Genomic DNA, 230,686 nt, shown 5'->3' on the forward strand with positions numbered 1-230,686 from the left:
ATTCACCTGTCATCACTCTTTTCTATTATACCGGCTAATCCAGATAGATCGGCGGCTCATAATCCTTGCCAAGCAAGGCCTTCTTACGCTCCTGATACCCCAGGAACGCCCACTCCGTCATATCCGTCCATTTGTGGTCGCTCCTGTCATATACCTGGACGTATCCGATACGGTTCGGGTGCATGCGCACGCTGTTGGATTCATATTCCCGTCCGGTATACGGATTGACATCTCCCCGGATGCGGTCTTCTTCCTCTTCCGGTGCCCTGGCCTCTTCTATCTCCTCCGGCGCTGTGGCATATTCGTCCTCGTATTCCTGCGCATACTCTTCCTGGTATTCGTAAGCACCCTCTTTTACATTTTCTTCGCTATTTTCCAGTATTCCTTCGGTTGAGTCTTTGGCATCCTCCTCTTTTGCCAGATTCTCATCCTCTTCCGGATAGATTTCCCTCAGGCCGTTTCCTTGCTTCTCTTCCTCGTCGTTCTTCTTCTTTCTTCTCAAGAGGTAGGATTTCCAGCCATGGCTCTTCTTCTCCCGCTCTTCCCTTTCTTCCTGAGTCTCTCTTTTGCCTGCCTTATTCTCTTCTTCAATCGCTGCCATCTCTTCCAGAAGTTCTTCCACCGGAGCCTCCAGAGGCGGCAGTTCTCCGGTCTCCTGCTCTATCATGGCATCCAGTTCTTCATGGATATCCACCAGTTCGCCAATGGTAATATCCCTTTCCGTAGCCGCGCTTTCCGAAGCAGCCGCCTCCTGTACAGGAATTTCCCGTTTCTCTTCTTTTTGCACGACTTTAGAAGCATCTGCCTTGTCAGATACTTCCAGGATCCTGTCTGGCTCTATATGATTTGATCTTTCTGCTGAAGCGCCGTCATCAAGAATATTCAAATGGAACGGGCAGCCAAGGATCTCGGCAATCATGCGCATATCCTGTTCCTGAAAATTATCCCGGCCCAGCCTCTGCGTCAGATTCTGGCGGGACATCTTCTTCCCGGTATGTGCTTCTATAGTTTCTGCCAGTTCCTTAATCGTCATGCCCTTGCGGCTTAAGATAATTTTGACCTGCTCCCCAAATGTTAAATCCAGCATAACTTGTCCTCCTTATTCAATTAATCTAATATACTCACCCAATAGGTCTCATCTTTCGTAAAGTAAACTCTTTTATTTCTTGATAAACCTAAGTTTTTCCCTTTTATTATTCTAACAAATACTTAAAAACACGTCAACCTATCGTTTAATTCCCGCACCACGTCTCCTTGCAGTTTCAGCACTTCCCGGTCATAGGTCAGTATTCCGTTGATCTCTTCTTCCACGTCCGACAGCTGGGTATATATCGTGGCAGACAGCCCCCTTGGAATGTTGGGAATCACTTCCCTCTCAATCAGTTCCCGGTAGCCCTGCGTTAATTCCTTCTTCTTGACATACAGGCGGTAGCCGTATACCTTCTGATACATCCGGTGGCCCGGCACTCCCAGGGAATAACCCCCGAACTCAGTCAACGCGGTTGCCCTTTTCTCCGGCTTTACTTTCAGAGGGAAGAAATAATCGTGGATGCTGCGGATATCTCCCCCGCCCTGGTCGAACCAGCCGCTGGCCTGATCCAGAAGCCTGGTATTGTCCATCTCTCTCGCAATCCGGGTTACCGTCTTCGCATGGAACTGCCCCCATCCTTCATTAAAGATCACCCATGTCACAATGGAAGGATGGCTCTTTAGATGCCTGATCGTTCCACGCATTTCTTCTACAAACTGCCGCCTGCCACGTTCATCCTTCCGGCCAAGGAGCCCCAGCAGCGAGTCATTCATCCTGATATGGAAGAACTCCATTGCCGTAGCCATATAGGTCACATACCAGCCCTTATAAGGCCGTCCGCCGTTGACCATATCCTGCCATACCAGCATTCCCAGCCGGTCGCAATGATAATACCATCTCTGAGGCTCTATTTTCACATGCTTTCGGATCATATTGAACCCCAGTTCCTTCATTGTACGGATATCGTATATCATCGCATCGTCGCAGGGAGGCGTATACAGGCCTTCCGGCCAGTATCCCTGGTCCAGCACCCCTTTTTGGAAATAAGGGCGGTTATTCAGACAGATTCTTGGAATGCCATGGCCGTCTTTTTTGACCTCTATCTTTCGCATGGCTGCATAACTTTCTATCTGGTCTTCCCCCATCGTTACTTCTATATCATACAGGAAAGGATCCTCCGGGCTCCAGCTGTGCATTTCTTTTAGCGGAATATCCACCGGATGGCCGGATCTTCCTCCTACCTGCACCGGCTGCATTTCTCCCGACGAAACCGTGACCTCTACCGGCTCGCTCCTTCGCGCCTCTATGGTAATGCGCAGGCAGCCGCTGTCATAAACAGGCGTGCTGGAAATGCCTGTAATATAGTTATCCGGCACCTGTTCCGCCCATACCGTCTGCCATATCCCGCTCTGGGCCGTGTAGAACATGCCGCCTCTTTTTAACTTCTGCTTGCCCCGGCTGTAATAGGAGGCATCGCTATAGTCCCTTGCCAGCACCACCAGTTCGTTGCCATCCTCGCATAGCGCCTTTGTTATATCCGCAGTAAATGGCAGATAGCCTCCAAGGTGCTTCTTTACCAGCGTCCCATTTACATAGACTTCCGCGTATTGGTCTACAGCCCCGAAATTAAGAAGCCATCTCCTGCCCTCTTCCGGACGCATATGCTGGGGAAGCCTTCTGCGGTACCACAAATATTCCCTGGGCTTTAACTGCCTTTTTACCCCGGATAACTGGGACTCCGGGGAAAATGGGACACAGATGGCCCCGTCGTACTTCTCCGGCATTCTATTTTCTCCAGTAATGGCATAGTCCCACATTCCATTCAGGTTTATGTAACTGTTCCGCCTCATAAGCGGCCTTGGATATTCCTCCAGCACATGCTCCCTGTCTATCTTATCACTCCACCTTGTCTTTAACTGCCTCATACATTCACCTCGCGCTTGCTTACAATTCTATTGCCTGAAGTTCCCCTATGTCCGGATCTGTGGTACAGACTGCCATTGCGGCATGGACCCCCTGCATCCGATATTCCCTGCAGTAATATGCATCCGCATACTCCTCAGGCTTCCTGGCGATCACAGGCTTTCCACCCTGATCCCATCCAATCTCATAGGAACGCATATCCATAGCCATGCCCTTCCTCGTGGCTTTCATGAAACTTTCTTTTAATACCCAGTAGCGGTAAAACAGCCAGGTCTTACATTCCGGATCTTTCGTCTCTGCTATATGGCGATATTCCCTTTCGCCAAAGAACCGTCTTGCCACTGACAGACGCAACTCTTTTACCTCTTCCAGATCGCAGCCTACTTGGGCCTTCGCCACATCACTATAGGCGCACAGCACATAATCCCCGGAATGGGAAAGGTTGAATACGGCCTCTTGCGGCACTTGGCCTGCCTTCTTAATCTTCTCCCACAGAATCCACGCCCCCACGCTCCTAGCCTTGTCTTCCTTAAACCGCAGCTTATCCGCCTTTTCCTGCCTCCAGGCAGGAATCTTGCGGTAGTATGCACGATAGTTTTCTTCTATTAACAATGGCGTTATCTTTGCTATATATACTCTCACCATATTTCTGACCATTCCCCGCTGTTTGAATTTCTTCTATTATAAGAGTGTATGGAATAATTTACAAGGTATGGCTCCAACCTATTTTTCGGATAAAAATAATTTTTTATAAAAAGAGGTTGACAACTAAATGCACATGCGTTAGTATATCCTTAGTTTCACACTTTAAACAACTAAAATTTTACAGTGCGAATATTTTACAGTATGAATATTCATCAGGCACTGGTATGCATATGGAGGATGTTAACGATGATTATTGTATTGAAACCACGCACAACAAAAGAAGATATTACCCGGGTCGAGCAGATGATTAAAAGGAGAGGCCTGGACACTCACATCGTAGAAGGCCAGGAAATGACCATCATTGGATGTATCGGGGATACGACCAAGATTGACTCTAAACTATTTGAAGTAGATTCTTCCGTAGATAAGGTCATGCATGTGCAGGAGCCGTATAAACTTGCAAACCGGGCATTCCACCCCGAGGACTCCACCATTGACGTCTCCGGCGTAAAGGTGGGCGGAGGAAATCTGGCATTGATTGCCGGACCATGTTCGGTAGAGTCCTATGACCAGGTGCTTGAGATTGCCAAGGCAGCCAAGGCTTCCGGAGCCAACCTTTTAAGAGGCGGCGCGTTCAAGCCAAGAACCAGTCCCTATTCTTTCCAGGGACTTGGGCTGGAGGGCTTAAATATCCTCTGCGAGGTAAAGAAAGCAGTAGGCCTTCCCATCGTAACGGAACTGATGTCTCCGGATCACCTGGACGTATTCAACGAAAAAGTGGATCTGATCCAGATCGGCGCACGCAACATGCAGAACTTTGATCTTCTCAAGCAGCTGGGGCAGGTAGATCGGCCTATTCTCTTAAAGAGAGGCCTCAACGCCACTTACGAAGAGTGGATGATGTCCGCGGAATATATCATGGCTTCCGGAAATGAGAATGTAATCCTCTGCGAGCGGGGAATCCGCACCTTTGAAACCTACACCCGCAATACGCTGGATCTGCAGAGCATTCCGGTATTGCGCAAGCTGACCCATCTTCCGGTGATTGTAGACCCAAGCCATGCCGGAGGCAAATGGTGGCTGGTAGAATCTATGGCAAAAGCCTCCATCGCTGCCGGAGCAGACGGACTTATGGTCGAGGTACACAATGACCCGGAAAATGCGCTGTGCGACGGCGCCCAGTCATTAAAGCCCCGGAAATACGACGAACTAATCAAGGAAGTCTCCCAGATTGCCAAGGTAATCGGGAAAAGCATATAATAGGAGAAATCTATGAAACTTACGGTAAACCTGGGAAAAGACAGCTATCCCATCTACATTGAAAATAACATATTGTCTCAGGCCGCCTCTTATATCAGCGAGGTGTTTACCGGCAGGCGGATTATCATTATATCTGATGATCATGTATATCCGCTTTACGGCAGTCCGCTCCTGAAAACTCTTTCCGAACAGTACGAGTGCCATCAGCTGGTACTCCCTCACGGCGAGGCAACCAAGAGTTTCAAGTCCCTGCCTGCCATATACACTGCCATGCTGAACGCGAGGATTACCAGAAGCGACCTGGTAATCGCATTAGGCGGAGGCGTCATCGGAGACCTGGCCGGATTTGCCGCCTCCAGTTTTCTACGCGGAGTACGGCTGGTTCAGATTCCCACCTCCCTTCTTGCACAGGTAGACTCTTCCGTAGGCGGAAAAGTCGCCGTAGACCTGCCACAGGGCAAGAACCTGGTAGGCGCGTTCTATCAGCCTTCAATGGTCCTGATCGATCCAATGGTGTTAGATACGCTGAATGAACGATTTATCAACGATGGCATGGGAGAGGTAATCAAGTACGGATGCATTAAAGATGCCGATCTGTTCCATACCTTGGAATCACACGGTTCTTTCGAAAAATTGAAGGAAGAGCTGCCTGCCATCATCTTGCGCTGTGTAGACATCAAACGGATGGTTGTAGAGAATGACCAATATGACACCGGAGAGCGTATGCTTCTGAATTTTGGGCATACCCTTGGACACACAATTGAACAGCATTTCAACTACCAGAGGGAAAGTCACGGAGAGGCAGTAGCCATCGGCATGTTTCAGATTACCAAGCTTGCTCAGGAACAATGTCTGACTGCTCCCGGTACTGCCAAGCGTATCCTGGATGTATTGCAGAGTTACGGGCTGCCTTATGAATGCGGCCTTCCGCTCCAGGAATTGACAGACGCCATAGCCCTGGATAAAAAGAATCTCAATAATCTGCTAAATGTTGTCCTGCTGCGTGAAATAGGCTCCAGTTATATTCACCCTACGACTCTGGACTTTTTCAAAAAAAATATAAGAAACGTATAGTATGGAGGAATATATCATGAAATTAGAAGGAAAAATCGCAATCGTAACAGGCGCAGGAAAAGGAATTGGGCGCGAGGCAGCGCTGGCAATCGCCGAAGAGGGCGCAACCGTTGTCGCTGTAGCAAGAACACAGGCTGACCTGGATGAGACGGTAAAAATGATCGAAGAAAAAGGCGGCAAGGCAGTCTCACTCTCCCGGGACTTAACGGACGGACAGCAGGTGCAGTCCATGGTGGACACGGTAGTCGAAAAATACGGCCGCATCGATATTCTGGTCAACAACGCCGGCGGCTATCCATCCGAGATCTATGACAAGGTAAAAAAGCAGGCCATTAAGATCTGGGAATGGACCGAGGCCCAGTGGGATCAGATCATCAAGACCAACTTACGGATTCCGTTCCTTTGCATCAACAAGGTGGTTCCGGTAATGATCAAGCAAGGAGGCGGGGATATCGTCAGCGTATCTTCCAGAATGGGAAGAATCGCTTCACAGATGGGAGCATATGCAGTGGCGAAAGGCGGCATTATCACATTGACCAAGACGACCGCCATCCAGACGCAGGAGTATGGCATCAAAGTCAATGCTGTCTCACCCGGAATTGTAGATACGCCAGGACAGCGCGTATATAACCACAACGTAGGACAGGATGATATCAAGATGGGAAGCGCCCAGGATGTGGCTAAGGCCATCCGATATCTGCTGTGTGATTCTCCGGCGGTAATGACCGGACAGTCCATCGACCTGTTCACCACAGTATAGTCTTAGATTCGAAGGCATGAACTGCCAGTTTAATAGAAGAACGCCCCATGCTCCCATCCATAAAAGGCGGAGCATGGGGCGTCTTTCTATTGAAAACCTACCATATATTCAGCACATGCTGCATGCCAAGGCTTACCAAGGTAATTCCGATCCAGCAGGCCATCCCCATGAGAATCGGCTTTCCCCCTGTCTTAACCAGCTTGATAATATTCGTATGCAGCCCTATGGCTGCCATTGCCATGATAATAAAGAACTTGGACAATTCCTTGAGCGGAGCGAACACTTCCATAGGCACGCCTACAGCCGCTGCAATCGTCGTGATGATGGATGCGCCGATAAAGAACAGGATGAAGAAAGGGAATACCTGCTTGATGGATACCTGTCCGCCACCCTCTTCTTCCGCTTTGTAAGTCCGGAATACCGCAAGCGCTAAAGTGATGGGGATAATTGCCAGCGTCCTGGTAAGCTTTACGGTAACCGCCTTGTCTAGCGTGGCATTTCCCAGCGCATACATGCTGTCCCAGGTGGACGCCGCCGCTGTAACGGACGAAGTGTCATTAATCGCGGTTCCCGCGAAGATTCCAAAGGCCTCGCCGGAATTCTGGGAGAATCCCAGAAACGCGCCCAGTGTAGGAAATAAGATTGCCGCAAGTACGTTGAAGAAGAAGATAACCGAAATCGCCTGGGCCACTTCCTCATCGTCCGCGTCAATGACAGGCGCCGTAGCCGCAATCGCGGAACCGCCGCATATAGAAGACCCAACTCCCACCAAGGTAGATATTTTACCCGGAATATGCATCACTCTGTGAAGCACATAGGCAATTACCAGGGAAGTGGTAATTGTAGATATAATAATCGGCAGGGACTGCCTGCCCGTCTTAAAGATTACCTCCAGATTCAGCCCGAATCCCAGCAGGACTACGGCGTACTGGAGTATCTTCTTAGAAGTATACTTGATGCCGCTCTCCAATGCGGACTTGTCCTTAATCATCAACGTAATTACCATGCCCGCGATAATCGCGATCACCGGGCCGCCGATAATCGGGAACTTCTTGCCCAGCAGCCAGGAGGGCACAGCAATGCACAGGCATGCCAGCATGCCCTTCCAGTTTTTCTTAATAAAATCCATGTTAATCCTCCACTATATCTATATTCTCGTTTAAATTCCTAGAAAATAATACCATGCGAATATAATCATGTAAAATTATTATTATTTATTTATTCATAAGAATATGTTATGGTATATAACATAAAGGATTCTACCATTCTATTGAAAGGAGACGTCATGCTAGACAACCGTACCATTACATTTTTAACTGTATGCAAGGAAATGAACTATACCCGTGCTGCCGAGAAGCTTAATATCTCCCAGCCTGCCGTATCCCAGCACATCCAGTATATGGAGGACTATTATGGAGTCAGGCTTTTTCGCTTCATCGGCAAAAAGCTGATCCTAACAGACGCAGGAAGGCTGCTGCAGCGTTCCCTTACAGCCCTCCATAATAACGAGATCTACCTGAAGGAGCAGCTGTCCTTCATCAACGATAAGAAACAGACGCTGCGGTTCGGCGCTACGCTGACGGTAGGCGATTTTATGATTGCAAGGCCTCTGTCAGACTTTCTCGCCAAACATAAGGGCGCTGATATCTCCGTCACTGCGGCAAACACAAAAGAACTGCTGCAGAAGTTAGATTCCGGGGAAATCGACTTTGCCATCTTGGAGGGGGATTACCCCAAGACCCTTTATAACCATCAGCCTTATATTATTGATAACTTTATTCCCATCTGTGGGAAAAAATATCCGTTTGCCGCACCGCCTGCCCGGCTGTCCGATCTGATTGGCGAGCGCCTGATCCTGCGCGAATCCGGCTCCGGCACCAGGATGATCCTGGAACACATGCTGATAGAAAATGGCATTAGCCTGGAGGATTTCTCCAATGTAATCACCATCGGGAATATGAGCGCTATCAAGGATATGGTCATTGCCGGCTGCGGCATTACCTTCCTTTATGAAACCGCTGTGCAAAAGGAACTGCGTTCAGGAATAATAAAGAAGCTGGACTTGTCTGACTGCCGCATCCAGCACGAGATTTCAATCGTCTGGAAAAAGGATAATCTGTTCGAAGACTCGTTCAAAGAACTTTTTGAAGATTTATTCCAAATTTGTTAACAAATAGTTCTCATTTTCATCACGGTTTTATCACATTTTCCTCCTATACTAATAATTGTTCAGAAGAACAACACTTAAAAATCTTTTTCATAACTTTTTCCTCAGGACTGCACTCCTCCCAAATTGCAGTCCTTTTTAATTGCCAAAAACACTGCTTAAAAAGGCAGCAATCCCGCTTTCATTCAAGAACGGGATTGCTGCCTGTGTTTTTTTATACTAGCCCCATGGATTCTCCGTAGGGTATCTTACGCCTTTTGGCTGGTTGTATCCGATCTCTTCTAATGGAACTCCGATATACTTGTACACTTCGTACAATGCCTTCCCATAGTTTCCGAAAGCCACTGCGCCGTGGTGGGGATAGTTGCCTTCGATCAGCACGTGGCGATAGAATCTTCCCATCTCAGGAATGGCAAATACACCGATAGATCCAAAAGATCTTGTTGCCACCGGAAGAATCTCTCCCTGGGCGATATAGCCGCGCAGCACGTTGTCTGCCGTGCTCTGCAGACGGAAGAATGTGATATCTCCAGGAGCGATGTCTCCCTCCAGCGTCCCCTGCGTTACTTCTTCCGGAAGGGTCCTTGCCATAATCTTCTGGTACTTCATCTCGCAGGATGCCAGTTTGCCGGATGCGGTGTTGCCGCAGTGGAAGGCCATGAAGGTATCCTTGTGGGTATAGTCGAACGTTCCGCCAATTTCGGCAGCATACATATCAGCAGGTACAGAGTTGTTGATGTCCAGAAGCGTCACCGCGTCCTGGCTTACAACGGTACCAATGAACTCGCTCAGCGCGCCGTAGATATCAACCTCGCAGGATACCGGGATTCCCTGTGCTGCCAGGCGGCTGTTCACATAGCAGGGAACGAAGCCAAACTGGGTCTGGAATGCTGGCCAGCATTTTCCGGCGATAGTCACATATTTCCGGTATCCTCTGTGCTCCTCGATCCAGTCTTTTAATGTAAGCTCATACTGTGCAAGTTTGGATAGAATCTCAGGCTTCTTATTTCCTGCCCCCAGTTCCTCTTCCATTTCCTTTACGACAGCAGGAATTCTTTCATCTCCCTCATGCTGATTGAATGCCTCGAAAAGATCCAGTTCTGAATTTTCTTCAATCTCTACGCCCAGGTTATAAAGCTGCTTGATCGGCGCGTTGCATGCCAGGAAGTTTAGCGGCCTTGGGCCGAAGCTGATGATCTTTAAGTTATTAAGGCCTTCTACCGCGCGGGCGATCGGAAGGAAGTCGTGGATCATATCCGCGCATTCCTCGGCCGTCCCAACCGGATACTCCGGAATATAGGCCTTAATATTGCGCAGTTTCAGGTTGTAGCTGGCATTGAGCATCCCGCAGTATGCGTCGCCACGGCCGTCCAGCAGATTGTCGCCGCTTTCCTCAGCGGCAGCCATGAACATCTTTGGCCCGTCAAAATGTTTTGCGAGCAGAGTCTCGGATATCTCCGGTCCAAAATTGCCAAGGTATACGCACAGCGCATTGCATCCGGCCTTCTTGATGTCTTGAAGCGCCTGCACCATATGGATCTCGCTCTCTACGATGCAGACCGGGCATTCATAGATATCCGCCTCGCCATATTTTGCCTTGTATGCGTCTGCCAACGCCTTCCTTCTATTGACAGAGAGGCTCTCTGGGAAGCAGTCTCTGCTGACAGCAACGATTCCTACTTTGATTTCAGGTATGTTCATCATCATATTCTTCTCCTTTATATTTTCATTTTTACTTTCCTGGCTGCCCATAATATGCATTTGCGCCATGTTTCCTGTAATAGTGCTTATCCTGCAGTTCCTGCGGCGCGGGGACATTCTTTGGATTGATCATCTCGCAGCGGGCTGCCATCTTGGCCACCTCTTCCAGAACCACCGCGTTATGTACCGCTTCATGGGCATCTTTCCCCCAGGTAAACGGTCCATGGTTCTTGCACAGCACTGCCGGCGTGGCAATAGAGTCCAGCCCCTGCCGTTCGAATTCATCGGCGATCAGCACGCCTGTATTCCTCTCATACGCCTCATCGATCTCTTCCTTGGTGAGATTCCTTACGCAAGGAACCTCTCCGTACAGATAGTCCGCATGGGTCGTGCCATAGCACGGAATCCCCCTTCCTGCCTGCGCCCAGCTGGTTGCCCAGGAAGAGTGGGTATGTACGATTCCTCCCACATTCGGGAAACGGTTATAGAGCACTACGTGAGTAGCGGTATCCGAGGAAGGGTTATAATCTCCTTCCACTTTATTTCCGTCAAGGCCTACTACTACCATATCCTCAGGCCTTAGCTTATCATAGTCTACGCCGCTTGGCTTGATGACGAACAGGCCTTTCTCTCTGTCAATGCCGCTGACGTTGCCCCAGGTAAATGTGACCAGACCATACTTAGGAAGAAGCATATTGGCTTCGTATACTTCTTTTTTTAATTCTTCTAACATCTTACTTCCGACTCCTTTTTCTTAGATCAGGTGATCTACTGCTGACTGCTCGATTGCAATTCCTTTTTTGTATCTCTCGATAAAGACCTCGAATCCTTCTACATCCTTCGCGTCCGGATCCATGCTGGTGCCCGTGCTGCCTGCGAATACCTTTCCTGACAGGTAATCTTGAAGGCTCTCTTTCTCTTCCTTATGAATCATATAAGACGCAAGGAGTGCCATTCCCCATGGGCCGCCTTCCCCGGCTGTCTCCATAACGGATACTGGTGCGTTGATCGCTGCTGCCAATATCTTCTGTCCTACCCCTTTGGTCTTGAACAGTCCGCCGTGCCCCAGCATCGTGTCAATCTCCACGTGCTCTTCCTTTAGCAGAATATCCATGCCAACCTTCAGCGCCCCGAGGGCAGTAAACAGGTTCGCCCTCATGAAGTTGGCCAGGTTGAAGCTGCTCTTTGGAGATCTGACAAACAATGGTCTTCCTTCCATGACCCCAGTCATATTTTCTCCGGAGAGATAGCCGTAAGACAATAATCCGCCGCAGTCGGCATCGCCTTCCAGCGCTTTGTTATACAGAGTTCCAAACAGCTGGTTCATGTCTACTTTCATGCCGAAGCTTTCTGCGAATTCCCGGAAGATTCCCACCCAGGCGTTCAGATCTGACGTACAGTTGTTGGCATGCGCCATAGCAACCTGGCTTCCGTCAGGGGTAGTTACAAGATCAATCTCTGGATGTACTTTCTTCAATTCTTTCTCCAGGACTACCATTGCAAACACAGATGTTCCTGCTGACACATTGCCGGTACGCTTGGCCACGCTGTTGGTTGCGGCCATACCCGTACCTGCGTCTCCTTCCGGCGGCGCCACAGGAATTCCGGCCTTGAGGCTTTTGCTGTCATCAAGAAGGCGCGCGCCTTCTTCCGTCAGATTACCGGCAGCCTCTCCCGCAGCCAGGACCTTCGGGAGGATATCTTTTAATTTCCATGGATAGTTCTTATCTGAAACCAGCGTATCGAAATTGTCCATCATTGACGCATCATAATCTTTGGCTTTCACGTCAATCGGGAACATTCCGGAGGCATCTCCAATGCCGATGACCTTTTCTCCAGTCAGCCTCCAATGAATATATCCGGCGAGCGTGGTGATATACGCCACATCCTTGACATGCTCCTCGTCATTTAAAATTGCCTGATACAGATGGGCGATGCTCCATCTCTGAGGGATATTGTACTGGAACAGTTCCGTCAGTGCTTCGGCCGCAGGGCCTGTGGTGCTGTTTCTCCAGGTACGGAACGGTACCAGCAGGTTTCCTTCTTTGTCAAATGCCATATAGCCATGCATCATCGCGCTAAATCCCATGGCTCCTACTTTCTTAAGTGTCACGCCGTATTTTTCCTTTACATTTGCCGCCAGATTCTGGTAACTGTCCTTTAATCCTTCCCAGATATCATCCAGCGTGTATGTCCAGATTCCGTCGTCCAGGCGGTTCTCCCATTCATGGTCTCCCACCGCGATCGGGTTATGGTCTTCATCGATCAGGACTGCCTTAATGCGGGTAGAGCCAAGTTCGATTCCCAGAACTGCCCTGCCATTTTCAATCATCTCTTTTACATTACTCATACAGATTCTCCTTCCGGCTTGCTTCTGCCTGTTATCTATTTCCGATATGCAACGCTGTTCCACAGCAGTTCATTCTTAAACTGGCGGATGGTGGTATCCTTATCGATGTATACCGCCTCGATTCCCATGCTTGCCGCCCAGTCTCCCATCTGCTGCGCGCTTAGGTCATAAGAAAATGCGGTGTGGTGCGCTCCGCCTGCCAGAATCCAGGCCTCAGCCCCTGTCTGAAGGTTCGGCTTAGGCGTCCAAAATGCCGTTGCCACCGGAAGTTTCGGCATCGGCTTCTCCGTCTTCTTGCAGTCTACTTCATTGATGATCAAGCGGAACCTGTCCCCCAGGTCAATCAAAGAGGTAGCGATTGCCGGGCCTTCCTTCGCCGTAAATACAAGTCTTGCCGGGTCTTCCCGGTCACCCATGGACAGCGGCTGCTCTTTGATGCTGATCTTGCCGTCCGCAATGGATGGGCAGACTTCCAGCATATGGGCCTGAAGAATCCCTTCCTTGCCCGGCACCAGGTTGTATGTATAATCTTCCATGAAGGATGTTCCTTTGGCGTCCTTCATTCCAGCTGTCATAATCTTCATAAGGCGTACCATGGCTGCGGTCTTCCAGTCGCCTTCCCCTCCGAATCCGTATCCCTTCTCCATGAGTCTCTGGATTGCCAGGCCCGGAAGCTGCTTTAAAGTGCCCAGATCCCCGAAATGGGTTACGATTGCCTGATAATTCTTTTCAGCAAGGAACCGTTCGAATCCAATCTCGATCCCGGCCTGCACCGCTACATGCTCCCGGAATTCCTTCTCATCACGGCCTTCCAGCAGAATCTCATACTTGTCATAATATTCTTCCACCAATACGTCGATATCGCCTTTGGATACTTCTTCCACTGCCGCGGCGATCTCATTTACCGGATAAGCGTCTACTTCCCAGCCGAACTTGATCTGGGCCTCTACCTTATCGCCTTCTGTTACCGCGACGTTTCTCATGTTATCTGCGATCCGCATTACACGGATATGGCTGCTTTCTATGACGCCTACCGCCGTTCTCATCCAGGAGCCAATCTTCTCCTGCACATCAGCGTCTGCCCAATATCCCATTACCACCTTTCTTTCCATCCCAAGGCGGCTGAAAATATGACCGTACTCCCGGTCTCCGTGAGCGGCCTGATTCTCATTCATAAAGTCCATATCGATCGTGTCATACGGAATCTCCCGGTTAAACTGGGTATGCAGATGCAAAAGAGGCTTTCTGTACTCCTGTAATCCCAGAATCCATGACTTTGCGGGGGAAAATGTGTGCATCCATGTAATCACGCCTGCGCAGTTTTCATCCATGTTGGCTTCATTAAAGGTCTTTCTGATTAATTCGTTAGTAATCAAGGTCGGCTTCCATACCACCTCATACGGAAGATTGCCGGACGCGTTCAACTCCTCGACAATCTTCTGTGAATGTTCTGCAACATGAGCCAGGCACTCATCTCCATACAAATCCTGTGATCCGGTACAGAACCAAAACTGATAATTCTTTGTCTCTAACATCTTATCTTCTCCTTCTTTCATAAACTGTTTCAAACGGGCAACTTTAACTTTGCTTCTATTATAAGAAATCACGCTTTTTCTATTCAATTTCATAACTCTGCCATTTCCGGCCATAAGTTACCTAATCCGACCGAAATCCAATTGCATTTCTTCCTTGATGCGATTACAATTGAAGTACCAGAAACGCTATGCCAGAAAGGAGGAATCTATATTGAATCTCGCCGAATTGTGCCACCTTATCACATCGCCGCAGATTAAATCGCTGCCGCCAGACCACAGGCTGGGCGCCCGCCTGGTCTGCCCGGAATATTCCAAGTCGGTTCAGGAAGTAAAATCCTATCCGCTGCTTCGCGAAGAGCGTCTCTTCGCCTTGTGCTGGGACATTACTCCAGAGCCGTTGATACACGCTACGATGTATCCGTCGCCTGAGCCTTTCTGTTACCACTGTTCCTTCTTATCCGGCGAGATGACCCAGCTTCATACCCACGACTACATCGAGCTTGCCTATGTGGTAGAAGGAGAATTCCGCCAGAGAATCCTGGGCAATGACATCGTTTTTCGCAAAGGAGAACTCTGTCTTATCGACAAGAACTGCCTGCACCAGGACTATCTGCTTAAGGAGCCTGCCACCATACTTTTTCTCGGGATTGCAAACGATATGTTTTCTGAGATCATGGATGAGAACATTACGACCCAGAAGATCATCTCCTTTTTGCAGTCTGCTTTATTAAAGCAGAAAGACTTGCAGCAGTATCTTCACTTCAAGCCAGGGACTGGCGCTTCTAAGGAGATGGAAGACTGCCTGTGTCTGCTGCTTGACGAACTAAGAAACGGCGCCACTGGCTCCCGCTATATCTGCAAGGGCCTGCTGCTTCGCATCTTCCGGATTATGAGTTCCAAATATGAGTTCTCCCTTTCCAGAGAGCAGAGGAAGACCATGAACTGGATTATCTTCGAAGAAGTCTCCGAATATATCCAGCAGAATTATAAAGACGTGATCATCCAGGATCTGGTAGATGTCTTTCATTTCCAGGAGGATTACTTTAACCGTCTGATCAAGAGCAAGACCGGCCTGACCTACTCCGCCTATGTCCAGCAGATACGGCTTGAACGTGCGGAACGGCTCCTTCTTACTACGCCAAAAAGCATAGAAGAGATCGCAGAGAATGTCGGCTATCATAATAAGGGATATTTTTATAAGATCTTCCAGGAAAAATATGGGATGACGCCCTCCAGGTATCGGAAGCAGGCGTAGAACCAAAAAGAGAGCAGCCGCACTATCGTGCTACTGCCCTCTTTTCATCTGATTATCTTATTTCCCCGGGTTCCTGGCCACCGGCAGGATCTGGCTTCTCGTCCAGCAATTGCCGAATCAATTCCGGACTTTCCTCCGTCCAGTCCGCGATCTCCTCCACAGACATTCCCTTGTGATATTTTTTTATTGCCAGTTCCCTTAATTTATTACGCGCTCCTTCTTCTCGTCCTTCTTTTCTTCCTTCTTCCTTTCCTTCTTCCCTTTCATAATATTTCTCTTCCCAAGCCTGCATATACTTCACCCCGACTTCCTCGCTGAGCCTCACCTTACGCACCCGCCTATGGATCCGTTTGATCCGCTGGCTGTCCGTGCTTGCCGCCCTCTCATCCGTGGTTTCCTCCAGATAATGCAGGAACTCTGCCAGTTCCCGGGGCACCTCGTCGAACAGGAAGCGGCTGGTAAGGTTCAGTTCTTCCAATGGTATTAAGTTTTGTTTTTTGTCCATAGGTTTCTCCTTTCATCTTATCACAAGCAAAAGTCTCTTAACAGATAAAAAGTCAAAAAATCACACGCAAGCGCATCCCTCCTGACGTCATTGGATTGAAATCATAACATTGGATTAATCGGCGATCTGCCATAGAATAAAAAAGAATGTCTGATTTGATGTTATGCTAGCATATTTCCGCAAATATTACAAGACCCGGCAAGTCGGATAGCCTTCCGGCCGCATTAAAAATTGCGTAACAGATATAGCAATCCGTTACGCAATAAACCTTGCCTTCTACAGGCATTTATCCAGTTCCTGCTCGCACAGAGGATACTTCTTCACCGCAGGCTTCTCGATTCGCTTTCCTCTCATCACGACCATATATGGATTTCTGAGAGCGCCAAGATCCTCAATTGGACTTTCCTCCGTAATAAGAAAGTCTGCGCTTTTTCCGGCCTCAATGCTGCCTGTCTCCTTCTCAATCCCAGCAATAGCGGCGTTGCGCTTGGTGGCTGTATACAGGGCGAATGTCTTGCTGACTCCTACATATTTGTGGAAATAATGCAGTTCTCTCCACATATCATAATGGGTTACAAATGGACAGGCGGTATCCGTGCCAAGCCCTACCGGAATCCCTTCTGCAAGCGCTGCCTTGGCGCATCCGATGATCCCTTCCATGACTACATTGCCGTTATACCGCATCATTTCCGTGCTGTGTGTCAGTTCAGGGCTGAATTTCGCAAGGGGAAGCGCCGGGGATATCGTACAGATATGGCAGGCATTCTTCTCCCTGAATAACGCCAGGATCTCTTCATCCACTGCCGCTCCATGTTCAATGGTATCCACTCCGTTCTCCAGGGCTACCCTTACCCCTTCCGGGCTTTCTGCGTGGGCTGCCACACGCAAGCCCGCCTGATGAGCCTCCTCGCAGCATGCCTTGACATAAGCCGGAGGCATCTTAAGCGCGCCTGGCTCCCCTTTCTTCGTTGCATCCAGAACCCCGCCTGTTATCATAATCTTGATCCAGTCCGGCTTCTCTGCAATTATAGAGCGAACCAGCGTGCGGCATTCTTCCTCGCTTCCAGCCTCATAGGCAACGGAGCCGGCCATATGTCCTCCAGGAACAGACACTGCCATGTTGGATACCAGCATCCGGGGACCCATGATCTTCCCTGCATTCACACGGTCGCGGATGATCGCGTCAAAATTGCCTAGCCCCCCAACCGTACGGATCGTAGTAACGCCGGACAAGAGTTCCGTCTTCGCATAGTTCTCGCACATGCGCAGTCCTACCTTCTTTGTCAGGGCGTTCTTCATCACCAGTTTTGCCGCGGCCTTGCTGTCCTGCTCCTTTTTCTTTGGCGCTCCGCTGCCCGGAAGGTGCACGTGAAGATTGATAAGCCCGGGCATCAAGTATCTCCCTCCGAGATCGATGACCTTATCGCCGGGCTCCGGGACGATATCTCCTCCAATCTCCAGAATCTTCCCTTCCTCCTCCACCACCGTCATATTCTCCTGGGGGATCATATCTTCGCTTCCGTCCAATAATGTACAATGAATATATGCCGTCTTCATAACTATCGCTCTCCTTTCCATTCCCCCTATCATACTCCTATTTATTCTTATAATCAATAAACTCTTGTACATTATCAGCCGTAACTGGGGCGTGAGGCACGCGCACATATTGCCCCTTAAGTTCTGGCACTTCTTGCTTAGGGTCTTCTCCTTCGGCACAGGCGCATGCAATTCCCAGGATGCTTTCCGCCTGCCCTCTGGCATCATTCATGACCGTCCCCGCCATCTCTCCTTTGATAATCTTTTCCAGGCCATCCTCCGTCCCGTCTATGCCTACTACGATAGGGCCGTTTCCGCCGGACATCCCATTCTCTTCCAGCGCTTCTATGGCTCCCATCGCCATCTCGTCGTTATTGCTTAAGACCACTTCTATCTCACTTCCATACTGGCCTATCCATTCCTGCATCAATTCATACGCGGGAGACCGCATCCAGTTGCCAGTTCCGCTGGCAAGCTTCTCCGTCACGATCCCTTCGTTCAAGATCGTTTTCACAGAATACTCTGTGCGGATCAGGGAATCCTGATGGACCTGCTCGCCTTCCAGCATCACATACTGAAGCTTGCCATCTCCGTTCTTATCTATCCGGGACTCCTGGCTCTTCCAGGCATCTGCCACGATCTGCCCCTCCAGCTTTCCCGCTTCCCTGGCATCCGTCCCCACATAATAAGTCTGATCCCAGATCGCCATATCCTCTTCCACCGGCTCGCGGTTAAAAAAGATTATGGGAATGCCCGCTTCCTTCGCCTTATCTACGATCACTGCCGCTACCGTACGATCTACCATATTCACGCAGATCGCGTCATAGCCTTTGCTGATAAAGTCATCCACCTGGTCATTCTGGCTGCTTTGGCTGTTCTTAGCATCCGCGATATTTACAACCACCTTTTTCCCCAGCTTCTCTTCTTTATCCTTGACCTCATTCTCCAGTGAAGCGCAGAGGGATGAGATGAATGCGTCGTCCCCTCGGTATATGGCCACTCCAATCTTTATCCCTGTCTTTTCTTCCTTCTTTTCAACTCCTGCGCATCCGGCCATCAAAGCCGCCAGGCACAGCGCCAGACAGATGCTGGCTATCCTGGATTTCATCTTCTTCATAACATTCCCTCTTTACTGAACAAATGGAAATAACAGCCTCTGGTTCTCTGTGGTATAGATGCTTTCTCCGTCAATAACGGAAAAGTCTATCTCCCTTTCTCTTCCTGTATCCCGCAGATCTATGCCAAGCGCCTTTGTCGTGCTTAAATAGCCGGCGCTATACTCGCTGGAGACTCCGATCGCGCTGATCTTTCCCTCTTCAAGATAGGAGATAATCTGGTTGGACTTTCCGATCCCATAGACCCTCGCATCACCTAAGGCGAGGCCTTCCTTCTTGATCTTTCCACACAGTTCCAGCTGAATGGTGCCAAACGTGATGATGGCCGATACGTCCGTCCTCTTCATTATATCCGGTACGGTTCCCGCCCATTTCTGCTCAGCCGCTGTCATCGAATATTCTTCTACTATGGCATTTTGCTCCTTAAGATAGTCCTTCACTCCCAGACAGGCTTCCTCCATATCCGCATAATTCATATCCGACTTAAGCAGCAGTATCCTCCCGCCGCTTCCCACATCTTTGTGTACCTTGCGGGCAAGCTCCTCTCCCATCTTATAGTAGTCTACATGGACTCTTTCGATATCCTTTGCAGCCTCATCCCGTATCCAGGAATTGATCTGGACTATCGGAACCTGTTTTCCGACCTTCTTAAGCTCCTGCGCTACTTTTTTATCATCCAGCGGCTCGATCAGTATCGCCTCCGCTCCATTTTCCACTTCCTTCTCAATCAGCTTCTTCTGCTCTTTTGCTGTTATAGCAGGATCAAATGCGGTTGCCGTGATCTCGCACTTATAATCTTTGGCCGCCTGTTCAATCCCCTGCTTGGCCGCCTGCTGGGTTTCTTCCACCGAATTGCTCCGATAGAGATAGGAAATCTGGCGGATATGCTCTTCCTCCTGCCTGGGCAGCCCGTCCCACCCAAAGATAAACCAGGCGAAGAGTATCGCCCCTGCTGCTATCAGAAGCGCGTATTTGCGGTTCTTACTCACGCCGGCCACCTCCATCCTGTTCCATCTCCCCGACGGTCCGCGCCGGAATATGGATTCTAATCCTCGTTCCCTCATCCGGCTCGCTCTCCACTTCCATGCCATAGTTCTGGCCAAAGTAAAGCCGTATCCTCTCCTGCACGTTATGGAAGCCTATGCCTGAGCCTTTCCCTCTGCCGGATTTCAAAGTCCCTCTCGCAAGCTCGTCCACCTGCTCCTGTGTCATTCCCGGTCCATTATCTTCTATCTCGATATACAGGGCAGCCTCTTTTACATAAGCGTGGATAAATATTCTGCCGTCCCCATCCATATATTCCATTCCGTGATAGATGGAATTTTCCACAAGGGGCTGCACGATCAGTTTGATCGTGGCGCACAGGGCAGCCTCCGGCTCCATCCGAATCTCGTAATCGAATTTGTTTTTGTATCGCACCTTCTGAATGATCAGATAATTTTCAGCATGCTGCAGTTCCTGGGCCACGGTTATGATATTCTTGCCTTTGCTCAGGCTGATCCTGAAAAGTCTGGCAAGCGCGGTTACCATGTCGATCGCGTCCTCGTACCGCTCGTTTTCGATCATCCATATGATAGAATCCAGCGTATTATAAAGGAAATGCGGATTTATCTGGGATTGGAGGGCAGACATCTCGCTTTTCCGCTTGTCCTCCTGTTCCTTCACGATATCGTCCATCAGCTTCTTCATATTGTCAGCCATAGACTGAAGCGTCTGTCCCAAATGCCGGATCTCATAGGTACCTCCTATTTTCACCGTCGCGTTCAGGTTGCTTTTTTCCAGTTTTCTCACCGAGCGTTCCAACTGCTTGATGGGGTCAGCCACCCGGGAAGAGATAAACATATTTACAAAGATCAATATGATAATTCCTATGATCGCCACAATCCAGATAAACTGGCTGTTCTGCATATAAGTAGTCGTAATATCCGAAGTCGGGGATACGCCGATGATCTTCCATCCCGTATATCCCACCGTCTTGACCGTGATCTGCCGTTCTTTTCCTTCAAACCTTTCCATGTGGCTGCCTTCCGAATACCTGGCTGCCTTCTTGTTATTCTCCTTAATGATTCCACCGTATATCAGCTGCTGGCGCGGGTGATAGATCAGTTCCCCGTTGCGGTCGATAATATATACGTAGCCGGATTCTCCTAAGTCCACGTTCTTGCATATCTGCTCAATCCCGGTAAAATTCATGTTAACCAGCATCACGCCGTGCACGATCTCTCCATCTTTGGTCATCTCTACAGAACGGCTTAAGGATACGACCCAGTGATAGATATTGTCAGAGTTAACGAAGAGATTCTCTACATGAGGCGCTGAAAAATGTACATTCTCAATCTGCTCGTTGGCCTTAGTGAACCAATCTTCAGATACCGGGTCGGCATTCGGCTTTGTCCGGCTTAACGGCTGGGCAGCGATCAAGTCCCCTTCATCGCTGAAAATTGCCACGCTCACCAGAGACGACGCGTTGGCATCATACAGCAGCTTCATCTGGTCGCTGACATGCTCCATGCTGTCCTTTCCAAAGTCTGTATTCTTGATGATACTGTAATACATAGTATTGGAAATGCTCATCATGTTATGAAGATAAGTGTCCAGATTAAGGTTCATCTGATCCAGGACATTCTTGTTATTGATGATTGCCAAGCGTTCCGTTGATTTTACGAACCTCTGGGAAAAGCCTGCTGCCACACCGATCATGACCGCAACCGCGACCAGCGTAAAAGATAGGGACAGTATGAACTGCAGGCTCCTTTTACGGTATATATTTTTTACTTTTTCCAGTAAGCCGATTACTTTATCCGCCATAGTATTCCTCTGCTATTGTTGATCCTTAAGTCCCTTGCGGTATCTTGAGGGGGATACTCCTACCTGCTTCTTGAATGCATAACTGAAATAATTCGGCTCCGAATATCCCACCTTTGCTGCAATCATGTATGTTTTCTCATCCGTCTCGTCCAGGAGGCGCATCGCTTCCTTCATCCGTACGTCCGTAAGATAAGAAATAAAATTGATTCCGGCCTCTTTCTTGAAAATCGTCGAGAAATAAGCCGGACTGATGTGCAGGCTGTCGCACAGCGCCTCCACCGAGAATTCCGCATCCGCGTAATTCTCATCCACGTACTGCCTGGCTTTTTCGACCAGCATTTTTCCAGAAGCCATTCTTTCCTTCTGGATAAGGGCTCCAATCTGCCGACACGCCTGGATGAACCAGTCCTTGATCTCCTCCAGGGAATGGAGGCCCAGTACCGCCTCGATATAGTCCGACGCGCCTTTAAATACAACATTCGTATCCAGCTGATAGACGTTGACCAGCTTCATCAGCACCGTAAAAATCTCCAAAATATACATCTGGTACTGGCAGAACGGCAGGCGCGCCTGTTCCAGACGCTCAAAAAACCGGCTGATCTGCTTCTCTGCCTTTTCCATGTTATTGCTCTTTACGGCATTCATCAAAAGCCTCTCATCCTGCTCTTCCAATTGCAGCCTGGCAGTAGTGTCTTCTGGCTCCATATCCTTAATGTATGCCGCAAGCCTTCCTTCTTTTCTGAGCAGGGTGCTGTATTCCAGCGCATTCTGCGCTTCTTCAAAAGAATATTTTAATTCTTCAAATCGGCCGTAGATTCCTCCGATTCCGGCAGTGACGTCTGCGTCCGTAATCCGGCACGCTGCCTTGCAGGCCTCGTTTAACTCCTGGCACAGCAGGGATATCTGGGATTCCCATTCCAAAGCCACGATCAGGACTACATAGTTAAGATACAGAAAACTATACATTTCATGGTACTTTCCTATGATATCTTCTGCCGTTCTTTTTATCACGATCGGGATCAGTTCCTCTTCGCCCGCAAAGACGTTTTTCCTGACAAAGGAAAGCGAATTCTCATTGGCAGACAGGACTGCTACCGTCTTATGCCTGGCGGAGAGGGACAGTCCATACTGGTTCATCTTAACTTCAATCTGCCTTGGGGTCATGCGCCCTTCGATCATGCTTATGAAAAACTGCTCCCGCAGAATGGGGAAACTCTCTTCATAACTCTTTCTTAAGATTGCGATGTCCCTTTTTCTTGCCAGTTCTTCATCCATCTTCTTTTTCAGCTTGATCAGCGACTCTTCCAGCTGCTTGGCGGAGATCGGCTTTAGTATGTATTCTTCCACCCCCAGATTGATTGCTTTCTGTGCATATTCAAAATCATCAAAACCGGAAAACACGATAATCTTTACTGCCGGAAGTCTCTCAATCACCTTTTCGATGAATTCCAGGCCATCCATAAAGGGCATGCGGATGTCCGTCATGATGACATCCGGCTGGACCTGGTCCGCCTTTTCAAGAGCCTCCACGCCATTTTCCGCTGCCGCCGCGACATCATAGCCTAACTGGTGCCAGTCCAGCTTCTGGATCATTCCGTCCCGAATTTCCAGTTCATCGTCAACCAATAGTATTTTATAATATTCCATCCAATCCTCCTGACAGTCTTTAAATTCAGATACTCCAAAAACTGCCATAATAAACATAGGCTTATTATAGCAGTTTTTATAAAGCGACTCAACAACGCTTATTTTTTTCTGTATTTCGACATATCGATCGCAACCGCGATAGCGATGATGATACCTTTGATCACCTGCTGCCACATCGGGCTGACCGCGATGAACTGAAGGCCGTACTGGATTACGGTAAAGATCAGCACGCCGCTTACGATGCCGCTTACTTTTCCAACGCCTCCATTCAGAGATACGCCGCCTACAACGCAGGCCGCGATGGCATCCAGCTCATAGCCGTTGCCATAGTTATTGGTGGCCCCGGCAGTCCTTGCCGCTTCCAGGACGCCGGCAACGCCGTACAGCACGGAAGCCAGAATGAAGATTCCCATGATCGTCTTGAACACGTTGACGCCGGATACGACTGCCGCCTCCCGGTTTCCGCCGATGGCATACACGTTCTTTCCAAATACTGTCTTATTCAGGATGAACCATACCAGAAGGACAAAGCAGATGGCGATTGGAACCAGCACGGATATTCCGGGGAAATCTCCGATCGCCAGCAGTTTCTTCTGTCCCAGCAGCACGAAGTCCGGACGTACGCCGCCGATTGGCTGGGACTTGTTCGGCTCCATATCAAAGTACAGGGAGTTAGCGCCATAGACCATTACCTGTACAGCCAGAGTGGCAATGAATGGATGCATATCGTACTTTGCTACTAGAAAGCCGTTCAGAATTCCGAACAGGCCGCAGGCAATCACCGCGATTATGATAGGAACAATCAATACCATATGCGGCAGGTTTGGGAAGAACCGGTTGGCATAGTCCGCCGTCTGCAGCATGGATGTAGATACAACCGCCGCCAGGCCGACCATACGTCCTGCTGACAAGTCCGTACCTGCGATCAAAAGCGTAAAACTGATGCCCAGAGCCACGATCATCTTGGTGGATGACTGGGTAAGGATGTCCAAAAGAACCGCCAGCTGCATGAATCTGGGCTGGATGATCATGATGACGATGATCATTACCAGCAATGCGATCATGATCGCGTTATTCGTCAGGAACTTCTTCCCGGTTCCTACGGAAAGTTCCACATCCATGCCTTTATACTGTCTGGCAAAACGCTGCCTCAGGCCGTAGAGCAAGGCCGCCGCCCCTGCCATTATGACATAGAGGCCAAGATCATAGAATACGCCGGGATCCAGAAAATAATACAGGATAAATCCCAGGACCACCGCTGCCGCGCCAATGATTATAAACGTTGCGCCATATTTATTACGGGCAACTACTTTTCCTTTCTTTTGCATATATGTAATACCTCTCTTTCCTCTAAGTCCTACTGCATGAATTTTGTCGCGTAATTCATGACTTGTACGGAATCCGCCTCGCCGGAATCAAGGAAGCCTGTTACCCGCCCCTCGCACATTACCATGATCCGGTCTGACATTCCTAATAGTTCCGGCATTTCAGAAGAGATCATGATGATGGATTTTCCTTGCTCCACCAATTTATGCATAATCGTATAGATCTCATATTTCGCGCCAACATCGATTCCTCTCGTCGGCTCATCCAGGATCAGGATGTCCGGATTCGTCAAAAGCCACCTGGCAAGCAGAACCTTCTGCTGGTTTCCGCCGGACAGGTTCTCCATATTCTCATCCATATTCGGCGTCTTCGTGCGCAGTTCTGCATTGGATGTCTCCGCTGCCTTCAGCCGCTCGCTATCCCGCAGGACGCCCCCATGGGCATATGCCTTCTGGTTTACGATTACCGTATTGTCAAGCACGGAGAGAATCCCGAAGATTCCCGTTGCCCTCCGCTCTTCTGTAAGAAGCGCGATGTTCTCCCGGATAGCGTCCCTGGGAGATTTGATCTTCATCGGCTTTCCATCCTTTTCTATGGTGCCTTCCACGATCTCCCTCAGTCCGAATATGGCCTCCACCAGTTCCGTTCTCTGGGCGCCTACCAATCCGCCGATTCCAAGGATCTCTCCTTTTTTGAGCTCGAAGCTGACATCCTGGAAGGACTTAGGAAGAGGCGAGCATAAGCCTTCTACTTTCAAGACCACCTCATCGGATGGCTGGTATTCTTTTGGTGGGAAACGGTTCGTCATATCCCGTCCCACCATCCGGTTGATGATCAGATCCGTCGTAAGTTCCGAGGCATCCCATGTTCCTACATACTGCCCATCCCTCATGATCGTCACTTCATCTGCAATCTTTAATATTTCTTCCATCTTATGGGAAATGTAAATAATCGCGCATCCCTTATCCTGAAGCTTGCGGATGATCTTGAACAGATGCTGCGTTTCATTCTCTGTCAGGGACGAGGTCGGCTCATCCATGATAATAATTTTTGAATTATAGCTAACCGCCTTTGCTATTTCTACAAGCTGTAGATTAGAGGCAGATAATGTTCCTGCTAATACCTCCGGATTAATATCCAGATCTACTTCTTCAAACAATTCTCTGGTCTTTTCAATCATTGCCTTCTTATTGACCGCGATCCCCTTCATCGGGAATCTGCCAAGCCATATATTTTCCATTACCGGCCTAAACCGGATCGGGTGAAGTTCCTGATGAATCATAGAGACGCCCAGATCCAGCGCCTGCTTTGACGTCATGATCTTTTCCGGCTTTCCGTCCAGGACAATCTCGCCGCCATCCTCATGATAGATTCCGAACAGGCACTTCATCAGCGTTGATTTGCCGGCACCATTTTCGCCCATCAGCGCGTGGACGCTTCCCGGCCTCACTTTCAGGCTGACGTTGTCGAGAGCCTTAACGCCTGGAAAAACTTTTGTGATATTGTTCATTTCCAGTATATATTCTCCCATGCCCTCACTCCTCCTTTAAAGCCAAGGGATGGAATCCTCCACCCCCTGGTTATGAATCTGCTGCATTTTCTCTATTTCATATAATCCTGGTAATTGTCTTCTGTAACCTTTACATAGTCGATCCAGATATATTTTCCGTCCGTGATTGGATAGCCAACATTTTCTTCATTGATTTCTTTTCCATTTACTGCCGCAACAGCTACATTAACGGTTGCCTTGCCCTGGTTGTCCGCATCATTCAGGACGGTTCCGAGCAGAGAGCCTTCTTTCATTGCTTCCAGCGCCGGAGCGGTCGCGTCTACGCCTACTACCGGGATATATTTGGACAGGTCGCTGCTGTCTTTGTTGTATCCTTCTGCTTTCAACGCCTCGATCGCGCCAAGAGCCATATCGTCATTGTTGCAAAGAACTGCTTCGATCTTGTCAAGGCTCTGGCCTGTAATAAACGCCTTCATTAAGTCTGTAGCCTTTGCCTTGTCCCACATTGCCGTATCAGCTGCCAGTTTTTCTGTCTTGAATCCAGCCTCTTCAATTGCTTTTACAGAATATTCCGTACGCAGGGTTGCATCCTGATGTCCCGGCTCTCCCTGAAGCATTACATACTGGATGGTTCCATCCCCATTCTTGTCTGCTTCCGGATGAGCTTTAAAGAAGTCGGCGATAATCTCACCGGAAAGAGTTCCTGACTGCTCTGCCTTCGCGCCTACATACCAAACCTTGTCATAACTCTGCATATCTGCTTCTTCCGGCTCACGGTTCAAAAATACGATTGGAAGATCCTTGGCCTTTGCCTTCTCGATGATCGGGCCTGCTGCCGTACGGTCAACCGGGTTGATCGCCAGAGCGTTCACGCCCTTGGTGATGAAGGTATCCACCTGCTCATTCTGTGTTGCCTGCTTGTTCTGGGAATCCACCAGTTCCAGATCTACCTTGGCTTCTTTGGCCTGATCCGTCATGGCTGTACGCACGCCTGTCATGAAAGTATCGTCAAACTTGTAGATTGCAGACCCGATAAGCACATCGGATTTTGCGTCCTTCTTATCTCCTCCGTCTGATGATCCGCTGTCACTCTTCCTGCATCCTGTGGCCATTCCTGCGACCATCATTACCGCAAGCCCTGCTGCCAGTAGCCTAGTTACTTTTTCTTTTTTCATTACGTATCCTCCTCCAAATGATATTGTTTGTGCGAATCTCTTCACATTTGCTATGGTCCCAGTATAAGAAAATGAAAGCGGAAAATATATACAATATTTTTTTGTGTTATATCGAATTTCTTATATGATATGTATATAATTTACAATTTTCATTGCATACTTTTAGCAATATTGCACATCTATTCAAGTTTCTTATCTACTTGGCATCTGGACTGATACGAAAAAAAGCCCCTTGGGGGCTTTCCTAATATAAAAACGGCAGGATGTTCTCCCGCCGTTTTATCTCTGTGGCTGTTCTTATTTTTTCTTTTTGATTCCTGCAAATACAGACTGCAATACAATGAAGAAGCATAGCAGCGCTGAAAGCACGATACGTACCCACCAGCTTGACAGCGTTCCCTGGGTCGTGATCAGACTGGATATGGTTCCCTTGATCAGTACGCCGAATACGGTTCCGAATGGCGTGCCCACGCCCCCGCTTAGCAGCGTTCCGCCGATGACTGATGCCGAGATCGCGTCCATCTCAAGACCTTTGGCCTGCTCAACGAATCCGGAGCAGCTGTTCAGGCAGAACAGGAAGCCGCCGCATCCTGCAAGGAAGCCGTCCAGCATATAAGCCTTGAACTTCGTCTTGCGGACATTTAATCCCATCATCAACGCGCTTTGCGCATTTCCGCCGATAGCGTATACGGAGCGTCCGAATTTGCTGTACTTCATAATGATGGCAATGATGATAAAGATCAGGATTGCTATCACTACCGTCGGGTAGATATACGCTGGCAGGAACTTGCCCCGCTTGCTGTAGGAGCCGATAGGCAGGTAGATCTTATAGTTCGCCCACGCCAGGAACGTCTCATTCTTGATGGAGATCATTTCCGTGCTGATCATGGACGTAAGCCCGCGGCCGAAGAATAGGCCGGCAAGCGTGACGATAAATGGCTGGATATCCAGGTAGGAAATCAGGAATCCCTGTACCACGCCATACGCAAGGCCGATCAGAAGAGCAATTGCTACGGCTGCATATGCGCTTGTACCATGGTTCTCCATCTGGCTGGCGACTACCATGCATACCAATGCTGTCACAGAGCCTACGGAAATATCGATTCCTCCAGTGATCATGACGATCGTCTGCCCCATGGCAATCACCAGAAGTCCCGCATTGGATATAAATAGGTTAAGGAACATCTGTGGTTTTGCGAATCCCTTGTCCGCGAACACGATCATGCCCGCCACATACATTGCTACGAATAAAAGTACTGTTATCAGCAGAAGGAAACTATTTCCATTCAGTTTTCTTTTTTGTCTGTTCATCGTCTTTACTGCCATGACTAGTTTCCTCCTTCCGTTATTGCTTTCGATGCCTGGCGCTTTGCCTTCTGCGCTGCAACAAATTTCTTAAATACCGGACTTTGCAGCGTAACGATGATGACGACTACGATTGCCTTGTATACCGGCAATTGATCGGCAGAAACGCTCATTGCGTATAAGGTTGTCGTCAATGCCTGAATCGTATATGCGCCGATCACGGAGCCCATCAGGCTGAACTTTCCGCCGCCAAGCACGTTGCCGCCAAGCGCGACTGCAAGGATGGCATCCATTTCAAGGTTCAGGCCGATGTTGTTGGCATCTGCGGAGTAGATGCGGCTGGAAGCCACAACGCCCGCTATGCCTGCCATCAGGCCGCAGATTACATAGGCAAGGAACTTGATCATGGTAGAGTTAAGTCCCACAAGCCTGGATGCGGTGCCATTGATACCGACGCTTTCAATATATAAGCCTAATGCCGTCTTCTTAAGAAGCAGGTATGTGACCACGATTACAATGATCGCAATGAAGATTGGCGTGGGTATCGGACATTTTCCAATATATCCGCCCAGTACCTTGTAGGAGCCTACACGTACATAAGTAATCTGGCCTGCCGTGATCAACTGGGCGATTCCTCGTCCTGCCGTGAACAGGATCAGCGTCGCCACCATAGGCTGGATGTTCAGCTTGGCTACCAGGAATCCATTAAAGGCGCCGCATAAAGCGGATGCCAGAAGAGCCGCAAGGATAGCGAGCGCTATCGGGGCTGCCAGTTTGGTAACCGATACCTCGCCGCCGGAAAGAATCTGACAGCATACGGCTGCTGCTACGGCCATGACTGCTCCCACGCTGATGTCCTGTCCGCCGGAAGCCGCGGTTACAAGCGTCATACCCACAGCAAGGATTACTAACTCTGATGCACGGTTTATAACATCTACGATATATCCATATAACACTCCGTTATTGATTGATACCTTGAAAAATCCCGGAGTCGTGATAACATTGATCAGCAATACTGCCAGCAGGCATACGATCGGCATAAACAGACGCATAGATGTAATCTTCTTCCAAGTCGATTTCGTATTACTCATCTCCATCACCTCCTGCTATTGCTTTCATAATTCCTTCTTGTGACAACTCATCGCCGGAGAGTTCCCCGACCTTCTTTCCATCCCTTAGCACCGCCATGCGCGAGCAGGTACGGAGCATCTCTTCTACCTCGGAGGAGATGAAAGCCACTGCCATTCCTTCATCCGCCAGGTTCAGCACCAGTTTCTGGATCTCCGTCTTGGTACCGATATCAATTCCTCTGGTAGGCTCATCCAAGATCAGGAAATCCGGCTCGGTAAGAAGCCAGCGTCCGATAATCACCTTCTGCTGGTTGCCGCCGGAAAGGCTCTTGATCGGCGTCTCCCTGCTTGCCGTCTTAATCTGGAGCATATCAATGTATTTATCAGCCGCTTCCTCCATCTCCTTGCGGCTCATCGGATGGAACATGCCGCGCTTAGCCTGAAGGGCAATGATGATATTCTCTCTTACGGACAGATCCGCAAGGATGCCGTCTTTCTTCCTGTCTTCCGGCAGGTATGCCATGCCAAGCTTCATGGCATCGATTGGAGAACTGATCTTAACTTCTTTGCCTCCGACCTTCAGCTTGCCGCTGTCCGGCTTGTCGGCGCCATAGATGGCACGTACCAGTTCTGAACGTCCGGATCCCAGAAGTCCTGTGAATCCGACCACCTCTCCCTTATGTATGGTAAAGTCAAAGGGGCGGATGCTTCCTTTGCGTCCAAGTCCTTCCGCCTCAATAACCGGGATGTATTCCTTGAGGCCGCTGTGCTCTCCTTTGATGTCCGCAAGATCATCGAAATCCTTGCCCATCATCTTGGCTACCAGCATGACTCTTGGCAGATCCTTGGTCTCATATTCGCCTACCAGCTCGCCGTTACGAAGAACCGTAATCCGGTCGCAGACCTCATATACCTGCTCCAGGAAGTGGGTAACGAAGATAATTCCCACCCCTTCTGCCTTCAGTTTTCTCATCAGGGTAAATAATTTGGCAACCTCGTCATCATCCAATGATGAGGTAGGCTCATCCAGGATCAGTACCTGGCACTGCATATCGACCGCCCTCGCAATGGCGATCATCTGCTGTTTTGCCAGAGAGCACTCCTCTAGCTTATCTGTCGCTCCCGCGTCTATGTCAAGGCTTTCAAGTAGTTCCGTAGATTTCTTATTCATAGTCTTCCAGTCGATAAAGCCGGCTTTCCTTGGCTCCCGCCCGATAAACAGGTTCTCGGCAACCGTCAGGTTCGGACATAAGTTTACCTCCTGGTATACGGTGCTGATACCTTTATCCTGTGCATCCTGAGGAGACTTGTTGACAATCGCGGAATCATTTCCGCTCATCCTGATCTCTCCCGACTCAAACTCATGCACGCCTGTCAGGACCTTGATCAGAGTGGACTTGCCCGCTCCGTTTTCTCCCATCAGCGCGTGTATCTCTCCCTTTCGGAGAGTAAAATCAACATGTTGTAAGGCTTTGACACCTGGAAACGTCTTAGAGATATCTCTCATTGTTAATACAACATTTTCTTCCATTTTATCAGCTCACCTGCTTTCTATATATTGCATCAATCGCTCTTTTCCCCTAATTTTGGCGTAAAGATAGCGCGGCAGCATATCCAGGCCTCTATGCCCCTCCTATTCTACCGCGCCATTCCTACATCCTGTACGGATTACTGTATGTAATTTTAGTAAGCACGTCCGTCAATGATTTCCTGAGAGATTGCCGTTACATCAAAGTCTTTGTCGCCTACTTTTACAGACTTAACTGTGTCGTCGAATGCGAACATTTCTTCGTCAACATATGCGATCTTATCCGGCTCTTCGCCTGCTTCAAGCTTCTCGATGATTTCCTGTACGCGTGGTCCGTGTAATGGATTACATTCTGTGTTGCAGATAATCTTTCCAGATAATGTATCGGTAAGTCCGGCGTTCGTTGTATCGAATGACATAACGAGGATGTCTCCATCAGGGCCAACCTTCTTGCCTGCTGCTTCGATTGCGTCGATCGCGCCGAATGCTTCGTTATCGTTCTCGCAGTATACTACGTTGATGTTGTCATGCTTTTTCAGCATAGACTCCATAACTTCCTGTCCTTTTGCCTGTGTAAATTCTCCGGTCTGCTGGTCAACGATATTCCATCCATTTTCTTTTGCAGCCTCTTCCAGACCTTCTGTACGTCCGATCTGAGCAGATGCTCCGATGGTTCCCTGGATGTGGGCGATATTGACTTCTGACATTCCTTTTGCTTCAGCATATGCCTTCAGCCAAGCGCTTGCTTTCTGTCCCTCAAGCTTGAAGTCTGAGCCAACCCATGCTGTGTAAAGGCTGTCATCAGATACGTCTACCATACGGTCAACGATGATTACCGGGATGTCTGCATCCTGTGCCTCTTTCAGAACTGTATCCCATCCTGTCTCTGTTACAGGAGCAAGTACGATGTAGTCAACATCCTGCTGGATGAAGTTACGGATTGCCGTGATCTGGTTCTCCTGTTTCTGCTGAGCGTCATCAAAGATCAGCTTATATCCATTGTCTTTGCTGAATGTCTCTTTCATAGACTCTGAGTTTGCTGTACGCCAGTCAGACTCTGCGCCTACCTGTGAGAAACCTACTGTAATAAGATCACTTCCGCTATCAGAAGATCCTTTGTCAGAAGAATCATCGCTTCCGCCGCCTTTGTTTCCGCAGCCAACTGCTAATGTTGTTACCATCATTGCCGCGAGTAACACTGATATTGCTTTTCTTTTCATCTTTCATTTCCTCCTTTTTTGTGATTGGCTTCGTATCAATCATCTTGGTTATATGTTAACTGAATGTGAACATATCTTAAACGGAGTATCATTTTGACTTTTTAATATTTCTTTCGAAACACAAAAAGGAGGTTGGATTTTTTACACAAAAGGTTGAATATTTTTTGCTTCCAGAATAATGGTTGCTGTCGTCCCTTCATTTTCCCGGCTTTCAAAGGAAAGGCCATAACTTTCTCCATAATAGTGCCGGATACGCTGGTTGACATTAGACAGCCCGAAGCCGTCTTCCTGGCGGTCACTTTTGTCTTTCTTCAGGCTATTCTGCAATTTCCCAAGTTCTTCTTCGGTCATTCCTTTCCCGTCATCTATGACCTTGAATACCATATCGCTGCCTTCCAGTCTTCCGGTAATCCGTATCATTCCCTTTCCTCTTTTATTCTTGACTCCGTGATACAAGGCATTCTCCACCAGGGGCTGAAGCGTAAGCTTAGGTATTACGAATCCATACATGCTTTCATCAATATCGATCTCATAATCCATGATATCCTGATACCGGAACTGCTGAATCTTGAGATAGCTCTCTATGTGAGATTCCTCCTCCTTGACGGTAATAAAGTCCCTGCCTTTGCTCAGCGTCGTCCGGAAGAATTCAGATAGCGCCGTAACCATGGATACGACTTCTTCCTTTTTATTTTCTTCCGCAAGCCAGACGATCGTATCCAGAGTATTATAGAGGAAATGCGGGTTAATCTGCGCCTGAAGCAGCCTGGTCTCCGCAATATGAAGGTTCGCCTGCTTCTTCTTGATATCTTCTACCAGGACGCCGATCTCCTCCGTCATATCGTTGAAACTCTGGGTCAGAACGGATATCTCGTCTGTATTCTCTACTTTAGTCTTAACGGTAAAGTCGCCTTCCGCAACCTTCTGGGTGACGCTGCACAGTTTCTGGATGGGCCTGGTCACGCTTCGGGAGGCATTCACGGTAAGCAGTATGGAAACAATGATAGCCGCCATGGATATCAGGCTGCAGACGGTAAATGTCCTGGCGTTCTGGGCATCCAGCCCGGCCCTTACATTATCGAAGTTGGTTGTTTCCACATAGATATATTCCTGTATTCCTGATTGGATCAAGGAGGTCAGCATATAAATGTTCTCATCCAGATAATCTACATTTTCCTGATACGTCGCTTTCCCTTTGATCCCCTCTTCCAATTCTGAGACGCACCGTTCCAGGGATTTCAGGCTGTTCTTCAGACGCGTGATCTGATTGCGGTTGATGTCTACGGTTGCCATATCCGACAGTTTGTCGCAGGCTGCTGACAGTTCAGCAATATACTCATAGGGATTAACGGTAACGATTCCATTGACCGTGGTTTCTCCATCCCCCAGCTCCTCCATGCTTTTCTTCCCGATTACTGCCAGGTACATGCTGTTATCCATACGCTCTTTAAAATCCATGGCATATTGGTTCGCATAGGTAACGCTCTGGGTTATATCCGCATAAGCCTTGGTGGCGCCAGATAACGATACCAGAAGATATAGCATGACAAGGAACATCGGAATAAATGCAGCCATGGATATTGCGTTCAGCCTTTTATTCAAAGATATCTTCATATATTTTTTCATGCTCCCTATTCCTTTCTGCGGGCGCGGTAATCCTTCGGCGAGCACCCCTGGGTCTTCTTAAATATGTAGCTGAAATAATGGGGATCCTTATACCCCACCTCGTATCCGATCTCTGACGTCTTTAGCGGGGAGCACATCAGCAGTTCTTTGGCCTTCTCCATCCTGGTCTCAGTCAGATACTCCACAAATGTCTTTCCTACTTCCCTGCTGAATACAGAACTGAAGTAGCTGGGACTCATGCCTACACTTGCGGCCACCGTATTTAAGGAAATGTTTTCTGCCATGTAGGTATTCTCAATCTGGATCTTGGCCGCCTCGATGATGTCCGAATACCGCCGCCCGCTGGCCGTATCTCTTGCCTCGATCGCCCGTGTCAGAAGCCGTATCATCCATTTGCGTATTTCTTCCAGCGAATGGATCTTCTGCATTGCCTCCTTTAACTCTTCCACATCTTCTTTAAGCCTGGCATCAGATATCTCCAGTTTCTCGCAAAATGACATAATTACAATATATACATCCATGATAATATATTGGCGCATCAGGGAAGACCGGAAATTCTCCACAGAAATCTCATCAATATAAGCCCGTGAGAAACTTTCAATCTCTTCTTCCGTGCCATTATTCAAAAACTTCTCAATCTGCCCCCTGGTATGCTCGATCTCCCCAAATCCTCTCACCTGGAAATCATCCATATCATGTACCCCTTGAAGTTCCCTGGTTGTTATGATCTGATTCGGGTCATGGGTAAATCTTCCCGCAAATGCCTTATCTGCCTCGCGAAAAGACCTTCTAAGTTCCCGAAGCCTTAATACCGCGCAGCCGATCCCCCCAAAATACTCCAAGTTCTTCCACTGTTCCATGATCGTCTTAAGCTTCCCCGCAAACCGCTCGGCCCGTTCCTTCATCTGGGCCTCGTCCTCAGCCGTCATAAGGAATGCCCAGCCATCCACGCCTCTTTGAAATCCGTATACATAAGGGAGCCTGGCCGCCAGTTCTTCTACCGCGTCGCATGCTTCTGCCAGATGTTCCCCGCTTCCGTCATTCTTAAGCGAGGTCAGGATCTTGAAGAGAATGACTTCATAGGCCTGGGCGCTTAAGTCCATCTCGAATTTCTTGCCTGTCTCAAGAATTTCCCCCATCGTAAGGTCTTCAGAGATCAGCTGGCCAAAAAAACGCATTTTTTCATGCTCCGTACTTTCCTTCATCTCTTCCGAATACCGTTTAAGAAGGTCTCGCTCCTCCCTCTCCTGCTCGATGATCACGCTGACGCCTTTGAGTGTTTCCAGCAATTTGGCAGAAGAGACCGGCTTCAGAAGATATTCCGTAACTCCAAGGCTGATGGCTTCCTTGGCATAGTCAAATTCATCATATCCGCTCAAAATCAATATTTTCAATTCCGGAAGTTCCTTGCGTACAAGCCTGCTTAGTTCCAGCCCGTCCATAAACGGCATTTTTATATCTGTTATCAGAATATCCGGCCGCTCTTTGACGATCATTGGATAAGCCAGTTCCCCATCGCTGGCCTCCCCTACGAATTCATAGCCCTCCTTTTCCCATTCAATGCTATTTTTGATACCATTTCGTATCACAATCTCATCTTCAACCAAAAAAATCTTGACTTTTTCCATAAACCATCACCAAATTTTTCCTTTCTACTTCTATGATACTGAATTTTCCGATTTCAAAAATATGATTTCTTACCATAAAGGTTCGATTTTTTATGATATATAAAAACCTTCAAATGCATGTCTTCACCTGCATTTGAAGGAATCATTCCTCTTCCATCTAATAAGGCCTGCTATTGATAAGATCTTCGGTTACTTTCTTGACCTTATATTCGTTTTCTCCCACTTTCACAGACTCGATGCTATCATCCATAGAAAAAAGCCCTTCCTTGACATACGTATATTTGGCTGGCTTTTTCCCTTCCTCCATTCGCATGATTATCTGCTCCACTTTTGGGCCATGCATAGGATTGCATTCGACATCCAAGGCAATCTTTCCATTTATCACATCCCAAAGGCCATCCCTGACTGCATCAAAGGATATGACGATCATGTCTCCGTCAGGCCCTGCCGTCTTTCCTGCTGCTTCAATGGCCTCAAGCGCCCCAAATGCCTCGTTGTCATTTTCGCAATAGACAACGTCAATATCGCCGTATTTTCCCAGCATCCCTTCCATCACTTCCCGGGCTCTTGCCTGCGTATATTCTCCAGGCTGCTGCTCCAGGATATTCCATCCATATCTGTCTGCAGCCGCTTCAAGCGCCGACGTGCGTTCGATTTGTGCCGTCGCCCCCAGAGTACCCTGAATATTCACGATATTAAGCCCGGTCATTCCTTGCTTATCCGCATATGCCTTTAGCCATTCGCAAGCCTTCTCCCCCTGCAGCCTGAAATCGGTTCCTACCCAGGCCGCATACAGGCTTTCATCAGTCACGTCCACCATCCTGTCAACGATAATAACTGGTATCCCTACGCTTTTCGCCTCCTTAAGCACCGTATCCCAGCCCGTCTCGATTACCGGGGCAAGCACGATATAGTCTACGTCCTGCTGGATAAAGCTGCGGATTGCCCGTACCTGATTCTCCTGCTTCTGCTGCGCATCCAGAAAGATCAGGTCATATCCTTTCTTTTCCGTAAATGTCTCTTTGATTGAGATAGAGTTGGCCGTTCTCCAGTCCGACTCCGCCCCTACTTGGGAAAAGCCGATCGTAATTGCCTTATTTTCCTGTGAATCTCCCGATGATGACAGCAGGCTGCAGCCAGAAGATACGGCAGCCGCAAACAGAAGCACGATGCCTGCCCCAAGCCACCTTCTCCTGTGGTTTTTAAACATAAAAAAGCCCTCCCATAACTTACGACATAATTTAAATACTTATCATAATATTATAGAAGAATTTTTCAATTGTAAATGTTATTATGTTATTTTGCTTCTTAGCAGCCTAAAAAATGGGTGGCAATAATGCCACCCATTCTCAATCTTTTAGGTTTTTACCCTATTATATATTCCAATGCTTCTCCTTCGATGTCTTAAGCCGCGTCATAGCCCTGGCCAATGATGCCTGGGAAAGATGGTACTCCTGGATGCTCTGCTTCTGGCGCAATCGTTCCTGGGCCCTTTCCTTGGCTTCCTCTGCCCGCTTGATGTCGATTTCTTCCGGGCGCTCCGCGGAATTGACCAGGACAGACACGCGGTTATTCATAATCTCGGCAAATCCCTTTGATACGGCAGCCGTGATCCACTCGCCCTTGTCTGTTCTAAGGTGCAGTTCTCCAATCTCCACCGCTACTACCATATTCTCATGGTGCGCCAGCACCCCTTTCTGGCCTTCCGGCGTCGGGATGATCAGATATTCGCATCTGCCTTCATAGAATACTTTGTCGCTTGATATTACCTTCAGATAAAATGTGTTCATCGCTTCCACTCCTTACAGGCCGGTTACTCGGCCTTGGCCTTTTCAATCACATCCTCGATGGTTCCCACATTGAAGAAGGCATTTTCAGGATACTCATCCATCTCGCCGTCTATGATAGCCTTGAATCCGCGGATGGTCTCCTTAAGCGGCACGTATTTTCCAGGGATTCCCGTAAATGTCTCCGCAACTGAGAATGGCTGTGACAGAAACTTCTGAATCTTTCTGGCCCGGTTTACCGTCATCTTGTCTTCCTCTGACAGTTCTTCCATGCCAAGAATCGCAATGATATCCTGCAGTTCTTTATACTTCTGCAGTATTTCCTGTACCTTACGGGCAACCTTGTAGTGCTCTTCGCCTACCACGTCAGCCTCCAGGATACGGGAAGTAGATTCCAGCGGATCGACCGCAGGGTAGATGCCCTGTTCTACAATCTTCCTTGACAATACCGTAGTCGCATCCAGGTGGGAGAATGTCGTGGCCGGCGCCGGGTCGGTCAGGTCATCTGCCGGTACGTAGACTGCCTGGACAGAAGTAACCGAGCCATTCTTGGTAGAGGCGATCCTTTCCTGAAGGGCCCCCATCTCATTTGCCAGCGTAGGCTGATAGCCTACGGCGGAAGGCATCCGTCCAAGTAGCGCGGACACTTCGGAGCCTGCCTGGACAAAACGGAAAATATTGTCAATAAACAGCAAAACATTCTGATGCTCCTCATCCCGAAAATACTCTGCCATGGTAAGCCCCGTCTCAGCCACGCGCATACGTGCCCCGGGAGGCTCGTTCATCTGCCCAAATACCAGGGCGGTCTTATCCAGTACCCCGGATTCCCTCATCTCTGTCCACAGATCGTTTCCCTCCCGGGAACGTTCCCCCACGCCGGTAAAGATGGAGTATCCGCCATGCTCCGTCGCGATGTTATGGATCAGTTCCTGGATCAGCACCGTCTTTCCCACGCCAGCGCCGCCAAACAGCCCGATCTTGCCTCCTTTCGCATAAGGCGTCAGAAGGTCAATGACCTTGATCCCTGTCTCCAATACCTCGACCGCAGGACTCTGATCCTCGAAACTTGGGGCCTTCCTGTGGATCACCCAATGATCGCTCTCCTCTTTTATACGTTCTCCGTCATCAATCGGCTCCCCTAATACGTTAAACAGGCGTCCCAAAGTCTGTTCCCCAACCGGAACCTTGATTCCCGCGCCGGTGGCCGTTACTTCCATATCCTTATAGAGTCCGTCGCTGGAGGCCAGCATGATGCATCTGGCAATATTGTTCCCAACATGCTGCGCCACCTCCATTACACAGCGTCTGCCGCCATTATCCACTTCCAGCGCATCTTTGATAAACGGAAGTTCTTCCTTGCTATTAAATTCTACATCCACGACAGGTCCCATGACCTGCACGATTCTTCCTTTTGTCATAACGCTACTACTCACTTCCTTTTCTGTGCATTCGCTCCGCCGATTACTTCCGTCAGTTCCTGCGTAATATCAGCCTGACGCACGCGGTTATACGTTATATTAAGTTCGCCAAGCATCTTTGCAGCGCTGTCCGTCGCGTTCTGCATCGCCTGCATCCTGGCATTCTGCTCGCTGCAGAAGGATTCTACCAGGCACCCATAGAGAATTCCATATACATAGTTGGGAACGATGCTGTCCATGACGCTGTGCGCCGAGGGATACAATGTCACGCCCTCCTGATAAACACCTTCCAGGGATGGAAGATTCTTTGGGACGAAGTTCATCCGCTGCAGAGGAAGGATATTGATCTTCTCTGCCTCTACCTGCATGGCATTGACCATGCGGGTATATATGATATGGATTTCATCCAGCTCGCCTTGCTCGAACAATTCTAACATCCTCGTAGAGATTACACGGGCGCGGTACATCGTAGGATTCTGGACGGTATAGCGGAATCCCGTATCCAGTTCCAGTTTATCCTTTTTCGAAAAGTACTGTCTTCCCAATTCCCCCAGCACGAACAGTTTGTACTTGCCTGGCCCCTTTAGCATTTCCTCCGTCATCTTAATCACATTATGATTGTATGCCCCTGCCAGGCCCTTATCGGCCGTAACAACAATACAGCCGATCTTACGGTCCTCCTGGGCAATCTTTTCACGCATATCAAAAAAATGGCTGTGCATATCCGGGACATGGCGCAATATCCTGCCAATCTCGGCCTGCATCGCATAGAAGAATGGTTCCGTATCCGCAAGTTTTTTCTTAGCCTGCTTCATCTTGGAAGAAGAGATCAGATACATTGCGTTAGTAATCTTCTTCGTCTCCTGAATACTGGCCATCCTCTCTTTGATCTCTTTCGCGTTTGCCATATTTACACCTGCTATCTTTTTTCTTTAAATTCCTTTGCCGCATTCAATATCTTTTCAGTCAGGTCATCATCCAGCACCCTTCTTACCTCAATCTCCTGCACGATTTCCGGATGCTCTCTGTCAAAGAATGCCAGCATATCCGTCTGGAATTCCTTGACTTTATCCGTCGGTATATCCAGCATGATCTTATGGGTTGCCACGCACAAGGTTATTACCTGCTCATGCATGCTTAAAGGATGGCCCAGAGGCTGCTTCAAAAGTTCGGTCAGGCAGCTGCCGTACTTAAGTTGCGTCTTAGTCGCATCATCCAGATCCGAACTAAACTGTGTGAATGATTCCATCTCCCGGGCCTGCGCAAGATCAATCCTCACGCTTCCGGATGCCTTTTTCATAGCCTTAGTCTGCGCTGCCCCTCCCACACGGGATACAGACAGGCCCACGTTCACAGCCGGGCGCATGCCTGCGTTGAACAGATCGCTTTCCAGAAATATCTGGCCATCGGTAATCGAAATCACATTGGTAGGGATATACGCGGACACATCCCCCGCCTGGGTCTCAATAATCGGAAGGGCCGTAATAGATCCGCCGCCTGCTTCGTCGCTTAAGCGACTGCTTCGTTCCAGAAGTCTTGAGTGCAGATAGAATACGTCTCCCGGATAAGCCTCCCTGCCGGGAGAACGTCCAAGCAGCAGGGAGATTGCCCGGTAAGCAACCGCGTGCTTGGAAAGATCGTCATAGACAATGAGGACATCTTTTCCCTGGTACATAAAATATTCTGCCAGAGCAGTCGCCGAATACGGGACGATATATTGGAGAGGCGCGCATTCGCTTGCCGTAGAGCAGAATACCGTAGTATAGTCCAAGGCATCGCTGCTTCTTAGCGTATTCACCAGCTGGGCTACGGTGGATGCCTTCTGCCCGATCGCCACATAGATGCAGATAACATCCTTCCCCTTCTGGTTCAGGATCGCGTCCATGGCAATGGAAGTCTTCCCTGTCTGGCGATCGCCGATAATCAGCTCTCTTTGCCCACGTCCGATCGGAAACATAGAATCAATGGACAGGATTCCCGTCTCCAAAGGCACGCTGACGGATTTGCGCTCTACGATTCCTGGCGCTTCCTGCTCAATGGGGCGGTAGCCGTCTGCCTTGATCTCTCCCCTTCCATCAATGGGCGCGCCAAGAGGATCCACAATCCTGCCTATATAGGCCTCGCCTACCGGGATCCCCGCCCTCTTGCCTGTCCGGGCCACTTTGGTGCCCTGCTTAATGCCTGAGTCATCGCCGAACAAGATACAGCTGATCTCATTTAACTTGATGTCCTGCACCATGCCCTTAAGCCCATTCTCCAAAGTTACGATCTCCCCATACATCGCGTGGTCGATTCCATAGATCGTGGCAATGCCGTCACCTACGGAGACGACGGTTCCCACTTCCTGATCCCTGCTCATTACTTCATAGTTCTCTATTTCCTCTTTCAGTATAGAGATAATCTCATCTGAACTAATTGCACTCACTTAACTTCACCTCCGGATTAATTGTTGTTCCATCCTCGCAAGCTGCCCTTGCATGCTGTAATCATACTCTTTTCCTTCCACCGACAGTACGAAGCCGCCAATCAGGCTTGCGTCCTCTTCCATTTCCCACTGTACCCGGGTCCCGTGAAATTCTTTGCATATATACGCTTCCATCCTCTCCTGCTGCTCTTTGGATGGTATTGTGACGAACCTAAGCCTGGCGGTCACGGTTCCTTCTTCCCTTAGCCTTTGCTCCTCATATGCCTGGAAGATTTCTTCCATAATGCCTGCCTGCCCGTGATCCACGGCTACCTTGAGGAAGCTGCGGATTTCCTTTGGAAATATCCTGTCGATCGCCGCATGCTTCTGGCTGTCGTCCACCACAGGACTGGCCAATACTTCCGCAAGTTCGGGCACTGCCTCGAACGCCTCGAACGCCTCTTCCACCGTCTCTCTGGCAATTCCCAGTTCTGACAGCACCCTGGCGTACCGGATAGCGGATAGCGTTAGGCGTTCTTTCTTAACTTTCTTCACTGCCGTCACCTTGATCACCTGCTTCTTTCAGAAATTGGTCATAGATAGCCCGGCCGTCATCTGCCTGGCACTGCTGCGTTACAAGCCTCTTTGCAGCTTCCATGGCCAGCCCGGCGACTTGCGACTTCATATCCCTTAGTGTCTGCTCTCTTTCAAGATCAATGGTTTCCCTGGCTGTCACAAGCAATTTCCCCGCCTGCGCATCTGCCTCTTTTAAGATGCGGTCATACTCTGTCCTCGCATCCAGCTTCGCCTGTTCTATCATCCGGAGGGATTCGTCCTTCGCCCCGCTTAAGGCATCCTCATACTGCTTCTTAAGCTCCCGGGCCGCTTCCTGCTGCTCATCAGCATTCTTAAGCCCCTCGGCGATCATCGCCTTGCGCTTTTCCATAATGTTCATAACCGGGCGAAACAGAAACTTGCGGAGGATCAGAAACAGCACTACCAGGTTTATCATTTCCAGAACAAGATTAAAATCTAATCTCAGCACTGTCTTATACCTGCCTTTCTCTTCTTAACTGCTGCCGTTTAAAAACTGCCCCTATTTTAAGAAGAAGATTATCAGCAGCGCGATGATGAATCCATAGATGGCGGTTGCCTCGGCCAGCGCGCATCCAAGAATCAATGTCTTGCTGATCTTGCTCTCCGCTTCCGGCTGTCTTGCGATGGCATCCGCTGCCTTGCCTGTAGCGATTCCGATTCCAATACCTGCTCCAATACCTGTAAACACTGCTACGCCTGCTCCAATTGCAATAATTGTACCTATCATAACTTATCAATCTCCTTTTCTTATTCCATTTCTTCATTCATAAATAATGCTGTTAAAAACACGAATACGTATGCCTGCAGCAATCCGTCAAATATGTCAAAATAAAAACTTAAGGGAATTGGCACAAGCAGAGGAACCACTTGCTTGACCAGTTCCATTACCACAAAGCCGCCCAGCATATTGCCAAATAGCCGCATGCAAAGCGAAAGCGGACGTATGAATACTTCCATCACCATGATGGGAGCCACAAAAGGCACCGGCTTGGCAAAATGCCCCGCCCAATGCTTCACGCCATTCCTGTGGATGCCGGAGTATTCGATCAGGACCATGCTCATAAGCGCGAGCGCCGCCGTTACATTAAGATCCTTCGTCGGCGGCTTAAACCCTAGTAAGCCGATTACATTGGATACCGCCAGATAAAGCGCCACCGTCATCAGATAAGGAATGTACCTTCTGTTTTCTCTTCCGATAATGCCTTCGAAGAAATCCTGCGCCCAGCTGATAACAGACTCCAGGGCCAGCTGCACCTTGCCCGGATTCTCGACCTTCAGGTTCCTGACAAAGACGATTGACAGAACTGCAAGCACTGCCATAATAATCCACGTCACGACGATAGACTCATCAACCGCAATTCCACCGAATACGGGAATCGTAAAGACGGTCTGGCAGTTTAACTCTTCCAGCAAGTTCTTTGTTAGTTCTTCCGTATTATCCCCTTCCTTCAAAAAGTTTTTATCACATTACTGCTAATTGCGAGATTTGTCAATGAATCCAGGCTGTAGGGCTGATATGGAAAAAAAGAGGAATTTTTTATTCAAAATTCCTCTTTTGCCATCCTTATTCTCAACAGACTTTATTCATTTTTTTTCGTTTTGCCTCTCCTTTGTCTTCTGGCAAAAATTTCAAGATTAATTATGCACAATCTTTTGCGATTTTTTTCTGTTATTTTTTTCATATTATATAACTGATTATTCCTAATTTTCTTTGTCTAACGTGAATTCCAACAAACGCAGCGTGGATTTCCTCGGCATCGTTTCGTCACTATTACTATAATACTTGATTTTACTCTTATAGCCATCAAAGGAATTCTTCTTGCTTCTTTTGCCGCTATGCTCATTGCAAGGCTTGTCGAAGCCTCATGTATCCGATTATCCAGAAGAGACTGGCTTCAGTACCATGAAGGATCTAAGCAGCATGGAATGTAACGGCCGTGACGCTCTCTTTCAGGAAAGTTTCGCATACCGCGTCGATTGCTTCCTGTTCCACTTCCTTCTGCACCGGCGCCCTTCTCTGATATTCAAACATACATCCGCACAGGAACATGATTGCCATAAGGCAGGCAGCACAGACGGCGTATAATATCTTCTTCCGTGTTCTGCTGTTTTTTCCCTTCCGGAAGTTTGAATTCTTGCAAGCATCCCGCAAGTCACTCAGAAATCTTGACTTATACCCGGGCATTCCCTTATAATAAGCGGACCTTATCCATTCCGGGACTGATTCGCCCCTCCCGGCGATATGCCTGCATACGCTTCTTAAAATCCGCCTCTTCCCCTCCTCTCCATACTGTTCGCTATTGTTGGATACGATCTCATATAAAACCGCCGGAGGATTGACCTCATCCCGAAGGTTCAGGGAATAGAAGACTTGAAGAAGTTCCTCAGCCATATCATATTTTTCCTCTCCATCTCCCGACAGTTCCAGACTCTTTGCCATCAGATACTCCATCCGTTCAACGATCTTCCGGGATTTCCCTGTAAGGATCCGTTCATTCTCCACAAATTCATCCATAAACTGCGCGATGCTCTGGGCCATCCACTTTTTAAATTCTGCCGTCATCTTTCGCTCCCTCCTTGCTTAAGCCTTCCTTTAGCGCCTGCTCGAATTCTCCCAGATCCACGTCTGATCCTTCTTTAAAAAGAATTGGCGTAAAGCCCCGCTTGCCAGCCACATACTGCCTTACGATGCTGCTCTTCATGAGAAGGCTTGCCTCTGCCCTGCTCAAGGACGCATTCGCGATTATCACCAGATATCTGCCATCCGCCTCTTTCCTGAATGCCGCCATGCTCAAAAGAAGCGCCTGTCTGAAAGAATAATCTCTTCCGGCTCCATTCACATAAAGGATATCCGTTCGCTTTACATCCTCCAATACAAATACTTTTCCATCACCACAGACGATGCTTTTTCTGATACGGCATTTTCCATCTGCTTCTTCCGCCATCTTCTTTTGAACCTCATAAAGCCTCTCCTCAAGTTCCCTACTGTCATAACTATCATTTTTCAGAACACAGATGATCACGTCGTAATCCTTCACCTTAGACTCCCCCTTTAGTTCGAGAACTGGCAGATGATGGAACGTGCCATCAGCGATGCGATTCGTTCTCGTTCTTCCTGATCTGCCAGCATTTCTGCCGGATATGCCACTTGGGCTTCCGATGGACTCCCGGTTACAGGATCTTTCTCTACGATCTTGAACCTCGGATAATATCCCGGATAAGCAAAACTATATACATACCGGAATCCCGGGCAATCTTCTGTCCTAAGTTCTGAGCCATTTCCACCTGTAAAGTCCGGCCCGCCCTGCTCATCCATGGAATCGGTAAGAATCAGCATCCCCACGTTTGCCTCTTTGGGAATCTCATCCTTTACCATGCACAGCACGTCATACAGGCATTCATTCAGCGGCTCGCAGCCGTTCAGGCTTCCACCCTCAAAGCTAATGCCGCGAAGCGCTGCCTTTACTTCCTCAAAGTCCTTGGTAAAGCAGCCTCCATTATCAAATGTGCTGAATCTTGTCCCGTTCTCCTGCATGATAGCAAGCGCGATGCAATATTCCCACCCTCTTCTGTATGTGCCATCGTAGATCTCCTTAATCAGTTTCAGAATCAGCTTGTACATCCCCAGGAATATGGACGCTGCCGAAAGCGTGCCGTCAAGCGCGATGATCAGATAGTTTTCCGGTCTTCCTCCGACCGCTCTCTGCCTCGTCTCGAATCTGCGAGGCTGGCTTTTCTTGGGGCCGTATATCTTAGGCATCTTGGTCTCTTCTTCTCTTAGCACCGCATCATTTACTTCCTCTGGCATCCATCTGCGCATCTTTTGCTCAGGCCGGATGGACTGCGTATTATTTCGAAGCCTCATAATCTCCCTCCTTTTAAAACTAGTCTAACTGCATCAGCGCGATAAATTTTTTCTCCTTTTTTATGAACAGCCTGATCAGTTCTTTTTCCTTTAAGCAGCCTGCCGCCTCCTGCGCAATATCAGGATAGGTGATAAAGTCAATCTTTCCCCCCGACATATACAGGGACAATATCACCTGCCGTCCCCATCTGATATCAATCAGCTGGCCTTCGCAGAGGTTCTGAATGGCATAGCCCCCATACGGGCTTTCATATGCCACGGATGCCAGACTTAGTTCCCGGAGTTTGAGCAGGCTAAGGGGGTCCCCAGCCTCCTTGTTTCCCGTTTGGAAGTAGCGCTTTATGAACGCGTCATAATCCTGAATGATCTGTCCCATACTTTCGTACCGCTCTCCTCTTCTTGCGATCAGTCTTCTGATAATCGCAAGCAGGGGCTTATACTTTTCCGTACGGTATTGCTGGGGGATCCTTCTGATATCCAGGTCATGCGCCAGCGTTTCCTTATGCAGGTAGTCGATCTTCTCGTCATGGCTGTAATAGTCTTGGCCAATCAGCCAGTACAGCATGACCTGCCCCAGCGAATAGATATCCAGCTGGATATCCGTCTCCCTGGAATAGGCAGCCGCCGGATCCATATATCCGGCCGTCCCTGATATATACTCCGGCCTCTGTCCTGTTCCATTATCCGCGCAGTGGCTCCAGTCGAAATCGCACAGCACAAGAGACTCATCTTCCCGCCTTACTAACAGGTTCATCGGCTTTAGGTCCCGATGCACGAACGGCTCCCTCCCGCCCGTCCCCATATAGGCTTCCATCGCGGACATCAGCTGCCTGATCTGCCCCAGCATTTTCTCATTGAATTCCTCAGGCGCCTCTTTTCTCAGCCGTTTGATCTGCGGCCGTTCCAGATATTCCGGCAGACTGTAGCCATCAATCCACTCCGAGAGGACGAAGGATATCTCCTCTCCTCGCATCCCCATCCTTAGTGTCCCCTGATAGCCGCCATACACTTTCATAATTGATCTGTGGCTGATGCGAAACTTGGCCTCCCTCCTCAGTAAAAAGAGGGCATTCTCGTCGCCTTGGCGGGCATACTTGATAAAATACAGCCTGCCGTCTGATGCATTCCGGGCCTTTCCAGACCAGGTTCTTTTTCCTCTTTTCTCTACCGGATATTCTAAGAACTGGTACACCTGATCCCCGCAGATTATGCTTGGCATCTCCTTCATCCTCAACACCCTCTTTTCCCTCAGAATTCAAGCAGGATTGCTGTCTGATCATCATCGTCCGTATCTCTGGCAGTTTCAAACAGTCTCATAATCAGCCCTTGGCCATTCTCCTCTCTGGCCATCTGGCAGATCTGCTCCTTCTTCGTCTCGCCAAATGCCCCGTCCGTTCCCAGGATCAGCTTGTCTCCGGGGGCAATTCGGTAGATATAGCGCAGACTGATCTCTCTTTCCGACAAGTCCGCTCTTTTGCCAAGATAAGAAAGAAGAATATGCGTGTTCTGATAGTAATCTTCTGTCTCCTTTTCATACTTGCCACGGCTTGCGTCAGCCTCAGCCTTATTCATAATATGGCTCTCAAGATATAAGGCTCCCTCCCCGGCACGGTAATGGTACACTGGAGAATCTCCGGTATTGATAACGATCGCCATATCTTCCATCAGCGTGATCGCGCTCAAGGTCGTTCCGCCTGCCTCAAGGCCTTCTCCTATCTTGCATACCGCCCAGTTCGCTTCCTGCAGCGCTTCCTGCATGGCCTTTTCCACGGTGTCCGCATGGCAGTACAGGCTAAAGCATTCTTTCTTCTCCTTATAGATTCCTTGTAACCGTTCTTGTATTGTGCGCAGATATGCGTCCACTGCCGTCCAGGCAGCCTTTTCTCCCTGGGCAAGATGCGTCACCCCGTCGGCAACCGCAATCAGATCCATAGCCTTATCATTCATATATGCCATCTTCACCCTGAGGTAGGCATCCTCATTTGTCTCATGAAACATGCTCTCAGCCTTCCTCGACTTCATATGTATCTTATATTCCATGCCCCTTCCTCCTACATTTCTTCAAACAAATACTGGTAAACTTCCGCTATACTGTCCAAAAGTTCTGCTCCGTGCTTCTGGCATTTGATCTGATTCGCCACCACGACATACCTGGGGGCATCCAGTGGGGCGAATGAGATCATCCATGCATTATTGGTACCTTCTTCATCTCCGTTTTCGCTTGTCCCCGTCTTGCAGCATATCTGATACCGGTCCGTCAGCGCCTGCGTCTTTTCGTCCGCCTGGCTTTTGTACTCCTGTGCGGCATCATGCATGGCATCTTTGACTGTATGTGCCGTCTCCGGCGCGCATACTTCGCTTAATACCTCGACGCTTCCTTCTTTCACGACTTTGCCGTCTTTGCTTAATACCCGCTTGATCAGATACGGCTTCTTCATAACGCCGTCAGCAGCGATCGCCTGGGTGATCATCGCCATATTCATCGTGCTTGTAAGTAACTTTCCCTGCCCGAATCCGGTCTGGCACAGCACCTCCTGATCAGAATCATCAACCTCCCAGTTGGATGTGATCGTTCCAAAATCCAGCTCCACGTCCTTGCCGATCATGCATTTCCCAGCCATTTCTGTAAGCCTCTTCGCCCCCAGTTCCTGGGCCGCCTGGGCCATGACACAGTTGGAAGATCGCACAAGCGCTGTCTTTAGGTCAATCCAATCTCCGATATTTCCATATGCATTCTTCACGGTATAATCTCCAGCCATATAGGAAGAATCCAGATACTCGCTTTCTCCCATGCCGTTTTCCAGGGCGGCCATCAAGGTTACCACCTTGAACACGGAGCCTGGCGCCTTACCATTCTTATATGCCATGGGATACCGCATTTCCAGATTCGGATCAGCGGCGTCCATAGCCGTGATGCTGCTTGTAAGTTCATTGGCATTAAAGGAAGGATAGCTAAGCATCGTCAGGACCTGTCCCGTCTCTGCGTCCAATACCACCAGAGATCCGACCTGATCAATTCCGCCAATCTCATTCGAAAGAATCTCTGCCGCTCTTTCCTGCAGTCCATGGTCGATATTAACCTGGATGCTGTTTCCCTTCGTATCCTCGATTCCTCTCGTCTCATACAGCATATCTTCCGCCAGTTTCTGGAATCGGTACCCGCCGTTCTGCAAATATCCAAGCACCTGGGAGTAGGCGTAATCATCCGCATAGACGCCAGGCTCCCCAATCTTTTTATTTTCTACCAGCAGCGCGCCATTGCAGTCCAGAATATCGCCCGGAACGATCGTTCTCCGGTTGCACGCCGCAATCGCCTCCGTTTTGTAAGCATCCGTTTTCTGGTCTACCCCTTCCACTATCGCCGTATGCCTGTAGAGCATGTAGATTTCTACTATGGCGAAAGCCGCAATCAGGAAAAATGTTACCGCGCTTCGTCTAAACATCTGGTTCCTCATACCCGATCTCTCCTTCCATAAATCCTGTAGACAGCATCAGCAGTACCGCGATCTGCATCAGGCTGCTGGCAATGTTCGTATATCCCGCCGAGAAGAACAGCAGCGGCACTCCTGTGATCGGCATACTGCCACTGCTGCCGCTATCAGAACGGCAATCCACATAAACAGGACCTGCTTTCGGTTCTTGGCAAAGGTCGTATACACAATAAGAAATATCCCCCCAATGATCAGAGAACTTCCCAAATCCCTGAAAAACACCGGAACTGCCATCGTAATCACTGTATATAGAATCGCTGCCGTTTCCCGTGGAATGAACAGAAACGTATCCTTGGATTGCTTGCACAGAAGAAGGACGAGCACGCATACATAGATCATCCTTGTCAGTTCCAGAATTTGAATGTCATTCCCCGCAATCTCCAATGTAATCCTGGCTGCCTGGCTGCCTCCGGCCTGGCCAACGGTTGTTCCTTTCACAGCCAGAAACAGATAGATGCAGGCTTGAAGGAGCATCAATAAGATTCCGGCCCATTCCCGGCCAAGCATCTTTCCCCAAAAACGAAAAGCCAGTGCTGCTGCAGATGCCGCCGCAATAGCGACTGCCAGTTTCAGCAGCATCCCTGCTACATCCGCCTTGCTTCCGCTTGTAATCAGCTGCGTAATGAATCCCGTCGTTATCAGCATCAGCACCCAGATCGCAAGATACCAGTCTGCATTCCTCGCGAGAACCAGCACGGTTACCGTGCAGGGAATCAGCCCGGCGCATATCATAAGGTATTCCGGCCCCACGCCCTTGGCAAAAGCGAAGGCTCCCATCGCCGCCTGAACCAGAAGGAGCAGCAGAAGCGGCTTTCGGACGGCGGACATTCCTCCCATCATTTCAGCCCGCTCCTTTGCGGTTAATTGTCCTTTCTTTACGTACATAAGCCTTGTCCTCCTCTCATTCGCCGTATCGTATCCGAGTCTCCTCATGCGCCCTGTCTTCCCGCCTCAAATCCGGTGGAATCTCGATCTCGACTTTGACGCTCCCGAACCAGAATCTGTGGATCGTGCCCGGCTTCATGATAACCTTATCGCCAGCCCTCATCACTTCGAACCTTCCGTCTTCCAGCGCATACTCCGTCTGATTGCTCTTATTCTTATTGGCGTAGACGGTTACGCCTTCTCCCTTCCATTTCCCATTCAGGATTACCCCCTGGCATTGGGATACGGTCTTATTTTCCAAGATCAGATCGCAATAGTCCCCCCGGCCGATCCGATACCGCCTCCTTGTATCCACGATCTCGGTCTTCCAGGTACCCTTATGCCAGCTTGTCAGATCGCCAAACTCGCAGTATCTGATGACCGGCGCGCAGATCGGGCTGGTATCCATAGGCTTTCTTACTACGCGCCGGATTCCGGCAAAGCCGGCTGCCGCCTTTTTCCATCTGCTAAAGAATGCTTTCCCGGCCATCGGACGGATTCCGGCATCCCATGCCAGTATGCCCGCAAAACTAATCAGCACGATAATCACGATCAGAGTCGTCACCTGATATAAACGCATGCTCTCTCCTCCTTTGCTCTGCGGACATCTGAAAATACCTAGACAAAATCCTCAACATCCGCTGTTTCTATCCAGTTAAACTGTACCGCAATCTCCGTGTCATATTTTTTTCTTTTTTTATCTCCTGCATCTGGCTGTACGCCTTATACGCAGGCGCATCCTTTAGATCAAGCGCCTCCCTGAGTTTTGGATGCCTGGCAAAGGCAAGCTCGATCTGGACAAGTTCTTCCTGTGAGAACTCACCGATATGCCTCCAGAAGCCTTCCCTGTCGCCAATGGTTTTAAATCCGGCCATAAGAAGCAGGATATCCCTTGACGCCAGTGCTTCAAGAAGCCTGGCTCCTTCTTCCTCGCCTTCCTTGCGGCTTCTCCTTAGCAGGATTTCATACCTTGCCATCCGCTTCTTTTCCGGCATCCCCAAAGACTTTGCCTCAAATATGCGGATCTCCCGAAGTAGAGAGTTCCTGCCTTTTTCCATGCCGATCCTGCGTGCAATGCTCTTATTGCTCTGCCATATTTCTTCTTCCGCCTTAGCGTAAAACCCCGGACTGTTTTCCTTTATTTCTGAGAGCATCTTTGCAATCACGTCCGCAAACAGGGCCGAATTGCATCCTTGCCTTAGTTCCGGGAGCATATGGCTCGTCCACAGGAACACCCACTGCTCCGTCGTGATTCCCCTCGCCATCCTAAGATAGGAGTAAAGCAGTTCCCGGTAGAACCCCTCGCCTCTTGCCCGGTCTGCCAGAACCAAAAGATCCAGGCCCAATTCCTGCTCTGTCACCGTGTTTCCTTCCCTCAGCCTTTGCAATGCATAGGCGAATGGAAGGTGGCGGACATCCCGTTCTTCCTGCGGCAGCATCCCAAGCAGATCTTCCAGATACTCTCTGTAGCCGCCATCGATCATTTTATGGGCCAGGGCCTCATACATCCCGGAACTGCTTTCTGCTTCCGCCTTTTTCCCCAAAAACGGAATGTCCTTTGCCGCGCCATGCCCATCCTCTGTAAAATGGATCCGCACTTTAGATCCATTCCTTTCCGAATGAATCCCATAAGACAGGCGTCCCTGATCGGCGCATGCCGGGTACATCTGGTAGAACAGGTACATCCATTCGGCAGCGATGCGCCAGATCGCCTTATCCCCTTTTTTTGCATGTATCCTTTCGGAAAGGTCACTGCCAGCATTCCTTCCGTATCCGCCAGATACTCATAAAACTTGCGAATGCAGCATGCCAGGCTTCTCTGGCCCAGACCATACTTTTTCAGGATTCCCGGCAAGTCATATTGTGGCTTTTCTATCGTCTCATCCGGCTCCCACGCTTCCAGCGTATCCGTCTTTGGCATTCTCGTATCAAAGGGATAGTCCAGCAGATAATCCTCATACTTCTTAGTCCTTTCCGCGGGAATCAACACCTGGCACAGGCGATTATTCCTCCCATCGCCTCCATCCTCGCAAGCTGCACAGGATATGGCTGCATATCTGCCGCTGGCAAAATCATAGTACAGAAGCCGCGCAGTTTCCCCATCCGGCCCGGTTTTGATATCCATTGCAAGGCGCTCGCAGCAATCCAGGAATTCCGGCGCCTTCATAGATGACGCCACGATCCCGAGTCCTTGCTGGTGGGCGGACAGAAGTTTTTTGCTCCACGTATAATAGGCCTGCTCGAATTTCACTTTACATTCCCCCTGTCTTCATTGAGACTTTCAAGAATCGCCATCACAAATGGCTCTGCAATCCGGATCGGGTTATAGGGCTTATTGAGGACATAGCATTTCTTGCCTTCAATCTCCTGCATCGTCGTCGCGCATCCGGTAGCGGATACGGCATGAAAACTCACCTTGCCAAAAGTCGACTTGCATTCCTCAAGCCTTGCCTCATCGGTCACATACCGGAGAAATACCTTCTTTACGATTGGCTCCAGAATCCGGTTCTGTACTGCCTGGAAATGGTTCATCTTGCGCATCAGAAGATACCTCTGCTCGATCTCCGTCAGTTCTTCTTCTTTTTCCAATACATCGCTTTTTGCGATGGTAAGCATCAGATGCTTATCCTTAAGCGCATCCAGCTGGTGATTCAACGACATGTAATTCTTCAGTTTCTGATAGAGATCCAGGCTATCCCGGTGCATATGCATTCCAGAGGATCCTTCCAATAGTTCTTCAGCGGTAATCACGCGCCCTGACATCTGATACTCTCCCTGCTGTTCCAGATCCAGCAATCTTATCTCTTCCTCCCGCCCTTGGCTGTGGCCGCAATTCTTTTCCATATCCACCAGATAAATATAGGATCCCATCCGCGAGATATACTTTGTGCGATAATCCAGATGGCTGAACTGCTCGATCACCTCGCCTGCAATATCGTAAATGCCCAGAATCATCTTCTTGCCCCGATACTTAATAAAGAGAAACAGCGGCGCAAGCATCTTCGTCTTTGACGCGTCCGGACAATATCCCTTTTCTTCCAGCAGCCTTGACTGTTCTTCCAATCCTTTATAGAAAGGATCCTTCTGCGGATCATGGGCTGGCAGTACCTGCAGTTCTTCGTCCAGAAACCTTAATGCGCTGCACTGGTTCGCCAGAAGCGAGACGATCATCGTGGTCTTTGATGCCGCCTTCTGGGCGATTATGGCGACTGCCTCAAAACAATCCGCCTCATACCAGTAGAGCGGAAGCGATTTGTGGCAGTTCGGGCAGCAGGGAAGAAGGCGGGCGATTTCATCCCGGAAGCCGTTATTATGCCGGATATACATCGTAATGGATCTGTCCTCCTTTGCATCGCCAAGTTCCAGCACCGCTAATCCGCTCTGGGTCAATTTCTGCTTTGCATCTTCCCCGGATGCGCCTGCCAGATATTCCGTGGCCCGCTTCCTTGCCTCCAGGTAATCCTCCCTGATGTGGCAGATCATTTCACGAAAGGCCTCTATCGTATATCCGTCGTCCCGTCCGATGTGATAGTGTATGGTCTCATCCAAATACCGCTCATAGAGAATATCATCCCGTTCTTTCGCAATGACTTTTACGATGTCGCTTCCCCCGGCTACCTTATCCATAATGGTGCTCAGGCCATACCCTTCATAGAAATAGAGTTCATACAGCAGCCTTGATTCTTCTAATTCTTCAAAACAGTTTGGACATATATTCATCCTTTTCTCCTCCTAATCAATCTCGGCTATAATGCTGCCAATCGCTGTCAGCAGTTCATATTCTCCTTTTTGTATAATGGCCTCTTTCACTTCCTCATCGCCATTTACGGAGAAGGCCATGTCGGATACCAGGCGTATCCCTTCGATCTCTTTTGCCGGATACAGATGGATTCCGGTGCTTCCTCCTGATAACTCGCTTAGGGAGAGGTAATTTCCATCCAGCGTCAGGACCTTGATATCATCCAGCAGATAATAGCCTTTTGCCTGTTTTGCCGCAATGCTGCCAATATAGGACTTCCAGCTGACGCTGACGGTATAGGGGAATTCCTCCTTTAGCATCCGTTCTGCCTCGCCAGATGTTCTTTCCATTTTCCTTGCTTCCCTGGCCATCATCTTTGCTTCATCAAGATAGCGGCGAATGGAATTTTCCGTCCTTGCCATTGCCGTCTTTAGGCTTCGAATCCTGCCGCCTTTCTTACCCAGAGCGCGGTAAGTCTTGATATCCTCTTTCATTGCCTTCTCATATTGATCGGCGCTGGTCTTGCGATCCTCCTTTAAAAGCCCCGGGATTCCATATTTTTTCTTCTGCATTGCGCTAAGCCTTGGACATAGCGTAAGCAGCCGTTTTCTCGCAGCCTGATATCTGTCAGGAACAGCTTCCATTTTCCCGGCTTCCTCGATCAATTCATTAAGTAATTCTCTTTCTTCCCCCCATCTCCTTTTTCTTGCCCTGGAGACCACGATGGAAAGACAGGTCAATAATACAATTCCAATCGCCAGGCCTATATAATATTCATTCATTAAAATCCCCCCCCCCGTTTTTTCTGATTTTCTTCCATAAGTTTTTCCATAAATGCCATTCTTTTTTCTTTAGCTATTGGCCGGATATCGAATAATGGATGAGAATATCTCTGCCTTGCCTTCTGCTTGATCGGCTCTTCTCCAATCGGAATGAATCTCCCATAGTCGAAAATGATAGGCAGTCTTGTAAGATATGGTGCATTTCTTCCCAGAAAGACAAGGCACTCTCCCTTTTCCTTCGACAGCCGCTGTAGCTGGGTCACGCTGATCAGCGGACATTCTTCATTGACATATGAGCGTCTGTAGGTTCCCGCAAGCTGGGAAATATACGTAAGAAGTTCCATGTCTTTCGAGTTCAGATATGCGATGCAGTCGCAATTTCCAATAATAATATGGGCGGATCCCCGATACTTCTTCTCAATCTGCTGCAACGACTGAAATACCAGAAAGAATCTGATATTCCGGCTTCTTGAAGCTGTCATCATACTCTCGAAGTCTGGAATTGTCGGGATATTTCCTGCTTCTTCCAGTATCCAGTTGACGCGGATCGGAAGTTTTCCCCCGCATTCTTCTGCTTTTGCGATCAAAAGTTCATAACTCTGCTTCAGGAACATCGTGACCAGGGAATTATAGGTTGTCTTCTCATCCGGCATAATCAAAAATGTGATCTCCTGACGCTCCCCCATGGATGTGACATCAAAATCGCTTTTCGACATCATATCATTTAAGTTCTCCTGGGAGGTTAGGTTGCCCATAGGCTGAGAAAATACGGACTCGATGGATCCTCTGGTGCCTTCCGGCGCTCCCAGGATCCCTTGAAGGCACCGGTACATAAATGGACTCTTCTCCTTCATGCATCTGACATACTCCTTTAAAAATGTCGAGGCTCCCAGCGGCTCCTTCCCAACTGCTTCCAGATGCATAACCTCTTCCAACGTCGCGTTCTCGGGCTCGCCCTCTTCAAAAAGAACCAGCGCCAGGCCTACGAAATAATTCTCGCTCATCGAGGTCCAGAATGGATCGTCACAATCTGCGGATAGTTCGCTAAAGATACTTTTCGCCACATCTTTCAATAACTCGACTGCTTTATCCCTTTTTCCGGAGTGAAATAATGAAACTGGAATAGACAGCGGATTCCAGCAGTTGCCGCACTGTGGATTCCGAAAATTCAGCACATTGACTCTCACCCCTTTCTGCTGGAGATAAGGCAGCATATATCGATATAGTTCCTGCTTCGCATCCGTCAGCACCATGGATTCCCCTCCCCCGATCATGGACATAGCCGTAGGAAGCACGCCAGCCAGAGTCTTTTTACTGCCCGTGGTTCCAATCAGCATGGTATGAATGTCATCATCCGCCACATGGGTAATTCCCTTTTCAAGGTCCGCCCATATCGGGAACCCAGTGCCTGCAAACTCCTGCCGTTTCCAATCAATCCTGGCAGTCGCTTTCTTGATCTCATCCGCCTCGCTGAATCTTCCTGTTTCATATTCAATGTACTTTTTCATACGCATCCTCCCAGTTAGAAACCAATTTTTTTAACTTCCGCCTCCGCCGCATTCTTTTTTGCCAGATGCTCTTCCAGATTCCGATTAATGATGGCTTTGGTAATATACCTTTTTGTCGGGCGCATTCTGGTCTCATATAAAATATCCCGGACCAGGGATTCTACCTCTCTGTAACTGCAACGCCCTTCGTCTTTTTCAATATAAGCCTCCAGCGTCTCTCTCAGATGTCCGTTCATTTTGTAGCCTTCCCCTTGAAGAAGATGTCTCGCATATTCAAGCAGCTCGTCTTTCGTTGGATATTCGATCATATACCTTAGAAAGCGCGCATCAGGGCATGCGTCGCACATTTCCCCTATTACCCGTTTATCTACGGATTCCATGATCAGAATAAAGCGGATAGATGGCTGTCTTTCCAGGATATACTCCAGCAGCTGGTCCTGCCTTTTATGGCTGGCAAACAGGCGCCTTCCAAGCTTGATGGCCATGACTCCTTTAAACTTCCGGTTTCTCGCCACAATGTCCGGGGAAGAAAAAAACTTGCTGCTTAAGTTTCCATTCTCCTCACCGGGATATTCCAGTTCCAGATAGGCCTCTTCCAAATCCCGATCGGGCCTCATCCTGTTCCAATAAGCTTTTCCGAGCCTTCTTGCAAGCGCCAGGGCCGCCGGCTCATTAGCCTCATCTACTTCAATGATCAAATGATCTTCCAGATGCCCCAGAAGTTCCCACCGCCTGATCAGTTCTTCTATATCGCTGATTTCCCTCATATTCATTCCCTCCTTTGCTTGATAGGCCCATTGTAAACTGCATTGTATTCCACTTTTTTTCCTTTTTTTGCGCAAAAAAACAAGGACCAAGAAATTATCTTCTCGTCCTTGTCTGTAACTAATTGTCTGCAAAATATTTTCGGCGCTCTTCCTCCGTAAGTTTCCGGCCGTCCAGTATCTCCTCTGCCTTTTTCATCAATTCCGGATAGGAATAGAACGAATAATATCCGACCTGCTTTCCCGCTGACATGCATAGAATCTCTTCCGCCTGGATGCAGGCCGCTCCCTCATCCACGTCGGCATACCTGTAAAACTTTGCATGATCGTCTACAAAATATAAGTGAAGGGTCGTTTTAAATCCATTATCTTGGACCATATCTTCCTGAACACCAAAATATTTGCTGCTTTGATCCGTATATATCCCGTTGATGCTCCTGATCTGCTCCGTATCCTGCATCTCCATCTTCTCTTTCTCGATGTTCCACATTGCCAGGCATCTGGAGTCATCATATAATATCAGATGTTCGTCATTGCCCCAGAACTCGAATTGGGGAGAATCGCTTCCACGGAAAGGGATTTTTTTCTGTATCCTGCCGGACGCAAGGTCAATGATCTTTATCTCCTTCTCTTCCGTGCTGTACACTGCAATTAGGGCATTCTTCTTTCCTATCGCTACGTGCCTGGCTTTCAGGGATCTTCCATATCGGTAGGATTCTTTTCCCTCGATCTCCTTCCAGTCCTTCTCTTTGACATCCCATAATTTAATGTATGCTTCATCGCCGTCGGCCACTTTGAATATCAGGCAGGAGCCATCCGGCGCTGCTACTACTTCTTCGATTCTCCCATTTTTAATCTTGTCCTTATACTTTAGGACTTGTTTGCCATCTTTCAGGCGGATGATTCCAAACTTATCATCATAACAGACTGCAAGCCTTGGATCCTCTGCGTCCCCGTAAGCCGCAACACTATCAAAAATTCCGCAAGGAACCGGCTTTTGATACAGTTCCTTTTGCCGATTGATATCTACTGCGTGAAGAACAGCATCGCCGCTTTTCACTTTTTTATCTTCTATATAATAAAGAATAGGACTTTCATCAGTGCCGGCAATCGCAAACCAGTGCATGAATGTATCAAGCTTTGTTTTAACCGAAACCGAGATCAGCAGATTGGATGTCCCAGCCTCCCAGACATCCAGTCTGGATAATGCTTCCTCCTCATAAGAATTATAGAATAGGCCCCGGTACGCTTTATCATTTAAGTTGCAGTATCCGACAAACGAAAGGTTCCCTTCCGCATCCAGATACTGAATCTCCTCATCTCTTTGTATTCTGCTCAGCACAATTTTAGTATCATTCTGGCGGACCTGGATCGCGGCCCTGCTTCCGGCAGAATATGCGAATGCATGCACTTTGGCATTCAGTTTCCCGGAGTCATATTGAATATTGGGATCCTGAAGGCTTTGAAGAATTATGGCTCCGTTATGCAGTCCCACCATCATTCTTGTAGCGTCATAAAGCCCCCATCCGGCAATCTCATCCGGATACTGTACTTTTAATATTTCTTCAAACGTATCTGTATCCAGCAGAAGAATCATAGAGTTCAACGTGACAGCCAGCACATCCCGGCCGGCCCCATCCAGCTTTATGCGCTTCGGACACATGCCTGACGTGCTCTCCCTGCTAAAATCCATCATTCCTTCCACGTTTCGGATGGACTTCCCAATATCACAGTCATATACCGCTACCTTGTAACGGTTCTCTGCTTCAAAATATTCGCTATCTCCAAGCATCTCATATTGCAGCGCCGCAAGATGCCTGTCATCCAGAAAACACAGTTCTTTGGCATCTTTCGCCTCCATCATTTGCACATCCCCATCTTCCAGAGACAGGAGGTAAAGGCCGCAGAATTTATCTGCGTTATCATCTGTCTCAAATTTATTTCTGGTTTCCCCCAAAGCCAGAAGCGTGCCTGCTTCATTTATAACGGCAGCATTGAGCCGCCCCAGCCCGCGTTCCTTCGCTTCTTCCAACTCCTGCTCCAAAAGGATAGTGCCATCCACTGCATCATACACAGAGACCCATGTAGCTTCACATACTGCCAGCTGCTTCCCGTTGGATACGCATTGACCGTCTTCATACCCACTGAATTCCTTACTTAGCCGCTTCTCCCAAAGAGTCTCCCCCAACTTGATATCCGCCACATACACCTTGCTTTCGGTAGCCATTGCAATTCTATTCTCCGTCACAAAGCATCCATTCTTAACAACATCTTTTTCCTGAGGCTCCGTCTTCCAGAGGCATTTGCCGCTTTCCACATCAAACACATATGCCTCGCCTCCCTCGTCTATAGCGAGATAGTAGTTTTCGTCAGGACTTAGTCCCCCTTGTTTACCGGTGCCATATTCGGTCTCCATAATCTGATCCGGACTTAAGTCAGCCGTATTCGTATACTGGTATGAATACAGCGCATTGTTAAGGGCATACATTGCTTCCGGCGCCAAGGGCCCGTTCTCATTCTCTTTTGACAATGCTTCCACAGCCGTCTTAAGCGCTCCAACCCGGTCTCCCGACGCAAGCAGTTCGCCGGATGTCTTAGACAGGTACCTGGCCTGATTGACCATTGCTTTTTCATACTGTTCTTTCACCTTTGATTCCTGATGCAGCGCATAGAGCGCAAATGCCAGGAGCAGGCAGAAGATTATCCCTGCGATTGCCCCGGCCCTCTTCAGCATGTATTCCCGGTGCCTCTGCCGCAGGTCATCATAACTGCAAGAGACTATCGGCGCAATAATGCGAAGCAATTCCTTTTTAAGATTCCGGATGATCTCCGTTTCGGATCTGCCACGGATGTCTGCCGCAAGCGGTTCCACCGGAACCTTTACCAGGTGCTCTATCCCATCTTCGTCCTTTGCCGTCTTCTCAACATAACGCAGCTGCTCCGGGAACACCTCTCCAGGCTCTCCTTCCAAAAGTATCAGGATGATCCGGTTCTTATCATGAGTCTTTAGGAATTCCTCCACTTCTTTCTGCACCCACTCTGACCGGCAGGATTCCTTTGAGCATATCAGCAATAGATACTCCGCATTTTGCAGTGCCTGCCGGATGTTTTCCGTCAAGTCATTGGTGGGCGTTAGTTCGTCCATATCGCGGAAGATTCTATGAATCCGCTTTTTTCCGCTGGTCGCCTGAATCTTTCCGGGAATCCGGTAATGTTCCAGCATACGGTGCAGCCGCATTGCCACCAGAGAGTCTAATTCCTGATGTTTATAACTGATAAATGCGTCATATTGTCTCTCTTTGTCCATCTTGTCCTACCCATTCCTCTAATATGTCCCCTAAGTTTCTTTTTCTTAGTTCCTCCCGGTTGATATAGCGCACGCCCATGGTTTTTGCCCTTGCCGCGATCCGTCCATCCCGCTCGCAGACCGCCTTTTCGTTGGAGCACACCAGTGCCGCTTTCGCCTCTATTCCAAACCGGGAAGCCAGATACTGTATCATGTAGAGGCTCTCTTCAGAAGGTTCCTCTGTCCGCGCCATTATAAATAATGGATGGATTCCGCTCACCGCGACGATATCCACTTGCTCTGCAATCCATTCATTCTCCTCCATATCTGTATTCCACTCAAGCCTGGTACTGCTCTTGACGTCCTGAAAGCGCCCAGCGCGCCGGATACTGTCATAAATATACGCGCGCAGCACGCCGTCTTCTTCTATCAAGCTGCGGCAAACCCCAAAAGAAGTATAGAAGAACCCTACGCCCGTTTCCAATTCGAGTTTCTTGACCAGTCCATATGACGCAAGTCTTTCAAGGCCTCTTTTTGCCGCTTCCCCCATTGGGCCGGCTGGAAGATTCCCTCGCACATCCAGCCGTGTTAAGATGATTCGATAGTTTCCATCCTTTGCTTCCTTCATCTCTATCCGGATTCTTCCCGCGCATGCCTCCGTCTGTGCGTATAATGTCTTGACCTCTTCAAGTATGGCAGGATAGAAGGATGCGATTTGAATATGAACATCTTCCCCCAGGTCAGTCTCGTCTCTTTTATATTCCGCAATAAGCCCTGATTCATTTAGCCTGGAGATCATCTGATGCAGCCCAGTCTTCATCAGGAATCCTTCCAGCAGATATTCATCCCAGTATGCGGCCGCTTCTGCCTTCCTTCCACAGAGCAGCATCTTCTCTTCGAAACTCATATCTTTTAAGAATCCAGCAAATTGCCTCCACTCTTCCTGCGTATCAAATTCCTGATAGCATTTCCAGAGATGTTCCACCTCTTTCTGAGGCATCGTTGTCCTGCTTGCGCCGATTGCCGTCTCGCGGATGCCGTACAGGCAGTATGCCTCATTTACCGATAGCGTCCGTTCTCCTGCATAATACTCCGCCTGCGGGCACAGATAGATGTTCTGAAACCGTCCGTCCCGATACATATGAAGGGGCATATCCTCCTCATACGCATGCCTGCTGATGATCGAGGCGAGATATGCCGATGTCCCGGTAATGTCTGCGGAGGCCCCATCCCCCAGGCTGTGGGCCAGAAGCCGATATTCCGCCGCATTTCGGATGACTGCGCAGGAAACCTTTGTATGGATCTTCCGCATCTTCATAAACGCCCTGATATTCTCGATTTCCTTATGGATATCGTATTCGCTTACATAGACGACCTGTTCCGGTTCCATGTACATCGCATAGATAATATTATCCCCCGGCTGCTGGCTCCATCCTTTTATAATCGTTCTGGAAACGCTTCCATGAATCAAAAGATAGGGAAGATAGTCTATGATCAGGCGATCCATCTCCTTATAGTCCCGGTTGCTGTAATATTCCTGATAGGCTGCCGCTGCCTCCTTGATCTCTTCCATAAGCCGCAAGGCATGGCCATTATGACCTTCTTCTACCTCCTCCTTTGTTCTTTGGAATTGGTCCTTCCATATTAACATCACATTGTCCGTATTCTGATCCAGCTTGATCATCGTATCCTTGAATCTTTCCCATGTTTCCGGCAGTTTCTGGTCCCAGTCTTCATAGGAACTCTCAATTTCCCCAAAACGCTCCCGGATGATTTTCCTGCTAAGGCCGCATAATTCTTTCGCCCTTGAATGCAGCTTAAGGGAAATCTGATCCAGACATTCTGTCATGCAAGGGTGGAGTTTCCGAGCTGCGTCTTTAAAACTGCCGTCATTGTGGAGCGTCACCTTATCCATTTCATCTGCATCATACATATCCCAGCCGCGCATGACGCTGCAAGCCATCCACCTGCGATGTTCCAGATGTGCCAGACGGCTGTACAGTGTCAAATCCTCCTTAGGCTTAAGCACCTTCTCATAAAATGCAGCCGCTGCTTTTTCGCTGTCTTCTTCAAAGATGCCGCAAGACGCCAGCTTGCATTCTATATGCATCGCGCTTTCAAGGGATGACTGATAATTATAGAGATTGCGGCAAAACCTCTCATAATCAGACGGACAGCGTTCATCCAGCATCTTATCGTATATCCGGTTGATCTGAAACGCTGTCTTTGTCAAATTCTTATAGATCTCCTCATCTTCTGCGGCAAATTCATCATCCAGGCAGCCTATGAAAACCTCCCCCGCTCCTTCTTCCTTCAGACGCCTGCTAATCCGGTCCGCGTACATGCGATTCCGATCTGAATTGTCATCTGCAAGCAGGCAGTACTTTGCCCCCTTTGCTTCTTCTGGGGTTCGGATAAAAAAGACTTCTGCAAACGGCTGTTCCACCAGACCATATTTGCCCGTCTCATTCGATCCATCCAGCACCGTCATCTTCGGAAGGGCGGGACAGCGCGATATCATCGCTTTCTTTCTTTTCTCCGGGCTTATGCAGGCCCAATAGATGCGAAGCCCATAATCCAGCACCTGTCCGCAGCATCCATAGATCAGGCGGAATAGCTGGGATGCCCGCTCTCCTTCTCCGACGATCAAAACCGATATTTTTTTATCCGCTGATGCATACTGGTAGGGAGGATATTTTTTCATCAGGCACAGCGCTCTCTTTAGAATTTTTGCCGTCTCGATCTTCTCTTCCACAGGCCTGGCAATCTTTATAATCTTCTCCAGCTGCGCTTTTAGTTCCTCCATAGATGCATATCGCCCTTTCATGAAGTCGCAGATCGTATGCTTGAAAAAGGAGGAAAGCTCATTCTCCAACTCCTTCTTCTTATCCCCATACTCTTCCAGAAGGCCTCCAAAATCGTATCTAGCCGCGTATTTTGACTCATTAAAATGGATTCCCCGCTTAAATATGCGGCCAAAAACCATCGCTCCAATAGAATAGTAGTCTGATGCCTCCGATATGCGGCTTCTTTTGTCCGCCCGGACCTCCAGCGCGGAAGTTTCTTTGGAGCATCCGATCAGAATACTTTCATCGCCCAGTTCTTCCTTGCGTACCACATTGTCAAAATCAATCAGCTTGATGTAGTCTTTCGTCTGCGACAATACGAATATATTCTCCGGTTTAATATCCAGATGCAGATAGCCGATCTTGTGGTATTTTTCTACTGCCCTGGCTGTCGCAAGTGCAACGGCACAGATTTGGGACAGGGTCTCCTCCTTTATCTCGTCATAGCACTTTCCCTCATCATAAGACATAAACCAATAGAGGGAGTCGCCTCCCCCGTATAATTCTCCGTAATTTGGCATTTCGTTACGGGCCTCCTGCATCCTGACATGCAGATCCTTCATGACTTCATACCCGTTCAGGAACCGCCTTCTAAGCACAGGCACCATTTCCTTGCATCCATATTCCGGATTATAGAAAAGCATCTTTCCCTCCCGCGAGAACATATACCCCTTTCCTGTTGCCTGCGCCGGATAGAACTCCTTCAGCCTTCCAATCATGCCATTGGGACATTCCACCTCATAGGCGATGCAGATTCCGCCTTTTCCAATTACCTTTCTGATTGTGAATGCCTCAAATCCTTCCTGCCCCTGCCTCTGTAATTCTATGACCATGCCTGGTTTCAATGCTTTCCGCGCCATATCCTGCCTACTGCCTTTCCTATTATTTCTTTAGTAGTTCCATATCCTGCCTGTCTGCCGATAAGACCTTTTCATAGTCTTCCGGCAGAAGCAAATCCAGTTCTTCCTTATGCCTTAGATAAAATTCTCCCGCCTGTTCAAGACTATTATCTGCCGCTTCCTGTTTCCCCATTTTTGCCAGGATCACGCCTCTGTCATGGCGAATCCACAGCTGCTGCCACGGCATCCGGAATTCCTCTTCCCGCAGCGCCGACTCGCTTAACTCAAGATATCTCAGGCATTCCTCATAATTTCCCTGCTTATAGCTTAACAGTTCATAATGCCTGTTTTCTTCCAATACCGCTTCCAGTATGATTTCCTTCCAGAAATCGCCCGGCCTGTCATCATTCAGGGAGCACAGGAGAAAGTTCTCAAACTTGTTCGTGATATTGATGGGCGGCATATTGGCATCTTCCAATATTTCATTCATCTCATCAAAAAATACTTTGACACGCTCGGCGCCCTCTAGTTCCAGGTTTTCATCAATGGTAATGAAATTAAAATAATATAGAAGAACCAGCTGGTGCTTGGTTACTGCCTTCTTCCGGCTATTAAGCTCGCTTAGCTTGGTGCTGCTGAGGATTTTCGTCTTAATGCTCCTAACGCGATGCTCCCAGATGGCTCCCGCCGCATTTCCGGCCAGCTTATCCAGGGAATCCGCTTTTTTTCTTTCATCTTTTTGGTCAAGCACGATGTCCGGGAAGAACTCCACAAGCATTTTTCTTAGGAATTCGCTTTTATTGTTCGTCCGCCGTGCATTGTTGCCCCCTTCGTCGGCATATTCATCCACGTTGCCAAAGAGTTCGACCAGTTCTTTCTGAATCTCATCAAAGACCCGATAAGCAGATCTGCTGGAGCCAATCAGATATCCGGCATTGTCATCCAGAAACTCAAACAGGCTCTTTTCATCATTCAGATTATGTATCTTTGCCAGGGCAAGCCTTGTATAGTCGTTTTCCCTGCCTCTGTGCCTGTCATAACTATCCATCACTTGATCCAATTCCATAAAGGTATTCTTTTTATTCCGGAGGCAGTATACGTACACAATTTCTTCCATCCTGCGCGGGTCCGGCCTTTGGATCCCGTCTGATGACACGCTCGCCAGAATCCGGGAAAATATAGGATAGTCCATCCCCAGTGCAAATGCGATTCTATAAAGAATCTCTCTTTTGCATTCTTCCTGCTTCAGATAATTCCGGATATCCTGTCTTTGCACCCATTCCAGCGTCCGGTAGTTTTTCCGTTCTCCATTATTATGCCTTTCTATGATCATAAAAAGGTCTACATATTTCTCAACATCCAGATACAGGATATCATCATAGGCAATATTCTCTTCCAATTCATATTTGTCCAGTTTATAATTCTTTGCCTTGTATTCCTTCACTTGCTCTATCGCCCGGCTTCTGGCCAGTTCCAATGCATCATTGCCCTCATCATAGTTAAAAATATTGTAATCAAAGACTTCTATCGTGGACATTCCATTCTTATCTTCTATCTCGAATCGGTACTTTCTGTCTTGCTCCAGATAAGTACATTTCACCTGGGGAATTTTCCTTGCCGCGTCTTTGCACAGATATCTGCGCAGGACAAACCCCAGCGTGATATTATTCTTGGAGTTATTTAAAAAATTCAAGATTTCTCTGGGATCATCTCCAAGATCATCCCACTGCTGCTCCAAACTTGCCAGATTACTTTCTCCATAACTATCCAGACAATAAGGCATCTCAACTTCCTCCTTGGTAACCGTGCTTTTCTTCTATTATACAAAACTTTCCATATAAATTCCACAATTAGCCAGATTCGCCCGTTCCATCACGATAATGCTAAAATCGTCCCTTCTATTTCCTTCTTCTTTTTCTTCGCAGCCCAGTCTTTTCATCTGAAAATTTCCATCCTCTGTCATCCTGTTCATCATTCTAAGGAACTTTCTCTCCGTTCGAAATTTGTCTTTCATGCCATCCGACAGGATGACGAAGCCATCCCATTTTGAAGCGTCTCCTCTTCCTATCTTGATGTATCCCTCTATATTTTCATCCACCGTAAGATACGCAGTATATCCGCCAAAACTATTTAGCGGCCTGGATATAATCTTGGCTTTGTCCTGATTCCATGCTCCTATACAGCCATCGCCCAGGTTCAGGCTGACATATCGCTCCTGGTCCACCGCTATCATGCAGAGCGTGGATGCATAATCCAGCGCGTCTGCTTCCATAATCCCGGACAGGCCGCTAAGCCATATCCGTATCTTGTCAGCTACATTTTTTGCTGCCTTCTCATACTTTGCCATATATAATTCTTCAAAATATTCCGTAAGATAGTTGGCAATCCCTTCAATCAATAACTTTCCCCCAATATCCGAAGCCTTGGATTCGCTGCATCCATCTGCCACGCCAATCACTGCGATTCCATTTTTTGATGTATAACAGATACGGTCCTGGCCCATAGGGAGGTTTTCCTCATGGCATTTCCCTGTCATTTGAATTCCCTTTACTCTCCAGCTCATTTATCTACGCTCCCGTCTTTTTATTTTTCAGATTCATACTATCAAAACAAACGGCTCACTTTTTTTCTGGATTTTTGTCAGAATGACTGTACTCGCAAAAAAGAGAGACTTCTTAATTCGAAATCTCTCCTTTTCACGCAATCATTTTATTTATGCCATCTACCTGCCATATCTCTATCCGCAATGATGTCCGCACTCGCCATGCCCATGTCCGCCGCAGTCTCCATGGCTGTGGTCATGATGCGTGCACATCGTGTCAGGATCATAGTTCAAGGTTCCAGCCAGATAGGACTCTACCTGCGCATCTGCGTCTCCCTGCGCGCCTGGGAACAGTTTGATGCCTGCCTCTGCCAGCGCATTCCTTGCGCCGCCGCCGATACCGCCGCAGATCAGCACGTCAATATTGCCATTTGCCAGGAATCCGGCTAATGCGCCATGGCCCTGCCCATTGGTATCTACAACTTGGCTTCCCGTAATCTTTCCGTCCTCGACATCATATACCTTGAACTGTTCCGTATGTCCGAAATGCTGGAATACCTGTCCATTTTCATAAGTTACCGCTATCTTCATATGTCTTCTCTCCTTTTCCATACCTGGGGTTTCTGAATGACATTCTGCCAATCCATTTAAAGAACAGTCAGAAGTCTTTTCTTTCACTGCTGCCCTATGACTTAATTCATAGTCTCCGCCTTCGATCTGAAGACTGATTCCTTCCACAAGGAATCTTGCCAGCTTCTTGCGTGCTTCTGCATACAGCATCTGCACCGTCGCTCTGCTTACTTCCATCTGCCGTGCGCATTCCTCCTGAGTATAGGCCATATAGTCAATCAGGCGGATGCATTCGTACTCTTCCACCTTCATATTGATTCCATATTCCGTCTCAGTCCCTCTGGAAATAAAATGGCTGTTCTGTGGCATCTTTAAGACTCGCTTTTTTTTCCCTGTTCTTGGCATTCGCCCTCTCCTTTATTAGCATATGTCAATATAATCATTATATGCACTTTATTAGCATATGTCAATAATAAATCCAATAAATTACGCCATCCATCTAGCCTGCATTGCGTATCAGCCTCTCTGCCATAGCCTGGACATCCAGAACCGTGACTAATCCTTCCTCCACCGCATATATTTCCCTCTCGATGGCGATGTCTTCGCTCTCTTTTGCAGCCTGGCTTTTAATCCTCTGCCCTTCTTCCGGCGTTATGATGGAGAGGCCATCGGTAACGCACAGCCCCATATAGTACTTTCCGGTTTTTAAGATTATCACGAGCGGAAGAAACTCCTGCTCTTCATCCTCCTCTTTTTTAGACAAGATCGGGACTATCATTCCTTTATAATTGCACAGGCCGATAAAATGCTCCGGAAGGCATGGAATCTTTGACATCTGTATATCCCGGCAAATCTCTGCCACATATTGAAAATCAATGGCATATTTCTTGTCGTCTCCATTCAGGCACAGCAGTTCCCTGCCGCTATCATTTTCCATCCTGTCACTCCCTTTCGTACCTGCTTATCACCAATTCCGTATCCAGGGCCGCGCATATCTTTCCATTTCCCATGACGCTCAGCCCGCCGATGCCGGTATTTCTGAAATTCCCGCCAAACAATGGTGGCAGAGGCTTGATTACCACCCTCTTCTGCTCATACATGGAATCCACAAGAATGCACCCCTCCGCATCACTACTGTTTAGATAGATTACGATTGCCGTATCCGGAGTATCTCCTGGAAGATTAAAAAACTGCCGAAGATTTATGAATGGAACCATCCGGTCTTCAAAACGTATATAATCTTTTCCATGAATCTTCTGCACATCCTGCCTGCATTCTTTATACTCCATAAACCGGAATACATGACGGGCCGGCATAGAGAACCGGCAGTCCTCTACTTTAAACCGTATACATTCTACCGTTGCCAGCGTTAGCGGAAGGACCATGATAAACGTTGTGCCTTTGCCTTCCTCACTCTGTATCCTGATATGCCCTCCGGCATTTTCTATAATATTCTGGACCACGTCCAGGCCTACGCCTCTTCCGGAATACTCCGTTACCTCCGAATTTGTTGTAAACCCTGGTAACAGTATGAATTCGCATAGTTCTCGAAAGTCATAGTCTTCCTCCGGTCTTTTAAATAATCCCTTTTCCCGCGCTCTCTGCCTTATGGCCTCCTCGCTGATGCCTCTCCCGTCATCTCCCACGGATATCCGAAGCTCGCCGATCGTGCTTTCCACCTCGAATCGAACCTTTCCTTTTCTTGGCTTTCCGGCAGCCTCACGCTCCTGCGGCGGCTCGATGCCATGGTCTACGGCATTTCTCATAATATGCATCAGTGACTCCGAGATATATTCTACAACGCTCTTATCAGCCTCCACATCACTGCAGTTTACTACTAATTCTGCTTCCTTATTCTGGTCTCTTAAGATATCCCGAAAGACCCTGCGAAGCTTGGGTATGATCCTGCTTACCGGCACCATCCTGGTCTCCATGACGGTACGCTCCACTTCTCCTATCAGGCGGCTGATATGGCGGGCGCTGCCCTCCAATAATTCCGTATTTCCGCTTTTTTCCAATTCCGATTCCAGCGTCAGCATATGGATCATCAGTTCGCCCGCCAGATTCTGCAATTTATCAAGCCTGTCCGCGCGCACATTTAAAAAATCATTTTCCTTGCTCTCGCCGTCCTCCTGCTTATTATCCGCGGCAGGCTTGGCTGCCTGCTCCTCTTTATCATAAACGACCTCGCAGCCCGCCACAAACAGGCCGTGCTTCAAAGTCTCAATCACTTCATCCTTTTTACCGCTCTTAAATAATATCCAGATTCCATTTTCCGCTATATATTCCGAACAATTCTGGTCTCTTTCCGGATTCTTCGGATAACTTTCCATACTCTCGCACATGCTGCTAATTTGACGAATCAGCATATATGCCCTTACATTCTCCATGCGGCAGCCTTTTTCAAGGCTTACCCTGGCCAGGGTTCCCGCTCTGCCTTCCAGTGCATCCGGTATCCTGACGCTGTCTGGATTCCCGCTTTCCCCTTCCTTTTCAATTGGTTCTGCTGCTTCCGGCTCCGGCGCTTCAGCCTTCTCCTTTTCTGACTCGAGGTACTGTATTGTATCCTTCTCTATCTCGTCTGCGCTATTGGGGCTATAGTCGTCTGCTGCCATGCAGTCCATCTCATTCTCTATGAAGTCCAGCGCCCGAAAGAGAAGATCAAAAAGTTCCGGCTCTGCCTGCACGCTTCCCCCCTGCTGCTCTCTATAGTATGCAAAAAGATCCTCAAGCTTATGTGCCATAGATGCCAGATCCTTAAGCCCCATCATAGCCGACGACCCTTTTATCGTGTGCATGACCCGGAAGATATTGCGAATATCTTCCTCCGTAAAAGTATTATTTTTTTCTGCCTCTAATAAGACCGCGCTTAGCTGCTCGGTCAGCTGCTTTGTCTCCAGCAGGTATACTTCCAGCATTTCTTCCATTTCTGAATCAAAATACCCCATCTACATCTCCGCCACTTCTTTTATGCTATCGTACCAGACACTGCGGTTTTTCCCATTCCGCTTGCCATAATAGAGCGCCTTATCGGCACAGTTTATGTTTTCCTCAATCCCTTCTTCTTCCTGATATACTTGGAGGCCAAGCGTAACCGTACAAAAGAATTCCTGATCCTCGTGAACAATCTTGAAATGTTCGACATCCGTCCGAATCTGCTCGCTCAGCCGATATGCCTCATCGGCCGTAACATCAAAAAGGACGATCAGAAATTCTTCGCCGCCCCAGCGGATTACCTTGTATTTTCTGCATATCGCCTCAAATATATTGGCAATGCATACCAGCGTCATATCCCCTGCTTCATGGCCATATGTATCATTCACCTTTTTAAAATCATCGATATCTGCCAGTATCAGCACATTTTTCTTTTCTTCCGCCGAATGATCCTTGATATCATCCGACAGATCGCCGATTACGTATCTGCGGTTATAAAGGCCTGTAAGGCCATCACGGAAGGCCATATAGTTTAATTTTTCCATGCTGGTGCGAAGTTCCTGATTCTGCGCGTTTAACTCATCCTTCTGCTGTTTCAGCTGCAGATGAATATTAACCCTTGACTGCAGTTCGGCATGGACAAACGGCTTTTTGATATAATCATAGGCGCCTACGCCGAACCCCTTGATCACATCTTCATCTTTATCCTTTGATGTCAGAAAGATAATCGTGGCGTTATTCTGGTCAACCTCTTTTAGCCTGCCAAACAACTCGTATCCATCCGTATCCGGCAGCACCACATCCAGCAGGATCAGATCTGGCTGATACTGTGCGATCCTCTCCATGGCTTCCTCTCCATTATGTGCTTCGCAGATGAATACTTCGTCCCCAAGCGCTTTCTTAATTTCCTTGCATATCAGCAGGCTGTCATCTATTACCATTACAACCTGTTTATTTTTCGTGCTCATAATTGCCCCTCCGTAGTTACTCATATTACAATGGTTGTCTTTTTTATTGTACTTACCTGAATTCTTCCATCCTCAGCATGAAAGAATACGGTACGTCCATAGTTTTTTCCTGTATCTTCTGCCAGTATCGACACCCCCTCTTTATGAAGGGCCTCCTTTGCCGCCATAACGTTCCTGGCTCCAATCTCCATATCTCTTTCCCGTGTCTTAAACATCCTGGCTCCGCCAACAAGTTTGGCCGTAATCTGCTTTTTCTCTGCCCCGCTATTTACCATCGCCCGAATCAGTTCTGATGCCCCTTCTCTTGCAAACTTATATGGATTCCCTTGATCCACCGCATCTTCTTTCCTGGGCAGAATAGCATGGGCCATGCCTGCTATCTTATTCTTGGGATCGTACAGGCAGATCGCCACGCAGGATCCAAGCGCATAAGATGCCAGAACCTGCGTTTTTCTGGCTATCTTTCCTTCCGCAATGCCTACCATGATTTTATCCATATGCTACTCCCTGGACTTAAGGACGACCGTTTCCAGCGCCTCTAGTTCTGGAAAAAATAGTATCCTGCCGATAAACGACTCGCCATCTATATAGAATGTATTCTCGATCAAGAGTATGTCATCACTGGCCTGAGCGATTCTACTGAGCGGGGCGCTAAGTATCGCTCCTCCCATATCTATGCACAGGCTCGGGACTGATACGTCTATCTCAATTTCCAGCAGCTGCGATAGCGCGCGGATATACGATCCGCATACGATATTGCCGAGTTCGCAGATGAGCGACTCCTCCATCTCGCTTAGTCCGCCAAGCCCCTTTATGTCAGAGTCCAGAATAGCATTGAGCACGTATTCGGTAAATGTCTCATCCAGCAGAAAGAGAAATATTCCGCTGATATCTCCGGATATCTCCACCAGGATCCCTGTCTGCACCTCTTCCGTATGCCCAATGGCATCAAAGAGCTTCTGATACTTTACGATGCTCACGCCCGGGCTTCTGATATCAACCTGGCATCCCATCATCTGCGCCAGCGATGTGACAGCATTGCCCGTTCCTATATTCCCCATCTCTCTTAGCAGATCTCTTGCAGATTCGTCAAGATCCGAATAATTTTTCATATCGCTTCTCCTCTTAGATTTCGAATCTTTCCACCAGTTCCTTTAATATCTGAGCCTGAGCGGAAAGTTCTTCGCTTGCTGCGGCACTTTCCTGGGACATCGCTGAATTCCCTTGCACGATCTCTGATATCAGCTCGACGCTCTTTCGAATCTGAATGATCGCATCGGACTGCTGCGTGGAAGCCTCTGATATCACTTCTACTTTCCGCTTCACTTCCTGCGCGCCTTCCACAGATTCCTGCATCTTGCTTACTGCCGCATCAACCACCTTCTGGCCAGCCTCCACGGCGTCCGCATTGCGCACGATCAGTTCTGATGTCAGTTTGGAGGCCTCTGCGGTCTTAGCTGCAAGCCGCCTGACCTCTCCTGCCACGACAGAGAATCCCCTGCCCGCCTCGCCAGCCCTTGCTGCTTCTACTGACGCATTCAGAGCCAGTATATTCGTCTGGAAGGCAATATCCTCGATTTCACTTACGATCTTGGTTATTTCTCTTGAATTCTGCTTAATCTGATTGATGGAACCCAGCAGTTCCTGCATCTGCCTATTATTCTCCACCAGGCTCTCGCCCACTTTATTGGCAAGCATGCTTGACTTTACGGCCACATCGGCATTATTCTTCACGCCGTCCGATATCTCATTTATGCTGGCCGCCAATTCTTCAATAGATCCAGCCTGCTCAGAGGCCCCTCTGGCAAGCGCCTGGGCATTGTTGGATACCTGCTCGGCTCCGCCTGCAACCTGTTCCGCGCTTCCTCCGATCTGCTGCATAGAATCTGAAAGCAGCGCTGCGATCTCTTCCATGCCCTCTCTGACCTTCTCAAAATCCCCGGCAAACTCGACTTCTGTGTGGTATTTCAGTTCGCCTTTTCCAAGCGCCTCCAGTCCCCTTCTGATCTCCGCAACATAGGAATTTAAAGTCTGCGCGGTATTTCTGATATTTTCGGAGAGTTCTCCAAGTTCATCCCGCGCCGTATATCCAATATTGATATTCAGCTGGCCGCTGGTAATCTCGTTGGCGGCTTTTTGCACCTCCTTGACAGGTTCCGTAATGCTTTTGCAAATCGCTATGCAGAGGATGATTGTCATTATAATGCATGCCACTGCGAGAATCAGGAATATGATAATGGTATTGACGCTGGAATTCTGGCTGCCCACCAGTTTATCCTGCGCATCTGCCAGCGAGAGTTCTACCACCTCTGACAGCGTTTCTTTTACCGTCTCGACTTTGGGATTGTAGACGCTAAGATAATTCTGGTACGCCTCCTCGTCCTTCCCTTCTTCCAGCAGCTCCATGACCGCGGCCCTAACAGGAGTCAATTCGTTCATCTGCTGCACCAATGCATCTACCTTGTCCTGTCCGCTCACATATCCGCTGGCCAGATTCTCCAGTTCCTTCTGATTCTGTTCTATGAGTTCCCGTGTCTTCTCCAAATTGGCATTGTTACTGTCCACTCCGTCCGTAGTAGCCATGATGAGGATATTCCTGTTTATGACCTGCATATCCGCAATAATCTTAAGAGACGACTCTACGTTTGCAAACGGCCCGTAATACAGGCTCTCTATTTTCTCGGACATATTCCGGATATTCAGTACCGCCGTTGCTACCGTAACGATATATAGAATAATAATGCTTATGAAAGCGACAGCTAATTTTCTGCCAACTTTCAAATTCCTGAATCTTTTTCTCATATGCCACCCCTTAATTTTCCGGCTGTCCGATTACGCTGCGTATCGTCGCTTCAAACTCATTTTTTTCAAAAGGTTTTACGATAAATCCCATTGCGCCCATTTCTAATGACTTGATGATCATGCTCTGCTGCCCGATTGCCGAACACATGATGACTTTGGCCTCGGGATCTGTCTTAAGTATCTCCTCCAAAGCCTCCAGCCCCGTCATTTCCGGCATCGTGATATCCATGAGTACCAGCCCCGGGCGATTTTTGATAAATAACTCTACCGCCTCGGCGCCATTTGCCGCCTCGACGATATCGGTCATCCCGCATTCAGCCAGATGCTTGCGGATTACTTTCCTCATAAACATTGCATCATCTGCAATCAATACTTGTGTCTGCATAATTACTCCCTTCCCCTATGCATTTGATAGATTTTTATATATAGCAGGATGTACTGTCTTAAGACTTGACTCTTCTGCCGAGAGCAGTTCTGAATGTCCGATAAGCAGATAGCCTCCAGGCTTGAGATGCCGCTCCAAGGATGATATCAGCTTCCGTCTGGAAGCCTTATCGAAATAAATCATCACGTTACGGCATAAGATTAGATCAAACTTCTTCTCCTGAGGAAATTCCTCCATCAGGTTATGCTTCATGAATGTAATGTTATATTTCAGCCTCTCGTCAATCCCAAAATGCTTTTCATCAACAATGTAGCAGTATTCCTGCTGCCACTCTTTCGGCAAACTGTCCCACTCCCGCATCGGATAGACAGCCTCCTGTGCCTGTCTCAGGACTTCGCCTGACAGATCTGTTGCCAGAATCCTTGTCGATGGCACACCCGGAAAACGCTTCCTATAGTCTGCAAGCGTCATCGCAAGCGTATAGCACTCTTCTCCTGTAGAGCATCCGGCGCACCAGATATTATAAGTTCCATAGTGCCTTCCATCATATGTCTCCGGCAGGATCTCATCCCTTAAAATGGAAAAATGGCTGGGTTCCCTCATGAAATATGTATAATTCGTCGTCAGGCGGTTGATCATCTCTCCCGCCATATCCCCGTCTTTGTCCATTTTAATCAATTCCAGGTACTTTCCATATGAATCAATTCCCCGCTTTTCGAGTTCCCTCGACAGTCTGCACTCGATCAGTACCTGCTTCTTGTCAAGATTAATTCCATAATTCTCGCGGATATATCTCACAATATCCTCGAATTCACTTTCTCTTAGCCTAATCACGTTTCTTTCCCCATACTCCTGGCTGTATCTCTTCCAGAAGTTCTTCACTTATCTCTTCAATGCCTGCATTGCTGGCGGCAATTCCATATAGCATGCCATCCTCTCTTCGCTTCCTTAATATAATGCCGCATTGCGAATCTTCTCGCTTCCCCAGCCTATAATAGATTACCAGGCTTCCCTTATATGGAGAGATGCCCAGGATTTCCCGGTCTCCCTCCGGGATCTCCCAGATGTCAGGCTCCCTGATGATCGCTCCCACATCCTCCGGCAATATGTAGACAGCTTCTTCATCTGTTTTTATGACTATATGCTCCATGCTCTCCCTTTTCCCCTGCTGTTCTTAGTTTCCCAATATCTATAATATAGGCCAGCACATTCTCTTCCATTTCGTTTTTTGTCAATGCCGCGGCCTTCAGATATCCGTTTCTACTGTTTATAATAGGCCTGTCAAGCCTGACAGCCCCGGAAGCCTCTATCTCCCTGAAGCCAAGAACCTGATCCGTCACAAGCCCCAGCTGCCTCCCATCGGCTTCCACAATGACGGTATACCGTTCCTTTTTCTCCTCATCCCTCGCCAGAAAGCATAAGGGCATATCTTCTCCCGCCTTTTTTTCTTCTGTCACTTTTATAACGCAAAAAAGTGGAACCAGAAAATAGAATTTACCTGACACAACCAGCAAATATATTTGTTTTGTCTCTTCCATTTCCTGTTCCACCCCTTTATCTACACCAATTACCATTATCATACTGTAAATTTCAGAAAAATTCAATATACGCATTGAATATATACCTATAAAAATGGTATAATCCCTTCAATCTATAAGACAACTTTAGAAATAAGGAGGGCGCTATTATGAAACAGGCTTATATTATCCGTTCTGTTATCTACATACTGCTTCAAAGCATCGTCTATGGCTTTGGCAACCCGCTGACTAAGACTGCCTACGAAAGCATTACTCCATTCTGGTGCCTGTTCTTCCGTTTTTTCCTTGCCTTCCTTATCTTCATGCTTTTCTTCGGAAAATCAATTATTAAACAGTTAAAGTCCGCAAAAATCCTGGATATCCTGCCCGCCAGCCTTTGCATGGCATTTGCCTATATCTGCTGCAACATAGCCCTGTCGCTTACCTCCGCGACAAACGTAGGCTTTCTCATGTCTCTCCCCGTCATCTTTGCGCCTATTCTTTCTACCATTATACTCAAGGAAAGATATGCCTTAAGCCACCTGCCGCTTCAGATCCTGGTGATTGCAGGATTGATTCTTTTATGCATGCAGGGCGGAAGCCTCTCATTCAACAAAGGCGATCTTTTCGCTTTGATGACTGCTTTCTTTATCGCAGGCTCGCTGGTATTTGGCAAGAAATCCCTGGGCACCCATCTGGATCCTATCACGATCTCAGCGACTCAGGCCGGCTGCACCGCCTTATTCAGCCTTATCTTTGCGCTGGTATTTGATGATGTCAGCGTAATCGCGCATATTAAGTTGCCTGCCTGGGGCGTAGTCGTCTATCTTGCTATATTCTGCACATTTATTGCATACTTGCTTCAGAATTTTGCTTTGTCATGGTCTCCTCCATCCCTGGTTTCCATGGTACAATGCAGCCAGCCGGTGCTTACTGCCATCATTTCCTTTCTTCTTCTTGGCGAAAGGCTTGGTACGCTTGGCTTGATCGGCGCATTCATCATCCTCGCGTGCACGCTGGCTGAAAGCATTAAGAGCCGGAATGAGAGCAGGGATTAGCGCTTCCTGCTTTCAAAATATATAAACTGTTCGATGGAGTCCAGAATATCCTTGAAATCTTCTTTTGGCGCCAGATCAATATACTTTTTCAGGATCTCTTCTTCATTTCCTTTATATCTTCCATAGAAAATATCATAGAGGTTATGCCCGCGCATATAGATCTTGATTTCTTCCATATGGCTTTTCATATCCTGTATCGTCAGCAGATCCTTTCCAAGAATCTCCAAAAGTCTTTTTCCGCTTTTTATTTTATGCAAATATTCGTTCCATTTTTCAAAGAGAATCTCATAAAAGGCTTCTTCCGACTTTATGATCCCGAGTTTCTCCATTACCAGAGGGTTCAGGAAATAGTTCTCAAAGGAATAATATTTTAGCACCAGCACATTTCTCTTCGTTACCCGGGGCAGACGGTCGATATCTTCCGAATTTCTCTCCTCATAATATCTGCATAGCTGATTCTTCAGCATATCGCTGTCCTTGCCATCCCCGTCCCGTATCATCAGAAAATTATCCTTCAGGTAGATCTGGTTCATATACTTTAAGTTGGCGTACGTCTTAATATTCGTGCAGCTATTCGTGGTAATGATGGCAATCCTCGACAGGTTCCCCTCGTCATCATACGTCTCGGAATAATATTTCTTAATCAGCAGAGGAAGGCGGCTCTTATCCTGCTTTCCTTCCACGATAAACACAAAGTTTACATTCATCAGATCATTGGCGGAATATCCCAGATCATCCAGGACCGCGCTGATATCCGTCTTTTCACAGACCTGGGAATATCCATCCTCGCCAATTACGACCTGGCGGATCTGACGGCTATTAAAATTAGCCAGAAGATTAGGGGAATGTGTGGAAAATATTACCTGGCTGCTCCTGGAGAGACGGTATAGTATCTCGCCTGAGACTTTCTGAAGTTTGGGATGCAGGAATATCTCCGGATCTTCTGCCATGATCACATCCCCTGCCTGCTCTTCCTGTTCCTCATAGGTCTCCAGAAGAGACAGCATATAGATGCTTCGCATTCCCTTGCCCATACAGTTTACCGGCCTTCGCCTGTTCTGCTTCTCATTGTATATCTCCGCCGTAACGGAAAGCATCTTTTCTATATCCCGGTTCATAGAATATAGAATCCTGTCTCTTCCCCCATTTTTGCGGAAGTTCTCATTGACACTCTGGGAAAATGCATCCAGGTTCAGCTGGTACAGCTTATAATCCAGCAGTTTGGCGGCTTCAAATGCATTCAGTTCCTCTGTCGTCTTCTGATGAATCAATCCTATGCAGGAAAAGCAATGGTTGCATTCTTTGGCCCGGTCAAACATGCAGCAGCCGGAACGCATCTGCTTGAGGAGTTCATCTTCCTGCATCATAAGCAGGTCATCCTGGAACTGGTCAAGGTTCCTCTGGGTATCCATATAATAAACTTTGGGAAATATCTGAGGGATGTAAGGATTATTCTTCTGGCAGCCATCGCCATATCTTGTCTTCCCATCTCTGTTTACGACGAATTCAAAGGCCAGAATTCCATCCTGATAGGAAGGAATCTTCTCGCAGAAGTCTCTGTGCCAGGCCTCATATCTGCGGTAAGGGCTCACAATTCCTCTTCTGTGAAGCCTCTTAAGATCCTCTTCTTCGATCTTCAGGGATATGCAGATTTCTATATTGGGAAAATCCTCCTGAAAATCTTCCTCTCTCACCACATAGTCGCCGCTCGCCGCTCGGATTGCATCCAGAACGGCCGTCTTGCCGGTGTTATTCTTCCCCACCAGTATCAGAGCATTCTCAATCCCTCCTATATGCATATCTCTTATAGATTTAAAATTCTTTATCCGTAGATCTATAATTCGCATGCTTTGGCCTCCCATTCCAGACTATTTGTAGGAAACCACCTGGATTCCCATATCGCGCGCTATTTGTGCCCAATGCTCTATCTCCTCATCCTTTGGTCTTGCAAATTCCTTCGGAGGAAGCTTCATTCCCAATTCCTTATACTTTCCCTCTCCTAAAGTATGATAAGGCAAAAATTCCAGTTTTGCGCCATTTAATTCATGCCTTATAAACTTTAAAGTTTCCATAATATTCTTATCATCCGTGTTTACTCCATGAATAGCAGGGATTCTAATTACCATTGGTATATGAAGCCCCGCCACCTTGGATGCATTTGATAGTATCTTCTCATTGGATACACCCGTAAAATGCCGATGTCTTTCCTCATCCATATGCTTCAGATCGTAAAATATCAGATCCATCTTCTTAAAGATATCTTCCACTTCTTCATAATTGAAATATCCACACGTCTCCAGCGCAATGGATATTCCCATATCGTAAAAGGCCCCGGCCAGTTCTCTTAGGAATTCTGCCTGTACGGTAGCCTCCCCGCCAGAGAATGTAACGCCTCCTCCGGAGTTTCGATAGAATATCATCTGCTTCTTTACCTGCTCAATAATCTCCTCTGTCTCCATATATCTGGTCATAGGGTTCCTGATCGTCTGTCCCTCCGGATTCGAACACCATAGACAGCGAAGAGGGCATCCGGCCAAGAATACGTTGGTCCGGATTCCCTCTCCGTCGTTGACAGAGTAATTCTGGAGCTGCATGATATAGCCGCCCATGTAATATCCTCCTGTCTGTTATATATTTTTCAGCCCGGCCATACAGGCTTTTCTTTAGAATTCAGCATGCTCCGTTCTGGCAATGATCGCATCCTGCATCGACTTTGACAGATTCACAAACTGTGTGCTGTATCCTGCCACACGGACCAGCAGATCCTTATAGTCTTCCGGTCTCTCCTGAGCCTCCCTCAAGATCTTGGAAGACAGGGTGTTAAACTGCACATGGAACGCGCCCAGCGCGAAGAATGCCTGAATCATGGCTCCCAGGTTTGCCTGCCCTCTCTTAGTCGCCACCAGTTCGTGATTGAGCCGCAGATTCAAAAGCGTGCCTCCCGAATGGATCTCTTGGTTCACCTTTGCAGCAGAGCGCATCGCGGCAAGCGGCGTGGAGGTATCCGTTCCTACATACGGAGATACGCCCTCGCTGGAAGGCTCCCCATTCTTTCGCCCGCAAGGCGTGGCTGCCAGAACCCGCCCCATCGGTATATAGTTGGAGATCCCCATAAATGCCGTGTTAAAAGGAGAACCGAACACATCCTTATACTGATGGATCTCCCGGTAATACCAGTTGGCAATCTCAATAGCAATCTGGTCTACATAATCATCATCATTGCCGTACTTTGGAACGGCCTGGGCTTTGGCCCGAAGTTCTTCAAAGCCCTCCCAGTTGGCAGTAAGCGCTGCGTCCAGTTCCGCCATGGTGGCTGCTTTATCTTCAAATACCAGTTTCTTGATCACCGCAAGGGAATTGGCCACTACGGCTAGGCCGATACCTGTGATCACCGGTCCCACATTATACTTGGCTCCCCCATTGCTTAGATCCTTTCCATCCTCCAGGCACGCCTCGATGCAGGAGGATAAGAACGGACGAGGCACCATTTCCTGATGAAGCTTCTGAGCCTCCAATGTGGCAATGATCGAATGTTTGCACAGATTCTTAAACTGCTTATAAAAAGCCTCCTTGACCTCTTCGTAAGATTCGAATTCCCGGCAAGGCCTCTCCGAAAGCCCCATCTTCTCTCCTGTCATCCGGCTCTTTCCTTCATTCAGCGCATATTCCAAAGCGCAGCCGAAGTTGACGTTGACCGCCGCGGTCCACTCTCCGGTCTTTCTATAATGAGGAACTACGCACCCGCAGTTGTTCCAGTCCCTGGCATCCTCCGGCTCATATCCGGCATTGATCAGCATCTGATAGCCCACGCTGTCATTGTGGATCGCAGGGAATCCGGTTCCCTTGCTGACCAGGTTGGTCACTGCCGCCAGGAACTCTTGCGGACAGTCCGCATGAACGCGGACGCTAAGCCCCGGCTGGTGCGTCTTTACTTCCTCGGTAGCCTTAAGCGCCATATAAGTAATATCATTGGTGGCATCCAGGCCTTCCCGCGTCCTTCCCCCAACCGTCAGATTCTGGAATTGGTTATAGCCTGCGAAATAATCCGCTGTATTGGCCGAAATCGTCCATACCCATTCCGAATATTTCAGCCATAGGGCGTCGATCAGTTCCTGCGCTTCCTCCGGCGTAATCGTCCCTTGCGTCCGATCCTTCTGATAATAAGGATTCATATACTGGTCGAACCTTCCCGGATTCAAAGACAGCGGGTTCTCCGACAGGATCCCCCCGATCTGGGTGAACCAGACGAACTGGATTGCCTCATAGAAAGTCTCCGGCGGGTTTTCCGGAACCTTTCTGCAGTTTGCCGCAATATTGAGCAGTTCTTCCCTGCGCTTCTCATCCCTCTCCTCCTTTGCCATCAGTTCCGCCGCTTCAGCGTATCGGTTCGCAAACCGGATGATGCCCTCGGAAGTAAGGATTACGGAACGGTAGAAGATAATCTTATCCATATCCTCCGGGGAAGCCTCGTTCAGCATGGAGATCTTCTCCTTCGCTTCCTTGATGATTCCCCCAAAGCCCTTCACGAACAGCACATCCTGATAGTCCGGCGTCACTTCGCCTACCGCCTGCCGCCATTTGGAATCGTTGTCAATGACCCCGGTATCCACGCCAATCTTCCTGGTATCCTCCGGAACCCGGGCAAGAAACGCCTCCTCTAAGGATTTGTCCTTCCAATAAGGAAAGATATTCTCCCGCACAAACTTCCTCTGCTCATCCGTCATCACATAAGGATCCTGGGGACGCTTGTCAAAGTCATCCATCTCCTTGTCTACCCACAGCCAGGAAAACTCCGGCGTCAGGATTCCACATTTGCGGAACTCGCCAATCGCCCCAACGATCAGCTCCCCGTCGAAAATATGTACCGTCAGATTCTCGCAAGTGTCATAGAAGGCCTGCGCCCTCCTGATCGCCACATGCTGTCCCTCCGTCTTCTTGTGCGATTCAGTCCAAAGCTGCGCCCTCTCGCACGAAATGGCTGGCTTTGCGTTAATATAATTCTGCCGTATTTTTTCAATTCTATCTGTTAACATATGTTTTGCCTCCTTTGAAGGAATGGTTGGGTTACAATTAGTATATTCCTATAGCTCGTATTCTTCCATATGCCTCTTATCTTTGATTATAGTATCTTCCTATAGTTATTGCAACAAATAAGCCGTCCACTATCACCGCCTTTTTCTTTAGAATCTTTGTGAATTGAGGGCTGAATCAGCCTTGGATAGATAAATTAAACCTTTAGAAAAAATCTCCTGAGATGAGATTGAATATACAAAAAACTCCCGGACGCATGTGTCCGGGAGTGTCTCCTACTCTATTATACTGTATTGAAGGTATTCATACAGAAGGGTGGTCCCTTCGGCAATCTCGGGAGGCAGCAAGGCTCTTGCCACCATCTTCGGCTCCGCCTGCGGATCCTCTTCATCAAGTCTTCGGAGCATCGCATAATCTCCATCGATTCTTTCAACCGTGTATTTGCAGGTCAGCATTATGCCTCCTCCTTCCCAAGTTCTATGATCCTCTGGTTCCGGCTTCCCCGGAAGACCAGCGTCACATCTTTCTCCTCTTCGATAAATTCGCCATCCACCAGCACATCGATATAGGAAAGCATCTCTTCCGTCACTTCCGTGTGCACCCTGCCCCCTTCGGGCAGATCCACATCATACAGATAGCCCGTGTAGCACCATATATCCTTGTCAGGATAAGTTTCCCGCACTCTTTTAAGCAGCCCTGCCAGTTCCTTCTGGTTCTCCGGCTCAAACGGCTCCCCGCCAAGAAGCGTCAGGCCCTGAATATAGGAAGGCGCAAGAAGACGGATGATCTCATCTTCCGTCTCCTTCGTATAAGGCATCCCATAGTCAAAGTCCCACGTCTCTTTATTAAAGCATCCCTTGCAATGGTGTCGGCATCCTGACACGAACAGGCTGACCCGGACACCCGGGCCGTCTGCGATATCGCATTCTTTTATATTTCCATAATTCATATTGACAAACCTATTCCCACATAATGATTGCAGCCTATATCTTTATTCCTATACTTTTTAGGCTTCTTTCTACAGATGAAGTACTCTGTCTTTAATCTCCTGGGTGCGTCCCTGATTCCAGAACTGGGTTCCGATATAGCCGCAGGTCCTGCGGGCTACGAACATCTTATTCTGATCGCGGTTTCCGCAGTTCGGGCACTCCCATACGAGTTTTCCGGACTCTTCCTCCGTAATCTTGATCTCTCCATCATAACCGCAGCATTCGCAGTAATCACTCTTCGTATTTAATTCCGCATACATGATATTATTATAAATGAACTGCATCACCGACAGCACGGCAGGAATATTATTCTGCATATTAGGCACTTCGATATAACTGATAGCGCCTCCTGGAGACAGTTTTTGGAAATCCGCCTCGAATTTTAGCTTCTTGAACGCGTCAATCTCTTCCGATACATGTACATGATAACTATTTGTAATATAATTTTTATCGGTAACTCCCTCTATCATCCCGAATCTCTTCTGTAGGCACTTGGAGAACTTGTAGGTGGTAGACTCCATCGGCGTTCCATACACGGAATAGCTGATATTCTCCGCTTCCTTCCACTCCTTGCACTTATCGTTCAGTCTCTGCATAACCTTCAAGGCAAATGGCCTGGCCTGCGGATCCGTATGGGACTTGCCCACCATGCGCATGCACATCTCGTATAGGCCGGCATAGCCCAGGGAAATCGTAGAGTATCCGTTAAACAGCAGCCGGTCGATCTTCTCGCCCTTCTTAAGCCGTGCCAGCGCGCCATTCTGCCACAGGATAGGCGCAACGTCCGATATCGTTCCAAGAAGACGTTCATGCCTGCACCGTAACGCGCGGTGGCAAAGTTCCAGACGCTCGTCCAGAATCTTCCAGAACTTGTCCATATCTCCCTCTGCAGAGCATGCCACATCCACCAGATTGATGGTTACCACGCCCTGATTGAAACGGCCGTAGAACTTATGGCTTCCATCCTCATTCCGCTGGGAATCCTCCACCGTCAGGAAGGAGCGGCATCCCATGCATGGATATACATCGCCCTGCTTCAGCTCTTTCATGATTTTTGCGGAAATATAATCCGGGACCATGCGTTTTGCCGTACATTTTGCGGCAAGCTCCGTCAGGTACCAATATTTAGAATCCTCTGTAATATTATCTTCATCTAATACATAGATCAACTTGGGGAATGCCGGGGTAATCCACACGCCCTTTTCGTTCTTCACGCCCTGCATTCTCTGAACCATGACTTCTTCTATAATCATAGCCAGGTCTTCCCGGATCTGGCCATCCTCTACCTCATCCAGATACATGAATACGGTCACGAATGGAGCCTGTCCGTTACAGGTCATCAAGGTGATCAATTGATACTGGATAGTCTGGATTCCGCTTCTTACTTCATCCCGAAGCCTTCGCTCCGTCACCTTGGCAATGATCTCCTCATCCAGCGCCTCGCCGCATTCTTTGCGCTCCTCGATTACATTCTTGCGGATCTTCTGACGGCTGATGTCTACAAAGGGTGCCAGATGCGCCAGAGTAAATGACTGGCCGCCGTACTGGTTGCTTGCAACCTGGGCAACGATCTGCGTCGTTACGTTGCACGCCGTAAAGAAGCTGTGGGGCTTCTCGATCAGCGTCTCGCTGATGACCGTTCCATTCTGCAGCATGTCCTCCAAGTTGATCAGGTCGCAGTTATGCTCCTTCTGTGCAAAATAATCGGAGTCGTGAAAATGAATGATTCCCTCTTCATGGGCACGCACGATTTCTTCCGGAAGCAGCACGCGTTTGGACAAGTCCTTGCTTACCTCGCCGGCCATATAGTCACGCTGGGTTGAATTGATGACTGGATTCTTATTGGAGTTTTCCTGGTTCACTTCTTCGTTAATATGCTCAAGGAGAGATAATATTCCATTATCCGTGGTATTGGACTTTCTGGTCAATTCCCTTTTATAACGGTAGCGCACGTATTTCTGTGCAACCTCATATCCCCGCATCTCCATGATGCCGGTTTCTACCATATCCTGGATATCCTCTACATTCACCGCATGAGGGATCTCTTCCACCCGGTGTGCAATATTGTCTGCAATCGCGTTTATCTGGTATTCATTCATCTGGTGGAGGCGGTCTACCTCTTTGTTCGCCTTGCGGATAGCATTAATAATTTTTTCAAGATCAAAGGAAACTTCCTCTCCGCTTCTCTTGATTACGTTCGTCTTCACTTCAATACTCATGATGATTCCTCTCCTATATCCACTAAATGTTGGTCCGCTCTAACTATTCTCATACAATATCTAGCGCCACATAATATAATACTGCAAAATCATCATAAAAGAAAGAGGAAATTTTTAATATACAATATTTACTTTATCTTTACCATTTTGTGCACTATTTCTTATCATCTATCAGGCCCAGGTGGACAAAAGTTTTCCAAAGGCCATCCTCGTCTATGGAATCTGCGATATAATCCGCAGCCTCTCTGGCTTTTGCAGTACCATTTCCCATAGCCACTCCGATGCCTGCATACCGGATCATCTCCAGGTCATTGTCATTGTCGCCTATGGCAACAGAATCTTCTCTTGCATAGTCCCCGGCCAGAAGAATCTGCCGGATGCCCTCCGACTTATTAATGTAGTCGGGCGTAATCTCGCCAGCCCACTTTTCTTCATATGGCACGCTCAGGTTTACAATATGGAAAGAATATCCCCATTTTGCAAGAATATCCTCTCCAGACATCTGATTGCTGAATACCACCAGTTTCTCCACCTCTGGCACATCCAGCACAGAATCTATCGGCACCGGCGGCTTAACGCTTTCTTTCGCCACTTCCAGGTTCTCATACATCCTCTCCCTGATTGCCAGATATGCTTCCATATCCTGACTCAGGACATAGCTTTCTCTTCCGGTCTCAATCTCAACCACGCACTGGTGCAGCAGCAAGTCATTCATCAGCTCGATATAGGCCAGCTGGGTAAAATACCTGTGGCTGATGCATTCCCCTTCATACTCTACATATCCTCCTGAACTGGATATAATCCCGTCAAATCCAATATCCAGGATCTCTTTGTCAATACGCGTATACGTGCGTCCTGTACTGATGCATACCTTGTGTCCATTTTCTCGGGCCATATGAATCGCTTTTATTGCGGAATCGGGAATTATACCGTCAAAGTCCCGGATCGTCCCGTCAATATTCAGAAATACTATTTTCCCCATAAATACTTTCCTTTCTCAGTTTTGCAACGATTCTTCCTAGTTTTATGCTATTTCTATGTTACCACATATTTTGATTCTGCAATACCAGTAAGTGAATTTTTACCAAAACTGTTTTTAAATAAGTACAATGGGAAACGGCAGATCACGGGCGCTGGCTGAATTTCCTGTTATATCTCCATTACTTCTTTTAATCGTTTCAAATCTCCGTCCAAATGCTGATACATGTCCACATAGAATGGATACAGCCTATCATACGCCTCCACCCATTCATCCACCGGCTGGATGATCTCATTCACCTTTACAATCTGCTCTACTGCCTTGGTCAGATCCGGGAACACTCCAACTTTATGGCCTACGATCAAAGCATCTCCAACCGGAGCATCGCCGGATTTTTCATCCAGAAGATATACCGGCATATGGAGCATGGAAGCTTTTATCTGGGACCAGGTACGGCTTTTGGCACCGCCGCCGCAGATCCTAAGAACCTTTGCTTTCGCGCCGGAGGCCTTTACCGTCTCCATCACGTGCCGCAGGGCATACGCCGTGCCCTCGAACACAGAGCGGATTAGATCGCTTCGCTTCATATCCATGCCCATGCCGATAAACATTCCCCTGGCATATTCATTCCACAGAGGCGCCCTCTCTCCTAATAAATACGGGAAAAAGAAGAGGCCGTTGGATCCTGGGGCCGATTCAAGCGCCAGTTCATTCAAGTAAGTGTAAATATTCTTCTCGTGGGCAGCCGCATACTCCCGCTCCTCTGCTCCCAGCGTCTCTATAAACCATTTAAGCGCTGCCCCGCTGGTCTGGATCGGCGCGTCAAAGACCCAAGGCATGCCATCTATCGCGCAAGGCTTCGTCACAACCGGAATGTCCGGCGCGCTCTTTACATCGCTGCCTACGAATACCAGAGAAGTCGTTCCGGAGGACTCCCCTGCCTCTCCCAGACGGCTAAGGCCTGTGGCGTACATAGACGCCATCGCATCGCTGCATCCGGCAACTACCGGAATTCCGGCAGCAAGGCCTGTAGCCTTGGCCGCCTCTTCGGTTACAAATCCAATAATCTCATCTACCAGCTGTGGCTTTGGAAGCACTTCATTCAGGTTCACGCCGATCACGTCGCCGATCTCATCAGACCACTCCATGGTATTGATATCCAGACACTGCGTCCGTGATGCCTGGTCGATATCCATCGTCATCTTTCCGGTCAATTTGTAATTAATAAAGGAACTTGCCTGCAGGAAGCATGCGGTTTTGGCAAATAGCTCCGGCTCATTTTTCTTAAACCACAGAATCTTATTTGGAAGGAACGCAACCGCCGGCTGTCCTCCCACGATTGACACAAAGCGGTCGAATCCCACTTGATCCACGATGTAATGCAGTTCCGCGGCCGAGCGGTTATCCTGATACGTCAGGGCATTGCGCAGCGGATTGCCGTTCGCATCCACCGGAAGCATGGTTACAGTATGGGAACTGACGGAGATTCCCCGTATTCGCTTGACCACTTCCTTGCCGGCCTTCTCTGTAAGCGCCCGGAAGATGTCCACGGTATTGTCCCACCACTGCGTCGCGTCCTGTTCCTGCATATTCGGGCCTGGCACCAGAAACCGGCTGGGCTTGCTGGCCTCAGCCACCACGGTTCCATCCTCGCTGAGTATAATTGCCTTGATATTCGTTGTCCCGCAATCCATTCCTAATAAATAATTCTCTACTCTTCCCATCTTTATTTCCTCCATATTATCAAAATGTACCTAGCTGAACGTTCATATTCTTTATACTTAAGATAACAAAATAGCATACAATACACAAAATCATATTTTCCTTTTTATTCAGGAAATTTCTGACTTCTTATTCAAATATTATTGCCGTTATAATACGGCAATATCGTGTTTGAAAGCATTTGTCCCGCTCTCTATACTTAAAGTGAAATAAATAGAAAGGAGCTGTTCTTAATTATGAAAATGAAAGCAGCATTAATGTACGGGCCAAACGACATCCGTATCGAAGAAACCGAAAAACCAAAGTGCCCCCAAGATGGCCTTATTATTAAGATTATGTCCGTGGGCCTGTGCGGCTCTGACATCCGCAATCTGACAACCGATTCCAGAAAAGGAAATTATCCGTTTATCTACGGTCACGAGATTGTCGGATATGTAGACGAAACCGGGCCTGACCAGACGAAATATAAAGTCGGCGACAGGCTTTTCCTGTTCCCGGGAACCTATTGCATGGAGTGTGACGAATGTATCAGCGGCCACAGCGAGAACTGCTCCAATAAAGAAGTAAGTTCTCTTGCTGGAACCGGCGGTTTCGCCCAGTATGTAGCAGTAAAGGGAGAAAAAATCCGCCGGGGAGGCATCTATGAGATTCCTGAAGACGTCTCCTTTGACGCCGCCAGCTTAGGCGAGCCCCTTACCAGCGTATTCGCCTGTCTGGAAAATGTAAAAGTGGGCTACCCTGACACGCTTGTTATCATCGGGGCCGGTCCTATCGGATGCTTTATGGCGCAGCTTGCCAAATTCCGCGGAGCACAGAAGGTGATCATGCTTGACCTAAATGACAGTCGGCTGGAAATGGCCAAAAAATTTGGCGTAGACATTACCGTCAACAGTTCCAAAGAAGATCCTATCGAAGCGGTCAAAAAACTGACAGACGGGAAAGGCGCGGACAAAGTCATCTCCGCCACTCCGGTCAATGCCACCCAGACGCAGAGCATTCATATGGTAAAAAAGGGAGGCCTGGTCGTATTCTTTGGAGGCGTTCCCAAGGGCTCTATGACCGAACTGGACTGTAACCTGATCCACTATAACAACATTTGGATCAAAGGCCACTTTGGCGCATCCTACAGCCAGTCTAAGAGGGCATTCCAGTTGGCCATATCCCCTACATTCCCTACAGAGAAGTTCATTACCCATATTCTTCCTCTGGATAAGATTAACGAAGGCATCAAGCTGACGCGGACCGGAGAGGCTATCAAGGTCGTGCTCCATCCATGGGATGAATAACAATCATAGTTCCCTCAAAAGGAGGCTGTAAAAAACAGTCCCCAACGAAGAATCGCCAGTTCCGGCAAATGCCGGTTCTGGCGATTCTTCGTTGGGGACTTATTTACGGCCCCTTTTCTATCTCTATTTCTATTATTCTTGTGAATCCAACGCCTGCGCATCCGTCGTCGGTGCCTTGATGCATGCCACAAGCCCAATGATCACTAATGCTGCCGCAGATACGATAAATCGCTTGGAAATGTCTCCGCCAGCCATATTTGCCAGAGGGTTTACCACATAGGCTGAGATAAAGTTGCCTACATTATAGGTTGCGGAAACGATCGCGATTGCAAGGGAAGCCTGCGCCGCAGGAACCATATTCGCTGCAAACGTGACTGCTCCCGGATTGCGGATGGCAAATCCGAATCCCACTACCGCCGCTCCGATACAGATCACCGGAAGGCTTGTGGAGAAACCTACCATGGCTGTTCCCGCTGCCATCATGAGGATTGCGGCTCCGATGGTAAACCGCTTGAATATCTTAACCGTATTGCCCAGCACCAGTCCTCCCAGGATGCCGATGACCTGCATGATAGACGCTACTGTTCCGGCAGTGCTGGCATCGCCGATTCCTTTCCGGTCAATATACATGGCAATGTTGGTGTTGAATGTTGCAACAAAAATACCGGTGATCAGGCACAGTGCGCCAAAGTATACCATGCTCCCTGAGATGCCGGATTTGGCCTTCTCTGTCTTCGGAAGCACTTCTCCTTTCGGCACCGTCAGCATGACGATCAGGATGATCGGAATGCAGATCAGGAATACGAGATATCCCCGCTTCCATCCTGCCATAGCGGTAAACAATCCGGAGCCTTTTGCGATCAGAGTGCCGCCAATACTTACGAAGATAGACTGGAAGCCCATAACCCTTGATTTTTCAATGCCTGTAAAATAATCGGATATCAGTGATGAACTTACAACCACCACCAGGGAAAGACCTGCGCCAATCACGATGCTGGCCGCATACAGCATCCACAGCTGAGTGTTCAATACCTGCGGCATCAATCCTCCGATCAGCATCAGCACTGTACCGATAACCGCTATATCACGCTTGGTGATCTTAGGCTCCATAAATGGTTCCAAAAACATCATAGGCAGCGTAGTCAGGTTGATCAATGTAAGTACGATCTGGATTGCCGAATCACTTGCATCCGGGAAGAATTTTCCTACTTCCGCGAGAATCGGGGCCAGAGCGCTGTTGCACGCCATCGTAAGCGACATTACCAGCAGGCCCGCTGCTATCACTTTTTTGTTTTTTCCTTTTTCCATTTTCTCTTCTTCTCCTTTAGATTTTTATCTCTTCCATATGTACTTTCTTTCTTCTCCCCTGAGATATGCCAGAACCTCCTGGGCCATCATCTCTCCTGACCAGTTGTCTACGTCTGTCGTAAGTCCGGCCATATGCGGAGTGCATACTACATTTCGCATAGATAGCAAAGGATGGTTGGCCGGCACCGGCTCCTTCCAATACACGTCTATTGCAGCGCCGGCGATTTCTCCATTTTGCAGCGCCTCAACAAAGTCTTTCTGGTCAATGACTGCTGCCCTTGCCGTATTGATCAGGATGGCAGTAGGCTTCATCTTTGAAAACCAGTCTTTATTTACTATTCCTTTGGTAGCGTCGATAACCGGAAGATGGATGCTGACCATATCGCTTTCTGCGAGCATCGTATCCAGATCCACTGCTCTTGCGCCATCCGCCTCGATTCTTTCCGCCGGCATATAAGGATCGTACGCGAGAATCTCCATTCCAAAGGCTTTTGCACGCACGGCGACTTCCCGTCCGATCGCGCCGTACCCTGCAATTCCAAGCTTCTTTCCATACAGTTCAAAGCCGATGCCATAGTCTGTAAAAGGATGATTCTCATCCAGCGGTCCCCAGATTACATTCTTTACGTCTGGCACATCGTATATATTTTCCATAGGCTCGCCCAAATGCTCGCCTTTCTGCAGCCCGGTCGCGCTAAGCGTAAGTTTTCTGGCCACAGCCAGCATCAGTCCGATGTTGAACTCCGCTACGGCAACCCGGTTTCTTCCCGGCGTATAGGATAATGGAATTCCCGCTGCCTTTAACGCTTCATTATCTACCGTAACCGGCGTTCCTTTTGCCACGCCGATAAATTTCATTCCGGATCCTATCCACTCGCCAAGCGTGTCGGCGCCGGCATTCTCATCTCCCAGCACCACGATCTCATACCCTTTGCATTCCTCGCGGATGGATTCTTCTGTTACATTTCCTTTGCCGTGCTTCAATTCGCCGGCAATGGTAATATCGCAGAATTCTTCAATTTCCTGTCTTCTCTTCTCCGGCAATTGGGTGCACAATACCAATTTCTTCTTCATGACGTCCTCCTTCTATCTTCATTCCTATACTAGCAGCGCGCTGTAATACGCTGTATTTATTGCATCGTAGATTTTTCCTATCTTCTTGCAGTCTCCGATAATATAGTACTCATCCACCAGATCTGCCAATTCATCCACTTTGTCATACGGCGAGGTAAAGCCAAGGGCGCACACTACCGTATCCGCCTCCACCAGCATCTCTTCTCCATTTCTCTCGCAGAGAACGCCTGATGGAACCACTTCTTTTACCTTCGTATCTACATAGCATATGGCAGCCTTTTCTACTTCCGGCATCAGCCCTCCCCGGTAGAAGGAATTGACTTCTTCCGCAATGGCAGCCTTCATCTCGATGATCGTGCATTCCTTTCCTTCGTGGTGGAATCCGATTGCCGCTTCTGCTCCTACCAGGCCGCCTCCCATGATGGCTACTTTTTTGCCCAGCTTTTCCGGGCAGAGTTCTGCCTCAATGGCCATAACCACCTTGTCAGAATCCAGGCCCTTGATTGGCGGGCGCATTTCATTGGATCCGATTGCTACAAAAAGCACATCCGGCTCCGTCTCTTTCACGTAAGCAGGCGTAACTTCCGTATTAAGCCTGACATCGACGCCTGCCCGGCTGACTCTCTTTTCCATCACTTCAATCAACTTGCGGATGTCTTCTTTAAAATATGCCGCTCCTGCGGGGTGAAGGTTTCCGCCTAATTTGTCAGACTTCTCTGCAAGAATGACCTCATGGCCTCTATTGGCTGCAGTGATTGCTGCCTGCATTCCCGCAGGGCCTCCCCCTGCCACCAGGACTTTCTTCTTCTGCCCAGGCGCTTTCTTTGGCAGTTTTGCTGCCAGCTGCTCTCCCATGGTAGGGTTTACCGCGCACTTAACCATCTCCAGCTGGCCTGTAGCGCCAAAGCACTCGTAACACCTCAGGCACGGGGTAATATCATCTGCGCAGCCATCGTATGCCTTCTTCGGCAGATATGGATCTGCAAGGCTTGCCCGCCCCAGCTCCACTACATCCGCCTGTCCGGACTTAATGATTTCTTCCATCTGGGCCGGATCATTCAAAGAGCCTACACAGGCCACGGGCGTCTTCACATGCTTCTTAATCTCTGCAGCCAGATATACATTTACCCCTCTTTTATAGAAGGCGGATGGATGCGTGCGGCAGAACATATCCGGATCTTCGTGGTTTCCGCAGGATACATTGATCAGATCCACTTTGTCGTCGATCATCCTGGCTACTTCGATGCACTCCTCAAGCCCGAGTCCTTTATCGGTCATGTCATCACCGGATATCCTGGCTTCGATCGGGAATCCGGGACCTACTGCATCCCTTACAGCGTCCAGGGCCAGCAGGAAGAATCTTGCCCGGTTTTCAAGGGATCCGCCGAACTCATCTGTGCGTCGGTTCCACACCGGAGACAGGAACTGTGAAAACAGCCATCCATGCGCCGCATGAACCTGTACCATATCGAATCCGGTCTCCTTGCACAGCCTTGCGGCCTTTCCATAGGATTCGATAATCTCATAGATCAAATCTCTTGGCATCTCCTTTACCTCGCCCGCCGGCATGGACATCTCGCTTGGTCCATAGGCGACACTGCAGGTATCTACATCCCCTCCTACGCTGGCGAGTCCTCCGTACATGCCTCCATGGGAGAGCTGTATATTCGCAAAAGCCCCGGCATTATGGATCGCCCTCGCTGCTTCCGTCATTCCCTGGCGTACGCCGAATGCATCCAGCTGGAGCTGCTTATTATGGGACTTTCCCGTAGCAGAGTGCACGATCGCTTCTCCATAAGTAACGACTCCTGCGCCGCCCATCGCCTTCTCTTCCAAGTATGCGATCATCTCCGGCGTAAAGTGCCCATTCAGATCAATCATGCTGGGACTGGTAGGCGCGCAGATAATTCTGTTCTTCATTCTGATATTTCCCACCCTTAATGGAGCAAACAGATGGGGATACTGCTTTCCTTTTCCACACACGCATTTTGTTTCCATATCTTATCTCCTTCCCCGCAATCCCGGCATCTCTATAATGCCTTGCGCAGGATTGCGAGAACATCTTCTTTGGTTACATTCTGTCTGGGGTTGAATCCCAGCACTGGCTCTTTCAGTACGTCGTCCGCAAGCATATTCAGGTCTTTTTCCTCAATTCCCTGCTGGGACAAGGTCTTGATGCCCAGTTCCTTGGTCAGTTTCAGCAGTTCTGCGGACAGCAGATACTTATCCTCTTCTACATTTCCCGTCACCGGCAGATGAATTGCCCGGGCAAGTTCCACCATCTTCTCCGGGCAGCTGTCTGCATTGTACTCCATAACGTATGGAAGCACCGTGGCATTTGCCATGCCATGAGCAAGGTGAAAATGCGCGCTCAGCGTATGCGCGATGCCGTGTACCAGTCCCAGGTTGGCATTAGAGAACCCGAATCCGGCAATGATGCATCCCAGCATCATCTGCTCTCTTGCCTCCATATCCGCGCCGTTCTTTACCGCCCGCGGCAGATATTCATAGAAAATCTGCAGTCCTTTTAGAGAATGGTACTCTGTCAGAGGCGTTGCCATATTGGAAATATAACTTTCTACCGCATGGGTAATGGCATCCATTCCGGTGGCCGCCGTCACAGAAGGAGGCATGGTCTTGGTAAATTCCGGATCGGCGATTACCTTGTCAACTACGATCTTATTGTCTATGATCACATATTTGCAGACTGCCTTGGTATCTGTAAGCGCTACTACATTCGTAATCTCGCTGGAAGTTCCTGCCGTTGTCGGTATCGCGATCAGAGGCAGCACCTGATTCTTTACCAGTCCGATTCCGCCATACTGTCCGATCGGCCCCGGGTTGGTCATCAGTATATTTACCGCCTTTGTCAAGTCAATGCTGCTTCCTCCGCCCACTGCCACAAAGACATCGATCTCTTCTTTCTGCGCCAGCAGCGCTGCCTCTTCCACAACTTCATTGGTGGGATTGGGGATTACGCCGTCAAACACGGTAACCTTCGCGTCGGCTTTTTCTACCTCCGCAAGTACTTTTTCTGCAATGCCTGCCATCTTAACGCCTGCATCGTAGACCACCATCACGCTCTTAGCGCCATATTCCTTTAACATATCGGGTAATTTCTTTACGGCATCTTTGCCAAATACAACATTGCTGCTTACAAAAAATTCTCTGGCCATCTTCTCGTATTCCTCCTGTTTAGACTGCCTGGTCGGCAGCAATCAATTCCTTCATCTTCTTTACCCCTGCCTCCGGCATTGGCTCAAAATTGCCAAGCACCTTCGCGTAGTAAGCCGTTGTTGCCATCTCTTCGGTATAAACGGTGGCTGCCATTGCCGCCTTCATGTCCTTGCCGCAGCAGAACATGCCATGATTCTTGATCAATACGGATCTTCCGTCGCTTCCCAGTGCCTCCACTACTTTGTCTGCCACTTCATCGCTTCCTGGCATGGTAAATGGCACGATTCCTACCGGTACAAATTCGCACTGGGGAGGAGTGATCGGTACAAGCTGCGCGTCATCACCCATTGCCATAATGGTTGCAAACATTCCGTGGGTATGTACCGTTGCCTTGACATCCGGCCTCGCTCTCATAACCGCCGTATGCATCGGCACTTCTGAGGACGGCTTGTATGGCCCGTCCAGCCATTTCCCATTCAGGTCTACGATTGCGATATCCTCTGCCGTCATTCCTTTATATGATATTCCGCTTGGCGTGATCGCCACCACATCATCCTCATCGTCTCTCATAGCAATGTTTCCGGATGTCCCATGGATCAGCCCCTGATCTACCGCGTCTAATATAGCATCCAATACCTGTTTTCTGATTTTTTCATATTTCATAGTGATTACCTCCTTCAATTTCTAATGCAATTTTAATATAGCCATCTTTTCATATCAAACAGCATTTTTCCGTTTTAAAGCGGAAATAATCATCAGAAATATTCCTCTTTTGTCTTGACTTTTCCGGATCTGCTCTCTATTATTGAAAATAATTCATATATCATTTCCTAAATAAGGAGGAAAAATATGACACCTCTTACATTATCGCTCCGGCAGAGGAAGCTGGTTCATTATCTCCAGCTTCAGAGCGCCTATACTACTGGCCAGGAGCTTGCCAGCCAGCTTCAGGTATCTGCCCGGACCATCCGCAATGACATTGCAGAAATCAACCAGATCCTTAATGGCACCGGAATCCGTATCGCTTCCAAGCGAAGCGAAGGCTACCTTCTGGTGTCCAGCAACCAGGACCAGTTAAAAGAATTAAGCCGGACCAGCAGTTCTTTTCTGTCAAGAGATGAGCGTGTAAGGCATATTGCCTTTAGGCTATGCCTTTCCGATGAGCCGGTGAATCTTTACGACCTGGAGGATGAGATGTTTATTAGCCGAACAACGCTGGAGCATGACCTTCATGCACTCCGTGCCGACTATATCCTTCCGGCGCCGCACATTAAGTTCCACCGCCACAAGAACACCATCTCTTTCGAGCCGGACGAGCGGAAGCGAAGGGCGCTTCTGAACAGGCTTTTTACCGAGAACTGGAATTATAACGCCAAAGGCAACGCCTATTATCAGTACCAGTATCTGGATGAGCGGGTGGTCAACCTTATTATGCAGGAGGTCAATTACTATATGACCCAGTACAATATCATGATGGAAGACATCAACATGGTCATACTGGATCTTGCAATCGCCATCATGTATTACCGCGTAACCAGCGGGCACGAGCTGACAGCTCCACGGGAGATACAATACCAGGATTCTACCGCCGTCCACGCTGTAGAAGATCTCCTGGATTCTCTGGAGGCGAAGCTGTCCTGCCATTTTCCTTCCATCGAGCGCGAGGATATCTATCTTCATGTGTCCTGCAGCCGGATGCTGGATGCAGGTAAATTGAATTTCGCCACGGTTGAAGCCTTTTTCGAAAAGGAGATTATCGCCCTGGCGGATACTTATATCCAAAGGATTGCGGACACTTACTGCCTGGACTTTTCAGACAATGAAGACTTCTATATAACCTTGCTGCAGTACCTGCGTTACCTGTCCCTGCCGGTCCATTATTTTAATTCGATACAGACCCAGTCAGATATCGCTCGTTCCCGGCTGCTGATTGAATTCGAGATAGCATTTTCCATCCAGTCTCTTGCCTTGGATTTTTATGGCAATTATCTGGATGATACGAAACTGCTTTATCTTGCCTTCTGTATCTCGGGCGCGCTGGCTTATAAAAACCGGACGTCTCCCAGGCTTAAGACCGTCATCATGTGCCAATTGAATCTGTCCTCCTCCTGGGATTTAAAACATAGGATTCTGAGCAAGTTCAAGGATTACATTGATCTGAGCGCCCTTCTGCCTGTATATGTAAAAGATAACTACGACTTCACAAAGGTGGATCTTATCATTACCACGGCCAACAAGGAGATCACCCGCGAGCCCAACTGCAAGACTCTGCTGATTACGCCTTTCCTGACTCAGGCAGATCAGGAAAAACTGGAAAACCACATTGTAAAGACGCAGATCAACCGTCTCTACAATACCTCTCTGCCTTCTATCCAGGAGTTGTTCCAGGAGGCATTCTGGCATGAAAAGGTAGTCGCTGATGACCGTTTCTCCGTGATAGAAATGCTGGCGAAGGACTTCATCAGCCGGGGCTATGTTTCCGGAAACTATCTGGCCGACATCCTCCGGAGGGAATCCATCCTGACTTTTGCCTTCCAGCCCAGTATCGTGCTGATGTATTCGCTAGAGCCAAGTACAAAGACTTGCCTGTCCATCGCTACGCTTGATCATCGTATCAAATGGAATTCCTACAAGATCCGTACCGTGATCATGGCCGCTATCCGTCCGGAAGACATCACCATAGTCTTTCGGCTGATCAACGAACTGTACTACGAAGGGTTCAGCCCGGATGAGACGCGGTTCTTAAAAACCAGGGAAGAACTTATTGATTTCTTCCGGAGATTTGCATAAAAAAGCAGAGCATGGCCAGATCGGTCATGCTCTTATTCATACAGATTATCTTGTCATTAATTCCGGATGCTTCAGTTTATCCCACTTGCCTTCTTCCGTCTTTGCGACGATCAGGATATTGATCAGGAACAAGCAGAGATATACAATATACGCGCCCGTCAGGCTTCCCGTCACCTTCATCACTACCGCGTTTACGACGAAATTCAGGCACCCGATGCAGTAGTTGATAGGAAAGATGACTCCATTGACCTTTGGATAATCCAGTACTCCAAAGATCGATGCCGGGAAGGACAGAGACATATTCGTACTTCCTCCCAGGGAAAATCCCACGATAAATATGGAGATGTATACAAAAGGCAGCCAGTAAGATGCCAGGAGATTAAAGAGTATCCCCAGTGCAAAGATACCGCAGTATATCATGCAGGCTTTTTTTGTCCCAAGCTTCGTGTCGATGTAGCCGATCGCGTAACTTCCTACGATTCCTACCAGTCCCGCCACCGTCATCGCAGATATGGCGACTCCGTTGGATAGCCCAAGGGCGGTATTACGCGGCACGAATTGGGTAATGATCCCCAGAAGGCCCAGGGTAATGAATCCCGGCACTACTGCCGCCAGCCATACTTCCTTGCATCTGAGCATCTTCGGTATCGTCCAGTCGCTGACATAGTCTTCATGATCCGTCAGATTCTTATATTCCGCTTCGTAGACTTCTTTGGTCACGTTATCCGGATACATGCCTGCTTCAATCGGATCATCTCTCAACGTCGCATAGGCAAATATTCCCAGCGCGATGGCCGCTGCGGCAAACACGGAAAGGCTTGTCTTATATTCTGCCATCGTCAGCAACACTGTCATGATCGGCGCCAGTACCGCAGTGCCGATATTCGCGCCAATGGTACTGATTCCATTGACGACTCCCCGTTTCTTGGGGAACCAGTCGGACTGCATCGGTCCGGTGCAAAGATAAAAGCACCCCTGTCCGCAGCTTACCATGATGCATTGTGATAACCCATACATTACAATATTCGTCGCCCTCAAAAACAGGAAGTAAAATGTGAGCCCAAATATAATGAACAATGCGGCGCTTACCTTTCTGCCGCCAAAACGGTCCCGGAACTTGGCAATTACGAGCATCATCGCAACGCCTACGAAGCCCGCCACGGTTCCCATGCTCAGGCATAGTTCGTAATCAAGTCCCGCCCCTTCGGCAATGGCCGGCAATGCAATGTTCAGACCATCGTTGACTCCTGCGTTCGTTACCAGCATCGCGAGAATTGCAAAAATCATTAGATTCCAGCCTTTGCCCAGGCGGAAGCTTTCTCTAATCGTTAACTTCTTATCCATACCTCTCTTCTCCCAGCTTCTACTTATTATTAAGCATAATCAAATCGTTGGTTATATCGATGCACCATTTTTCAACTGCCAACTTTTATAATAACAATGTACAACTGAGACGTATTTTCCTTCAACTATACTTTTTCCGTTTTGTTAAGGAAAAAAGAAGTTAACACTCATTGCCTGCCTATATCTCCCGGGTGTATTTCCCCAGCCACTCCTTTTCCTTGCTATTCAGATAAGGAGACACCTTTTTATATACAGCCTTATGATACTTATTCAGCATCTTTCTCTCTTCTCTGGACATCAATTCCGGATTGATCGCGTCCAGATCTATGGGTACATAGGTAAGAGGTTCAAAACACATGAACTGTCCATATTCATTCTCCTCCCACTCGCGTACCAGAAGTTCATTTTCAAGCCGGATGCCATGCGACCCTTCAATATAGATACCCGGCTCATCCGTTATGATCATGCCTTCCTCAAAAGGCTGCGTCTCGCCGGCCCGGTACTGCCAGCGGAAACTTGCCGGCCCTTCATGAATATTCAGGAGGTATCCAACGCCATGTCCAGTTCCGTGATTGTAATCAAGCCCCCTGTCCCAGAATGGCTTGCGTGCGATCACGTCCAAGTTCATGCCGCTGCATCCCTTCCGGAATCTTGCATTTGCCAGCTGCAGATTGCTGATCGCGACTATGGTAAAATGATCCTTCATAATCTGCGGGATCTTGCCAAGGGCATAAGTCCTGGTAATGTCCGTAGAGCCTTCATAGAACCCCGCTCCCGTATCTGTCAGGAACAGATATCCTTTCTTAAGTTCTACATCCGTATCCGGCGATGAGGAATAATGTACGATTGCCGCATGCTCTCCAAAGGAACAGATGGGCTCGAAGCTTGGCCGGATAAAATTCCCCATCTCTTTGCGGAACTCATCTAATTTTTCCGAGGCGCTCATTTCGGTAATTCTGCTCTTACCCACATTCTCTTTCAGCCATTTCATGAACCGGACATGTGCCACGCTGTCCTTGATCTGTGCTTGGCGAATATTTTCGATCTCCACCGGATTCTTGATCGCCTTAAACAAGATCTCCGGGTTTCTCTCCTCAATCCTCACCACATCCTTAGGGATGCTCCGATACAGCGCATAGTTTAGTCTGTCCGGATCAATCATCAGCCGGTCTTCCGATGACAGGCCGCAGACATCCATGTATATGGCATTGTAGGAATGAAGGATGACGCCATCCTTGGCAAGCTTGTCCTTAATTTCCTCATCTAATTTCTTCTCATCAATATACAGATGCATATAATTCATGCTGATAATGGCATAGGACAGAACCAAGGGAAAGAATTCGATATCATTTCCCCTTATATTAAGCGTCCAGCAGATATCGTCCAGGGTTGTCAGCAGATGCATCGTGGCTCCTTGCTCCTCCATCACCGATCGGATACGCTTAAGCTTGCTGGCCGTAGATTCCCCCGCATATTTTTCTTCCAGTATGAATACCGGCTCTTCTGAAATCCCTGGCCTATCCGTCCATATCTTGTCAATCAAATCATATCGGAAGACCACTCTGCCCTTCTTCCTTCTGGCGATTGCTTCATATCGGCATCCTTCCCCCATAGATACCGTCCGTCCGTCAAATCCAATCGCTCCTCCCTCCGGAAGCGCTTCCTCCAGGTATTCTTCTATCGTCGGCGTATCCGGATGGCCCATCTTCATCAATTCCACATGGCTGTCTGCAAGTTCCCCGGCTGCCTGGATAAAGTACCGCCCATCCGTCCAAAGCCTCGCTTCACGCCTGGTGATAACCGCAGTACCGGCAGAACCAGTAAAGCCCGTAATAAATTTTCTCGCTTTAAAGTATTCTCCTACATACTCGCTTTGATGGAAGTCAGAAGTCGGAACTACATATATGTCAATATCTTTTTCTTCCATGTGGCGCCGCAATTCCAAAATTCTCTCGTCTACATTCATATTCGTCCATCCCCCGTTTAATAAGTCACTACTATTATACGGTATCTAGTATAAACTTTCTACTATCTTATTATACTGTTGTACTTATTTCTCCTCCTCACGGCTCTGTATTCTATATAAGCCATAAAATACTCTTTTATGCATATTGCAATCTCCCTTTCTGCTTACTATAATGGAAATAAACAATCCTACGCTTCTGTACATCTAAAAATATACTAAGGAGGACTTTTTATGGAGACAAATAAAAAAATCCCCGACTGCCCGGTGGAAATGACGCTGCAGTTAATCGGAGACAAATGGAAGGTCCTGATCATCCGGGACCTGATGTCCGGAACCAAGAGATTCAATGAGTTAATGCGCTCTGTCAGCGGCATCACGCAAAAAGTGCTGACCAGCCACTTAAGAGCCATGGAGCGGGATGGACTGGTTAACCGAAAGGTATATCCGGAAGTTCCGCCCAAGGTTGAGTATTCCCTCACCGATACCGGGCGAAGCCTGAAGCCGATTCTGGATTCCATGTGTGCCTGGGGAACTGATTATAAGAATACGCTGGAATAAAATAGTTTCAAACCAAGTAGCAAGCACAAAAAAACCGCCGTCCCCGGAGTACCAAAATGCTCCAAAAACAGCGATCTTTAAATGCGCGATCAGGGGCTCGAACCCTGGACACCCTGATTAAGAGTCAGGTGCTCTGCCAACTGAGCTAATCGCGCAGGCTTGTTTTGCGTTGCTGCGTTTTCTGTAACGCAAGATGTATTATATAATATACTTTTCTAAAATGCAAGTGTTTTTTTATATTTTTTTCATATTTTCTTTACTTCCTTCATATATTAGTGGGGGAGGTATTTATATGAATCGCTTGTGGAAGTTTATTGAAAAGAAGGACATGCCTTATATCATTGCGGTAGCCGTGCTGGGCACGCTGAATCATTTCCTATATGAATTATCCGGCGGTGCGGCCATCTTTGCCTTGTTCTGCCCGGTTAACGAATCTACTTGGGAGCACCTGAAACTGCTTTTCTTTCCCTATCTCTTTGCGAGCATCTGGCAATATATAAATTCTAAGCCCAGATCTGGGATTATCAGTTTCTTTTATCACAGGCTCCTTGCCGTATTGTGCGGCATGGCTTCTGTTATTACGCTTTTCTATACTTATACCGGAGTCGTTGGGCGCCATTTTCTGATTATTGATATCCTGATCTTCTTATTTGGCGTACTGTTCTCCTTTTATGTGGCGTCGGCATGTTCCAGGAAAAGACCTCGCAGGCCATCCCAGACTATCGTATTCTCATCCTGGGTCATCCTTTCCCTGTGCTTTTTCGCCTTCACCTGCTTCCCACCGAACATTCCTCTTTTCTTTCCCCCGCAATAAAATAATGGATCTATGTCAAAAGGCCGTCATACATCTTAATGCATTTTCCCGTTAATTATAGTATAATCATGTTATCACATTACAGGAAAGGAGCATTAAAATTATGGCAAATGAACCCGTTAACTGCAAGATTGAACATCATGCCATTCTATTTGCATATCTGGCCAAGCGCGCCATAGAAATCTGTGGAGAAGAAGGAAAAGAAGCCATACTTGCTGGCATGACTACATATGGAAATGAAAGAGGCCAGCGAATGGCAGCCAATGCGCTGGCACATGGCGACGAGCTTAACACGATGACAAACCAGGCATATGGCGAATGGAAGCCGGATTACGATGGACAGATGGAATTCGGACAGCTGCGTACAGAGCCTACCTTGCAGACCTACATTTCCAAATGCGCCTGGTGCGACGCATGGAAAAAACACGGTCTAACAGAATTCGGTAAATTATATTGTGTCAATGTTGACAATGCAGTTTACCAAGGATTTCGATCAGATTTTGTATGCACCCCAACCACCACTTCCATGAGCTGGGGAGGGGAACGTTGCGAATTCGACTGGGGCTATCCGCTTTCTCCCGAGGAAGTATCTGCCCTGGCAGAAAAGAAAAAAGAACTGGGAACTTCCTGTATGAAAGATTTCAACTTCCATACAGCGCATCTTAAATCCACCATCTGCCAGGCTTTGATTCAGAGGCTGGGCGACGATGGGGAAAAAGCGGTGGAACTTGCTCTAAAGGACTATACAGATACCTTCGGCCAGGAATATCTGGATGTTCTGGAAGGCATCTTCCCGGAAACCGAATGATCAACCAAGGAGGCATACCATGAACACCTTAGAGAATCAGGAAAATATAATTGCAGCCTGGCTAAAGTCCCACGAAGCGGAACTTATCCAGACTGCCGATTATATCTTCCACCACCCGGAACTGGCATACCAGGAAACGCTGTCTTCCAAATGCCTCGCTGATCTGCTGGAACGGAATGGATTTACGATTTCCCGCAAAACAGCTGGAATCGACACGGCATTTACCGCTGAATGGGGAAGCGGAAAGCCCGTCATCGGCTTCCTGGCGGAATATGACGCTCTGGCAGAATTAGGCCATGCCTGCGGGCATAACCTTCTTGGAACCGGAGCGGCGGCCGCTGCCTGCGCATTAAAGGAAGATATGCAGGCCAGTCACACGGCCGGGACTATCCGCGTATATGGATGTCCTGCGGAAGAAATTATGTCCGGGAAGATTATCATGAACAGGCAGGGCATATTCGATGACCTGGACGTTGCTGTCACCTGGCATCCTTTTGACAGCAACCGGGTGAGCAACGACATCTGGCAGTCCCAGGACATCAAGAACTATATCTTCCATGGGGTCAGCGCTCACGCTTCCAAATCCCCTGAAAATGGCAGAAGCGCCTTGGATGCGGCTGAACTTATGAATATTGGCGTCAACTATCTGCGGGAGCACGTTGCAGATGATGTTCGCATGCACTATGCCTATATCGACAACGGCCTGCCCGCCAACGTGGTGCCGGATTTTGCAAAGACCAACTACTTTATACGCTCCAGCAAGCGGGCACGCACGGAAGATGCCAGCAGACGCGTGGACGACTGTGCTCGGGGCGCTGCTATGATGACCGGCACCAGTGTGGAGATCGAACTGGTTGGCAGCTGTAAGGAAATGAAAGTAAACCGGGTTCTTGCCGAACTTTACTATGATGCCATGACAAGAATACCCGTCCCTGAATATACTCAGGAAGAATTGGATTTTGCGGCAGACATTACCCGGGAAGCCGGCCTCGCCAGCCGTGGTACTTACTTCGCAGGGCTGGAGCCATTAGAAGATGCGCCCGTACCAATCTCTATTGGAACCGACGCTTCAGAAGTCAGCCACACGGTACCGCTGATCACCATCAGTGCCGCCACCATGTGCAAGGGCACGCCCCTTCACCACTGGGCTGCCGCCAAACAGGCAGGCATGAGCATCGGCCAAAAAGGAATGTTTTATGCTGCCAGGTGCATGGCAGAAGGCACAAAATTATTGCTTGAGAAACCAGAATATTTACACAAGGTGTGGGAATGTCATAAAATTGACACGTAACAATATTCACTTTTACACGTAACATTTTTCAATTTTGCTACGTGCACTTTTCACTTTTACACGTAACATTTTTCAATTTTGTTACGTGTCCCGTTAATCATTTAACATAAGGAGGAAGAATATGATTACTAAAAAAATCGGAATTATCGGATGCGGCAATATGGGAGGCGCCATTCTCTATGGAGCGCTGGAAAGCGGGGTCCTTCCAAAGGAGAGCGTCTATGTCTATGACATTAACCCTGTCATGATGGAAAAGGCCAAGGGATGGGGCGTAAACCTGGCAAAGGATGATGAGGAAGTATGCAGCAGCGCTGACATCGTGCTTCTGGCAGTAAAGCCGCAAAATGCCGCAGAAGCGCTGGCACAGTGCAAGAAGGCATTGGAGGGCAAGGCCATGATGTCTATCGTCGCTGGAGTTACTGTTGAACGTCTGCAGGACATGATCGACGGTGCTACCAGAATCCTGCGTATCATGCCAAATACTCCTGCAATGGTATTCGAAGGAGCCTTTGCACTCTGCTCTGACAATGATTTCAACGCAGACGAGCTGGAGGCTGCAAAGGCAATCTATGAGTCCATTGGCATCGTAGAACTTGTGCCGGAACACTTAATCGATGCCGTATGCGGACTTAGCGGCGGAGGGCCTGCCTATGCAGCCATGTTCATCGAGGCTATGGCTGACGGTGGCGTAAAGCAGGGGCTCCCCAGGGCTACAGCTTACCGCCTGGCTGCCCAGACCTGCCTTGGAACTGCCAAGATGATTCTGGAAAAAGGCATCCATCCAGGCGAACTGAAAGATATGGTGACATCTCCTGGCGGCACGACGATTGAAGGCTGCGAAGCCTTGGAAAAGGGCGGTATGAGGGCAGCTGTTATCGAATGCATCAACGCCGGAGCCGAGAAGTCAAGGAAATTGTAGACTAAGAAACTTTTTAGTGTACATATATGATTTAGGTCACATTCTGCAATTACATATCATAGGAAAAATATCAGAAGAGAAACATCATAAAAGGAAGCGTTCCCCGGGCGGCACCGAACTGCCTGCCCACAAACGCTTCCTTTCTATTTACCCTTTAACTAATACTCATCATCCACCCGCAGACGTCCTGCAATGATGTGAAATATCACCGCCACGCCAATCAGGCATGCAGCCGCTGCCTTTCCCGACGTGGTTGCCACAGTTGCCAGGATCCTTCCCAGAAATGGAATGGATAACGCTACCTTGCCCAGTAATTCGTCATAATCGACAGGCATAGGATCCTTCTTTTCATTGGCATCGCCTTTTGTGATAAATTTACCGGATACAGTCTGGTTCTTCACCACCCGGTGGGTGACGATCGCGCCGCTATCCGTACCCCTGTAAAATGCGATGACATCTTCCTTCTTTACCTCTTTTGGAGGAATCTCTTTCGTATAGATCAGGCTTCCTGTGGGAATCGCCGGCTCCATGCTTCCACTGATGACCGTATATATATCATAGCCGAACAGCCTGGGGACTGTAATCGGAATGCATAGTACGATAACCAGGATCAAAAGTACCGTTCCACCGATACTGAATATCTTCGCCAGAGTGTTCCTATGTTTTCCTGACGCTGTGCGTCTCTTTTTTCGTTTTCCCATTTTCCTTATGAGTCTGTCTTATGCTTTTTCTTGAAATATACGTAGGTCCCTATCAAGGCTCCCAGAGCGATCACCGCAACCACGATTCCCAGAACGATCGGTACCGGGCTGGTATTCCTTACGGTATCAGAATCTGAGGCATCAATATTGGCCTTCGGCGTATCTTCGTCATCCAGATCAACCGTTGCCTGCGGCACTCCTCCATCCGGATTCTCTACCGTCGGCGTCTCAACAGTTCCCGCTGCTGTCGCTGTACCGGCCCCTGCTGTCCCTGCGCCACCACCTGCCGTTGTACCTGGCGTAGCCGTTGTACCTGGCGTGCCCGTATCCGTACCGCCTTCCGTTCCTTCACCGCCTGCAGCAGGCTGCTGGACGCTTGACTGCGTATATGTAAATGCAAATACATTGTCCGCCTCATTTTTACCAAGCGTCTTTGTCAGGTTATAGGCATCAGGACGATATCCTTCAATATATTGATAGGCTATCACCGGCTTGTCGCCCACGGCCCCGTAATAGGTACGGCTAGGGGCAAGTTCATTCCCGCCGCCGTCCTGATAATTGACCGTATAAGATACCATATCGCCTTGGATGCCATAAGCAACCACATATTCTGCATCCTTCGTCACCGTAAATGCAGAGTCCGCAACCGTATTGTTGTCGCGGCCGCTTTCACGGACGCCCTTTATATAGTACTTATCGCCGTTTTTCAGATCAACCATTCCGGCAGTTGCATCCAGCACCACCACATCTCCGGCTCTCAGTCCGGTAATCCTGATGGCATCCCCGCCTGATATCTGGGCTGAGCCGCCGATTACGTGTACGCCGCCGGTTCCATTAAAGGTTCCCTGGTTCCCTGCAAATAGCGTTACCGTATAGGTATATTCCTTCTCATTTCCTCCTTCAGCCGCAAATGCAGTCTGAACGGTCATACACAGCAGAAGTGCCATGATCAGAAGGCCTTTTCGTAATCTCCCGCATGATCTCATACTTACTCTCATACTTATTCGGCCCCCTTTCCATTCCCATATCCGCCATGTGCTTCTGATGCCTGCTCATCCTTCTGGTCTCTCATTCGCTTGAGTACAAGAAGCAGAATCATCAGTCCCAGCGCAAGCGCTGCCAGAGATATGTAAAGCATTATGCTGGAATCATCGCCAGTCTTCACGGTCTTCGCCTTCTTGCCCGGAGTACCCGTCGCAGGTGGCGCGCCTGCCGCTTTCTCAGCGGCGAATTTCATCTGCAGTTTTGCCAATGTATTCTGGTAATCATTTCCGTGCGTCTCTCCCTCCAGAGATACTTTCAGGACAATCTTTGCTGATTTCCCTCCTGATATCCGATCCAGATAGAAGAATTCCTCCAATGAACTCGTTGCCTGATGAAGACCTTTCCCGCCTTTGCTGTCGCCCTCGCCTCCGATGGACTCACTACTATAAAGTAATGTAGATTCACCTCTCGGATTTACATAGTTAAGGATGTAGGAGTAAGCTCCGCCATTCGCGCTATTATCGCTGTCTTCCAGGCTTTGCAGTACCTCGTTGGCCATGTACCAGTCTGTATCTGCATGATAAGTATTCTCCAAAGTCAGCGTAATCTCTATGGAATCGCCTGGCTGTAGTTTATATACCGCCTCATCAATATCAGAACTTTTGAACGTGCTGTCCATCTTGTCTCCGTCAAAACTTACTTTCCATCCATCCTTGCCTTTAAAATCCTCTGCGGATACGCTCATAGGGATGGCAGCAAGCATGACCAGCATCAGAACAAAACGAATGATTTTCTTTCTCATGTCTCTCTCCTCCCTACTGCAGGCTTATAGTCCCGTCAGAAGCCACATTTACGTCAATACCCCACGCGCTTTTGATAGCATCCTTCGCATTATGCGTCTGAACCGCATCCACTTCTGCTTCCAGATTAAAATTCACGCCGTCATAGTTAAATGTAGTGGTAATCACCGTGTGACCATCTTCAATCCGGGTTTCCTCGGTTACCTTATTTGCCACCGCATCGTCAATCCGAATGCTGTCTGCAAATGCAGGTGCCATCTCTCCGCTCTTTAACACCCTTGGATAATATAGCATGATGCGTTCTTCTGTGGAATTATTCTTATCATTTATCCATCCGTTTCCCGTCATCCCAAGATCAATTAATTTTGGCGACAGAGATGTTACCTTGTTTCCATCTTTATCTGTCCAACTCTTCACTATGCTTACCCGAACATACTCATCGATTGCACCACTGTTTCTTACGGTTAGTTTTTCATCATACTTCTTCCCAAGGGCAACCTTTTCTTCTTTCCCAAGCATATCCTTAAGAAGTTCTCCTTGACTTTCCTTCCACGCATCCCCGCTTCCAGCATAATCCCTGGAACTAATGTCCTTACCGTTCTCCACCAGCGTTACGCCGATGTGGGATACTTCCAGCTGGGCCGTATAATTATCGCTGAAATAGGTAAGCGCTGCCCTTGTACTCCCTAGCGCGCTGGCTGCCAGCAGAATGACTGCCAGCGCCAATAACGCCATCGTCGTCTTATGGTTACTGCGGGAGGTCCTCTTCTTATTGTTCATTCATTATTCCCCCTCTCCGCCAATATCTGTTGTTGTATCGATAATCTTGCTCCAGTCTGCATAAGGAGTGCCATCATCTTTATAAAGCACTTGCGTGCACTCCTGGATTACCACGACGTTAAAACTATCCTTCAGGTCTTCCGGTATTGTAATCTCTGCCAGAAGTTCCTTTGTCATCCCTCCTGCCGGAAGAATGTCGTTATAGTACCAATAGCCGTCGCTGTCTCTTTCTTCCCATGCTCCGGCCTCTCCGGAGAACTGAACCGTAAACTGGCTTCCGCAGAATACCTTTACACGCACAAAGCATTCATTTTCTCCCGTATTCTGAATCTGAATATGCTTGGTCCAATTGTCAAATTCCTCTACAATATCCGTCTTCGATCCGATAGATATAGTATGGGATCCGCTAGCCGTCGCATAAGTTGTAAAATATGCGATGGCGCTGTGTATCGTCATGCTTCCGGCCAGAGCAACTGCAACGGCTGTCAGCCAGACTGTTTTCTTTTTTAAGAATTTTCTCATTGCTTCCAGCCTCCCTTACTTCTGCGTCCAATTCCAGTCATCGCCTTCTTCCTGCGGCGGATCAAAATGATTCACCACTCCTGTGCCTGGAATCAGCCTGTCGTCATACTTATTATTAAATGATACGGTTGCTGCCACTGCCTGGCCGGCATCCACCAACTGCTGTGCTACGATAGTCGTTTCCTGGACTACCTCCCCTTCCGGCTTATAGCTCGCCCCGCTGTATACCTCTGTAACGGTAACTTGCGCGCCTACCGGAATCTTCTCGACAACTACGGATTGTGTTCCCGCCCCATTGTACCGGATACGTTCCACCGTGCTGCGCACCGTCTCTCCATTCTTGACTGCCTCCACCTGGAACACAAAATCAACGCTTCCCAAAGACTCATTATAATTGCTTAAAGTCTTTTCAATGATCAGGCTTCCATACTGCTCTTCACGCTCTGCTTTCAGCCCGATAACCGGGTCATAGAGCCATTCGTCAGTGCCTCCCTGGGCATACAGGTTGCCGGGCAGCGCCGTCAGATACGGCGTAAATGTATACTTATAAGAATAGTCCTGGTTAAACGTTTCCTCGGGCACCACCAGATACATGCCTGTTGCAAGATTTCCGACGCTTCCTGTCCCGCCAGCAACGAATATCTCTTCTGTCTTTTGCGTTTCATCGGTAATCTTTCCATATGCCGCCTCTGCCATGTCAAGCCACTCCTGCGCAGTCGTGGAAGCGCTGATGCCACCAAGCCCCAGGCCCTGGAATCCTTCCAGTTCCGTATATCTACCGGATGCATCCACGTCAGCCACCTTATAGAGCGCTACCGGAATCGTCATCTGCCCAAGGTCTTCTTTGAAATCCCCTGCGGTAGACTCTGTATCCACCTTTACTGTCAGGCTGCACAGTCTGCCCGTCTCAATCCGGTCCGCTGCCTGTGTATTCACCAAGGTCAATACCGGAAGGGCCAATGCACAGATGAGCGCGACTGCGCTTCCCTTTTTCATAATCTTTCCTAGTTTCACTTCTTACCCTCCTCCGAATCTTTTCTAGCCTGCTTTCTATGAGGCTTGAACAGATGTTTCATCAGTATGATCACGATCGCGGTCACTGCCAAGCCAAGTAACAAGAATAACATATAGTAGTTCTGAATCGCCTGTACCATGGAGTCTGTCAGGCTACTTTCTAGTTCTTCCCCATCGTAAGGAATCCTGTGGCCTCTCACTAGAAGCCGGTGCGTGTTTACGCCATACGGCGTACAGGTAAATAAAGTTACATAATCCTGGCCCTCTTCAATCTGAAGGGCTTGCTCCAGCGTCTCGTGGTCATCCTTATCAACCATTGAAAGAATCTGGTCTACTTCATATGCAAAATTCTTATCCAGAATATGAAGATAAAATCTGTCTCCCTTCTTCATCTGGTCGATATCTGTAAATAGTTTTGCCGATGGAAGCCCTCTGTGAGCAGAGAGAACGCTATGCGTACTCTTGCCGCCCATTGGAAGTTTTGTGCCGTTCAGGTGTCCGACGCCTGTCTGCAATACCTCGTCGGAGGTTCCATGGTAAATAGAGAGCTCTACGTTAATCTTGGGAATCGAAAGATATCCCATAATTCCATTGCCACCTACATTCAGGACTTTCCAATATTCTGTGTCTTTGATGTCATTCAGATCGGACTGCGTGCTGAAGACATCGCCAAAGATATTATTAAGGTCAAAAGAATTGTTAAAATTTTCGGCGGCCTTCCACGCCTTATCAAAATCTTCCGGCGTCATATTGCTGACCGCTTTATCATAGTTTGTGATCAGCTGCTGCTGCCTGTAAGTATTCCATTGATTGGAGACAGTCGGATATATGAGAACTGCGAATCCGATCAGGAACAATAATCCAAATATAAATGTCGTTATCTTACGCTTCATGCTTCTTTTTACGCTCCCTCACATACATTCCTCCTATCAATGCTGCCGTAAGCAGCAATCCTATAACTACCCAGAGAATGTAATTCGTTTCCAGGCTGATAGAAGAATCTTTCTCACTACTATAAGCCTCTTTATACGGAACCCTGTGACCTCTTACCAGAAGCCTCTCTGTGTTGACTCCATACGGCGTGCAGGTCAAAAGCGTCATCAGATCCCTGCCTTTTTCCACATTCAAATCCGACGTATCCTCAGGCTTCACGATACTAATCCTATCAACTTCATAGCAGAGGATGTCATCCAGAACATAAATCATAAAGTGATTGCCCTTCTTCATCTTATCCAGATCTGTAAATAGTATTGCGCTGGGAAGGCCTCTATGTGCGGAGATCACGCTGTGGGTGCTCTTCCCTCCTATCGGAAGAGAACTTCCTTCCAGATGCCCCGCCGCATTCTTAAGCACCTCCTCTGTCGTATAATGGTAAATTGGCAATTCCACATCAATCTTTGGAATCTCCACCATCCCCATTATGCCATCGCCTGTAATATTCAGACACGACTCATAGGATCTATCCTTTTCTTCCTTTGCGTCAGCAATGGCAAAAGAATCGGGCAGAATCATTGGAACCAGCGCGCTGTTATAATCCCGCGCGTTCTTCCACTCTTTTTCATAATCAATCTTTCCGTCTTTCTTAAGTTCCGCCACCTTGGCATCATAATTGCTGATAAGCTTTGACTGCCTGTATGTATTCCATTTGTTCGCTATGGTTGGATACAGCAGCAAGGACAGCCCTATGATAAAAACAGCCACGATTATAATGTTCGAATATTTCTTCTTCATATGAGTTCTCCTTGATGCTGTATATATAAAATGCAGGGCGGACGCTTCTCCGCCCTGCAGCCAAATAAACTATTTGTTTTCTTTGCGGCGTGATGCAAAGAACAGTGCTGCTGCGATAATCATGATCAGGCAGCCACCAATTGTGAAGATCGTTGTACCGATACCACCAGTTCCTGGCAGAGCGTTAAGCTTCGTATCCGCCATGGAAGCTGTCGCCTCTACAGTTGCTGTAGCCGGTTTTCCATCTTTTAACTCTAATTTAGCATCAGAATCCGTCGTATTTACGCTGTATCCATTCGGAGCCTTTGTCTCTTTGAAGTAGTAGGTTCCTAAATCCAGGCCCTGAACTTTAACGGTTCCATCCTTGCCTGTAACAATGACCGTTGCTGCATCTTCCGTTCCCCAGCCAGACAGTTTGTTATCCTTGTCAAACTGCGCGAATAGAACTTCTTCTTTCCCAGCATCATTCTTTACTTTCTTATATACTTTGAACTGTGCATCTTCAAGCGTCTTCCCGCCGTCTCCGGTCTTGGTTAATATAATCTGGCCTGTATAAACATCCTCATGATCAGATCCATACTTATCGTTCGGATTATTTTTGTCATTGCCTACTTGAATATCATTTCCAATTTTCGTATCTATCACCGTAACATCATAAGAGATTACAATGCTCTGATTTGCATAGTCATTATTCTGAACTAAGCTTGATAAATCTAATACAAATGAAGACGTGCCATTAGCATTTTTTGTTACATCGGCAGAGTAAGATACCGGCTCTCCTGTTCCAACCTTTACACTCACTGGTAATTTTCCATTAACTACATTATAAGTCGCGCCGCTCAATGTATCCTCGAATACATAGGTCTTGTTCGTATCTGTCTCAGCAATATAAGGTATCGTTGATTTTGCAGTATATGTAACCGTCTTACTGATCTCTGTCACTTTCTCTTTATCTTCTGCAGTCTTATCCACCTTATTTGGCGCTTTTTTTGCATTTATTTCTGTTGTGTCTTCCTTGCCAAATCCTACATAAACTGCCATTGGGCTATATACATAGCCTTCTTCTGTTGCCCTGATCGCATAAACTCCGGCGGAGGTAACTGCACTGCCATTTACAAAAGGCATAAACATATTATTGCTAAGTCCTTTTAACGCTGCAGCAATCTTATCTGCGTCCGCGGCTATTATCTTATCTTTAATGGAATCATCAATTACTGCGTCTGCATCAACATACTTGATCAGGCCGGCAATAATTCTCTGATCATCGTCCCCATTTGCCGCGCCTCCAAATGCGGTTCTGTATGACGCTGCTGCGCCATCTGTAAATTTCCATCCTGTTACCGCTGTATTGTCTGTCTCGATAACCTGCGCAATCGTTAACGTAGCTTTGTCTGCATTCTTAACGGTAACCTTGCTGTTAGCGTCGCCCGGAGCCGCGAAGGTAGTGATCCCCATTCCCAGCACCAGAGCTAATGTCAGAAGCATTGCTAAAACTTTTTTAATCTTGCTCATACTCTTTTCTCCTTTTCTCCATTGGATTTTTAATTTCGAGGCACTGCCTCGCTTTTCTTGTTTTTATATAGAGCCAGCATACCTGCCAAGATCATCAGCAGCGTGCCACCAGCAGTATACCAGAATATTCCCGGGCCTCCGGCCTCCGGAAGGGCGTATACCGGATCATTCTCAAACTGGAAGAATATGGTTGTCGTTCCTTCTTCCCTGTTGCCTTCTATTACTTTGCCATCAGACGTAATGGTCTTTAATGCGCCATTCTTTGTAACTTCTACCATCCAGATGTCCGTGCTTACGGCATAGCCGTCAGGCGCTTTCATCTCCGATAATTGATACATATCTGCAGCAATCTTGCCCGTCAATGCCTGCGTGCAGTCCTCATTGACATACCACTTCACAATGCCAGTTTTATCTGACTTGCCATAGTAAGCCGTGCTGCCAGTAGTCGATTGCAACTTAAACTGTGCATTGGCCAAAACCAGTTTTGGATCGCTGGAACTTACCTTCTTAATATTCCAGTCTTTTATTACCTTCTCGTTCGTATAGATTGCCTGCCCTAAGATGCCACTCTCATAGTCGGCTTCAGCGATCACATCTTTCCCTGCTTTGTTCAGGCCCATCGTAAACGTTGCAGTTTCCTCTGACTCATTCTTGCTACTCTTGCAGTTTGTTCCCTCGCCTATTGAAAATTCCTTTATGGCATATCCATCAGTAAGAGCCTCGGCAACCAGATATTCGCCACGCGCAAGGTTTTTTAGATCCTCTCCTGCATAAGTTGCTTGCGTGGCATTCGCAGGCACGGTCAAAGTAACTGTCTTATAAACCAATCCATCCTTTTTTATCGTAAATATAAATGTCTGGTCTTTATCGGATGTTTCCGTCAGTTTCTTTGTGATCTGCACTTCTCCGGCAATTACATTTACCACATATTCGCCCTGTGCAATCAGCCGATCCGTATCCGGATTGAGTTCTGTTCCACCGGTCTGCGTTGGTGGAAGGACTCCTCCAAGTTCTGGCATTGCTCCTCGATCAGCCGTAGCATATGGTATAAACTGAATGTTCAGTTCATAGACTTCTACTCTCTCTCCTGCTGTATCAGTTACATGTTCCGCCATATTGCCGCCAGGATTCTCGGACAGTTTATAGGTATATACAAAGTATCCAACCGCTTCATCCGTATTTGGATAAACATATTTGACAGACGGATCCTCGCCTAAAGTAATGGTTCCTTTTTCTTGCAGTTCTGCTTTCTGAGACTCTGTCAGTTCCGGATAACTTGGCTTTCCCGTATCTGTAGCGGTCTTTTGATCAAGTTCTAGAATCTTGAGCGTATCTGCCAGTTCATCAGCAAATCCTTCTGGTTTAATGGAGTCTCCTTTATATACTGTAATCTCCTTATCTTCCATATCCAAGGAAAGAAGTCGTACATTGACGGATGGCTGCGGGAATAATTTTGTCGAATCCTCGCTTATATAGATTCCGGATGCTGCGCCATTCGTAGGTACCATATTGCCGCCAATAAAGTCATCCTTTGCCTTCACCTGAAAACTAGCGCTCCATGGCTGATTGTCAGGATCTGTTGACTCCGCATTTCCGATCACGGCTGCATCCTTTGTCCAGGTGATGGTAGTCGTGCCATCTTGATTCACTTTTACCGTCACGCCGTCCATTGCCTCCAGTTTCTTATTGGACTCCTCCGTCAATTCGAAGCGCGCATCGATCACGTCAACGATCTTTTCTGGACTGATCTTATAAAAATCTCCAATCTGGCCGGCAATATCTTCAAATATCTTTGTCAGGCCATCGGTGTTATCCGTCGTATAAGCGTAGGTTCTGTCACCCTCTGGGCTCGATGCCAGGTAATTCTTAAGAAAGTCCGCAGCCTTCGTCTCGGTCCTGTGGCTTCCGTGATTATTAGTACTATCCTGGCTATGGCCTTCTTCCCACTTAAAACTGCCGCTTAATTTGTATCCAATTGTATATAATTTGGCATATTCCTTAATTTCCTTAGCCTCATTGTTTGCATGATTCGCCACCATGCAGTTGAAACTATTGTTGCCGGAATTATATCCTGGCATTCCATCCGTAAAAAGGAGTGCATACTTGCTGGAATTCGAACGTCCGCTTAATATAGAATTGGCTTCTTCTAACGCGTCGCCCATAGGTGTTCCGCCAGACGCATACTTGTTGCTGATGAAGCGATTGATGGCGTTCACGTTATTACTTGTATCCAGCGTATAAAATCCACTGTCCGTGATCGTCGGATTTGATCCCTCTGATCCCTGATACCATATCACGGCAATCTCGCTGATGGGCGATTTCTCTTTCGTCGTGTTCACAAAGGCTTTTGCCGCATCCTGTATGTCACTCAGTTTCTTGCCATTCTCCTGCATAGAGGAACTTGCGTCCAGCACGAGCACGATACTCGCCGCCTGCGCTGCGATTCCCTCTTCCCTGCCTTTGGTAGATGCTGACAGATCAATCTGGAATATCCGATCCGCTTCATTGACCACGCTGGCGGTTTTATCGCTCTCCAAATTCTTGACTGCTTCTTCCTTCTCCGTGTAGTTGACAATTTTTTGTCCTTCTGTCAGAGTTGTTCCATCAGACTGGTATAGGGCTGCCGTAATACTGCCGTCTTTGCCCCTTTCGACTTTCACCTTCCATTCTGCCGTTTCTCTTACATATCCATCCGCGGGTGCCGTTTCCGTCAACGTATACTCGCCAACCCGCAGGTTCTTAAAGGTAACTTTTCCGTCGCTATACGAAACCGCTTCATAATATATGGAAGAATCCTTATCATTCTTCAGCAGGAATTTTGCGCCAGCTACCGGATTGCCTTTTGAATTTACTTTATCAAAACTAAAATCGCAGAATGCTTTTTCCACCTGTACGACCGGCATTGCATATGTTGCCGTCTGCTGCAAGGATTCCTTATTTTCCTTATATTTAACCGTTGCGGTACTGTTTGAATAGAATCCCTCTTTGCCAGAACTGGTGGAATTTCCTTCCGCATCCGTACCTTCATCTCCAATATGTGGATATTCTCCATGTTCTATAAAGTAATCCGTTGCGGCGTCGGTCGGCTCCACATCAAAACTGATGCTATATGTCGCCCCCTCTTCCAATGCTTCTCCATTTAGGAGGCCGACGGATATCTTCTTTGTCAAGGAATTATAGTTCAGAGTGTAATCACTCTTCCCAAGCGTTGTCGTCCTTCCATCAGCCGTGGTCTTCTTTACCGTTGTTACCGGATTCCCTTCCTGGTCAAAATCATGAAACTGAACGTATTCGCTCAGAGTATCCTCAATAACCACGTTCTGATACGCTGGCGCGACAATTTGATTGATAATCTCCTGAAGCGCGCTTGCCATATTCGTTCCATCTTTGGCGTGGGCATTAATATTCTTGGCTGCAAGTTTATTTGCAAACTCTGTCATTCTTGTGCTGGTCTGGCTCGTCAGATATACCGAATAAATCTCGGCATCCTTTAAATAGCCAGAACCTGCAACTTCATTCACCGCGTTCGTAAGATTAGCACTGCTATAACTCTGTCCGCCGCCCGCTTCATATTCCTCGTATGGATAACGGTAACTTTTTTCATATCGATACGTAGGCTCGCCATCGGACAAGAACACTACGACTTTCTTATTCTCGCTTTCGGCTCTTGGCTCCAACTTCTTATCCGCATTGCGCATTGCCAGCTGCCAGTTGGTTCCTCCCTTTGTTCCCAGGCCTTCTATCTTCTGATTGAATCCACTTTTCCCATTATAGTCGACCCAGTCAGTACTAATATCTTTCCCTGTATAATCATCACTGCTAAAACTGATTGCTGCCACCCGGTTTACAGAATCCGAATCCGGCAATATCGTATCGACAAGAGTCGGAACCGTATTCTTAAGTGTCGGCATCAAGTTGAAATGATTAGCATCCGTCCGGCCGTTATCATTTAAGCCCATGCTTCCAGACTTATCAATTACAAGCAGTACATCTACGCCAGTCTTTTTTCCTCTCTTCCCGGTAACGTCAAGTGTCAGCGTATAATCCTTATTTTTCTCGTTATATTTGATACGCTTATTGTGTTCCGGCGCTCCCAAGCTGTTAACGCTAGTTCTCACAGAGCCGTTTGCATAATCTGTAAGTGATGGCTCATATTCCTGCCATGCAAGTGTAAACGTGGAAAAACTATCTGTAACAAACTCTGCCTTTTTCACCTTGCCGTTGTCTGTTGTTTCCACAGATGCTTTCGATCCGACATCCGCACCCATGTCGACAACCTTCTTTACCTGGCCCTTCCCATTTTCCTCCAGATGCATCACCGTTACGCCCAGGTCTTTCTCTGTTCCTTTCACCTCTTCTGGCATTACATCTTTCTTGTATTCCATCGTGACTTTCACATTGCCGTCTGGCTCGACTTCTTTCCCATCTTCATCAACAAAACTAATATCATAAGCCAGGAATCCTGCAATGCTGTAATTTTCATTCTTCGCCTTGTCCTTCAGTTTTTCTTCTACTTCTTTATACTGATCTTTGGTTTTCTTATCATCCGGAAGGACAGGAATGACCTTAAGTTTTGAATCCGCAGGTATGATGCCTTCTCTATTCGCGCTAACCATTACCGATACATTTTCATCTTCATATTGTAAGGTTGTTGCATCCTCAATGGGACCCGCCGTACCTGATATATCCGTTTTGCCTTCCGTCTCTTCTTCCTTTATCTCTCCTTCGGAAGAATTATTGCCATCCGCCGTCTCTTCTTCTGGTTTTGGCTCTTCCAGGTAGCATCCATAGATCGTGGAGCGTCTGCCCTCCATCTGAATCTTATCTGCCGAGCCATCATCTCTCAAAGCGATCTCAGCAAGATCATAATCGTCAATGTTGTCTATGCTCTGTCCGGCATTCTGCAATTCTGCGATCTTATCTGCCTTCTGCGTGATCTCTATGATTTCAGCCTGCTGATTTCCTGCGATAGAATTGGCTTCATTATAATAGAAGGTTCTTGCTTTCTTTACATCTGCAATCTGGTAATCCTTGGGCTCAAATGTGATCTTGACTTCACGCCCTGGTTCTGTTGGCACGCCATTTATTTTGAAGATAATATGATAGAAGAAGTATTCTCCCAGCATCTGCCCTTCGCCTATGGTCGTTTCCATCAACGCCTTTACTTCTTCAGAAATATTGGTTTCCACCGCTGCAACTTCCATTGAAACTTCGGAGGTGTCTGCCTCGAATGTCCCCTCCTGAAGATTCGCCGTTACGGTGCAGATAACTTCACCGTTCTCATCTTTCACTTCCTGCTTCAGTTCCATTGCATCCTGATGTACTGCCGTTCCATTCTCTATGTTTTCTATCGATGCCGCTGGCTGGCTTTCGCTTGCCTGTGTATCCGGCGCTATCTCCTGCACGGTCGCCCCATTCGTATCGCCGTTGCTCCCTGCATTGCTGTTGTCCGCGGCTTCTGATGCTTCGCTTCCTTGCTGCTCCATTGCGGGTTCTGCTGCCGCCCCTTCTGTCGTATTCACTTTGTCTATCTGACTCGCAGCAATTGGGCTACGTCCGTTAAACGCTACTCCTATAAGCAATACCACTACCACGAAAAACGCGAGCCATCTTTTTAACATTTTCATAACGCGTATTCCTCCAATTCCATCATAATTGCACGTTTTCTCATCTCTTTACCAATGTCTCGTTACCCGACTCGTCGTCTTTATCATTCAACGCTTCGTCTATCAGTTTAATCAGTTCCAGTGCTGACCGGAACGCAACCGTCTTATCCTCATCTACCCAGGTAATCAGTCCCTGCCAGCTGCTATGCTGCCTATGCTGTACGCGGATAATAAAAGTGCCGGCATCTCCATGATTCTCTAATATGTCTTCTTCTCGCATAACCTTTATCATCCTTTCTTCTCGTTCTGTCTTTTTTTCCGATATACGGAATGTCTTGTCATCCGTCCCTGGAAACGGGAATCTCAATCTATCAAAGAAACCTTCCAAATAGATGATCATCTCTTCCATGCATGAGATGTATATTGCCTCTTTGCTGTATGCGTGATAAATCCGGCCAATCGTCTCTCCATTCAGCCGCCTATCCACGCAGAGAATAACTCCGTTCGGAGAACCGATGTAGTATGTTCTTTTCTCCACCATTGTTTCTTCCTTCTATTATTTATTAAGGCGTTCCTAACCAGGCATTTCGTAAACATTTTCCGGCCGCTATGCGCTTTTACCTTTCGTCTATTTTAGCAGTCGCACAGACAAAAGAACCGACAAAAGTACGTGTGAAAAAAGGATTTTTACATAATTATCATTGACTTTAGCATTGTGAACTGATAAATGGATTTGGAATGCTCGTTCTGTTCCCGCTCATTGGAGGGGAAGTTCTTCCGGTGATGGCTGATCCCGGAAGAACTTCAGACGAGTTGCTAAAACCCCAGGTACAGGCTGGGATCGATTGCCACCCCATCTTCTTCCACCTGGAAGTGTAGATGGTTTCCTGTAGAATTGCCTGTCGTGCCCGACAGCCCTATCTGCTGCCCTTTCTCTACTTTCTGTCCTTCTTCAACATATATTTTGTCATGGTGCATGTACTTGGTGACCAGCCCATCCCCATGGTCAATTTCAACCATAAGGCCGGCTGTCCCCATCTCTCCGGCTAATGTTACGGTTCCTGCCGCGGCCGCATAGGTTGGGATATGGTAAGCGCCCGTTCCCATATCAATGCCCTTATGATATGTGCTTGCGCCTGCCTTTGGCGCGCTTCTGGGGCCGAAGCTGCTAGTCAGAGTCGAGCCGGGACAGGGATTTACAAATGTCCCCAAAAGCCCGTCAAACTCATCCAGCGTCATGCGGTCGAGCCTATATAGATCATATTTCTCCATCTGTCCAATCAGGCTCTGACTATACTGAATATCGGTTGCCCAACGGCTGCCCACCTTTATGGCAAATGTATTGGCATCTTCGACACCAAAAGTCAGATCCTTATATACCTCTTTTAATAGTTCCGTTCTATCTTCTATACATTCCGTATAAGTGTTATACACACGGAAGCCGGAAGTAATCATATAAGCGGATCCGTCACTGGCCTGCTCGCCAGTACGCATGTCTACGGTGCCCGCAGGGCCTGTTCCTTTGATTCCAAACAAATTATTATACTGGTATGCCAGATAGGATAAGCCTTTCCCTTCTTCTCCTCCCGGTCCGTACTTGCCAAATCCAGATTCCTGGATAATCTGGGCAATCGTAACAGATGCGGGATAGCCTGTCTCATCCTGGCACTTTAATGCCCCGATTATCATCTCCTGGGTGATGAAGGATGGCATATTGTCTAACGGAATCTCCATGTTATACTTTATCTTCTCCCGGTCATCCAGGAACTTCGCGGAAGGCCTGTAGCTTGCTGTGCTCTTTTCTCCCCCGTTTATCCTTGGCTGTACTTTTATGTTTCCACTTCCTGAAGGGGGTTGCCCGGGCACTTCTGTTCTTGTCCCACCCCCTGGTTCTGCTCCTGTATCCGGCTTTACTGGTTTCGTATCCTGGCCAGGTATCTCCCCTGTACCGGAGCCGCTTCCTTCATTTCCTTCCGTACCGGAGCCGCTTCCCTCATTTCCTTCCGTACCGGAGCCGCTTCCTTCATTTCCTTCCGTACCGGAGCCGCTTCCTTCATCTCCTTCCGTACCGGAGCCGCTTCCTTCATCTCCTTCCGTACCGGAGCCGCTTCCTTCATCTCCTTCCGTACCGGAGCCACTTCCTTCATTTCCTTCCGTACCGGAGCCGCTTCCCTCATTTCCTTCCGTACCGGAGCCGCTTCCTTCATCTCCTTCCGTACCGGAGCCGCTTCCTTCATCAGACTGCGCCGGTATATTTTGAGATTCTCCTTGGCTTATACTTCCTGGCTCTTCTTGTGCTGCCTGCGCCACATTCCCTGCATAATTGCCGGGAATCTGGGTTCCGATCAGGCAGACAGTAAGGCCTAGGATGGCTGACACCTTCTGTAATTTCATATATTCTTCATCTCCTCGCCGCTTTATCTTTCAGCATTATCCCATATAAATCTTGATTCTAATGTCATCATAGCAAAGCACTAATCAAAGGAAGAATCAAAAATCAACCAATTAAAAGGAGATTTTGACTTTTTTTATTGATTTCACTTTTCAGGCAGAAAAAAAGCCCCAGCTTCTCGCAATAACGAGGAGCGGAGCATTAAAAATATGCCTTGCACATCTATTATTCAATTTCACAAGTCACGCTGCTTACATAGTATTGAACCCCAGTACGCTGCCTCCCAATCAGAAAATTATTATTGATCCGCTTCTGGATCATGGCACAGTTCTCAATCGTCGTATTAACCAGCAGTACCAGGTACTGGCCTTTTCCATATCGATTGACCGCGTCTCCGTGGCGGATAGATGCACAGATCGCATCGCCCAGGCGGCGGGATAACTGTTCCAGCGGTTCTCCGTCCTTCATGGGGTTTCCTTTGCTGTCAATAATCGTGCATAACATCAGGTAGACGGACTGGCCTCCTCGATCCATCATCCGGGTCACCATGCGGTAGATTCCTTGGAATATAGGATAGGAGCACAGATACCCGCCGTATATATCCGTTCTGGATTCGGCAAGTTCTGTCTGTGTCTTGTCAAGCATTCCATAGGGATGCAGCATCTGTTCGCCTAATTGATCCAGCGAATCCATTAACTTCTGCGATGGCCGGATGCCTCTTTCTTTAAAGTAACGGTCAACGGTCTCTGCATATAAACTGCCAGCCTCCTCATATCTGCCCATTCCGATCAGCGCCTCCATAGTAAGACTCTCCCAATCGGAAAACGGCGCAATGCTGGACGCATATGTACCTAACTGCTCTAGTTGCAGGTAGTCCTGCCTGTCCCGGAGTATCTCTGCTGCTTTCTCCACGCATTGGCAGAACTGCTCTCGGTATCTCCTTGCTTCTGCGGCAGCCCACATGACACCGGCGTACATAGATAGGAATTCCCCTGTGTAACAATGGCATGCCTCAAGTAGAATTTGAAGTTTGGCATTTATGTCCTTTTCTTCCTGCGCTTCCTTGTACAGACGGTCGAACTCTGCAGCGTCCTCAACAACCAGTATATCATCGGTCCAATAGAACACGCCCTTTTCCATACGGATATAATTTGCTATTGGAAGACCGGCTTTTCTCAGTTTATTCTTAGCATTATAGATAACACTCTGCATTGTGTGATGGATATTCTTGATATCCCGGTCTCCGAACAGCATCTCTTCCAAACTTTCCCGGCTGACTCCATTTTTCCGGTTATGCAAAAGAATTTGCATCATATACGTAAATTGCGTCTCGCTTACCTTATTTCCCAATACAGATTCCCCGGCATAAATCATGGAAAAACTGCCAAACATCTTTACGTATAATACATTGTCTTTACTTTTATTCTGTTCCATTGGCACATCCCTTTTCAACTATTTTCCAATTGAGGCATCATCTTTGTATACTTTCCTAATGAACAGTATCATTATAACTAATTTACGGGAACGTTGCAATAAGTTGCGTACACCTATCTCCATATAATCAATGATTTTCTGTCAAATGACGCAATTATTGCTTTTTTTGTTTTCTATTCATGTCATTCGGTGCATATTCCTGATGCAGAGTCAAAAAAAGAGACAGTCTTCTGCCTATAGACCGTCTCTTTCATCAATATGCTTCTTATTTGCCCTGCATTTTCTTTATAACCTTCAGCCGCGTGAATTCTTCCCTTTCCTTTTCTTCCAGTGCGTTATTGATCGTATATACCAGATTGCTGTACATAGGGATAGTAATATTTTTAAGCGCATTGGCACGCTTCTGGGTCTTCTTGATGTTCGTCGCCAGCCGGTATGCCGCGTTCTCGACCATCGACAGTTTGATGGTCAGATCCTTTACCTCACGGAATGCCTCACGGACAATATCAATAGACTCATGCGTCGTACTGAATGAGTAGGTCAGGTCATTCTGCTTCGCGTCATACTTCACATATGGTATCTCCGTCCCCATGATACTGCGAGTCTGGATCCGGATGGAATCCTCGATCGGGACGGTAAATGCCAGTTCCTGAACCTTGCTGATTCCATGCTCTATATTGGCTCTCTGCAGGCATGCATAGGCTTTAGTAAAGGTGGTATCGATCTGTTCCTGTATATCTTTGGCCTCATCTATCAGGCTCATTAACTCTTTCAGCAGAATGTTGCGCTTCTTATCCATCAGGTCATATCCCTGGTGGGCAAGGGCAAGCGAATTCTTCGCAAGCATTAAGTTTCCTTTGGTTGGAAATTCCCGGGGATCCATATACCGACTTCCTTTCTGTCAAAATATCGCTTTATCCTTAAGCCTCCTGCGCCTCTTTCGGATAGTACTTATCGATCATCTTCGTATCGATACGGTCCAGTTCCTCTTTTGGTAGTAGTCCTAAAAGTTCCCACCCAAGATCTAGGGTATCCTGAATTGTACGGTTCTCGGTAGGTCCTTGGCCGATATAGCGGTGTTCGAACTCCTCTCCAAACTTCAGATACTGCTTATCGATAGGAGACAATTCATCCTCTCCGATAACAGAAGCCAGATTCCTGGCCTCGCCTACTTTTGCGTAGGCAGAGAAGAGCTGGTTTGCCAGATCCTGGTGGTCCTCCCTCGTGTATCCTTCTCCGATCCCATCCTTCATAAGGCGGGACAGCGACGGAAGAATGCTGATGGGCGGATAGATTGCCTGGCCATGCAGGCTACGATCCAGAACCACCTGGCCTTCCGTAATGTACCCGGTAAGATCAGGAATCGGATGGGTAATGTCGTCATTTGGCATGGTCAGAATCGGAAGCTGGGTCACCGAGCCGTTCGCCCCTTCCACAATTCCCGCACACTCATATATGGTGGCCAGTTCGCTGTACAGATAGCCCGGATATCCCTTTCTTGACGGAATCTCTCCTTTCGAGGATGACACCTCCCTCATCGCCTCCGCAAATGAAGTCATATCCGTCAGGATGACCAGGATGTGCATATTACACTCGAATGCCAGATACTCGGCAACCGTCAGCGCTACCTTCGGCGTGATCAGACGCTCTACTACCGGGTCATTGGCCAGGTTCAGGAACATGCAGACGTGATCAGACACGCCGCTTTCCTCGAAAGTCTTCTGGAAGAACTCGGCGACATCATGTTTTACGCCCATCGCTCCGAATACCACCGCGAACTCTCCTTCCGCATTGTCTCCCAGCGATGCCTGCTTTACTATCTGCGCGGCAAGCTGGTCATGAGGAAGGCCATTTCCAGAGAATATTGGCAGTTTCTGACCACGGATCAATGTCGTCAGCCCATCAATCGCGGATATGCCCGTACGGATATAGTTCCTCGGATATTCCCGACGAACCGGATTCAGAGGGAGCCCGTTTACATCCCGCCTGTCCGTCGAGGTAATCGGTCCCAGCCCGTCAATCGGCTCCCCGATTCCGTTAAACGTACGCCCCAGCATATCCGGCGATACCGCAACTTCCATCGGATGCCCGGTCAGTTTCGTATGAGTATTGGTAAGAGACATATTCTCCGTCCCTTCAAATACCTGTATAATAGCCTTGTCTTCGTCCAATTCTACGATACGGCCCATCTTTCTCGTGCTGCCTTCTACCACGAACTCTACAATCTCGTCGAAAAAGGCATCCTGTATGCCTTCCAGGACAACGAGAGGGCCGTTAATATTGCTTAGTCCAAGATATTCTATTGCCATGTCCGCTCCCTCCCTTATGCATTCTTCTCAATCACGCGATGGTAGAAATCATCAATATCCTTTTTATATAGATCCAGCAGCTGCAGATTGTCATTCGGCACATCGTACTTGATAGCAATCACTTTTTCATATATGCCTTCCGCCTTCAATACCGACATTGGCATTCCCATAGCCACCAGCTGTCTGGACTTCTTATACAGATACAGGATCACATCCATCATCTTGAACTGCTTCTCCATGGACACGCAGGTATCGTCCTTATGGAACGCATTCTGCTGCAGGAATCCCAACCGTATGACTTTTGCAATCTCAAGTACCAGTTTCTGGTCATCCGGAAGAACGTCCCCTCCGATCAGCTTTACAATCTCCATCAGGCTGCTCTCCTGATTTAGAAGAGCCATCAGGCGGTTCCTGTAATCTACGAACTTCGGCGATACATAATCGGAGTACCAGCCGCTTAAGTCATTCAGATATTCGCTGTAACTGGACAGCCAGTGGATTGCCGGAAAATGCCTGGAGTAAGCCAAAGATTTATCCAGCCCCCAGAAGCATCGGACAAATCGCTTCGTATTCTGCGTAACTGGCTCGGAGAAGTCTCCGCCTTGCGGGGATACTGCGCCGATAATAGATACGGATCCGGTCGATCCATTCAGCGTCTGCATCATGCCCGCCCGCTCATAGAACGCAGAAAGGCGGGATGCCAGGTATGCCGGGAATCCTTCTTCCGCCGGCATCTCTTCCAGACGTCCGGACAGTTCTCGCAGAGCCTCCGCCCACCTGGAGGTAGAGTCTGCCATAATCGCCACGTCATATCCCATATCCCGGTAGTATTCCGCCAGCGTAAGCCCTGTATAAATAGAAGCCTCGCGGGCCGCCACCGGCATGTTGGACGTATTGGCGATCAGCGTCGTCCGGTCCATCAACTGGTTGCCTGTTCTCGGGTCCACCAGCTGGGAGAATTCTTCCAGAACCTGCGTCATCTCGTTGCCACGCTCGCCACAGCCGATGTACACGATAATATCCGCGTCAGACCACTTTGCGATCTGATGCTGGGTCATCGTCTTTCCCGTTCCGAATCCCCCAGGGATTGCCGCTGTGCCTCCTTTGGCGATCGGGAACATGGTGTCCAGTATTCGCTGGCCGGTAATCAATGGCACGCTGGCCGGATATCTGTGGTGTACCGGCCTGGGCACGCGGATTGGCCACTTCTGCGTCATGGTCAATTCCTTCCTGCTGCCATCCAATAGTTCCATCGTCACGATCACGTCTTTAATTGTATACTGGCCATCCGGAACAGCCGAGATTACCGTACCTTCCAGGTCCGGCGGCACCATACATTTATGCAGGATCGCATGCGTCTCCTGAACCTCCGCGATTACCGTACCTCCATGTAGAACTTCGCCTGGCTTCACGGTAATGTGAGTATCCCACAATTTCTGCGTATCCAGGGAATCTACGCTGACGCCTCGGGTAATGAACGCTCCGCCAGAATCGGCAATCTTCTCCAAAGGCCGCTCAATACCGTCAAATATGTTGTTCAAGATACCGGGAGCAAGCGTAACTGATACTGCGGCACCCGTTGCCTCCACTTCTTCCCCTGGCGTAAGGCCGGAAGTTTCCTCATATACCTGGATTGTTGTCAGATCCTTATCCAGGGAAATGACTTCGCCTACCAGCTTTTCCTTCCCCACATGCACCATCTCTGACATCTTGAATCCAGTCTTGCCTTTCAGATAGATAACGGGGCCATTGATGCCGTAGATCTTTCCAGTCTTTACACTATTCAACTCCCGCACCTCCCTTAAATACGAATTTGTGGTACTCATTGTCTATCGCGCCCTTGAATGCGCGGTCGATCAGAATATTACGCTCATGGATGACTGCGCGCACCCCTCCGATAAAATCCTCTTTGCTTATGGTCAGCGTCATGCCCGTATGTTCCTCCAGATACTCCTTTTTATCGGCATCCGTAGGATTGATATATATAGTCATGGCTTCCCCGCCTGCGAATCTTGCAGCCTTCTCAATGTACGCAACCAGAAGATGCTTATAATCTTCCGTCTTCATATACTCCTGCACCTTTTCGTCAACTTCCTGGAACAGTTCTTTTTTCAGTTCTTTCTGAGTCTTGCTCAATTCCCTCTTAAGTTCCAGCTGGGCCTTGGACATCGCCATATTCAGCTGCTGCCTGGCATTAATGCCTTCTGCTTTTATGCGGGTCTCCGACTGGCGGAGCGCTTCCGCCTTATGCTGCTCGAACACGCCTTCTAAGGCATCTTCATGCTGCTTCATAATGGCATTGCCTTCGGCTCTTGCCTCTTGCATGGCGGCATCCTTAAGATGTTCGATCTTCTGTTCTAACGTCAAGTGTGTCACCTTCTTTTTATTGGAATAGGTTTCCCTTTATAATCATTACAGTTTCAGGCCAATCGCCTCATTTACATATGAAGTGATAAAATCTTTCTTACGTCCGGTTCCGTGCCTGTCAGGAATCTCGATCAGAAGCGGCATGGTACGTTCCAGCTTAATCTCGTCAATCAGATCGGGAAACTCTCTTCCGAACTTCTCGGTAAGCAGAATAATTCCCACCGTCTTATCGTTCATGGCATTTTCAATGGCTTCCCGCAGTTCGTTGCGCTCATGCACCACGACGCCGTCCACTCCAGCCAGCCGCATTCCTGTCAGGGTATCGATATTATCACTGATCAGATACATCTTCATATTACAGTTTACCTAAGATCATGAAGGAGATGATCAGTCCGTACAGACATACACCTTCTGCAAGACCTACAAAGATCAGCGACTTGCCGAGCGCGCTTGAATCTTCGCTGATAGCGCCAAGAGCCGCGCTTGCAGCGCTTGCAACGGCTATACCGCCGCCTACGCAGGACAAACCGGTGGACAGCGCAGCAGCAAGGTAGCCGAATCCTGTAGCATTAGAAGCAGCAGCCTGGGCCGTATCCGCGGCTTTTACCGGGTCGCCGGCGAACATCATGATGGCCGCTATAGCAAAGGCCCCGAAGTAAAAGAAAGCGTTCGCCCCAATGGCACGCTTATACCGCTTCTTCGTCTTCTCCCCAATGAGAAAATAGCCAAATGGAATGATGATGCCAAGCACCAGTGTTGCGATAAGTAAGAGTTTTACCGTTAATGTCATGATTGATATCCTCCTTGTAATTGGATTATAATTTTTCTTTTTTATGATTATTGAATGGCTTGAATTCCCGTCCGCTTCCTTTATAGAACCGGCTGAACATCTCATAGTATTCCAGACGCAGCACCTGTATGCCCACGATCAGGCCTTCCAGTCCGCATACGACAATATTGCCTATGATGACTCCGATCCAGTTCGGGCTTCCATCCTGCGCCCCGGACAGCATCAGCACGACTTCCATGATCGCGGCATGACTGACCGCGAATGCCCCGATACGCACATAGGAAAGGGTATTGGAAAAGTAGCTGAGCATCGTCTCAAACAATTCGAAGAATCCCTGTACCAGGAACATCCCCTTGCCCTCTTCCAGCTTCTTATGGTTACGCGTCACCAGATTGGTGAGCGGCTCTTTAAATAGAAACAGCAGGATGGGGATTCCAAGGAATACCGCCATCATGATATTGCCCGGCACCTTATGCCCCGTCATATAAAGGACTACCGTCAGTACCAGGAATCCATAGAATACAAGTCCGGCGATCCCGTTATTCGAAAACCATATATTTTTCCGTATCATGCGCCCGTATAGCATTGATGGTATGGAACAGCATCACCAGTATATTCAGCGCCATTCCAAAGGCGATCGCCACGATGAATACGGTATTCAGCTGGCCGATGAACGGCAGATTCGTCATTGCATCCACTGGTCTTAGCCATATGGCTGGCAGAACATCTTCAAATCCAAATACGCTTCCAAACATAAACCCAAAAAACGCAGAAAAGATTCCGGCTATGGAAATGATTCCTGCAAGATTCGCTTTTTTGATCAGGTAGACGAGCCCTCCTATGACAAACAGGCACAAGCCCTGGCCAACGTCTCCAAACATAGCCCCGAAGATAAAGGTATACGTCAGGGCTACAAAGACCGTAGGATCCATCTCGTCATGGGCCGGAAGTCCATACATCCGTATAAACATCTCAAAGGGCTTGAAGAACTTAGGGTTCTTAAGCTTTGTGGGCGGATCTCCAAAGAACTTCTCCCGATCCTCTTCCACTACCACGAACACTTTGTCATCATTTTCAGATTCCTTCAGGAACGCGGCCACATCCGCTTCTCCCATCCAGCCGCAGAGGATATAATAGTCCTCCTTATTGTCTCCTTCTTCCAGCCTCGCTGCCATCTTCCTGACATCAAAGTTATTGGAGAGTTCCTCCAGCCGCTTCTGTGCTCCCAGCAGCTTGGAGGCATGGCTTCTCATCAGTTCCTCGATCTCCTTATCTACTGCATCGATCTTCTCATTCGTGCTGTCGATATCCTGCTGCAGGCTTTCGCAAGCCAGCGAGGGTGTCCCGATATATTCGCCGGAAATGGATATCCGCTCAAAGTGAAGGGAATTGAACACGGAATCCACTCTGCTCGCCTCCGCATTCGACACAAAATAGCATCCATAGACAAAATTCTCGTTTCGGATTCCCTCCAGAAATACGGCATTGAGATCCTCAAACAAATATTTCTCCAGCTTCCTATAATAATCAACGCCGATCCGTCCGAACCGTATCTTCATATACCGGTATCTGAGTGCCTTATGAAGATCCAGTTCCAGCGGTCTGAACGGCTCCAATACGTTTAACTTATCCTTTAGTTCATCCCTGCTCTTCTTAAGCAGTTCTTTCTTCTCCTGCAGTTGCAGATATTCATGGTTAATCTCCCGGATCATGGCAATCATCTCGTCCTGGGTCATCATGGAATCCGCCACTGCATCGCTTGGAGGCAGAAGGGCTGCAAACTGTTCTGCCTTGGCCAAGGGCTCCTTGTAAGGATTGACTTCCACAAAAGGCAGCAGATTATCTGTCGTCTTAAGTTCTGTGACCGCGTTTTCGAGCTGCATCTCGTATTTGGACAGATATACGTCGCAGACGCGGTCAATATCCGTCCTGGGTCCGCTGATGCTCAAAAACTTCATCTTTACAATCATTGAATTACACCTCCTAAGTATCCTAACGTTTCTCTTGAAGATAAGCCGTAACGGATACATTCAAGGGCTGTTGTTAGTTTATATATCTCTTCTTCTTTTAAAAATAAGTAGGTATTTATCGTGGCAATAGAATACGGATCGCGCCTGCGGTCAGTAATATACAGATGCATAAGGCATTCCTTATACATCTGCTCCAGAGTCTTTCCTTCCATATGCTGATACTTTTTTGCATAATACGTCTCTTCCAGCTGATGCTCGAATTCCTCCAGCGTCGGAGCCTCTACAAGTCCCTTAAACTCCGCAATGCTTAAGCGGTACTGGATCGGAATGGTCAGGGAATAGATATCCGGAGGCAGCATATGATAATACTTTTTCGCCCGGTAGATCCACTGGACATTCAGAAGGTCGATCTTCGTGCCGTAATCCCTTGTTAAAAGTTCCTTTTCCTTATTCTTCAGAATCTTTTTCTGCTTTCTCCACATGGTGGAAAAATAGTATAAATCCAGAGCCAGATTATAGTCAAATAAAGTGGCCGCATTCGAATCTCTCAGTTTCTTAAGCGGCGCATAGTATTCCGTATCCTTCAGGCTATCCACCAGTTCGTCTATGTTCTTGGACGTGATCATCTTGTCGATGGAAAGTTTTGAATACTTGTCAAAGAATTCCTTTTTATAATCCAGGTCAAAAGGCTTATCATAATGGTTAAATACGATCCGCAGGCAATAGTTGATCAAGTCAATCTCGTACCGTTTCCAGTACACCTTTAAGAACTTCTTCTGCTCCATCCCCGCAAAGCGGAATATCCTTGTGTAGTCATCATACAAGGACTGGTACAGAACCTTCTCCACATGCCTTCTATGATACAGGGAGATGTCCATCTGATTCATATACTCCGCATAGGCAGGCTTTTCTTTCAGATAGTCGATTGCCTCCGGCACGCTTCTTAAATTGGCAATATTCTCAAAATCCTTATCGGTAAGGAGCTTCGCCTGCATAGCCCGGATCTTTGTAACGATCCCGCTGTATGACATTACGTTCCCCATGTTCTACACCTCTATAATATGCTTTAAAATCTCCTGGGCATATGCGCTATGATTCTCTTCATATTCTTTCCTCAGATTGTCAATTGTCGAGCGGTTCTTCTCCCGCTGCTCCTCCAGGATCTGATCCATCTTCGCTTCCGCCTCTGCCCGTATCTCATCCAGCCTCTTCTGCGTCCGGGCCTCCAGATCCTTGTCAAACTGGTCTCTCTTTGCCTGAACCTTCTTCTCGATCTCATACTTCTGGGCTTCCGCATGTTCTACGATTGCTTCCGCCGTATTCTCGATATCAGACAGTTTCTCAATAATAGAGTCCATATGCCCCTCCATTCCTGCTTATTTGCATATATTTATACTTATTCTATAATAATACTCCTATTTATTTAAATTACCATAGTCAATTTTAACAAAAAATCGCCTTTATTACAAACCCTAAACCAGCTCTTTCCCACATTGACTTTTCCCCCTCAAGACGATACACTAGGAGATATGCATAAATGCTTGAAAACAGGAGGTATACACATGCGCCTTAGAAATATTCCCCGCGCGCAGAGCGTTCTTAGCCAATGCGCGGAAGTCATAAAGAACGAGACCGAGCGCAAAGGATCCTGGCAGGAAATATTTGGAAACAGCCATCCGATCCACATTGAGATTGGCATGGGAAAGGGAAAGTTCCTCTTAAGCCTTGCTTCGCTCCACCCGGAGATCAACTACATTGGAATCGAGCGATATTCAAGCGTTCTTCTGCGGGCAGTAGAAAAGTTCCAGGATATCCCTTTCGGCACCGAGACTCCTCGCAATATCCGCTTTCTTTGTATGGATGCCCAGGATATCGCGGATGTATTCGCCCCCGGCGAAGTTTCCCGCATCTATCTGAATTTTTCCGATCCATGGCCTAAGGCAAGGCACGCAAGGCGGCGCCTCACTTCCAAAGAATTCTTTGAAAGATATGACCAGGTACTGGCCGAAGATGGCTCCGTCGAGTTTAAGACGGACAACCGCCTGCTATTCGATTTCTCCGTTGAGCAGCTGGGCGAATCATCCACCTTCGAGATTGCCAACTATACCTATGATCTTCACCATGACAAATTCATGAGCCAAGGCAATATTATGACGGAGTATGAGGAAAAATTCTCTTCTCTGGGCAATCCCATCTGCAAGTTGATCGCAAAAAGGAAATCCCAGGCATAAGGCTGCATATATTAATAAGGAAGAATTTGTGTCTGGAAGTAAGCATATGGGACGTAGAAACAAAAAGGGCATGAAGCACAAAATATGTGAATTCACTTACCGCAGAAGAGGGCTGAATCAAAAATTGTCCTGTCTGAAAAAGTCTATGGATGAGGTGTATCACACATTGAATCCCAAGTGCTGATTACAGATCCTATAAGAAAGGCTGATACTATGCTACATTTAACAGCAGGAAATTTTGATGCAGAAACTACGCACAGCCCGCTTCCGGTAGTCGTCATGTTCTATGCCGTCTGGTGCGGCAAATGCGCTATGATGAAGCCAATCGTTGAGGAACTCGAACCCAGGTACCGTAATAAAGTACGGTTCTGCGAGGTGGAAATCGATGAATCCCCACTTCTTGCCGCCAAATACGATGCGGATATTGTTCCCACATTCGTGTTTTTCCAGAATGGCAGGCTGCTTGGCATCATGCAGGGGATTATTGACGAAGTCCAGTTCGAGCAGAGACTACAGAAAATCTTTAGAAATAGTTAAGGCATATTTTCTTTGCAAATATAGCCGGATATGTTATATTAGGGGAGATAAATGAAAGAACCGCAGGCTGCGCGCCTTATATCAGGGCCGCAGCCCTTGCGAGAATAATGAAAAGGGGGCATGGTGAATTACACCAGGCATTATGAGAAAGATGAAAAGAATCATACCCGTCATGATGGCAGCAGTCCTTACCTGTGCCAGCGTGCCGATGGTAGCAAAAGCAGACAACTCCAAAGTCGTAACCCTTGGGGCCAATCTCTCGGACGAACAGAAGAAGTCCATGTATGAATATTTCGGGACCTCCTCGGACAAGGTAGAAACCATAGAAGTTACCAATGCTGATGAAAGAAAATATATGGAAGGGATCGCATCCGAAGAGCAGATCGGAACCCGTACATACAGCTGTTCTTATGTAGAGCCGACTGGCAGCGGCGGTGTCCAGGTAAAAGTGGCTAACCTTACCTTTGTGACAAGTTCCATGATTGCCAGTACATTGCTGACATCCGGCGTGGAAAACTGTAATGTAGTTGCCGCATCTCCCATCGAAGTATCCGGCACAGGAGCATTGACCGGAATTATGATGGCTTACGAAAGCGCCAGCGGAGAGAAGTTAAGTGAAGATCAGAAGGCGGCCGCAACCGAAGAACTGGTTACTACCGGCGAACTTGCAAACGAGGTCGGGCAGCAGGAAGCCACAGATCTTATGAACGAAGTGAAACAAGACGTCATAGAAGACGGCTTGACAGATCCCGACGACATTAAGGACGCAGTAGAAGATGCCGCGAAGGACATCAATATCACCCTTACCGACGATCAGATGGCAAAAATTGTATCTCTGATGGAGAATATTTCCCAGTATGATTATGATGTAAAGGCTTTAAAGAAGACCCTGGAGAATCTGGAAGGCAAGGACGAAGGCTTCTTCGCAGGACTCTGGAGTTCCATCAAAGGCTTCTTCACCGGTGATTCTGGCGATGGCGGCATCATTAACGATACCAAGGATGACATTCTCGGCGCAGATGCTGTAATAGACAGCACGCTGGATGCCATCAATTCGCAGACAGAAGAAAAGGAAAGCTTCTGGGACAAAATCGTAGGATTCTTCAAAGACCTGTTCGGAGGCAGCGATGATGAGGCCGACGATGCAAAAGACGAAAGCACAAACGATGACGCAGATGTAAGCGATACAAAAGACAGCGTAGATGACGCCACAGATTCTACCGATGGAACATCCATTGACGAGCAGACAGATGATTCGAAGGACGGAACCGGCCTGGACGACACGGATAATTCCGGCGATGTCTCTGATGGAAGTTCGGATACAGGCGCCGCCGATGCTTCCGGAACCCCAGATGACGGCAGCACCGCACAATAGCATAGTATGAATGAAGGGATAGCGTTTTTAAGCCGCTATCCCTTTTCTTATTCAAACATTCTTTCTTGCCAATTCGCTCACGATACGTCTATCTAGAATTCAAAGATCGCCACTCCATATGCCGGCAGCTTGTATGCAAAGGAATATGGCCTGCCGTCACAGTCTTTCTTTACCGCTCTATAGACCTCCGGCCTCTCTTCCCCTGTACCGCCATACTTTGCGTCGTCACTGTTCATAATCAACTTATACTGCTTTCTCCTGGGCACTCCCACTCTGTAATCGTCTCTTGCCACTGGAGTGAAATTGCAAACGAACAGCAGATTCTTCTTATTATCCTTGGAATGCCGGATAAAGCTGAAGATGCTTCTATAAGCGTCATCCGCATTGACCCATTCAAATCCTTCCCAACTCTGATCCTGCTCATACATGGCCTTATTCCGCTTATAGAGGTGAAGCAGATCCCTGACCCAGTTCTGCATCTCTAGATGCTCCTCCTCAGCCAGAAGATACCAGTCAAGTTCCCTTTCCTCGCTCCATTCCCTAAGCTGTGCGAACTCCTGCCCCATAAAGAGCAGTTTCTTGCCCGCATGCCCCATCATAAAAGCATAGCCTGCCTTCAGGTTGGAATACTTATCCGCTCCAATCCCAGGCATCTTATTGAGCATCGAGCATTTCAGATGCACCACTTCGTCATGGGACAATACCAGAATATAGTTCTCGCTGTATGCATAACTCATGGCAAAAGTCATCTGGTTATGATGGTCCTTCCGAAAATAAGGATCCAGTTTCATATATTCAGTAAAATCATGCATCCAGCCCATATTCCATTTCAGGCTGAATCCTAGTCCATCCTCTTCTACGTCCCCCGTTACTTTCGGCCATGCCGTAGATTCCTCAGCGATCATCAGCGCACCCGGATTTCTTCCAAGCACCACAGAATTCAGATGCTTGAAGAAGTCAATCGCCTCCAGATTCTTATTGCCGCCATACTTGTTGGCAACCCATTGCCCGTCCTGCTTGCCATAATCAAGATAGAGCATGGACGCTACCGCATCTACTCGCAGGCCGTCCACATGGAACTGCTCGATCCAGAACAGCGCATTAGAAATCAGAAAGTTTCTGACTTCATTCTTCCCATAATCAAATATCTTGGTTCCCCAGTCCGGATGCTCCCCCTTCTTCGGGTCGGCATATTCATAAGTAGGGGTACCGTCAAAGTTGGACAGTCCATGGATATCTCTGGGAAAATGAGCCGGAACCCAGTCCAGGATCACGCCAATCTTATTCTTATGAAGGTAATTGATCATCCATGCAAAATCTTCCGGCGTTCCATAACGGGAAGTCGGTGCGAAATAGCCCGTCACCTGATATCCCCAGGAGCCATCAAATGGGTGTTCCGCAATCCCCATCAGTTCAACATGCGTGTATCCCATGTCCTTTACATACTTGGCGATCTCTTTCGCAAATTCCCTGTAATTATAGAATCCCTCATCCTCCCTGCCCAGATGCCTTTTCCATGAGCCGATGTGTACTTCGTATATGGATACCGGCTCCTCTGTGTGATTCCACTGAGTCCTTCTATCCATCCAGGCCTTGTCGGTCCATTTCATATCCGTGATGTCCACAACCTTTGATGCGGTGCCCGGTCTTAATTCCGCATAATTAGCATAGGGATCTGCCTTAAAAACATACTCTCCGGTGTACGTCTCAATACAATACTTATACATGGCATATTCTTCTACCCCGGGAACAAAACAGGTATATATGCCAAGAGGCTCCTGCCTCTCCATAGGGTTTGCCTCCATGTCCCACTCATTGAACTCTCCAACCACGGAAACCGAACGTGCATGCGGAGCCCAGACTGCAAAATATACGCCCGTCTTTTTCCCATTCTTTACCTTGTGGGCACCCAGCTTCTTGTATATCTCATAATGATTCCCCTGCCCAAATAAATAATGGTCCAGTTCGCCTATTTCATATGGTTTCAACTTTTTTTCTGCCATATCTTCACCCCTCACATTCCTGCTGCAATTTACTAATATTATACTTTACGGAAGGGTAAAAAGAAAGGGTTTTGACAAATCTTGCTTGCCAAAACCCTGCTTTTCATTTATTTAGATTTTAAAGTCCTCTTCCTTCAGTATTATCCTGTCAGAATCATCCGTACTCTTGCCAAATACCCTTCTTGCCAGGTGCTTAACATTGGCTTTCTGGGAGTGCGCGATGGCCTCGTCCATAATCTCTTTCACTTCCGCAACCGTCACCGCATGGTCTTCTCTCTGCATTACATCAATACGGCTATACAATGCGAGAATTCCCATTTCATCCAGTTTATAGCCATTTTCTTTCGCGTATGTCTGGCCAAAAGTTACCAGTTCATCATTGATGAATACCGGAAGTTCCAGTTTGGATGTAAACTTCTTCTTGAAATCCGGATTTGCAGTCAGGATACGCTCTAACGGCTTTCTCTGATCCTCCAGCACAAAGAGCAGCTCGCCGGTCTTCTTCTCCATCAGGTAGTTCAATTCCTTAATGGTTCTGGAGTTCAGTTTCCCGGCCTTCTCGATGATAATCGCGCCGCCTCGCAGTTTCTGGATAATATTGGTGAGTTCCTTCTTATTTAAAGATTCGCCTGTAACGATGGCTACTTTTCCTTGCTTTAGATTCCTCTGCTTCTGGATTGCCTTGACAATATCAACCGCAAGCACCGTCTTTCCGGACCCTTTACGGCCGATAACCATTAGGTTGCCTGTCTTTGAAGTACCTTCCCTCTGGGCTCTGCGGTCATTATCCAGAACCTCTACAATCTGCTCGCTCATACCCCTGACCGGAACGAAATAGGAGAACAATTTTTTCTGCTCTTCCGTAAGCCCCGCTTTCAGTCCAATCTCGCTCGTAGCGCTAAGGTCATAGCGGCCCGTTACCACGAACCCTGTATCAAATGGAACTCCGCCTCCCTTTGACTTCTTAATTCTATCCTGAATCTCCTCCTCAGAAGGCTCCTCTATCTCTAAATCTTCTTGCGCCGGCTTTTCGTCATCCTCTTCGTCGTCATCGTCATCGAAGAAATCTTCATCATCGAAATCAGCCTCCTCAAAACTATCGTCTTCGAAGTCCTCTTCCTCAAAATCCTCTTCCTCGAAGTCTTCTTCCTCGAAGTCCTCTTCCTCGAAGTCTTCTTCCTCGAAGTCCTCTTCCTCGAAGTCTTCTTCCTCAAAGTCCTCTTCAAAGTCGCCGTCAAAGTCTTCGTCCTCTAATTCCTCTGCAAACTCCTCCTCGTCATCATCAAAATCCAAGTCAAAGTCTTCGTCGAAGTCTTCTCCAATATTGCCGATGATATCCTGGTCATCAAGCGCTTCTCCATTGTCAAAGTCTTCGTCACTTAAATCTCCGATCTCTTCATCAAAATCTGACTCTACATAGGCTTCTGGCTCTTCAAATTCAGCCGTCTCGAACTCTTCTTCGTACTCGCTTTCAGGAGCCTCTTCTTCAACCGGAATTTCTTCTGCCTCAGCAATTTCCTCAGCCTCAAGAGCCTCTTCCTCGAAGGTCTCTTCCTCGAAATCCTCCTCAGCCGGCACTTCTTCGACGATCTCTTCCTCAGCTGTATCTTCCGCCTCTTCCCCGACTGCTGCCAGTTCGTCAAAGAGTTCTACATTAATTGCCAGACCCTTGTCAGGATGCTCCGGTTCCTGGTAATCGGCTTCCTCTTCTTCCAGAAGCCCGTTCTCCATCTCTTCTACCAGCCTTACAATATCATCAGGAATTTTCTGCGTCTTTGCCTCTACGACTGAATTAAGCAGCGCTTCTTCCTTTGCTGCCTCCTCCGCTGCCTGGCGCGCGGCCTCTTCCTCAGCCGCCTTTCTGGCTGCTTCTTCTTCCGCCGCCTTGCGTGCTGCTTCCTCCGCCGCTTTTCTGGCCGCCTCTTCTTCCGCCGCCTTACGTGCCGCTTCTGCTTCCGCCGCCTTTCTTTCCACTTCTCGGCGCTCTGCTTCCTTACGCTTTCTGGCTGCCTCGCGCTCCTTTCGGATTCTCTCATCGTCTTTCTGCTTCTGCTTCTCTATTGCTTCTGCATTCGCTTTCTGCTTTGCTTCCCACTCCTGAAGAATCTCTTCGATTCGCATCTGCCCGGTGATTCGAAGTTCTTCTTCCTTTTCTTTCATGGCTTTTTCTTCTATATTAATGCCGCTTGCTACAGCTACCCCATTCGCCAGGGCCTCTTCAAGCGTAGCCCCTTTCACGATCTTGGTAATAGCGGAGTGTTTCTTTGGCTGCTCTTCTACAAAGCCTTCTTCAGCAATCTCCTCTACATCAGCTTCGCCAGTTTCCTCAGACTCCTCTGCATCTTCTTCCGCTTCATCCGGCAGCGCCTGGCTAACCGCTTCTGATACAGCCTCCAGTTCCGCTTCATCCAGCGGCATCTCGCCGCCGGCCTCTTTTGTCTCTTCTTCTGCTTCCTCTTCATCGGCTTTGGCTTTTTCTGCCACAGCCCTGGCTGTTGCAGCTGCTGAGGCTGCCGCAACCGTTTTTGCAGCGCGTCCTGCTGCCTGGCTCTTAACGGCAGCCGCCCTCTTTGGCGCTCCCGGACGATTATCATACTTCTCCTGCTGAAGCGGTGTCAGCGGCTTATACTTCATCTTAAGCTCCATTGCCTGATAGACATACTTGCCTTCACTGAACCAAAGGATCAGGTCGTCGCATTCTTCCAGACACTCTGCAGTCATGCCCGCCTCATGATACAGTCTCGCCAGTTCATACGCCCACTTTTCGACATACTCGGCTTTCTTAAAGTCTTCCAGCGCTGTGATCTGCTCTGTAAGCGGCGCGCCCTGCGTCTTCAATATCTTATACTTTAATATAAACTGGTTCGGATCTTTCGGTGCCAGTTTTACAAACTCCTCATAACAGTCTGACGCTTCCTCTATATCATCAATCTTCAATGCCAGCGTTCCCAGCCGGTATACGATCTTTCTGCTCCCGGGGGAACGGTCAAATGCAACGAATAAAATATCCCTGCTCTTCTGAAATTCTCCATTGTACTCATATATCTCGCTGACCGTATTCAGCATGGATGCATTTTTTACCCTGCGCCAATCTATGGTATCTGCTATCTCCATAGCCTTTTTATACTGCTTTTGCTCCATGTGCTCGAGCATCTGCTCTGTCTTTACCCTATATTCATATTTATCCAAATCGCTCACCTCAAATTATTTATTCAAAAACTGATGTTATCTTACATTTTTACTTATATAAGTTTAGCATAAGGCCTGACTATTGTCAAAATATACGAACAAAATTGTTAAAACTATATTACAAAAGTTACAATTTTATAACCGCCTTTTTATATAGCGTTTTCCGTAGTCTTCTGCCTTCATTGCCTTGCCCGCAAGGAATCCCTGGCCTATATCACAGTTCAGCATGCAAAGGAGCTTGCGCTGCTCCTGCGTCTCAACGCCCTCGCACACGACCTTCATATCCATACTATGGGCCATCTCTATCACTTTTTCAAAAATAACCCTCGTCCGCCGGTTATCCGATTCCAGAAGACTTTTATCTATCTTTAGGATATCCCCCGACACGACGCTCAACATATTCAAAGATGCATACCCTGTTCCAAAATCATCAATCGCAAGCTTGAACCCTTTCCTGTGCAGTTCCCGCGCCAGTTTCATGATCCGGTTTCCTTCCTCGATAAATGCCGATTCCGTCAGTTCAAAGGTGAGATACTCATGGGGTATCTCATATCGGTCCACAATACTGCAGAAGTCTTCAAAGAAACTGTCCTGCTCTATATCTGCCCTGGACTGGTTTACGCTGACCGGCTTTAACTGTTTTCCTTCTTTCATCCATTTATTCATATAACTGCACACAAGTTCCAGCATATACAGGTCAAATCTATATATCAGGTTATAATCCTCAAAAAGGGGTACGAATTCATTAGGCATAATCACCAAGCCATTAGATAGCTGCCAGCGGCACAAAGCCTCTCCCCCCACAATATTTTCCGTCTTCATATCAAACTGCGGCTGAATATAAAGTTTAAATTCCTTCTTCTCTATGGCTGATGAAGCCCATTCCAGGATCTGGCTGTTGTTATAATGCTGCTGCAGCATCCAATCGCTATAATATGCATAACGGTCCTCCTTCACATATTTTCGAATGCTCTGCATTGCCATCAGCGCCTTATCAAGCATCCCCTTGACCGTTTCCGCCCTGGTATCTGCCGGTATGTAGATACCCGCATTCAGCCACACCTCTAATCCAATCTCCTTAATCCATCCGTCTTTCGTCAGTTCCCTGCGGATCTCCTCCATCCTGCGGCGCATGCTGTTCTCTCCCTCGTAAACCAGCAGAATTGAAAAGGTGTCTTTCTCTATACGTCCACATGCTTCCCTTCTGCCGCACGCCTCTTCCAGATTTCTTGCTATCGTTTTTAATAGCCGGTCCCCGGTAGAAAAGCCGTAGGTCCGGTTGATAAACCGAAAATCCCTGATGCCGAATTTTATCACGGCAAATTTCTGGTCTGGATAACTTTTAAATATATGTTGCGCCTGCTCCACAAAGCCTTCCATATTATTAATTCTTGTCATGGAATCAGTCCGGGCTTCCTTCTTAATTACGTCACTAATCTTATTATATGTATTTCTAGCCACCTCAGCGTTAAATGCAGCAAGCCCTGCCAGCCTGTCATCCGGAGTTGATTGATGAATATGTACGGCCTTCCAGTCCCCATCCTGCCTTCTCCATACAATGGATATCCGTGTATCTATTTCGGTCATGTACAATTCTTTCTTTGGGGTCCTGACCTTCAAGATCGCAAGCGTTACCCCTACTCGTTCTGAAACTCCCATTCCATAGTGCCATTCCTGCAATATCTCATATATCCCGTCAGTCACTTTCATCTCCATTTCCATGACTTTAAGAACCTCATCTTTTGTCAGGCATATTCTCTCCTTGCTGATGCCAATCCAGGTAACATCATCTGCCAGGTATTCCGCCATCTGATGGTAATCGTGCTTTCTAAAATACAGATCAGCCAGTCTTGCTGCCCTATTTTCTAACTCTTCCCCTTCGTGATTCATGCGTATACCTCCTGACGCCGCACCCCCATGGCTATCCTTAAGTCATGCTGGCTGCTTATCTCCATTATGTCCGAAATCCATTGCATTTTCAATGGAAACATCATATATTATAAAAAAATAGCCATCACAATCTTTCATGATTATAATGGCTATTTCTTATTTAATTTTATCATATTCTTTTATTCTAATCGGAGGGTCTGCTGTGATTCTATCGTTCCCTTATGCCTTTCTCCTTTTAATCGATTTATAACTCAAAGTCTTAGATCATTATATCTCAGTATCTACTATAAATATTTATAATAATAACTGCTATATTAACCTTTGATATCATTATTTATATCCCTCTGGTTGCTATATAATCCAGCCTGTAATGGTTATTAATATCTATAACCGTTTCAATTATAGCCAGTGCCCTTATCATTTGTCTATAATCGTATTAAGTTATTCCTTCTATAACCCTGGCTTATATAGTTATATAAATCTGATATATTAGGTAATGTTTCTTCACACATCTTCTAATATCTTTGAACTATTATGTGGTATTATCTTCAATATGTCTGCAAATATGAATCTTATATTCTTTCCGGTTTATCTTCTCCGACTTCACTTTCATTCAATTATCTACCGGTTAATATCCTCTATGGTTAAGGCTTATTCTACGGGAACTTTTATTTGCCATACCACTAACATATTGAAATATTGATTCTGTTAAATTGTCCAATGGATTAAGCCTCCTTTAATCTATTATTTCCAAATGCTATTATATCTCACCAACATATGAAATATAATTCCTGAAATCCTTTTAAAAACATCTCCATATATTATTGATAACATATGCGACATCTTTCCAATTCCCTTTCTCGTCAGGAACTTTTTGGATCTCCTTTGGATTGACTTTATAATATCACCGCGCCCCGTATTTGTCAACACTATTTTTAAGTTTTTATTATTTTAATTTATAACTCGAAATTATTTTATAAATTATCTGTTTTTTCAAAAATATTTATTAAATTTATACAGTAATCTTGCCTTCAATTGTTAACCACATGCATTTAACAGTTGACATATCAGCATCTTTCTTTTATACTTCATCTATAGCACTGCAGGATAATTGCGCGCATATCCTGCCTCATCTTTTAGAAAGGAGCCCGTACTATCTTCTGTACGGCATGATATTATGAACAGCATTAATACTACAAACACTACAAACGCAGCTGGCAAATCTTCTCCACGCAGGCTGGTACTGATCGCAATGATGACCGCCATTACCTGCATCCTTGCCCCATTATCCATACCAATCCCCGTAAGCCCTGTACCAATCAGCCTTACCAATCTGGTATTGCTGATAAGCGTATACATCCTGGGCTGGAAGGATGCCAGCATCAGCTTCATCATCTATCTCCTTCTTGGCCTGGCCGGGCTTCCTGTATTTTCCGGCTTTTCCGGCGGATTAGGAAAGATCGCCGGTCCCACCGGCGGATACCTGGCGGGCTTTATCTTCATGACTGTGATCGCTGGCCTGGCCGTGGATATCTTTTCCGGGAAGCGCCTTCCCGCAGTCATCGGCATGGCACTGGGGACTGCCGTGGCCTATGCGTTTGGGACTGCCTGGCTTGCCATCCAGATGGATCTCACATTCATCTCTGCACTCTCTATCGGCGTACTTCCCTATCTGGCCGGAGATACGCTGAAGATTATATTGGCCGTAATCGCCGGCCCCATGCTAAAGAAAAGGCTGCGCCCCTTAAATTTTTAAGGGGGCAGCCTTTCTTCTTAGAGAATAATATCTCCGATCTTCTTATAATCCTCCAGGCTATATGCCTCTATGATATTGCCCTGCACCACATACAGTACCTCCTTAATGTACACGCCTCTGGCGCCCTGCGCTCCATTTCCGTTAATCTCCTCATCCATATTACAGGCAAAGCCGCTGCTGTCGTCGTAAGAAAACAGATAATAGTGCTGGCCTCCCTGCGTGTATCCGGCAAATCCGATCAGATTGCGTTCCTGGTCAACCAGCGCCGCCTTATAATCGTACGACACATCCGTGCTATATACATTTTTCAGCACGTAGGTGTCTGCCTCTTTTACATCCGCTTTATCGGAAATGTCGAACATCGTCAATTTGACTCCATCCGTTGACTGGGCCTTTTCATCCACGTTCATTCCAATCCCAAGCAGCCTGTCTTCGCCGTAGAAATGGAGATACTCTGAAAAGCCCGGAATCTTCAGCGCCCCCAGAATCTTAGGCTTCTTCGGATCAGACAAGTCCACGCTAAAGAGCGGATCCATCTGTCTGAATGTCACGAAATATCCCGTATCGCCCATGAATCTGGCGGAATATACCTGCTCATCTTCTGCCAGGCCTTCAATGGAGCCTATGACTTCCAGGTTCTTATCCAGCACATAGACGCTGTTATCATCGCCTTTTGTCGTGACCACGCGCAGATTTCCTTCGTATTCATCGATACAGAAGGAATCCTTCAGGTAGCCGTCAAACTTGCCCTGGGCGATCGCCTTTAGTTCTCCGTTTTTGTAGGCTACTTTACGGACCGTCGTAGTATCTCCCTTCGGATATCCCCACTGTGTCTCGTAGAAATAGATATTCTCGTTGCTGACATATGCCTGGCCTCCCTTGGAGAAGATCGCCTTGCTATCCTTTGTCTCCCCCGGATGGTTAAGATCAACGGATGTAATCACTTCATACATGTTTGCCTGCGGCACCGGAGGCAGATAGATGTCGTCATTCGCTATAACCTTTCCATTCACCTGGGGGACGAATGTCCCGGGCTCGCTCTTTCTCAGTTCCTGGCCCGTATAGAATTCGCTGAACAAGTACAAGCATCCATCCGCCATTCTTGAAGAACTATAGTTCCCGCTCTGGGTCACCCTCCCCTCCTCCCGGGTCTCTGAAGCGTCCCGGACATCATAGGTGATGGCTTCCACAGATTGCGTATTATAAAAGCCTCTGCCGGAAGGATAGTCCTCATCTTCTAAAGCATCGAATCTGCTGCAGACCAATACCAGTTTTCCGGAATCTGGCTGCAGATAAATCTCCTGGATCTGGGATGCGTCGTCAGCCTTAATAGAGCCGATCTCTTCCATATCCTTGCCATCTGCTTTTACGATCGACACTTCCTGCCTGCTGTCTTTCAGCACATACAGATATTTTCCATCCGTCTTAACCACATCGCCTTCGTCAACGCCTTTCTGTCTCACATTGGTCTGAGAGTATCCGGCGCTTTCTCCATGGGCTGCGCCCGCATCTGATGCCCTGGCTCCGGCATTCGGCGATGCGGACGCATTTCCTGCCGCGCTGTCTTGTGCCGCGCTTTCCATCGTCTTGGCCTCTGAGTCCGATGTGACGAATTCCTTCGTCCCCACCTCCTTCTGGTATCTCTCAATATACTCGTAGATCTCATCATAACTATCCGCGCTGGCAATCTGCCTGCTGTCGCTGATTTGATTGCTTCCGGAGCCTGGTGGCTTGCTTTTATCAGAAGCCCCATCCCGACTTCCCCATACGGCTCCCGCAATCACGACAGCCAGACAAGCTGCCGCCAGCGCTGTCACCTGGTATGGACGCAGCCGCTTTTTCTGCTTCTTGCCTTCCAGCATCTCCTTAACATGATCCGGGCTCAAACTGTCCGGAGCCTTAATCTCTTCTGCCCGGTCCTTGATTCTATCCATGATCTCCTGCTCTTTTCTATCCATACGACCGCCTCCTTCGACTCATTTCAAGATACACCCCATCTTCTGCAATGCACGGCTTCGCTTGGAACGCACCGTGTTCGGGTTCATGCGAAGCATCTGTGCGATCTCCTGGCTGTTATAGCCCGCGAATACCGACAGGCCCACAATCTCCTGCTCTTCGTCCGACAAGACAAAGAATGCCTTTCTGACATCGATCATCTCGCTGTAGTCCGGCTCTTCGGAAGCAAACAGTGTAAATGCCTCCCCGGACTGTTCCATCTTCCTGGACGCTTTTTTTAATTTTTTCCTGCAGATATTAGCCAGGATTGTGAATATCCAGTTCTTAAAGGCGTCCCTGCTCCGAAGCTTCCCGATATTCTCGTAAGCGGCTACCACAGCTTCGCTGACAGCATCCTCCGCCTCCTGCCGGTCTCTCATCATGCACACCGCAAACCGATACAAATCCAGATAGACCGCCTCATACATCTGCGCAAATGTCTCTGCATTACATCTCATATCTTATCCTCCCTGTCAGATATGACTTATAGTTCTGGTCAGGTTCCTGTTATATATTAGAGTCGATAAACAGCCTAACTGTTGCAATTGGGGACGCAGTAATTTTATTCTACCGCGTCCCCAATTATCTTTTTTATCCTGTCTCTATGAAATAGATTAGTCTCTGTAGTAATTGATCAGGCAGCCCTTCAGGATAATCTCCCTTTCCGCATCCGTCATATCGCCCAGCTGCAGATGGATTTCCTTCAGGTCTTCCCCTACCACGTAAGCCTTAATATCCGCCGCCTTCTCTTCCACTGCCTTTCTGATATCCGGCACGAACAGATAGTCTCCATTCTTGAAGCTGAGGCTCTCATGTTCCTCTTTGGTAACAAATGGAAGCATGCCCCAGTTGATCAGATTCGAGCGGTATCTCTTGGTAGCGTACTCATTGGCAATATTCGCCCATCCTCCCAGCACTTTCTGGCAGGACGCCGCCTGCTCCCTGGCGGAGCCGTCTCCAGGCTTCACTGCGAATATAGTGCTTCCTACTCCCAGGTTGCCTTCGCCCGCCTCCGGATAGGCCTTGCGTATCTTGTCCATAACTGGCTTTAATTCGTCCAGCACTTCCAGCGGGCACTGTCCTGCCTCAATCGCTTTCTGCGCTTTCTGCACTTCTTTGGCTCGTCCCACATACGCCGGGTCTTTCCTGGATAGTGCAAATTCGGCCAGTCCCAGCGGATTGGAACGATAGGAAGACGTCTCGCCTGACGGGATCAGTTCATCCGTCGTGGTTACCGGGTCATGAATCTCTGAGACAACCTTCAGCACCAAATTCTCCGGCAGCGCAGGCATCTGCGGCCAGTCCTTGATATTCGGCCCGAACTTGATCTCCACGGTCGGGTCTGCCTCACCCTTGCTGTCAAAGACACGGTTCGCATAGATGTTCTTATCAAAATGATATTTCCGCCCCACGTACTCCACATCCATTGCTGTAGCAGGGGTAAGGAATCCCTTGTTTGCAGCCGTCGCCGCAATAGAGCGGGCATCCATAAGAGCCACGGAAGCAATCTGTCCGCTCTGGAGCTTAGAGCCTTCTCTGTTCGGGAAGTTTCTTGTCGAGTGGCGGATGGAGAACGCATTATTGGCAGGCGTATCCCCGGCGCCAAAACACGGTCCGCAGAATGCCGTCTTAACAATGGTTCCTGCCTCCATCAAGGTTGCAACTGCTCCGTTCTTCACCAGTTCCATATAAATCGGGGTGCTTGCCGGATATACGCTGAATGTGAACTCATCCGCGCCGATGTAGCGTCCCTTGATGATATCCGCCGCCGCACAGATATTCTCAAATCCACCGCCTGCGCAGCCTGCGATGATTCCCTGCTCTACATACAATTTGCCATCCACGATCTTATCCTGAAGCGTATAGTCTACCGCTTTATCCAGGCTTACCAGCGCTTTTTGCTCCACGTCATGAAGCATATCCTTAAGGTTGGCGTTTACCTCATCGATGGTGTAGACGTTGGACGGGTGGAATGGCATCGCGATCATTGGCTTGATCTCGCTTAAGTTCACGTATACCATGTCATCATAATATGTAATGGCTCCCGGATTCAGTTCCCGATACTCTTCCACTCTTCCGTGGATGTCATAGAATTCCTTAATCTTCTCGTCCGTCCGCCAGATCGAAGACAGACAGGTGGTCTCCGTTGTCATAACATCTATGCCGATACGGAAGTCGGCGCTTAATTTGGAGACTCCCGGTCCTACGAACTCCATAACCTTATTGTTCACATAGCCATTTCCAAAAGTCGCCCCGATGATCGCAAGCGCCACGTCCTGCGGGCCTACGCCTACTGACGGCTCGCCATCAAGGTAGATTCCCACCACGCCCGGCATCTTGATATCATAGGTCTTATTCAGGAGCTGCTTTACCAGTTCCGGCCCTCCCTCTCCCATAGCCATGGTGCCCAATGCGCCATAGCGGGTATGGCTGTCGGAGCCAAGTATCATCTTTCCGCCGCCTGAAAGCATCTCGCGGGCATATTGGTGAATGACTGCCTGATGAGGCGGCACATATACGCCGCCATACTTCTTGGCACAGGTAAGGCCAAACATATGGTCATCTTCATTGATCGTGCCGCCGACCGCGCACAGAGAATTGTGGCAGTTTGTCAAGACATAAGGAATGGGGAACTTCTCAAGGCCAGACGCCCTTGCTGTCTGGATGATTCCTACAAACGTAATGTCATGGGAAGTCAGCTTATCAAATTTAATCTGAAGCCTCTCCATGTTCCCTGACGTATTGTGGGCTTCAAGGATCCTGTATGCCATCGTATTTCTGGCTGCCTCTTCCTGGGATACTTCCTGCCCGGTCTTTGCCTTTGCCTCTTCGGCGCTTTTAGCGATCTCTGTTCCATTTAACAGATAGACTCCTTTGTCAAACAGTTTCACCATATCTTGTCTCCTCCTAATCATTCATATACTTCATGTGATCTGCTACCATCATGGCAATCTTGAATGTCAGCGCATCCTCAAACACGCGGACATCCAGTCCTGTCTTCTTCTGGATCTTCTCCAGCCTGTACACCAGCGTATTGCGGTGCACGTACAACTGCCTCGCAGTCTCGGATATATTCAGGTTATTGTCAAAGAATGTATATACCGTCGTCAGTTCTTCCTCCTCGAACTGGCCGGCCACATCCCCGTCAAACACCTCTTTTAAAAACATCTCGCACAGGGACGCCGGGAGCTGATGGATCAGCCGCCCGATTCCCAGTTCATTGTATGCCAGAATGTTTTTATCCACATAGAACACTCTTCCCACCTCAAGCGCCATATCTGCCTCTTTGTAGGATCTGGATACCTCTTTTAACTCATCCACGATGGTTCCGTAAGATACCCGGACGCTTACCATGGCTTCCATATTCAGCGTATCCACAAGCACTTTCGCTATCTGGTTCAACTGTCCATAGCCATCCGTATTCTCAAGGGCCTTTACCAGGATTACATGCCTCTCGTCAACGGCTGTCACAAAATCCTTAGTGCCAGTGGCATATAGCCCCTTAAGCGTCTCCAGAATCAGGCTCTCGCCCTCATTCTTGGCCTCGATCAGAAATACCGTCCGTTTAAGTTCTGTCGGAATCTTCATCTTCTTCGCCTGGTTATATACATCTACCAGCAGCATATTATCCAGAATAAGGTTCTGGATAAAACGGTTCTTATCCATTCTCTCCTTATATGCATACAGAAGGTTGGCAAGCTGGCTGGCTCCCATCTTTCCCGCTATGGACATCTGGGGATCCTGCCCCATCAGCGCCAGTATATAGGCCGGCTCGTCTTCGTCGCATACAAGGAACAGCCCGGCGGCGGCGTCCTCCGCCTGTTCTGGCTCTTTAAGCGCCTTCCGGCAGAAAGAGGCCACCTCTTTTTCCAGCCCCAGCATCCTTTCGCTGGTCATTACAAGACATTTGGCATCCATATCCCAGACGCCGCACTCAAGCCCTGTAATACGCTTTATATCCTGTACAGTTTTATGCAATATCTGATTCGATAACAATCGTTACCCTCCTGTTCTGCTAAATGCATGTTCTATTCTACCATATGTTAGAAATCATGTCTAATATTTTGCCCTTAAGTCCCCCAATCATCAGCATGTCCGTACTTTTCCTACATTATAGCACAAAATTTTCTCCGGCTTAACACAATTGTCTCCTTATCATTATTATGATATACTTTAAGAAAAAATAGGAGATGGAAAAATATGTCAATCAGCAATACGAAGACATCTAAAAAAGAATTAGCTTACATACAGATCAAGAATTCCATTATGAACAATGAATTTACTTCGGATACCTCGCTGACTGAAGCCTTTTTATGCGAGCGCTTCGGCTTTAGCAGAACTCCGGTCCGGGAAGCTTTGCAGCGTCTTGCCAGCGAAGGATTCGTTTCCTTTTATCCTGACAAGGGCTTTTTCGTTGCCCAGTTAAGCCTGGAAGATTTCCTGCAGATATATGAGATGAGGGAGGCCTTGGAGGGAATGGGCGCCCGTCTTTGCACTATGAGAATTACAGCAGCCGAACTAAAGAATCTGTCCAGCCTGCTCGACCAGTGCATCGATAGTTATAATAAAAATGATCTCGTAAAAGCCATGGAATATGACATGGAATTTCACCGCCTAATCATACACGCTTCCAAGAACAGTCGCATGGAGGCGACCATCAAGAACCTGATCGAGTTAAGCAATTGCATCGTAGTAAAAGCGGATCGCGAGATCACCAGCCAGTCCATAGAGGAACACAGAGTCCTGCTGGAAGCTATTCAGAATAGTAATGAAGCGCTGGCAGAAGAATTGATGCGAAAGCATGTTGTTACTTCTAAGAAATATCATTTTAACCGTTATTATATGGGAGAATATAATTAACTCGCCGCAAGGAAAGCCAGGATATGCACGCACTGCATACCCTGACTTTTGTATTTTATATGGCATCTATTCGTAGTATTTCAAAAGCGCCTGCATGCCAGCCTCGTTAAGGCCCGCATCCGCCAGCCTCTCATATTCATGTAGAATATCTTTAAGAACCGGCAGGTCGAGCGAGATCGCATCTGCTTCTTTAGCAGCAATGCGCATATCCTTTACAAAATGCTTTATAAAGAACCCGGCGCTAAAGTCTCCCTCCAGCATCTTCGGACCATTAATATCCAATTGCCTGCTGGCAGCCGCGCCTGTAGATACGGCCCTGTAATAGGCATCCGTATTCAGGTCATGGGCTTTGGCGTACGCCACCGACTCGGCCATGCCGGCCAGTATGCCCGCAAGCAGAATCTGGTTTGCCATCTTTGTATGCTGGCCACTTCCAATCGGACCCTGATAGTTTATATTGGAGCCCATGCAGGAAAGCACCTTGCGACACGCTTCGCAGTCCTCTTCTTCGCCGCCTGCCAGAATCGACAGAATTCCATCTCTGGCTCCCGTATCTCCGCCGGTTACTGGCGCGTCCATAAAATGAAGGCCCCGTTCCTTCGCCTTTTGGAAGATGATTTTTTCAAGGCTTGGCTCCGTAGTGGTCATATCAACCAGATACGTTCCTTCATCCGCATTCTCTATGATTCCGCCTTTCCCCAGATATAGCGCCTCCACAACAGCCGGAGTCGTCACCATCGTGATAACTGCATCCTGCTTCTTCACGGTATCTGCCAGGCTGCCCCTGTAAAAGGCTCCTTCCTCCACCAGATCTTCTACCGCCTCGCTTCTTACATCATATACCGTCATCTCATATCCATTTCGCATCAGATTGCGAATCATCCATTTACCCATGATTCCCGCACCAATAAATGCTATTTTCTCCATATTGCCTTCCTCCTCAAACTTGAAGCCTTCTCTGCTATCCTATCTAGATAACTACTTCCTCTTTTGTATCAATGGCTTCTATCATCGCCGGGATTACTTCATTAAGATCTCCCACAATTCCAAAATCACACACTTTAAAGATAGGAGCGGCCGCATCCTTATTAATTGCAACAATGTACTTTGATTCCTCCATGCCAGCCAGATGCTGGATCGCGCCAGAGATGCCGCAGGCAATGTAGAGCCCGGGCCTAACTGTAGTGCCTGTCTGCCCGACCTGATGGCTGGCATCAATCCAGCCTGCGTCCACGGCTGCCCTGGAGGATCCTACTTCTCCACCCAGTTTCTCCGCCAAGGCCCGAATCAGCCCAAATCCTTCCGGACTTTTTACGCCCCGGCCGCCGGATACGATAATTTCTGCCTCTGTCAAGTTCACCGCCTTCTTCTTTTCTTTCATGATTTCCAGCAGTTCTACCCGGATATCACTGGCTTCCAATTCGGGGGTAAGTTCCAGGATCTTTCCGTATGCTTCCGGGCTGCTCTTTGCTTTTTCCATTACGCCGGGCCGCACGGTAGACATCTGCGGACGATTCCTTGGACATATGATGGTTGCCATTAAGTTGCCTCCAAAAGCCGGTCTTGTCATTAATAACTTTCCATCCTCTTTGTCAATTTCTAATCTGGTGCAGTCAGCAGTCAGTCCCGTCCCGATTCGCGCCGCTATTCTGGGTCCCACATCCCTTCCAATACTAGTGGCCCCAACAAGCACGATCTCCGGCTTTTGCTGAAGAATCGCATCCGAGATAGCCTTCGCATATCCCTCCGTGGAGAAATGCTTTAACAGCGGATGCTTCAGATAAAAGATGCCATCTACGTGATAATGGAGTAGTTTTGCTATTTCTTCATCAATGTCATATCCTGGTACCGCCACATACAATTTTTTCCCGGCCTCATCCGCCAGTTTTCTTCCTTCTCCTATCAGTTCAAGCGTAACCGGATGAAGTTTTCCTTCTCTTTGCTCGCCAATCACCCAGATATCCTGATATTCGTCCAGATTAATGTCTTGATTCACTTTTGCTCTTGCCATATCCGTTCCTCCTATATCAGTTTCAGGCTTGAAAGTTTATCTACAAGCATAACCGCCTTCTCTTTCCCGTTTAGCCCTTCCATCATCTCTGTATGCTTCTCCTTTATGGGTACAAATGACCGGAATACATTGGTCGGAGAGCCTTTCAGCCCGATCTGGGTGTGATCTATATCCAAATCATCAAGCGCCAGCGTGCCAATCACATCCTCTCCATCATAATATTTGAATATACTGCTAATCTTAGGATACCTAGGCTGGTTCAATTCCTTGATCGCCGTAAAAAGAACCGGCCCTTTGACTGCCATCCGATAACTGCCAGTCTCTGTATGCCTGATAACTTCAAATCCCCCGGGGCCCATCTTTATTTCTTTTACATATGTAATCTGCGGAATTCCCAGAAATTCAGCGATTTCCGGCCCTACTTGGGCTGTATCCCCGTCGATCGCCTGCCGTCCGCAGAATATTGCATCGTATGGCCCCGTCTTTTCTATGGCTGCTGCCATGATCGTCGCCGTCGCCCATGTGTCGGATCCTCCAAAGGCCCGATCCGATACCAGCCATGCCTCATCCGCTCCCATCGCCAGCGCCTCTTTTAGCGCGGCTTTCGCTTGCGGCGGCCCCATGCTAAGGACGGTTACACGGGCTTCCTCTTCTTCCTTTAGTGCCAGGGCTGCTTCAAGGGCATTCTTATCATCCGGGTTGATAATGCTCGGAACTCCTTCCCGGATCAGCGTGCCAGTTTCCTGGTTAATCTTAACTTCGTTGGTATCCGGTACCTGCTTAACGCATACTGCTATCTTCATAATGTCCCTCCTATTTGCCCAGCATTGCTCTGGATATAACCACCTTATGGATCTCGGAAGTACCCTCGTATATTTCTGTAATCTTGGCATCCCGGTACATCCGCTCCAGCGGATAATCCTGCATATAGCCATAGCCGCCATGAATCTGCAGTGCAAGATTTGTTACAAAGCGGGCATTCTCAGAGGCGTTCAGCTTTGCCATCGCCGCTTCCTTCGTATAGGGCTTACCCGTATCCTTAAGGGATGCCGCATAATAGACCAGCCATTTGGCTGCTTCCGTCTTTGTCGCCATATCCGCAATGTACCACTGGATTCCTTGCAGTTTTGCAATCGGCTTGCCAAACTGGACTCTTTCCTTTGCATACTTGACTGCCAGTTCCAGGGCTTCCTCCGCCAATCCTAGGGCCTGGGCGCCCACGCCGATTCTTGCGCCATCCAGCGCCGACATGGCAATCCCAAATCCTTTTCCTTCTTTTCCTACCAGATTCTCTTTCGGTACCCTACAGTTGTCAAAGATAAGTTCTGCCGTCTCTGAGGCATGGATACCCATTTTCTCTTCGACTTTTCCTACGCCAAAGCCGGGAGTCCCTTTCTCTACTAGGATACAGCTCATTCCTTTCAGCCCCTTCTTCGGATCCGTCAGGGCAAATACCAGAACCACATCCGCCTGGCTGCCTCCCGATATAAAGCACTTGGTTCCATTTAGCACATATTCTCCTGTCTCTTCGTCAAGCATGGCCGTCGTCTTTGCCGCTCCCGCATCAGACCCGGCATCCGGCTCTGTGAGTGCAAAGGCTCCTAGGCAGCCACCCCTCACAGCCGGGGGAATGAACTTCCTTTTTTGTTCTTCGGATCCAAAATGCAGCAACACTTGGGGAAAAATAGAATGAATAGACAAGATTGCCGCCGAGGCTGCGCATTTCCTGGCAATCTCAGAAACCACGATAACCTTATCCACGTCCGTACCGCCGCATCCGCCATATTCTTCCGGTATTGATATGCCCGTAAGCCCCAGATCTGTCATCTTCTGAAACGTCTCTGATGGAAATACGCCCGTCTTATCAATCTCTGCAGCAATCGGCTCAATCTCCCGCTCTACGAATTCCCTTACTACCTTCTGCAGCATTCGCTGCCCTTCTGTCAAATTAAAATCCATACATTCCTCCTGTCCGATATATGGCAGTTCTACGCCTTAACTACCGTTACAATGCCATCATCCATCCATCTCAGGATATCTTCCCGCGGATATCCCAATTCTGCCAGAATCTCCTCGGAATCTTGTCCCACAAGCGGCGCATCGTAGTCATTTCCTGCCTTGACGCTTCCAAACTTGACCGGCGTTGCCGCATACATCGTCTTGGTGCCGTCCCGATTGCTGCGCTCCATAATATACTGATTTTCAATCGCCTGTGGATCACTCAGCACATCTTTCACATGCTGTATCCTTTCATGTGCAATATCCGCCTTTGTCAGTCTCTCCACCATCTCATCCTGCGTATGCTTCCTAAATTCCTGATCCAGAATTCGAATCAGAACTGCGGCATTCTTCTTCGCTTCGAGCGTGGTAGATAATCTGTCATCTTCCGCCAGGTCCGCCCTGTCAAGAACCTGATCGCAAAGAATCCTGAAATACCGCTCATGCTCCAGTATGCTTAAAAATATCCATCTTCCGTCTTTGCACTGATAAGAATTGATTACTGGGGATATGGCTTCTTTCCTGGATTTGGGATATTCATCCTCATATTGGGTGGATGCTACCAGGGCGCCTACATTCCAGATGGCCTGCCCGAAAAGAGATACCATTACTTTATCTCCTTTTCCGGTTCTAAGCTTCCGATATAAAGCCGCACAGATTCCTCCCGCAAGACTGCAGCTGGTCACGCTGTCGCCGAATGCGATTGGCGGATTGATGGGATTTGTATCCCTCTCTGCAATATCCATCATCGCACCACTGCGCGCCCAATAGGCTACCGTATCAAATCCCGGGTTATCTTTGGCCGGGCCATAATCTCCAAATCCATTTACCTGTGCCCATATCAAATGGGGATGTCTGTCACACAGCGACTCATAGTCCAGACCCAGCCGTTTTAATGCTCCGGTTCGATAACTGGTAACCAAGACATCCGATTTTCCCAGCAGACGGTCCATAATCTCTTTACCTTCTGCTGACTTTAAATTGACGGACAGGCCTCTTTTATTAGAATTATATGTGGTATAAAATGGGTTGCAATCATTGTCGGCGGGGCAGGTCATGCCTGCCCCCGTCCCCCTTCCCGGATCTCCAAATGCCGGCTCTACCTTGATTACATCGGCACCCCAATCAGCCAGAATCTTTGCCGTTCCGGGACCTGCGACAAAATATGTCAAGTCTACAACTTTTACGCCCTCTAATGGTTTATTCAGCATAATGCTCCTCCGTCCTGCCACTATCTGTTGCGAAACTTTGCCTTTCTTTTCTCCAGAAATGCTTCCATTCCTTCTTGTTTATCATCTGTTCCAAACGTTATGCCGGCGATATCCTTCTCCAGCTCCAGCCCCTTTCCCAGATCCATGTCCGCGCCCTTCGTGATCGCGACCTTTGCATACCGGACTGCCATTGGCGCTTTCTCCGCGATCAGCCTCATGATATCCATCGTTTCTTCTTCCAGCCGTTCTCCTGGCACAACCTTATTTACAAGGCCTATTTCATATGCTTCCTGGGCTTTTACTTTTCGTCCGGTATAGATAAGTTCCTTGGCACGCCCTATTCCTACCAGTCTTGTCAGCCTCTGGGTTCCGCCAAAACACGGAATCACCCCCAGGTCTACCTCTGGCTGTCCAAATACGGCTTTTTCGGAAGCTATACGGAAATCACAGGAAAGGGATAATTCGCATCCGCCGCCCAGAGCATACCCGTTCACCGCAGCAATTACTGGCTTTTCCAGCGCCTCGATCCGATTGAAGACCTTCTGTGCATAACCTGCATAGTTCCTGGCATCCTCACATTTATAGTCCTTCATCTGTACGATGTCCGCCCCCGCCGCAAAGGCTCTGCCTTCGCCTGTGATGATGACGCCCAGAATATCCTCCGTATTCTCCAGACTCTCAAATATCAGATCCAGTTCTTCCAGCGTCTTACTGTTCAGCGCATTCAGCGCCTCGGGCCTATTCAATGTAAGCAGCGCGATCTGCTCTCTCATCTCGCACCGTATGTTGCTTAATTGATTCATGATCTCATAAACTGTTGCCATAGCATTCCCTCCCAAGCCCTGTCTATCCTACAGATGCTCATAGAATCCTGTGCGTTTTAACGTATCAATCGGCTGCCACCCTTCGCTTCCCGGCTCCTTCAGGCAAGGCTCTATCTCCTCTTCCTTGCGCATGGTCACCTTTTCCGTCGGAGGAACCGTACCTGCAGGATAGGCCTCTAGTATCTCTTCGCAAAGAATCGTAAGATACCTGAGGATCGCCGCAATCGGACGCTTTCCTTTCTGGGCCGTGGCAATGGATGGCGTGCCAATCACGCCGCCGGGCGTGGCTTTCCATTCAATCGTATTATGTCCTTGGCTCTGCGCCCAGGTGGCTCCGCGGCGGAGGGTATCGCAGGACTTATCAATCCATCCGTCCGGAAGAAGTGGCTCGCCCCATGCATCTTTTACCGCGCTCATATCGATCATGTCCTTGAACATCAATAAGCCGCAGGCTGTCTCAGCCTCATCCGCATGGACGAAATGGGTTTCCATACTGTCTTTTTTATGTACCGGAATAAAGAATTCCCTTACTGCCCGATGCCATTCTACCAGCTGGTAGATGCCCGGCAGCTGATATCGCTTGCAGAATTCCTGAATCGCTCCTTCCAGATTCCAGGTCTGCCCATGGTTATTTACGAGAATAATCTTGCGGTAGCCGTCATTCCATAGCCCTGCCATCATGGCAATCACGCTCTCTTTGACAACATCATCCGGCATAATGACCGTGCCGGGCATTCCAATATGATGATACGGATGTCCGCCATAATTCAGAGGGCTGAACGCAAGATTGACTTCGCATCCTTTTTTGGCAGTATACCTTCTGACGCCTTCGATAATCTGGCTGGCATTAAAGGTATCAAGGCCCGTATTCAGATGCATCCCATGATTCTCCGTTGATCCGATCGGTACCAGCACGATATCGTTCTTACGGCGTTTTTCAATCTGCTGGCATCGGGGCGTATTCTGGATATAGCATCCTGGCGTTCCTAATTCGGAAGGGGAGGGAATCTCATATTCAGACAGAATTGCATCTATCTCCTCTTCGCTGGCATCCCAGATTTCCTTTTTCATTCTCCCTACCTTTGTATCCTCGAATACGATTGACGGGGTCTCTTCCACTGTGTACCACTTTGTTTCCTGCATAATTTTATCCTCCTTAATAATAATTAATTTACCAGCATATAACCTCTGATCAGGGCAGCCAGTTCCGCATATCCATCCAGAAATGATTTCAGGGTCTTCCTTGTTGCGCCATAGTCATCAAATTCCTCAGCCGCCATGCCATCCTCATCGTATGCTTTGCGGAAATCTTCGAATCGCTCATACAGCGTGTCAACATATTCTTGTCTTACAGGGTTGTCTATTCTGTTCTCTACGGCGATCCTGCTGCTATTAATCTTCTTCTGCCATCCATATGCGATCGTAAGCACCAGGTCGCCGCCAATAAATTCGCTCCAATGATAATGATTTCTCAGCGCTCCGAATAGAAGACGGGTATGATACTTTCTCTCCTGATAGATTCTATATGCCTTTTTCGCCACCGCTACGCCTGCCCATTCATAGCATTCCGGATCAATCAGTTCTCCGGACGCCTTGCCTACATCCTTAATCCAGTCATCCGTACGCCCTACCATGATCGTACACACCGGCGTCATTCCTTCTGTACCACGTCCCTCGGCCTTACGGCGGTCAAGCCCGCGTTCCACCGCCTCTGCCACCGCGATTGCCTGCGGCACCGTAAAACTTACGGTGGCATTAATATTCACACCCTGATAGGTTGCTTCCTCAATCGCTTCGATTCCTGCTTTTGTGACAGGTATCTTAACTTGAATGTTAGGCGCCAGAGTACTAAAGTGAACCGCCTGCTCCGTGATCTTTTCTGCATTGCGGTAATACTTTGGGTTGGTCTGCATGGACAGACGCCCTTTTTGTCCTTTGTACTCCTCGAACGCTGGCAGCAGCAGTTTTGCGCCTTTGCATGCCATCTCTTCAATCAGCTTCCAGGCGATCTCATCCTCTGTGGAATCCGCCATCTCCCGAATCAGTTCATGGATTCTTCCTTCCCATAAAGGCATCTCCTTCTTTAAGACATTAAGGACGATGCTTGGATTGGTAGTTGCCCCAACTGCTCCATTTCCAATCGCATAGTTCAATTCTTCGATGGAGCACGAGTCATTCCACACATCCGTTTTTCCTGTCTGGGATGTCAAGTATAATGGTGTTTTCATTCTTCTTTCTCCTTTCATCTGTCTGGCCTAAACTTCTAAAAGATACTTAAGTCCTTCTCTTGCCGCTGTAATCCCATCCGGAATCCTCAGGCACTCAAGGCTTACATAACCTTCATATCCAAGATCGGCCAGCGCGTCAAAGACCGGTTTAAGTTCAACATGTCCTGCCCCCGGATACATGCGGTTGCTGTCCGCAATATGGAAATATCCCAATGCATCGATATTTTTCCTGATACTATCTTCGATCGACGCCTCTTCTATATTCATATGGAAAACATCCATAAGAACCTTGGTAGCTGGCAATTCATAACGCCGGATAAAGTCCGTAATCTCTCCAGCCTTATTCATGTAGTTGCTCTCATACCGGTTGATGGCCTCCAGCATCAGCGTTACTCCCTTTTTCTTTGCGTAATCTGCCGCCTGCCTCAGATTCTCTGCCAGAACCGCTTCCCATCGGTCATATTCTTCCATATCCTTGATATCGCCTTTCAGACGCCCTATCAGAAGGCAGCTGTCTATCCTGGCTGCAAGGTCGACGAACCGTTTCAGCCGCTCTACCGCTTCTCTTTGTATCTTTTCATCTTCATGAATCAGGCAAAGTCCTTCTTTTGCGTATGCAAGCCCAGTCGCGATCCCGGAGATTTTGATGTTGTATTTTTTGCATGTGGCCTTTAATTCTTCAACATTAACGGTTTCAGGATTCTGAACATGGATCTCCAAAGCCGGATATCCTATCTCTGCTGCCAATCTTACATTTTCTATTAACTCATCCGTCAGTAGGACCGGCTCATTCCTGGCCGGATTGACTGAGCTTGCTACGCTGAACTTGAATCTGGCCTTCTTTCTCTCTTCGTCCATATAATGCTCCTCCTTTAATTGAGATTCATATCATTCGATGTATTGTATGCAATAAGTATACAATTACGCTTTTGTTTTGTCAACGAATTTACTATATTATTAAGCGTTTTGTGGCAGTTGTACAAATTATCTTTCAATTATTCGTGAATTATTTTTAAATTATTTATTTTTATAAAATACTAAAAGTATACATTATGTTTGTATAAAAAAGAGAGATTCCAGGCGGAGTCTCTCTTTTTTAGTTTACTTGTTTTCCATTCCCTTATACGTAAGCATAACCTTGCGGGCAATATCCTTATGATTTGCCGCCATATCAAACGCAGCGTGAATATCTTCAAAATCAAAATGATGGGTATTCAATGCCGCAAAATCATACTTATCTTTAATCTTAGACATGAATCGGATTGTCCTTGGGAACCATCTCTCAGGGCCTGCCACGCCTGCAATCCGCATCGTCTTCCAGATTGTTTTTCCAATCTCTACAGGAACCTTGCGTCCAATAGAATGCCCAATTACGCCCACTCTTGCGCTCTGTCCGGCAATATCGAACAGGGAGGCAATTCCTACATCATTCCCCGAGCATTCAATGACCACATCCGCTCCTCTTCCATTCGTAAGTTCCTTGATCTGCTCCTCCACAGGCGCGGCCGTAGGATCCACCGCCAGATTGGCTCCATAGCGGAGCGCGTTCTCTCTGCGTGCCTCCAAAGGATCGATCACAATAACGGTAGCACCTGATTCGGCGCACACCATGCTTGCACATAGCCCGATCGGCCCTCCTCCAATGATCGCTACCGTGTCGGATGCATCGGGATTGCAGCCATTATACCACACGCCGCCATACCCGACATTGAATGTCTCAACCCAGGCGCCAAGTTCATAGGTCCAGTCATCCGGTATCACATGAAGATAAGCCTCTTCCAGGATCAGATACTCTCCCATGCCGCCAGGAGAATCCGGGCGGAATCCTACCTCCCGCATATTTAGGCAGGCAGACGGCAGTTTTCCATCTTTGCAGTTCGCACAGTTAAAACAGGCCAGCGCGCACTCTCCTACCACTTTATTTCCCGGCGCAATGGACGTAACCGCGCTTCCAACCGCTACTGCCTCGCCTGCCCACTCATGCCCTGGCGTATAAGGCGCAATATCATAACGTCCCTCCGCGGATTTCCCCTCAAAGCACTCTACATCAGACTGGCAGATGCCGCAGGCGCCCAATTTGACCAGGATCTGATTCGGCAGCAGTTCGGGAAGTTCCACCTCCTCTATTCTTAGATCTTTTGGTCCGTACATAAGAGCTTGTTTACATTTCATAATCTGTTACTCCTTTCATTTTCGTTTTTATAATTCCTTGCGGCTCTGCCCGCCATAAGCATGCAGACCGCTATGCACACCGGAAAAATATTCAGCAAGCCTATTCCTCGCCAGAAATCAGCCTCCGCAACCACTCCCACCAGCGACGGAAACAGCATAAATCCAACTGCTGCCGCCAGCGTAATAATGGCTGATACCGAACTCTTATACGCCGGGTACCTTCCATTGGCAATCGCAACGGCAATCGGCACCACGCCGCCTGCCGTAAATCCGGCAATGAAGTAGGCCGATATATACGCCAAGACGGCATCCAGCGCCGTTGCGCCGATAATAGCCGCCCCGCCCAGCAAATTCGCGCCGATGATATAGCGGTATGCGTTGAATCTCTGCGAATATCTGGCGCAGAACAGCCTCCCCAGGATAATTCCCATCCACAAGGCATATATCGGGTAATTGGCTTCTGTCGTACATGCCCCCAGACAACTCTTCATATAAGACGGAACCCACATGGAACATCCGCAAGAGAAGCCGGTATAACTCATCACACACAGGCACAGGAAGAGGATGTGCCTATTTTTCAAAACTTCCCATAATTGGCCAGGCTTTAATGGCTCCGTCTTCGCTGGCGGCGGGCAGGCCCTCTGGACCCCGTAATACGCGCATTGTATCGCAAGGCAGATTATGCCCAGCGCCGCAAAGACCCTTCTCGCAGGCATATTTCGTTCTAGCAGAAACGCAATGATAAGCGGTGCCAGCAAGGCCCCCATCCCAAAGCACGCATGCAGGATGCTCAAATGCTTCGAACTGTCTGCAGGGTAAAGTTCGCTGACATATGCATTTAAAGTTGAATCCAGCAGTTTCGTACTCGCTCCAATTATAAAAAACAGAATAAGCATTGCCAGGAAGGCCATCTTAAGCCCCAGCGCAAGCAGCGAGGCACAGTAGATGCCCGCAAGCGCCTTTACCATATGATCCAGACGGATATAGGAGGCAAACATTACGCCCAGCAGCAGGCCAATTATTCCTCCCCCACCCTGAAACAGCGAGAATAGGCCGGCCTCCCGCAGCGGAATCTGATAGTCTGCCATAAGAACCGGAAGCAGCGGCCCAACAGCCGTGACCGAAAAAGCGTATGCCATCATCAGGCAATACAGCGTTCCTGCCAGAACCTTCTTCTTATTCATAGCATCATCTCATCTTAATCAGGTTCTTGCCTCCCGAGGCTTTCTGCGTGTCGATGATCGCCTGCTCTGCCTCGTCCAGAGTATATCTTCCTGTAATCAGTTTTCTATAGTCAAATCGCCTGGACGCGATCAGGCCGATGACATTCTTAAAGATCGCATCTCCTGCGTGTCCATTGCTGCCGGTAACCCTGCCATTTCTCCAGATCATCTGCGCTACGTTTACCGGCGCGGCGTCATTCTTAGGACTATGCGCGATATTTACAATGGCTCCTCCTGCCGCTACGCTTAAGGACATCTGCGGATAAAGGATATCCGGCTTGCCCGCCGCTTCAATCTGCAGGTCGCATCCCCATCCGTGGGTATGTTCCATAATCACCTCTCTGGAACCAATGCCCTGTTTCGATAATTCCACCGGATTGAAGACGTAATCCGCGCCAAACTCTTTCGCCATGCGCTGCCTTTCTTCATTTACTTCAAACGCAAATATCTTCGCCATGCCAGCCTGCCTCATAAGCGCAATGCACCCCAGGCCGATCGCGCCCGCTCCGTAGACCGCGCCGTACGTGCCCGGCTTGATTCCCCCGGACTTGATAATGGTTCCATTGTACGCGATACCAGTAGGCTCCACCAATGCCCCCAATTCAAGGCCCTCTTCTACGCCATACGCTTCCACGATATCGTTAATGCTCCACACGAACTTCTTATTCACCTTGATGTATTCAGCCATGGCTCCCGGAATCGTAGAACCAGGCTCAAGCAGGTTATTGCACTGGTTAAAATGATATGTGCGGCACTCCTCGCAATATCCGCAGTACTGCATCTCCTCTGCCGTCACATAATCCCCTACCTTGAATGTATCTACGTCCTTTCCGATTTCCACGATCTCCCCGCAGAATTCGTGTCCTGGAATCAGCGGAAACCGGGTAAGCCACGCAAAGTTAATATAGCCATCCTTATCCTTTTCGTGAACATGTCCATCCGAACCGCACACGCCGCATGAGGCAACCTTGATCAGCACATCATCCGGTCCTACTTCCGGCACGTCAATTTCCTGGATTCCATATGTAGCATCCTTCCAAACCATTGCGCCGTTTCTCACGATGCCGGTACGCTGTTCGAATTCGTCAAACACATACCCGGGCTTGGGCTCTCTTTTTGCATTTACAACCAACGCTTTCATCTTCATAGCATTCTGCCTCCATTCTTCTTATATCCGCATCCCGACGCAGCGCCCATTATAGACCGCGTCAATAATTTTGCCAATCTGACCGCTGTCGCCTGCATAGTATACCTTCGCGCCAGCCGGCTCTGCCTTTAATTCCCTGGGCCTTAGCCCTGCCGCCAGAATAATCGTGTCCGCCTCAAGTTCAAAGACTTTCCCCGTCTCCATATCCTTCAGCGTCACGCTTCCTTCAGCGATCTCTTCCACTCGAGTGCTGACATACTGGCTTACTCCGTTTTCTTTTAACTTGATCATCATGGTCGCACGGTTGTAAGAATCCATATCAGCGCACAGCTGCGGCAGCATCTCTATCACAGCAATATTCTTCGGCTTCGCCCCTTCTCTTACTCTGGCTCCGTATTCAATGTCTTCGTTGAAATTCTTGATCCTCTTGTATTCGATCTCTACCGCTTCATCGCAGAAATATTCTGCCGTCTCGCATCCGGATACGCCGCCTCCAATGATCACCACATTCTGGCCTACCCGCTCCGGAGCCGTAAGCGCCTCCACGGCAGTGATGACATTGTTCCCTTCGCTGCCTTTGATAACTCTCATAAATTCTGCGCCACAACTGATCACTACGGCATCCGGCTTTTCCTGATCCATTAACTCCGAAGTATATTCCCGCCCTGTCACGACTTTGACTCCGGCCTTCTTCAACTGGCAGTCATAGTAGCGAATCAAGTCTTTTATCCTCTGTTTTCCCGGTGGAACGGCTGCCGCGATCAAAGTCCCGCCGATCGCCTCCTGCTTCTCATACAGCGTAACGTCATGGCCTCTTCTCGCGGCTGTAAGCGCAGCTTCCATCCCCGCGGGGCCCGCGCCTGCTACAACCACTTTTTTCGCTGCATCAGCCTTTTGCGGCTCATCTTTCCAGATCCACTCCCTTCCGGTCCAGGGATTGATCGCGCATCTAAGGCTTCTGCCCATTGTCATCTTCGTCAGGCATTCCTGGCAGGAGAGGCAATATCTGACCGGCTCCTCATCCTCGCCCAGCACCTTCAGGCAATATCTGTCATCCGCCAGCAGCTGCCGGCCGAAGCATACCATATCCGCCACTCCTTCCGAGACGATGCTTCTTGCCATCTGGGGTTCCCTGATGCCGCACGCATAGATGACCGGAATCTTTACCGCTTCTTTAATCCGCTTTACATTTTCAATGTTATATCCTTCCAGGGGCGTCAGGCTGTACGGCCTGATGTTAAATATATAGGAAGCCGTCATTCCCGTCGATACATCTATGGCATCCACGCCATACTGCTCCAGCATCATCGCAATCTGCACCGCCTCATCAATCTCAATACCGCCCGCAAAGAATTCGTCCGAAGATATCCTCACCATGATTGGAAATTTCGCGCCAATTCTGGCTCTTGTCTTATCGATCACATTCTTTATAAAGCGAAGGCGGTTCTCAAGGCTGCCCCCATATTCGTCCTTCCGCTTATTATAGACAGGGGACAAGAACTGGGACATTAAATAGCCATGCGTAGCATGTAGGGTAATCGCGTCAAATCCTGCTATTTTTGTCCAATATGCGGCCTCGGCAAACTGATCCTCGCAGTCCTCTACTTCTTCAAGCGTCATCGCGTGGACCGGCTCGTCTACATAATGGCTGACATTGGAAGAAGATACCTTTCTCCCGATCGCTCCTTCTGAGCCATAGTGGGCTAATTCCGCCGAGATCTTTACGCCATAGCTGTGCACCCGATCCGTCAGGTTAAACCAGCCCGGCACATATTTCTCATCATAGATCATCGGCTGAACGCCATGGTTCTTTGGCTCCGGCACCACGGAAAGTGCCTCCATCACCATTAGCCCCACGCCCTTTTTGGCCCGGTCCGCATAGAATTCGATCATCTGCGGCGTAACTCCGCCAAGTTCGTTAGAATAATTCGAATTCATAGGCGGAAGCACCGTCCGGTTCTTCACAAGCATAGTTCCGATTCTGATAGGTTCATTAATGCTGCTCATACATATCCCTCTTTTCTTCCAATATCACTTTATATGTTCAGTTCTTCAAGCGTCCTTACCCTTACCGGAGCGCCGGTTTGAAGTGCCTCCTTGACCGCCAGGCCGATCAGCATAGGGCGCAGTCCGTCAATGCCAGTGACAGGCGTCTCAGTATCGTCCGCGATCGCCTCTGCAAATCGGGATATCTCTTCTCCATACGTCCGTTCATAACGCTGAGGGAAAAAGTACAGTGGCTTTTCGCTTTCTACCGAATCGGCTGTATAGAGCAGCGTAGACGTAGGCACCTTATTTTCCGTCCTCACGCATCCCTTAGAGCCAAATGCCTCGATTCTCTGATCAAATCCATATACCGCCTGCCGACTGTTGTCAATCACCGCAATTGCCCCATTCTCCAGCCTCATGATAATCACCAGAGTATCCACGTCTCCCATTTCTTTTAACTCAGGAAAGAAGTTCGTCTCTCCCATGGCATACACTTCAGTCACCTCGCTGCCGGAAAGGTAGCGTATCAGGTCATAATCATGGATCGAAGTATCCAGGTAAAAACCACCGGATCGCTTCAGATAATCAAGCGTAGGCAGGGCCGGATCCCGGTTGGTGCTCTTAATGATATGCAGATCTCCGATCTTGCCTTCCCGGATCATTTCCCGCACTTTCTTATGATCCTCATCAAATCTTTTATTAAATCCGACTTGCAGTTTTACATTATTTTTCTTTACTACTCTTAATGCGTCTAAAATACGCTCTACATCGAAATCAATCGGCTTCTCGCAGAAGATATGCTTCCCCGCCTCAGCCGCTTCTTTGATGAATTTGGCATGAAGATCGGTAGTCGTCGTAATCATGACCCCTTCTATTTCCGGATCTTCCAGGATCTCCCGATAGTCTGCGGTCACATTCTCTATCCCTACTTCTTTCGCCCAGTCTTTCACGGAATCAATATATATGTCCGCAACCGTCTTAATCTTTACATTTCCCGCAAAGCGCACGACGCTCTCCGCAAGTACGCGCCCCATTCTTCCGGCGCCGATCATTCCCAGTTTCACAGTCCTCGCCATAATAGACACCTCCTAGTCTTCCGTCTGCTCCCTTAATAGCCTCTCGTAAAAGGCCATCATATCATAATCCACCATCTCCACCTTCATCCCGCCGACCTTGTCTGCGTCAATGTAAGCAAATCCTTCTTTTGCGTCTCCTTCGATATATCGGAATCCTTTTTCTTCAAAATTATGGATTTCCTTCTCCAGATCGTCCACCTGGAAGCATATATGGTCAACGCCTTCTCCATGTTCTTCCAGAAAATCTGCATGGACGCAGTCGCCGGACAAGCATTCGATCAGTTCAAAGACAACCGGCCCCAGCTTGCACAGCGCCAGCCGGTTATGCTGGGGACGCTTTCTCCCGTAATAGTTAGCGGCCTCTACATCCGAATCCATAATGGCAAACGGTCCCATTCCGAAGTTCTTTTTATAATACTCCATAGCCTCATCCAGATCCTTTACGCATACGCCGATCTGTACCAGCCTCTGTGCGTCAAACATCTCCCACGCCTCCTTTAAGATGATTTTTTATTGCCTATCACATCAATAAAAACTGCTCCCACAAGCACGATGCCCTTAATTACATACTGCCAGGACGAGTCTACATTCATCAGGCTCATGCCATTGTCAATGCTAGACATGATCAAGGCTCCTATGATGACTCCCGATACCTTGCCAACGCCTCCGGATAGACTGGCGCCTCCGATTACCGCGGCGGCGATCGCATCCATCTCTCCCATAACCCCTGCGGAAGGGGTGGCAGAATTGATGCGGGCAGTCAGAACGACCGATGCCACGGCCGCAAGGCTGCCGCTGATGGCGAATGCGAGCATAACGTTGCGTTTCACCGGGATTCCCGAATATCTTGCCGCCTCCATGCTGCCTCCGATCGCATATACGCTGCGCCCATAGGTTGTCTTTTCCGCAATAAATCCAAACAGCGCGACAACCGCCAGCATAATAAGGAATGGAATCGGCAGGCCTTCATACCGGTTTAGATACCATACGATTCCAAATGAGGTGATAACAGAAGCGGCAATTCGAACCGCCGTCTTCCACTTTGGCAGAGGCTCCAGCCCATTACGGATTCTCGCTTTCTGCCGCATCAGGGTGGATACAACGAATCCTGCCGCGACAAGCGCAGCCAATGCCCACCCTAATTCCTGCCTTAAGTTGGCCCTTCCGATGCTGACAAATGCCTGATTAGTAACTGATACCGCTTTGCTTCCCGTAATCAGATACAGCACGCCTCTCCATGCCAGATATCCGCCCAGCGTAGCAATGAAAGCCGGGATATCCGCATACGCGATCAGTATCCCCTGGAATATTCCCAGCAATATTCCTATTACAACCACGAATGCGATAGAGCCTACAACTCCAAATCCCCATTTCAACTGGGAAAGAGCACATATACCACCCAGGAGTCCCATCATAGACCCTACGGACATATCAATATTCTTTGTTACAATCGGAAAGAACACTCCGGCGGCGAGTATGCTGGTGGTAGCCATCTGGCGCACCAGATTGGAGATATTCCGCTCTGTCAGGAACAGCCCTTTTGTCAATATATGCAGGAAGAATGCCAATATAATGAATACAAGGACCATCGTAAATGAGCGCATCCGATTCAAATTTTGTACTTTTTGTTTATTCACCGTCATTTTTTCACCTCTGTCTCTATGCCAAATGTGCAGTTTCATCTGATCCGGAACCAGTCGCATATTTCATAATCACTTCCTGGTTCATCTCATTACGGTCTGCACAAGCAACAATTTTTCCTTCACGCATTACGATTATCCGGTCGCTCATCCCTAATATCTCAGGCAGTTCTGAAGATATCATAATTACAATTACTCCTTGCTTGACCAGTTCGTTCATAATCTTGTATATCTCTGCCTTCACAGCTATGTCTATCCCTCTGGAAGGCTCATCTAGTATCAAAACCTTCGAGTCGGTCAGCAGCCATTTGCCAATTACTACTTTCTGCTGGTTGCCTCCGCTCAGGTTCTCAACCTTCTGCTCGATCGAGGGCGTCTTGATCTGGAGATAGGAAACATACTTGTCGGCCTCCGCCGTCTCCCTGCTCCCATTGATAAACATCCGGAATATCTTTTTTAAGCTTGCAAGCGTGATATTTTCCTTTATGCTCATTCCCAATACTGCGCCGGCGCCTTTTCTGTCTTCCGGGACATATCCGATCCCACACCTGATCGCATCTATCGGATTATTAATTTTCATCTCTTTCTTATCAATATATACCTGCCCCGTGGTCTTTCCGGGAAGTGCCCGGATCAGGCCTTGGATCATCTCCGTACGGCCCGCTCCCACGAGCCCCGCTATTCCCAGGATCTCCCCATACCGCGCGCAGAAACTGACATGATCGACTAGCCGCCGATTCTTTTCTACCGCGTCATATACCGTCAAGTTCTTTACCTCGAAGCCAATCTCACCGCGCTCAAAGTTCTCCTTTGGAAACAGATTCTTAAGTTCCCGCCCCACCATCATATTGATCAGCTTATCCTTTGTGATATCTGCCACGTCCTCCGTACCGATATACTGGCCGTCACGAAGCACGGAGACTCGATCCGCCAATTCAAATACTTCGTCCAGGCGGTGGGAAATATAGATGCATGAGACGCCTCGCCTTCTCAGTTTATTTACAATCGTAAACAGTATTTCTACTTCCCCTTCCGATAGCGAAGCAGTAGGCTCATCCAGCACCAGCACTTTGGCATTGCGCTGCAGCGCCTTGGCTATCTCTACCAGTTGCTGCTGTCCCACGCCAAGTTCTTTTATCTTGGTCATGGAATCCACGGTAATTCCCACTTCTTTCAGCGCTTCCTGCGCCTCTGCCTGCACTTTCATCCAGTCAATTACGGAGAATCTGTTCGGCTGCCTTCCCAGAAATATGTTCTCCGCTATCGACAGTTCCTGTATCAGCTCGATTTCCTGATATATCGTGGCAATACCAGCATCCTCGGATTCGCGCACATTCGCAAACTGCCTCTGCCTGCCTTCTACAATCAGTTCTCCTTCAAAGGAACCCTTCGGATAGATTCCGCTCAGAATCTTAATAAGCGTAGACTTCCCCGCTCCATTTTCTCCGCAGACAGCATGAACCTCGCCATACTTCACCTTCAGGCAGACGTTATCCAACGCTTTTACTCCCGGAAACGACTTGCTGATCCCTCTCATTTCCAGGATATTTTTTTCCATGCTTTTCTCCATAAGAATTCTCCTCACAAGCGTGTCTTAATAAAACAGGCCGAGCCCAAAGCGTTGTCAGAAAACGCCTTTGGGCACAGCCTGCCTAGCCATTATTCGTTTTCGTACACTTCTTCTTTTGTCTGATAGCCGTCTGCAATTATCGTATCGTCAATATTATCCTTATCCACAGCAAAACTTTCCAGCGCAATCGTGGGCACATCCTTATATCCATTATCCATCACGGAATTCGTCTCCACTTCTTTGCCTTCTATCAGTGCAAACGCCGCTTCCATACTGGCCTTGGACAATGCGCTGCTCGGCTTATATACAGTCAGCGACTGAAAGCCTTTTACAATATTCTGGCAGCCCAGCAGATCCGCATCCTGTCCGGTTACAACAACCTTTCCCTGGAGATTCTTATTCGTCAAAGCCTGTATTGCGCCATTTGCCATATTATCGTTGGCACAAAGAATTGCCTGAATGTCATCATTGTTGGCAGTCAGCGCATCTTCCGCATACTGCAGCGCAATCTCCGGCGACCAGTTATCGCAGAACTGTTCGTATACGATCTCTATATCTCCGGATTCCACATATTGATCCAGCACCTCATGCCAGCCATTTTTGATCAGCGTTGCGTTATTTGAAGCCTGGCCGCCACAAAGGAGAACGTACTTTCCCTTAGGAGCCTTATCTACGGCATAGGACGCCATCTTCTTGCCAACCTCTGTAGAATCGAACGTAACATTATAATCCAGATCCGCGTTCAGAACAATTTGATCATAGGAAATCACCGGCACGTTTTCCGCATGGGCTTTTTCTACGATAGGCTCCGATGAGCCATCATCCACCGGAAGCACGATAAGAGCGTCGCACCCCTGTGCCAGCAGATTCTCGCACTGGCTTAGCTGCTTGCTCACATCATCATTAGCAGACTGGAACACAACATCGTATCCCTTTGCTTCCGCCAATTCAATCATCATATCTTTTTCCTTTGTCCACTTTTCTTCTGCCAGGGTACGGAACAGCACTCCTATCAAAGGCTTATCCCCATCCTTTTTCGCATCCTTGTCTCCTTCATCCTTTGCTGGCGTAGAGCAGGCCGTCAGCAGAAGACACAATAGCACCGCTATTGATAGCACTTGGTTAAATCGTTTTTTCATTTTCATCTTTCCTCCTTTTGTTTTATTTAGTAATAATAGGCAATGCATAACTTAACATGTGCAAAACTTATAAGAAACAGCATGGCAAGGCTTTCAAGAATTCCCGGGACGGACGCTTTAAAGTCATGCATTTAATCTTATCGACAGCATTGGATGCAAGACCAAGGCCCTTTCTTAGATGCCGCCATATACTACTTCTTACTCCTTCCGGGCTGATCAGCCCGATTCCATTTATAGCCTGCATTGTCAATATATACTTCTCATTCGGGGTCTTTTTTCTATCTATTGTATGCATTTAGTATACATACTACCCTTAATTTTGTCAATCCGTTTTGCTTTATTTTAGCCACTTGTCGCAAAACATTATGATATTTTACTATTTTTTTGAATCTATTTTTGTGTATTCTGCAAGATATTTTTATATTTATGGCTTTTTAATGTATACAACTATTGCACAACTTGTATTTTATATGTTATACTATGATTAAAACAGGAGGTGGTAACCATGGACTTGGCTGCACAAAGATTAAGCAAGACAGATATGATATATGCTGATATCAAAAAATCTATAATGGGTAACGAGTTTTCTTCAGATACTCCTCTCACGGAAGTATCTCTTTGCAATAAATATGGCTACAGCCGCACGCCCGTACGCGAAGCGCTACAGCGGCTCCAGAACGAAGGATTCATTAACTTTATAAAAGGCAAAGGATTTTTTCTGTCTCAGATTGGATTAGATGATGTGCTGCAGATTTACGAAATGCGCGAGGCATTAGAGGGCATGGCCGCACGTTTGTGCGCAATGCGCGTTACCGATTCTATCGTGGAGGAATTAGATGGATATCTAAAGAAAGGGACTGCCTGCTTCAAGGAGGGGAATTCCGCCCAGGCCATGGAGCATGATATGATGTTCCATCGCTGCATCCTGTCTGCTTCCCAGAATGAGCGAATAGAGAAAACCGTCAATTCTCTGATCGAGCTTTCCAGCCAGATCGTCTTAAAAGCAGACACTAATATCACCCGCCAGTCTTTAGACGACCATCACAAACTCCTTCAGGCGATTCGCAATTCAGACAGCGATCTCGCAGAGAGTTTGATGAGAGAGCATATCTCCAACGCTAAAAAGTATCACTTTAATAAATATTATCTAGGCTATCAATAGCAGGCAGGCCCACCTGCAAAAAGCCCCCTTGGATTGCATCCAGGGGGGCTTGCTATTTTTGAATTAGTTTGTAATGGTCAATTCTGTCTCTTTGTCAAATACATGGATCTTCTCAGCATCCAGCGCAAACTTGACTGTATCTCCCGTTCTCGCTGTCGTTCTTGGATCAACTCTTGCAGTCATGTTGGATCCTTCATAATCAAAGTACAGATATACTTCTGCGCCAAGCATTTCATATACGCGGATGGTAGCTTCGATTACCGTGTTCGGAGATGCCTCAATAAACATCTGCTCATCATGAACATCTTCCGGACGGATTCCAAGCACTACCGCCTTTCCGTCGTAGCCGCCTTCAATAAGCCTCTTGCCCTTTGCCGGAGGAAGCTCGATCTCGGAAGGACCTGCAACAAGCCATACCTTATCGCCTTTTACCTTGCATGTAGCATCGATAAAGTTCATCTGCGGAGAGCCAATGAATCCTGCTACGAACAGGTTGCAAGGATAGTCGTACAGTGTCTGAGGCGTATCTACCTGCTGTACGATACCAGCATTCATAACTACGATTCTTGTACCAAGGGTCATAGCCTCTGTCTGGTCATGCGTTACATAGATAATGGTAGTTCCCAGTCTCTGATGCAACTTGGAGATCTCAATACGCATCTGGCCACGAAGTTTTGCATCCAAGTTTGAAAGAGGCTCATCCATAAGGAATACCTTAGGATCACGCACGATAGCACGTCCCATAGCGACACGCTGTCTCTGTCCGCCTGACAAAGCCTTTGGCTTACGATCTAACAATGGCTCAAGGTCCAGGATCTTAGCAGCTTCGCGAACCATCTTGTCGATCTGATCCTTTGGCACTTTTCTCAGTTTCAGGCCGAACGCCATATTATCATAAACGGTCATATGAGGATACAGGGCATAGTTCTGGAATACCATCGCAATGTCTCTGTCCTTAGGCTCAACGTCATTTACAATCTTGTCGCCAATCTTCAATTCTCCAGAAGAAATCTCTTCCAGGCCGGCGATCATTCGAAGCGTTGTAGATTTGCCGCATCCGGAAGGTCCTACGAAGATGATGAACTCTTTGTCTTCGATCTCAAGGTTGAAGTCTTTAACCGCCTCAAATCCATTCGGATACACTTTGTTAATATGTTTCAGTGATAAACTTGCCATTTTGAATTCCTCCTAAAAATACTTTCGTATCTATGATTTCGTTTCGTTCTGTTACAAAGTATATAAAAAAAGTCCAACTTGGGGTATGCCCAAGTTGAACAATTTTTTTCTGGTTTTCTATACAAGTTGACCAAGGAAGAATTTTACAGCAGCGCCTGGTAGATATCGCGCTTGCTTACTCCCCGGTCCTTGGCTACTTGCTTCATGGCTTCCTTCTTGTCCAGGCCGCGCTCAAGATAATATTCCATATGCGCTTCAATGTCCATTTCTTCCCACCGGGCCTTTTCCTCTGCCCGAATCTCTTCGCGGCTCTTTCCCTCGATCACCATCACGCACTCGCCTTTTGGCTCCTGGCTCTCGTAATAGTCAAGCGCATCCTCAATGGTGGTGGCAAATACCGTCTCATGCTTTTTCGTCAGTTCCCTGCATACGCTGATCCTGCGGTTGCCTAAAGCCTCATAGAGAACCTTAAGCGTCCTGGCCAGCCGATGAGGCGCTTCATAAAGAACCATGGTCCTGGTCTCTCCTTTTAGCTCCTCCAATATGGCTTGGCGCTCCTTCTTATCGGTCGGTAGAAAAGCCTCGAACGCGAATCTTCTGGTAGCCAGTCCGGATATGGTAAGCGCGGTGATACACGCAGCGGCGCCAGGCACGGCAGTCACCGCGATTCCGGCCTCCTGGCACATATGCACTAATTCCTCCCCCGGATCGGAGATGCCTGGCGTCCCCGCATCCGTGATCAGGGCTATATCTTCCCCGCTTTGAAGCCGTTCTACCAGCCTGTGGCCTTTCTCTATCTTGTTGTACTCATGATAACTAGTCATAGGGGTCTTAATCTCGAAATGATTCAGCAGCTTGATGCTGTTGCGCGTATCCTCGGCCGCGATCAAATCTACCTCTTTTAGTATGCGGATGCATCTAAGCGTCATATCTTCCAGATTGCCGATCGGCGTTGCGCATAAGTATAATGTTCCTGACATGTCTTCTCCTTTAGCCCCTTTTTAATATTTCCAGAATATCTTCTGGAGAATTTTCTAGATGTTCGCTGGCAGCCTTATAAATTTCCCGGATATTTTCCGGGTCCTCTTCCAGTTCTTCCGAAACTACTTCCAAGGCTTTTCCCCTCAAGCACTTCTTTTGAACCAAAGAAATCAGTTTAAGAATTTCTCCTTCTTCCCTACCTTTTCTTTCTGCAGTCATCAGCCTGCTCTTCTCATCGGTTATTGCCATCTCCTGACGCAGATATAGATAACGTTCTGTTTCGCTCTGATTTATCTTGTCCATCACGTCTTTTGCCGCTTCCATATAAGGATTTCCTTTTGCTTCCATACAGACCTCCTCCCAACTTCTGGCTGCGATCATCCTCGCCCACCGATAGAGTTCCTGCTTCTTTTCTTCCTCGGATGTCTCTTCTAATTTCTTTAATTCTATCACATGGAAGATAAATTTACTACTATACAATTCACCGCTTCTCTCATCCATAAGCATAATCTTATGATGATATCCCCTATCCTCTAACTGATTAAAATCAAGGATTCCCACATGAAGGCATGGCTCTATCTCTCCATAGGTACTTCCATGGATAAATCCTTCTGTAAACATCCTGCAATTATAGAAAATACTCCTTTCCGGCCAATCATCCTGATATCGATTCTGCATTTCTATATTTATTTTTTTACAATTATTCAAGTGTACCTTAATATCTAAAATCCCTTCAGCACCATCTTGTCTTTAAATGTTTTCCGGAACGCATAGTTATTGGTCAACCGGATGTTAAACGGAACTTTACTGGCCGCTAGCCGTCTCAGATAGTCTTCTCTAGAAAGCGGCATTACAGCACTTTTCGTATTACTGTTTCTTTTGCCCATAGGCTGACTTCCTCCTAATTATTTTAATTTTCATCTTGTGGAATCTTTACATGGCGAACGCCAAATATGAATATAAGATTTTAAAGATATTATACGAAACAGTATAGTAGGTAAAAACATGATTTTCAAGTCTTTTTTGCCAGAACTTCTCCCAATCCATAACAAAAGCAAAAGAACAGGCACTCCCTGTTCTTTTCTCTAGTCCATCCCATATATTCTCAACATTTCTTCCGTATATGTTCCATCCCGCTCATACGAGATGAGCGGCGGCTCTACTTTCATCCTGGGATTGCCTCCCCTAAGGCCTTCAAGCAGCACCATATTGGGTTCTTTATCCACGAATGGATGCACCAGCCGCATACGCTTCGGCTCAATTCCAGCGGCTGTCATCTTAGAAAGTATCTCCGGCAGCCTGAATGGCCGGTGAACCATATAGAATCTACCCTTCGGCTTCAGAAGCCTGGCGCTCTCCCTTAGAATATCATCCAGCGTGCACAAGACTTCATGGCGGGCAATATACAAGGCTTCATTTTCATTCTTCAGCCCATGGTCGCCGATCATATAAGGGGGATTTGTCGTTATTACATGAAAAGAGGCCGCCCCAAATATAGCGGATGCCTCTTTGATATCTCCTGTGACAATGTCTACCTTGTCCTGCAGATGGTTATGGCTAACGCTTCTGCGGGCCATATCGGCGCTTTCTTCCTGAATCTCAAGGCCGGTATAATGCGCCCCTTCATTCTTTGCCTCCAGCAGGATCGGAAGTATTCCTGTCCCGCTGCCCAGATCCAGCGCCGTCTCGTTCTTCTTTACCGTGGCAAAAGAAGACAGAAGTATGGCGTCCATGCCAAAGCAGAAGCGTCCCGGACTCTGTATAATCTCGTATCCTTTAATCATCAGATCATCCAGGCGCTCTCCTGGCTTTAAACTATTCATCATCCAGTTTTGACGCTCCATTCTTTTCTTCCAGCGCCTTTAGCTGCGCCAATTCTTCTTTGGATAGTTTAACATCCTTCTTCTTGCGTTTTGGCTTGAATCTAAGTTCGCTGGCTTTATACTCACGGATTTCTTTTTCATCATTATCCAGGGTTACGATGACCTTCACCTGCTGCCGCAGCACATTGACTGACTGAACGTCGCCTTTCAGGCCTTCCGGCGTGGTTACATGATCTCCATTAGAAGGAAGGCGGCTGTTCAATTCTTCATACGTCTCCTCCTCATTGGTCAGGCAGCACATCAGCCTGCCGCATACTCCTGATATCTTAGAAGGGTTCAGGGACAGATTCTGCTCTTTCGCCATCTTGATGGATACCGGCGCGAATTCAGACAGATACGTGTTGCAGCAAAGTGGACGGCCGCAGATCCCGATGCCTCCCCGGATCTTCGTCTCATCTCTTACTCCGATCTGTCTCAGTTCGATCCTGGTCCTGAACACGCTCGCCAAGTCTTTGACCAGTTCCCTGAAGTCAATCCTTCCGTCTGCGGTAAAGTAGAAAAGCACCTTATTGTTGTCAAACGTATACTCTGCGTCAATCAGCTTCATCTCAAGGCCATGCTTGCGGATCTTCTCAAGGCAGATGCCAAATGCTTCCTTTTCCTTTTCCCTGTTCTTTTCTTCCTTGCGGATGTCATCCTGGGTAGCAATACGGATGACCGGCTTCAGCGGCTGGGTGATCTTGTCATCCTCTACATCCCTCTGGCCGGTGACTACCGTGCCAAACTCAACGCCTCTGGCCGTCTCGACGATCACCTTGTCCCCTGTATGAATATTATATTTCCCCGGCGCGAAGAAGTATATCTTCCCGGCCGGACGGAACCTTACTCCAATTACTCTTGTCATATTGTTAATTCTCCTTTATTGTCAGGAACAACAGTTCCATTACCAGATCAAAGTTAACATTGGCTTTTAATCTGGCTTTGGCTTTTTCCAGGCTTTCTATAATGAGCTCGATTCCTTCATAGGAACTTCTCTTAGCCCGCTCTTTGATATATTTTAACTGGTCTTTGAATACGACCTTATCCATATCCTTGGTTGCTTTATATAATAAGACATCCCGATACCATATCATAATAATATCCAGATAGTCATTGATTTCCAGCTTATATGCCGTGATCCGGCTTACCGCCTGCACGATCTCGCTTAACTCCATCTCATTGATGTACTTCAGCAGCTGCACCGCCTCATCGCGGATCTCATTAAAATGTTCGGAATTCGCCAGCATAATGGCACGTCCCATATTTCCCTGGGCAAATGCAGTGCACATATCCGCCTTATAATCCGGAACCTGCATGGTCTCCATCAGATACTTCTTAATCAGGGTATCCTTGATATTACGCAGTTTCAGCATTACGCACCTGGAATTGATCGTCGGCAGCAGCGTATCCGCATTCTCTGTAAGAAGCATGATTACCGCATATTCCGGCGGCTCCTCGATCGTTTTCAGCAGGGCATTCTGCGCCTGGGGCGTCATCATGTCCGCCTGGGGAATAATGTATACCTTATATGGTCCCTGGTAGGGCTTTATCATAATCGTATTATTCACCTGTTCCCGGATGTCGTCCACACTTATAGAATTTGGCTTCTCGTGTGTAACCTTTATAATATCCGGATGGTTGCCGCTTTCTGCCTGTCTGCAGGAATGGCATTCATTACACGGATCCGGCCCGCCTTTCTCGCACAGTAATGTGGCGGCAAACAGATTCGCCAGCATCTTCTTGCCGGCTCCCCGCTCTCCATTCAATATATAAGCGTGGGACACCTTGTCCTCTCTTACCGCATTCCTGATATAATTAATAATGTCTTTGTGGCCAACCACATCTTTAAACGTTCCCATGTCGTATTTCCCCTATAATTTCTTCTAAGCATCGTGTTCTATTATCATTCACAAATCTTTTCTGTATTCCAAGGCTTTTCAGATTCTCTTCTGCGAAATCCTTCGTATCTGCAAGAAATCTTCTGCATAATTCCGCGTATTTGGGCACCTCCTGCTCCCGCTCCCGCGCCAGAGCCCTGGCAAGCCGCTCGCCGTCTTCTACCTCGATATAAATCGGCACCAGTTTATCAGGCCCGTAAAACTTCTGCATCTGTTCATAAGACTGAAGGGTTCCGATTACCAGATAGTCCGATGTACCAAGGTTGATCTGGCCATCATCAACGGTCGCATACTTCCAGATGCCGTGCACCGTATCATAGGCGCGCTGCTCTATCACCTTCCCTTGCTTCTCATATGCATTTAATGTATCCTCTGAAACGAAAAAGTATTCTACGCCGTCCCGCTCTCCTTCCCGGATCGGCCGGGTAGTATACAGCGTAATCGTCTGAAGCCAGGGCAATGCCTTCTTGACTTCCTTAAACAGCGTATCCTTCCCGGAAGAACTCTTTCCCATCATATAATAAATCTTACCCATGCATCCAAACCTCGATATACTGGTCTTCTTTCAATCCTTCAATAGCGAATCTAAGGTTACGATACCATTGTAACATATCTGCCGCCTCTTGTGATACCCTTTCTCCCGGTACGATCAAAGGACTTCCAGGAGGATAGAGATATGCATACTCCGTGGATATATGCCCAACGCTTTCCTTCCACGGCAAACGCCGGACCTCGCTTCCAAGCGCTGCGCTGATCGCAGCCTCATCCAGCATATTCTCCATCACGGAACTGTTATATACCACTTCCAGCCTGGGTAGGCTTGCCCCGATAAGCGCGGGCGTCTCTTCCAGACAATTCCCCGAACGCATCCGTTCGTCCGCCTGGGCATCAATCTCTTCCAGCGCCCTTGCCAGACGCTCCATGCCATCCTCCGTGTCTCCTATGGATGTCATTGCCAGTATATACGTCCCTGCTACCATCTCCATCTGCAGATGGTATTCATCCAGCAGTATCCTGTATAGCCTTTTGCTACTCATGTCAGCATGCCGGACGGATATGACGATCTTGGACCTGTCAAAACTCTCTGTCTCCACCAGTTCCAGGCGTTTCAACTGTCTAAGCCTCCCCCGCATCTTCTCCAGCATCTTGACATAAGGATCGAACAGTTCCTTCCTTCTGTTTTCCAGCATATCGATGCAGGAGTCTATGCTGGACATCAATACATAAGACGGGCTGCTGGACTGGAGCATCCGCAGATAATCCCGGACTCCCTTGCGGCTTGCAAGGCTTCCATTGATATGCAGAAGCGCAGTCTGCGTCAGCGCCGGCAATGTCTTGTGAAGGCTGTGGATCACGATATCCGCTCCCCTCGTATTAGCGTTCTGAGGAAAATATGGATGAAAGCCAAAATGCGCTCCATGGGCTTCATCCACAATCAGTGGTATGCCTTTTTCATGGACCGCTTCTGCTATGGCTTCCACATCCGATACCACGCCGTCATAAGTAGGCGACACGATGACCACTGCCCGAATGGAAGGATACTTGTCAAGAGCCTCCCTCACATCGTCTACGGAAACCTCTGTATTGAGCTGCGCACAATGATTGAATTCAGGATATAGATACACCGGATTCAATTCATTCATATATATGGCATGATACACAGACTTGTGGCAATTTCTTGCCACAAGTATGGTATCTCCTTTTTTGGTTACGCCTGCAATGGCGCTTAAGATTCCTACGGTACTTCCATTGATGAGGAAATGCGTCTCGTCCGCATGGTAGATCCTGGCCGCCCGAATCTGAGCCTCCTTCAGGATCCCCTCTGCATGATGAAGGTCGTCAAATCCCTCAATCTCCGTAATATCAATCTTATAGGGAACCGTGGACTTGAGCATGTCCAGATTCCGTTTATGGCCCGGCATATGAAACCCATAATAGTCCGAGTCGCTATAGTCTTTTAACTTATCATATATTGTGCTCATTATAATCTCTTTAATAATTCTTCTCTTTCCTTTTCAAAGCCCGGCTTTCCAAGCAGCGCGAACATGTTCTTCTTATAACTCTCCACGCCTGGCTGGTTAAATGGATTCACGCCGGATATATATCCGCTTACGCCAATGGCAAATTCAAAGAAGTAGAACAGCTGTCCCAAAGAGAACTCATCCTGCCTTGGAACATTTACAATAAGGTTCGGAACATTTCCATCCGTATGGGCAAGAAGCGTGCCATTCATGGCGCTCTTGTTGACAAAATCAACGGTCTGCCCCGCCAGATAGTTCAGACCGTCAAGGTCGACCGGCTCTTCCTGAATTCTGATCTCCTCGGCAGATTCCTCCACGTTCAGGACTGTCTCAAACATGATACGGCTTCCGTCCTGGATGAACTGCCCCATGGAATGAAGGTCTGTGGTAAGGTCAACAGACGCCGGATAGATTCCCTTCTGGTCTTTGCCTTCGCTCTCCCCGCAGAGCTGCTTCCACCACTCGGATACATAGTGGAGGCTTGGCTCGTAGTTTGCAAGAATCTCGATGGCTTTTCCTTTTCTGTGGAGAATATTGCGGATCGCCGCATACATAACGGCATCGTTGCTCTCGTACGGATCGCCAATCGCCCTCTCTCTTGCAGACGCCGCGCCTTCCATTAATTTCTCTATATCTGCGCCGCTGACTGCGATCGGAAGAAGTCCCACCGCCGTCAATACAGAGAAGCGGCCGCCTACGTCATCCGGAACTACGAAGGTCTCATATCCTTCTTCTGTAGCCAGGTTCTTAAGCGCTCCCCTTGCCTTGTCGGTAGTAGCGTAGATCCTCTTTGCCGCTTCCGCCTTGCCGTACTTCTTCTCCAGCATCCCTTTAAAGATACGGAAAGCAATGGCTGGCTCCGTGGTTGTTCCTGACTTTGAGATAATATTTACGGAAAAGTCCCTGTCTCCTATCACATCTATCAGATGCTTAAGGTATGTACTGCTGATGCTGTTGCCTACATAATAGATCTCCGGAGTCTTACGGATTTCCTTAGATACCATATTATAGAAGTTGTGGCGCAAGAACTCGATTGCCGCTCTTGCTCCAAGGTAAGAGCCACCAATGCCAATTACAAGGAGCACCTCTGAATCCCCCTGAATCTTTACCGCTGCTTTCTGAATACGCGCGAATTCTTCCTTATCATAATCCACCGGAAGGTCGATCCAGCCAAGGAAATCATTCCCCGCCCCTTCCCGGCCAAGAAGTTCTGCCTTCGCCTGTTCAGCGATCTTCTTCATAGATTCAATCTCATGCTCTGAAATAAATGTCTTTGCTTTAGAATAGTCAAATGTTACTTTATTGTTCATAGTGACCCCTTCCTTCCATCTTACCATCTTATAAATATGTACTATTTTATTTTATCAAATCGGCCACTTTTAATCAAGCCATAAACTCCTCCAGTATCTGCCGTATCAGCACGTCTTTTGCCACTTCTTCCTTCTCTTTTTCCCTTCTTGCCTTCCGGTCTGCCGATGCCGCTTGAATCTGCGGAGTCACATCCGGCACCTCATATGGTTCCGGCATGGTCGGACTGGTAATCTCCGGAGGCGTGGTAGGCGACGGCACTTCTTTTCTCGGCATTGGCCTCTCCGGCTCTCCCCTGTCGTTCTTATCTGTTCTGGAGGATTTCTTCGGATCCTCTTCTTCCCTGGCTGTCTTTACTACCTTTGCCGCCTTTTGGCGCTGAGTCTCCGGCTCTTTCTCTATCGCAAATATGTCCTCGTCATCCTCTTCCTCCAAATCCGGCACTACCCCAAATTCGGATGCAGGCGTCTCCGGCGCCATGACCTTGATCTCTTTCTGGTACGCCTTTTCATATCGATGCAGGCATACATTTTCCAGATAGTCAACCATATAGTTCTGCACTGCCTCCATACGGTATTCCTCGTCCGTGGTCAGATGGACCAGGTAGATCAGAATGGCAAGCCCGGCGCCAGCAGCCCCGGTCTTAATCACCATGTCGCCCATTCCATTTACCGCATACTCAAGAAGCGCCCCCGCCGCTCCCAGTATCAGGCACAGTCCGGCTGTGGCCTTCTCCATACGCCTCCAGCTGTGCAGCTTCATTCCGATAACCTTGTACTCATACAAGTACTTGTCTACAAACACCCTGACATTCTCCACCGTATCGCTGATCATGCAGGCATGTTCGAATTTGGCGCGCACCAGGCGCATGAGCGGGTGGGTGCTTTTATTCATATTCCCGGCTGCGCGCACCAGCTGTTTCAAAGTTACATTTGCAATCAGTTTACTCACAATCCCTATGACCGTCAGGATTCCCATTAGCACGAATATCACGTGCTTGTCCAGTATAATTTCTAACATAAAAAAGCCCTCCTTTTGCTTAGAATTATACTTGAAATTCCAAAGGAGGGTATAAAAACCGTTCTACAGATTCTGACCCCCGATATGGAGGAATCTGTCAGATTCTTAAGAATCTTCGTCCAGCCATAATTATATCATTGTCAGCAATTCCTTCATAAGCCTTACGCTGTGGGCGATCGCCTGTCTTTCAAAGGTAGGGTAGTCCATGGTCGCGCTGTTGTCAGCTTTGTCCGAAATGGCACGGATTATGACATACGAAACTTTGTTCAGGTATGCTGCCTGTGCAATCCCGGCTCCTTCCATCTCTACGCACAGTGGATGGAAGTTCTCCACGATCTTTTCTTTTGCCTTCCCGGATGAGATGAATTGGTCGCCGCTTGCCACCCTTCCGGTAAATGTGCGGATGTCCGGGTTCGCCTTCTCATTAGCCTTGGCTGCCTTCTGCACGAGTTCTTCATCTGCCGGAAATGCCAGCGTATCCATCCTAGGTATCTGCCCGATGGCATCCCCGAATATGGTAGCGTCCATATCATGGTGAAGGGCATCCGTGGAGATAACCATATCGCCAATATCTATTCTCGCATCCAGAGAGCCTGCGATTCCGGTATTGATCAGCATGTCTGCCCGGAACCTGTCCACAAGTATCTGGGCGCAGATACCGGCATTGACCTTGCCAATTCCACTTCTGACTACCACCACGTCCTTGCCGCACAGTTTTCCCTTGCAGAAAACCATGGATGCCTGCTCTACCGTCTCCTGAATATCCATATCTTCCTTCAATGCTGCAACTTCTTCTTCCATTGCTCCGATAATCCCTATCATATCAACCTTATCCTCCTTCTATCACGATTACTCCATGTTGGTAGTTTATCACAACTAAATCACGATGCCAACTTATATAGCATTTGGTATCTGTGATTCAAAATATTACATTTTTCTGAAATATCACAAAAGATATAGAAATCCTATGATTTCTTTGCTATAATCCGAATTGAATATTTATTATATTAATAATCTATAATGAAGAGCAAACAAGGGAGGCAATATTTATGGAATACAGACCACATGGTGTCTGTTCTCAACTAATTCGTGTAGAGTTGGACGGAGATATCGTTAAAAACGTAGAATTTGTAGGAGGCTGCAACGGCAACACCAAAGGTATCTGCAGCCTGATCAGAGGAATGAACGTACACGATGTTATATCCCGGCTGGAGGGCATCACATGCGGCTATAAGTCTACATCCTGCCCGGATCAGCTGGCATATGCATTAAAGAAAGCAATCAGCCAATAGGCATCGCTGCACCGGAAATCTGCGACTACCAATCTCCGGTACAATGAAAAAGGATACGAGGCCTAGCATATAACCTCGCATCCTTTTCTGTCCTTTTTGTCTTATACGTTTTTCTCTTGATTCCGGAGAGATTGTGGGAAGCACCGTCTACGACGACTTTAACCCGTCTCGTGGGTCTACGGTTTCTCAATGTAAGGTCGAAATTATTGTTAATAGTTTCTCCTGTTGCACCGCGGACGGCGCTTCCCACAATCTCCCCGGATATAGCATATTGGCATTTTTGTTTTCTAAATTTGTTTTTCAGATTGCAAAATGTTTTTCTTTTGGTTTTCTTCTTTTTCTTATTTATTAAATGGACTTTAGACTTCTATGGACTTTCTATATATACACCATCTGTAAATGAACTGCTCATATCATAATTAGCTGAGTGTGTAGATCGGACTCGATAGTAATACCCTCCTTCAACCATTAAGGTACGATTAGAGCCAACCCTATCGCTATCCGCCAATTCCTTTTGCCAACTATCATAAAATTCCCAGGCTGTATCACCTTCTTTTGCTCTTTCAATTATAACTGCAACTTTCACCTGGTCAACATTATGTGCTGCAATGGTGGTTCCACCCGCATATATCTTCCCGGCGCTTAATCGGACACACTTAGAATATCCTGTCAAAAGGTCTTCTCCTCTAGTAATATTTTGTGCATATCCTATTGATTCATCGTCATGGGTCAAATAAGAACCATCTAATATGGTTTGTTTAGTTGATGCTTGAGCAACAACTGATATTTTGACTGATATAAACAGCACTAAAATAACAATATAGAATGTCGATAGCAATCTTTTCCTCATCTTTCACCTCCATCCTCATAATTTTCTTTACCCTCATTTATATAAACACATAACTCGACAAATACTGACGCAATTTATTTCATAAAATATAAGTTTTTAACTATAGTCTCAAACTCTTCCTTAGTCATAGTCGCCACAAGGAAATATTCTAAGCCCATTTCATCAAAACGTGCGGAAAATCTATCTTCTCCAGTTTTTTTAATCTTATATTGCTTTATTTCGATTTGTCTTCCTTGCACTTCCAAAAAATAATTATCAATAATCTCATCTTCTACATCTATTCCCCAAGAACTATCTGAATAAGATGCATTGATAATGTAAACAACATTCCCTTTATCAAAATTATATATTAATTCTGCTGTTTGTATAGTCTTATCAAATTCCATTCTAGAAAACTTCATATTTTTAACCGAGTGAATTATTTTAACTGGTTCTGTACCAAATTCCTCACCAATTCTATTGTAGGCTTTTTCTTCGCTTTCCTCAATAATCGTTAGATTCTCATCACTAGAATTTATTTTTTCAACTTCTCTATCCCCGATCGCCTGCTTCACTAGGGTAACCACCCTACCAGGTCCGCCTATACTAGTCACGCTAATGGCCATAACCAATACAAGTGATGCCGCCAAGGTAAGATACAGCTTGCGCCGTTTCTTTTTACGCGTAACTTCGATTTCAACTTCTTTATTCTTTTCTTCCTCTAGTACCTTGTGCCCTACTTCTAATGCAAGCCTGTCTTCTTCTGATAACTTAGAGTATAGTTCTTCTCTTTCCTTCTCCTTGATCTGCTCTTCCAGTTTTGCTCTGAGTGATTCTTTGAACCCTTCCGGCATCTGGATGCTGTCATCCTTCAGGATTTCTTCTTCCTCTTCCTTCGCTAGCTGCTCAAAGTCTTCGGTTATCATGTGTTCAAACTGGTCCTTTTTTCCCTTCATCACTTACCCCTATATTTCTATTTATCCTTGATTAGATAACTTCTATATACATAACTGTCAACCCCTGCTTTAAATCTACTGTTTCTCTTGACCAAATCCATTGTAAACGTATAATATAATTATAACAAGTGTCCTTATGGCATATTTTCTACCTACAAACAAAATTGGGAGGTCATTATGAAACGTATAATCTTAACAGGCGGCGGCACCGCTGGCCATGTTACGCCTAACATTGCCCTTTTGCCACGGCTCAAAGAATTACAATATGATATCCATTATATAGGTTCCTATAATGGTATCGAAAAAGAACTGATCCAGCAATTTGGGATTCCTTATCACGGGATATCCTCCGGAAAATTGCGGCGCTACTTCAGCGTACAGAATTTTACAGATCCTTTCCGTGTTGTCAAAGGACTTGGAGAAGCGCGAAAACTAGTCAAGATATTAAAGCCAGATGTCATCTTCTCCAAAGGCGGCTTTGTCTCTGTCCCGGTGGTATTGGCCGGAAAGAGCCATCACGTGCCAACGATTATCCATGAGTCAGACATGACCCCTGGCCTTGCTAATAAGATATCCTTATCTTCGGCAACCAAGGTCTGCTGCAATTTTCCCGAGACTTTAGAGCATCTTCCGGAAGGAAAGGCCGTGCTTACAGGCTCTCCTATCCGTCAGGAACTGTTGTCCGGTGACAAGTATAAGGCAAAGGAATTCCTGGGATTTACCACTGACAAGCCTGTTATCATGGTTGTCGGAGGAAGCCTTGGCTCTGTCGCCGTTAACGATGCAGTGCGAGGCATCCTTCCCGAACTTCTGAAAGACTTCCAAGTCGTACATCTATGCGGCAAGGGAAAGGTTGACGAATCGTTGAAAGGCTTGGAGGGATATGCTCAATTCGAATACGTCAAAGAAGAATTAAAAGACCTTTTTGCATTGACAGATATAGTAATATCCCGAGCTGGCGCCAATGCTATCTGCGAATTGCTGGCTCTCCATAAGCCAAATCTTCTGATTCCACTTTCCGCCAATGCAAGCCGTGGGGATCAGATACTCAATGCCCGTTCCTTCGAGCGTCAGGGATACAGCATTGTACTGGAGGAAGAGGAACTCAATAAAGAGGTCCTTCTACAATCCATCCTGCGTCTATATGAGAACCGGGATTCTTACATAAGCGCTATGAAGAACTCCCCACAGCAGAATTCTATTGATACTATTATAGATTTAATAGAAGCTGTATCCAAAAAATAATCCGTACTTCACGTACTTCAGCACAATGGCAATATATAAAACAGGTGTCTCTTAGGCACCTGTTTTATGCTTTGTTCAAGTGGTCAAACTGTTCCTCGAAATGCTTCCGAATCCATTTCTTTGCTCTATACAACATACTATGAAGCGTCTCCAGTTTCACACCCATGATCTCTGCAACTTCCTTTTGCGGCTTTTCCAGAACATATGTAATTGTGACTGCTTCATACCAACTGGGATTAAGATCATACAAGGCCGAAAATATATCTTTTACAAGTTCCCTGCTTGCCCGTTCTTTTAATTTTCTGATAAATACGTCCTCTGTACTGTCATCAAAATCGGATGGTGCCTTATCATGCTTTTCATACAGCAGCTCATCAACCAAAACTTCACGTTTCCGATCTCTAATCACATTCAGTGCCATATACTTAGTTGTCAAAACTAACCACGGACGCACTGCATCAAGATTTACATGATCCATATTCATATACAATTTCATGAAAACACTTTGTGCAATCTCTTCCGCAGTGTGATGATTTCCACAATATTTTGCTGCTACCTTATACACAATCTCGACATTGTCCTCATAGATTACATCAAAGGCCACTTTTCCTATCGACTCCACACTCGCTTGTTTATCCTTCGCTTCCTTATTTTTTTATCTTTGATAAGATATCATTTTTATCTTCTTCTGTCAATTCGCCCATCTTCCATCCCAGGCCCACGCCGTCGCCAGTATGTCTTGGAATCATATGCATATGGAAGTGGAATACGGTCTGCCCTGCCGACTCGCCATTGTTCTGGACAATATTATAACCATCACAGTCCAGGATGCCTGTTAGCTTCGTAATCATCTTCTTGGCAAGCACAAGCGCTTTTCCGGCCAACTCATCATCTAATTCATACAGATTAGCATAATGTTCCTTTGGAATTATCAAAGCGTGACCTTTTGATGCCGGACTTGCATCCAGTATTACCCTGAAATCCTCATCTTCATATAATGTAGCTGTAGGGATTTCACCATTGGCAAGTTTACAGAATATGCAGTTTTCGTCCTTCATTTTTATCATCCCTCTTTCTTTAAAATAGTGATTGATTATTTTAGCCGCCAATGCTAAACTGTTAGTTCAGAAAGGGCGGTAATAACTATGTTTTCAACGACAGACTACGACAAATTACAACAAATCATGGCAGAAAGTCCACAGAAAAAAGAACTTCTCACACGACTCCTGGAGTCCCATCGCATGGACATCAGCACCATCAGTCACGAAATCCGTAACCCATTGACGCTCGTATACAGCACCTTGCAATTAATTGAATCCCAGCATCCGGAAGTATTAACCTTTCCTCATTGGGAAGGAATGCGGCAAGATATTGAATATATGAAGCAGTTATTAGAGCAGCTCTCCTCATATAACAATGGCGAGCGTCTGGAATGCGCTTCAACAGATGCACGAACCTTTTTGAGAAAGATCGCGCTATCCTTCGCTTCCACCCTTGTGGATTCACAGATTGAATTTACTTCAAAGATCCCTACCACGCTTCCACCCGTATGCATTGATCCTATGAAAATGAAGCAAGTAATTCTAAACTTGCTAAGAAATGCCCAGGATGCGGTTCTTTCATGCCCGGATAAGGATCATGCGGCCATCTCTTTGTCTGCTGCCTTCCAAAACCAGCAGGTCGTTATTACTATATCCGACACTGGCTGTGGCATCGCGCCAGAAGACCTGTCCACAATATTCGAGCCATTCATAACCCATAAGCAAAACGGCACTGGCTTAGGCCTTGCAATAGCCAAGCGTATCGTTTCGGCCCATCACGGTTCTCTAACGGTAGAATCAGTATTGGATAAAGGAACTGTCTTCACGCTTACGCTTCCAGTACAGCAGGATGCATAGCAGGAATCCCGTCACCAATCCGCCGATATGAGCCATATTGTCAACTCCTCCGCTAGAGTATCCATAATAAAGCGTAATAAAAATCATAAAGACAATGCCTCTGCCCGATATATCGCCGATCCGACCTCTGTTGCGGATTGCTACATATAATAAAGCACCGATAATTCCAAAAATTGCTCCCGAGGCTCCGGCAGATATGGCATAGTCTGCCAAGCGGATGTCCCACCATGAGGACAGGATATTTCCACCCAGACCGCTTAGAATATATATAACCAAAAACCTGATGCTGCCAATCTCGACTTCCAGGTTCCAGCCGATCAATGCCAGCGTAATCATATTGTTAAAGAGATGCTCAAAGCCAAAATGAAGAAACATGCTGGTAAACATCCGGTAGTATTCTCCCTGTTCGGTAATAAAGGGTACATACATTGCCCCATGTTCCAGCATAAAAAGCCCGTCTTCCGTCGCGCCTTGAAAGGACAGCAAAAAGAACACTGCCACATTGGCAGCCAGTAATAAAATTGTACATGGAGCCTTCATCTTCTTGCTATTCATGTATCACTTAACCGCTTTCTGACATCTCTTCTGATTTTATTCTCTATCAGTATAGCATAAGATTGAAAAATAGTAACCTCAAAATCTATTCTTTATTGATTATTCACAGATTTTCTTTCTCTATCTCATCAATAAGCCCCTGGATCATGCCCAGTTCCTCTTCCAGTATATCCGCAATTTCCTCTGCCGAACAGCCCTTTTTTAATTTTTTTCTGATTAAATTTTTAATGGCTTCCTGTTTTCCTATTTCTCTTCCTTCCTGCCTTCCTTCTTCCAATCCTTTCTGTCTTCCTTCTTCCAGTCCTTCCTGCCTTCCTTCTTCCAGCCCTTCCTGCCTTGCCTCTTCTTTGTCGTAGTACCTTTCTTCCCATGCCTGCATATACTTCACCCCTACTTCTTCACTGGCTTTTACCTTACGCACACGGTTATGGATACGCTTAATCCGTTCGCTGTCCATATCTGCAGCCACTTCATCCGTAGTGTCTTCCACATAACGCAGGAATCCCACTAGTTCTTTGGATACCTCGCCATCATTCTTTCCCCGGGTATTCAGAAATATGCGGACCGCTCCATCTTCAAGGCAGCATTCGGGCTCTTCCAGGCATCCAGCACGAAACGTGTACACATATCTGCCATATCCAAACAGGTCGAATGGAGTGATTATAATAATATACGAATTATTTAACTGGTTATAATCCGGAATTCCCGGTTCCAGAAGGCCTGCGTCTATCATAGACTGGTAATATCTGCTGCGCTTTGCCAAGTCCGTCCTTTTTTTCTGCTGCATTTCGGTGTTGTAAACTGACTTTTCTTCATCCATGGCGTATACATCCATCCGAACTGCACGCAGATGCGGCGATACCCTCAACTCTTTTTCCGTCTCATTTTGTTCCAGCAAAGGAATATCCCTTCCAAAGATAATACTGAGAATATCCTGATGTGTCTGCGGATCTTCCAGCACTTCATCAAACAGAAAACGGTTCGTAAGGTTTAACTCTTTTAATGGTATCAAATCTTTTGTTTTCCCCATATGTTTCTCCTTTATTTTACCACAATCTGATTCCTCTTAACAATCCATTTTCCAGATTGTATTTATAGTTCTTCTTCCTCTATATGCAGCCCATCCCAGTCGCCCCACTTAGGTTTTTTATGCTTATTGAGAAATCGTTTCACAGGCGTCCACAGGTTTTCTGTTTCTTTCATAATGGAACTTCCCATCTCCTGTTCCGTAATCCAGTCATGTTCCTTTGTATCATATTCCATTTCTTCTATCTCCTCTACTGTTTCTTCCTTTTCAGGATGTTTCAGGCATTCTGCCATAATCTTTTCCAGGCTGTAATTCTCTTCCATTGTGGCCTTATGAAGCAGAAAAACCAGGCGGACGCACTCCTGGTCTTCATAATCCCCCTGCCTGACAAAATACTCTGTCAATGTATGAAACTCTTCCCACAGGTCCTGATCTGCCAGAGGATAATAGCAGAAAAAGAATCTGCTCTCCTCATAGAAGATATATTCCGGCTTCAGCAAGATACAATGTATATTCAGCAAATACGCCTCCACTTCTTTAATAACTGCCTTGAACTGCGTCAGAAACAGCTTAAGGTCCTCTCCACTGATCTTGCTTCGCTCATACATTGCTTTCATGGAAACTTTCCCACTGACATCATAATCATAATAACTGCTGCCGTTCATTCCTCTTGCGCCAACCTTCAGAATCCCATCCAGCGAACTCGCCTTCAGCATCCGTATTTGATAGTCTTCTTGATATAAGGTATGTTCTTCAATTGTAATCTTACGTTCCATCTTCACTTCTCCTTCAACCTTTGCATATCCCTAATACGCTTCTCGGGTTCTGTGACTGCCGCCCTTTTTACCACGGATATCTTCATGCGCCCGTGGAAAGCAATAGCATACACTTCAATCTCGTCCTTTCCGACCATCACATTCGCCCGAGCATTGCTGGTCAGAATACACTTCCCTTTTACCCTCTGGACGAAAAGGCTTTCCAACTGTCCTGCCTTTACCCCGTCCTTTTCCCGCGCTTTTGTGCTGCCTGCCACAGCCGTCTCATATGCCGCGCCAGTTAAGATGAGTTTGTCATGGTAATAAAAAGACGCCAGGATGCAGCCCATAATCAGAAAAAGGATCATTGGCATAAGAAATGACAATTCTACCGTCAGGCTGCCTTTTAAGCAGCTTCTGCTTTTTACCCGCTTTTTCATTTTTCTATATGACTCTTCCCCCATTTATCTTCCCCCTGTCAGCACGCTAAGCAAATATCCTGCCGCCAGAAAAGGAATGAATGGAATCGTATGTTTTCTAGACATTTTCTTTGCCGTCAGACAAATCAAAGAGGCCGCAGCGAGGAGGCAAAATGTCCCCGCCAGCACATCCAGCACTCCCCACAGCCCCAGATATATTCCCAAGGCTAAAATCGCCCAACTATCTCCGTAACCAAAGCCTTCCCGCGTAACCTTGCTGACCAGGAGAAACAGAATTCCTACGCCAGCGCCACCTGCTGCCATCCACAGATCCGCCTGCCTTGTTATCCCCTGATAGACTAATGCTGCAATGCTCGCCATGACCAGGATATCCACAGGTATCCTTCGGAAATGAATGTCAATCACAGAAAGGCTTAGCAATATACCCATGCAAAACACCTGGCTTATTTCCCACATCTTGAGCAAGCCCCCTTTCCTATTACCTCTGACAGCGGCACTGCATAGACGGTTCGCTTTAGGCCGCTGCAGGATAGCGAACTATGGTAACGGTCGCCGGTATCTGTGATATACACCCCGCCTACAGTTCCTTTCATACAATGCTCGCATGGATGATACTTTCCACCGCCTTCATTTCTTAAAGCTTCTATCTCCGACTGGGGCACCATATGTATGGATAGTTCCAGGTGCGTACAGTGGTAATCACGGTGATACACCAGCCCAGTTTCCGTTACATAGACCGTATCATCGTCCTCACGTCCAAATCCCTGCTTCTCATAGCCTGTCCAAGCCTTGATACGCAGTTTTTCTTCGTGCTTTGCCGGCGGGATACCAAATACAGGGAGCGGGACGCGTATCTCATATGATGCCACCAATTCTCCGATTCCCGTACGGGGCGACATTCTGGACTTGTCACAGTGGATCCCTCCGCTGCCTCCTGATACGATACTCCTTTCCAGCCGATCCTGGCCGATCGAATTCACAACATCGCTCTCTATGCGGTAAGGCATTATGACCGCCGTGCTGCTGGCTTCATCTGCCGCTTTCTTTCCGGCTGCCTGGAGCCCGCACCGGACGGAGGCCTGGATTGCCATCGTCTCCATCAGATACAGAAGACTCACAATTGCGAGAAAAAACAGCGGAACCGCCATCGCCGCCTCCACGGTTACGCTGCCTTTCTTAGAGGCGGATGCAGATGTCCTCCCGGTCAAGACAGAATAGATAGGTTCTAAGGGGAGTATTTTACTATTCATGGTACGAATCCTTCTCCTTTCTTTTATTTTTAACTTTTTGTTGGATGAGTGCCTAAGAATCCGGAAAGACATCTGCATCCGCCTCTACTGATATCCAAAATAAGTTGGAAATTCATAATGGATTCCTCTTCTTAACCTGCAGACTGATCGAAACTCTACCCTGCTGATACACAAGTCTGCACGAAAGTATGCCTGTCCATATACTTTTCTCAGATTCTGCTCAATGATTCCAAGTGCCCGTAATCCAGATGTCTGTTTGGGCGCCAGAAAAAGCAGCATCCTCAGATAGTCTTTATATTCAAGGCCTTCCGGCGCATCGGCTCCTTCTTTCGTATCCTCTTGCGTCCCCAGAGTAAGAAGCGAAGATAACTGGAGCTGCCAGGTTTCCCTGGACTTTACCAGCGGCACGCGGTTTCCCTTTAGCATAGACCGAAGATCCATCACCGTCTCTCCGTAGGCCCATGCCAGAAGAATCGCCTGGGCAGCAGCGCCCGTGATGGCAGGGATGGCAAGAAGCGTGCACAGCGTTGCGGCCGCCGCCTCTGCTTCTGCCTTCATCTCTCCATCCGTTTGAATATACGCATAATTAGGAACGAACCTAAGCATCATTAATTTTCTTGCTACCTTCTCCAGATTCTCTTTGTCACTGCCTGCACCCGCCAGGATATACTCCAATTCATAATCTAAGGCTCCTCCCTTTCCTTCATCTGTAAAGGATGAGAAATTCTCCAGCAGATATTCTCCGAAAAGGAGAGAAGATACAGTTCCTCCCGCCTCCGCCACATCGGAAAAATCTCCATATCCCTCCTGCCTGGCTCTAGCGGAGAGCATTTCCTTTTCATTGGCGTGCTTTTCTGATAATGCCCTGTCTTTGGGCAGTATCAGTTCCAGCAATGGCTGGGCCTTCAATCGACCTACATGGTCAATGGGGTTCTCCTCTTTAGGCAGTTCGCTGTCATTTAAGGCCAACAGATCTTCCAAGCCTTTTTGGGTTTCAGCTTCCTCCTTTGCATACTCTGCTCCTTTATCCTGCTGCTGTCCCCAGACGGAAGTCATCCCCAGCATATCCTTGACCGAATCTATTCCATACTTGTGCTCCATATATGCGGTAATCTGATCAAAGAAAGATTGACAGCCCTGGTCCGTAAGGAACTGTATCCGCTTTATCTCCTGTTCCATATTTCCCGCACCATAATACTCTAAACGCTTCATCAAGTTCGACTGCTCATATTGCCCTGTCTCATAGCTTCCGTCCAGTGCAAATATATGGTACTCGTCCAGCAATTCTTTCTGGTATTCTGCGAACATGCACTCGACTGCCCGATTCATATCCGCCCGTCTGTAATTCTTCGCCATCTGTATCGAGGCGCTTTCCATCAATCCCCCTACCAATGTTATAAAGAGGATGAAGACCAGGCTTAAATATGCTGTCACTTCTCCGCGGACTAGATACCTGAACTTTCGCTGGTTATCTTCTGGAAGATTGTCTGCACCAGGCTGGTAAGCTGGGACTTGAATATAATGACCAGCCCAATCAGCACCACCAGTATCAATATAACTTCTACGACTCCGATTCCTCTCTTTTCTCTTAATACTTGCGATATATACCATATTTTCCACATACACGTTCTCCTCCTAAGTTTATCTCTGCTTCCGGCCTCACATCTGCTCGTTCGCTAGCCTGTTCCTTTACTGGCATACGCTAGATCTGCATAGATAGAAACGCAGGCACTATGACTATGATCAGCACGATTGCCAGCATCAAGAACATGGGAAGCAGCAATTTCGTGCCTGCCTCTTCTCCCAGCCTTTTTGCCCTGGCTTTGCGTTCTTCGAAAGCCTGGATAGATTCCAGCCGTAATAGATGAGTGAGGCCTTTCGTTCCCTTACGAAGATTCTGTGACAGCAGCGCCCCTAATCTGATATAAGGCTGTGCGTTGCATCTCCTTCCGAAATTCTCATAGCTTTCTGTCTCCATAACCCCGCTTTCCATCTCGTAACACGCCTTTTTCATCTCTTCATATGCATGTCGGGCATTTCCATCTGTCTTATGCCGTTCATAATCCTCCACTACTTTTTTCCACGCTCTTTTTACAGTCATGCCTGCCCCCAGGAATAAAGTCAGCTTATTGACAATTTCCGGATAGTCCAGCATCATCTGCCGCTTCTTTTCTTCTCCTTCCTTCCGAATGTTCTGCTGCTTTAGGGCATACAGCAGGATGGCGATCAATATTGCCATCACGATCAGGACCAGTCCCCGGTAGTCCATCTTCTTATAATAGGTGGCTGCCTTTCCTTGAATCTTCTCCGGAAGCAGCCATACCCTTTTGGTCTTGCTGTCTGCCTCCCGCTTCATAATTTCCTGCATGACCTGCTGCCCCTTTTGTTCTTTCCCGGTCAAGGCCTTCGGAACTATATTTGCTATGCACTCATATAACGCCTGTTCCTTCGGATCTTCACTATAGGTAAGGACAGCGCTTAGTTTTACAAGCGTCCCTTCCTGATCCAGCGCGTTCTCCTGCAGCTCTCCCCTGATATTCATCACATCATAACGTTCCAGCTCCCACTCGACTCCTACCGGCTCGCCCGGTACCTGCGTAACAAGGTCCATGTCATATTCTATCCTGTCCAGACTCTCATTTTTCCCGAGAATCAGTCTGTCCAGTCTACGCATTACTCTCTGGAATAATTCCCGGACCTCTTCTTTGCCATATTGCTGCTCGGATACTTTAATCTCCACAGGTATCTTTTCTGCCGCGCCTTCCAGCAATACCTCCAGCATCTCCGTGCTTGCGCCCTGCCCATGGCTGTTCCTTACAATTTTCCCCACTGTCCTGGCAGACGCTGACATGTAATCCACAAACAGCAGGAGAATTCCCGCCAGCAGGATGGCGCTTACTGCCAGTATCTTTATACCTCGATCCTTATGATTCTTGCTCCAAGATAATATGCGCCCAAATATATTGCCAGGCATGCCGACATCACCCCGATTCCCATTATGTTCCCATACAGGCTGTCCATAAATTCCGGGAAACTTAATGACATATAGCCGATAATCGCATACGGGATTGCCGCCATTACCCGAAACTCATACTTCTTAGCCGCCAGCACGGTATCTATCTCTCTTTTCACATCAATCTTGTCCCCTATCTGGTTTGCTGTATTACGGATAATAGAAATCATATCTCCTCCGCTTTTTCTTGCAACTGCAAATACTGCCACGAAGTTCTCCACATCCTCCAGCCCGGACCTTCCGGCAAACTCCTCCAGGATCTGCTCCATTGGCACGTGAAGCCTTAGTTGTCTTGCCATCACCAGAAATTCTCGTGATATTCTCGCATCCTCAGGGTACAGAAGCCTTAATTCCTTCTGCGCCTCAAGAAGTGAATTCTCTACAGAATATCCTGTATTCAGAGCCGATGCCATGGCTTGGATTGCTTCTTTGAACTGCAGCAGGAATTCCTGATCTTTCTTGCGAGCCACTTCTTCTGCCATCATCTTAAAATGCCAGGCCCATACAGGCAGCAGTGGCAGCAGCATCCAGAATGAACGATAGTACAGCCAGGCGGTCACTAAAGTAACTGCGCCTGACTTAATTATGATCATCGCAAGTTCCCTCTTGGTCATATCCGGCCATCTTAAGTTTCTGATCGTTCGTAATCTCATGTATCTTCCTCCAATTCCCTGTAACCTTCCCTTCCTTCTCTCCTTCTTCTTCATACTTATACAATAACTGGAGACATATCTTTCCGTCCTCATATCCCAGAACCTCCGACACTTCCAGTAATTTTCGGCTCTTATCCTGCAGTCTCCCAAGATGGACGATGATATCAATGCCCGAGGCAATCTGCCTTTGAATTGCCGGCAAGGGAAGATTCATTCCCATCAATACCATCGTCTCCAGCCTGGAAAGCATATCTGCCGTACTGTTGGCATGGCCGGTACTAAGACTGCCATCGTGTCCAGTATTTAGGGCCTGCAGCATATCGATCGCCTCCGCTCCCCGGACCTCGCCCACAATAATCCGATCTGGGCGCATTCTCAGGGCCGACTTGATCAGATCGCGGATCGTCACGGCGCCTGTCCCCTCCACATTGGGATTCCTTGCCTCAAGGCTTACCAGATTGGGGATTTCCTGCAATTTTAATTCTGCGTTGTCTTCAATGGTTATAATTCTTTCATCCTTTGGAATATACTGCGATAATGCATTTAAGAAAGTGGTTTTCCCGGAACCGGTCCCTCCACTTATGAATATGTTATATCCGGCTGCCACCAGGGTGGCCAGAAAAACAGATATTTCTTTGCTGATGGAATTCCATGCAATCAGCTGATCCATGGTAATGGCATCTTTTCCAAATTTTCTTATCGTAACAATAGGCCCGTTCACTGCCACTGGCGCTAGCACTACATTGACCCGGGAGCCGTCGGCCAGCCTGGCATCCACGATGGGAGATGCTTCATTTACCAGACGGTTAGAGCCCGCTACGATCTGCTGGATGACATCTTCCAGTTTTTCCTTCGACAGGAACCGCTTGTCCGACTTATAGATCCTGCCATCCCGTTCAAAAAAGATACTTTTGGTGCCGTTAATCATGATCTCTGTAATTCCTTCATCTTCCAGAAACTCTTGAAGCAGGTCCAGCTTGCGGAATGCATTGAATAGTTCCTTGCCCAGTTCCGTCTTCCGTGAAAGAGAAAGATATTCTTCTGAAGACGCTTCCTGGAGAACCCGGTAGATCAATTCCGTCAGTTCCTCATCTTCTATCTCCCTGGTCATATCCAGTTCTTCCAGGATCCTGGCGTGCAGCTGTTCCGCCTGTATCATCGCTCCAGCTCCTTTTTCACCAGTTTCTTCTTCACATCCTCATAGCCAAGCAGCCTTAGTTCCTCTTCAAACTGGAACAGCTTGGCCCTGGCAGCCGGATCATTAGCCACGGGCACCATCACTTCCGTACATTGCCTGAGAACTCCATAGACATCCTGTATTCCTTCATCTATATCCAATATCAGGACATCATAGATGGCGCACTGCTCAATCTGCATAAGAAGGCTCGTCCATTCCTTGGACGTGACTGCCTTTATGTCTTCGGATACCCGGAACGGGAGCAGATAGTCCTGTGATTCCATATGCTTTGCCAGCGTGGTAAGGATCATTCCGAAGTTCCGGCTTTCCTGGCGGGAATAGTAGATCAGATCTGCCAGCGTCTGCCCTTCCTCTGGAAAATGACCGCCGATCCCCCCATACAGTTCCATGTTGATATACAGGACATTATAAGATACGGCCAGTTCCTTTCCCATTTCCAGTCCATAGCCGGTCTTTCCCGTGCGGTGTACCGGCGAGAAAATCCCGATGATCCGCATCTGCCTTTTCTTTGCCGCTTGGAGAAATAATCCTTCTTCTCCTTTTAGGCCGCATTGGCAGATGACCTCAGCAAGAATGGCCTCGCCCGACTGATATCGGTATACCGGGACTTCTAAAGGCCCGGTACTCGCGCTTGCCGTCTCTGTCAGGACGAATACGCTTCCTGCCTGGATCTCCTTTCTTATCTCCTGCGTATAGCCGCTGCTGATAAGAAGGATATCAATCGCTTCCTCCTGCTGAATCCTCCGCACTTGTCCCGGATCGCTGCACACTTGCACTTGCAGCGCGAGTTCCTTTTTCTTTGTCAGGTATGCCGCAAGCGCAGAGGCATACTTCTCTTCCTGGTCGCAAATAACCAGACTCCTGCTCACATAAAATCCCTCCTCTGTTGCTGTCTTATCATGTCTGTGTGATCTTCCGCCGATATGGCATAGAATCTATTAATAGAATTAGATAATCAGATACAAGTCACCAGATGTAACTTGTAGGACGATTATAAACCACATATTTCCTGTTTGTCCATCCCTTTTTTAAAAAAGGCAAAACTTTGTGCAACCCTTACAAAATCTGGTAGATAGTAATGCCGTAAAGAAGCGCGACCCCTGGGATTCCAAAGACTCCGGACGTCAAAAATGTTACTGGATTCATGCCAACCTGCGCAGAGATCCCCTTAGAAGCCAAAAACTCATTTACAAAAAAAATAATTGCAATACCTATGATTGCCCGTACTAAAAAATTAACCAAAATATGAGATTTCTGTTCCGGCATACTCACCCTCCCAAATTCTTTCCTAATTCCATATATATCCTCGTATCTGGTATTTTATTCTTCAAATCTGCCTATACTAGAAAAAAGAAAACCAAGCGATACAGCAACGGAGGTGGATTATGAGATTATTTGAGCGAGGAAGTGCTGCCGAAGAAGATGTATACAGGCGCTTATCCTTCGATCCCCAGTGCGATACTTTGATTGAAGAGATCGCCCAGGCAAGGCAGGAAATCGAAGATGCATACAACAACTTCCAGAATGCTTCAGACCCGGACTTGATCGACTGCTATATCTACAAAGGCAATGCTGCCTGGAAACGCTACCGTTTCCTTCTGCGGCAGGCCAAGATGATTTCATAAGCATAGTTTTATAAGCAAGAATAAGGAAAGGGAAGCTTCCGGCCGGTCAGGCCAGGAGCTTCCCTTTCCTTATTCTTGCCAGGCTTACAGCCTGATGGTAATCTCTCTTTGCGTGCGGTGGTACTGATGGTAATTCACGCCCGCCGCATCAAACATCCGCATGGATGCCTTCACAGAGGATGTATCTTCATATTTATTGCAATCATAGATCACTTCCTTAATCCCGCTTTGAATGATCGCTTTGGCGCATTCGTTGCATGGAAAGAGGGACACATAAAGTTTCGCTCCTTCCAGGCTACCGCCCCGGTAGTTAAGGATCGCATTCAATTCGCTATGCACCGTATATACATATTTGGTCTCCAACGGGTCGTCCCCTTCCCTCTCCCATGGGAATTCATCATCAGAGCATCCCATCGGCAGTCCATTATAGCCCATGGACAGAATCTTGTTATCTTGGCTTACGATACAGCAGCCAACCTGTGTATTCGGGTCTTTGGAACGCATGCCGGATAACATGGCTACGCCCATAAAATACTCGTCCCAGCTGATATAGTCTTTCCTCTTGCTGCCCATATGCTTTACCTCCTTACCGTAGATATGTCATTACTTGGTTCCAAAGATACGGTCTCCCGCATCCCCCAGCCCCGGCACGATGTATTTCTGCTCATTCAGATGATCATCCAGAGCCCCAATATACAGATCCACATCCGGGTGTGCCTTTGTCATCCGCTCCACGCCTTCTGGCGCCGCAATGATGCACATGAACCGGATATTCTTCACACCCTTGTCCTTCAGCATCTGGATCGCCGCAACGCTGGATCCGCCGGTAGCCAGCATGGGATCTACCACGAAGACTTCTCTTTCATCACAGTCAGCCGGAAGCTTGCAGTAATACTCCACCGGCTCAAAAGTCTCGGGATCACGATACAGGCCAATATGCCCTACTTTTGCGGCAGGTATCATATTCAGTATGCCGTCCACCATGCCGATTCCCGCTCTCAGGATTGGCACTACCGCCATCTTTTTTCCACTTAATTCCTGCCCCACCGTCTCGCAGATTGGTGTCTTGATCTTTACATCCTGAAGTTTCAGATCCCTTGTAGCCTCATAGCACATCAGTGCCGCAATCTCTCCCACGACTGCCCTGAAATCCCTGGATCCTACATTCTCCTGACGGATATAGCTGATCTTATGCTTAATCAGCGGATGATCCATGATCTGTACGTTAGACATCTTTTCTTCCTCCTCATTCGTCCTTATTATTTATTAGTGTTTATATATGAATCACGTGATGTCCGGCTGCCTTCAGCAGGCGATTCATAATCGCGCTCCCAATCCCTCCTGTGGCAAATGCCTCGCTGTAGATATAATCAACGCCGTCATTGTCAAATTCCCGCAGGATGCCATAGAGGCTTCCCGCTATCGTCGCTTCATCCTCCCTGGTTCCTATGCTCTTTACATCTCCTGACGGATAGCATTCTACCGTCTCCTCGGTTCCAATGATCCCCACCTTCAGGCCTTCTTCCAGCTTTTCTGCCGCCAGGCTGTTGATCTTGGCAATTACCTCTTTGATCTCGCCTTCTACAATCGTCAATTCCGCTTTCGGCGCATAATGCCTGTATTTCATGCCCGGAGCTTTGGGAGCCTTTTTACTGTCCGGCGTTATCAATGTCTTGTCCACGGACACTTCGCCGATCAGTTCCGTCAGCATTTCCCGGGTAATGGCGCCGGGGCGGAGGATCATCGGCGGCACAACCGTCATATCCAGTATGGTAGACTCCACGCCTATGTCCACAGGGCCTCCATCAATGATCATATCAATCTTCCCGGTCATATCTTCTTCCACATGCAGGGCTGTCGTAGGGCTTGGCCTTCCCGATGTATTCGCGCTGGGGGCAGCTATATAGCCGCCTCCTGCATCAATCACTTCCCGGGCTATCTCATGGCTTGGCATGCGGACTGCCACCGTATCAAGACCGCCGGTAGTTCCATATGGGACAATGCCGCTCTTATCAAAGATCATGGTAAGCGGTCCCGGCCAATACTTGTCGGCAATAACCTTAGCCGACTCCGGTATGGAGGAGGTAATCTTTGCAAGGTCATCCATGCTGGTTATATGGATGATTAAAGGATTGTCGGATGGCCTTCCCTTGGCAGCATATATTTTTTGCGCCGCGTGCTCATTCAGCGCGTCTGCTCCCAGTCCATATACGGTTTCTGTCGGAAATGCCACCAGGCCTCCTTCTCTTAATATGCGTCCGGCTTCTCTTATAATATCTGTATTTATTTTGTTTTTATCTATTTTCTCTATTATTGTTCTCATAGATTTCATTATACTACACTCTACTTCGACAGACAAGTTTGGATTCCCTGAGTAATTGCTTCTGCCAGCTGCTGCTGATACTCCTTCGTGACTAATTTTTCCGCCTCTTCGTTGTTGCTCAAGAATCCGCATTCTACAATGACTGTCGGAACCTCCGTTCTCTTAAGAATATAGTATGTATCATTGGCCTTTGCCTGCCTGGTATTATCGCTATCCACGGCCAGCAGCGCTTTCTGCATGATTACCGCCGCCTTTTCTCCATCGCTGGAATGGGAGTAGTAGAATACCTGGGCTCCATGGATTCCCTCCTCATGATAACTGTTCTGATGAATGCTGACTACCATTGCCGGCTTCGTCTTATTGATCACATCGACCCGTGCCTTCATATCCTGGATCTTCTGATTCTGGTCGCTTTCCTTAGCCAGCGTAGCATCCTCCTTACGGGTCATGACTACGGTCACGCCCTCTTTTTCCAGAAGCTTCTTGACCTTCTTGGCAATCTTTAAGTTGATGTCCTTCTCCAATGCATCATTCACTCCGATTTTGCCCGGATCGCTTCCGCCGTGTCCCGCATCTATGACTACGGTAGCATTTCCTTTCTTCACATCTGCGCTGGATACATATTTCTCCAAATTCTTGCTGACGGCCAGCAGCCCTGCCAGCGCCAGTACCAGGACTGCGAACTCTACTTTTTTACGCAAAAAAATACCTCCTGACAGTCTATATATTGTTTAAATATATGACTGCCGGAGGTATTTTATATTTTATTTCACTAATTTACGTATTTTAATATCAGATTCCAGATGTCCGGATTCTCTTGTCCCAAAGCCCAGGCTGCCGTACCGGCAAGTTTATTCTCTTTCATCAGCTGCAGCTTAGGCTCGATAGATTTCTCATCCTCCAGCCATATCTCGTATGTCACATTATCTACGGTCCATGTGGCATAGTTCTGCTGCGCCTTATCATCCCAGGTAATCTCTGCCCCGGCCTGAGCCACCTGGTCGCTTGCGCTGGTCATTCCCAGGGCCTGGCTGTCCACATTCATGGTATATTCCGCGGCATCCGTTCCTGCCTGGCTTGCCAGTTCTTCCTCCGTCTTCGGAGTCTCCGACCATAGCCTGGTAAAGAACGGGATTCCACTGATCACCTTTTCAGCCGGAACTTCCTTGAGCGTCTCCTCGATGCCTTCTTTTACAAAATTATAAGAAGAAACCGGGCCTGCCTCCGGCGAGCCTGCAAAATGCTCATCATAACCCATGATAATCACGTAATCTGCAACGATTCCCTGCTCCTTACGGTCATATTGCATATTATAGCCCTTAGGAACATAATTGTCGACAGACAGCACGATTCCATTCTGCCGGCATCTCACAGACAATTCGCGGATAAACTGTATATAATGCTCTCCGCATTCTTCTGAAATCTTTTCAAAATCAACGTTGATTCCATCGATTCCCACGCGCAATGCTTCGGAAATCAGCTGGTTGATCAAATTCTCCCTCTTAGAGGTATAACTCAGCAATGCATAGGATTCATCATAGGAGTTGATTCCCCCGTCAAAATCCCTGATAGTCGCCCACACTTCTATGTTGGCCTGATGTGCATAATTTACATAATCCGCGGAAGCTATGGAGTCCATATTCCCATCCGTATCTTTTACATGGAACCAGGTTGGCGCAATTGTCGTCAGACCCTTACTCTCTGCAATCTTCTGCAGCACGCTTCCATTTGCGTCACTGTTGGTCACGTTGTGCCATGCCATGTTGATCGTATAATCCTTGGAAATACTGGTAAATTCCTGCTCTTCGAAATCTCTGGATATCGTCTTGGTCTCTTCATTCTTCAGGTCTTTGTTCCTGACATATCCGATAAATCCGTCCTTCGTGCGAACCTTCTTCCAGTTTTCCTCGCTCTCTACGATCGTAACTTCGTCCTTTTTCGATACTTCGGCAAGGATCGGACTCTTGACTCCGCCCTGATAGCGAACCTGAGTGTCTCTTTTTATTGTTGCCACTGTAGTCTTTCCCCAGTCGCTGACGATCATGACTCTGCTTGGATTATCGTAAACCTCATACTCCATATTGGTATACTGGCTGATAAAATCAAGTGCGATATATGCCGTGCTTCCTTCGGTCTTTAGGATGACGTAGTCTTCGCTTTTCTTATCCTTCGACACCATATAGTCCTTGCTGCCTACTTCGACGGAAACCATGTCTTTTGGAAGCGTGTACAAGAGGATATTCTCATCAGGATCCCAATAGAATCTGCTGTTGATGTATTTCCTTACGACATCATACTGGATATATGCCTTGCCATCCGCAATCATGCCATGGGGTTCTACGACCTGATTATTAACGGTAATAGCCAGCTGTCCTTCCTGTTCAATCCCATAATACTTTTTCAAATCATACTTTTCTTTTGAAGGACTGTATCGTTTCCATAAAAATGCTGCCACAACAGCTAATATCGCTAATATAATCACAAGGAATATCTTGATTCCCAAGTTTCTCTTTCTTCTTCTCTTGGATTGGGGCCCTCTCGCCGGCGTCCGCTTGCTTCCCGGTCTCCCGGACTGCGATCTTCTCGCCTGCTGCCTTCTGGCCTCCTGCTGCCTTCCTGTCTCCTGCTGTCTTCTGGCTTCCTGCTGCCTTCCCGCATCCTGCTGCCTTCTGGCATTCTGCTGCTTTGTCGTATCCCGTCTGCCTGTCGCGGTTCGGCTTCTTGCTGTGCCAGTTCTTGGCGTCCCCGGCCGGCTTGTGCTTCTTGTTCGGTCCGGAGCTGTGCGGCTTCTTCTTTCTCTTTCTTCCATGCTGCACCTCCTACTAGACCTTATTATAGCAAAAGCATTGACACACGTCATTATTTATTTCGACATTTTATTGATTTTTCGGGGTATTTGCGTTTCTTCGTTTTTCTGGTTTTCTTCAGTTCTTACGCCTTGGAAGTCCAATTCGATAATATCGCCCTCATCGTCCAGTATATAGTCCCTCATATAAGTCACACCCTCCCGCATCTGGTGAGCCTGGACTATCTGCATGGGGCTTGCAGGTATTCCCTCCATCTTCAGGTCTATCTTTTTCTTCTCATAGCCTGTCAATTCCTGGAACATCCTTCTTAAATCTTCTTCCTTCCCCATGTACTAGCCTCCTTTTCAATGCCATATGATAACTACGGCTGCGATTGCATATAATAATATAAAAGGAGATACTCGTGATACATTTCCGCCATATATGCCACAGCTGGTAAATATAGAAGATAGTTTTGGCATTATAGTGCTTTTCCATAAGTTCCTCTAAAAAATAATGTGATAATTATGCCTGAAACGGCAATCTCTGATTTGTCTATGATAGATTCGCAGATCGTCTTACATTGAGACATTAAGATAAAAATAAAATTAAGAAATTCTCCCTCCTTTGTTCTAAGAACGTAGCTATCAGGGAAAACTATCTTCTAGTATCGTCATTATATCCGATAGATTCAGCGAAATCAAGCACTTTTTTATTTTATACTTATTTTATTGAACATCCCATATTTTCTATGCTATACTAAATTAGAAGGAAGTGATGAATATGAAGATTGAGAAACTCAACGACAATCAGATACGCTGCACTTTGACACGTGCCGATCTGGCTGCACGCCAGCTTCAGTTGAGCGAACTGGCCTACGGAACCGAAAAAGCGAAGTCACTTTTCCACGATATGATGCAACAGGCAGCCTTTGAATTTGGATTCGAAGCAGAAGATATTCCTCTTATGATAGAAGCAATACCTGCTTCCGCTGATTCAATCGTGCTGATAATTACTAAAGTCGAGGATCCAGAGGAACTCGATACCCGTTTTTCAAAATTCGCTCCGTCACCGGATGGCGACTGGGATACTAAGAAGAAGGATGCCCCCGCCAAACTGGAAGGCGCTGAGACATTGCTGGATCTGTTAGGCAAGGTCAAAGAAAAACTTGGCACGGCCGAGACGGCGGAAACTGTCAATGAAGAGCAGTCATCCAAAGCACCCAAGACCACCTTGCGGCTGTTCTCATTTGCAACAATGGATTATGTGTTAAAGGCCGCGCGCCTGCTTAGCACGATGTACTCTGGTTCCAATACCCTATACAAAGATCAAGTCGAAGACGTGTATATCCTTGCGCTGACACAGTCAGACCTGACCACTAACGATTTCAACCGGATATGCAACATGCTTTCAGAATATGGATCTTTGGAAAAGGCTTCCGGCGCTACACTGGCATTTCTGGAAGAGCATTGCGAGGTTCTCGTATCTGCCAACGCAGTTCAAAAGCTTGCGGCAGTTTAATCTGCGGGTTACAATATCCGCGCTTATATGTCAAATAACAAGAAAAGATGCACGGGCTTGTCCCGATGCATCTTTTTGTTATTTGCTGTCATATTATGCATTCAAGAATGCATTGATCTTTTCGACCAATAAATCAGCATCTATACCATGAACCATTGCAGCCTCTGCCAGAGACTCTCCCTGAGAAGCTGGTCATCCAAGGCAATGCATTCCAATTTCCTGAAGGATTGGTGCAATTCCCGGGTTCATGAAAAGTGCTTCTCCGATAGTTGTATCATTAGAAACCTGTGCCATCTTAACGCCTCCTTTTCTCTTCAGTGTTTCCATTATAGTAGGTTTTTATCATTGTGTAAACATTTTCTGCAAATTTATTCTTAATATTTGACTTCTTAAAAGTCAATAACTATTTCGGTTTTTTTCGACAAAATCTAATTTTTATTATAACTTCACAAAACATCCGTTCTTTTATTTGCCTTGAATAATCCCCCGTTTTTGATACTTTTTATGTGGATAATGTGGATAAAATTTCTAAAACATCATTTTTTCCACCTTTTTTGGCTATTTCAATGTGGAAAACTTGGATAAGTCGTTTTTCCAGTATTTTACATTTTTTTACAATTTTGTACAATTTGTACATTCACCTGACAAAGTTTTTAATCATGGAAAAGTCCCGGGATTTTTCCTGGGACTTTTCTTCTCATAATTCGTGTATATTCTAAATTAGTCTTCTTACTGTAATAATGCTTGTGTAAGTGGCAGGCAAGATTCCGATACCTCTGGAACTGTTGATCGCATTTACAATCTGGCCATCTCCCATGTATATTCCCACATGGCCATCATACAAGATGATGTCTCCGGGAATTGCCTGATCATAACTTACAGGCGTCCCTACATTCTCCATATCCCACGTTGTACGTGGAAGACTGATTCCAAAATGGGCGAACACAGACTGTACGAATCCGGAGCAGTCAGCCCCATTTGTAAGGCTTGTACCTCCCCAAACATAGGGGTTGCCAATAAACTGACAGGCATAGTCCACAATGGCTTGTCCCGTACCGGCCTTTGCACTCGCTTCTTCTTCGGCCTTCGCGGCTGCCTCGCTTGCTTCCTTCTCAAGCCTTGCTGCTTCTTCTTCTTTGGATTCAGCATAAGTAAATGCTTCATCAGGACTTTGGGTTCCTGAATTCTGTACCATCTCCTGCGCCTTTTGCTCTGCGTTCTTTCCTATTAATATATAGTCGGAATACACATAGCCTGTTACTGAGCCCGACTGGACCTGCGTCCATTCGCCTACCGGCCCGATAATCTTAGCGGCATAATCAGGATACAGCTTGCCTACCCACTCACTGTCCGTCGTCGGCTCGCTTCTTATATAAAGAAACGATTGGACATTGGCGAACGCCATATCTAAATACTCACCCTTCTGCGTTGGTACCAGGTAATCTTCTACTTCAATCTGCTTATCAGATAAGTAGCAGTCACTTAGTACCTCCTCGATTCCCACCTGCGGCATTATATTGTCAGTTACTGTATCTGAAGCCTTTACCGTGGCAGGAAATGCTGTTATAGCTCCTGTAAAAGTAACTAGGAACAATCCTTTCCTAAGAATAGAATCCATAAACTCCCTCCTTTATGTTTTCTTATCTTTAGTAAATGTTACAGAATTGTTACATATGTTACGTTGATATTATATCATGTGTGCCATCAATGTCAACCCTATTTATCAATAATATTCTCGTCATATTATGCGTTTTTATGCGAAAATAATACTCTTTTTTCACTTCTAATTATTACAAATTGTTACATCTTGGAATTAATCGTTGACAGTTGCTCCATTCTGTTCTATAATAATCACAGTAATTATTATCATTATCGAAAGGAGGGCACAGATGGCAAATTTAAAATACAGCAGGCAACGAGCTTCTATTAAAGAATATCTGGCCAATACCACCTCGCATCCAACTGCTGATACCGTATATCTCCATGTCAGGGAAGAGTTCCCGCGAATTAGTCTCGGTACAGTATACCGCAATTTAAACTTATTGGCAGATATGGGGGAGGCCATTAAGATCTCCACTCCTAACGGCGGCGACAGGTTTGACGGCAGAACTGAGCCTCACTATCATGTTGTGTGCACATCCTGCGGCAATGTATTTGACCTGGAACTGGATGAGCAGCACATCCAAGGCATCAACGCACTTGCCAATGAGCATTTCCAGGGAACCATAGATTCCCACACGACTCTGTTTTATGGAACTTGTAAAGAGTGTCTGGAAAAAAGTAAATAAAATTAAAAATAGGGATTGACAATTAGAATCAACTGTGGTAAATTAATATCAGTAACAATTACTAATATCAATAATTAAAAATTTAAATAAGAAAAGGAGAGTTTTATTATGAAAAAATTTGTATGTACAGTATGTGGTTATGTTCACGAGGGAGACACAGCACCAGCTGAATGTCCAGTATGCCATGTAGGCGCTGATAAGTTCAAGGAGCAGACAGGAGAGAGAGAATGGGCTGCAGAGCATGTTGTAGGCGTTGCTCAGGGCGCAAGCGAAGATATTATGGCTGACTTAAGAGCGAACTTCGAAGGAGAGTGCTCAGAAGTAGGAATGTATCTTGCAATGGCAAGAGTTGCTCATAGAGAAGGATATCCGGAGATCGGCTTATACTGGGAGAAGGCTGCTTACGAAGAGGCAGAGCATGCATCTAAATTTGCGGAACTGCTTGGCGAATGCGTAACAGACAGCACCAAGAAGAATCTTGAGATGAGAATCGATGCTGAGAATGGCGCAACAGCTGGCAAATTTGATCTGGCTAAGCGCGCAAAGGCTGCTAACCTGGATGCTATCCACGATACAGTGCATGAGATGGCAAGAGACGAGGCTCGTCATGGCAAGGCATTCGAAGGCCTGTTAAAGAGATATTTTGGCTAAGATATAAAAAATCATTTCCAAAATCATACAAATAGAGATATAATGATATCAGATATATTTTAACAGCGGGGTGCGGCACTTAAAGGCTGCACCCTTAAATTTCACAAAGGAGGATTTAAATATGTCAAAATACGCAGGAACCAAGACAGAGAAGAACCTGATGGAAGCATTTGCAGGCGAATCGCAGGCAAGAAACAAGTATACTTATTACGCATCCGCAGCAAAAAAGGCTGGATATGTACAGATGGCTAATATCTTTGAAGAGACCGCAGGTCAGGAAAAAGAACACGCTAAGATGTGGTTCAAGGAATTCCACGGAATCGGCGATGTAGAAGCTAACCTGGAAGATGCCGCTGCTGGCGAGAATTTTGAGTGGACGGATATGTATAAGCGCATGGCAGAAGAGGCAAGAGAAGAGGGATTTGAAGAACTTGCCAAGAAGTTTGAGGGCGTTGCAGAGGTAGAGGCCGCTCATGAGAGACGCTATCGCAAGCTGCTGGAAAGCTATAAGGCAGGCGCAACTTTTAAGGGAGAAGCTCCTCTTGGCTGGAAGTGCGGAAACTGCGGATATATCTTTATCGGCGAGGAAGCTCCGGAAGAATGTCCGGTATGCGCTCATCCTAGAGCATATTTTGAAAGAAAAGTTGAAAATTATTAAAACTGGATAACAACCAAAAGCCCGTTAAATGCATTCGCTTATAGCTGCATTTAACGGGCTTTTGGTTTGAATTCTGTATTTATTTCCCAGTTCTCTTTGTGAGAATCATCCCGCTTCTTAACAGAATCGGACGTAGCGCATTGTACAGGCATGCTACCAGAACCGTAGAGATCACGGCATTCACAAAAGTAGCTGCTGTACTCCACTTTGCCAGCACTTCCGCCATTTTCTGAGGCTGACCCAGTATATACATTTTATAGAAATATCCTACGATCGGATCAGCCACCACATTAAATCCTAATCCTGCAACAGCGGCAATCACGCTCCACTTAAATACATATTTCTTATCGCTGCTATCATTGATACGCGCGATTCTGTGCGCTACCAGTCCTACGATCAGGCCAATGCACATCTTTAATAGGAATGTCTTTGGCGCCCCTGTTATATAGATGGGGTCCATGAGATCCGCAACGCCCATGCCTATGGCACCCGCAAGCCCTCCATAAGCCCCGCCTAAAAGTAATGCAGCCAGCACGCAGAATGCGTTTCCTATATGAATGGATGTGGCATCTCCACCGGGCATAGGGATCTTGATCTGCAGATATGTAAATGACACGTAGCAAAGCGCTGCCAAAATCGCTGTCTGCGCAAGTTTTATTACCGTCTGATTCTTTTGTTCCATAATGATGACTTCCTTTCTCTTATAACTGCACCCATACTATCACCAAAGTGGTCATGTAGAAATGTCCAGTTATTTAGTTTTTAACCAGTCCAGTTGTTTCCATAATATAAATTTTAAGATAATGCTTGATTTTTACGAATCAAGGGTATAATATACACATATAGATAATGTAGTTTTAAAAACTACATGTTGCATTTTTTATTCTTATCATCTAGGAGGCGGTATTATGGCACAGATTATCAAAAAACACATCAAAGACCCTGGAAGCGCAATCACACATTTTATCGGAATGCTGATGGCAATATTCGCAGCAGTCCCATTATTGATAAAGGCGGCTCATGAGCCCAGCAGGATATACATCATATCCATTACGGTGTATGCGATAAGCCTGATATTATTATATGCGGCCAGCACGACTTACCATACATTTGACAGATCCGAGCGAATCAACACAATCCTTAAGAAGATTGATCATATGATGATCAGCGTGCTGATCGCAGGCAGCTATACTCCTATCTGCCTGCTGGTTCTCAAGGGCAGGACGGGAATTATCCTGCTTAGCATTGTATGGGGAATTGCAGTGATTGAGATGCTGATCAAGGCATTCTGGGTATTCTGCCCGAAATGGGTTTCCTCCGTACTGTATATCGGGATGGGCTGGACCTGCGTGCTTGCATTCACCCAGATACTTAACGCCTTATCGCCGGCAGCCTTTGGATGGCTTCTGGCTGGCGGAATCATCTATACTGTAGGCGGTATTATCTACGCGTTAAAACTTCCATTCTTCAACACCAGGCACAAGAATTTTGGAAGCCATGAGATTTTCCACCTGTTCGTAATGGGCGGAAGCGCATGCCACTTCATCTTAATGTATGCATTCATACTGTAGATTTAAAGGGGACGAATCGGGCTTTAATGCCCTACTTCGTCCCCTTTTCTGCGCGGCCGCTTCTTAACAATTCTTCTTTTGCCCTGCGGGTCATATGCTTGATGGCATATTCCCGTTTCATCGCTTCTTCCTTCGTCTCGTATTTCTCATAGTAGATGAGTTCAACCGGACGCCTGGATTTAGTATATTTGGCGCCTTTTCCGTCATTATGCGCCTTAATCCTTTTGTCTATATCATTCGTCCATCCTGTGTACAGGCTGTTATCCCTGCATTTAAGTATATATGTATAGTTCATGTATCCGTCTCCCTTTAGACCCATTTACACCTTTATTATAGAAAGATGTCCCGCAGATGTCAAATAAGGACGCGACACTTCTAATGTCACGCCCCCATCTGCTATTCTTCCATATATTCTACTGGGTTCACTGGCTGTCCGTCTTTACGCATCTCAAAATATACGTTGCAGCCCTCTACGCTGTAGTATTTGGTCGGCTGGCTTACATAGCCCAGAACTGTCTTAGCTTCTACATAGTCGCCGACTTTCACTGGTACTTCCTTTAACTGTCCATAGAACAGTTCATATCCATTACCGATATCAATATTAACGGTTGTCCCTGTCTCTGCGGTTACATCGATGGATTTAACGATTCCGGTTGTTGCTGAGATTACCTGATCCCCCTCAGCACCGGAGATGATTACCGCCGGGTTGTACTTGTACTGGTCCAGAGTTGAGAAATATACGGTCTTGTCCATACTGTAGTTCAAAAGTATGGTGCCGTTCACTGGCCATAATAACTTGCTGTCTTCATTAAAACTTACGGATGTGCCGCCACCGGCTGTCGCCTGTGTTCCTGCGCTGCCGTTATCTGTCTCATCTGTGCCGGTTCCTTCATCCGCCGTATTCTCCTGCGTATCTGTATCTGCCTGATTGCTGATTACCAGGTTGTTGGCCTCTTCTGAAGGCTCCTTTGTTTTTTTCTCTTTTGTGTCATTGGTTTCTTCCGCCCGTGCAAGTTCTTCTTTTCGCTGCGTCTCTTTGTAATCATTGAATGTATATGTTCCAACTATTGCAATTGCTGCCACAAAGCACAATACTGCCGCGACGGTAGCACCTCTCTTTTTTCGTGAAGGTCTTTGCCTCTTATTCATCTTATCACCACCTCTGACTATATTTTTGCCAGATAGTGATGGACTTATTCTGTGTCCAGCAATATTTCTGCTACTTCTTTGATTTCCGTCCCCGCAAAGAAAAATTGCAGTATTTCTTCATAAGTCTTTCCTTTTTTAGACATTTTATTGGCTGTATTCTGACTCATTCCCAGGCCGTGCCCGATTCCCCGCGTAGTAATCCTCATTTTCCCATTATATCGCTGTAGCGTAAAACAGCTGGATGCAAGATTATAGGTATTGCGGAATTCCTCTCCGCTCACATTTTCCTGCCCCACCCGTACATTTATAACGTATCCGGCGGTATCCAGCGCCGTTATCTCCGCGTCCATATCATCCACCGTCACCGTCTGTATCTGTTTCGTATTCTCGATATCAAGCGGGCAGTCCACAATCTTAAGATACGGATAATCCCCATTTCCAAGGACTTCGGCTCCATCCCTGGTACATCCATTGCTTAGGCGGAAAAAGGGCGTCAATGCCAGATCTTCCCCATAGAGCAGCACCTGTCCTTCCGTCTCGCTCCAGGCATCCTCCAATTTGCGGTAGTATTTGGAATATTTCCCTCCCCATGCGTCCTCCATCTGCTTCTGCGTCCAGAATTCGCCTTCCAGAACCGTATTGCTTCCCGACTCTTTGATTTTTTTGTAGACGTCTGTACGAACCAGAACTGACTGTGCCTTCAGCGCTTCCTTATCATAAGATGCGGGAATTTCTTTGGCCAGGATGCCGATGCAGTATTCTTCTATTGGCATCTTAACCTCTTTTTTCCCGGACTTTACCTTTATATAAGTACTGTCCACATGTGAATAAGTAGTAATGCTTGGCCCATTTAAAAACACGGTGACCACATATGGCAACAGTACGATGATGATAATATAGCATCCTAGTTTCTTTAATTTCTGCCGCATAAAAAACACCCTCCCATACACTGTATGGAAGGGTGTCCTTTTTTATTCCTCGCGATTACGGATAATGAAAAAGTAGATGGAAGTGTACAGCGGCACGAAGACTCCTGCAACCGCATGCACTAATGCGTAGTTTTTGTCTGTATATCTTTCGAAGATCTGACGATTGACCAGAACCAGAAGCGTCTTGACCAAAGCGCCTACCAGCATCGAAATTATACCGATAAGCGCAATCCCCGCCATCAGCATGCCTATTCCTGTGCCGGAAAACATGTTGGCTAATGCCGATCCCGGGTCATGGTATCCGATGGAACTATAGTTCACGCCCATCCTGGCCATGCTTATGGCGACGCCTCCCCAGATCAGCCCTCCAAAGATTCCTGTCACAAAGTTGCTGACGATTGGGATTACCAGTATCCAGATGCCCGGATTGCGGATCTCCTTCTTTTTAAAGTACAAAGTGCCGCATAATTCTCCCTGGAAATAGGTTCTTGCGTATGGTATGAACGCAAGCCATGGATAATTCATTCCACGCCGTTTTCCAAGAGTATACATCCCAATTCCACGCAGCAGGTAGCTGGCAATGCAGCCGATCGCCAATATTCCCAGAATAACTAAATACGATAATAAAACTGTCACTGCCATATCTCCTGCAAAACGCTCCATTTTTATACCTCCACTGTAATCTTATCCAGATGCCAGATGTCATCAACATATTCCTGAATGGTCCGGTCAGAGGAGAATTTGCCACAGCATGCCGTATTCAAAAGGGCCATTTTTGCCCATCTGTCTTTATCCCGGTATGCTTCCTCTACCTTCTGCTGTGCCTGTGCATATGCCCTGAAATCCTTAAGTATAAAATACATATCTGCCCGGCTGCTGCTCTTCGTATTCAGAAGAGAATTGTACAGGTCACGGTATAACTCCGTGTTGCCATGAGCATAAGTTCCGTCAACCAGCTGATTTACGACACGGCGGATATCCGGATCATTGTTGTAGATATCCATCGGATTATAGCCGCCGTTCTGCTCAAAACCAATCACTTCATCCGAACTTAAGCCAAAGATAAACGCATTGTCTATTCCAACTTCCTCGACAATCTCTACATTGGCTCCATCCATCGTTCCAATAGTAGGAGCGCCGTTGAGCATGAACTTCATGTTGCCTGTACCGGACGCTTCCTTAGAAGCAGTGGATATCTGCTCGCTTACATCTGCTGCAGCAAAGATCAGTTCCGCGTTGGATACGCGGTAATCTTCAATAAACACCACCTTAAGCTTTCCATTGATGCTGCGGTCATTATTCACTACATCCGCAACAGAGTTGATCAGCTTGATGATCTGTTTGGCGCGGATATATCCTGCGGATGCCTTTGCCCCGAAGATAAATGTTCTTGGATAGAAACTCTTCTCCGGATGCTCTTTCATCTGGTTATACAGATACATCACATGCAGGATGTTCAGCAGCTGGCGCTTATACTCATGAAGTCTTTTCACCTGTACATCAAAGATGGATCTTGGATCCACTTCAATTCCATTGTGCTCCAGTATGTATTCTGCCAGGCGTTCCTTGTTCTTATACTTGATGCTCATGAATTCCTTAAGCGCTTCTTCGTCATCTGCCCATCTTTTCAGGCCGGACATTAAGGACAGATCGGTAATCCAGTCCTTGGTGCCAAGCTTGTCGGTTACCCAGTCTGCCAGCAGAGGGTTTCCATGCATAAGGAAACGTCTCTGGGTAATGCCATTGGTCTTATTGTTGAACTTCTCCGGCATCATCTGGTAGAAATCCTTCAGTTCCTGGTTCTTTAATATCTCCGTGTGCAGGCGTGCAACGCCGTTGACCGAATATCCTGCGACGATGGCAAGATGTGCCATCTTAACCTGGCCGTCCATAAGGATTGCCATACGTTTTACCTTGCCTTCGTCTCCCGGATAAGTCTTTCGGATCTGCTCTACAAACCGGCGGTCAATCTCCTGGATAATCTGATAGATACGCGGAAGCAGCCTTGAGAACAGGTCGATTGGCCATTTTTCAAGCGCTTCTGCCATGATGGTGTGGTTGGTATATGCGCAGGTCTTTGTGGTAATATCCCATGCCTCATTCCATCCAAGTCCTTCCTCATCCAGAAGAATACGCATCAGTTCTGCTACAGCCACCGTTGGATGGGTATCATTCATCTGGAAGGTGACTTTTTCATAAAGTTTTGTAATATCATCATGCTTCTTCTTATATTTCACAATTGCTGCCTGAATGCTGGCAGATATGAAGAAATACTGCTGCTTCAGCCTTAACTCTTTGCCTGCGTAATGATTGTCGTTCGGATACAGGACCTCCACAATATTCTTGGCAAGATTCTGCTGCTCTACCGCCTTGTGATAGTCGCCTCTGTCAAAAGAATCCAGCTGGAAGTCCACGATCGGCTCCGCATCCCAGATACGAAGGGTATTTACCACATGGTTATTGTATCCCACGATCGGGTAGTCGTACGGTATGGCCAGTACAGACTCATAATTCTCCTGAACGAAATGGGTTCTGCCTTCTTCGTCATACTCTACCCGGATATTTCCGCCAAAGCGCACTTCCTTTGCGTATTCGGGCCTGCGAAGTTCAAAGGGATTGCCATCCTTGAGCCAGTTATCCGGCTTCTCCACCTGGTATCCATCTTCAATCTTCTGCTTAAACATTCCGTAATGATAACGTATGCCACAGCCATATGCCGCATAGCCAAGGGTTGCCAGCGAATCCAGGAAGCAGGCCGCCAGACGGCCAAGGCCGCCGTTTCCAAGAGCCGGATCCGGCTCCTCGTCCTCGATGGCATTTAGGTCTATTCCCATCTCGTCCAATGCTTCCTTTACTTCCGTGTAAGCCGTCATGTTAATCAGGTTATTGCCAAGCGCTCTTCCCATCAGGAATTCCATGGACATATAGTAGACCATCTTCGGATCGTCTTCATCATACTTCTTCTGGGTGGCAAGCCAGTCATCTATAATGACTTCTTTTACCGCATAGGAAACCGCCTGGAACAGCTGCTGAGGAGTGGCCTCATCGACCGTCCTGCGAAACAGCGTCTTTACATTATTCGTAACTTCTTTTTTAAATGCTTCCTTTTCAAATCTCGGATTATACATATTCATTTCCCTTCTCTTTCTAAGCCTGAGCATTCTTATTTCTTCTCTACTCCAAGGGTTACGTTCTCGCCATTGATCTTCCAATCCTTTACATATCCCTGCGGCGTTTCTTTCGTTACCTTGAGCGCGAGCGTCTCATCCCCAATCGTAGCGGCATTTTCTGCAAATATCTTCTCGGCTTTCTCTGTTCCTTCGTAAGAGATCTCGATCTTATCCATGACCTCGAATCCTGCCTCTTTACGCATAGTCTGAACCTTGCTGATGATCTCGCGGACGAATCCTTCTTCCAGAAGCTCATCTGACAGATTTGTATCCAGAACAACGGTAATGCCATTATCATTCTCTGATACATAGCCTTCCATCTGAGCCGTCTCGATCAGCAAATCTTCTCTAAACAGTGTGACTTCCTGCCCATTAATATCCAGTTTCAGAGCATCCGCAGAATTCAATTCATCCATGGCAGCGTTGCCGTCGATCGAACTTAAGGCGGCTTTGATGCCTCCTAACATTTTACCATATTTTGGACCCACTGTCTTTAACTGCGGCTTGAAAGAATAAGAAGTAAAATCGCGTACTTCTTGTGTAAATGTCATAGCCTTTACATTCAACTCGTCTTGTACGATCTCCTGGTAGAATGCCGGTAGATCAAAATCGGCCTTTACATACATCTGCCCGATCGGCTGACGGTTCTTAATGTTCGCCGTATTCCTGCATGCGCGGCCCATCACGACCAGTTTCAGCACCCGTTCCATATTGGACTCCAGATCTTTATCAATATAGGAGTCGTCTGCGGTCGGGAAGTCGCACAGGTGGATGCTTTCCGGCGCGCTCTGGTTGATGCTTCTTACCAGATTCTGATAAATGTCTTCTGTCATAAATGGAATCATCGGCGCAGCCACCTTGCATACTTCTACCAACGCGGTATAAAGCGTCATGTAGGCATTGATCTTATCCTGCTCCATTCCCTTTGCCCAGAAGCGTTCGCGGCTTCTTCTTACATACCAGTTGCTCATATCGTCCACGAAGTCCTGCAATGCTCTTGCTGCCTCCGGAATCCTGTAGTTTCCAAGATTGTCATCTACTTCTTTAATTAATGTATTCAGTTTGGACAGCAGCCATTTGTCCATTACCGATAATTTATCGTAATCGAGCGAATATTTTGTCGCGTCGAATCCATCAATATTGGCATACAGCACAAAGAATGCATACGTATTCCATAAAGTTCCCATGAACTTACGCTGTCCTTCCGTAACTGCTTTTCCGTGGAAACGGTTTGGCAGCCAAGGCGCGCTGTTGACATAGAAATACCAGCGGATCGCGTCGGCTCCGTATTTATCCAGAGCGTCGAAAGGATCCACCGCGTTTCCTTTGGATTTGCTCATCTTCTGCCCATTCTCATCCTGCACGTGGCCGAGGACGATCACGTTCTTGTACGGCGCTTTATTAAATATCAATGTAGAGATTGCCAGCAGGGAGTAAAACCATCCACGGGTCTGGTCCACAGCCTCGGATATAAAGTCAGCCGGAAACTGCTTCTCGAACAGTTCCTTATTTTCAAATGGGTAGTGGTGCTGTGCAAATGGCATGGAGCCAGAGTCAAACCAGCAGTCGATCACCTCCGGGACACGGTGCATCTCTTTGCCGCAGATCGGGCATTTAATAGTAACAGCATCAATGTATGGGCGGTGAAGCTCGATATCTTCCGGGCAGTTATCAGACATTTCCTTCAATTCCGCGATGCTTCCGATGGAATGCTGGTGACCGCACTCGCACTCCCAGATATTCAGCGGAGTTCCCCAATAACGGTTCCGGCTGATGCCCCAATCCTGGACATTTTCAAGCCAGTCCCCAAAACGCTTCTTTCCAATACTCTCCGGGATCCAGTTGATCGTATTATTGTTTGCGATCAGATCATCCTTTACCTCCGTCATCTTGATGAACCAAGATTCCCTCGCATAGTAAAGCAGAGGCGTATCACATCTCCAGCAGTGTGGATAGCTATGCTCGAACTTAGGCGCGTCAAACAGAAGGCCTCTTGCATCCAGATCTTTTAGAATCTCCGGATCTGCATCCTTTACGAATACTCCTGCACATGGAGCGTCCTCTGTCATGCGCCCTTTCTCGTCTACCAGCTGAACGAAAGGCATGTCATACTTGCGTCCTACCTTTGCATCGTCCTCACCGAATGCCGGCGCGATATGGACAACGCCTGTACCGTCCGTCAATGTTACATAGGAGTCGCAGGTAATAAAGAAGGCTTTCTTATTCTGCCTTGCAGCGCAGTCTGCCGCGCATTGGTACAGAGGATCATATTCTTTGTATTCCAGATCCTGTCCCTTATATGTCTCAAGAATCTCGTAAGCTGGCTTTCCTTCTTCCGCCAGTTTGCCAAGGACCGTATCAAGAAGCGCGACTGCCATGTAGTATACGTATCCATCTGCTGCCTTCACCTTTGCATAGTCTTCCTGCGGATTTACGCAAAGGCCGATATTGGATGGCAATGTCCAAGGCGTGGTAGTCCATGCAAGGAAATACGCGTCTTCGCCTACCACCTTGAAGCGAACGATCGCAGAGCGCTCCTTCACGTCTTTATAGCCCTGGGCTACTTCCTGTGCGGAAAGCGGAGTTCCGCAGCGCGGGCAGTAAGGCACGATCTTAAAGCCCTTGTAAAGCAGGCCCTTATCCCAGATCTGTTTAAGTGCCCACCACTCGGACTCAATAAAGTCATTATGATAGGTCACATATGGGTTTTCCATATCAGCCCAGAACCCTACCGTTCCGGAGAAATCTTCCCACATGCCCTTGTACTTCCATACGCTTTCCTTACATTTGTCTATAAACGGCTCCAGGCCATATTCTTCAATCTGGTCTTTTCCATCCAGGCCCAGCGCTTTTTCTACTTCCAGTTCTACCGGCAGCCCATGGGTATCCCATCCTGCCTTACGCGGTACCTCGTATCCCTTCATCGTGCGGTATCTTGGAATCATATCCTTGATAACGCGAGTGAGTACATGGCCGATATGCGGCTTGCCGTTGGCTGTCGGCGGGCCGTCATAGAACATATAGATATCATTGCCATCACGCTCTTTCATGCTTTTTTCAAAGATGCCATTTTCTTCCCAGAATTTTTCAATTTCTTTTTCTCTGTCTACAAAATTCAAGTCCGTTGAAACTTTCTTGTACATTTTGAAACCTCCTTAATCATGTATCTTAATTAAAATTAAAAAAACTTCCGCCCTGAATAGGACGAAAGCCAAGCCTGCGTTTATAAACCACCTAAACATACTATCATATGCCTTCCCTGTAACGGAGGAATGCCGTCAGCATCTACTTGACCGTCCTATGGCCTTTCAAACGCTGCAACTCGGAAGTGATATTCAGATATACCTTACTTGCACCAGGCTTGCACCGTCCCTGGCTCGCTATGCCTTTCTGATCTATCCTACTGTCTTCGTCAACATTTTTCTTATATGCTGTTCTATTATAGTAAAAAAGCCCCTGAATAGTCAAGGGTTTTTTACAATCTTTCTATCTTCTGCGCCGCCTTTTCCTTATACGGCTCCTGCGCGTGATCACGCTGATAAACATAGCGATCAGAATTGCCAGCACCACCGATGCGCATGCAACAGCCATCTTCTTTGTCTTGCCTTTCTTCTGGCCATCATCCTTTGATTTCTTTTCCTTCTTTGCAGCCGTAACTTTGGCTGAATGCTCATCCTTATAACTGTCGCTCAAGGTACATCTGGCAGAGCCAACCGGATTGCCTTCATATGTATATTGAAGCGTTGCCTCGCTGCTGGTTCCCCCGTCCGGGATCAACTCCATATCCAGATCCTCAAACTTCACGCTCTGCGGAAGCATTACATAATTGCCGCTTCCATCCTCCAATATCTCTCCTACATCCTTGGATGACTCATAATCTGCCACCGGCACTTTGCTAAAATTGTTGAATGCGTACTCGAACAGGCCTGTGGTGTCCGGGTAGATATGCACCCCATGGGTCCTTAAGACTACGCACACCAGCTGCATGCCTCCATTATCTGCCATGGTTATCAAGGTAGACAATGCATCCGACGTAAATCCCGTCTTCCCACCGATCGCATATGGATAATAATTCGAATTCTCCGGCATGAGCATCTTATGCTTCTGCTGGAAGATATGTTCTTCTACCGTCTCAGTCGCGGGAATGGTATAGTTCAGCGTCTGGACGATGCGGAAGAAATCCGGATGCTTAAAAAGTTCCCGTCCTATAAGCGCCATGTCCCTGGCACAAGTATAGTGATTCTCATCGTGAAGCCCGTTCGTATTGGCAAAATTCGAATTCTCCCCGCCAAGTTCCCTGCACCGGGTATTCATCTGTTCCAGAAACCAGCTGTAATCATGGCCTGCATTAATGCCCACGCTCTCGCCTACCGCATAGGCCGCTTCATTGGCGGATGCCAGAAGCGTTGCGTGCAGCGCTTGCTCCAAAGATATCTGGTTTCCTTCTTTCAGTCCCACGGAGGAATCTCCAGGCTGCAGGAATGCCACGCTATCATGTGAAAATGTCACCGGGTCTTCAAGCTGTCCGTTTTCCAGCGCTACCAGGGCGGTCAGCACCTTGGTAATGCTGGCCGGATATTGGTGGGAATCAATATTCTTCGCATACAGGATTGCCCCTGTCCCCACTTCCATTACGATTGCCGCTTCCCCATAGGTACCCGGCCCTTGCGGCCAATTCTTCCAGTCATTGCTCTCAACCTTCATCTCATAGGCTGCTTGTTCAGCCTTCTGTTCTTCTGACAGTTCCTCTGTCTGCTCGGCCGCATCCGGCTCAGTGGCCAATACGGTCGTTTCCGTGCAAGCGCACATGACTGCCAGTAATAGAATCGCTGCCAGTATCTGCCTGCCTCGTCTCATCATTCCGTCCTCCGTATAACTTTTTTCTTGCAATATATTTTACCATAGCAGGAGTCATTGCACCAGCAAAAGAAATTACAGCCTTCCCAGATACCAGATGATCCTTCCTTTTATATCACTGGTCTTCACCGTGCCAAATTCCCGTGAGTCTTCTGATATTTCCCGGTTATCTCCCAGGACAAAGACTTCCTTATCTTCAACCACCACAGGATACTCGACGCTGCTTCCAGTCCGTCTGGTCTTTCCGAGCGTTCCTTTGAATTTCGCTTCTTCTCCATTCACATATACCTTGCCGGACTGGATATTTACCGTATCTCCGGCTACTGCTACGACTCTTTTTACAAATTCCTCTCCGTCTGGTCTTTCGAGAACGATCACATCTCCGGGCCTATACTCTTTTCCCAGACGGAAATAAGCTACAATATCCTTGTCATGGAGGGTAGGGTACATGGAATTGCCTGTTACGGTGGAAAATCCCATCATCAGATAGAAAACCAGCAGGATCACGGCAGCCAGCGCTAAAAACTGCAGGGAAATCACGAGCCTGGCCTTTCTCATTTCCTTTTTCTTCTGACTACGCAGCTGCGGATCTACATCTTCCAGCACCTTTTTCTTAATCTCATCGATCTCCATAATATGACCTTCTGTTCTGCAAATTTATTATCCTATTATTATAATAGATTGACCAACTGAATACAAGTTATGATATAATGGGTTATAATGTTAGCAACTAGCGAAGGAGTCTGATTGTCATGAAGAAGTTAAGCGTATTTAAGATCATCCAGCTATCCATCCTGGCTGTGATCACCCTTATCAGCGTCTTTTTCCTATTAAAGCCAGAGGTAAAGCAGTTCGTGTTTTCCTCTTCATCTGCTACCACATTATTCTTTTTAATTTGGATTATTTTAATAGCAAGTTTTTTGTTTATTTTGATAGATTTAAGTATTATATCTTCCATTAAACTTCATTTTCATAATTTGTATGGGGTGGCATATTCAGATCCTTTATCCGGCATACCCAACCGCTTCAGCTGCGATACGCTGATTGAAAAGTATATTGATTCCGAATTGCCCGAGGATATCGGATGCATTATGATTGACCTGGCCAATCTGCCTGAGGTCAATTCATTGTATGACCACGCCGCCGGCAACCGGCTGTTAAAAGATTTTTCCGCTATCCTGTCCTCATCTGCGCTGTCGCTTGGCTTTGTAGGACGGAACGGAGGAAATAAATTTCTTGCTATATTTGAAGACTGTACCCAGGAAAAACTGGATGCCTTTCTGGCAAGGGTTTCCGAAAGAGTACAGCGCCATAATGCAAAGGCAGATTCCATAGACATGGAATACAAAGCCGGCACCGCCCTTAACAGCGAGGAGCATCTCGCGAAGATTACCGGGCTTATCGCTCTTGCCAATAACCGGATTTACAAATCATCATAATGCAGGAGGGAGAATTGTCTTATGGCTGAACTGGATTATGAATATTTGGACAGACTGTTAAAGAAGGCAAAAGAGGACGACAGCGACGCCCTTGCCGAGTTGTACGCAGCCACCTACAGAAAGCAGTACCGTTATGCCTGCCAATATATTGAAGATCCTTTTCTGGCGCAGGATATTCTGCAGGATGTCTATATATGCGCCTTTGAGAATATAGAATCGCTCGATGACTCGCGCTGCCTTGCATCCTGGCTGGAAGAGATAAATGGCCGAATCTGCCATGAGGCTTCCCTGCAGGATCATGTTTCCTCGCAATCACGCCGGTCCAGGATTCCAGATCTGGAGCCGCAGGCTGCGGGAGAACTGCTCAATCATATTTTTGCCAGACGTGATATGGAACCTTCCACAATCCCTGTGGAGATTCTTGAATCTTGGGAGAATTATAAGAAGCCTGGATTTAGATGGGAGAAGGCTGCCGCCTGTATATTCCTGATACTTCTTCTGCTTCTGCCCTTCCTGTTTCTTAAGCCTTCCATTGTGGCAGAACGCAAGAATATAGACTCGGCATCCAATGCGCTGTATGATATCCGCATCCAAAGCTTGCTTCCAGTGCGCTCCGTCAGCGCGACGCTTGATAACAGCACGCCGGTTCCTCTGCGCAAATCCGGTTCCAAAAAGTATACGGCTGAGATCATTTCCAATGGGAAGTTAAAGATCAAGGCAGTATCAATGAACGGGCAGACAACAGTTAAGACTTATACCGTATCGCATCTGGATATGGATAAGCCTGAATTTATTAAATCTTATACCCAAGACGACCTGATATATCTGGTGGTCCAGGATACCTATTCCGGTATTGATTACGGAAATATCCGCGGCCTGAAGCCAGAATCCTATGACATAGAAGAAGGAATCATTACCTTTCGGATCCCAAAGACGCCTACATCTGTAATCATTCCGGACCACGCAGGAAATGAACTGAAGCTTCTTGTCTCTCCAATTGAAGAATGATGATTGAATTAAGGAGGAATACCGACATGAGCCGTATTACAAGTCTGACTTGTATCACCTTTATACTGTCATGTATTCTCCTTTGCAGTTGTTCCGGCAAGGAATCTGTTGCCAAAACCGAGCATAAGGGCCCTCCCAGGGATTCCGCTCCCAAGGTTCTTACGCCTTCTGCGGATGGGACAGTCGTTTATAATAACGACTATGCATCCATAGATGCATCAAACACATCCCAGGGCTACATTATGGTCAGCTACTCCGGGGATTGTCCAAAGGTGAAGGTACAGATAACCGGACCTGATCAGGTTCCTTATACCTACCTGCTGATAGACAGGGGAGCCTATACCACCTTCCCTCTCTCTGCCGGGAATGGTGCTTACACGATACAGGTGCTGGAAAATGTGGAAGGCGACTCTTACCTTATCGCCTTATCCCAGGATATCGATGTCGCAATTGAAGATGAATTCCTGCCATTTCTCTATCCCAATCAATATGTATCCTTTACTGCCGATTCAAAGACGGTTATCAAAGGGAGCGAACTGGCAAAGAATGCTTACAGCGATCTGGAAGTCATCCAGGACATCTATCACTATGTCATCGAGAATATCTCTTATGATACTGCAAAGGCGGATAGCGTTACTTATGGATACCTGCCTGATATTGATGCTACGCTCAAGTCAGGGACCGGCATCTGCTTCGACTATGCTTCTGTAATGACCGCCATGCTCCGCTCCCAGGGCATACCTACGAAACTTGAAGTAGGATATTCCGGAGAAGCCTTGCATGCCTGGATCAGCACTTATACCAAAGACACTGGCTGGATAGACGATATCATTGAATTTGACGGCACTTCCTGGGAATTGATGGATCCCACGCTTGCCGCTAATAACAATACTTCCTCTGTCGGCAAATATATCGGCGATGGAAGCCATTATGTACTAAAATACTCATATTAATACTATGCCTAAGGAAAGGAGCCCTTATGCCTAAGAAAAATATTACGCCACTATCAAATACAGAGATTGCTTCCTTCTGTTCCCAGATGGCAATGATCTTAAAGTCTGGAATCTCTTCCATTGAGGGAATCTCGATCATGCTGCAGGATGCGAAGGGCAGCGATGAAACAGAACTGCTGGCCGTTATGAACGATACGCTGACCCAGACTGGCATTCTTCATGAAGCCTTAAAAGAGACGGGCGCTTTTCCCGGATACCTGCTTAATATGGTACGTATCGGCGAGCAGACCGGTCGCCTGGATGATGTCATGCAGTCGCTGGCCGAGTACTATGAAAAAGAGGCCTCATTGGCGCAGACCATCAAGAACGCGGTTACTTATCCGCTTATCATGATATTTATGATGATTCTCGTAATTATCGTCCTGATTACAAAAGTCATGCCTGTCTTCAATCAGGTATTCAAGCAGCTCGGAAGCGAAATGACCGGTCCTTCCAGGGCCATCCTTCATATCGGAGCCTTTCTTGACCGGCATTCCGTTATTTTTATCGGTTTACTTATAGTCATCGCCGCCCTGGCTGTCTATGCCTTCAAAACCACCAGGGGCCAGAATACCTTCCGAGGCATAATAGTTCGATTCAGGAGTACACGGAATATCTCCGAAAAAATCTCCTCCTACAGATTTGCCAACGGTATGGCGTTGACGTTAAGCAGCGGGCTTACGCCAGAAGAGTGCCTGAATCTGGCAGCGGATCTGATCGAGCAGGATGAGTTTCGTAGGAGACTGTCCAAATGTAAGGAAGCGGTTTCCTCCGGCGAAGATCTCTGTAATACTCTGCTGGAAAACGGCGTATTTTCAGGAGTATATGCAAGAATGGCATCTATTGGATCAAGGACCGGCATATTAGATGATGTCATGAACAAGATCGCCCATCAGTATGAAGAAGACATCGACACGCACCTTTCCAGTATCATTGCAACCGTTGAGCCCACGCTTGTCATCATACTGTCCATCATCGTAGGAATTATACTGCTGTCGGTAATGCTTCCTCTTATGAGCATTATGGCTGCCCTATAGCAAAGGAGTTTTTATGACGCACCGTTTTGAAAGAAACCGAAAAAGTTCATACCTTAGAAATATTATTATTTCTTTATCGTTCTTTCTTGCCGTATTACTATGTTTCTATCTCTCTGTCATGTCCGTCTCCAGCGAATCTGACAAGGAGGAGTATCGGACTCTTGAAACTGCATTGACGCGAAGTATTACCCAGTGCTATGCGGTAGAGGGGAATTATCCGGAGAGTCTCGACTATCTGAAGAAGAGTTACGGGCTCCACTATGATGAAGAAAAATTTTTTGTAGACTATCAGCCTCTGGGCTCCAATATAATGCCTGATGTAACGATTATCAAAAAGGAGGAGTAGGCGTGAGATTCCGTAGCCAGAATAGACATGTCATAGATTTTATATTTCCATTAGCGGTATTTTTTGTATTCGCGGCTTCTTCCTTTGCCGTGCTGGTTCTCTCTGCCAACATTTATAATACGCAGACAAAAGAATCCAGCAGCAATTATGTTGCCCGCACCTCCCTAGCCTATGTCAATGAGAAGATACGCCAGAATGATGAAGGTGGCGGCATGTCCATCCAGTCTGTAGACGGACGTGACTGTCTTGCTCTTGCAGGAAACTCTGACGGAATTGCATATACCACCTATATCTATGAATACGATGGAAGCCTGAAGGAATTATTTATACGCGACGGCGTGTCAGCCTCTTTGAAAAGCGGGAAGGACATTATGGAACTTGAGTCATTCCAAATGGAAGAAATTGAAGAAGGGTTATTTCGATTTGTATTTACAGACAAAGATGGCAGGAAGTCTTCGTCTCTTGTCGCAGAAAGGAGCACGCCATGAAACAGTCATTGAACCGGCACTCCAGCATGTTCCTGATGGAGATCATTATTGCAATTCTTTTCTTTTCCCTGGTAAGCGCCTTCTGTCTGCGTATTTTTACTGCATCCCGCCAGATGGGACAGGATACCAATGATCTGAATATGGCTGTGAACCAGTCCGAGAATATCGCGGAGCTACTGGCCTATGCCTTGAAATCCCCGGATTCTTCTTCCATGGATATGAAAGGAATCTCCAGTTTTCTTGCCTCTGAATACCCGGATATCGCTGTAGATGGCAATTGTTTAACCATATACTATGATGCCAGCTGGAACCGCTGTACTTCCGAAAACGCGACATATTATATAGAGGTCAGGAAAACGCAGGAGGAATCCCTCTGCGTATTTTGCATAGATGCATATAAGGCTTCTGAGAAAAAGAAGCCTGTCTATTCGCTTAATGTAAGCCTTCATCCCCCTCTTCATCCATAGTCAGTACTACGCTGGGATGAAAAAGGGAATATTTTATAAGGAGCTGCCATGAAAAAGAAAAACTTTTCGATTACAAATATAGGTACCGTATCGCTGCTGATGATCTTCATTATCCTTTGCATGGTCACCTTTGCCGCGCTTTCCTTATCATCTGCCGCGGCAGATCACAGGTTCAGCCAGAAGATGGCCGACCATTCCAAAGAGTATTATAAGGCTTCCGGACAGGCGGAGACAAAACTTGCGGAAATTGACCATATATTGGACATCGCATATAAAGGCGCCGAGTCTGATGATGATTACTATCAGCAGATCAAAGACAGCCTTCCAGAAATCTCCCGGACGTTTACAAAAGAGAATCCCCTGATCTCATACCAGGCTGATATGAATGATTCCCAGGCAGTTTTCGTACAGTTAAGAATCTTGTCGCCTACGGAAATAGCATCCAATGGATCAAGCAATTATTATCAGATTGTCGCCTGGAAGGAAATCAATACCAAAGAATGGAAGGGCGACAATAGCATCCAATTAATCGGTGAAGAATAAGGAGGAATATCCATTATGAACTTGAATACATCGCAATTACTAGAAAACGCCGTACGGGCAGGTGCCTCCGACGTGTTTATCGTAGCCGGGCTTCCCGTTTCCATGAGGATTAACGGGGTGATTGCCAGAGAAGATGAATGCCGTCTTTTGCCGGAAGATACCAGAATGGTTATCGGACAGATCTACCAGCTTGCCGGAAATCGCCCAATATCCAATCTTGAAGATTCAGGAGACGATGATTTTTCATTCGCGATTCCCGGACTGTCCAGGTTCCGGGTAAGCGCATATAAGCAAAGAGGCGCATTATCCGTCGTCATAAGGATAATAACCTTTACTCTTCCTGATCCAAAGGAAATCGGGCTGCCGGACAAGATTATTAATTTTGCCCACTATTCAAAGGGGATGGTTCTTGTTACCGGTCCTGCCGGCAGTGGAAAGTCCACCACCCTTGCCTGTATTATTGATCATATTAATAAGAGCTACGACAAGCATATCATCACGCTTGAAGACCCTTTGGAATACCTGCACCGGCACAATAAAAGCATCGTAAGCCAGCGGGAAATCAATGTAGATACTCAGAGTTACGTTACTGCGCTTCGAGCATCGCTTCGTCAGAGTCCGGATGTCATCCTCCTGGGAGAGATGCGGGATTATGAGACGATGCAGGTAGCCATGACGGCAGCCGAGACCGGCCATCTTATCTTTTCCACGCTTCATACCATTGGAGCTGCCAATACCATTGACCGGATCATCGATGTATTTCCGCCTAACCAGCAGCGTCAGATTGCTGTCCAGCTGTCCATGGTGCTTCAGGCAGTCGTATCTCAGCAGCTCGTGCCATCCATTGATGGAAGGATGGTCCCAGCCTTCGAAATCATGACCGTGACTCCTGCTATCCGTAATATGATCCGTGACAATAAGATTCCTCAGATTGACGGCATCCTCTATTCTTCAGCCAACGAGGACATGGTATCCATGGATTTAAGCCTTCTGAAGCTGTTCAAGGAAAATATCATCTCCGCTGATACAGCACTTGCATTTGCCACTAATCCAGATATGCTTAGAAAGAAATTTTAAACATAAATAATGGCCGGCGCGAAAAACGCCGGCCATTATCTTTTTTATCCTAATGGATAGATATCATACTCTATATCAGAACATATCTTTCTCTCTAAGCCGGCTTCATACCTGCTTTTTATGCGTTCTCCTATCTTCCTGGCATTCTCTGAAGAAGTTCCCAAAACCATCAAAAGATACTGACTACTGCTATACTGTGTAAAAGCATCCCCTTTGCGCAGTGCATTACGGATTATTTCGTACAGTTCCTCCATCAAGCCTTCCAGCCTTTCAGGATCAAGCTTATCTTCATCTTCCTCCAAAGTAAGCAGCAGAAGATAAGCAGAATCTCCACTCCGCTCAAGCCCTCTTGCCACAAACTGATAGATTCTCTTAAACGTCTCATAATCCTGAAGGTACGCCCCCTCCACGCTGCCCTTTTCCTTCAATTCCTCACTGATAACAGACATATCTTTAAAAACAGGCCCGTTATGGCGAACTTCGATTTTTGACACTTTCCTTTTCTCGGAAACCATTACAATTGACGCTCTTTGGAACACTTTTCCCGGTCTCTCGTATTCTGCTGCATAGACCAGCACGGCAGTTGATAAGACGGAATCTTCCATCTCCAGTTCCTGGCCTGCTTTTTCTACCATTTGGCTGATATTATTATGATTCTGATAGATCTGCTCCCTTTTCGCTACTTCTGTAAAAAATATAGCAAATATATCCGGTCCTATCCTTGCTGCCACTCCACATCCTTCAGCCATATTTTCTGCAATCTGCGCAACTCTTTTTAATAGCCTGTCTCCCATCTGATATCCGTACTTCAGATTAATTCCTCGAAAATCATGTATATCAATTTCAAGGAGCATCCCTGAGTGCCCATTTTTTAGGTGACTGCTCATAAAATCTTCCAACTCGTTCCTGGTACTCAGCCCGGTCAGCAAATCTTTATATGCCATACTTACTCCTTTCACATCTCACACATGCTACCTTTAATCCGATGGATGCATCATTCCTTCCTCAAAAACAACATACCTGCCTCGTCCATTCTGTTTTGCCTGATATAATGCAATATCCGCCTGATGATATAATTGTTTAAAATTCGTTGCTACATCATCATCAATCACAATTCCCATACTCAGGCTTAATCGATCGGGCAGGCCCTCCCTGATACAATAATTTTCTGCTATATCAAGCATCTTACGAGCCTTTTCAAGAACAATTTTCTGATCATATATATCACGCATGAAGATCATGAATTCATCGCCGCCCAGCCGTGCGACGATATCTGTTGAACGAAATAAAGTCCTGCACATCTTTACGACTTCTATCAATACGCAGTCTCCCTGCAAATGCCCGAACTTATCATTAATCTCCTTAAAAAAGTCTATGTCTATCAGCAGGCAGGCATAGTATAAGTCAACGCCTTTATTTCTTATAGCCTTTTTTACCGCCAGTTCCAGATAGCTTCTATTATAAGCGCTGGTAAGAGAATCTGTGCTAGATCGGAGCATAAGCTCCTTTTCTGAACTGATATCAACCACTTTCCCAACTACTTTTGCAAGATTTCCTTCAGAATCAAATACTCCTCTCATCAGCACCCTTCGCCAGATATTCTTGCCATTCCCATCTGCTATCTGGTATTCTGCCTTAATCGTCTTATTGCTGATCTTATCATTAGATATACCCATTATTTTCTCATAAATCTCTGCCTCATCTTCCGGTGATACTCCTAACTCTTTCCACCCTTCAGAAACTCTTGCATTATTTATGATCTTTTTATCTTTCTCACCAGCAACAGATGCTGGATAGAATACCTGTAGTTCATCTTCTCTCATATTATAATCAAAGATAATGTCGTCCGACAATTCTGAAACTATTTCGTTTCTCTCTTTTTCCATCTCCAGCTGTCCGATCGTCTCCTTGATCTCTGAGATATCAGTAAGGATACTATTAATAATAGACTCCTGATTTGCATTCCTTACCTTTTTTCCGTAATCCATAACCCACAGCAGGGTGCCATCCTTTTTTCGGATTCTGTATTCTGTCTTATATTCGTCCCCTTTTTTGAAGCATTCCCTGCAATCTTTCATAGCCTTCGCGACGTCTGGCGGATAGATAGCCCCTTTTGCTGTTCCCCCGCTCATCTCCATAAACTCATCATAAGTATATCCTAGCATATTGCAAAGTTCATCGTTTACATAGAAGAACGTATAGTCATCATCATCAAGGCTTCCTCTCATCCCTCCAGCCGTTGTCTGGGCAAGCATTTCCATCTGCTGCGTCTTTTCAATCAGAAGCCTTTTCAGGAGCCTGTAATTTTCTACGCTCATCTCCTCCGGATAATATTCTTCCTCTCTTACAATGGAATTGGGAGCGGATACATGCATATGCGTCACCTTCCATTGGCCGCTGCATAGATGGAATATAAATGAGGCTCTCTGTCTCAGACTGAAAAATCCATTTTTATCCACTCTGGAATTAATTAAAAACTGTGCTATGACTACAGCAAAATCTTCTCCTTTGCTCACCATGCTATAGTTCTCATCCAGAAGACGTATTTCATACTTGCTGTTGCACCCATTCTCAAAAAAGACTTTAAGCTTATCATAATCAAGGGCCATTGCCTGATCGCTGACCCCAATCCACGATACTTGATTCCGGTCGAAGTATGATAATGCAGCATTCCAGTCTTGCTCAAGATAATAGGTATGAATTAATCCTTCTGCCATTTTCTGAAAGTATCCGGAATCCTGCATATGTCTACCTCCCTAATAAAGATCACCAAAATATTGATATACGGAAATTATACATCATCTTCCTGCATTTGTAAAAGAAAATAAAATAAAGAACCCCCAAAATCAAGGGTTCTTTATGCTATGTAACGCTTTATATAATTGTTTTGATTCTACGGGCTTGATCAGATACTCATCTACGCCTGCCTCATAGGCCATCCTCTGATCTTCATCAAATGCATTGGCAGACATCGCGATGATGGGTACCTTCTTATCTCTTTCTTCCTCGTATCTTCGGATCATCTTGGTCGCTTCAATTCCGTCCATGACAGGCATGCGGATATCCATCAGGATTGCATAATAATATTCTTCGGATTTCTGGAGGAATTTGTCAACGGCCTGCCTCCCGTCTTCTGCAATTTCCACAACCGCGCCGTCCAATTCCAGTATCATCTTAGCAATCTCTCTATTTAACTCATTATCTTCTACAAGAAGGATATGGCGTGCAGAAAGGCTGATATTTTCT

The 230,686-nt window shown here is 47.5% G+C and carries 209 protein-coding genes, 1 tRNA gene and 1 pseudogene (2 of these 211 running past the window's edge); 37 read left to right on the forward strand and 174 right to left on the reverse strand.

Annotation, left to right across the window (positions count from 1 at the left end):
* The 4 genes from K0036_RS17755 to K0036_RS17770 form a co-directional block, all read right to left on the reverse strand.
* A protein-coding gene (locus K0036_RS17755; protein WP_173694399.1) for a deoxyguanosinetriphosphate triphosphohydrolase crosses the window boundary here: on the reverse strand, positions 1–6 show its beginning. It extends 1,422 nt beyond the left edge of the window; the window shows 6 of its 1,428 coding nt (coding positions 1–6); the start codon lies at positions 4–6; the stop codon falls past the left edge of the window.
* A 28-nt stretch (positions 7–34) separates the two neighbouring features.
* Positions 35–1,087 carry a hypothetical protein gene (locus tag K0036_RS17760; protein ID WP_220430299.1) on the reverse strand — a complete coding sequence of 351 codons (1,053 nt, stop codon included), beginning with the start codon at positions 1,085–1,087 and terminating at the stop codon, positions 35–37.
* Positions 1,088–1,209: 122 nt separating this feature from the next.
* Complete coding sequence (locus K0036_RS17765; RefSeq protein ID WP_220430300.1) at positions 1,210–2,955, reverse strand: glycoside hydrolase family 2 protein; 1,746 nt, start codon at positions 2,953–2,955, stop codon at positions 1,210–1,212.
* A 19-nt stretch (positions 2,956–2,974) separates the two neighbouring features.
* Complete coding sequence (locus K0036_RS17770; RefSeq protein ID WP_025641337.1) at positions 2,975–3,598, reverse strand: 4'-phosphopantetheinyl transferase family protein; 624 nt, start codon at positions 3,596–3,598, stop codon at positions 2,975–2,977.
* 246 nt (positions 3,599–3,844) lie between these two features.
* Here K0036_RS17770 and aroF point away from each other — a divergent pair, with 246 nt between their 5' ends.
* The 3 genes from aroF to K0036_RS17785 are packed head-to-tail and all read left to right on the forward strand — an operon-like array spanning position 3,845 to position 6,692.
* Positions 3,845–4,858, forward strand: a complete 1,014-nt coding sequence (aroF, locus tag K0036_RS17775) for a 3-deoxy-7-phosphoheptulonate synthase (protein ID WP_025641336.1) — start codon at positions 3,845–3,847, stop codon at positions 4,856–4,858.
* A 12-nt stretch (positions 4,859–4,870) separates the two neighbouring features.
* On the forward strand, positions 4,871–5,932 hold the full coding sequence (aroB, locus tag K0036_RS17780) for a 3-dehydroquinate synthase (protein ID WP_220430301.1): 1,062 nt from the start codon (positions 4,871–4,873) through the stop codon (positions 5,930–5,932).
* Positions 5,933–5,948: 16 nt separating this feature from the next.
* Positions 5,949–6,692, forward strand: a complete 744-nt coding sequence (locus tag K0036_RS17785; protein WP_025641333.1) for an SDR family NAD(P)-dependent oxidoreductase — start codon at positions 5,949–5,951, stop codon at positions 6,690–6,692.
* Between the two features lie 97 nt (positions 6,693–6,789).
* Here the strand turns inward: K0036_RS17785 and K0036_RS17790 are convergent, their stop codons facing one another.
* Complete coding sequence (locus K0036_RS17790) at positions 6,790–7,821, reverse strand: YeiH family protein (protein WP_004606548.1); 1,032 nt, start codon at positions 7,819–7,821, stop codon at positions 6,790–6,792.
* 156 nt (positions 7,822–7,977) lie between these two features.
* Between K0036_RS17790 and K0036_RS17795 the strand changes: the two genes are divergently transcribed.
* Complete coding sequence (locus K0036_RS17795) at positions 7,978–8,862, forward strand: LysR family transcriptional regulator (protein ID WP_259283345.1); 885 nt, start codon at positions 7,978–7,980, stop codon at positions 8,860–8,862.
* A gap of 216 nt (positions 8,863–9,078) precedes the next feature.
* On the opposite strand, the gene K0036_RS17800 is transcribed toward K0036_RS17795, so the two are convergent.
* From K0036_RS17800 to araA, 4 genes are read right to left on the reverse strand one after another with little or no spacing between them, the layout of a single operon-like run.
* The gene (locus K0036_RS17800; RefSeq protein ID WP_220431342.1) at positions 9,079–10,563 is read right to left on the reverse strand and encodes an L-fucose/L-arabinose isomerase family protein; all 1,485 of its coding nucleotides are present in this window, start codon (positions 10,561–10,563) and stop codon (positions 9,079–9,081) included.
* Between the two features lie 28 nt (positions 10,564–10,591).
* On the reverse strand, positions 10,592–11,293 hold the full coding sequence (locus tag K0036_RS17805) for an L-ribulose-5-phosphate 4-epimerase (protein ID WP_220430303.1): 702 nt from the start codon (positions 11,291–11,293) through the stop codon (positions 10,592–10,594).
* A gap of 21 nt (positions 11,294–11,314) precedes the next feature.
* Positions 11,315–12,910: a xylulokinase gene (locus K0036_RS17810; RefSeq protein ID WP_220430304.1), complete on the reverse strand. Its 1,596-nt coding sequence runs from the start codon at positions 12,908–12,910 to the stop codon at positions 11,315–11,317.
* A 35-nt stretch (positions 12,911–12,945) separates the two neighbouring features.
* A complete protein-coding gene (gene araA / locus K0036_RS17815; RefSeq protein ID WP_220430305.1) occupies positions 12,946–14,445 on the reverse strand; it encodes an L-arabinose isomerase in 1,500 nt (499 codons plus the stop codon).
* 211 nt (positions 14,446–14,656) lie between these two features.
* On the opposite strand from araA, the gene K0036_RS17820 reads away from it, so the two are divergent.
* On the forward strand, positions 14,657–15,700 hold the full coding sequence (locus tag K0036_RS17820; RefSeq protein WP_025641322.1) for a helix-turn-helix domain-containing protein: 1,044 nt from the start codon (positions 14,657–14,659) through the stop codon (positions 15,698–15,700).
* Positions 15,701–15,752: 52 nt separating this feature from the next.
* Here K0036_RS17820 and K0036_RS17825 read toward each other — a convergent pair whose 3' ends face one another.
* The 54 genes from K0036_RS17825 to K0036_RS18090 all read right to left on the reverse strand — a co-directional run bounded on the left by K0036_RS17825 (position 15,753) and on the right by K0036_RS18090 (position 75,577).
* The gene (locus tag K0036_RS17825; RefSeq protein WP_259283346.1) at positions 15,753–16,205 is read right to left on the reverse strand and encodes a hypothetical protein; all 453 of its coding nucleotides are present in this window, start codon (positions 16,203–16,205) and stop codon (positions 15,753–15,755) included.
* Positions 16,206–16,481: 276 nt separating this feature from the next.
* Positions 16,482–17,762 (reverse strand): amidohydrolase family protein, encoded by a 1,281-nt coding sequence (locus tag K0036_RS17830; RefSeq protein WP_173694390.1) that lies wholly within the window; start codon positions 17,760–17,762, stop codon positions 16,482–16,484.
* Positions 17,763–17,799: 37 nt separating this feature from the next.
* Positions 17,800–18,858 (reverse strand): galactose ABC transporter substrate-binding protein, encoded by a 1,059-nt coding sequence (locus K0036_RS17835; protein ID WP_173694389.1) that lies wholly within the window; start codon positions 18,856–18,858, stop codon positions 17,800–17,802.
* Between the two features lie 12 nt (positions 18,859–18,870).
* A complete protein-coding gene (locus K0036_RS17840) occupies positions 18,871–19,845 on the reverse strand; it encodes a substrate-binding domain-containing protein (RefSeq protein ID WP_256184253.1) in 975 nt (324 codons plus the stop codon).
* On the reverse strand, positions 19,838–21,664 hold the full coding sequence (locus tag K0036_RS17845) for a sensor histidine kinase (protein ID WP_220430306.1): 1,827 nt from the start codon (positions 21,662–21,664) through the stop codon (positions 19,838–19,840). The genes K0036_RS17840 and K0036_RS17845 overlap by 8 nt, the downstream gene beginning before the upstream one ends.
* A 12-nt stretch (positions 21,665–21,676) precedes the next feature.
* Positions 21,677–23,311, reverse strand: coding sequence for a response regulator (locus K0036_RS17850; protein WP_259283347.1), 1,635 nt, complete (start codon positions 23,309–23,311; stop codon positions 21,677–21,679).
* A gap of 98 nt (positions 23,312–23,409) precedes the next feature.
* A complete protein-coding gene (gene mglC / locus K0036_RS17855; protein ID WP_025641312.1) occupies positions 23,410–24,639 on the reverse strand; it encodes a galactose/methyl galactoside ABC transporter permease MglC in 1,230 nt (409 codons plus the stop codon).
* Between the two features lie 29 nt (positions 24,640–24,668).
* On the reverse strand, positions 24,669–26,168 hold the full coding sequence (locus tag K0036_RS17860) for a sugar ABC transporter ATP-binding protein (protein ID WP_025641310.1): 1,500 nt from the start codon (positions 26,166–26,168) through the stop codon (positions 24,669–24,671).
* A gap of 71 nt (positions 26,169–26,239) precedes the next feature.
* Positions 26,240–27,322: a galactose ABC transporter substrate-binding protein gene (locus K0036_RS17865; protein ID WP_025641308.1), complete on the reverse strand. Its 1,083-nt coding sequence runs from the start codon at positions 27,320–27,322 to the stop codon at positions 26,240–26,242.
* A gap of 297 nt (positions 27,323–27,619) precedes the next feature.
* On the reverse strand, positions 27,620–28,648 hold the full coding sequence (locus tag K0036_RS17870; protein WP_025641307.1) for an ABC transporter permease subunit: 1,029 nt from the start codon (positions 28,646–28,648) through the stop codon (positions 27,620–27,622).
* A gap of 2 nt (positions 28,649–28,650) precedes the next feature.
* Positions 28,651–29,718, reverse strand: a complete 1,068-nt coding sequence (locus K0036_RS17875; RefSeq protein WP_173694386.1) for an ABC transporter permease — start codon at positions 29,716–29,718, stop codon at positions 28,651–28,653.
* A complete protein-coding gene (locus tag K0036_RS17880) occupies positions 29,711–31,228 on the reverse strand; it encodes a sugar ABC transporter ATP-binding protein (protein WP_220430308.1) in 1,518 nt (505 codons plus the stop codon). Before K0036_RS17880 ends, K0036_RS17875 begins: the two co-directional genes overlap by 8 nt.
* A gap of 152 nt (positions 31,229–31,380) precedes the next feature.
* Positions 31,381–32,445: an ABC transporter substrate-binding protein gene (locus K0036_RS17885; RefSeq protein WP_025641304.1), complete on the reverse strand. Its 1,065-nt coding sequence runs from the start codon at positions 32,443–32,445 to the stop codon at positions 31,381–31,383.
* A 141-nt stretch (positions 32,446–32,586) separates the two neighbouring features.
* The gene (locus K0036_RS17890; protein WP_220430309.1) at positions 32,587–34,071 is read right to left on the reverse strand and encodes a sensor histidine kinase; all 1,485 of its coding nucleotides are present in this window, start codon (positions 34,069–34,071) and stop codon (positions 32,587–32,589) included.
* Between the two features lie 5 nt (positions 34,072–34,076).
* The gene (locus K0036_RS17895) at positions 34,077–35,699 is read right to left on the reverse strand and encodes a response regulator (RefSeq protein ID WP_025641300.1); all 1,623 of its coding nucleotides are present in this window, start codon (positions 35,697–35,699) and stop codon (positions 34,077–34,079) included.
* 157 nt (positions 35,700–35,856) lie between these two features.
* Positions 35,857–36,909, reverse strand: coding sequence for an ABC transporter substrate-binding protein (locus tag K0036_RS17900; protein WP_025641298.1), 1,053 nt, complete (start codon positions 36,907–36,909; stop codon positions 35,857–35,859).
* A 163-nt stretch (positions 36,910–37,072) separates the two neighbouring features.
* A complete protein-coding gene (gene atpC, locus K0036_RS17905; RefSeq protein WP_025641296.1) occupies positions 37,073–37,489 on the reverse strand; it encodes an ATP synthase F1 subunit epsilon in 417 nt (138 codons plus the stop codon).
* A 23-nt stretch (positions 37,490–37,512) separates the two neighbouring features.
* Complete coding sequence (atpD, locus tag K0036_RS17910; RefSeq protein WP_025641291.1) at positions 37,513–38,904, reverse strand: F0F1 ATP synthase subunit beta; 1,392 nt, start codon at positions 38,902–38,904, stop codon at positions 37,513–37,515.
* Between the two features lie 11 nt (positions 38,905–38,915).
* Positions 38,916–39,812, reverse strand: a complete 897-nt coding sequence (gene atpG, locus K0036_RS17915) for an ATP synthase F1 subunit gamma (RefSeq protein WP_025641289.1) — start codon at positions 39,810–39,812, stop codon at positions 38,916–38,918.
* An 11-nt stretch (positions 39,813–39,823) separates the two neighbouring features.
* Positions 39,824–41,329 (reverse strand): F0F1 ATP synthase subunit alpha, encoded by a 1,506-nt coding sequence (gene atpA / locus K0036_RS17920; protein WP_025641287.1) that lies wholly within the window; start codon positions 41,327–41,329, stop codon positions 39,824–39,826.
* 6 nt (positions 41,330–41,335) lie between these two features.
* Positions 41,336–41,872: an ATP synthase F1 subunit delta gene (gene atpH, locus K0036_RS17925; protein WP_220430310.1), complete on the reverse strand. Its 537-nt coding sequence runs from the start codon at positions 41,870–41,872 to the stop codon at positions 41,336–41,338.
* The gene (gene atpF, locus K0036_RS17930) at positions 41,850–42,353 is read right to left on the reverse strand and encodes a F0F1 ATP synthase subunit B (RefSeq protein ID WP_220430311.1); all 504 of its coding nucleotides are present in this window, start codon (positions 42,351–42,353) and stop codon (positions 41,850–41,852) included. The genes atpH and atpF overlap by 23 nt, the downstream gene beginning before the upstream one ends.
* A 51-nt stretch (positions 42,354–42,404) precedes the next feature.
* A complete protein-coding gene (gene atpE, locus K0036_RS17935; protein ID WP_025641282.1) occupies positions 42,405–42,629 on the reverse strand; it encodes an ATP synthase F0 subunit C in 225 nt (74 codons plus the stop codon).
* Between the two features lie 23 nt (positions 42,630–42,652).
* Positions 42,653–43,315 carry a F0F1 ATP synthase subunit A gene (locus K0036_RS17940; RefSeq protein WP_025641280.1) on the reverse strand — a complete coding sequence of 221 codons (663 nt, stop codon included), beginning with the start codon at positions 43,313–43,315 and terminating at the stop codon, positions 42,653–42,655.
* A 502-nt stretch (positions 43,316–43,817) separates the two neighbouring features.
* On the reverse strand, positions 43,818–44,468 hold the full coding sequence (locus tag K0036_RS17945; protein WP_220430312.1) for a hypothetical protein: 651 nt from the start codon (positions 44,466–44,468) through the stop codon (positions 43,818–43,820).
* A complete protein-coding gene (locus K0036_RS17950; RefSeq protein ID WP_220430313.1) occupies positions 44,452–44,943 on the reverse strand; it encodes a hypothetical protein in 492 nt (163 codons plus the stop codon). The genes K0036_RS17945 and K0036_RS17950 overlap by 17 nt, the downstream gene beginning before the upstream one ends.
* Before the next feature lie 14 nt (positions 44,944–44,957).
* Positions 44,958–45,770 (reverse strand): hypothetical protein, encoded by an 813-nt coding sequence (locus K0036_RS17955; RefSeq protein WP_220430314.1) that lies wholly within the window; start codon positions 45,768–45,770, stop codon positions 44,958–44,960.
* Positions 45,771–45,789: 19 nt separating this feature from the next.
* Positions 45,790–46,998 (reverse strand): serine/threonine protein kinase, encoded by a 1,209-nt coding sequence (locus K0036_RS17960; protein ID WP_220430315.1) that lies wholly within the window; start codon positions 46,996–46,998, stop codon positions 45,790–45,792.
* Positions 46,999–47,018: 20 nt separating this feature from the next.
* Positions 47,019–47,810, reverse strand: coding sequence for a PP2C family protein-serine/threonine phosphatase (locus K0036_RS17965; protein WP_220430316.1), 792 nt, complete (start codon positions 47,808–47,810; stop codon positions 47,019–47,021).
* An 11-nt stretch (positions 47,811–47,821) separates the two neighbouring features.
* Positions 47,822–49,225, reverse strand: coding sequence for a penicillin-binding transpeptidase domain-containing protein (locus tag K0036_RS17970; RefSeq protein WP_220430317.1), 1,404 nt, complete (start codon positions 49,223–49,225; stop codon positions 47,822–47,824).
* Positions 49,206–49,349 (reverse strand): hypothetical protein, encoded by a 144-nt coding sequence (locus K0036_RS17975; protein ID WP_220430318.1) that lies wholly within the window; start codon positions 49,347–49,349, stop codon positions 49,206–49,208. The genes K0036_RS17970 and K0036_RS17975 overlap by 20 nt, the downstream gene beginning before the upstream one ends.
* On the reverse strand, positions 49,283–50,146 hold the full coding sequence (locus K0036_RS17980) for a hypothetical protein (RefSeq protein ID WP_220430319.1): 864 nt from the start codon (positions 50,144–50,146) through the stop codon (positions 49,283–49,285). The genes K0036_RS17975 and K0036_RS17980 overlap by 67 nt, the downstream gene beginning before the upstream one ends.
* A 16-nt stretch (positions 50,147–50,162) precedes the next feature.
* Positions 50,163–50,765: a hypothetical protein gene (locus tag K0036_RS17985; RefSeq protein WP_025641265.1), complete on the reverse strand. Its 603-nt coding sequence runs from the start codon at positions 50,763–50,765 to the stop codon at positions 50,163–50,165.
* Positions 50,766–50,832: 67 nt separating this feature from the next.
* The gene (locus K0036_RS17990; protein WP_220430320.1) at positions 50,833–51,729 is read right to left on the reverse strand and encodes a hypothetical protein; all 897 of its coding nucleotides are present in this window, start codon (positions 51,727–51,729) and stop codon (positions 50,833–50,835) included.
* Complete coding sequence (locus K0036_RS17995) at positions 51,666–52,436, reverse strand: hypothetical protein (protein WP_220430321.1); 771 nt, start codon at positions 52,434–52,436, stop codon at positions 51,666–51,668. The genes K0036_RS17990 and K0036_RS17995 overlap by 64 nt, the downstream gene beginning before the upstream one ends.
* Entirely contained in the window at positions 52,433–53,905 is a 1,473-nt protein-coding gene (locus tag K0036_RS18000) for a hypothetical protein (RefSeq protein ID WP_220430322.1), read from the reverse strand. Before K0036_RS18000 ends, K0036_RS17995 begins: the two co-directional genes overlap by 4 nt.
* Positions 53,906–53,917: 12 nt before the next feature.
* Positions 53,918–54,706 carry a hypothetical protein gene (locus K0036_RS18005; protein ID WP_173694369.1) on the reverse strand — a complete coding sequence of 263 codons (789 nt, stop codon included), beginning with the start codon at positions 54,704–54,706 and terminating at the stop codon, positions 53,918–53,920.
* Complete coding sequence (locus K0036_RS18010; protein WP_220430323.1) at positions 54,706–56,214, reverse strand: type IV secretory system conjugative DNA transfer family protein; 1,509 nt, start codon at positions 56,212–56,214, stop codon at positions 54,706–54,708. Before K0036_RS18010 ends, K0036_RS18005 begins: the two co-directional genes overlap by 1 nt.
* A gap of 14 nt (positions 56,215–56,228) precedes the next feature.
* Complete coding sequence (locus K0036_RS18015; protein ID WP_220430324.1) at positions 56,229–56,981, reverse strand: hypothetical protein; 753 nt, start codon at positions 56,979–56,981, stop codon at positions 56,229–56,231.
* A 118-nt stretch (positions 56,982–57,099) separates the two neighbouring features.
* Entirely contained in the window at positions 57,100–60,285 is a 3,186-nt protein-coding gene (locus K0036_RS18020) for a TIR domain-containing protein (RefSeq protein WP_220430325.1), read from the reverse strand.
* A complete protein-coding gene (locus tag K0036_RS18025) occupies positions 60,263–63,970 on the reverse strand; it encodes a protein kinase domain-containing protein (RefSeq protein WP_220430326.1) in 3,708 nt (1,235 codons plus the stop codon). The genes K0036_RS18020 and K0036_RS18025 overlap by 23 nt, the downstream gene beginning before the upstream one ends.
* Positions 63,971–63,992: 22 nt before the next feature.
* Positions 63,993–65,732 carry a hypothetical protein gene (locus tag K0036_RS18030; protein WP_220430327.1) on the reverse strand — a complete coding sequence of 580 codons (1,740 nt, stop codon included), beginning with the start codon at positions 65,730–65,732 and terminating at the stop codon, positions 63,993–63,995.
* Positions 65,733–65,768: 36 nt separating this feature from the next.
* Positions 65,769–66,512, reverse strand: a complete 744-nt coding sequence (locus tag K0036_RS18035; protein ID WP_173694364.1) for a protein phosphatase 2C domain-containing protein — start codon at positions 66,510–66,512, stop codon at positions 65,769–65,771.
* 174 nt (positions 66,513–66,686) lie between these two features.
* The gene (locus K0036_RS18040) at positions 66,687–67,466 is read right to left on the reverse strand and encodes a NifB/NifX family molybdenum-iron cluster-binding protein (protein ID WP_220430328.1); all 780 of its coding nucleotides are present in this window, start codon (positions 67,464–67,466) and stop codon (positions 66,687–66,689) included.
* Positions 67,467–67,560: 94 nt separating this feature from the next.
* The gene (locus K0036_RS18045; RefSeq protein WP_025641246.1) at positions 67,561–67,998 is read right to left on the reverse strand and encodes a chemotaxis protein CheW; all 438 of its coding nucleotides are present in this window, start codon (positions 67,996–67,998) and stop codon (positions 67,561–67,563) included.
* Positions 67,999–68,002: 4 nt separating this feature from the next.
* Entirely contained in the window at positions 68,003–70,009 is a 2,007-nt protein-coding gene (locus tag K0036_RS18050; protein WP_220430329.1) for a chemotaxis protein CheA, read from the reverse strand.
* Positions 70,010–70,963 (reverse strand): diguanylate cyclase, encoded by a 954-nt coding sequence (locus K0036_RS18055; protein WP_025641245.1) that lies wholly within the window; start codon positions 70,961–70,963, stop codon positions 70,010–70,012.
* Positions 70,964–70,983: 20 nt separating this feature from the next.
* Positions 70,984–71,460, reverse strand: a complete 477-nt coding sequence (locus tag K0036_RS18060; protein WP_025641242.1) for a chemotaxis protein CheD — start codon at positions 71,458–71,460, stop codon at positions 70,984–70,986.
* A 3-nt stretch (positions 71,461–71,463) separates the two neighbouring features.
* Positions 71,464–72,075 carry a chemotaxis protein CheC gene (locus K0036_RS18065; RefSeq protein WP_173694360.1) on the reverse strand — a complete coding sequence of 204 codons (612 nt, stop codon included), beginning with the start codon at positions 72,073–72,075 and terminating at the stop codon, positions 71,464–71,466.
* 13 nt (positions 72,076–72,088) lie between these two features.
* Positions 72,089–73,765 carry a methyl-accepting chemotaxis protein gene (locus K0036_RS18070; RefSeq protein WP_220430330.1) on the reverse strand — a complete coding sequence of 559 codons (1,677 nt, stop codon included), beginning with the start codon at positions 73,763–73,765 and terminating at the stop codon, positions 72,089–72,091.
* 10 nt (positions 73,766–73,775) lie between these two features.
* The gene (locus K0036_RS18075) at positions 73,776–74,150 is read right to left on the reverse strand and encodes a response regulator (RefSeq protein ID WP_025641237.1); all 375 of its coding nucleotides are present in this window, start codon (positions 74,148–74,150) and stop codon (positions 73,776–73,778) included.
* Between the two features lie 15 nt (positions 74,151–74,165).
* Complete coding sequence (locus tag K0036_RS18080; protein WP_220430331.1) at positions 74,166–74,984, reverse strand: CheR family methyltransferase; 819 nt, start codon at positions 74,982–74,984, stop codon at positions 74,166–74,168.
* Positions 74,977–75,300, reverse strand: coding sequence for a hypothetical protein (locus tag K0036_RS18085; RefSeq protein WP_173694358.1), 324 nt, complete (start codon positions 75,298–75,300; stop codon positions 74,977–74,979). Before K0036_RS18085 ends, K0036_RS18080 begins: the two co-directional genes overlap by 8 nt.
* Positions 75,272–75,577 carry a chemotaxis protein CheW gene (locus tag K0036_RS18090; RefSeq protein WP_220430332.1) on the reverse strand — a complete coding sequence of 102 codons (306 nt, stop codon included), beginning with the start codon at positions 75,575–75,577 and terminating at the stop codon, positions 75,272–75,274. The genes K0036_RS18085 and K0036_RS18090 overlap by 29 nt, the downstream gene beginning before the upstream one ends.
* Before the next feature lie 260 nt (positions 75,578–75,837).
* Here K0036_RS18090 and K0036_RS18095 point away from each other — a divergent pair, with 260 nt between their 5' ends.
* Positions 75,838–76,725 (forward strand): DMT family transporter, encoded by an 888-nt coding sequence (locus tag K0036_RS18095; protein ID WP_220430333.1) that lies wholly within the window; start codon positions 75,838–75,840, stop codon positions 76,723–76,725.
* On the opposite strand, the gene K0036_RS18100 is transcribed toward K0036_RS18095, so the two are convergent.
* The 8 genes from K0036_RS18100 to K0036_RS18135 form a co-directional block, all read right to left on the reverse strand.
* The gene (locus tag K0036_RS18100) at positions 76,722–78,572 is read right to left on the reverse strand and encodes an ATP-dependent nuclease (RefSeq protein WP_220430334.1); all 1,851 of its coding nucleotides are present in this window, start codon (positions 78,570–78,572) and stop codon (positions 76,722–76,724) included. The two genes, K0036_RS18095 and K0036_RS18100, sit on opposite strands and share 4 nt — an antisense overlap.
* 21 nt (positions 78,573–78,593) lie before the next feature.
* Entirely contained in the window at positions 78,594–79,334 is a 741-nt protein-coding gene (locus K0036_RS18105; RefSeq protein ID WP_025641226.1) for a glycyl-radical enzyme activating protein, read from the reverse strand.
* A 54-nt stretch (positions 79,335–79,388) separates the two neighbouring features.
* Positions 79,389–81,758, reverse strand: coding sequence for a glycyl radical protein (locus K0036_RS18110; protein ID WP_220430335.1), 2,370 nt, complete (start codon positions 81,756–81,758; stop codon positions 79,389–79,391).
* Positions 81,759–82,031: 273 nt separating this feature from the next.
* On the reverse strand, positions 82,032–82,211 hold the full coding sequence (locus tag K0036_RS18115; RefSeq protein WP_025641223.1) for a hypothetical protein: 180 nt from the start codon (positions 82,209–82,211) through the stop codon (positions 82,032–82,034).
* Entirely contained in the window at positions 82,211–82,705 is a 495-nt protein-coding gene (gene nrdG / locus K0036_RS18120) for an anaerobic ribonucleoside-triphosphate reductase activating protein (protein WP_025641221.1), read from the reverse strand. The genes K0036_RS18115 and nrdG overlap by 1 nt, the downstream gene beginning before the upstream one ends.
* A gap of 69 nt (positions 82,706–82,774) precedes the next feature.
* Complete coding sequence (gene nrdD / locus K0036_RS18125) at positions 82,775–84,964, reverse strand: anaerobic ribonucleoside-triphosphate reductase (RefSeq protein WP_173694354.1); 2,190 nt, start codon at positions 84,962–84,964, stop codon at positions 82,775–82,777.
* Between the two features lie 154 nt (positions 84,965–85,118).
* The gene (locus K0036_RS18130) at positions 85,119–85,946 is read right to left on the reverse strand and encodes a Cof-type HAD-IIB family hydrolase (RefSeq protein WP_025641219.1); all 828 of its coding nucleotides are present in this window, start codon (positions 85,944–85,946) and stop codon (positions 85,119–85,121) included.
* A gap of 167 nt (positions 85,947–86,113) precedes the next feature.
* Positions 86,114–87,667, reverse strand: coding sequence for a xylulokinase (locus tag K0036_RS18135; RefSeq protein ID WP_220430336.1), 1,554 nt, complete (start codon positions 87,665–87,667; stop codon positions 86,114–86,116).
* Positions 87,668–87,901: 234 nt separating this feature from the next.
* Here K0036_RS18135 and K0036_RS19615 point away from each other — a divergent pair, with 234 nt between their 5' ends.
* Positions 87,902–88,951: a zinc-binding dehydrogenase gene (locus tag K0036_RS19615; protein ID WP_173694352.1), complete on the forward strand. Its 1,050-nt coding sequence runs from the start codon at positions 87,902–87,904 to the stop codon at positions 88,949–88,951.
* A 132-nt stretch (positions 88,952–89,083) separates the two neighbouring features.
* On the opposite strand, the gene K0036_RS18145 is transcribed toward K0036_RS19615, so the two are convergent.
* From K0036_RS18145 to K0036_RS18165, 5 genes are read right to left on the reverse strand one after another with little or no spacing between them, the layout of a single operon-like run.
* Complete coding sequence (locus K0036_RS18145; RefSeq protein ID WP_025641213.1) at positions 89,084–90,259, reverse strand: MFS transporter; 1,176 nt, start codon at positions 90,257–90,259, stop codon at positions 89,084–89,086.
* A gap of 24 nt (positions 90,260–90,283) precedes the next feature.
* Positions 90,284–91,333 carry a 2-hydroxyacid dehydrogenase gene (locus tag K0036_RS18150; protein ID WP_220430337.1) on the reverse strand — a complete coding sequence of 350 codons (1,050 nt, stop codon included), beginning with the start codon at positions 91,331–91,333 and terminating at the stop codon, positions 90,284–90,286.
* A gap of 24 nt (positions 91,334–91,357) precedes the next feature.
* Positions 91,358–93,331: an FAD-dependent oxidoreductase gene (locus K0036_RS18155; RefSeq protein WP_220430338.1), complete on the reverse strand. Its 1,974-nt coding sequence runs from the start codon at positions 93,329–93,331 to the stop codon at positions 91,358–91,360.
* Positions 93,332–93,363: 32 nt separating this feature from the next.
* Positions 93,364–94,509, reverse strand: coding sequence for an iron-containing alcohol dehydrogenase (locus tag K0036_RS18160; protein ID WP_220430339.1), 1,146 nt, complete (start codon positions 94,507–94,509; stop codon positions 93,364–93,366).
* Between the two features lie 19 nt (positions 94,510–94,528).
* Positions 94,529–95,173 carry a class II aldolase/adducin family protein gene (locus K0036_RS18165; RefSeq protein ID WP_025641204.1) on the reverse strand — a complete coding sequence of 215 codons (645 nt, stop codon included), beginning with the start codon at positions 95,171–95,173 and terminating at the stop codon, positions 94,529–94,531.
* Positions 95,174–95,359: 186 nt separating this feature from the next.
* On the opposite strand from K0036_RS18165, the gene K0036_RS18170 reads away from it, so the two are divergent.
* Positions 95,360–97,300, forward strand: a complete 1,941-nt coding sequence (locus tag K0036_RS18170) for a BglG family transcription antiterminator (protein WP_220430340.1) — start codon at positions 95,360–95,362, stop codon at positions 97,298–97,300.
* A 45-nt stretch (positions 97,301–97,345) separates the two neighbouring features.
* On the opposite strand, the gene K0036_RS18175 is transcribed toward K0036_RS18170, so the two are convergent.
* Entirely contained in the window at positions 97,346–98,644 is a 1,299-nt protein-coding gene (locus tag K0036_RS18175) for an MFS transporter (protein WP_220430341.1), read from the reverse strand.
* Positions 98,645–98,822: 178 nt separating this feature from the next.
* Complete coding sequence (locus K0036_RS18180; RefSeq protein WP_220430342.1) at positions 98,823–100,610, reverse strand: aminopeptidase P family protein; 1,788 nt, start codon at positions 100,608–100,610, stop codon at positions 98,823–98,825.
* A gap of 231 nt (positions 100,611–100,841) precedes the next feature.
* Here K0036_RS18180 and K0036_RS18185 point away from each other — a divergent pair, with 231 nt between their 5' ends.
* The gene (locus K0036_RS18185; RefSeq protein ID WP_025641196.1) at positions 100,842–101,168 is read left to right on the forward strand and encodes a winged helix-turn-helix transcriptional regulator; all 327 of its coding nucleotides are present in this window, start codon (positions 100,842–100,844) and stop codon (positions 101,166–101,168) included.
* Positions 101,169–101,250: 82 nt separating this feature from the next.
* Here the strand turns inward: K0036_RS18185 and K0036_RS18190 are convergent.
* A tRNA-Lys gene (locus K0036_RS18190) sits at positions 101,251–101,323 on the reverse strand.
* Positions 101,324–101,460: 137 nt separating this feature from the next.
* On the opposite strand from K0036_RS18190, the gene K0036_RS18195 reads away from it, so the two are divergent.
* The 4 genes from K0036_RS18195 to proC all read left to right on the forward strand — a co-directional run bounded on the left by K0036_RS18195 (position 101,461) and on the right by proC (position 105,000).
* Positions 101,461–101,982, forward strand: a complete 522-nt coding sequence (locus K0036_RS18195) for a DUF6512 family protein (RefSeq protein WP_244095250.1) — start codon at positions 101,461–101,463, stop codon at positions 101,980–101,982.
* Between the two features lie 103 nt (positions 101,983–102,085).
* Entirely contained in the window at positions 102,086–102,790 is a 705-nt protein-coding gene (locus K0036_RS18200) for an L-2-amino-thiazoline-4-carboxylic acid hydrolase (protein ID WP_220430343.1), read from the forward strand.
* Positions 102,791–102,809: 19 nt separating this feature from the next.
* Positions 102,810–104,081: an amidohydrolase gene (locus K0036_RS18205; RefSeq protein ID WP_220430344.1), complete on the forward strand. Its 1,272-nt coding sequence runs from the start codon at positions 102,810–102,812 to the stop codon at positions 104,079–104,081.
* A 121-nt stretch (positions 104,082–104,202) separates the two neighbouring features.
* Positions 104,203–105,000, forward strand: coding sequence for a pyrroline-5-carboxylate reductase (proC, locus tag K0036_RS18210; RefSeq protein WP_025641194.1), 798 nt, complete (start codon positions 104,203–104,205; stop codon positions 104,998–105,000).
* A 158-nt stretch (positions 105,001–105,158) separates the two neighbouring features.
* On the opposite strand, the gene K0036_RS18215 is transcribed toward proC, so the two are convergent.
* The 22 genes and pseudogenes from K0036_RS18215 to K0036_RS18320 all read right to left on the reverse strand — a co-directional run bounded on the left by K0036_RS18215 (position 105,159) and on the right by K0036_RS18320 (position 131,270).
* On the reverse strand, positions 105,159–105,701 hold the full coding sequence (locus K0036_RS18215) for a signal peptidase I (RefSeq protein WP_220430345.1): 543 nt from the start codon (positions 105,699–105,701) through the stop codon (positions 105,159–105,161).
* Between the two features lie 5 nt (positions 105,702–105,706).
* Positions 105,707–106,699 carry a hypothetical protein gene (locus K0036_RS18220; protein ID WP_220430346.1) on the reverse strand — a complete coding sequence of 331 codons (993 nt, stop codon included), beginning with the start codon at positions 106,697–106,699 and terminating at the stop codon, positions 105,707–105,709.
* Between the two features lie 2 nt (positions 106,700–106,701).
* A complete protein-coding gene (locus tag K0036_RS18225) occupies positions 106,702–107,487 on the reverse strand; it encodes a hypothetical protein (RefSeq protein WP_025641190.1) in 786 nt (261 codons plus the stop codon).
* A gap of 13 nt (positions 107,488–107,500) precedes the next feature.
* A complete protein-coding gene (locus K0036_RS18230) occupies positions 107,501–108,265 on the reverse strand; it encodes a hypothetical protein (RefSeq protein WP_220430347.1) in 765 nt (254 codons plus the stop codon).
* Between the two features lie 3 nt (positions 108,266–108,268).
* Positions 108,269–108,787: a hypothetical protein gene (locus K0036_RS18235; protein WP_220430348.1), complete on the reverse strand. Its 519-nt coding sequence runs from the start codon at positions 108,785–108,787 to the stop codon at positions 108,269–108,271.
* 15 nt (positions 108,788–108,802) lie between these two features.
* A complete protein-coding gene (locus K0036_RS18240) occupies positions 108,803–109,801 on the reverse strand; it encodes a DUF5979 domain-containing protein (RefSeq protein ID WP_220430349.1) in 999 nt (332 codons plus the stop codon).
* Positions 109,798–110,694 carry a class C sortase gene (locus K0036_RS18245; RefSeq protein WP_220430350.1) on the reverse strand — a complete coding sequence of 299 codons (897 nt, stop codon included), beginning with the start codon at positions 110,692–110,694 and terminating at the stop codon, positions 109,798–109,800. Before K0036_RS18245 ends, K0036_RS18240 begins: the two co-directional genes overlap by 4 nt.
* Entirely contained in the window at positions 110,684–111,532 is an 849-nt protein-coding gene (locus K0036_RS18250; RefSeq protein WP_220430351.1) for a class C sortase, read from the reverse strand. Before K0036_RS18250 ends, K0036_RS18245 begins: the two co-directional genes overlap by 11 nt.
* Positions 111,533–111,601: 69 nt before the next feature.
* Positions 111,602–113,044, reverse strand: a complete 1,443-nt coding sequence (locus K0036_RS18255) for a SpaA isopeptide-forming pilin-related protein (RefSeq protein WP_220430352.1) — start codon at positions 113,042–113,044, stop codon at positions 111,602–111,604.
* Between the two features lie 29 nt (positions 113,045–113,073).
* Positions 113,074–118,671 (reverse strand): DUF7604 domain-containing protein, encoded by a 5,598-nt coding sequence (locus K0036_RS18260; RefSeq protein ID WP_220430353.1) that lies wholly within the window; start codon positions 118,669–118,671, stop codon positions 113,074–113,076.
* A gap of 40 nt (positions 118,672–118,711) precedes the next feature.
* The gene (locus tag K0036_RS18265; protein ID WP_227061019.1) at positions 118,712–119,191 is read right to left on the reverse strand and encodes a hypothetical protein; all 480 of its coding nucleotides are present in this window, start codon (positions 119,189–119,191) and stop codon (positions 118,712–118,714) included.
* A 275-nt stretch (positions 119,192–119,466) separates the two neighbouring features.
* Positions 119,467–121,044, reverse strand: a complete 1,578-nt coding sequence (locus K0036_RS18270) for a peptidoglycan DD-metalloendopeptidase family protein (RefSeq protein WP_220430354.1) — start codon at positions 121,042–121,044, stop codon at positions 119,467–119,469.
* A 223-nt stretch (positions 121,045–121,267) separates the two neighbouring features.
* On the reverse strand, positions 121,268–122,476 hold the full coding sequence (locus K0036_RS18275) for a BTAD domain-containing putative transcriptional regulator (RefSeq protein WP_220430355.1): 1,209 nt from the start codon (positions 122,474–122,476) through the stop codon (positions 121,268–121,270).
* 265 nt (positions 122,477–122,741) lie between these two features.
* Positions 122,742–123,359 carry a V-type ATP synthase subunit D gene (locus K0036_RS18280; protein ID WP_025641166.1) on the reverse strand — a complete coding sequence of 206 codons (618 nt, stop codon included), beginning with the start codon at positions 123,357–123,359 and terminating at the stop codon, positions 122,742–122,744.
* 37 nt (positions 123,360–123,396) lie between these two features.
* Positions 123,397–124,785: a V-type ATP synthase subunit B gene (locus tag K0036_RS18285; RefSeq protein ID WP_220430356.1), complete on the reverse strand. Its 1,389-nt coding sequence runs from the start codon at positions 124,783–124,785 to the stop codon at positions 123,397–123,399.
* 14 nt (positions 124,786–124,799) lie between these two features.
* Positions 124,800–126,611 carry a V-type ATP synthase subunit A gene (locus K0036_RS18290; protein ID WP_220430357.1) on the reverse strand — a complete coding sequence of 604 codons (1,812 nt, stop codon included), beginning with the start codon at positions 126,609–126,611 and terminating at the stop codon, positions 124,800–124,802.
* Entirely contained in the window at positions 126,565–127,152 is a 588-nt protein-coding gene (locus tag K0036_RS18295; protein WP_025641162.1) for a V-type ATP synthase subunit E, read from the reverse strand. The genes K0036_RS18290 and K0036_RS18295 overlap by 47 nt, the downstream gene beginning before the upstream one ends.
* A gap of 45 nt (positions 127,153–127,197) precedes the next feature.
* Positions 127,198–127,506, reverse strand: coding sequence for a V-type ATP synthase subunit F (locus K0036_RS18300; protein ID WP_006443480.1), 309 nt, complete (start codon positions 127,504–127,506; stop codon positions 127,198–127,200).
* Between the two features lies 1 nt (position 127,507).
* The gene (locus K0036_RS18305) at positions 127,508–127,942 is read right to left on the reverse strand and encodes an ATP synthase subunit C (RefSeq protein WP_004606607.1); all 435 of its coding nucleotides are present in this window, start codon (positions 127,940–127,942) and stop codon (positions 127,508–127,510) included.
* Positions 127,943–127,967: 25 nt separating this feature from the next.
* Positions 127,968–129,912: pseudogene (locus tag K0036_RS18310) on the reverse strand (V-type ATP synthase subunit I).
* The gene (locus K0036_RS18315; RefSeq protein WP_025641157.1) at positions 129,909–130,955 is read right to left on the reverse strand and encodes a V0D/AC39 family V-type ATPase subunit; all 1,047 of its coding nucleotides are present in this window, start codon (positions 130,953–130,955) and stop codon (positions 129,909–129,911) included. The pseudogene K0036_RS18310 and the gene K0036_RS18315 overlap by 4 nt, the downstream one beginning before the upstream one ends.
* Before the next feature lie 3 nt (positions 130,956–130,958).
* Entirely contained in the window at positions 130,959–131,270 is a 312-nt protein-coding gene (locus K0036_RS18320) for a hypothetical protein (protein ID WP_220430358.1), read from the reverse strand.
* A 204-nt stretch (positions 131,271–131,474) separates the two neighbouring features.
* On the opposite strand from K0036_RS18320, the gene trmB reads away from it, so the two are divergent.
* The 3 genes from trmB to K0036_RS18335 all read left to right on the forward strand — a co-directional run bounded on the left by trmB (position 131,475) and on the right by K0036_RS18335 (position 134,055).
* On the forward strand, positions 131,475–132,143 hold the full coding sequence (gene trmB, locus K0036_RS18325; protein ID WP_220430359.1) for a tRNA (guanosine(46)-N7)-methyltransferase TrmB: 669 nt from the start codon (positions 131,475–131,477) through the stop codon (positions 132,141–132,143).
* Positions 132,144–132,356: 213 nt separating this feature from the next.
* Positions 132,357–132,680, forward strand: a complete 324-nt coding sequence (locus K0036_RS18330; RefSeq protein WP_025641150.1) for a thioredoxin family protein — start codon at positions 132,357–132,359, stop codon at positions 132,678–132,680.
* 142 nt (positions 132,681–132,822) lie between these two features.
* The gene (locus tag K0036_RS18335; protein WP_220430360.1) at positions 132,823–134,055 is read left to right on the forward strand and encodes a DUF1002 domain-containing protein; all 1,233 of its coding nucleotides are present in this window, start codon (positions 132,823–132,825) and stop codon (positions 134,053–134,055) included.
* A 92-nt stretch (positions 134,056–134,147) separates the two neighbouring features.
* Here the strand turns inward: K0036_RS18335 and glgB are convergent, their stop codons facing one another.
* The 3 genes from glgB to K0036_RS18350 form a co-directional block, all read right to left on the reverse strand.
* Positions 134,148–136,058, reverse strand: coding sequence for a 1,4-alpha-glucan branching protein GlgB (glgB, locus tag K0036_RS18340; RefSeq protein ID WP_044954952.1), 1,911 nt, complete (start codon positions 136,056–136,058; stop codon positions 134,148–134,150).
* Between the two features lie 111 nt (positions 136,059–136,169).
* Positions 136,170–139,211 (reverse strand): hypothetical protein, encoded by a 3,042-nt coding sequence (locus tag K0036_RS18345; protein ID WP_259283444.1) that lies wholly within the window; start codon positions 139,209–139,211, stop codon positions 136,170–136,172.
* A gap of 171 nt (positions 139,212–139,382) precedes the next feature.
* Positions 139,383–141,137 (reverse strand): EAL domain-containing protein, encoded by a 1,755-nt coding sequence (locus K0036_RS18350; RefSeq protein ID WP_220430362.1) that lies wholly within the window; start codon positions 141,135–141,137, stop codon positions 139,383–139,385.
* Positions 141,138–142,314: 1,177 nt separating this feature from the next.
* Between K0036_RS18350 and K0036_RS18355 the strand changes: the two genes are divergently transcribed.
* Complete coding sequence (locus K0036_RS18355) at positions 142,315–142,893, forward strand: biotin transporter BioY (protein ID WP_044954949.1); 579 nt, start codon at positions 142,315–142,317, stop codon at positions 142,891–142,893.
* Between the two features lie 17 nt (positions 142,894–142,910).
* On the opposite strand, the gene K0036_RS18360 is transcribed toward K0036_RS18355, so the two are convergent.
* The 4 genes from K0036_RS18360 to K0036_RS18375 all read right to left on the reverse strand — a co-directional run bounded on the left by K0036_RS18360 (position 142,911) and on the right by K0036_RS18375 (position 148,884).
* Entirely contained in the window at positions 142,911–144,851 is a 1,941-nt protein-coding gene (locus K0036_RS18360) for a beta-propeller domain-containing protein (protein WP_220430363.1), read from the reverse strand.
* Positions 144,852–144,869: 18 nt separating this feature from the next.
* Positions 144,870–145,346: an RNA polymerase sigma factor gene (locus K0036_RS18365; RefSeq protein ID WP_025641135.1), complete on the reverse strand. Its 477-nt coding sequence runs from the start codon at positions 145,344–145,346 to the stop codon at positions 144,870–144,872.
* Positions 145,347–145,502: 156 nt separating this feature from the next.
* Entirely contained in the window at positions 145,503–147,782 is a 2,280-nt protein-coding gene (locus K0036_RS18370) for a hydratase (protein ID WP_220430364.1), read from the reverse strand.
* 13 nt (positions 147,783–147,795) lie between these two features.
* On the reverse strand, positions 147,796–148,884 hold the full coding sequence (locus tag K0036_RS18375) for a PucR family transcriptional regulator (protein ID WP_220430365.1): 1,089 nt from the start codon (positions 148,882–148,884) through the stop codon (positions 147,796–147,798).
* Between the two features lie 204 nt (positions 148,885–149,088).
* Here K0036_RS18375 and K0036_RS18380 point away from each other — a divergent pair, with 204 nt between their 5' ends.
* Entirely contained in the window at positions 149,089–149,748 is a 660-nt protein-coding gene (locus K0036_RS18380; RefSeq protein ID WP_025641131.1) for a GntR family transcriptional regulator, read from the forward strand.
* 66 nt (positions 149,749–149,814) lie between these two features.
* On the opposite strand, the gene K0036_RS18385 is transcribed toward K0036_RS18380, so the two are convergent.
* The 18 genes from K0036_RS18385 to K0036_RS18470 form a co-directional block, all read right to left on the reverse strand.
* Positions 149,815–150,675: an NAD(P)-dependent oxidoreductase gene (locus tag K0036_RS18385; protein ID WP_025641129.1), complete on the reverse strand. Its 861-nt coding sequence runs from the start codon at positions 150,673–150,675 to the stop codon at positions 149,815–149,817.
* Between the two features lie 43 nt (positions 150,676–150,718).
* Positions 150,719–151,759 carry an electron transfer flavoprotein subunit alpha/FixB family protein gene (locus tag K0036_RS18390; protein WP_220430366.1) on the reverse strand — a complete coding sequence of 347 codons (1,041 nt, stop codon included), beginning with the start codon at positions 151,757–151,759 and terminating at the stop codon, positions 150,719–150,721.
* A gap of 11 nt (positions 151,760–151,770) precedes the next feature.
* The gene (locus K0036_RS18395) at positions 151,771–152,562 is read right to left on the reverse strand and encodes an electron transfer flavoprotein subunit beta/FixA family protein (protein WP_220430367.1); all 792 of its coding nucleotides are present in this window, start codon (positions 152,560–152,562) and stop codon (positions 151,771–151,773) included.
* 10 nt (positions 152,563–152,572) lie between these two features.
* On the reverse strand, positions 152,573–153,718 hold the full coding sequence (gene acrC / locus K0036_RS18400) for an acryloyl-CoA reductase (protein WP_220430368.1): 1,146 nt from the start codon (positions 153,716–153,718) through the stop codon (positions 152,573–152,575).
* A 29-nt stretch (positions 153,719–153,747) separates the two neighbouring features.
* On the reverse strand, positions 153,748–154,968 hold the full coding sequence (locus tag K0036_RS18405; RefSeq protein ID WP_220430369.1) for a CaiB/BaiF CoA transferase family protein: 1,221 nt from the start codon (positions 154,966–154,968) through the stop codon (positions 153,748–153,750).
* 20 nt (positions 154,969–154,988) lie between these two features.
* Positions 154,989–155,792 carry an enoyl-CoA hydratase-related protein gene (locus K0036_RS18410; protein WP_330627170.1) on the reverse strand — a complete coding sequence of 268 codons (804 nt, stop codon included), beginning with the start codon at positions 155,790–155,792 and terminating at the stop codon, positions 154,989–154,991.
* A gap of 27 nt (positions 155,793–155,819) precedes the next feature.
* A complete protein-coding gene (gene iolN / locus K0036_RS18415) occupies positions 155,820–156,935 on the reverse strand; it encodes a 3-dehydro-scyllo-inosose hydrolase (RefSeq protein ID WP_259283350.1) in 1,116 nt (371 codons plus the stop codon).
* A 23-nt stretch (positions 156,936–156,958) separates the two neighbouring features.
* Positions 156,959–158,020: a transaldolase family protein gene (locus K0036_RS18420; RefSeq protein WP_220430370.1), complete on the reverse strand. Its 1,062-nt coding sequence runs from the start codon at positions 158,018–158,020 to the stop codon at positions 156,959–156,961.
* Between the two features lie 27 nt (positions 158,021–158,047).
* On the reverse strand, positions 158,048–158,878 hold the full coding sequence (locus tag K0036_RS18425; RefSeq protein WP_220430371.1) for a sugar phosphate isomerase/epimerase family protein: 831 nt from the start codon (positions 158,876–158,878) through the stop codon (positions 158,048–158,050).
* A 243-nt stretch (positions 158,879–159,121) separates the two neighbouring features.
* Positions 159,122–160,192 carry a zinc-dependent alcohol dehydrogenase gene (locus K0036_RS18430; protein ID WP_220430372.1) on the reverse strand — a complete coding sequence of 357 codons (1,071 nt, stop codon included), beginning with the start codon at positions 160,190–160,192 and terminating at the stop codon, positions 159,122–159,124.
* A complete protein-coding gene (locus K0036_RS18435; RefSeq protein WP_220430373.1) occupies positions 160,189–161,376 on the reverse strand; it encodes an MFS transporter in 1,188 nt (395 codons plus the stop codon). Before K0036_RS18435 ends, K0036_RS18430 begins: the two co-directional genes overlap by 4 nt.
* 4 nt (positions 161,377–161,380) lie before the next feature.
* Positions 161,381–162,562: an alcohol dehydrogenase catalytic domain-containing protein gene (locus tag K0036_RS18440; RefSeq protein WP_049948220.1), complete on the reverse strand. Its 1,182-nt coding sequence runs from the start codon at positions 162,560–162,562 to the stop codon at positions 161,381–161,383.
* A gap of 21 nt (positions 162,563–162,583) precedes the next feature.
* Positions 162,584–164,569, reverse strand: a complete 1,986-nt coding sequence (locus K0036_RS18445; RefSeq protein WP_220430374.1) for an FAD-dependent oxidoreductase — start codon at positions 164,567–164,569, stop codon at positions 162,584–162,586.
* A gap of 29 nt (positions 164,570–164,598) precedes the next feature.
* Positions 164,599–165,627, reverse strand: a complete 1,029-nt coding sequence (gene iolG / locus K0036_RS18450) for an inositol 2-dehydrogenase (RefSeq protein ID WP_220430375.1) — start codon at positions 165,625–165,627, stop codon at positions 164,599–164,601.
* Positions 165,628–165,639: 12 nt separating this feature from the next.
* Positions 165,640–166,110, reverse strand: a complete 471-nt coding sequence (locus K0036_RS18455; RefSeq protein ID WP_025641106.1) for a VOC family protein — start codon at positions 166,108–166,110, stop codon at positions 165,640–165,642.
* A 14-nt stretch (positions 166,111–166,124) separates the two neighbouring features.
* Positions 166,125–167,270, reverse strand: coding sequence for a sugar ABC transporter permease (locus K0036_RS18460; RefSeq protein ID WP_220430376.1), 1,146 nt, complete (start codon positions 167,268–167,270; stop codon positions 166,125–166,127).
* Positions 167,271–167,286: 16 nt separating this feature from the next.
* On the reverse strand, positions 167,287–168,837 hold the full coding sequence (locus K0036_RS18465; RefSeq protein ID WP_310593069.1) for a sugar ABC transporter ATP-binding protein: 1,551 nt from the start codon (positions 168,835–168,837) through the stop codon (positions 167,287–167,289).
* 89 nt (positions 168,838–168,926) lie between these two features.
* On the reverse strand, positions 168,927–169,976 hold the full coding sequence (locus K0036_RS18470; protein ID WP_049947257.1) for a substrate-binding domain-containing protein: 1,050 nt from the start codon (positions 169,974–169,976) through the stop codon (positions 168,927–168,929).
* Positions 169,977–170,481: 505 nt separating this feature from the next.
* Between K0036_RS18470 and K0036_RS18475 the strand changes: the two genes are divergently transcribed.
* Positions 170,482–171,138, forward strand: a complete 657-nt coding sequence (locus tag K0036_RS18475) for a GntR family transcriptional regulator (RefSeq protein WP_025641101.1) — start codon at positions 170,482–170,484, stop codon at positions 171,136–171,138.
* Between the two features lie 63 nt (positions 171,139–171,201).
* On the opposite strand, the gene K0036_RS18480 is transcribed toward K0036_RS18475, so the two are convergent.
* The 11 genes from K0036_RS18480 to K0036_RS18530 all read right to left on the reverse strand — a co-directional run bounded on the left by K0036_RS18480 (position 171,202) and on the right by K0036_RS18530 (position 182,226).
* Positions 171,202–172,314 (reverse strand): ABC transporter ATP-binding protein, encoded by a 1,113-nt coding sequence (locus tag K0036_RS18480; protein WP_220430377.1) that lies wholly within the window; start codon positions 172,312–172,314, stop codon positions 171,202–171,204.
* Positions 172,315–172,457: 143 nt separating this feature from the next.
* Positions 172,458–173,294 (reverse strand): 16S rRNA (cytidine(1402)-2'-O)-methyltransferase, encoded by an 837-nt coding sequence (gene rsmI / locus K0036_RS18485; protein WP_220430378.1) that lies wholly within the window; start codon positions 173,292–173,294, stop codon positions 172,458–172,460.
* A gap of 10 nt (positions 173,295–173,304) precedes the next feature.
* The gene (locus K0036_RS18490) at positions 173,305–174,003 is read right to left on the reverse strand and encodes an Rpn family recombination-promoting nuclease/putative transposase (RefSeq protein WP_244095272.1); all 699 of its coding nucleotides are present in this window, start codon (positions 174,001–174,003) and stop codon (positions 173,305–173,307) included.
* A gap of 377 nt (positions 174,004–174,380) precedes the next feature.
* Entirely contained in the window at positions 174,381–175,121 is a 741-nt protein-coding gene (locus K0036_RS18495) for a tRNA1(Val) (adenine(37)-N6)-methyltransferase (protein ID WP_220430379.1), read from the reverse strand.
* Positions 175,111–176,022: a PSP1 domain-containing protein gene (locus K0036_RS18500; protein ID WP_025641097.1), complete on the reverse strand. Its 912-nt coding sequence runs from the start codon at positions 176,020–176,022 to the stop codon at positions 175,111–175,113. Before K0036_RS18500 ends, K0036_RS18495 begins: the two co-directional genes overlap by 11 nt.
* 4 nt (positions 176,023–176,026) lie before the next feature.
* A complete protein-coding gene (gene holB / locus K0036_RS18505) occupies positions 176,027–177,016 on the reverse strand; it encodes a DNA polymerase III subunit delta' (RefSeq protein WP_220430380.1) in 990 nt (329 codons plus the stop codon).
* Entirely contained in the window at positions 177,003–177,590 is a 588-nt protein-coding gene (locus tag K0036_RS18510) for a guanylate kinase (protein ID WP_220430381.1), read from the reverse strand. Before K0036_RS18510 ends, holB begins: the two co-directional genes overlap by 14 nt.
* Positions 177,583–179,037, reverse strand: coding sequence for an aminotransferase class I/II-fold pyridoxal phosphate-dependent enzyme (locus K0036_RS18515; protein ID WP_025641093.1), 1,455 nt, complete (start codon positions 179,035–179,037; stop codon positions 177,583–177,585). The genes K0036_RS18510 and K0036_RS18515 overlap by 8 nt, the downstream gene beginning before the upstream one ends.
* Positions 179,037–180,386, reverse strand: coding sequence for a glucose-6-phosphate isomerase (locus K0036_RS18520; RefSeq protein ID WP_025641092.1), 1,350 nt, complete (start codon positions 180,384–180,386; stop codon positions 179,037–179,039). The genes K0036_RS18515 and K0036_RS18520 overlap by 1 nt, the downstream gene beginning before the upstream one ends.
* Before the next feature lie 73 nt (positions 180,387–180,459).
* Positions 180,460–181,404, reverse strand: a complete 945-nt coding sequence (locus tag K0036_RS18525) for a hypothetical protein (RefSeq protein ID WP_220430382.1) — start codon at positions 181,402–181,404, stop codon at positions 180,460–180,462.
* 129 nt (positions 181,405–181,533) lie between these two features.
* Positions 181,534–182,226: a 5'-methylthioadenosine/adenosylhomocysteine nucleosidase gene (locus tag K0036_RS18530; RefSeq protein ID WP_220430383.1), complete on the reverse strand. Its 693-nt coding sequence runs from the start codon at positions 182,224–182,226 to the stop codon at positions 181,534–181,536.
* A gap of 227 nt (positions 182,227–182,453) precedes the next feature.
* On the opposite strand from K0036_RS18530, the gene K0036_RS18535 reads away from it, so the two are divergent.
* Positions 182,454–182,696, forward strand: coding sequence for a TIGR03905 family TSCPD domain-containing protein (locus K0036_RS18535; RefSeq protein WP_025641088.1), 243 nt, complete (start codon positions 182,454–182,456; stop codon positions 182,694–182,696).
* 367 nt (positions 182,697–183,063) lie between these two features.
* On the opposite strand, the gene K0036_RS18540 is transcribed toward K0036_RS18535, so the two are convergent.
* Together K0036_RS18540 and K0036_RS18545 are read right to left on the reverse strand one after the other, a co-directional pair.
* Positions 183,064–183,546 (reverse strand): DUF6147 family protein, encoded by a 483-nt coding sequence (locus K0036_RS18540; RefSeq protein WP_220430384.1) that lies wholly within the window; start codon positions 183,544–183,546, stop codon positions 183,064–183,066.
* Between the two features lie 74 nt (positions 183,547–183,620).
* A complete protein-coding gene (locus K0036_RS18545; protein ID WP_220430385.1) occupies positions 183,621–184,481 on the reverse strand; it encodes a DUF4367 domain-containing protein in 861 nt (286 codons plus the stop codon).
* Positions 184,482–184,658: 177 nt separating this feature from the next.
* Here K0036_RS18545 and K0036_RS18550 point away from each other — a divergent pair, with 177 nt between their 5' ends.
* Positions 184,659–185,726 (forward strand): undecaprenyldiphospho-muramoylpentapeptide beta-N-acetylglucosaminyltransferase, encoded by a 1,068-nt coding sequence (locus K0036_RS18550; RefSeq protein WP_220430386.1) that lies wholly within the window; start codon positions 184,659–184,661, stop codon positions 185,724–185,726.
* A 64-nt stretch (positions 185,727–185,790) separates the two neighbouring features.
* Here the strand turns inward: K0036_RS18550 and K0036_RS18555 are convergent, their stop codons facing one another.
* Entirely contained in the window at positions 185,791–186,348 is a 558-nt protein-coding gene (locus K0036_RS18555) for an RNA polymerase sigma factor (protein WP_220430387.1), read from the reverse strand.
* A gap of 25 nt (positions 186,349–186,373) precedes the next feature.
* Entirely contained in the window at positions 186,374–186,784 is a 411-nt protein-coding gene (locus K0036_RS18560; RefSeq protein WP_025641078.1) for an HIT family protein, read from the reverse strand.
* A gap of 87 nt (positions 186,785–186,871) precedes the next feature.
* Between K0036_RS18560 and K0036_RS18565 the strand changes: the two genes are divergently transcribed.
* The gene (locus tag K0036_RS18565; RefSeq protein WP_025641077.1) at positions 186,872–187,624 is read left to right on the forward strand and encodes a sensor histidine kinase; all 753 of its coding nucleotides are present in this window, start codon (positions 186,872–186,874) and stop codon (positions 187,622–187,624) included.
* Here K0036_RS18565 and K0036_RS18570 read toward each other — a convergent pair.
* From K0036_RS18570 to K0036_RS18630, 13 genes are all read right to left on the reverse strand, one after another.
* Positions 187,565–188,179, reverse strand: a complete 615-nt coding sequence (locus K0036_RS18570; RefSeq protein ID WP_025641076.1) for a rhomboid family intramembrane serine protease — start codon at positions 188,177–188,179, stop codon at positions 187,565–187,567. The two genes, K0036_RS18565 and K0036_RS18570, sit on opposite strands and share 60 nt — an antisense overlap.
* Before the next feature lie 103 nt (positions 188,180–188,282).
* Positions 188,283–189,209: an Rpn family recombination-promoting nuclease/putative transposase gene (locus K0036_RS18575; RefSeq protein WP_220430388.1), complete on the reverse strand. Its 927-nt coding sequence runs from the start codon at positions 189,207–189,209 to the stop codon at positions 188,283–188,285.
* Between the two features lie 62 nt (positions 189,210–189,271).
* Positions 189,272–189,982, reverse strand: a complete 711-nt coding sequence (locus tag K0036_RS18580) for a DUF6382 domain-containing protein (RefSeq protein WP_220430389.1) — start codon at positions 189,980–189,982, stop codon at positions 189,272–189,274.
* A gap of 2 nt (positions 189,983–189,984) precedes the next feature.
* A complete protein-coding gene (locus K0036_RS18585) occupies positions 189,985–190,425 on the reverse strand; it encodes a TadE family protein (RefSeq protein WP_025641071.1) in 441 nt (146 codons plus the stop codon).
* On the reverse strand, positions 190,426–190,857 hold the full coding sequence (locus K0036_RS18590) for a prepilin peptidase (RefSeq protein ID WP_025641070.1): 432 nt from the start codon (positions 190,855–190,857) through the stop codon (positions 190,426–190,428).
* On the reverse strand, positions 190,845–191,651 hold the full coding sequence (locus tag K0036_RS18595) for a TadE/TadG family type IV pilus assembly protein (RefSeq protein ID WP_025641068.1): 807 nt from the start codon (positions 191,649–191,651) through the stop codon (positions 190,845–190,847). The genes K0036_RS18590 and K0036_RS18595 overlap by 13 nt, the downstream gene beginning before the upstream one ends.
* Before the next feature lie 84 nt (positions 191,652–191,735).
* Complete coding sequence (locus K0036_RS18600; protein ID WP_220430390.1) at positions 191,736–193,028, reverse strand: DUF5702 domain-containing protein; 1,293 nt, start codon at positions 193,026–193,028, stop codon at positions 191,736–191,738.
* Positions 193,029–193,096: 68 nt separating this feature from the next.
* Entirely contained in the window at positions 193,097–193,273 is a 177-nt protein-coding gene (locus K0036_RS18605; RefSeq protein ID WP_220430391.1) for a Flp1 family type IVb pilin, read from the reverse strand.
* Between the two features lie 80 nt (positions 193,274–193,353).
* Positions 193,354–194,625 carry a hypothetical protein gene (locus tag K0036_RS18610; RefSeq protein WP_227036167.1) on the reverse strand — a complete coding sequence of 424 codons (1,272 nt, stop codon included), beginning with the start codon at positions 194,623–194,625 and terminating at the stop codon, positions 193,354–193,356.
* Entirely contained in the window at positions 194,562–195,317 is a 756-nt protein-coding gene (locus K0036_RS18615; RefSeq protein WP_330627171.1) for a type II secretion system F family protein, read from the reverse strand. The genes K0036_RS18610 and K0036_RS18615 overlap by 64 nt, the downstream gene beginning before the upstream one ends.
* Positions 195,244–196,476 carry a CpaF family protein gene (locus K0036_RS18620; RefSeq protein ID WP_220430392.1) on the reverse strand — a complete coding sequence of 411 codons (1,233 nt, stop codon included), beginning with the start codon at positions 196,474–196,476 and terminating at the stop codon, positions 195,244–195,246. Before K0036_RS18620 ends, K0036_RS18615 begins: the two co-directional genes overlap by 74 nt.
* On the reverse strand, positions 196,473–197,384 hold the full coding sequence (locus K0036_RS18625; RefSeq protein WP_220430393.1) for a hypothetical protein: 912 nt from the start codon (positions 197,382–197,384) through the stop codon (positions 196,473–196,475). The genes K0036_RS18620 and K0036_RS18625 overlap by 4 nt, the downstream gene beginning before the upstream one ends.
* Positions 197,385–197,571: 187 nt before the next feature.
* Positions 197,572–197,781, reverse strand: a complete 210-nt coding sequence (locus K0036_RS18630) for a pro-sigmaK processing inhibitor BofA family protein (protein ID WP_025641053.1) — start codon at positions 197,779–197,781, stop codon at positions 197,572–197,574.
* Positions 197,782–197,900: 119 nt separating this feature from the next.
* On the opposite strand from K0036_RS18630, the gene K0036_RS18635 reads away from it, so the two are divergent.
* Positions 197,901–198,140 carry a YaaL family protein gene (locus K0036_RS18635; RefSeq protein ID WP_025641051.1) on the forward strand — a complete coding sequence of 80 codons (240 nt, stop codon included), beginning with the start codon at positions 197,901–197,903 and terminating at the stop codon, positions 198,138–198,140.
* An 84-nt stretch (positions 198,141–198,224) separates the two neighbouring features.
* Here K0036_RS18635 and K0036_RS18640 read toward each other — a convergent pair whose 3' ends face one another.
* The 6 genes from K0036_RS18640 to K0036_RS18665 all read right to left on the reverse strand — a co-directional run bounded on the left by K0036_RS18640 (position 198,225) and on the right by K0036_RS18665 (position 203,599).
* A complete protein-coding gene (locus K0036_RS18640) occupies positions 198,225–198,713 on the reverse strand; it encodes a deoxycytidylate deaminase (RefSeq protein ID WP_173694739.1) in 489 nt (162 codons plus the stop codon).
* Between the two features lie 30 nt (positions 198,714–198,743).
* Positions 198,744–199,373 carry a uracil phosphoribosyltransferase gene (upp, locus tag K0036_RS18645; RefSeq protein ID WP_025641049.1) on the reverse strand — a complete coding sequence of 210 codons (630 nt, stop codon included), beginning with the start codon at positions 199,371–199,373 and terminating at the stop codon, positions 198,744–198,746.
* 40 nt (positions 199,374–199,413) lie between these two features.
* Complete coding sequence (locus K0036_RS18650; RefSeq protein WP_220430394.1) at positions 199,414–200,472, reverse strand: L-threonylcarbamoyladenylate synthase; 1,059 nt, start codon at positions 200,470–200,472, stop codon at positions 199,414–199,416.
* Between the two features lie 11 nt (positions 200,473–200,483).
* Positions 200,484–201,164: an N-acetylmuramoyl-L-alanine amidase gene (locus K0036_RS18655; protein WP_220430395.1), complete on the reverse strand. Its 681-nt coding sequence runs from the start codon at positions 201,162–201,164 to the stop codon at positions 200,484–200,486.
* Positions 201,165–201,235: 71 nt separating this feature from the next.
* Positions 201,236–203,272: a glycosyl hydrolase family 18 protein gene (locus K0036_RS18660; RefSeq protein ID WP_259283351.1), complete on the reverse strand. Its 2,037-nt coding sequence runs from the start codon at positions 203,270–203,272 to the stop codon at positions 201,236–201,238.
* A gap of 54 nt (positions 203,273–203,326) precedes the next feature.
* Entirely contained in the window at positions 203,327–203,599 is a 273-nt protein-coding gene (locus K0036_RS18665) for a hypothetical protein (protein WP_025641042.1), read from the reverse strand.
* A gap of 433 nt (positions 203,600–204,032) precedes the next feature.
* Here K0036_RS18665 and K0036_RS18670 point away from each other — a divergent pair, with 433 nt between their 5' ends.
* Positions 204,033–204,770, forward strand: coding sequence for an adaptor protein MecA (locus K0036_RS18670; protein WP_025641041.1), 738 nt, complete (start codon positions 204,033–204,035; stop codon positions 204,768–204,770).
* Positions 204,771–204,863: 93 nt separating this feature from the next.
* On the opposite strand, the gene K0036_RS19620 is transcribed toward K0036_RS18670, so the two are convergent.
* Positions 204,864–205,064: a DUF1858 domain-containing protein gene (locus tag K0036_RS19620; RefSeq protein ID WP_081702078.1), complete on the reverse strand. Its 201-nt coding sequence runs from the start codon at positions 205,062–205,064 to the stop codon at positions 204,864–204,866.
* A 421-nt stretch (positions 205,065–205,485) separates the two neighbouring features.
* Entirely contained in the window at positions 205,486–206,388 is a 903-nt protein-coding gene (locus tag K0036_RS18680; RefSeq protein ID WP_025641040.1) for a C40 family peptidase, read from the reverse strand.
* Positions 206,389–206,659: 271 nt separating this feature from the next.
* Between K0036_RS18680 and K0036_RS18685 the strand changes: the two genes are divergently transcribed.
* From K0036_RS18685 to rbr, 3 genes are all read left to right on the forward strand, one after another.
* A complete protein-coding gene (locus tag K0036_RS18685; RefSeq protein WP_025641039.1) occupies positions 206,660–207,058 on the forward strand; it encodes a Fur family transcriptional regulator in 399 nt (132 codons plus the stop codon).
* A 108-nt stretch (positions 207,059–207,166) separates the two neighbouring features.
* Positions 207,167–207,709, forward strand: coding sequence for an NADH peroxidase (locus tag K0036_RS18690; RefSeq protein WP_220430396.1), 543 nt, complete (start codon positions 207,167–207,169; stop codon positions 207,707–207,709).
* Between the two features lie 121 nt (positions 207,710–207,830).
* Entirely contained in the window at positions 207,831–208,367 is a 537-nt protein-coding gene (gene rbr, locus K0036_RS18695; protein WP_009248400.1) for a rubrerythrin, read from the forward strand.
* Positions 208,368–208,446: 79 nt separating this feature from the next.
* On the opposite strand, the gene K0036_RS18700 is transcribed toward rbr, so the two are convergent.
* On the reverse strand, positions 208,447–209,049 hold the full coding sequence (locus tag K0036_RS18700) for an ECF transporter S component (protein WP_220430397.1): 603 nt from the start codon (positions 209,047–209,049) through the stop codon (positions 208,447–208,449).
* Between the two features lie 226 nt (positions 209,050–209,275).
* Here K0036_RS18700 and trhA point away from each other — a divergent pair, with 226 nt between their 5' ends.
* Positions 209,276–209,938: a PAQR family membrane homeostasis protein TrhA gene (gene trhA, locus K0036_RS18705; protein ID WP_025641033.1), complete on the forward strand. Its 663-nt coding sequence runs from the start codon at positions 209,276–209,278 to the stop codon at positions 209,936–209,938.
* 31 nt (positions 209,939–209,969) lie between these two features.
* On the opposite strand, the gene K0036_RS18710 is transcribed toward trhA, so the two are convergent.
* The 8 genes from K0036_RS18710 to lepB all read right to left on the reverse strand — a co-directional run bounded on the left by K0036_RS18710 (position 209,970) and on the right by lepB (position 220,676).
* Entirely contained in the window at positions 209,970–210,233 is a 264-nt protein-coding gene (locus K0036_RS18710) for a GIY-YIG nuclease family protein (protein ID WP_025641031.1), read from the reverse strand.
* A gap of 101 nt (positions 210,234–210,334) precedes the next feature.
* Entirely contained in the window at positions 210,335–211,087 is a 753-nt protein-coding gene (locus tag K0036_RS18715; RefSeq protein ID WP_025641029.1) for a M23 family metallopeptidase, read from the reverse strand.
* Positions 211,088–211,131: 44 nt separating this feature from the next.
* Positions 211,132–212,016 (reverse strand): SpoIID/LytB domain-containing protein, encoded by an 885-nt coding sequence (locus K0036_RS18720; RefSeq protein WP_025641028.1) that lies wholly within the window; start codon positions 212,014–212,016, stop codon positions 211,132–211,134.
* Between the two features lie 42 nt (positions 212,017–212,058).
* Positions 212,059–212,679 (reverse strand): hypothetical protein, encoded by a 621-nt coding sequence (locus K0036_RS18725; RefSeq protein WP_025641026.1) that lies wholly within the window; start codon positions 212,677–212,679, stop codon positions 212,059–212,061.
* Between the two features lie 2 nt (positions 212,680–212,681).
* Positions 212,682–215,144, reverse strand: coding sequence for a glycogen/starch/alpha-glucan phosphorylase (locus K0036_RS18730; protein ID WP_025641024.1), 2,463 nt, complete (start codon positions 215,142–215,144; stop codon positions 212,682–212,684).
* Between the two features lie 35 nt (positions 215,145–215,179).
* Positions 215,180–218,329: an isoleucine--tRNA ligase gene (gene ileS, locus K0036_RS18735; protein WP_025641022.1), complete on the reverse strand. Its 3,150-nt coding sequence runs from the start codon at positions 218,327–218,329 to the stop codon at positions 215,180–215,182.
* 343 nt (positions 218,330–218,672) lie between these two features.
* The gene (locus tag K0036_RS18740) at positions 218,673–220,046 is read right to left on the reverse strand and encodes a D-alanyl-D-alanine carboxypeptidase family protein (protein ID WP_227036162.1); all 1,374 of its coding nucleotides are present in this window, start codon (positions 220,044–220,046) and stop codon (positions 218,673–218,675) included.
* Between the two features lie 72 nt (positions 220,047–220,118).
* Positions 220,119–220,676 carry a signal peptidase I gene (gene lepB, locus K0036_RS18745; protein ID WP_025641018.1) on the reverse strand — a complete coding sequence of 186 codons (558 nt, stop codon included), beginning with the start codon at positions 220,674–220,676 and terminating at the stop codon, positions 220,119–220,121.
* A 119-nt stretch (positions 220,677–220,795) separates the two neighbouring features.
* On the opposite strand from lepB, the gene K0036_RS18750 reads away from it, so the two are divergent.
* From K0036_RS18750 to K0036_RS18790, 9 genes are read left to right on the forward strand one after another with little or no spacing between them, the layout of a single operon-like run.
* On the forward strand, positions 220,796–221,482 hold the full coding sequence (locus tag K0036_RS18750) for a GGDEF domain-containing protein (protein ID WP_025641016.1): 687 nt from the start codon (positions 220,796–220,798) through the stop codon (positions 221,480–221,482).
* A 21-nt stretch (positions 221,483–221,503) separates the two neighbouring features.
* Positions 221,504–222,490: an RNA polymerase sigma factor gene (locus K0036_RS18755; RefSeq protein ID WP_220430398.1), complete on the forward strand. Its 987-nt coding sequence runs from the start codon at positions 221,504–221,506 to the stop codon at positions 222,488–222,490.
* Between the two features lie 26 nt (positions 222,491–222,516).
* Positions 222,517–223,443 (forward strand): transglutaminase-like domain-containing protein, encoded by a 927-nt coding sequence (locus K0036_RS18760; protein WP_025641012.1) that lies wholly within the window; start codon positions 222,517–222,519, stop codon positions 223,441–223,443.
* A gap of 26 nt (positions 223,444–223,469) precedes the next feature.
* Entirely contained in the window at positions 223,470–224,519 is a 1,050-nt protein-coding gene (locus tag K0036_RS18765; protein WP_173694736.1) for a type II secretion system F family protein, read from the forward strand.
* Between the two features lie 13 nt (positions 224,520–224,532).
* Positions 224,533–224,865: a hypothetical protein gene (locus K0036_RS18770; RefSeq protein ID WP_220430399.1), complete on the forward strand. Its 333-nt coding sequence runs from the start codon at positions 224,533–224,535 to the stop codon at positions 224,863–224,865.
* A gap of 2 nt (positions 224,866–224,867) precedes the next feature.
* Positions 224,868–225,353, forward strand: coding sequence for a DUF4860 domain-containing protein (locus tag K0036_RS18775; RefSeq protein WP_173694734.1), 486 nt, complete (start codon positions 224,868–224,870; stop codon positions 225,351–225,353).
* Positions 225,350–225,820 carry a hypothetical protein gene (locus K0036_RS18780; protein ID WP_173694733.1) on the forward strand — a complete coding sequence of 157 codons (471 nt, stop codon included), beginning with the start codon at positions 225,350–225,352 and terminating at the stop codon, positions 225,818–225,820. Before K0036_RS18775 ends, K0036_RS18780 begins: the two co-directional genes overlap by 4 nt.
* A 48-nt stretch (positions 225,821–225,868) precedes the next feature.
* Positions 225,869–226,363: a hypothetical protein gene (locus tag K0036_RS18785; protein WP_220430400.1), complete on the forward strand. Its 495-nt coding sequence runs from the start codon at positions 225,869–225,871 to the stop codon at positions 226,361–226,363.
* A 15-nt stretch (positions 226,364–226,378) separates the two neighbouring features.
* Entirely contained in the window at positions 226,379–227,440 is a 1,062-nt protein-coding gene (locus tag K0036_RS18790) for a type IV pilus twitching motility protein PilT (RefSeq protein ID WP_044954939.1), read from the forward strand.
* A gap of 44 nt (positions 227,441–227,484) precedes the next feature.
* Here the strand turns inward: K0036_RS18790 and K0036_RS18795 are convergent, their stop codons facing one another.
* From K0036_RS18795 to K0036_RS18805, 3 genes are all read right to left on the reverse strand, one after another.
* Positions 227,485–228,384 carry a GGDEF domain-containing protein gene (locus tag K0036_RS18795; protein WP_220430401.1) on the reverse strand — a complete coding sequence of 300 codons (900 nt, stop codon included), beginning with the start codon at positions 228,382–228,384 and terminating at the stop codon, positions 227,485–227,487.
* 33 nt (positions 228,385–228,417) lie between these two features.
* Positions 228,418–230,184 (reverse strand): diguanylate cyclase domain-containing protein, encoded by a 1,767-nt coding sequence (locus K0036_RS18800; RefSeq protein ID WP_025640997.1) that lies wholly within the window; start codon positions 230,182–230,184, stop codon positions 228,418–228,420.
* Positions 230,185–230,286: 102 nt separating this feature from the next.
* Positions 230,287–230,686: the final stretch of a response regulator gene (locus K0036_RS18805; protein ID WP_220430402.1), read on the reverse strand. The gene runs 2,483 nt beyond the window's last position; only the last 400 of its 2,883 coding nucleotides appear in the window; the start codon falls outside the window, past its right edge; it ends in the stop codon at positions 230,287–230,289.

The sequence above is a fragment of the [Clostridium] scindens genome (assembly GCF_019597925.1).
Taxonomy (GTDB): Bacteria; Bacillota; Clostridia; order Lachnospirales; family Lachnospiraceae; genus Clostridium_AP.

What these genes read in the sequence shown, in the direction of transcription:
- K0036_RS18025 (WP_220430326.1), bottom strand. Translation starts at nt 63,970, where the DNA reads ATGGCGCGGAAAGCATTGAAACCAGGCATGGTCATAGAATTACAGAGG.
- K0036_RS18660 (WP_259283351.1), bottom strand. Translation starts at nt 203,272, where the DNA reads ATGGAAGAAAGAGAAAGAAGAAGCCGCACAGCTCCGGACCGAACAAGA.
- upp (WP_025641049.1), bottom strand. Translation starts at nt 199,373, where the DNA reads ATGTCTAACGTACAGATCATGGATCATCCGCTGATTAAGCATAAGATC.
- K0036_RS18395 (WP_220430367.1), bottom strand. Translation starts at nt 152,562, where the DNA reads ATGAAGATAGCAGTATGCGTTAAGCAGGTACCGGATACCAACGAAGTT.
- holB (WP_220430380.1), bottom strand. Translation starts at nt 177,016, where the DNA reads ATGGGAACGTTTAAAGATGTGGTTGGCCACAAAGACATTATTAATTAT.
- K0036_RS18170 (WP_220430340.1), top strand. Translation starts at nt 95,360, where the DNA reads ATGACACCTCTTACATTATCGCTCCGGCAGAGGAAGCTGGTTCATTAT.
- K0036_RS17970 (WP_220430317.1), bottom strand. Translation starts at nt 49,225, where the DNA reads ATGAGGAACCAGATGTTTAGACGAAGCGCGGTAACATTTTTCCTGATT.
- K0036_RS18110 (WP_220430335.1), bottom strand. Translation starts at nt 81,758, where the DNA reads ATGTTAACAGATAGAATTGAAAAAATACGGCAGAATTATATTAACGCA.
- K0036_RS17895 (WP_025641300.1), bottom strand. Translation starts at nt 35,699, where the DNA reads ATGGAAAAAGTCAAGATTTTTTTGGTTGAAGATGAGATTGTGATACGA.
- K0036_RS18785 (WP_220430400.1), top strand. Translation starts at nt 225,869, where the DNA reads ATGAAAAAGAAAAACTTTTCGATTACAAATATAGGTACCGTATCGCTG.
- K0036_RS18265 (WP_227061019.1), bottom strand. Translation starts at nt 119,191, where the DNA reads ATGGTGGAGAAAAGAACATACTACATCGGTTCTCCGAACGGAGTTATT.
- K0036_RS18245 (WP_220430350.1), bottom strand. Translation starts at nt 110,694, where the DNA reads ATGAAGCGTAAGATAACGACATTTATATTTGGATTATTGTTCCTGATC.
- K0036_RS18640 (WP_173694739.1), bottom strand. Translation starts at nt 198,713, where the DNA reads ATGGGCAGCAAGAGGAAAGACTATATCAGCTGGGACGAGTATTTTATG.
- nrdG (WP_025641221.1), bottom strand. Translation starts at nt 82,705, where the DNA reads ATGAATTATGGAAATATAAAAGAATGCGATATCGCAGACGGCCCGGGT.
- K0036_RS18665 (WP_025641042.1), bottom strand. Translation starts at nt 203,599, where the DNA reads ATGGGGAAGGAAGAAGATTTAAGAAGGATGTTCCAGGAATTGACAGGC.
- K0036_RS17805 (WP_220430303.1), bottom strand. Translation starts at nt 11,293, where the DNA reads ATGTTAGAAGAATTAAAAAAAGAAGTATACGAAGCCAATATGCTTCTT.
- K0036_RS18070 (WP_220430330.1), bottom strand. Translation starts at nt 73,765, where the DNA reads ATGAGAAAAAGATTCAGGAATTTGAAAGTTGGCAGAAAATTAGCTGTC.
- K0036_RS18185 (WP_025641196.1), top strand. Translation starts at nt 100,842, where the DNA reads ATGGAGACAAATAAAAAAATCCCCGACTGCCCGGTGGAAATGACGCTG.
- K0036_RS18370 (WP_220430364.1), bottom strand. Translation starts at nt 147,782, where the DNA reads ATGGTGAAACTGTTTGACAAAGGAGTCTATCTGTTAAATGGAACAGAG.
- K0036_RS18005 (WP_173694369.1), bottom strand. Translation starts at nt 54,706, where the DNA reads ATGAATGAATATTATATAGGCCTGGCGATTGGAATTGTATTATTGACC.
- K0036_RS18800 (WP_025640997.1), bottom strand. Translation starts at nt 230,184, where the DNA reads ATGCAGGATTCCGGATACTTTCAGAAAATGGCAGAAGGATTAATTCAT.
- K0036_RS17765 (WP_220430300.1), bottom strand. Translation starts at nt 2,955, where the DNA reads ATGAGGCAGTTAAAGACAAGGTGGAGTGATAAGATAGACAGGGAGCAT.
- K0036_RS17945 (WP_220430312.1), bottom strand. Translation starts at nt 44,468, where the DNA reads ATGACGGCAGAATTTAAAAAGTGGATGGCCCAGAGCATCGCGCAGTTT.
- K0036_RS18790 (WP_044954939.1), top strand. Translation starts at nt 226,379, where the DNA reads ATGAACTTGAATACATCGCAATTACTAGAAAACGCCGTACGGGCAGGT.
- K0036_RS18020 (WP_220430325.1), bottom strand. Translation starts at nt 60,285, where the DNA reads ATGGACAAAGAGAGACAATATGACGCATTTATCAGTTATAAACATCAG.
- K0036_RS18575 (WP_220430388.1), bottom strand. Translation starts at nt 189,209, where the DNA reads ATGGGGAAAACAAAAGATTTGATACCATTAAAAGAGTTAAACCTTACG.
- K0036_RS18560 (WP_025641078.1), bottom strand. Translation starts at nt 186,784, where the DNA reads ATGAAGGACGAAAACTGCATATTCTGTAAACTTGCCAATGGTGAAATC.
- K0036_RS18115 (WP_025641223.1), bottom strand. Translation starts at nt 82,211, where the DNA reads ATGCTGACCTGCAAATACACGGTTGAAAGAATCGATGGAGATTATGCG.
- K0036_RS18040 (WP_220430328.1), bottom strand. Translation starts at nt 67,466, where the DNA reads ATGCCAAGAACAGGGAAAAAAAAGCGAGTCTTAAAGATGCCACAGAAC.
- K0036_RS17865 (WP_025641308.1), bottom strand. Translation starts at nt 27,322, where the DNA reads ATGAAAAAAGAAAAAGTAACTAGGCTACTGGCAGCAGGGCTTGCGGTA.
- K0036_RS18360 (WP_220430363.1), bottom strand. Translation starts at nt 144,851, where the DNA reads ATGGATAGAAAAGAGCAGGAGATCATGGATAGAATCAAGGACCGGGCA.
- K0036_RS18235 (WP_220430348.1), bottom strand. Translation starts at nt 108,787, where the DNA reads ATGAGAAAATTCTTAAAAAAGAAAACAGTCTGGCTGACAGCCGTTGCA.
- iolG (WP_220430375.1), bottom strand. Translation starts at nt 165,627, where the DNA reads ATGGCGAGGACTGTGAAACTGGGAATGATCGGCGCCGGAAGAATGGGG.
- atpG (WP_025641289.1), bottom strand. Translation starts at nt 39,812, where the DNA reads ATGGCAAACGCGAAAGAGATCAAAGAGAGGATGGCCAGTATTCAGGAG.
- K0036_RS18330 (WP_025641150.1), top strand. Translation starts at nt 132,357, where the DNA reads ATGCTACATTTAACAGCAGGAAATTTTGATGCAGAAACTACGCACAGC.
- K0036_RS18045 (WP_025641246.1), bottom strand. Translation starts at nt 67,998, where the DNA reads ATGGAAAATGATAGCGGCAGGGAACTGCTGTGCCTGAATGGAGACGAC.
- K0036_RS18225 (WP_025641190.1), bottom strand. Translation starts at nt 107,487, where the DNA reads ATGAGAAAGAAAATCATTCGTTTTGTTCTGATGCTGGTCATGCTTGCT.
- K0036_RS18795 (WP_220430401.1), bottom strand. Translation starts at nt 228,384, where the DNA reads ATGGCATATAAAGATTTGCTGACCGGGCTGAGTACCAGGAACGAGTTG.
- K0036_RS17860 (WP_025641310.1), bottom strand. Translation starts at nt 26,168, where the DNA reads ATGGGAGAATATATACTGGAAATGAACAATATCACAAAAGTTTTTCCA.
- K0036_RS17760 (WP_220430299.1), bottom strand. Translation starts at nt 1,087, where the DNA reads ATGCTGGATTTAACATTTGGGGAGCAGGTCAAAATTATCTTAAGCCGC.
- K0036_RS18545 (WP_220430385.1), bottom strand. Translation starts at nt 184,481, where the DNA reads ATGAAGGGAAAAAAGGACCAGTTTGAACACATGATAACCGAAGACTTT.
- K0036_RS18770 (WP_220430399.1), top strand. Translation starts at nt 224,533, where the DNA reads ATGACGCACCGTTTTGAAAGAAACCGAAAAAGTTCATACCTTAGAAAT.
- K0036_RS17985 (WP_025641265.1), bottom strand. Translation starts at nt 50,765, where the DNA reads ATGCGTTTATATCAGGTGACGACTCTGATCGTGATTATCGTGCTGATT.
- K0036_RS18650 (WP_220430394.1), bottom strand. Translation starts at nt 200,472, where the DNA reads ATGAAATCTATGAGAACAATAATAGAGAAAATAGATAAAAACAAAATA.
- K0036_RS18205 (WP_220430344.1), top strand. Translation starts at nt 102,810, where the DNA reads ATGAACACCTTAGAGAATCAGGAAAATATAATTGCAGCCTGGCTAAAG.
- K0036_RS18530 (WP_220430383.1), bottom strand. Translation starts at nt 182,226, where the DNA reads ATGATAGGGATTATCGGAGCAATGGAAGAAGAAGTTGCAGCATTGAAG.
- K0036_RS17770 (WP_025641337.1), bottom strand. Translation starts at nt 3,598, where the DNA reads ATGGTGAGAGTATATATAGCAAAGATAACGCCATTGTTAATAGAAGAA.
- K0036_RS17870 (WP_025641307.1), bottom strand. Translation starts at nt 28,648, where the DNA reads ATGGCAGTAAAGACGATGAACAGACAAAAAAGAAAACTGAATGGAAAT.
- trmB (WP_220430359.1), top strand. Translation starts at nt 131,475, where the DNA reads ATGCGCCTTAGAAATATTCCCCGCGCGCAGAGCGTTCTTAGCCAATGC.
- K0036_RS18440 (WP_049948220.1), bottom strand. Translation starts at nt 162,562, where the DNA reads ATGAAGATGAAAGCGTTGGTTGTAAATGCAAAAAGAGAGCCCAAGCCC.
- K0036_RS18630 (WP_025641053.1), bottom strand. Translation starts at nt 197,781, where the DNA reads ATGCCGGAACAGAAATCTCATATTTTGGTTAATTTTTTAGTACGGGCA.
- K0036_RS18355 (WP_044954949.1), top strand. Translation starts at nt 142,315, where the DNA reads ATGAACAGCATTAATACTACAAACACTACAAACGCAGCTGGCAAATCT.
- K0036_RS18410 (WP_330627170.1), bottom strand. Translation starts at nt 155,792, where the DNA reads ATGGCAACAGTTTATGAGATCATGAATCAATTAAGCAACATACGGTGC.
- K0036_RS18285 (WP_220430356.1), bottom strand. Translation starts at nt 124,785, where the DNA reads ATGGCAATAGAATATCTTGGACTAAGCAATATTAACGGCCCTCTCGTT.
- atpD (WP_025641291.1), bottom strand. Translation starts at nt 38,904, where the DNA reads ATGACAAAAGGAAGAATCGTGCAGGTCATGGGACCTGTCGTGGATGTA.
- K0036_RS18390 (WP_220430366.1), bottom strand. Translation starts at nt 151,759, where the DNA reads ATGGCAAGAGCAAAAGTGAATCAAGACATTAATCTGGACGAATATCAG.
- K0036_RS18760 (WP_025641012.1), top strand. Translation starts at nt 222,517, where the DNA reads ATGAGCCGTATTACAAGTCTGACTTGTATCACCTTTATACTGTCATGT.
- K0036_RS18750 (WP_025641016.1), top strand. Translation starts at nt 220,796, where the DNA reads ATGAAGAAGTTAAGCGTATTTAAGATCATCCAGCTATCCATCCTGGCT.
- K0036_RS18520 (WP_025641092.1), bottom strand. Translation starts at nt 180,386, where the DNA reads ATGAACAATAAAGTAACATTTGACTATTCTAAAGCAAAGACATTTATT.
- K0036_RS17830 (WP_173694390.1), bottom strand. Translation starts at nt 17,762, where the DNA reads ATGAAGACGGCATATATTCATTGTACATTATTGGACGGAAGCGAAGAT.
- K0036_RS17795 (WP_259283345.1), top strand. Translation starts at nt 7,978, where the DNA reads ATGCTAGACAACCGTACCATTACATTTTTAACTGTATGCAAGGAAATG.
- K0036_RS17825 (WP_259283346.1), bottom strand. Translation starts at nt 16,205, where the DNA reads ATGGACAAAAAACAAAACTTAATACCATTGGAAGAACTGAACCTTACC.
- K0036_RS17885 (WP_025641304.1), bottom strand. Translation starts at nt 32,445, where the DNA reads ATGAAAAGAAAAGCAATATCAGTGTTACTCGCGGCAATGATGGTAACA.
- K0036_RS18685 (WP_025641039.1), top strand. Translation starts at nt 206,660, where the DNA reads ATGGCAAATTTAAAATACAGCAGGCAACGAGCTTCTATTAAAGAATAT.
- K0036_RS18065 (WP_173694360.1), bottom strand. Translation starts at nt 72,075, where the DNA reads ATGAAAAATTATTCGGATCTTGACGAATCTGCAAGAGATCTGCTAAGA.
- K0036_RS17960 (WP_220430315.1), bottom strand. Translation starts at nt 46,998, where the DNA reads ATGAAGGAGATGCCAAGCATAATCTGCGGGGATCAGGTGTACCAGTTC.
- K0036_RS18425 (WP_220430371.1), bottom strand. Translation starts at nt 158,878, where the DNA reads ATGGACGAAGAGAGAAAGAAGGCCAGATTCAAGTTCAGCGTAGCAAGC.
- K0036_RS18635 (WP_025641051.1), top strand. Translation starts at nt 197,901, where the DNA reads ATGAGATTATTTGAGCGAGGAAGTGCTGCCGAAGAAGATGTATACAGG.
- K0036_RS18300 (WP_006443480.1), bottom strand. Translation starts at nt 127,506, where the DNA reads ATGAAGATGTATCTGATCAGTGATAATATCGATACCCTGACAGGAATG.
- K0036_RS18475 (WP_025641101.1), top strand. Translation starts at nt 170,482, where the DNA reads ATGGACTTGGCTGCACAAAGATTAAGCAAGACAGATATGATATATGCT.
- K0036_RS18145 (WP_025641213.1), bottom strand. Translation starts at nt 90,259, where the DNA reads ATGGAAAAAGGAAAAAACAAAAAAGTGATAGCAGCGGGCCTGCTGGTA.
- K0036_RS18755 (WP_220430398.1), top strand. Translation starts at nt 221,504, where the DNA reads ATGGCTGAACTGGATTATGAATATTTGGACAGACTGTTAAAGAAGGCA.
- K0036_RS17965 (WP_220430316.1), bottom strand. Translation starts at nt 47,810, where the DNA reads ATGGAATATAAGATACATATGAAGTCGAGGAAGGCTGAGAGCATGTTT.
- K0036_RS18590 (WP_025641070.1), bottom strand. Translation starts at nt 190,857, where the DNA reads ATGTGGGAAATAAGCCAGGTGTTTTGCATGGGTATATTGCTAAGCCTT.
- K0036_RS18495 (WP_220430379.1), bottom strand. Translation starts at nt 175,121, where the DNA reads ATGATGAATAGTTTAAAGCCAGGAGAGCGCCTGGATGATCTGATGATT.
- proC (WP_025641194.1), top strand. Translation starts at nt 104,203, where the DNA reads ATGATTACTAAAAAAATCGGAATTATCGGATGCGGCAATATGGGAGGC.
- araA (WP_220430305.1), bottom strand. Translation starts at nt 14,445, where the DNA reads ATGTTAGAGACAAAGAATTATCAGTTTTGGTTCTGTACCGGATCACAG.
- K0036_RS17875 (WP_173694386.1), bottom strand. Translation starts at nt 29,718, where the DNA reads ATGAGTAATACGAAATCGACTTGGAAGAAGATTACATCTATGCGTCTG.
- K0036_RS18150 (WP_220430337.1), bottom strand. Translation starts at nt 91,333, where the DNA reads ATGAAGAAGAAATTGGTATTGTGCACCCAATTGCCGGAGAAGAGAAGA.
- K0036_RS18510 (WP_220430381.1), bottom strand. Translation starts at nt 177,590, where the DNA reads ATGGGTAAGATTTATTATATGATGGGAAAGAGTTCTTCCGGGAAGGAT.
- glgB (WP_044954952.1), bottom strand. Translation starts at nt 136,058, where the DNA reads ATGGCAGAAAAAAAGTTGAAACCATATGAAATAGGCGAACTGGACCAT.
- K0036_RS18515 (WP_025641093.1), bottom strand. Translation starts at nt 179,037, where the DNA reads ATGAGCACAATATATGATAAGTTAAAAGACTATAGCGACTCGGACTAT.
- K0036_RS18090 (WP_220430332.1), bottom strand. Translation starts at nt 75,577, where the DNA reads ATGCCCTTATGCTTTCTGGCGAGGGATGAGGAGAAAAAGGAACGGTAT.
- K0036_RS18500 (WP_025641097.1), bottom strand. Translation starts at nt 176,022, where the DNA reads ATGACAAGAGTAATTGGAGTAAGGTTCCGTCCGGCCGGGAAGATATAC.
- K0036_RS18430 (WP_220430372.1), bottom strand. Translation starts at nt 160,192, where the DNA reads ATGAAATGTAAACAAGCTCTTATGTACGGACCAAAAGATCTAAGAATA.
- K0036_RS18100 (WP_220430334.1), bottom strand. Translation starts at nt 78,572, where the DNA reads ATGCGAATTATAGATCTACGGATAAAGAATTTTAAATCTATAAGAGAT.
- K0036_RS18460 (WP_220430376.1), bottom strand. Translation starts at nt 167,270, where the DNA reads ATGACGGTGAATAAACAAAAAGTACAAAATTTGAATCGGATGCGCTCA.
- K0036_RS18010 (WP_220430323.1), bottom strand. Translation starts at nt 56,214, where the DNA reads ATGAAAAAGTACATTGAATATGAAACAGGAAGATTCAGCGAGGCGGAT.
- rbr (WP_009248400.1), top strand. Translation starts at nt 207,831, where the DNA reads ATGTCAAAATACGCAGGAACCAAGACAGAGAAGAACCTGATGGAAGCA.
- K0036_RS17785 (WP_025641333.1), top strand. Translation starts at nt 5,949, where the DNA reads ATGAAATTAGAAGGAAAAATCGCAATCGTAACAGGCGCAGGAAAAGGA.
- K0036_RS18580 (WP_220430389.1), bottom strand. Translation starts at nt 189,982, where the DNA reads ATGGAACGTAAGATTACAATTGAAGAACATACCTTATATCAAGAAGAC.
- K0036_RS18030 (WP_220430327.1), bottom strand. Translation starts at nt 65,732, where the DNA reads ATGCCTTATTGTCTGGATAGTTATGGAGAAAGTAATCTGGCAAGTTTG.
- K0036_RS18195 (WP_244095250.1), top strand. Translation starts at nt 101,461, where the DNA reads ATGAATCGCTTGTGGAAGTTTATTGAAAAGAAGGACATGCCTTATATC.
- lepB (WP_025641018.1), bottom strand. Translation starts at nt 220,676, where the DNA reads ATGGAGATCGATGAGATTAAGAAAAAGGTGCTGGAAGATGTAGATCCG.
- K0036_RS18380 (WP_025641131.1), top strand. Translation starts at nt 149,089, where the DNA reads ATGTCAATCAGCAATACGAAGACATCTAAAAAAGAATTAGCTTACATA.
- K0036_RS18270 (WP_220430354.1), bottom strand. Translation starts at nt 121,044, where the DNA reads ATGAAATTACAGAAGGTGTCAGCCATCCTAGGCCTTACTGTCTGCCTG.
- K0036_RS18600 (WP_220430390.1), bottom strand. Translation starts at nt 193,028, where the DNA reads ATGGAAAGCGCCTCGATACAGATGGCGAAGAATTACAGACGGGCGGAT.
- K0036_RS18220 (WP_220430346.1), bottom strand. Translation starts at nt 106,699, where the DNA reads ATGAGAGTAAGTATGAGATCATGCGGGAGATTACGAAAAGGCCTTCTG.
- K0036_RS18055 (WP_025641245.1), bottom strand. Translation starts at nt 70,963, where the DNA reads ATGAGCACGAAAAATAAACAGGTTGTAATGGTAATAGATGACAGCCTG.
- K0036_RS18525 (WP_220430382.1), bottom strand. Translation starts at nt 181,404, where the DNA reads ATGTTAGAAATTATACTGGACAAGCACGTGATATTCGTGCTAATGGGA.
- mglC (WP_025641312.1), bottom strand. Translation starts at nt 24,639, where the DNA reads ATGCAAAAGAAAGGAAAAGTAGTTGCCCGTAATAAATATGGCGCAACG.
- K0036_RS18740 (WP_227036162.1), bottom strand. Translation starts at nt 220,046, where the DNA reads ATGATGAGACGAGGCAGGCAGATACTGGCAGCGATTCTATTACTGGCA.
- K0036_RS17890 (WP_220430309.1), bottom strand. Translation starts at nt 34,071, where the DNA reads ATGAAAAAATATATGAAGATATCTTTGAATAAAAGGCTGAACGCAATA.
- K0036_RS18095 (WP_220430333.1), top strand. Translation starts at nt 75,838, where the DNA reads ATGAAACAGGCTTATATTATCCGTTCTGTTATCTACATACTGCTTCAA.
- K0036_RS18540 (WP_220430384.1), bottom strand. Translation starts at nt 183,546, where the DNA reads ATGAGGAAAAGATTGCTATCGACATTCTATATTGTTATTTTAGTGCTG.
- K0036_RS18690 (WP_220430396.1), top strand. Translation starts at nt 207,167, where the DNA reads ATGAAAAAATTTGTATGTACAGTATGTGGTTATGTTCACGAGGGAGAC.
- K0036_RS17975 (WP_220430318.1), bottom strand. Translation starts at nt 49,349, where the DNA reads ATGCCGATCACAGGAGTGCCGCTGCTGTTCTTCTCGGCGGGATATACG.
- aroB (WP_220430301.1), top strand. Translation starts at nt 4,871, where the DNA reads ATGAAACTTACGGTAAACCTGGGAAAAGACAGCTATCCCATCTACATT.
- K0036_RS17880 (WP_220430308.1), bottom strand. Translation starts at nt 31,228, where the DNA reads ATGGAAGAAAATGTTGTATTAACAATGAGAGATATCTCTAAGACGTTT.
- K0036_RS18620 (WP_220430392.1), bottom strand. Translation starts at nt 196,476, where the DNA reads ATGATACAGGCGGAACAGCTGCACGCCAGGATCCTGGAAGAACTGGAT.
- K0036_RS18155 (WP_220430338.1), bottom strand. Translation starts at nt 93,331, where the DNA reads ATGGAAACAAAATGCGTGTGTGGAAAAGGAAAGCAGTATCCCCATCTG.
- K0036_RS17955 (WP_220430314.1), bottom strand. Translation starts at nt 45,770, where the DNA reads ATGAGGCTTCGAAATAATACGCAGTCCATCCGGCCTGAGCAAAAGATG.
- trhA (WP_025641033.1), top strand. Translation starts at nt 209,276, where the DNA reads ATGGCACAGATTATCAAAAAACACATCAAAGACCCTGGAAGCGCAATC.
- K0036_RS18715 (WP_025641029.1), bottom strand. Translation starts at nt 211,087, where the DNA reads ATGAATAAGAGGCAAAGACCTTCACGAAAAAAGAGAGGTGCTACCGTC.
- K0036_RS18175 (WP_220430341.1), bottom strand. Translation starts at nt 98,644, where the DNA reads ATGGATAAGAAGTTAACGATTAGAGAAAGCTTCCGCCTGGGCAAAGGC.
- K0036_RS18260 (WP_220430353.1), bottom strand. Translation starts at nt 118,671, where the DNA reads ATGAAAATGTTAAAAAGATGGCTCGCGTTTTTCGTGGTAGTGGTATTG.
- K0036_RS18000 (WP_220430322.1), bottom strand. Translation starts at nt 53,905, where the DNA reads ATGAATATATGTCCAAACTGTTTTGAAGAATTAGAAGAATCAAGGCTG.
- K0036_RS18320 (WP_220430358.1), bottom strand. Translation starts at nt 131,270, where the DNA reads ATGGACTCTATTATTGAGAAACTGTCTGATATCGAGAATACGGCGGAA.
- K0036_RS18615 (WP_330627171.1), bottom strand. Translation starts at nt 195,317, where the DNA reads ATGAGATTACGAACGATCAGAAACTTAAGATGGCCGGATATGACCAAG.
- K0036_RS18180 (WP_220430342.1), bottom strand. Translation starts at nt 100,610, where the DNA reads ATGAATGTAGACGAGAGAATTTTGGAATTGCGGCGCCACATGGAAGAA.
- K0036_RS18565 (WP_025641077.1), top strand. Translation starts at nt 186,872, where the DNA reads ATGTTTTCAACGACAGACTACGACAAATTACAACAAATCATGGCAGAA.
- K0036_RS18280 (WP_025641166.1), bottom strand. Translation starts at nt 123,359, where the DNA reads ATGGATCCCCGGGAATTTCCAACCAAAGGAAACTTAATGCTTGCGAAG.
- K0036_RS18050 (WP_220430329.1), bottom strand. Translation starts at nt 70,009, where the DNA reads ATGGGGTATTTTGATTCAGAAATGGAAGAAATGCTGGAAGTATACCTG.
- K0036_RS18275 (WP_220430355.1), bottom strand. Translation starts at nt 122,476, where the DNA reads ATGGAACAGAATAAAAGTAAAGACAATGTATTATACGTAAAGATGTTT.
- K0036_RS18215 (WP_220430345.1), bottom strand. Translation starts at nt 105,701, where the DNA reads ATGGGAAAACGAAAAAAGAGACGCACAGCGTCAGGAAAACATAGGAAC.
- K0036_RS18335 (WP_220430360.1), top strand. Translation starts at nt 132,823, where the DNA reads ATGAGAAAGATGAAAAGAATCATACCCGTCATGATGGCAGCAGTCCTT.
- K0036_RS17800 (WP_220431342.1), bottom strand. Translation starts at nt 10,563, where the DNA reads ATGATGAACATACCTGAAATCAAAGTAGGAATCGTTGCTGTCAGCAGA.
- K0036_RS18075 (WP_025641237.1), bottom strand. Translation starts at nt 74,150, where the DNA reads ATGCAGACACAAGTATTGATTGCAGATGATGCAATGTTTATGAGGAAA.
- K0036_RS18605 (WP_220430391.1), bottom strand. Translation starts at nt 193,273, where the DNA reads ATGTGGAAAATATGGTATATATCGCAAGTATTAAGAGAAAAGAGAGGA.
- nrdD (WP_173694354.1), bottom strand. Translation starts at nt 84,964, where the DNA reads ATGAGTATTGAAGTGAAGACGAACGTAATCAAGAGAAGCGGAGAGGAA.
- K0036_RS18130 (WP_025641219.1), bottom strand. Translation starts at nt 85,946, where the DNA reads ATGGGGAAAATAGTATTTCTGAATATTGACGGGACGATCCGGGACTTT.
- K0036_RS17900 (WP_025641298.1), bottom strand. Translation starts at nt 36,909, where the DNA reads ATGTTTAAAAACCACAGGAGAAGGTGGCTTGGGGCAGGCATCGTGCTT.
- K0036_RS17810 (WP_220430304.1), bottom strand. Translation starts at nt 12,910, where the DNA reads ATGAGTAATGTAAAAGAGATGATTGAAAATGGCAGGGCAGTTCTGGGA.
- acrC (WP_220430368.1), bottom strand. Translation starts at nt 153,718, where the DNA reads ATGGATTTTAATTTGACAGAAGGGCAGCGAATGCTGCAGAAGGTAGTA.
- atpC (WP_025641296.1), bottom strand. Translation starts at nt 37,489, where the DNA reads ATGAACACATTTTATCTGAAGGTAATATCAAGCGACAAAGTATTCTAT.
- K0036_RS18435 (WP_220430373.1), bottom strand. Translation starts at nt 161,376, where the DNA reads ATGAATAAGAAGAAGGTTCTGGCAGGAACGCTGTATTGCCTGATGATG.
- K0036_RS18365 (WP_025641135.1), bottom strand. Translation starts at nt 145,346, where the DNA reads ATGAGATGTAATGCAGAGACATTTGCGCAGATGTATGAGGCGGTCTAT.
- K0036_RS18255 (WP_220430352.1), bottom strand. Translation starts at nt 113,044, where the DNA reads ATGAGCAAGATTAAAAAAGTTTTAGCAATGCTTCTGACATTAGCTCTG.
- K0036_RS18700 (WP_220430397.1), bottom strand. Translation starts at nt 209,049, where the DNA reads ATGGAACAAAAGAATCAGACGGTAATAAAACTTGCGCAGACAGCGATT.
- K0036_RS18570 (WP_025641076.1), bottom strand. Translation starts at nt 188,179, where the DNA reads ATGAATAGCAAGAAGATGAAGGCTCCATGTACAATTTTATTACTGGCT.
- K0036_RS18250 (WP_220430351.1), bottom strand. Translation starts at nt 111,532, where the DNA reads ATGAAGAAGAAATATTCGAACATTATAATCGTGGCTGTTTTTATCATA.
- K0036_RS18595 (WP_025641068.1), bottom strand. Translation starts at nt 191,651, where the DNA reads ATGAATAGTAAAATACTCCCCTTAGAACCTATCTATTCTGTCTTGACC.
- K0036_RS18160 (WP_220430339.1), bottom strand. Translation starts at nt 94,509, where the DNA reads ATGGCCAGAGAATTTTTTGTAAGCAGCAATGTTGTATTTGGCAAAGAT.
- K0036_RS18345 (WP_259283444.1), bottom strand. Translation starts at nt 139,211, where the DNA reads ATGCTCGAGCACATGGAGCAAAAGCAGTATAAAAAGGCTATGGAGATA.
- K0036_RS18105 (WP_025641226.1), bottom strand. Translation starts at nt 79,334, where the DNA reads ATGGGCGGCTATATCATGCAGCTCCAGAATTACTCTGTCAACGACGGA.
- K0036_RS18465 (WP_310593069.1), bottom strand. Translation starts at nt 168,837, where the DNA reads ATGGAGAAAAGCATGGAAAAAAATATCCTGGAAATGAGAGGGATCAGC.
- K0036_RS18305 (WP_004606607.1), bottom strand. Translation starts at nt 127,942, where the DNA reads ATGACATTAACGGTAAAACTCTTACTTATCGCAACACTGGTGCTTGGC.
- K0036_RS18445 (WP_220430374.1), bottom strand. Translation starts at nt 164,569, where the DNA reads ATGAGCAGCATTAATGAACCTATCAGAATCGGAACTATGCTTGTGAAG.
- K0036_RS18730 (WP_025641024.1), bottom strand. Translation starts at nt 215,144, where the DNA reads ATGTATAATCCGAGATTTGAAAAGGAAGCATTTAAAAAAGAAGTTACG.
- K0036_RS18480 (WP_220430377.1), bottom strand. Translation starts at nt 172,314, where the DNA reads ATGGCAAGTTTATCACTGAAACATATTAACAAAGTGTATCCGAATGGA.
- K0036_RS18350 (WP_220430362.1), bottom strand. Translation starts at nt 141,137, where the DNA reads ATGAATCACGAAGGGGAAGAGTTAGAAAATAGGGCAGCAAGACTGGCT.
- K0036_RS17790 (WP_004606548.1), bottom strand. Translation starts at nt 7,821, where the DNA reads ATGGATTTTATTAAGAAAAACTGGAAGGGCATGCTGGCATGCCTGTGC.
- K0036_RS18290 (WP_220430357.1), bottom strand. Translation starts at nt 126,611, where the DNA reads ATGAGTACCACAAATTCGTATTTAAGGGAGGTGCGGGAGTTGAATAGT.
- K0036_RS18470 (WP_049947257.1), bottom strand. Translation starts at nt 169,976, where the DNA reads ATGAAAAAACGATTTAACCAAGTGCTATCAATAGCGGTGCTATTGTGT.
- K0036_RS18230 (WP_220430347.1), bottom strand. Translation starts at nt 108,265, where the DNA reads ATGAACAATAAGAAGAGGACCTCCCGCAGTAACCATAAGACGACGATG.
- K0036_RS18585 (WP_025641071.1), bottom strand. Translation starts at nt 190,425, where the DNA reads ATGGGGGAAGAGTCATATAGAAAAATGAAAAAGCGGGTAAAAAGCAGA.
- K0036_RS18765 (WP_173694736.1), top strand. Translation starts at nt 223,470, where the DNA reads ATGCCTAAGAAAAATATTACGCCACTATCAAATACAGAGATTGCTTCC.
- K0036_RS18610 (WP_227036167.1), bottom strand. Translation starts at nt 194,625, where the DNA reads ATGCCTGGCAATATATTTGGGCGCATATTATCTTGGAGCAAGAATCAT.
- K0036_RS18135 (WP_220430336.1), bottom strand. Translation starts at nt 87,667, where the DNA reads ATGGGAAGAGTAGAGAATTATTTATTAGGAATGGATTGCGGGACAACG.
- K0036_RS18670 (WP_025641041.1), top strand. Translation starts at nt 204,033, where the DNA reads ATGAAGATTGAGAAACTCAACGACAATCAGATACGCTGCACTTTGACA.
- K0036_RS18455 (WP_025641106.1), bottom strand. Translation starts at nt 166,110, where the DNA reads ATGTTTGACGCACAGAGGCTGGTACAGATCGGCGTATGCGTAAAGGAT.
- K0036_RS17835 (WP_173694389.1), bottom strand. Translation starts at nt 18,858, where the DNA reads ATGAAGAAGATGAAATCCAGGATAGCCAGCATCTGTCTGGCGCTGTGC.
- K0036_RS18550 (WP_220430386.1), top strand. Translation starts at nt 184,659, where the DNA reads ATGAAACGTATAATCTTAACAGGCGGCGGCACCGCTGGCCATGTTACG.
- aroF (WP_025641336.1), top strand. Translation starts at nt 3,845, where the DNA reads ATGATTATTGTATTGAAACCACGCACAACAAAAGAAGATATTACCCGG.
- K0036_RS18535 (WP_025641088.1), top strand. Translation starts at nt 182,454, where the DNA reads ATGGAATACAGACCACATGGTGTCTGTTCTCAACTAATTCGTGTAGAG.
- K0036_RS18725 (WP_025641026.1), bottom strand. Translation starts at nt 212,679, where the DNA reads ATGGAGCGTTTTGCAGGAGATATGGCAGTGACAGTTTTATTATCGTAT.
- K0036_RS18200 (WP_220430343.1), top strand. Translation starts at nt 102,086, where the DNA reads ATGGCAAATGAACCCGTTAACTGCAAGATTGAACATCATGCCATTCTA.
- iolN (WP_259283350.1), bottom strand. Translation starts at nt 156,935, where the DNA reads ATGCAGGAAACAAAGTGGTACACAGTGGAAGAGACCCCGTCAATCGTA.
- K0036_RS18385 (WP_025641129.1), bottom strand. Translation starts at nt 150,675, where the DNA reads ATGGAGAAAATAGCATTTATTGGTGCGGGAATCATGGGTAAATGGATG.
- K0036_RS17850 (WP_259283347.1), bottom strand. Translation starts at nt 23,311, where the DNA reads ATGGAATATTATAAAATACTATTGGTTGACGATGAACTGGAAATTCGG.
- K0036_RS18035 (WP_173694364.1), bottom strand. Translation starts at nt 66,512, where the DNA reads ATGAGCTGGAGAGTAAAGGGAATTCAAATGACAGGGAAATGCCATGAG.
- K0036_RS18165 (WP_025641204.1), bottom strand. Translation starts at nt 95,173, where the DNA reads ATGAAATATGAAAAAATCAGAAAACAGGTATTGGATGCTATATTAGAC.
- K0036_RS18710 (WP_025641031.1), bottom strand. Translation starts at nt 210,233, where the DNA reads ATGAACTATACATATATACTTAAATGCAGGGATAACAGCCTGTACACA.
- K0036_RS17980 (WP_220430319.1), bottom strand. Translation starts at nt 50,146, where the DNA reads ATGTACGTAAAGAAAGGACAATTAACCGCAAAGGAGCGGGCTGAAATG.
- K0036_RS18015 (WP_220430324.1), bottom strand. Translation starts at nt 56,981, where the DNA reads ATGAGGGAAATCAGCGATATAGAAGAACTGATCAGGCGGTGGGAACTT.
- K0036_RS18060 (WP_025641242.1), bottom strand. Translation starts at nt 71,460, where the DNA reads ATGGATAAAATCATGGTAGGCATTGCGGAAGGAAAGATAGCCAGAAAA.
- K0036_RS17845 (WP_220430306.1), bottom strand. Translation starts at nt 21,664, where the DNA reads ATGGCGGATAAAGTAATCGGCTTACTGGAAAAAGTAAAAAATATATAC.
- K0036_RS19615 (WP_173694352.1), top strand. Translation starts at nt 87,902, where the DNA reads ATGAAAATGAAAGCAGCATTAATGTACGGGCCAAACGACATCCGTATC.
- K0036_RS18780 (WP_173694733.1), top strand. Translation starts at nt 225,350, where the DNA reads ATGAAACAGTCATTGAACCGGCACTCCAGCATGTTCCTGATGGAGATC.
- K0036_RS18405 (WP_220430369.1), bottom strand. Translation starts at nt 154,968, where the DNA reads ATGCTGAATAAACCATTAGAGGGCGTAAAAGTTGTAGACTTGACATAT.
- rsmI (WP_220430378.1), bottom strand. Translation starts at nt 173,294, where the DNA reads ATGTCAGGAACATTATACTTATGCGCAACGCCGATCGGCAATCTGGAA.
- K0036_RS18680 (WP_025641040.1), bottom strand. Translation starts at nt 206,388, where the DNA reads ATGGATTCTATTCTTAGGAAAGGATTGTTCCTAGTTACTTTTACAGGA.
- K0036_RS18720 (WP_025641028.1), bottom strand. Translation starts at nt 212,016, where the DNA reads ATGCGGCAGAAATTAAAGAAACTAGGATGCTATATTATCATCATCGTA.
- K0036_RS18085 (WP_173694358.1), bottom strand. Translation starts at nt 75,300, where the DNA reads ATGGAGCATATAGTCATAAAAACAGATGAAGAAGCTGTCTACATATTG.
- K0036_RS18420 (WP_220430370.1), bottom strand. Translation starts at nt 158,020, where the DNA reads ATGAAAACACCATTATACTTGACATCCCAGACAGGAAAAACGGATGTG.
- K0036_RS18315 (WP_025641157.1), bottom strand. Translation starts at nt 130,955, where the DNA reads ATGGGGAACGTAATGTCATACAGCGGGATCGTTACAAAGATCCGGGCT.
- ileS (WP_025641022.1), bottom strand. Translation starts at nt 218,329, where the DNA reads ATGTACAAGAAAGTTTCAACGGACTTGAATTTTGTAGACAGAGAAAAA.